The organism is Vibrio antiquarius (genome assembly GCF_000024825.1).
Lineage (GTDB): Bacteria > Pseudomonadota > Gammaproteobacteria > Enterobacterales > Vibrionaceae > Vibrio > Vibrio diabolicus.
In genome coordinates this window covers 2,766,568-2,997,253 of the sequence record NC_013456.1, presented here as the reverse complement: position 1 = coordinate 2,997,253, position 230,686 = coordinate 2,766,568, and the positions used below count along the sequence as shown (strand labels likewise).

Below are 230,686 nucleotides of genomic sequence, written 5' to 3'. Positions count from 1 at the left end.
ACCGACCATTGCTGTCAGTAAATGTTGATAAGTCTATTGATTTTCCTGAAGCGCTTAAACCAATACTAAGACTAACCTTTTGGTTATTAATTGGCTTCCCTTTTTTTGTTAGCACACCATTGATTTGTGGTGTGTATTGGTTAACTTTATCGCTATTCAATATACTCTCTCCAAAACTCATATTAATGCTCAAAAATATGATTGTAATAAATCCAACTAAGTAATTTCTCACATCGACTTTTTTCATTTTAAAAATCTATAAATGTATATGTATTGTGTATTTTTACAATATTTAATGTTAACTATGTGATTCGTACTGCATTGTCCTTGTAACTTGTGAATTTGAAAATTACATTTTTAGATTTATGTTTATCTACTTGACCGGTTTTTATTAGCATTAATAAAGTTTAAATCTGGAACACTCAGTCTGCGCTAATCTTAGGTAGTTATATTATATTGGATTTTTGAGGCTTTCATCAGGTAATGTGGGAGCAAAATAAACGAGAGCTATCGAATGGTAAAGAACTCTATAAATACTAGGTTTCAGACAATGAAATCGTATTGAAAATAGTTAATTAGTCGCTTGGTCAAGAGGTGTTTTTATTAATTTACATCGTAATGCTAGATTGACTTGATAATTTATGTTTCCGCCAATTGTGATAACCAAGAACAAAAGAAAAGGCTTATTAAGTATCTTTTGATGGTTAGTTATAAACCCAAATTGTTCAACTTTAACCCACCATAATTCTATAACTTAGATTTAGCACTCGTAGTTGTTGATACCCCAAAAACTTAGAACACTTTAAATCGAAGAGCATATAGTACACACTTTTTGTCCTTGAATGAGTTCTTCTGAACTTCCATGTGTTTTTGGTGGTGTATTTATGAGCGTATCGTCTGTTACTTAATACTCAACGAGTTTTTAAATCGGCGTACGTTCAGAGTTATGCTAGTGAAAAGTTATCAGGTAGCATGAGTGCGTGAGAAAAGAAGACAATGTGGATAGTGGGTTGTTGATACAAAAAAGGCCACCTGAAGGTGGCCTTTTCCAAACGTTTGGTGGGCTGGCGTAATTTGAATCTGCATCTTTAGTATATGATTTTTAATGGTATTGGTTGGTTTGATTTTTGTTGGTGTACCTTGTGGTGTACCCATTTCTTGACCATCCCCTAAAAATTGTTTCAATTTCCGTATATTTCCTCCTATTTACGTTAGTTCTACTTAGCATAAGACAATGTTGTATCATCCATCCCTTTATGTAGGGGCTATGCAAGGTCGAAACAAGCGTCAAATGAGCAAGTTATTAAATCTAAGAGAACTCTTCACACTAGAAGAGTCAGCAAAATTCGTAACAGATTTGCTAGGGGAGTCTGTTGTCTTGACGGATATATGTCAGTTAGCTCTAGATGGGCATTTAACTATATCGGTTCGATTGATAAACCAAGCTTATGCCCTCGCGGGGCGATGTACTCTTATGGGCAATGAGCGAAGTTCTGATATCTCATCTAAAACTGATACAAGTAAATGGATAGCTTTTGATGAGAAGGTTCAGGTCATTGGTGGTGTTTGGGATTTGCCCATGATAGGCATGGAGTCATCATCTGTTTTGAAGCAATTCCAAAACTCCTCAAGTCAACCTGCATTTGACGGAGGGGACACCAATGGGGTCTTTTTAGCTCAAGGTGATCAAGTATATAAGCTTCAAACAGTGTTAAAACCACTTCCCGGCGATAAGAAGAAACATTCTTTCTTAGCTATGATATTTCCGCCCTTGTGCTACGAAGGTATTACTCTCATGGATCTAATCTTTAGTAGAGATCATGAGATAAAAGAAATGATTTTTAAGGCTGAGAAAGCTGAGTCAGCGGCAGCACTGGAAAGGTTTAAAAGTCAGCCAAGTCTTGATTATGTTTTTGAGGATAGCCATGAGCTTGGTGAGTATGAGCATCAACTGGTTATCAAAAAAACTGAGCTTTTGAGGTTTGTTGAATCACAAAGTGAAGAGGGTTTAGGGAAACAAACAGAAGACAAGTCAAAGAAGCCTAAAGTGGAAAAAACACTTCACTCGAGAGAGCGTAATACATTGCTTGTTCTCATCGGGGCACTTTGTAAGCAGTTGAAAATTGATCCCGGAGCTCGAGGAGTTACTTCGTCTGTGAAACTTATGACAGAACAGATAGGTGCCCCTGTTTCTGATGACTCTATTCGTAACATATTGAACCAAGTAGATGAAGCGATAGAAAAAAGACAAAAATGACCTAATGAGCATACTCTAATTAGGAATTTTGTTTTCCGAATTCGGATTTACCAAGCTTCATTTCAATAACCTCTCGGCTGTCCTATGAACAACCAAGAGGTTTTTTTATGTCTCATAAAATCATTCGTTTACCTGAAGTTATCGATATGACAGGTCTATCTCGCAGTACTATCTATTTGCGCATGTCTCAGGGAAGTTTTCCGCTATCTATTTCACTAGGAGAACGTGCAGTTGGATGGCTAAAAGTCGATATTGAAAAATGGCTCGATGCTTGCGTTTCTGCATCTAAGGCGGTTGATAATGACTAAACGAAATTCACCTAATTGCATAAAAAGCAATCGCAACTATACCGTTATTGATATCAGTGAAACGTTAGGGGTTCACCCTAAAACAGTGCGTAATTGGATTCGTGTTGGTTTACCTGTAGTCGATAAAAAACGCCCACTATTAATAAATGGTGCCGATTTGAAGGTTCACTTTAAACAAAAGCGCAAAGCAATTATGTTCGACTGCGAAGAGCATGAGATGTGTTGTTTTCGATGTAAACAACCAATGAAACCAAGCATTGAGTCAGTGTTTTTCATTGCTAAACCCGCTGGAATGGCTCACATGACAGGCTTGTGTGAAGAGTGTGGATGTCGAATGAACAAGTATGTTTCGTGGCGAAAAGTGAATGATATTTGGCTCGAACTTGAGGGTAAATTACCGATAGCTGAAAAACACTTAATCCTAAGAGGACAAAACCTCTTAAATTGTCCTTTCAATGGAGTTTTTAGTGATGAAAAGTAATAGTACAAATAATGCACGAATTATCTATGAATTTACCAAGTATTTAAAGGAAGCTAAGCGCTTAGATGACTCAACTATTGATGGCGTTCTTAAGTCAGTTAATCGCTTTGAGGAATATACTGGTTATGTTGATTTTAAGAAGTTTAGGGCGAAGCACGCTATTGGGTTTAAGAAGCACCTTCTCAGCAAAAAGTCCATTTCTACAGGTGAGACATTAAGTAAAGCAACTGTGCTGACAGCAACTCGTCACTTGAAGTCGTTCTTCCAATATCTGGTTACGCAAAAAGGGTATAGATCAAAAATCAATTACAGTGATATTGAATATTTCAACTTATCGGAAAAAGATACGCGTATCGCTAACGCAAAGCGTAAGAGAAATGTGGCCACGATAGAACAGATCAAGCAAACCTTGGAGCTTATGCCTTGCTCGACGGTCATTGAAATGCGTGATAGAGCTTTAATGGCATTCGTTATCTTAACAGGAGCAAGGGACGGAGCGGTTGCTTCAGCAAAGATAAAACATATTGACCTTGTTGAACAAAGCTTTTATCAGGACGCAAGGGATGTGAATACAAAGTTCAGCAAAACATTCACAACATACTTTTTTCCTGTCGGCGAGCTGCCACTAAAGATTTTGAGTGAATGGATTGATTATTTGGTTCAGGAGCTAGGTTTCAAGCAAAACTCGCCGTTGTTTCCTAAAACTAAGTTGGCACATAACGCTAACCAGCAGTTTGAGGTTATTGGTTTACTTGAAGAGCATTGGAGCAACGCGAACCCAATCCGCAAATCTTTTGCACAAGCCTTTGAAGCTGCTGGGTTGCCTTACTTTAATCCTCACAGTTTCCGGAACACTTTGGTGCGATTGGGCGAGCGGCTTTGCCGAACACCTGAAGAGTTCAAGGCATGGAGCCAAAACTTAGGGCATGAAAGTGTGCTGACTAGTTTTTACGGCTATGGTGATGTGCCTGATTACAAGCAAGCAGAGTTATTGCGAAAGCTAGCTAAGCCAGCTGAAAACACTGCTCCAGATATGGAAGAGCAGTTCAAGCAATTTATGCAGTTTCAACAAATGATGGGAAACAAGTAATACCCATCAAATTGTTCTGACCAAGCTGGTATCAAAAAACATTCGTATGTTGATACCAGCTTTTATTTTACTTTTTGGGTATCATCAAACTAGGGTTATTGGTTTATGATGCCAAACATATGTGATACCCCAGTATTTGATACCAAAACTAAGAATGAGTAACCAATGCGCATATTTGCTTATTGTCGTGTTTCTACAACCGAACAATCTACAGAAAACCAAATCATTGCTATTCGCCAGAAAGGGTATGAGGTTTCAGATTCTCGCGCTGTTAGTGAAACTGTCTCTGGTTCAGTTGAAGCGATGAAGCGAGAGAAGTTTCAGCTCTTGATAAACCACCAGATGGAAAGCGGAGATATGCTGGTGGTTTTAAAGTTAGACCGTTTAGGGCGAGATAACATCGATGTTCAAAACACTATCAATCTTCTTACTGACAAAGGTATGAAAGTTGTCTGTTTAGATTTACCGGTAGCTGACCTATCAAGCGCTGAAGGAAAGCTGATGCTGCAAATGTTTTCGGCTTTTGCTGAGTTTGAAAGGAACCGTATTCGTGAGCGTACACGGGAGGGGTTGGAGAGAGCGAAGCTTCAAGGTAAAAAGTTAGGTCGACCTAGAGCTACAAGTACGACACTAGCTGTTCAAGCTAAGAAAACAGAGGGATTATCACAAGTTCAAGTAGCTGCGAGTTTGGGAGTAGGAATCGCTACTGTTAAAAGGCATTGGAACATTAATACCTGAACTTGAGTTTATTGTTTCCGCAGCACCTTCTTGAGCTACTAAAGGGGACTGCCAAAGTACTTTTTGAGCCTGTGTATGCGAGGGGTTTCATTTTGTTAATAACACCCGGTTCATTTTTAGGCCCTGTGATAAACTTAAGACATCCTTGTTAAATAGCAGCTATACCTGCCTAAGATATTTTTAAAACAAATGAATCAGACTGTCACCTACTGGTTTGAAAACCAGCAATATTCGCTAGACCTGCCGGGGCCCTCTCAGGAAATATTAAATGGTATAAGTTGGGGATGTTATACCAAACTTTTTACTCCCGCATTTTGGATATCGCAATTCCACATGGAAGCTCACTTTAATAAGGATGAAGTCCATCAACTTTGCCGTGGTGACCTGAAGGAAGAAATTGTTTTTTGTATGTTAGGTGGCTTTGGGGTAACAGCAGAGCTAGCAACAGCTGCTTTTGAACAGTGTAGGAACTCTAAACTAATTGAAAGATTAGAAACTGATCAGTTTGCATGGCAGGCTGTTTTAGAAACCCCTGTTTTTATCAATGAGAAACCCAAACGCTATCGCTACCCCAAGCAAAAAGCTATTTATCTATCTGAAGCTATGAAGTACCTCCGTAGCAGTGATGTTGCGCTTCTTGAAGGCAAGACTTTGAGAGATGAACTTCTTAACATAAAAGGTATTGGAGCTAAGACGGCGGGATGGATTGCGCGAAACTATTCTGATGCTGATGACGTAGCAATAATAGATATTCATATTTTAAGAGCGGGGGTTATTTGTGGGATTTTTGATAAATCCCACAAAGTAGAAAGAGACTATTTTGATATGGAAAAGCGTTTTTTGGATTTCTGTAACAGTACAGGAGTTAAGCCGTCTAGCTTTGATTGTTTCCTATGGGATCAAATGAGACTATTTGGAAAAACCGCTGTAGACTGTTACAAAGATACAATGGCCCAAGGACGTTAATTCACCTCTCAACTCCAAGCTCTAACATCACTTCTGAGTGTTTAATACATCCAGGGCATTGACCGCAGGCTAAATTACTTGTGTGGCAGGAATGTCCCCAAGATAACACCTCAAAGGGGACCTTTGATTTGTTAATCAGGTCAGCGGTAGTTAAAGATTTAGCAGGTGCGGAAACTGATATAGCACCTTCTTGATAGGAAACTAGCTTGTTTATGTAATCTAGAAACTTTTCGCTACCATCGAGGTGCCGTTGGTCCGTAACAACTGTTCCTATTAAAACATCTTTACACCCGTGCTTTATGGCAAACATTGATGCGATTGTAATTAACAGCTGGTTTCTATATGGCCAAAATTCAGCATTCTCAGAGTAAGCTCTGGAACCATCACCGTGCATTAGGCCCGACCCTAAAATAGATAAGTCCATATTTATTACAGCATGCTTTATTCCGAGTAATGAAGACACTTGACCTGCCGCCTTTATCTCTGCTTCGGCGGCTATCTGGCCATAGTTTATAGTCAGGCCATACTCAGGCATTTTCCATGCTGCCAATGCGATTGAATCAAGTCCACCTGATAACAGTAAAACGCTACTCAAGATGCTTTTCCATTACTTTCCAGCCTGCTTTGTATATACCCGCGGCAAAATCATCTGTGACATAGCAATGCGAGCCACTAATCATAGTTAGATTCCTAGGATCGACATGTTCAGCAATGACCACCACAGGTTTTTTTAAGGCTCTTGCATATCCGATTTCGAATACAGTGCCACAATCAAGTCCATCGAGTATTGCTAAAACAACTCCCGATTCCTCAAGGCCTTTCAGGTCAGCTTGGGCTACATCATACAGATCGCCTTCACCTACTTCATGAATAGGTGAAAAAACGGTAAAACCCATATCCTGAAGGGCATTTTTTGCCTCATCAATTCTCCATTGTTCAGCGGTATTAAAAAAAGGTCCCGCTAAATAGATCTGTGTTTTAGGAATTGGTTTGAAGGTTGAGTTTGGATGAGACTTTTGAGTGTTTATTGCTTCAAATTTTAGCTCCTCGTACCTTTGAGGAGCAATTCTGTCTAAACCTGTTTCGACGTACTCAGCTGTGACTCTAGATGCAATCCAGCCAGCTACGGACGGAGATGTTCCCTGTAATAACCACTCATAAGCAAAGGTACTGGTAAAGATATCGCCCGAGCCAATTTTGAAAACTCGATCAGTTGGAAAAGCTTGTACCCATTCACTTGCTTTACATGTCGCAACTAGGGCCCCTGAAGCACCGCACTTAACAATAACAACTACTACGTTAGGCTGATCTAACAGAAAGTGCGCTATATCTTCGGGATTACTCTTACCGGACAGTTTTTTTCCTTCGGAGTAAGAAAGTACAACTGCAAGTTCATTTGCTGTTGAGCCATTACTTGAGAAGTGAGTTGAATTTATACCATCTTGAGGATCATAAACGACTCTACTTGCATTCACTTTCGGTCGGCCTTCTAGCATCCCAAAAACTAAAGCGGACTCGGATTGAACTGTTTTCTCGTAACTGATGTGCTCATTAGGAATGTTAATGATATTTGGCACTGAAAGCGGGTGTCGATATCTAAATGAAATATCATCGATTTTGGGTTCAATAGATAAACCAAATTTCAAATGTTCAGCTAGATCTTTGAATTCATCTGCATAGTTGCTGCAAGCTGTATTTAGATCAACAGTGCAGTCTAAATTGCTCAATAATACAGCAGCCCTAACCCCGCTTCCTCGGAATAGTTGTCTGCGTGGGTAGCAACACTCTTCAAAGTATGCCCCTCCAACGATATTAATATGCTTAGTCATCGCACCTAACCGTCACGTTACAAGTACCACCATTGATGTAGGTTACTTCTGCAATGTAACTATATCCATTCTGTATACACGAAATGAGTCTTTGCAGCCTTGGGCCTGTGATTGAACCAATTGGACTGCCGTTGTGCATAACGGTAACAACTCTGTGCAAAAGCACCAAAGTTAATAGGTCACCTACATTTAGCTGAGATATCGTAGCTTGAGGTGAGTTTACGTTAGCCGCAAATTGTAGTCTTCGACACTCAGAGTTACTTCCTGAAGGAGAAAATCCTCCACCTGAACCACCCATATAAAATTTCCTATAAACAGTAAAATAAATATGATACCAGTTGAATTTAAGTTTGTTTGTTATTGGGCTCAAAAAACTATTCATTCTCTTCCCAAAACCAACAAGCTAAACCTAGCTGATAATCTTCCTTCGTTATGCTTTTTTTGCAGTTGCCTACATCTATGATTTGGATGGAAAAAATGAGAGCTATATTGGAATTTCGCTTAAGACTCTTGATGTTGAAGAAAAGTTTGTCTACATTCTCAGGTACTTTACGCGCTTGAAGCGTGACCTGCTTCATCTGGTGTATCACCGGAGCTTTAAATTGTGTTTTTTTATGAGCACGGTCACCACGAAAATCGGCAAGCCGATTTGTCGTGGCGTCCGTGCCCTTTAAGGTAAAGTTACAAAAAGCCCCATAATCAGGGGCTTTTTGTTTTTCAGGCGACCCATGTTTGTATGACTGAATTTGAAACCCATTTTGACAATTATTTAACGGCTTTGGATTATTCAAAGTTGCGGTTAATGAATGCACCAAATTTCTTGTTTTTATGTGGTGGCCAAACCGGTACCTATGAAACGGGTCAGGAAGGTGAATCTAAATACTTTTCAATGAGGGGAGCAATTCTAGATACAATTGTAACCAGTTACGCGTCTTTAAGTGACAAGGTTCAATATGCTGAAGAGTACCAAGACTGGTTAGAGCACGGACAAGTTAAAAATCTGATTGATTTTGAGCTTGCAATTGCCGATATGGCTGGTGCAATAGTGCTCGTATTGGAAGGCCCAGGCGCTTTTGCAGAATTAGGTAGCTTTAGTGTTTTGGAAACATTGTCTGAGAAGCTCATACTTGTAGTTAATACTAACATTGTAGAGGAAAAAACATTTATTAATTACGGCCCCATCAAGTACTTACAAGATAACAATAAAGTCGTATTAAAATACCAATGGGATGTTAGATATTATATCGGTGGTGTAAATCAAGATAAGGTTTCTTCAAAAGTCAATGCCAATAAAGAGACTACTTTGTCTGTATCTAATAGAATTACAAAGAAAATTCAGGAAGAAGTTGGTAAGTTATCCACGGGTAGTCCTAAATTGGATGTAAATAAAATTGGTCATGTTTGCTTCGTTGTTGGAGATTTGATATTTACTTTTGGTGCTCTTCGGATATCTGAAATAAATAATGCTCTAAAAAATCATTTTAAAATAAAAAGTAATTACTCGCTCGTTAGAACTTGTGTTTATATATTGGAAAGGTTTGGTTTTATAAAGAAAGTTGATAATGGAGATACTTATTATATCGCTACCAATGAGAATAAAGGATTTATAAAGCACTATTATGATTCTGAGTTGAAAGAGTTAATAGACAACAAAAATCGAATGAAATTTATGCAGGAATTGCTACTTGTTATGGCTGTTCATGATGAAGATCGATTAACTTCTATTACGGGAAATTGATGTGGAAAATCTATTGAAAGAAATATGCAGTAGCTCGGATTTAAGTATTCAAGATGTAATTAAAGGCTTAAGTACAGCTCCGTTAGCATATAAAGTCTATACAATTCCTAAAAGAACTAAGGGAGAGCGAGTTATTGCTCAACCAAGCCCTTTTGTTAAGGAAGTTCAAAGAACTCTCATTTCTGTTTTCCTGACAAAATATAAACCTTCAGAGGTCAGTACCGCTTATGTAGAAGGTAAATCTATAATAGATAATGCTGAAGCGCATAAAGATAATGACTGGATACTTAAATTAGATTTCAAAAACTTTTTCCCATCACTAAAGCCGAATGATCTGTTTACCTTTCTGGAGAGGGAAGGAGTAGTTATTGGAGAGTTTGATAAAAAAATACTTTCATCTTATTTATTTAGAAGAAACAATAGGAAGTTAGAACTTTCTATTGGAGCTCCATCATCACCATTAGTTTCTAACCTGATTATGAAGTCAATTGATAATAAAATAGAGGGTTACTGTAACGACAATAGTATTGTATATACTAGATACGCCGATGACCTGACTTTCTCAACTATGGACCTCGATAAAATAGACGCACTGAAACAATATATAGCAGCTGTTTTGTCTGAGACTAAAAGTCCTAAGTTATCAATTAATGATTCCAAAACAAAAGTTATTGGTAGGGGGCGCTCTAGACGTGTGACGGGGATTGTGCTTACTCATGAAAATAAACTTTCTGTTGGTAGATATTCTCGAAAAAAAATTAGAGCAATGGTACATCATTACTCTAATCGAACAATTAAAAAGTCTGATATTCCCTATTTGCATGGGGTAATTTCTCATATGAGAAGTGTAGAGCCTGACTACTATCAAAAGCTTGAAATTAAATATGGTTCTGATTTCTTCTCCAAATTAGCAATGGACTCATACAAAATATCCAAAGCTGTAAAGCTGAAAAAGTTAGTCAAGTAGTCATGTGATAAATGAAGCTTTCATTATTTCGTACATATATGTGCTAAGCGGATGCTTTAGTTACCACTCATAACTTTTAATTGCTTAGTTCCTGTAACCGAAAGGTTGCCTTTAGCGGCTTCTTCTATATTTCCACTCCACCAGCACATCATTGGACGTCGACGTTCTAGGTAGTCAGTTCGGTTGTAAGCACTACGTACTTGATTATCATCAACGTGAGCCAGAGCTGCTTCAATTAAATCCCTATCAAAGCCTTGCTCGTTCAGCGTAGTACTCGCCAGCGAGCGAAGACCATGGCTAACCAATCTGCCTGCAAATCCCATACGTTTAAGTGCCATATTGGCTGTTTGGCTATTACATGGTTTTTTAGGATCGCGGTCTGAAGGAAATATAAACTCTCGATGACCGCTAATTGGTTTGATTACTTCTAAAAGCTCAAGCATTTGCTCTGTTAATGGAATACGGTGTTCTCGGCGTTTCTTCATACGTTCTGCTGGAATAGTCCATATCTTTTCATCCCAGTTTATTTCATCCCAACGTGCACCAGATGCCTCGCTAGGTCGAGTCATGGTATGAAGTTGCCATTCAATTAAACAGCGTGTGGTGCGCTTGATGCTTGCGTTTGCAATTGCCCCCATTAGTTCAGGTAGTTCTGCTGGCTTTAGTGCTGCCATATTCTCTTTTTTGGGCTTCTTGAATGCTGCTCGGATACCAGTAAGGGGATTAGCAGGTACTAGGCCACAGTTAGTAGCAAAGTTCATGATCTCATTTAGGCGTTGAGATAAACGTTTAACAGTTTCTAGGCTTCCCTTAGCTTCGATAGGCTTGAGTAACTCGATAATTTGAGGGGCATTAATTGAGCTAATAGGAAGGTTAGATATTGAAGGAAGAATATGTAGTTCTAATGAGCGCCAAATATCAACAGCGTAATCAGGTGTAACCTCATCCTTTTTCAGTTCGAACCATTCTTTAGAAACATTGAGGAAAGTATGCTGGTGGATTGCGTTGTGCTCATCCTGCTTACGCTTCTTTTCATCCTGAGGGTCAATTCCTTGTGCAAGCAGTTCGCTGGCTTCAAGGGCTATTTTGCGAGCATTAGCTAATGATAGGTCAGGATATTTACCTAGACTGAGGTTTGCTCGTTTACGGTTCATTGGTCTGTAGTAGTTAAATATCCAATGTTTTGAGCTGTTAGGTTTGATGCGTAGACGAAGCCCGTCTCCATCAAAGAGGTTGTATTCTTTGTCGCTTGGTTTTGCTGATTTGATTTCTTTATCGGTAAGCCGTGTAGTTACTTTTGCCATGTTAGGTACACCAAATTAACGTAGTTTTGGCAGTGTACCTAAAGGTGTACCTATAAAGCAAAGATGTCACTGGAAGCTAATGAACGGTATAACACTATAAGTCATTGATTTCATTATACTGCAGATAAGAAAAAAGACGCCCTAGGACGTCTTTAAACTATGATTTGGTGGAGCTGGCGGGAGTTGAACCCGCGTCCGAAAACCGTTCATCATTGGTACTACATGCTTAGTCGATCTTTAATTTCGCCACCCACCTGCGAACCGACACGCTAATGAATGACTAGCCTGAATTAAAATTCGCCGTTCATCTCTCAGGCGGGAGAATCCGGGCTAGCGCGTTTGGGTTTGATCCCTCGTTATTCCCCGTCTTACGTGCGGAAGCTAGGGCGAGAGAGCTCTGAGCAGGTTATTAAGCTGCTAGTGCGTAGTTTTCGTCGTTTGCGACTATTTTTTTGCGGTTTGTTAACGAGGCCTACCGCACCTCGGCATGCACCTCAGACTTCTGAATTCCCGTCGAATCCTAAATCAGCCCCAGGTAATATTCGCATAGTAACAGAAAAGCATTGGCTGTCCAGTACTATGCGTTTAAGTGGTCAAGATTAACGCAGTGTACTCTTCATGACGCGTGCTTTCTCTCTTGCCCAGTCTTTTTCTTTTAAATCCGTACGTTTATCGTGCAGCTTTTTACCTTTTGCTACGCCAATTTTTAGTTTCACCCAAGAGCGAGACCAGTACAGAGAAAGGGCCGTTAATGTCATACCTTCACGGTTCACACGTCCGAATAGGTTGTCTAGTTCACGACGACTCATTAGTAGTTTACGCACACGTGTGGGGTTCGCCACAACGTGTGTCGATGCCTGATTTAAAGGAGTGATTGTCATGCCACTCACAAAGGCTTCACCGTCACGCATAAATACGTAACTTTCAGAAATATTGGCTTTACCTTGGCGAAGGGCTTTCACTTCCCAACCTTGGAGCTCCAAGCCAGCTTCGATTTCATCATCGATGAAATACTCGTGGCGAGCTTTTTTATTCAGCGCGATAGTATTGCTACCCGCTTTTTGTTTCGTTTTTTTCTTTGCCATAATAGCGACATTATACGGGTTGGATATCGGATAGGAAATCCTTTTATTTGCGCAATCGTGGAATAAAAGTAAAATTGGCAGGAGCTTTAAATCTGTACATGTATCGATAGGAGTATGTATGAAGCAAGTCAGCCGTTCTGCGCTTGTGTCTTTTAGCGCCGAACAGATGTTCAATCTGGTTAACGATGTTGCTAAATACCCTGAGTTTCTGCCTGGTTGCTCGGGCTCTAGAATCATTGAGTCTTCGGGTAATGGTATGGTGGCTTCTGTCGATGTGGCGAAGGCTGGTATCAGCAAAACGTTTACTACTTCAAATGAGTTGATCCCAGGCCAAGCAATTATGATGAACTTGGTGGATGGCCCGTTTAAGACGTTGCGTGGTGGTTGGATTTTTACCGCGCTAGATGAGCAAGCTTGCAAGGTTGAGCTAAAGCTTGAGTTTGAATTCTCAAGTAAAATGATTGAGATGGCCTTCGGTAAGGTTTTTAACGAGCTTACCAGTAACATGGTAAATGCATTCACTAAACGCGCAAAACAGGTCTACGAGTGCTATGAGTATTGAGTCAGATATGATTCACGTAGAGGTTGTCTATGCTCTTCCTCATGAACAGCGTGTATTTAATTTAGTGGTGAATAATCACGCAACGGTAGAAGAGATCATTCGACAATCTGGCGTGTTAGAGTTATACCCTGAAATTGATTTATCTAAGAATAAAGTGGGTGTGTTTAGTCGTAATGTGAAGTTAGATGCGACCGTTCGAGATCGAGATCGAATAGAGATATATCGTCCGTTACTAGCAGACCCGAAAGAGATTCGTCGTAAGCGGGCGGAGCAGGCTAAAGCCGAGGGGAATGCAGACCCAGTCACCGGTGGTAAGCCTAGCTCTGTACGTAAGAATAAGTAGACTTGATATCAGTCCCAATGGATGGCGTCATTGATTCAAAGTGTGATTGCGCGATATCTAGATAATAAAAAACCTCTCATGTGAGAGGTTTTTTTGCAAAAGTCGTTTACTGAATCTGCTCGTAAAATGCGTCACTTTTTGGGAAGTCACCACTGATATCTGCGAGTGTGCCTTGGTCGTTAAAGTTAACGATCAGGTCTTTTTGCACTGGATCACCGTGACCAGGAGTATGGTGATAAATGTAGTACCAAGTGTTTGGGTAGCCGTTTTCAATAAGCATTGGCGACCCTAGTACGAAGCGAACCTGTGCTTTAGTCATCCCAAACTTTAATTTATCTACCGCACTTTGTTCTACATAGTTGCCTTGGTTGATATCAATGCGATAAACCAGTTTTTCCAATACCGAACATCCTGTCAGCAATGTCATTGCTAATGGTACGGCAACTAACCACTTCTTTAATTGCATAATAATTTCTTAGTAACCTTTAAAATACTGCGCTGATAATAAACAAGCTCGACGCAGATGTAAAAAGCTATGCGTCGTATGATAGGAAATCTGACAACGAATTTTGAGTTGAGTTGCATTTATTGATTCTCTCACATGTATGTTTATGTCGATGAGCGATTTTCTATCCAGTTTAAGCGGTAACTAATGACAAATAGCCAAGTTATTGAGCTATGGGGTGGCACTGACCATTATTTCGAAAGGGAATCAGAACCCAAGCACTTTGATATGGGGGAGATAGAGTCACGGAGCAGTGTACGTGACTCTATCTTTGGAAGAGCATGGCTAAGCGGCGATGAGGAGCTCTTTGGCGTTTGCAAGGGTAGAATCTGTAATTTGGCTACCTCCAAGTAGGCGAGCTAATTCTGCCACACGTTGTTGTTCATCTAATGCGTGCATTTGTGTTTCGGTTTGGCCAGCTTTGGTTTGTTTAGCCACGAACATTTGTTGATGGCCACACCCCGCAACTTGAGGGAGGTGAGTGACACATAATACCTGAGTAGACTCGCCAAGCTTGCGTAGCATTTTGCCGACGACTGCTGCTGTTGGACCACTAATACCGACATCCACCTCATCGAAGATCAAGCTTGGTGTATCCACTTTCTGAGCGGTAATCACTTGGATAGCTAATGAGATGCGTGATAGCTCACCGCCTGACGCAACTTTTGCTATAGGTTGCAATGGCTGTCCTGGGTTGGTCGATACTAAGAAGCACACACTGTCCATGCCAAGTGGTGATGGGTGCGTGTTTTCATTGCTGACCTCGATATTGAATACCGCTTTTTCCATGCTCAATTCGTGCATGCTTTGCGTGATCAGCTTATTCAGCTCTTTAGCGTAACGGCTGCGTGATTTGTGTAGTTTTTCTGCTTGGTTTAGGAAGCTTTGGTACTTTTGTTCCACTTCTTGCGCGAGTTCCTCTAAACGTTCATCAGAGCAATCTAACGCTTCTACTTGGGCCAGAAGATCTTGGTGATGTTGGTATAGTTCTTCTGGCATCACGTGGTGTTTGCGAGCAACAGACATCACTTTAGAAAAACGTTCTTCTACATAAGCCATACGAGCAGGATCCACATCGATGCCATCTAGATAACTGCGTAATTCGTTCTTCGTTTCTTCCAGTTGAATCATCGCTTCTGACAACATGTTGGGTAGCTCAGATAGCTTTTCATCTAACTCAGCTAGTTGAATTAGGGAGTGATTGGCCGATTGCAAAATACCAAGCGCATTGACTTCTTCACCTTCGTAAATAAGTTCGATGGCTTGCTGACAGGTAGTGGCGAGTTCACCACTATTGGATAGTCGTTTGTGCTCTTGCTCGAGCTCTGCAAATTCTTCTTCACCTAGCGATAACTCATTTAGTTCTTTGATTTGGTATTCAAGCAACTGTTTTTGCGCCTGGTTTTGCTGGCTATTTTCTTTTAGTTGCTTGAGGTTATTGTCTGCCTGACGCCAATGTTGGTAAGCACTTCGTGTGCTTTTTAGTAGGTTTAGATGACCTGCATATTGGTCGAGCATAGCCATTTGGTGTTCGCTTTTCATCAATTGATGATGAGCGTGTTGCCCATGGATATTGATCAGCAGTTGCCCTAGAGATTTGAGTTGTGATAGTGGGACAGGACTGCCATTAATGAAGGCTCTTGAGCGACCTTCTTTTGTGATGATGCGACGCAAAATACATTCACTGCCATCAAGCAGATCGTTATCTTCTAGCCAACGCGTTGCATGTAGGTTGTTGTCCAGTAAAAAAGCGGCACTAACTTCGGTTTTTTCTTCACCTTGTCGAACCATGCCAGCTTCGGCTCGTCCGCCTAAGCAGAGCCCAAGTGCATCGATAGCAATGGATTTACCCGCGCCTGTTTCACCTGTGATGGTGGTCATGCCCTTAGACAGCTCGAGTTGTAAAGACTTAACAATCGCAAAATTATTAACACTTAGATGAGCCAGCATTTTTATTTACCTGTATAACTGAACAATACTGTATAAGAGAACAGTATATACTGTTTCTTTATACAGTAAAGACAGGTGAGAAAAAATTTCTGTGTGGGGTGCTTTTTTGTGATGAAGTGGGAAAAATGAGCCGAAGTGATTACAACGACTCATTAAAATTGAACAGGTTACGGACGAGTTGGGTTAATCGTGAGCGGCTCTAATGTGACTACTGCATTCACACTAGCGCCTGGATGATCCACGTATGATGTGTCTTGCATTAGTGTGTAGTATACGTCGACGAAGTCATCATCATTCGTTAGGACGCCGTCAGGGATCGTGTCGATGATCTTATTCGTGATTTGCGGAATAATCGCGTAAGCCTGAACTTCTGGATCTGGAATCGCTTTCAGCACTTCTCCAGCAACTTGAACAAGGAGTTTTGCCAACTGTTTATAGTCTGTACCATCATCTTGTTCCATGAGCACGATGTCTGCCGCGCCCCAACGGTAACGAGACCAGTGAATAATGATCTGATTCGGGTAGTAATCTTGGTTATCGTAGTCTAAGTATGGAAGCTCCACTAAATCGAGAGTAGGTTCATCACGACTTGGATTGACGCCCGTTACGATAGCGTAGATTTCTGCCTTGCCAGAGATCCAAGGTTCTTTGTCATCGGCTAGACGGATCTTTTTCAGCTGCGTTGTTTGAATTGGAGCCGCTTCGCCCACTGTACTACTTGACAATAGCGGTGCATTTTGGCGTTGTTCATCAGCAATATATGGTTGAACTAAAGCTGGCTGACCGAGTTTTTTCATCTCAGCTTGCATAGCTTGCAAGCCTGCTTTTAGCTCTGTAGAGCTGTTGTTATCAACAACGAGTACAGGTACATCTGGGAGTTGGTAAACATCGAGTTGATGGATGTTGCCATACACATCAAATGCTTCGATGTATTGCCAATTCTCATCATCACCACTTGGTTCAAATGCAAATAATGGCTCGACCTCGCCACTTTGCCATGCTGATATCATGCTCTCATTCGCTAAACGAACTTCCAGCAACTGATCTGAGTATTCAGAAATACCTTTCCAGCTACGAATTTGAGTGTCAGCTTGTACAAGCTGACGGCTAAACTCGGAGTTGGGGTTTTGTTGAACAAATGCTGATACAGAGACGCTAGTCTGTTGTGGAGTAATATCTCTTCTCAACATGGGTTCAATGGCAGCATAGTTCTCACTCAATTGTTGAGCGAGGGCACGCTTCGTCTTAGTGATATCTTCCGCTTTTGCGTTGGATACACTGTTGACTTGCGCTTCCTCTGATTGGCAGCCAATAAGTGCTAATGTACTGAGAACAGACAGAATGATGGTTTTCTTCATAATATGTCCTTTATTGATTTTATGAAATAGAGTTAATACTCTATTCATGGTGAGAATATCACCGGACATAGATCATTGAATTTGCTTTTCTATCTTTTGTGTAAACTTTGCCCACAGGATCAAAATTTATAAACTTCTCTTTAATGACAGCAAATATCGTGTCGCCTCACTACTTTGTGTCTATTTCTTGTCTAAGAAAGCCAAAAGCCAGTGGCAATTAAGCTACTGGCTTTTTTATTGAAGTCATTTCCCTGAGTAACAAGTGTTAGAACAATTTACTAGACCAACCAAGCTTGTTACGTAAAACGTGATAGTAGCTGTAGTCTTTGGGATGGATGAGTTTGAGCACATTTGGACTTTGATAGATGTGGATTTCGTCTCCTGGAGAAACAGGGAGAGACACTTGTCCATCACAGCTAACTTCTTGTGTTCCTCGGTTCTCTGGTGACACCACCAATTTAATTCGACGCTTTCCATCAACCACCAAAGGTCGACTCGACAAGGTATGAGGGAACATTGGCACGAGTGAAATGGCATTCAAGCTCGGCGAAAGAATTGGACCGCCGCCAGAAAGCGAATATGCAGTTGAGCCCGTTGGTGTGGAAACAATCAAACCATCGGCTCGTAAAGAGAAGGCGAAGCTTTCATCGATGTACACTTCAAATTCAATCATATGGGCAATTTGCCCTGGGTGAAGTACAGCTTCATTTAGCGCAGCGTTGTGGCTTTTAATTTGCCCGTGACGGTGTACTTCCGCTTCTAAGAGAAAGCGCTCTTCTTCAATATACTCACCGTCGAGTACCGCTTGCAGAGACGCTTGGAACTCGTCTGGGTTTAAGTCAGTTAAGAAGCCCAGGTTTCCACGGTTAACCCCTATGACTGGAACATCAAATCGGGATAAAATTCTTGCCGCGCCTAGCATGTTGCCATCCCCACCAACCACAATGGCTAGATCGGCATTTTTTCCTAGTTCAACTAAACTGGCAAATTGACTCTGCGGGATATCATCCAGTATTGCGGCAAGGCGATCGTCAATAAATACTTTATAGCCTTCAGAGGTCAGCCATTGGTACAACTCTTTATGAGTTTGAATTGCTTGTTGATCTCTTGGTTTTCCGATAATCGCGATCACGTTACATGGATTTTTCATAGCATTTCCGCATTAAAGAGGCTTGAATCAGGAATCTTCATCCCCATAATAATGGCAAGTCACCTAAATATGCGAATTTTTATGTGGTTAAAGCCCGCAAAAACGCGCATGGCTTTAAGGGCATTATGTTGAATTCTGGAGATATCATGAGCAACGAAGAAAACAAAGTTACAGAAGAAGAGCTTGATCAAATCATCGAAGAGGCTGAAAAAGTAGAAGCTGAAGCACAAGAAGTAGAAGCTGAGCTTGAAGAAATTGGTGATGAGACAGACGCTAAGATTGCTCAACTAGAAGCGGCACTATTGTCTAGCGAGGCAAAAGTAAAAGAGCAGCAAGATGCGGTGTTGCGTTCTAAAGCTGAAGTAGAAAACATGCGTCGTCGTACCGAGCAAGAAATCGATAAAGCACGTAAGTTTGCGTTGAACAAGTTTGCCGAAGAGTTGCTTCCTGTTATTGATAACCTAGAGCGTGCAATTCAAGCGGCAGATACAGAGAATGAAACGGTTAAGCCGTTCCTAGAAGGTGTTGAGTTAACACACAAAACGTTTGTCGACGTTGTGGCGAAATTTGGCTTGAAAGCAATCAACCCTGAAGGTGAAGCATTCAACCCAGAGTTCCATCAAGCGATGTCGATTCAGGAAAGCCCTGATCATGAATCAAACACAGTTATGTTTGTTATGCAAAAAGGTTACGAACTAAACGGCCGTGTGATTCGTCCGGCAATGGTAATGGTTGCTAAATAACCTTAACTGCCTGTTTTTAAATATAAAGCGCCCATCATTTTTTGATGGGCGCTTTTTTGTTTTAAACGTAAGTTGTTGTAATGAGCTTCATTGTATATCGATAAAATGGAAGTTTGATCCCCTTCATATTTTTTCTTATTGGTTAATTATTTTCCTATAGGAGATTTCTTCTCATCTCACTGCGTGTTTATTAACGAAGAGGGCTATAAGTATTTGTAATCATTCGTTGTGTGAATGTTTGTGCTGCATAGGAATGTAAATATAGTCATTTTTTCCACAACAAATCCGTTAACAACAATGTAAATTATCACTTTATTTTGTAACCTTTGTGTGTATGATTTGCGACTAATGCTTTAAAAGTAAGCATATATAACTACAAATATGTAAATAGCAAACACAACATATCGGAGATTTATAATGGATAAATCGCTTTCTAGTAAGATTTTTATAGGCTTGTTTGCCGGCCTTGTGCTGGGAACAGCAATTCAGTACTTATTTAGCGGTATTGCGATTTTTGATACATACCTACTTGGAGCAGCAGAAGGCGTTGGCGGCATGTTTGTCTCGCTGATCAAATTGCTTGTTGTTCCTTTAGTTTACGTTTCAATCGTATGCGGCATTGTTGACTTGAAAGACATCAGTGCATTTGGTCGTCTTGGTGGAAAAACTTTTACCCTCTACATTCTTAACACCATCATTGCGATTACGGCGGCTTTGACTGTTGGTTTGATTTTCCAGCCAGGAGCTGGTGCTAATCTGGCAGGAACGGTATCTGAGGCCGTACAGCTGACGACGACAGAAACGCCGGACATTTTCTCTCTAGTTGTTAACATTGTTCCTAGCAACCCAGTACAAGCGTTTGCTAATGGCGACATGCTGCAAATCATCTTCATGGCAATTCTGACAGGTCTTGCAATTCAAGCTTTGGATTCTCGTGGTGGTCCTGCCATCCGCACGTTCAAAATGGCAAATGAAATCATGATGAAACTGGTTGGGTTAGTGATGAGTCTTGCGCCATATGGTGTGTTCGCGCTAATGATTCAATTGGGTGCAACACTAAACGCCAATACATTGATGTCCGTGGCTGGTTATGTGGCCTTGGTGGTTGCGATGTTGGTGTTCTGGATCTTCTTCTTCTATCCAATGGCAGTAAGTCTTGCGACAGGGACCTCTCCAAAGACTTTCCTACGTGCAACTCGTGAGCAGATTCTGTTCTCTCTATCTACCGCGAGCTCAAACGCGACTATCCCGGTAACGATGCGTACACTGACAGAAAAGCTTCAGGTCTCTAAATCGGTTGCTGGCTTCGGTGTACCACTGGGCGCAACGATGAACATGTCTGGTGTGTCTATCTATATTGCTCTAGCAACGATGTTTGTTGCGAACGCTTTTGGCCAGCCAATTAACACCGCAGACATCTTCACGCTTGGTTTAACTATTCTTCTATTATCTATTGGTGCTGGTGGCGTTCCTGGAGGCGGCGTGGTAATGGTAGGCGTTTTGCTTCACCAACTAGGCTTACCACCTGAAGGCTTGGCAATTATTGCTGCGGTTGACCGTATTAATGACATGTTCTGTACGTCTTCAAACGTTGTGGGCGACACGGCGGTAAACACCATTGTTGCAAAAACAGAAGGTGAGATTGGTAAAGAAGAAGGCGTTGACGCTGAGCCTGCTCAAGCGAACGCATAATGTCTTGAATCATTTATTTTAACCCTAATATTGAAACGAGCTCTTATGAGCTCGTTTTTTTTGTTTAGGAAGAGTCGGGCATAAATACATTTACCTGAGAAATGGTGTTTTGTTGCGCTACAGCAGTGTGACGAGTTCCCAACTAATCAGAAAGAAACACATAAATTTCGAAAAAAGACGCTTTTTTTTAATTCTGCCCTTGAAAAGCATTTTGCCGCCCTTATCTATGTGGCATAGAGAAGCAAACATTGATTATTTTTGTTTGTGAGCAAGGGTTGAAACCCGATTCTCCTCCCCCCACATTGGGGTTATAACCAAACGAAAATAGAATTTATTCGGAGATAGCCAGATGGGTAAAATCATTGGTATTGACTTAGGTACTACTAACTCATGTGTTGCTGTATTAGACGGCGACAAACCACGTGTAATTGAAAACGCAGAGGGCGAACGTACTACTGCATCGGTTATTGCTTACACTGACGGTGAGACGCTAGTAGGTCAACCTGCGAAACGTCAAGCAGTAACTAACCCAGAAAACACGCTATTTGCAATTAAGCGTCTAATCGGTCGTCGTTTTGAAGACGAAGAAGTTCAGCGTGACATCCAAATCATGCCTTACAAAATTGTTAAGGCTGACAACGGTGACGCTTGGGTAGAAGCAAAAGGCCAAAAAATGGCGGCTCCTCAGGTTTCTGCTGAAGTTCTTAAGAAAATGAAGAAAACTGCTGAAGATTTCCTTGGTGAGGAAGTAACTGGCGCAGTTATCACTGTACCTGCTTACTTTAACGATGCTCAGCGTCAAGCTACAAAAGATGCTGGCCGTATCGCAGGTCTAGAAGTTAAACGTATCATCAACGAACCAACAGCAGCAGCGCTAGCTTACGGTCTTGATAAGAAAGGCGGCGATCGCACTATCGCGGTATACGACCTTGGTGGTGGTACATTCGATATCTCTATCATCGAAATCGATGAAGTTGAAGGCGAGAAAACATTCGAAGTTCTAGCGACTAACGGTGATACTCACCTTGGTGGTGAAGACTTTGATAACCGCCTAATCAACTACTTAGTAGACGAGTTTAAGAAAGAGCAAGGTATCGATCTTAAGAACGATCCACTAGCAATGCAGCGTGTTAAAGAAGCAGCAGAAAAAGCGAAAATCGAGCTTTCTTCTACTTCTCAAACTGACGTAAACCTACCTTACGTTACTGCAGATGCAACTGGTCCTAAGCACATGAACATTAAAGTGACTCGTGCAAAACTAGAATCTCTAGTTGAAGACCTAGTACAACGCTCTCTTGAGCCACTAAAAGTAGCTCTAGCTGACGCTGATCTATCAGTAAACGACATCACTGACGTAATCCTAGTTGGTGGTCAGACTCGTATGCCAATGGTTCAAGCGAAAGTTGCTGAGTTCTTTGGTAAAGAAGCGCGCCGTGACGTAAACCCTGACGAAGCAGTAGCAATGGGTGCTGCAGTTCAAGGTGGTGTACTTGCTGGTGACGTTAAAGACGTACTACTACTAGACGTAACTCCACTGTCTCTAGGTATCGAGACAATGGGTGGCGTGATGACTAAGTTAGTTGAGAAGAACACAACTATCCCAACTAAAGCGAACCAAGTTTTCTCTACAGCGGAAGACAACCAGAGCGCGGTTACTATCCACGTTCTACAAGGTGAGCGTAAGCAAGCGATGTACAACAAGTCTCTAGGTCAATTCAACCTAGAAGGCATCCAGCCTGCACCACGTGGTATGCCACAAATCGAGGTTACTTTTGACCTTGATGCGGACGGTATCCTACACGTGTCAGCGAAAGACAAGCAGACTGGTAAAGAGCAGAAGATCACTATCCAAGCTTCTGGCGGCCTGAGCGATGAAGACATCGAGAAAATGGTTCAAGAAGCAGAAGCTAACAAAGAAGCGGACAAAAAGTTCGAAGAGCTAGCGACTGCACGTAACCAAGCTGACCAAATGATTCACGGTACTCGTAAGCAAGTAGAAGAAGCTGGTGAAGCACTACCTGCAGAAGAGAAAGAGAAGATTGAAGCAGCAATTTCTGAGCTAGAAACAGCGCGCAAAGGCGAAGACAAAGAAGCTATCGATGCTAAAGTTCAAGCACTAATGACCGCTTCTCAAAAACTGATGGAAATCGCTCAACAACAAGCTCAAGCGCAGCAAGCACAAGGTGCTGACGCCGATGCACAGTCTAAAGAAGACGACGTTGTAGATGCTGAGTTCGAAGAAGTTAAAGACGACAAGAAATAATATTTCTTAACCAGATGGCTGCAAAGCCATCTGGGGTCGATAAGACTTCGTGTGCGGGCGTTTGGGGCAACTCTTACGCCCGTCTGTTTGTAAACGCTGTCTTTCTAGTTAAGTATGTTGCGGATAAGTACACTTACCTAGAACGATACAAACACCAAGCGGTGAATCGATGCCGTTTGTAGTAATTAACTGGTGACGAAGAACATGTCAAAACGTGATTTTTACGAAGTATTAGGCGTAAGCCGTGATGCCTCAGAGCGCGATATCAAAAAGGCGTACAAGCGTCTAGCGATGAAATTCCACCCAGACCGAAACCAGGGTGATGAGTCTGCGGCGGACAAGTTTAAAGAAGTAAAAGAAGCGTACGAAGTTCTGACCGACCCTCAAAAGAAAGCGGCGTACGACCAGTACGGTCATGCTGCTTTTGAACAAGGCGGCGGTGGTTTCGGTGGCGGCGGCTTTGGTGGCGGCGGTGCTGATTTCGGCGACATCTTTGGCGATGTATTCGGCGACATCTTTGGTGGTGGTCGTCGTGGCGGTGGCGGTCACCGTGCTCAACGTGGTGCGGACTTACGTTACAACATGGAACTGACGCTAGAAGAGGCGGTTCGTGGTGTAACGAAAGAGATCGAAGTACCAACACTAGTACACTGTGATACCTGTGATGGTAGTGGCGCGAAGAAAGGCTCATCTGCTGAAACATGTGGTACCTGTCATGGTCATGGTCAAGTACAGATGCGCCAAGGCTTCTTCGCAGTGCAACAAACCTGTCCAACCTGTCACGGTAAAGGCAAGATCATTAAAGACCCTTGTAATGAGTGTCATGGTCAAGGCCGTAAGCAGAAAACCAAAACACTTAACGTTAAGATCCCTGCAGGTGTTGATACTGGCGACCGTATTCGTCTATCTGGCGAAGGTGAAGCGGGAGAAATGGGAGCTCCAGCGGGTGACTTGTATGTACAAGTGCACGTGAAAGAGCACCATATCTTCGAACGTGATGGTAACAACCTATACTGTGAAGTGCCTGTAAGCTTTGCGATGGCGGCTCTAGGTGGTGAAGTAGAAGTACCAACTCTAGATGGTCGCGTAAGCCTAAAAGTGCCTTCAGAAACGCAAACAGGTCGTATGTTCCGCATGCGTGGTAAAGGTGTGAAAGGCGTCCGCGGTGGCGGTATCGGTGACTTGATTGTTAAGTTGGTTGTTGAAACACCAGTAAACCTAAGCTCACGCCAAAAAGAGCTGCTTAAAGAGTTTGAAGAGTCTTGTGGTGGTGAAGCGGCGACAAAGCACAAGCCTAAATCAGAAGGCTTTTTCAACGGTGTGAAAAAGTTCTTTGATGATTTAACCAGCTAGGACGTTAGTGAAAAGCACAAATACAAAGGCCTGCTAAAATGCAGGCCTTTTTGCATCTCGGTGTTCTTTTTAATTCCAGCAATTACTTGGTTCTTCGGCATTTGTTGACGTTAAAGTAATCGTTTTAGCGCCAGTCAAGCACTCGTCGTCGTCTTGTCCCAGAGCTGATTTTGCTGTTGCTGTAATGGTATAGGCCGTACTTGCAGAGCTCGCAATATTGAAAGAAAATCTATCTGTGTCTGAATCACATAGAGTGCATGTGCCTCCAGAGATAATATGACTCCAGTCGTACCCACCATCATAAGATGTCTCTAGCTCTAGCTGAATTCGACTAAGATCGCTCAAGGCAACTGTCCTATGAGACTTGATTACATGATTGGTGTAAGAAGGGTAGGCGACAGCCGCAATGATCCCGACAATCACTACGGCTATCAGTAATTCGATCAATGTCATCCCCCCCAATCTTTTTTTGTAGCTGTTACAGCGAGAAATTCGAATCATCACGAGTAGTTTCCTTTTCACTTTTCCGCCTATTTTTGGCAGGTGATAGCATCTGTGCAAGATGAATTACGGCCCTTTTGCCGTTTACATAGGAATTTGGGAAATGCCTCGCGGGTTTACGTTGTTGGAGCTTCTTATTACTGTTGCTGTCTTGTCAGTACTACTACTTTTTGTCGCCCCAAGTTTTTCAAAAGTTAGCCAACACATGAAAATAGTGAATTTAGCCAACGAATTACAGGGTTTTTTGATCCAAGCGAAATCGGAATCGGTGATGAGAAATCAAGATTTGTCGGTTCATATTCAAGGCTTGCCTTCATCCACCGGAAGCTGGAAGCTCACACTCTCGAGTGTATCGAATGTCACTGACATTACTTCAATGAATACTGTTGCTGAGCTGCAAGGTCATCTATATCGGGGTCTGGTGGTGTCGAGTAATATAACTAGCGTCAAGTTTGATCGTGTTATGGGGAATCCCAAAAATGCGGGAAGTATTCAGCTGAAGAAATCTCAAGCGGATACCAGTCCGATAAAAGTAACTGTTCATAACGGAGCAGGGCGAGTAAAAGTGTGCGCTATGAATGAGGCAAAATATGGCTTTGAACAGTGCTAAACAGCAGGGGAGTACACTTGTTGAGTTTATGATTGCTGCGTTGTTAGGAGTTGTCGCTTTGGGCATTGTTGGCGCAGTGTTTCTTTCTAACCAAAAAACAGCTGTGCAGCGAAGCAAGGAAATAATGCTACTTCAGCAGATGAGTAGTGTAATTCAACAAGTGAAAGAGGATATTCAGCGAGCTGGATTTAATGGTATTACGACAAAATCAATGATGCTTTCCGGTTCTCCTAGCGTTCTATATCAACAATCCGAAAAAATCGGTTATGTTTATCGAAATACAGCAAGCTCTGTGAGTAATACGATATATCGGTTAAAGGATAATATGTTGGAATATTGCCAGGATGATTCACCATCACCTTTAAGTGTCGTGTCTGCTGCTAGTGGATGTTTTGATCTTTTTGATCCAAAGCAAATTAAAGTAACTCAATTTGGTGTTAGTCGAACATTACTATCAGGTTCGTCAATAGATAGTGCGTTTATTTCTATTTCAATGGCCGCTGAATTAAAAAATGATCCGGCAATTTCTCACGCCATTTTATTACAAGTTCAGCAAAGGAATTGGCAATGATACGTAAGCATCAACAAGGAGTGGCCACGTTACTTATTACTTCCATACTGCTCTCTGTCGCTTTGGTTGTGACGTTAGGCTCATATAAGAATCTATTTTATCAAATTAAGCGTGCGCAGAATGAAGTTAGTTCTCGGCAACAGCACTGGGAAGCGGAAGGAGGGCTTGAGTGTCTATTTGCTTATGTCACAGATGATGTATCCATAGTAAACGAGCTCATCCCAATTAATCACAATAATTTAAATACCTTATGTAAGAGGGAATTAAACCTTAGCCAGCTGAACGTTACTGATATAGGGGCAGGAGTCTATCGTATTAATTCTATATCTCACAATGGTTGGGCCCAGCTCAATAAAACTTTCAGTACACTAAGTAATCGTGGAAAAGGAGCGATACAAACCACATCCAAGTTAACTACTTATGGTGATTTAAAGGTTCATCCAGATGCGAAAGGTGATCTTAATTCTGACAATTTGTATGAATGCATATCACTGACTTATCGGTATAGTTATACCATGGAAGGCGGAAGCACAGGATCAAAATATAACACTGCATCAATAAGAGCGAATAGCTTATATGATGGTTCTCCTGCTGGAGGGTGTACCGCTGCAACGACAACCAATGTTACAGTAAAAGCTGGGAATGCAATTACGAAAACTAATAAACCTGAAACTTCTGATCCGCAGCTAAAAGGCGATTTTGTTTATGACTCGGAAGTCGATCCATTCCAAACCTTTTTTGATTACAAAAAAACACCGGAAAATATTGATAAAGTCAAAGCTTCATTTCCGAAAGCTGGGAAAATCAATTTGTCAAATGCGACACAGTGTAAATCAGCTATCGAAAATGCTTTTAAGGAAGTAGATAAGGTTTGGATTACTGGTGACTGCGCCATTCACGGGAATTTAGCACTTCAAGGCAACCATGAGAAATATACGTTAGTTATTCAAGATGGTATTTTTATCAATACTGGTTCAACAACATTTCAGGGTTCGCTTTTTCATTTAGTCGATAAAACTAAACCACAGTTTGCTCCTGATGAGTTAAAAAGCTATTGGGAAAGTTTGTTCTCGAATGCTGATGGCTCACCGACTAATTTTACCATTGGTAAACAATATACTGATCTTACACAAACTGTTTATGTTGATGCAGGGGCATTTCACGCAACGGGTGGTTATGGTTTTGATACTGATGGGTTAAAAACCTCAATTGCGGGCTCAATGGAGTTACTATTTGATTCCAGCAAAAGACCTACAACAAGGAGAAATGATGTTCGTTGGCAAGAGGGAAGTTGGAATGCCAAGTAAACAACATGGTTTTAGTTTAATTGAAATAATGATTTCTTTTATTTTAATTGGTGTCGGTGCTCTTGGATTGGTTAAGTTGCAAGCTTACATTGAGCTGCGGGCAGATTACGCGATGCATAGCATTGAAGCGCTAAATCTTGCTGAGCAGAAATTAGAGTGGTTTCGTACGCGTGGGGCTCTTTCTGCAGTCCCCTCGATGCCCGCCGCTAATTTTGATACAAATATTGTCTCTGGGGAAGATACTACGCACCCCTTGTATACTTTATCTTGGTCTGTGCCAACGGCAACTCTGTCGGGCGCACTTAAAACGATACATATGGAAGCTCTATGGCAAGATCGCCACGGTAAAATACAATCGGTAGAGCTGAAAACCATGATCTCTAAACATAGCGAATTTGATTAAATAGTCTAGGTTCCTGTTTTACGCCGATTCAATCAAAACCGATTGGAGTTCTTTGGATAAGGTGTTCACTGTCCGCGTTGCCCTTTTTATATTGAAGAGAATTATTTCTTGCTTCTCATCACGTATAGTTTCTTTTCTTAAAACTATCTATTCATCGCTCTATGCAACCTCTGTTTTTGCCAGCTCGTTTACTAAATGTATATGTTGATTTTTCCATAATGTTTCAGGCTTGTATCTTTGGTTTTGTTTTTTTGCAAAATATGTCTCCAATTATGAAAAAAAATATAGAACCTTGTGCTTTCTCCATTAGTGTTTACTAGAATACTCGTTGGATAGTAGGCCGTTATAATTATTCAAATAGGCCTTGGCACCAACATCATTCACTATGGAGTTACCATGAGTAACCAAGCTGTAAATAAGGCACCATCATCGAAGCCGAGCGGGATGGAGCGCTTTTTAAACTTTATCGAGAGGACAGGTAACAAAATCCCTGATCCTGCGATTTTGTTCTTCTGGGCATTGATCATTACTTGGGCGGCGTCAGCACTTTTATCGAATGTATCATTCGATCTTCCAAACCCTCGAACGGGCGAAGCTCTTACCATCACTAATTTACTTACGGGCGAAGCGCTAGCAAGTTTCCTTGCTAACATGGTGACGACGTTTACTGGCTTTGCGCCACTGGGTATCGTACTTGTCGCAATGCTAGGTGTGGGTGTTGCAGATTCTTCGGGCTTTATTACGACAGGTCTTAAGAAGATGTTGAACTTCACGCCAGCTAAGCTTCTTACTCCAATGCTGATTTTGGTTGCTATTGTGTCGCATACTGCGGCAGATGCAGGCTATGTTCTGGTTATTCCTCTGGGCGGTATTATCTTCCATGCGGCAGGTCGTCACCCTCTAGCGGGTATTGCGGCAGCATTTGCAGGTGTATCTGGTGGCTTCTCTGCAAACTTTATCCCTTCTGGTATCGATCCACTACTTGCAGGCTTTACGCAAACCGCGGCGCAGGTTCTTGATCCTGAATACGTGGTTAACCCATTAGCGAACATCTTCTTTACTGGCCTATCTTCCATCATTATTGTAGCGATTGGTTGGTACGTGACAGAAAAAATCATTGAGCCTCGTTTGTCAAAAATGCCAATTGATGACGATGCGGAAACTGCGCCAAACCTAGGCTCATTTACTGAACTGGAATCAAAAGCATTTCGTTATGCTGGTTGGGCAATGATGGCGGGTATTGCCTTACTTGTTGCAGCATTAATTCCAGAAACATCAGCGCTACGCTCGCCTGAAGGTGAAATTACGGCCTTCTCAGCACCGATCATGAAGTCTATCGTGCCGTTGATCTTTATTCTGTTTATCATTCCTGGTTACGTTTACGGTAAAGTGTCTGGAACGTTCAAGACCAGCAACGACATTATCAAAGCGATGGCTGATACCATGTCGACCATGGGCGCATACATTGTTATGTCGTTCTTCTGTGCTCAGTTCTTATCTGCATTTGCTCAGTCAAACATCGGTACGATGCTAGCGTTGTATGGCGCAGAAGGCTTAAAAGCTATGAACCTACCAGGTGAAGTGACCATCATTGGTATGATCCTTCTAACCGCGTCTGTAAACCTACTTATTGGCTCGGCATCGGCAAAATGGGCTTTAATTGGTCCAATCTTAGTGCCAATGCTAATGGCGGTTGGTATCTCGCCTGAGCTGTCTCAAGCGGCTTACCGTGTGGGCGACTCTGTATCGAACATCATTTCGCCTCTAATGGTATTTTTCCCTCTTGTAGTGGTTTACTGTCAGCGTTATGTGAAGTCGGCTGGTATCGGTACGCTTGCGTCACTAATGATGCCATTCTCGATCGCAATGCTGATCGGTTGGTCTATCTTCCTAGTTGCTTATTGGATGGTAGGTATCCCGCTAGGCATTCAAGCTCCTTACACTTACACCATGTAAAAACGTGTAGGGTGTGAAAGCCGCTAATTGGCAGCCAAAAAGCGCAGGTCTTCGATCTGCGCTTTTTTGTTCTCGCAAAACGAACATCGATAGGTCTTGTAACTAGTTTTTTTGGAGTTGCAAACTTTGTCCCGTGATGTGTTGCTGTAGTGAAACCGAAGTTGGTGCTAAAATTCCTGACTTCAATCGTTTTTGTTTCTTTGGAGCCTCCTTTGTCTAACCATCCGTTTACCCCTCAAGATGAATTGTTTATGCGCAGAGCGATGGTGCTTGCTGAGCAAGCCGAAGCTGAAGGGGAAGTACCTGTCGGCGCAGTGCTTGTCAAAGATGGTGAAATTATCGCTGAGGGGTGGAATCGCTCTATTGGTACTAATGACGCTACCGCACATGCTGAGATTCAAACACTGCGTAAAGCAGGCCAAAAGATAGAAAATTACCGCCTTCTGGATACGACTTTGTATGTAACACTTGAGCCATGCCCAATGTGTGCGGGAGCCTTATTACATAGCCGCGTTAAGCGGGTCGTTTTTGGAGCGCCAGATTTAAAAGCGGGAGCAGCAGGAACAGTGCTTAATTTGTTTGAAAGCCAAGCTGCTTACCATTACGCCTTGGTTGAAAAGGGGCTACTAGAAGATGAGTGCCGCACTCAGCTACAAGCGTTTTTTAAGCGTCGCCGTAAGGAAATTAAAGCGAAGAAACAAGCACAAAAAGCATTAGAAAATGGAGAGAGTGGACAAAATTATGGAAATAGTGAGAGTTAGCAAACATCTACAACCGGGTAGATGTTTGCCTGAACGTACTAGTGATTGACTAAGTGTACAAAAACACGATTACGTGAACTTACTTTCTTTTTCATACATGTCAGTTTACGTTTACGTCGGATAGCAGCTACTGTGTTATTTAAACGCTTTGACTGCACTCTACGTCTTCTCATATTCAAAACCTCCTGCAGACAAGACTTATACCAGTAAAGCGCGGCTCATCGATGCTTGGCAATAGGCTCGATAATCGCACTAAACGCTGTATGGTTTAAACGTTCTTCATTTGACTTCTGCATTGCACAGAGCCAGCAAACAATTTCAATACGGTGCTTAATAATATGAGTGACGTTATTTCGGCAGAGCGTAGCCGATAGCGCCGCTTCATCAACTGAGCTAAACCATGTGGTTGCGAAGCAATCTGTTACAAAGCAATCAGTTTAACTAACGGTGAAAAAAGGCGACCAACCAAAGGAATGGTTGAGTGTGGTTGGTGTCACTCAGAGTCTTGGATTCTAGATAAGTTTTCGCTAGGACTCAACAAAAATGACGAGCTCATGAGCTCGTCATTTTCTAGTTTACAGCGGGTCTATTCTTCAAGGCTTTCTTGTTCGGTGTCTTCTTCAACCGTGACGTCAGAAGCGCCAGATATTTGCTCTACAACGGTCTCTACTGCTCCTGATATCAAAATGTCAGGGTTGAGCGGCGGGATAACTTGCAAGTCATCGCTATTCTCATCAATCGCTGGTCTTTGGCTGACATGACCAATGATGGATTGATAATAACGTCGAATATTTTCTACGTAATTACGCGCTTCATCACCTCTGGCGTACCCATAGCGAGTTTGACTGTAGTAACGCTTCTGACGCAGTAAAGGCAATCTGTCTTTTACATCTGCCCAAGCGTTTGGATCGCCACCTTGCGCTTTAGTAAGTCGCCGTGCGTCCATCATGTGGCCGTAGCCAATGTTGTATGAAGCCAGGGCAAACCATATTTTTTCATGCTCGTTGATGCTATCAGGCACGCGACCTACAATGCGACGTAAGTACTCGACACCACCACGAACAGATTGCTCAGGGTCTAAACGGTTTGTTACCCCGACGCTTTTCGCTGTTGGCAGAGTAAGCATCATCATCCCTCTAACACCTGTTGGCGATTTTGCCGCTGGCTTCCAGTGTGATTCTTGATACGCCAATGCTGCAATTAATCGCCAGTCGAACTCTTCGCTGTACTTTTGGAATAAAGGTGCCCACTTAGGCAATTTGTCATCCAGAGCTCGAATGAATGCGCGAGTATCAACGTAGTCAAATGCTTCAATATGACCAATGTACTTCTCTTCGAGAGTGGACAGTTCTCCTGATTGTTTAATGTTACCGAAAAACTCTATCAGCATCGCATACAAACTTTCGTCTTCAGAGCGTCGAGTAAACCACGATACTGGTTGATCTTCTGTAAGTTCAAACGCGAGCGCAAGATCGGGGTAAAGGCGCTGAGCTAGGGAAAGCTCCACAGAGTCAGTCACAGTAAAACGCAACTCACCAGTGGATACATATTTAAGTAAGTCTCTCGTGTCAGCATCGCCAACAATTTCAAACTGCAGCTCTGGGTATTGCTTCTTTAATGCGGTTAGGGTCGGAACATATTGCGATTGTTCGACGATCTTTAATGTTTGCGCGCCAGCATTTGTATCTTCGTCTGATTCGCTGTCTTTCGATGCTTGGTATTCAATCAGCTGTTCGATATCACGTGGTCGAAGTTGCCCCTTTTTATACACAACTTGTTGGCTTACATAATAATAAGCAGGGCCCGGTCTAAAGCGTTTTACCGCTTGTGACGTTTGATTTAAGCCCGTAGCGATGAGATCAATATCTCCTTTCTTAAGAGCAGGAAAAAGCTCGGCTTGGCGAAAGGCAGGTTTAATCTCGAGCTTGACGCCGAGCTGCTCCGCAAACTGACGCGCCAATTCGTAATCCAACCCAGCGGGACCATCGGGACCAATATAATAGGAAAGCTGATTGTTTAGCGTGCCAACACGAAGCACGCCACGTTCCTGAATTTTTTCGAATTCACTTTTGGGTTCCGACTCAATCTGGCAGGCAGAGAGTAGTAGCACAGAAACAAAAATTAGGGCGCTGCGCTTGAGTCGGTTGAGCTGGCTTATTTGCATTAATAGGTACATCTTAGGAAATTTCTATTTGCCTTTATATCAAAGCGAGCTCATGGGGCAAAGTGAATCACACACTTATAGCGTGACATTGTGTGTTTTATCGACATTTTAGTCGTAATTCAAATTTGACAAAAAAAATGACGCAAACGGTTGCTTTTGATGTTACATCACAAAAACAATTGCTATATAATGCGCTCGCAATGACGAGGTGGAATCGGCATAGGTTCGACAGGGCTTATTTTAAGTGTCTGAATTTATTCCAATATCACCTTAATCAATTGCATAAGAGACCTAAGCACATGAGAATTTTGCGTGGCTCCCCAGCTCTTTCTGAGTTTCGTGTTAATAAACTACTGGAACTTTGTCGTGAACAAGATCTGCCTGTAACTGGCATTTATGCCGAGTTTATGCACTTTGCCGATCTAAAGTCTGACCTTGATGACCAAGAGTTAGAAAAACTTGAAAAGTTACTAACTTACGGCCCAACCATCGAAGAGCATGAGCCAGAAGGTCTTCTACTTCTTGTTACGCCTCGTCCAGGCACTATCTCGCCTTGGTCTTCTAAATCTACCGATATCGCTGTTAACTGTGGCTTGGATAAAGTGAAACGTCTAGAGCGCGGTACGGCTTATTATGTCGAATCTTCAGTTGTTCTATCAGAAGCTCAAGTTGACGCTGTCAAAGCGTTAATTCATGACCGCATGATGGAAACGGTATTTACAGAATTTGAAGCTGCGTCAGCGCTGTTTACAGTCGCAGAGCCTAAGCCTGTGGCGCATGTTGATATCTTAGCGGGCGGTCGTCTTGCGCTTGAAGAAGCAAACGTTTCCCTTGGCTTGGCACTCGCAGAAGATGAAATTGATTACTTGGTAGAGAACTTTACTAAGCTTGGGCGTAACCCAAACGACATTGAATTGATGATGTTTGCTCAGGCGAACTCAGAGCACTGTCGCCACAAAATTTTTAACGCAGATTGGACTATCGACGGGGTAGATCAACCTAAGTCTTTGTTCAAAATGATCAAAAACACGTTCGAAACGACACCTGACTATGTGCTGTCTGCATACAAAGACAACGCGGCCGTTATGACGGGCTCTAAAGCGGGTCGTTTCTTCCCAGACCCTAAATCTCGTCAATACACTTACCACCATGAAGATGCGCACATCTTAATGAAGGTAGAGACGCACAACCACCCAACGGCAATCTCTCCATGGCCGGGCGCATCGACTGGTTCAGGCGGTGAGATCCGTGACGAAGGCGCGACGGGTATCGGTGGTAAGCCAAAAGCGGGTCTAGTTGGTTTTACAACCTCTAACTTACGTATTCCTGGTTTTGAACAGCCATGGGAAACCGACTTTGGCAAGCCAGGTCGTATTGTTAACGCGCTAGACATCATGCTTGAAGGTCCTCTAGGCGGCGCGGCATTCAACAATGAATTTGGTCGTCCAAATCTATTGGGTTACTTCCGTACTTACGAAGAAAAAGTGACCTCTCACGCGGGTGAAGAAATCCGTGGTTACCACAAACCAATCATGATTGCTGGTGGTATGGGTAACATTCGTGACAAACACGTGCAGAAGAAAGAAATTCCAGTGGGTGCGAGCTTAATCGTACTTGGTGGTCCGGCAATGAACATCGGTCTTGGTGGTGGCGCGGCGTCCTCAATGGCGTCTGGTCAGTCAGCAGAAGATCTGGACTTTGCTTCAGTACAGCGTGAAAACCCAGAGATGGAGCGTCGCTGTCAGGAAGTGATCGACCGTTGTTGGCAGCTAGGCGACGACAACCCAATCGCATTTATCCACGATGTGGGTGCGGGCGGTATCTCTAACGCATTGCCTGAACTTGTCGACGACGGTGAGCGTGGCGGTAAGTTCCAATTACGCGATGTACCAAACGATGAGCCGGGCATGAGTCCGCTAGAAATTTGGTGTAATGAATCACAGGAACGTTACGTTCTTGCGGTAGCGCCAGAAAACATGGAAGCATTCGATGCAATCTGTAAGCGTGAACGCGCACCATATGCAGTGGTGGGTGTGGCAACTGAAGAGCGTCATCTAACGCTAGAAGATTCTTACTTCGACAATACGCCAATCGATATGCCAATGGATATCCTGCTTGGTAAGCCACCGAAGATGCACCGCGACGCAACCACACTAAAAGTGGAAAGCCCTGCCATTGTTCGTGATGGTATTGAGCTTAATGAAGCGGTGGATCGCGTACTTCGTCTTCCTGCGGTTGCAGAAAAAACATTCCTAATTACTATCGGTGACCGAACAGTAACGGGTCTGGTTGCTCGTGATCAAATGGTTGGCCCTTGGCAGGTACCAGTAGCAAACTGTGCAGTAACAGCGGCAAGCTATGACACTTACCACGGCGAAGCAATGTCGATGGGTGAGCGCACGCCAGTGGCATTACTAGACTTTGGTGCATCGGCTCGCCTAGCCGTTGGTGAGTCACTAACGAACATTGCGGCAACAGACATCGGTGATATTAAACACATTAAACTGTCTGCGAACTGGATGTCGCCAGCGGGTCACCCAGGTGAAGATGCAGGTCTTTATGAAGCAGTCAAAGCGGTGGGTGAAGAGCTCTGTCCTGCATTAGGTTTGACGATCCCAGTTGGTAAAGACTCCATGTCGATGAAAACCAAGTGGGAGGAGAACGGCGAGAGTAAAGAAGTCACTTCTCCACTGTCGCTAGTTATCACGGCATTTGGTCGTGTGGAAGACGTACGTAAGACCGTGACTCCACAACTACGCACTGACAAAGGCGATACTTCTCTAGTTCTTGTTGACTTGGGTAACGGCAAAAACCGCTTAGGTGCGACAGCATTGGCACAAGTATACAAACAGCTTGGTGATAAACCTGCTGACGTAGATAACGCTGAGCAGCTAAAAGGCTTCTTTGATGCAATGCAAGCGTTAGTACGTGATGACAAGCTAGTGGCTTACCACGATAAAGGCGACGGCGGTCTGTTTGTTACACTGGCTGAGATGGCGTTCGCGGGTCATTGTGGCGTAAAAGCGAACATCGCTGAGCTGGGTGATGATGCGCTAGCCGTTCTATTTAACGAAGAGCTAGGTGCGGTTGTTCAAGTTAAGAATGATGATCTGGATTCAGTTCTATCTACTCTGGCGGCAAACGGTTTAGAGGCATGTTCACATGTGATTGGTTCTGTTGAAGCTTCAGACGACTTTATTATCACTTCTGGTGATGCAGTTGTGCTTGAACGTTCACGTACCGAACTACGCGTTATCTGGGCTGAAACAACGCATAAGATGCAAGGTCTACGTGATAACCCAGCGTGTGCTGACCAAGAGCACGAAGTTAAGAAAGACAACTCTGACCCGGGTCTAAACGTTAAGCTCAGCTTCGACGTAAATGAAGACGTTGCAGCACCGTACATTGCGAAAGGTGCTAAACCTAAGATGGCGATTCTACGTGAGCAGGGTGTTAACTCCCACGTTGAAATGGCAGCAGCGTTTGACCGCGCAGGCTTTGAAGCAACCGACATTCATATGAGCGATATCCTAACGGGTCAAGCGGTACTGGATGAATACCATGGCCTAGTAGCTTGTGGTGGCTTCTCTTATGGCGACGTACTAGGTGCGGGTGAGGGTTGGGCTAAGTCTATCCTGTTTAACGCACAAGCCCGTGAACAGTTCCAAGCCTTCTTCAACCGTAAAGAGACGTTCTCTTTAGGTGTATGTAACGGTTGTCAGATGCTTTCTAACCTGAAAGAACTTATCCCGGGTGCAGACTTGTGGCCACGTTTTGTTCGTAACGAATCTGAGCGTTTTGAAGCGCGCTTTAGCCTAGTTGAAGTTCAGAAATCTGATTCTGTATTCTTCGACGGAATGGCTGGTTCGCGCATGCCAATCGCGGTTTCCCACGGTGAAGGGCGTGTAGAAGTACGTGATGCAGAGCACCTAGCAGCGATTGAAGCATCAGGTACGGTTACGGTTCGTTACGTGGATAACCTCGGTAACCCAACACAACAATACCCGAACAACCCGAACGGTTCGCCAAACGCGATTACTGGCTTAACAACAGCAGATGGTCGCGTGACTATCATGATGCCTCACCCAGAGCGCGTATTCCGCACAGTTGCAAACTCTTGGGCTCCGGAAGGTTGGGGTGAAAATGGTGCTTGGATGCGTATGTTCCAAAATGCCCGTAAGAATATCGGTTAATTAACCAAAGGTTAATCTAGCTTAAGTAAAGCGTTGGTTGAGAGACCAGCGCTTTCTTTTTTCTTATCACTCTTTTTCTTCGCCGCTCTTTCTAGTGACTTGGCGAAACGTTGCTTTGTTCTGCCTCTTCTTTGTCATCTATTATCTAGCGTAAAAAACTTGCAGCGTTTAGATTACTTTTATGCTCTAATACCGCGCTTACCAAGGGATGGTGTTAAACAGCTCAGCTTAGATGGAGTTATCAAGTTGACCGAATCCCTGATTGATCCCTAAATCCCTTAGGAAATGAAAGAAATGTCTAAGAATCCAAAATTTGCTATCCGCGTCACTGAAAAACGTAACGGCTGGAGCGCAGAAATCACTCGCCAAGTGACATCTCGTAAGACTGTAGTATCAAAGCGTGAAACTGGCTTTGACAGCGAAGAGAAAGCACAAGCTTGGGCTGAACAAGAACTGGCTGGTTTTATCCAAAACCAAGTGGTTCGTAACGAGCGTAAAGCAGCGCAACGTCAAGAGCGTGAAGCAGAACAACTAGCGGCAAAAGTTCGTAAAGAAGAAGCCCGCAAAGCACGTGACGCTGAAGTAGACGCTGACGAAGAATAGATTCAAGTCGGTGAGATGGTGACGTCACCCATCAAACAAAAAGTGAAAATGCCCTGAGCTTTGTCTCAGGGCATTTTTTATTGTATCGACTTAAAAACAATCCGAGGATACTGACAGACTAAACGTACCGTCTTCAGGGGCTGCAAATTGTTTATTGCCAGGAAGAAGGTGAGGGTTATTAGCATAAGTGCGATGTGTTGACTTGCGCTTTGCCGAGTGCCTCTCTGGTAAATCAAAGTGTTGCAATCCGTCAGATAGATCGTTTGCTTCACCGTAGTCGAAATGTGTTGCGACGTCCTTGGGCTGCTTGGCGTAACGACAGTGATCCGGCTTGCCATCTTCGTGCCAAGCTAACGCGTTTGCTTTGGCGTCTAGATTCAGATTATTTGTTGTTGGTTGTGCGTAATGATCCTCAATAACTTGGTGCTGACTCTGCTCTTGTAAGTAGTCAGCAATGCTCTCGGAAGTTTGTGCCAGGCTTTGACTTGCTGGAACGAAGCAAGCAAGAAGAAACAGTGTTTTTAAGTTGTTCATAGTGTGTATGCAAGCAAAAAGAAATGATAGTACTGGTAAATAAAACGGTGTGCAATTATGTCCATTGGACACGATATAGCAGGGCAGTTAATGTCTGCCCTGCATCTTTTAGGTATGGTTAGTATTGATAAGTGAGGTGCAGTTTGACTTCGCGACCAGGCGAAGGCACGCCATTAGATAGGTATGCTTCGTAGTAACGATCGGTTAAGTTTTTCACAACCGCGCCAACGCTCAAGCCTTCGACTTGTTGTATTTCCCAAACCACGTAAGCGTTTTGTAGCGTGTATTGCTCACTTGGCGATTTCACTTTTAAATTGTTACCGCTTGCCTTGGTTTTGGTTTTGGTTTGCGCATCATACCAACGGACTTCCCAGCCCGTACGTAAACCAGGAATCCATTCGTAACCTAAACCCAGATTAATGTTTAATGGCGGTACATCAGGATGATCATCATCTGAACCTGTAGAGTCAGATAAACTGCCTTTGTTTTTGCCGCGAATGTAACTTGCTGAGAAATTACTGTAGAAATCTTCAATCCGGTATTGTGAAATTAGCTCAAAGCCGTAGTTTTTAAAGCCATCTAGGTTTGTATTCCAGCTTTGTAACTCAGTAGTATTTTTGTCGAGGTTTTCGCCCGTTCGTATATCAACTGTGTCGCTAACATCGTTATAGAACAAAGTTAACTCTGTTGCGAGGTTATCGCGAGAGTTCACCAGCCCTTCCGTTAAGTTGATAACGCTTGCTTGATAAGCATGGATACGAGACACGTCCAGATTCAAAGCAGTAGCCGTAGCGGTAGCTCGCGCATATTGCACTGAGTAGATGTTATCAACGGTTGGTGCTTTTAAAGCGTAGGCGTAGGAGGCGTTTAAACGCGTATTATTGCTCGCATCAAAGTCGATATCCAAACGTGGGCTAAAGCCTTTATGCGTCGTTTCACCGTAGTCATGTCCGGCAGCTGGATCATTATAATCCGGCGCAGTGTTCCCTTTTCCTTCACTCTTGATGTATTCGTAACGCAGAGAAGGTGTGATTGTTAGGCGGTCTGTTGCTTGATAGTGATCAGCAATGTAAGCGGCATAAATTGACTGAGTGCCAGATGGTTCGTAGTAAGGGGTATACCAACCGTAGTTTTTGGCTTCATTACTGTCGTATGATGCGTTGAATACTAATGAATCTCTATCTGTTTTTTGATATTGAAGCCCTGTGACTAGAGTGTGTTCTCCGAACTGCGCTTGGTTAAACACATCAGCATAGTCACGCTCGTAACTCAGCCAAGACTCGTGACCGTAACTGCCAACAGAAACGAACATTTTCTCGAATGCCACGTCAGGGCGAACCCAGTGACGATCGTTTTCAGAACGTGCCATTTTGATATTGAAATCAATATACGGGTTAGTCGGCATATAGTGGTAAGAGATGGTCGTGGTGTTATCCGTGTATTTATTATCGACGGTGTATGCGTATTTGGCTTTTTCTAATGATCCGTATTTCTTGATGTTGTACTCAGTAATGTTAGGCATTTTTCCGCGGCGGTTAGCCCAAGGTTTACGACCTTCATCTTTATAGCGAGTGTGGCTAATTTCAAACTCGTGATCGTTGTTTTCATAACCGACTTTTACGAGCATGTTTTCTTGCTCATAACCTGAGTAATCCAGCGTTTCACCACCACCGACTTTAATGTCATCAGAATCTTTTACAGAGCCATTCGCTAGAAAATAAAAACCAGCATCGTTTTTACCATAGAGTGTTAGCGTGTAGGCATTCTCATCGCCGTTGGTGTTATATGCACTTGAGATGCGAGCACCAAAGTTTCTGTTGCCGTACAGTAGGTCATCGACACTTTTGGTTTTAATACGAATTGAGCCACCAAACTTTCCGTTGAGTGCTCGATAGTCGTGCGCGCCCTTGATAATTTCTGCTTCACCAATCAAGAACGGATCAAAAAAGAAAGTTCCGTAGCGGTATTGTTGAAAGCCAATTGGAGCGCCATCGACAAATACGGCGATATCGCTTGGATCATCAAAACCACGAATATTAATACGTTCGCCGCCGGAACGGCCGCCGCCATCTAATGATGCGCCCGGAACGGCATCGATCATTGAGGCAAAATTGGAGTACTGTTGCTCTTCAATCTCTGACCAATTAATGGTGGTTTGCGCAGGCTCAGCAACGGTGATGGGTTTGGCATAACGCACACCGATGACTTCGAGCTCTTCATTTGGCGTTGTCTCGGCATATGAATAAAGAGGGAAGAGCAAAGTTAGTGAAATGAGATTTACTTTGAATGGATGACTTTTTAATCGTTTCATATTGATGATTTATAGTGTTTTTATGAAGCTCGGATTATAAGAACATTATTACGATTAATAAATGATAATGAGATTAATTATCAAATGTGTTTTTGCGATGGCTTGTAAAGTTTTTTATCCATTCGTGGAAACTACGATGAGTATCGTTAGCTTACAGAAAACAAAAAGCCCAGCATCATGGACGCTGAGCTCATTGGCTTTTAAACAAAATGGTGCGAGCACTGTTGCTCCTTTCGAGCTAATCAAGTGCGTACTTGGTAGGAATTACTGAGTTTCTAACGGGATCTGTCCGGTAGTCAGTGGCTCGACATCGAACTCGGTCAGTCCTTCAATGTAACTTTCAACGGCTTGTTCTACCGAATCATCACCTTGGTTGAAGTAAGCAAGGTGGAAGATCGCATCGCCTTCATTAACCAGTGGCAAAGTTTGTTGACCGATCACCAAGCCACGCTTTGGCGCTTTGAGCTCTACCTCATCATGTCCAAGAGGAGAGCTGATATAGGCGAGCGTTTCACCCTGTTCCACTTTGTCTCCCAGATTAACGACAGTACGCAAAATACCGTTACCTGACGCACGAACCCAGCTGGTGGACTTCGCTATGATAGGCTCTGGCAGCTTTTTCCTGCTCGCACGCAACATACCAATGGCTTGCATTACGCGCCGAACCCCGAGTACACCAGCGCTGATCGAAAGTGGATCAAAACGCAATGCTTCGCCAGCCTCGTAGGTTAGCACGGGGATATCACATTTTTCTGCTTCACTGCGTAAAGAGCCATCACGCAATGCTGAATCAACAATCACTGGCGTCGCAAACGCCTGAGCAATACGCAGAGTTTCTGGGTTGCTTAAGTTTGCGCGAATCTGTGGCAGGTTCGTGCGGTGAATGGCTCCGGTGTGCAGATCCAAGATGTAGTCACAACGCTTGGCAATGTTGTTAAAGAACCCGTGTGCCATTCGAGATGCAAGCGCGCCTTTTTCACTGCCAGGAAAGCAACGGTTGAGATCTCGTCGATCGGGCAAGTACCGTGATTTATGGATGAAGCCAAAAACGTTAACGATAGGTACTGCAATGACAGTGCCTTTCAGTTTTTGTGGATCCAGTTGGTTAATGATCTGACGAACGATTTCTACGCCATTAAGCTCATCACCATGGATAGCAGCATTGACCATTAACACAGGCCCTTCTTGTTTCCCATGGATGATTTCCACAGGAATAGATAAAGGCGAATGTGTGTATAGCTTCGCTGCTTCAAATTCGATCTCTAATCGTTGTCCTGGTTGTATTTGATGCCCTAAGAGCTCAAACACTTTGCTTTTTTTACTTCTGGCCATAAACCATCTCTGTCAAATGCGTTATCGGCAATGTAACAATTGCTGCAAAATCGCACTAATCATTCTCATTAAGGACACGACAAATTACTTTAATCGTCATGCGCGAAATCTCAGCATGTGTGAAGTTTTTGTTTTCAATATGATCTTTTCTATCAGTTTAATACATAACGAGAGGTACAGAAGGAAGAGCAATCATAGGCTTAAAAAATGTGACTGTATTAAAAATAATACTGATAATGAGGGACAAAAAAACGGACTTTTAACCCTACTTTTTATCCGATAATATCCGCGCCGAATTTGAGGTCTAACATTTCTAACTAGAGGTTTTGATGAAAAAGGCAATTGCTAAAATTGGTGCATTGACTGCTGTAGCAGTTTCACTTTCAGGTTGCGTTGGCAGTAATGCCGTGACAGGTTATGTCATGGGGTTTAACTTGAAAGCTGTAGATAACCGTTACGCTCGAGGTGGTCTAAACATGCTTTTAGCACCTGTTTATGGTGTCGCAATCGCGGCGGACTACATCGTGTTTAACTCTCTAGAGTTTTGGACGGGTAAGAACCCTTTAAATGGTAAGCCACATATCTTCGATACAAAGATGGATACTTACATCGATGTAAACCACCAGTTAGATAAATCGTTAACGACGGCGCCAATTGCACCGTTAGCGAATAACCGTGTTATTGAGCAGGGTCGAATGCAGCAAATCGATGAGAATACTGTTCAAATGGATATTACTTACAATAACGGCGAGAAGGCGATACTCATGGGTGTGCGCGATGGTGAGTTTGTCACTTACTACATTGATGGCGAAGTCGTTGCACAAACCTCAATGGATGAGCTAGCTGCTTATACGCAAAATCGCGTGTAATTTGGTCCAGCCAAACAAAAAAGGGTGCCGTAAAGCACCCTTTGTCGTTTTTCGTGGTTGAATTACGCTTTCTCTGGAATTGCCTCTAGAAGCGCTACCATTTGGTCCCAGTACAGCTGAACGGTATCAATCTTCACTTTCTCATCTGGTGAGTGAGGGAATTTAATTGTTGGACCGAAAGACACCATATCCATGTGTGGGTATGGTTCTTTAAACAGGCCACACTCAAGACCAGCATGGATGACCATGATGTTCGGTTTATGACCGTAAATGCCTTCATACATATCACGGAAAATTGCCATGATCTCGGAATCTGCATCTGGCTTCCAGCCAGGGTAAGCACCTGAGAATTGAATTTGTGCGCCTGCTAATTCAGCAATTGAACGTAGCATACTCTCAACTTGGCTGCGGCCAGAGTCAATCAAAGAGCGAATCAGACACAGAACTGTCACCTTGTTTTCTTCAGTAGTGATCACGCCAACGTTCAGTGACGTTTCGACCACACCTTCAATTTCGTCGCTCATGCGCATGACGCCATTTGGGCATGCGTTAAGTGCGGCAATGAAGCGTTGCTGATCGGCGATTGAAAATACTTGCGCGTCAGTAGCGAGAAATTCATTAAAGGTTACGATACCTGTTTCGATTTTACCCAGTTCAGTTTTAAGCAGCTCAGTGTAGTGGTTGAACAGCTCAGCAAGCTTGTCTTGGTTTTCGACAGGAAGCGCGACAGTAACAAACGCTTCGCGAGGGATTGCATTACGTAAGCTACCACCACGGAATTCGACTAAACGTAAATCAAGCTCTTGAGCATGACCGGCAAGGAAACGACCAAGTAATTTGTTGGCATTACCGCGACCTGTGTGAATGTCACAACCTGAGTGACCACCTTTTAGGCCTTTCAGCGTCAGTTGGCGCGTTACGAAACCTGCAGGTGTTGCTTCTCGAGAAATATCGAAAGTCATGGTGCCATCAACACCACCGGCGCAACCCATGTAGACTTCGCCTTCTTGTTCAGAGTCTGTGTTTAGAAGGATCTCACCTTCTAACCAACCAGCCTCAAGACCAAATGCGCCAGTCATGCCTGCTTCTTCATCAATCGTCAGCAGAACTTCGATAGGGCCGTGCTTAATGTCTTTAGATGCCAATACAGCAAGGCAAGAAGCCATACCAATCCCGTTATCTGCACCAAGCGTCGTGCCTTTCGCCGTTACCCATTCGCCATCGATGTAAGGTTGGATTGGATCTTTGGTGAAGTCGTGTTCGGTGTCTTCGTTTTTCTGCGGCACCATGTCGATGTGTGCTTGAAGTACAACAGCCTTCTTATTTTCCATTCCAGGTGTCGCGGGCTTTTTGATGAACACGTTACCGGTTGGATCACGGCGAACGTCAAAGCCTTGCTCTGTTGCCCAGTTGATAATGTACTGTGCTAATGCTTCTTCATGTTTAGATGGGTGAGGGATAGAACAAATCTTATCGAAAAACTGCCAAAGTGGAGCAGGTGATAAGGTACTGATCTCAGAATGGAACTCAGACACGGAGGACTCCTTTTGATGTGCTTTGCCAAATATATACCGTAAAAATATTGTCGAAATAGCATTAAATGCTAGACGATTTGGCCTTCAAATTGCCGTTTAGCATACCACCAGATAAGGAGTACGAGTAGTCGCGTGCACAAGGATTTCTCTCAGAACTGTCACAGTTTGTGAACACAATGACAGGCACTATGCGTTCTTTATCATACTTTCTGAAAGTGGCTTTATTTTTTAACTCATAAAACTGTAATTTAATTACAGTTAAACTTTGATGAAGATCAATTTATATATTTTTTGTGATTCCAGTCACTAAAATGCTTGTAATTAAATTTCTTGGTGGTATATTTGTAACCAGCTTCTGAGAGAAGAATGAAATGCTCAAAGGATGAGTCCGTTTTATCGCCTCCAAGGAACCGAGAAATCAACGAATGTTTAATTGATTTAAAAGGTGATAGTTATGAAAGGTTTACCAAGTACAATGTTCTGGAATAGCAAGTCTGTTTACACCGGCAACTTTGTATACCCAACAAGCTTTGGCTACTAAGTGAAGTCAACGCATGTGACTCGAACAGTTTGTTCACCCCTATAAATTGGAATTTTTTTTCAGTGATAGTGCTGACATGATTCGCCGCCACCCAAATTGGGTGGCGTTTTTTTATCTCCACTTTCTATTTCTGACACATTTTCTGCCATCAAGGCTAGATTCTATTCTCCGTTCTTTAGTTTTATCGACTTCCCCGTCAAATCCACCTAGATATGACGCTTAAAACGCCCAGTTTCTATCTGAAAGTTTAGTACATTGTTCAGTTTTCATTCTGTTGTTGGGTTCTGAACGATAATTGTTAATTGTTGTTTTATAAGAATATATTTACTGTTTTGCTTTTAAGAATTAGCGAATGGGTTTCATATCCAAAGAAAAAAATCGCATTAGAGTGAAGATTCTATCTAGAATTTGCTATTTGATAACTTTATAATTCACGCCAATCGATTACGCAACCGTTTACTTTTTACCTTTACAGGATTCGATCATGCTCGAGAGGCTTTTTAAGCTCAGTGACAATGGCACAAATGTGCGCACTGAGATCATTGCAGGTGTTACCACCTTCCTAACCATGGCTTACATTATTTTTGTAAACCCAGCGATCCTGTCGGATACCGGTATGGACCGTGGTGCCATTTTTGTTGCAACTTGTCTTGCGGCCGCTATCGGCTGTTTCATCATGGGATTTGTTGCCAACTACCCAATTGCACAAGCACCAGGAATGGGGCTGAACGCATTTTTCACTTACTCTGTTGTGTTGGGAATGGGCTATACGTGGCAAGTTGCGTTAGCGGCGGTGTTTGTTTCAGGCCTGCTGTTTATTCTTTTGAGTATATTTAAGATCCGTGAGTGGATTATTAACTCGATCCCGCATTCTCTTCGAACTGGTATTTCAGCCGGTATCGGTCTTTTCTTAGCATTTATCGCATTAAAAAATGCAGGCATCGTCGTTGATAACCCTGCGACATTAGTTTCTATGGGAGACATCACATCATTGCCATCTGTATTGGCTGCGATTGGTTTCTTCCTTACTATCGCGCTTGTTCACCGTGGTGTGAAAGGTGCGGTGATGATCGCCATTCTTGGTGTTACAGCGCTTGGCCTTCTATTTGGTGATGTGCAGTGGAGCGGCATTATGTCAACGCCACCAAGCATTGCACCAACTTTCATGCAACTGGATTTCTCTGGTTTGTTTGAAGTTGGCATGATTTCCGTTGTGTTTGCTTTCCTATTTGTCGATTTGTTTGATACCGCAGGTACGCTAGTTGGCGTTTCTCAAAAAGCAGGCCTCACGGATGAGAATGGCAACATCCCGCGTTTAAACAAAGCGTTACTTGCAGACTCAACGGCAACGTCAGTAGGTGCACTACTTGGTACCTCAAACACCACATCTTACATTGAGAGTGTTTCTGGTGTGGCGGCTGGTGGTCGTACTGGTCTAACAGCAGTGGTTGTTGGTGTACTCTTCCTACTTGCTCTATTGTTCTCACCACTAGCAGGAATGATCCCAGCTTACGCAACATCGGGTGCTCTGTTCTATGTCGCGATTTTGATGCTGTCTGGGCTGGTAAGCATTGATTGGCGTGACCTAACGGAAGCATCACCAGTTGTTGTGACTTGTTTGGTAATGCCATTAACGTTCTCGATTGCAGAGGGCATTACGTTAGGCTTTATCGCGTACTCGGCGATCAAATTATTCAGCGGCAAGGGCCGTGAAGTGTCGATGAGTGTGTGGGTGATGTCTGCCATCTTCATCGTCAAATACCTCGTCGGTTAATTTCTCGAGCAAAAAGCCAGTGTGGATTTATTCACGCTGGCTTTTTCTTTTTTCACGTTGTTCACTTAAGACGGTTTTTCTGCGGAATAGGCAGAGAATTTTGATATCACCGTTGGTATTAGCGGTGTGTTTCGGTAGAATAATCGTTTGCGCAGCTTGAAATCCTCATCTCCATACGTTTTGGAGAGGTCAGTGAGCATTCCGCTTTTGAGTGAGTTCGCTAGATTTTGAGGATGCATATTTTCAAATTATTAGGTTATTACAATGAGTAAAAAATTCATTATCACTTGGGATGCAATGCAGACTTACTGCCGTGAACTGGCTGAAAAACAAATGCCAGCTGAGCAATGGAAAGGGATTTGGGCGGTAAGCCGCGGTGGTTTGGTTCCTGGCGCTATCTTGGCTCGTGAACTGGGTATTCGTTACGTTGATACAATCTGTATTTCAAGCTACGACCATGATCATCAGCGCGATATGACGGTACTAAAAGCACCTGAAGGCGATGGTGAAGGTTACCTAATCGTTGAAGACCTAGTAGACAGTGGTGATACGGCGCGCAAACTACGTGAGATGTATCCAAAAGCGAAGATGATCGCTGTGTGTGCAAAACCTTCAGGCAAAGCGTTGCTAGATGATTATGTGGTAGATATCGCGCAAGACACTTGGATTGAACAACCTTGGGACATGTCAATCCAGTACGCTGAGCCTGTAAACCGCAAGCAAAAATAAACGCTATTAAAGAATATTGAGAAATGCCCCTGTATAGGGGCATTTTTTTTATTATCATAACAACTCATGCTAATAGCCTAAGGTTCTTCCTATGTCTGAAGACGTCAGTAAAAATCTTTCCGAAACTTTGTTCGTGAAACATAAGCAAGCAAAAGAAACCTCTGCGCTTACCCAGTACATGCCGACCAGTCAAAAAATACTTGATGAGCGAGAGGCGCAGGGTGATCGTGCTTGGTATCGTCATTTGCGCCGCTTGCAATGGGCTTGGCAAGGGTTGTCTCCGATAGAGATGGAAGGTGTGCTTTCTAAAATCGCTTCTTCTTCCCACTCTCGAACCAATGATGATTGGTTAGACACCGTAATGGGATACCACAACGGCAACTGGACATTTGAGTGGATTAAGCTCGGCATGGAGCATCAGAAGCGTTCAAATGAAATGCAAGGTGAGGAGGCAGCCGATGAACTCTTCACTGCTTCTTTGTGTTTTAGTATCGCAGGCTACCCACATCTGAAGAATGATAATTTGGCCTTGCAGGCTCAAGTGCTGGCAAACAAAGCGTATTCTGACGGCGCAGAGAAGACCAAGTACACCATCAAGCAAATTGAAGTGCCTTACCAAAATCGCAAAATCATCGCGAACCTTCATTTGCCAAGAACCGACAAACAACTGCCTGTGGTGATGGTGAGCGCTGGTCTCGATACGTTACAAACCGACATGTGGCGTTTGTTCCGCAATCATCTTGCACCACGAGATATTGCAATGTTGACGGTCGACATGCCTTCGGTGGGGCACAGTTCTCACTGGCCTTTGACTGAGAACTCAAGCTGTCTGCACCAAGCGGTACTAAATGAGCTGTATTCATTGCCTTGGGTGGATCATCACAAAGTGGGGTTAGTTGGATTTCGTTTTGGTGGTAATGCCATGATCCGACTCTCTTTTGTTGAGCAAGAGAAGATCAAAGCTTGTGTAGCCCTCGGCGCACCCGTACATGATATTTTTACTTCCCCTGAGAAGCTGCAAAAAATGCCGAAGATGTATCTGGATCTGTTGGCTTCTCGCTTAGGGAAAAGCGCGGTTGATATTAATAGCATGGCGGGCCAGATGATGGCCTGGTCATTGAAGGTTCAGGGCTTCTTGAGCAGTAGAAAAACTAAAGTACCTATTTTAGCTTTGAGCCTTGAAGGCGATCCGGTGTCTCCACACAGTGATAACCAACTCGTCGCGCTGTTTAGCCAGTATGGCAGAGCGAAAAAAATCAGTTCCAAAACGATTACAAAAGGATATGAGCAATCCCTCGATTTAGCCATAAAGTGGCTAGAAGATGAATTATTAGGGTGACAATTCTCCTAAATTAGTTAAAAGTGATATATCTGAGAAAAAAATAAGCTCATGATAATTAAAAATAATAATCATTCTTGGGTGTTTACTTTTAACTATGAAAACGGAGATTCATATGTCAGAGACGACTCAGGGCCCGACTCACTTTCGCTTGATGTCAAAGTTGAAGGCGATAGGGCCTTACCTGCGCGAACCACAATCGCAAGAAGGGCGCTATTATTTTGATTGTCTATCTGTTTGTGTAGACGACAAAAAATCGCCTGAGAAGCGTGAATTTTGGGGCTGGTGGATGGATTTAGAATCCATCGAAGGAGGCTTTACTGCCAAATATCATATCGGCAAGTACAACAAAGAAGGGCAATGGGTATCTGAAGCCCTGCCTAAAAAAGCGGTAGAGGAAGTGTATCTGACGCAGAGCACATTCCATCAAAAGCTGGTTGATACTTTAGAAGAACACTTCAAATTAGAAGTCGAATATCACACGGAGTCTTTCGATTTCGCTTAATTTGGTTGTTTTCATTTAATACCAAACAAAAAGGTGCGAAAACGCACCTTTTCTCTTGTTAATTCCCTCTTTGATTGTTAAAACATCCTCTCTTTATTTGTTTTTCACTTCAGAAGACATCATGACAACGAATCAACAAAATGCAGTTGTTTCACAACCACAAACTGTCGTTGTGAAACTGGGTACAAGTGTGCTGACAGGCGGCACTCTGGCACTCGACCGTGCTCACATGGTTGAGTTAGCGCGCCAGTGTGCTGAGCTTAAAAAACAAGGCCATTCAGTGGTAATGGTTTCGTCTGGTGCTATTGCAGCAGGTCGTGAGCACCTTGGTTACCCCGCATTGCCCAACGAGATGGCGAGTAAACAATTACTTGCGGCGGTGGGTCAAAGTCGCTTGATTCAAACATGGGAGTCTTTGTTTGGTATTTACGGCATTAAGATTGGTCAAATGCTACTAACTCGTGCTGATTTAGAAGATCGCGAGCGATTCTTAAACGCACGTGACACCATCAATGCGCTCGTTGCGAACGATATTATTCCTATCGTAAACGAAAATGATGCCGTTGCGACCAGCGAGATTAAAGTGGGCGATAACGACAACCTTTCCGCTTTGGTGGGCATTTTGTGTGGCGCAGATAAGCTCTTGCTTTTAACTGACCAAAAAGGTCTGTTTACTGCTGACCCTCGTAAAGACCCGAACGCAGAGCTGATCAAGGAAGTAAAAACCATCGACGATACGCTGCGTAAAATCGCAGGAGGAAGTGGTACAACGTTGGGTACAGGCGGTATGGCAACGAAGCTGCAAGCCGCAGACATCGCTCGCCGCGCTGGTATCGAGGTTATTATTGCTGCCGGTAGTGCACCGAATGTTATCTTTGACTCTTTGAGTGCAGAGCCACAAGGCACGCGCTTCCTACCTTGCGCTGAAGCTTTAGAAAACCGTAAACGCTGGATTCTGGCGGGACCTGCGGCATCGGGCGACATCATTATTGATGATGGTGCGGTAAATGCAGTGGTCGGTAAGGGCAGTAGCCTACTTGCTAAAGGGGTAATCAAAGTAAGTGGTGACTTTGCACGAGGCGAAGTGGCGCGTGTAACAAATTCTCACGGTAAGTTGGTGGCTCGTGGCATCAGCGCCTACTCAAGTGATGACCTAACTAAAATTACTGGTAAGCACAGTAAAGATATCATCTCTATTTTGGGGCATGATTATGGCTCTGAGGTGATTCATCGCGATGATTTGGTCGTCATTCAGGAATAGAATTAGAGGGAAGCAAAGTGGATTTAACGAATATGGGTAAAGCTGCTAAAGATGCAGCTTTCGAATTAGCGACAGCGTCAACTGCGCAAAAGAACCAAGCTTTAGCGATCATCGCTGATGAGCTAGAAGCAAACTCCGTGGCTATTTTGGCGGCAAACGCTAAAGACATCGAACTTGGCCGTGAAGCGGGTTTAACCGATGCACTGCTTGATCGCCTTTTGCTGAATGAAGAACGATTGACTGCAATTGCGAATGATGTTCGCAACGTCATTAGCTTGAACGATCCTGTGGGCAGCGAAATCGACAGTAAGGTACTGGAAAATGGGATGTCATTGTCTCGCCGCCGCGTACCACTGGGTGTTGTGGGCGTAATTTATGAAGCGCGTCCTAACGTAACTATTGATATTGCGGCGCTGTGCTTGAAAACCGGCAACGCAAGCATTTTGCGTGGCGGCAAAGAGACATTTTTCTCGAATATGGAATTAGTGAAGGTTATTCAGTCTGCGCTAGCAAAGGCGAACCTTCCTGCCGCTTCGGTTCAGTACATTGAAAAGCCAGATCGTGAGTTAGTCTCTCAACTGCTTAAATTGGACGATTACGTCGACATGATCATTCCACGCGGTGGTGCAGGCCTACACAAAATGTGTAAAGAAAACAGCACGATTCCGGTGATTATTGGTGGCTTTGGTATCAGCCATATCTTTGTCGACGAATCCGCTGATCTAGAGAAATCCCTGAATGTGGTTGAGAACTCTAAAGTTCAACGTCCATCTGCGTGTAACTCATTAGATACGCTGCTCGTGCATGAAAAAATTGCAGCGCAATTCCTACCAATGATCGTAGAGCGCATGAACGATAAAGTGACGTTCGTGACAGAGCCAAAAGCAAAAGAACTCATGGAGCAAGCGAAACAAGTTCGCGATGCTATTGAAGGTGACTTTGATACGGAATGGTTGAGCTACACTCTTGGTGTAAAAGTTGTGTCTGATGTGAAAGATGCCATTGATCATATGCGTGTCCATAACGCGAGCCACTCAGATGCGATCATGACCAATAGTTTGGAAAACTCAGAACTGTTCATCAATTCTGTCGGTTCGGCGGCGGTTTATGTGAATGCTTCAACGCGTTTTACAGACGGTGCGCAATTTGGCCTTGGCGCAGAAGTCGCAGTATCTACGCAAAAGCTACATGCACGCGGTCCGATGGGCTTAGAAGAGCTAACTAGCTACAAGTGGGTTGGTAAAGCGAACTACTTAGCACGCAGTTAACACATTCGACGAGATCTTGAGTGAAAAAGGGGCCTTTGGGCCCCTTTTTGTTTTGTCTAACATACCAATTCCGCTACACTACATGAGCTTTTATTTCGGTTTGAAAGCGTTATACCCAAATAGCTTTAATAGAGTCCGTATAACCATGAACGCGTGGTTATCCGTGATTGCTAATGAGGTTATTTTGGTATAGATATGGAGGTGATATGCATTGTCCTTTTTGTTCCGAGAACGATACCAAAGTTATTGATTCCCGCTTAGTGGCTGATGGCCATCAAGTTCGACGTCGCCGTCAGTGCTTGGCGTGTAGCGAGCGTTTTACTACGTTTGAAAGCGCAGAGTTAGTGATGCCTAAAGTGATCAAATCGAATGGCAACCGTGAACCATTTGATGAAGATAAAATGGTTGGCGGTATTCAGCGCGCATTAGAGAAACGTCCAGTGAGTGCCGATTCTATAGAGTTAGCGATCAGCATGATCAAATCACAACTGCGTGCGACGGGTGAACGAGAGGTTCCGAGTGAAATGATTGGTAATTTAGTCATGGACCAACTCAAAGAGCTCGACAAGGTCGCTTATATCCGTTTCGCCTCAGTTTACCGCAGCTTTGAAGACATTCGCGAGTTTGGCGAAGAGATTGCCCGCCTAGAAGACTGAGTAGCTCATGACTCAACACACTCCTGAAAGAGCGTTTTCTGATTTAGATTTCGCCATGATGTCACGAGCTATTAAGTTAGCGAGACGTGGCATTTATACCACCGCCCCAAATCCAAATGTGGGGTGCGTCATCGTTCGTGATGAAGAAATTGTTGGTGAGGGCTATCACCACCGCGCAGGTGAGCCGCATGCCGAAGTGCACGCGATGCGCATGGCGGGTGAAAAAGCAGTCGGTGCAACCGCTTATGTGACGCTCGAACCTTGCTCTCATTACGGCCGTACACCGCCATGTGCTGAAGGGCTAATCAAAGCCAAAGTGGCACGTGTGGTTTGCGCAATGGTAGACCCAAACCCTAAAGTTGCGGGGCGGGGCATCCAGATGTTGCGTGATGCCGGAATTGAAGTACAAATCGGCTTGTTAGAGCAAGATGCCCTTGCCCTTAACCCTGGTTTTATAAAGTACATGCGTACAGGCATGCCGTTTGTTCAATTAAAAATGGCAGCCAGTTTGGATGGGCAAAGCGCACTCAGCAATGGGCAGAGCCAATGGATCACCTCCCCAGTGGCCCGCCAAGATGTGCAGCGTTATCGAGCGATGAGTGGTGGTATTCTCTCTACCAGCAAAACGGTGATTGATGATAATGCGTCACTCAATGTGCGTTGGGATGACTTACCTACCAGTGTTCAAGCGCAGTATTTACGAGAAGAACTTCGTCAACCAGTACGTGTAATCTTAGACCGTCAGAACCATTTAACGGATGCGCTCAAGCTGTTCCACACCGATGGAGAGCGAGTTATTGTTAGCCCAGATGGAGACTGTATCCCTCTATTGGACAGCGCTGACCAAATTGACTTATCAACGACATTAAAACGTATCTCGGATGAGCACCACATCAATCACTTATGGGTTGAAGCTGGAGCTACGCTAGCGAGTGCGATGATAAAGGCTAACCTTGTAGATGAGCTCATTGTTTACCTTGCGCCAAAACTCATGGGCAGCGATGGTCGGGGGCTTATCGGTGCTTTAGGGTTAAGCGCTATGGCTGACGTCATAGATTTAAACATTACAGACGTTCGTATGGTTGGGGTAGACATTCGCATCACCGCCACCATAAAACGTAATGAACTTAGATAAGAAATAGTATGTTTACAGGAATAGTAGAAGCAGTTGGCAAGTTAGCTGCGATTACGCCGAAGGGCGAAGACATCACCGTCACGATTGAAACGGGTACGCTTGATATGTCAGACGTTAAGTTAGGCGATAGCATTGCGACCAATGGTGTTTGCTTAACGGTAGTTGACTTCGGAAGCCACTATTACAGTGCTGATCTGTCATTAGAAACCTTGAAGAAAACTGGGTTTGCCGAATACCAAGTGGGCGATAAGGTGAATCTAGAAAAAGCCATGTTACCAACAACGCGATTGGGTGGACATATCGTTTCTGGCCATGTCGATGGGGTTGGTGAAATTGTCGAACGCAATTTAGTTGGCCGTGCGATAGAGTTTTGGGTTGCAATGCCTGCGGAAATTAGCAAGTACGTCGCAGAGAAAGGCTCGATTACAGTTGATGGTATTAGCCTAACCGTCAACGACTTACGTAAAAATGCTTTTAAGCTGACGATCGTTCCTCATACGAGTGAAGAAACTACGATTGACCAGTTTCAAGTGGGGCGCAAAGTCAACTTAGAAGTTGATGTACTTGCGCGTTATATGGAGCGTTTACTGCAAGGACAGCAAGAAGATAAGGCCGAGTCTCGTATCACGATGGACTTTTTACAGCAAAACGGTTTTGCATAAGTCTTGGGAGTGGCTGCGTGAGGCATGCGATAAAGAGCAGACTCACAGAACACCGCGAGATTCATTGACTTGCTTGATGCAAAGCTCAAACTATTGACCTCACCAGCATTCACTGCAACGTGATTTTTCATTGCTGTCGCAATAACAAATTTAGAATAACGGGATAACAGACTATGCCAATCAGTACGCCACAAGAAATTATTGATGATATTCGCGCAGGCAAAATGGTCATCCTAATGGATGATGAAGACCGCGAGAATGAAGGTGACTTGATCATGGCTGCCGAGCATATTACGCCGGAAGCCATCAACTTTATGGCAACCTATGGCCGTGGCCTGATTTGTTTAACCATGACCAAAGATCGTTGCGAAAGCCTAGGTCTGCCACCAATGGTGCAAGACAATAATGCGCAATACACAACCAACTTTACTGTTTCGATTGAGGCAGCAGAAGGGGTAACGACGGGTATTTCAGCCGCGGATCGCGCACGTACGGTTCAAGCGGCAGTCGCGCCAAATGCCAAAGCTGCGGATTTGGTGCAGCCTGGTCACATCTTCCCTCTCGCAGCTCAAGACGGCGGTGTACTGACTCGCGCAGGTCACACTGAAGCTGGCTGTGATTTGGCTCGCCTTGCTGGTTTAGAGCCTGCATCGGTTATTGTTGAGATCTTAAATGACGATGGCACTATGGCTCGTCGCCCTGATCTAGAGATCTTCGCAGAGAAGCACGGTATTAAATTGGGCACTATTGCCGACCTAATTGAGTACCGCAATAACACTGAGACAACGATTGAACGTGTGGCAGAGTGCAAGTTACCGACAGAGTTTGGCGAGTTCACGTTAGTCACGTACAAGGACACCATTGATAACCAAGTGCATTACGCAATGTGCAAGGGCGATTTGAAAGAAAAAGCGCCATTGGTTCGCGTTCACCTCCAAGATGTCTTTACTGATTTATTACGTAGCGATCGCAACGCAGAGCGCAGTTGGACATTAGACAAGGCAATGAAACGCATTGGTGAAGAAGGTGGTGTGCTGGTTGTTCTTGGCCATGAAGAGTCGACCGATCTACTTATTCATCGTGTGAAGATGTTTGAAGCGCAAGACAAAGGTGAAGCACCAACGCTTGCTAAGAAACAGGGCACGTCTCGCCGTGTTGGTGTGGGCTCACAGATTCTTGCGGATCTCGGTGTACATGATATGCGCCTTCTGTCATCGACCAACAAAAAGTACCACGCATTAGGTGGTTTTGGTCTGAACGTGGTTGAGTACGTCTGCGAGTAACAACCGAACAATAAGTTCCTAGTCTTTTACGCACTCAACTCGTCAATGGCTAGGAACCGGTGATTTGCCTCCAATTTCCATTAGATATTGCTCACAAATTTGTGCTAGAATCCGGCGATTCTCACTTGATGAACATATTTCACTTATAAATAGAGTTAAAGGAAAGCTTATGAAAGTGATCGAGGGTGGCTTCCCAGCGCCAAATGCAAAAATTGCTATCGTTATTTCTCGTTTCAACAGTTTTATTAACGAAAGCCTACTTTCTGGTGCGATCGATACACTAAAGCGTCACGGACAAGTAAGCGAAGACAACATCACGGTTGTGCGTTGTCCAGGTGCCGTAGAACTACCTCTAGTAGCTCAGCGTGTTGCTAAAACTGGCAAATTCGACGCTATTGTTTCTCTAGGGTCTGTTATTCGCGGTGGAACGCCTCACTTTGACTATGTTTGTAGTGAAATGAACAAAGGTCTAGCACAAGTGTCTATGGAATTCAGCATTCCAGTAGCATTTGGTGTTTTGACTGTTGATACGATCGATCAAGCGATTGAACGCGCAGGAACCAAGGCTGGTAATAAAGGTGCAGAGGCTGCACTAAGCGCACTTGAAATGATTAATGTACTATCTGAAATTGATTCCTAATGGGGGCCAGTGTGAAACCAGCCGCACGTCGTAACGCACGTCAATTCGCTCTACAGGCGATCTACTCATGGCAAATTACTAAAGAGAATGTTGCCAAGATTGAAGAACAGTTTTTGTCTGGCGACAAATACGATGAAGAAGAACTTCATGCATCTGAGCCAGCGCTTGCTGCTCCAGAAACAGACGTAGCTTACTTCCGTGAACTACTAAGCGGTGTTGTACTTAGCCACGCTGAGCTAGATAGCAAAATTCGTCCATACATCTCTCGTCCTATGCAGGATTTAGATATGATGGAACTTGCTCTTCTTCGCCTTGCTATGTACGAGATGACTCGTCGCGAAGATGTTCCTTACAAAGTTGTTATCAATGAAGCGATTGAACTTGCAAAAGTCTTCGCAGCAGAAGATAGCCACAAGTTTGTGAACGGTGTACTTGATAAAGCAGCACCTCACATTCGTAAGAAATAGCGATTTCTTCAATGAAAAGGTCAGCACATGCTGACCTTTTTTGTATCAAAAGCTTTTACATCAAAAAGTAAGTGAATTATGTCTGGTGAATTTAATCTGATAGACAAATACTTCGTCGGGCGTCAGAACCAACGTAAAGATGTCCACCTAGCGGCTGGTGATGATTGCGCACTCGTCAAAGCGCCGGCTAATGTTCAGATTGCGATTAGCACGGATACATTGGTGGCTGGAACGCATTTCTTATCCGACGCAAATCCGGCGTGGGTGGCGCACAAAGCATTGGCTTCTAACATCAGTGATTTGGCTGCGATGGGCGCAACGCCTGCGTGGGTGAGCTTTGCATTAACGATGCCCGAGCCAGATGAAGAATGGCTTGCACCTTTCTGTGATGCATTTTTCGAACTGGCTGATTACTATGGTATTCAGTTAATTGGCGGTGACACCACAAAAGGCCCATTGTGTCTGACTCTGACGGTGCAAGGTTTTGTACCTGAAGACAAAGCGCTCACGCGATCCGGCGCAAAGCCTGGGGACTGGGTATACGTAACAGGAAACCTTGGCGATGCAAAAGCTGGCTTGGATGTTATTCTAGATGGCTCTCTACGTAGCAGAGCTGGCGCGGAAGTACTAGAGCGAGCTCATTACCTTAGTTCTCCGCGTGTGCTTGCTGGACAAGCTCTTGTTGGCTTAGCCTCGTCGGCGATAGATATTTCAGATGGTTTAATCTCTGATATTAAGCACATTTTACAGCGATCTCAGGTTGGGGTGAGTATTGATGTCTCTCAGCTACCGATCTCTTCAGAATTAGTCCAGTTTTTAGATGATAAGATCAGCGCGCAGCAGTATGCTTTAGCAAGTGGCGAAGAATACGAGTTGTGTTTTACCGTGCCGGAGCAAAATCGAGGCTCGTTACAAAGCGCTTTATCTCATACTGGCTGTAAGGTCACATGTATTGGTCAAATCCGACCAAATGGAACCTTCGAGCTGCATGATAACAATCAACCACTTGATTGGGACTTAAGTGGCTTCGACCACTTTAAATGATCTGAGCTAAGCTCTAGCCAAGAGCCTGTTACTATTGAGCCACTCACAGGCATGACGATTGAAACCAAACTAGCAGTATAGGTTTAAGGATATGACCAACCCTCTTTCTCTGATTTCATTAAAGAACCCGTGGCATCTATTGGCGACGGGTTTTGGCAGTGGATTATCCCCGTTTATTCCAGGAACAATAGGGACACTGGCGGCCGTGCCCTTCTTTTTGTTGTTGGCGCAATTGCCATTTACGGCGTATGTCATTGTTGTTCTGATTTCGTGTGTGATCGGCATTCAAATCTGCCAAGTGACGTCAGCAGACATGAAAGTACATGATCATGGTTCAATCGTATGGGATGAATTTGCGGGTTTTTGGATTACGATGAGCATCGTCCCAGCGTTAAATATTCCTCTCACTGAGTGGAAGTGGTTGCTCACTGGTTTCATCTTGTTCCGTTTTTTCGACATGGTAAAACCGTGGCCAATTGGGTGGCTAGATAAGCGAGTTCACGGTGGGCTGGGTATTATGGTTGATGATATCGTGGCGGGAATTATGGCTGGTGTTGCCCTGTTTCTAGTCGCAAAATACGCCGGCTGGATGAATTAAACGTTGGACATAAAAAAGGGATGCCATGAGCATCCCTTTTTAAATTCTATTTTGCTAAATAATCCAAGATGGATTTTTCAATCCCTTTTGCATCGAGACCAAGCTCTTCATGCAGTTCATCTTGTGTTCCTTGATGAATAAACTCATCGGGTAAGCCTATGTTTAAGACTGGCTTAATGATTTTATCTTTCATCATAAACTCAACGACACCTGCACCTGCACCACCTGCGATAACATTTTCTTCTAACGTCACGAGCACGTCATGATCTGCGGCTAATTGACGAATTAATGCTTCATCGAGCGGCTTCACAAAGCGCATATCAGCAACAGTGGCGTTAAGGTATTCTGCCGCTTCTAGCGCGTTACCCAAGAAAGTACCAAAGTTCAGAATAGCAACTTTTTCACCTTGGCGAACCATGCGTCCTTTACCGATTTCTAAAGCCGTAAACTCAGTTTCGATTTCTACGCCCATCCCGCTACCGCGAGGGTATCGAACCGCACTCGGGCCAGTATGTTTATGGCCAGTGTAAAGCATTTGTCGACATTCGTTTTCGTCACTTGGCGCCATGATCACCATGTTCGGAATACAGCGCATAAAGCTTAGATCGAATGCGCCTTGGTGAGTTTGGCCATCTGCACCAACGAGACCTGCACGGTCGATAGCGAACATTACTGGTAAATCCATGATCGCGATATCGTGGATCAGTTGGTCATAACCACGTTGCAAGAAAGTCGAATAGATAGCAACGATTGGATGATCGCCCGCAATTGCCATGCCTGTTGCAAGTGTCACAGCGTGTTGCTCAGCAATCGCCACGTCAAAGTATTGGTCTGGATATTCTTTTGAGAAACGTACCATACCAGAGCCTTCGCGCATTGCTGGCGTAATTGCCATTAGCTTAGGATCTTGGGCCGCCATGTCACATAAAAAGTCACCAAAGATCTTTGAGTAAGTTGGCTTACCGCCACTGCTTTTCGGTAGACAGTTATGCGTTGGATCGAATTTAGGAACACCATGGTAGCCGATAGGATCTTTCTCGGCAGGCTCATAACCTTTGCCTTTCTTGGTCATGATGTGTAGGAACTGAGGACCTTTGAGCTCACGCATGTTTTTTAGCGTTTTGACGAGTTCATTGACGTCGTGCCCATCAATCGGGCCAATGTAATTAAAGCCGAACTCTTCGAATAGAGTACCAGGCACTACCATGCCTTTGAGGTGCTCTTCTGTACGGCGAACCAACTCTTTAATAGGTGGAACACCAGACAGCACTTTCTTACCGCCTTCACGGATAGAAGTGTACAAGCTACCAGAAAGTACCTTCGCAAGGTGGTTATTCAGGGCGCCGACGTTTTCCGAAATCGACATTTCGTTGTCGTTCAAAATCACCAACATATCAGGATGAACGTCGCCAGCGTGGTTCATGGCTTCGAATGCCATGCCTGCTGTAATTGCGCCATCACCAATCACACTGACGATTTTACGACCTTTACCTTCTTTTTGTGCGCTGATGGCCATGCCAAGACCTGCACTAATCGATGTCGAAGAGTGGCCGACAGATAAGGTGTCATATTCACTTTCTTCACGCCAAGGGAAAGGGTGTAGACCATCCTTTTGGCGAATTGTTGGCATTTTATCGCGACGTCCGGTGAGGATTTTATGCGGGTAAGCCTGATGACCAACATCCCAGATCAATTTGTCGATAGGGGTGTTGTAAACATAATGCAGAGCGACAGTTAGCTCCACGGTGCCTAAGCCAGACGCTAAGTGTCCGCTAGATTGGCTCACTGAATTTAGCAGATACGTTCGCAGTTCATCACACAGATTTGGTAATGTTTCTTTCGGAAGGAGACGTAATTCTTCCGGTGTATTTGCTAACGCCAGTGTTGGGTACTTTGAAATATCAAGAGTCATATAAATGCGCGCTTATAGTGTTAATTTTTGCGCTCGATGACATATCGGGCGAACTCTTCGAGTAACTGAGTATTGTATGGGATAGCTTCCAATGCTTGAAGTGCTTCCTGTAACAGAGTGTGAGCTTTCTCTATGGCTCCCTCTAAACCCAGCAGGGAAGGATAAGTGCTCTTATTCAGACCTTGGTCGGAACCTTGAGGCTTACCCAGTGTTTCTGTGTCACTGATGATATCAAGAATATCGTCTTGAACCTGAAACGCCAAACCAATTGCTTTTGAGTAGCGCTCCAAGTGAGGTAGAACCTCGATACCTTTCTCACCAGCAGCTAATGCACCTAATTTTACCGCACAATCTATCAGAGCTCCGGTTTTTTTACGGTGTATCTCTTCCATTTCTTCAAGAGAAACTTGGCGATTTTCTGCGCCTAAATCTAAGGCTTGCCCAACACACATGCCGTTGGCGCCAGAAGAATGCGCCAACGCTTTGATCATGTTGATGCGTTGAGTCTCGGCTGCCGGGTTTAATTGACCATCGGCAATAATGGTGAAGGCGAGAGTTTGTAGTGCATCACCTGTCAGTATTGCGGTTGCTTCATCAAACTTAATGTGACAAGTTGGTTGACCTCGACGCAGTTCATCATCGTCCATGGCTGGCAGATCATCATGAATGAGTGAGTAGGCATGTATACATTCGATAGCAGCGGCAGGAGTGTCTAAGTCTTCAGGTTTACAGCCGAGCATTTGACCTGTGATGTAAACAAGAAAAGGGCGAACGCGTTTTCCACCTAGCAAAAGGCCGTATTTCATTGCTTGAATCAATGGCTGCTCTTGATATGGAAGCTGATCGAGCCACAAGTTCAATTGCTGATTGTTTCTTTGTTGAAAAGACGTCAATGTCTGTTGCATCACATTGCTCACTACTGATGGTTATTCTGAATCTGGTTTGAAGTCACTCAGTGGTGCTTCATCATCTTCGCTAAGAAGAATACTTACGCGCTGTTCGGCGTCGCTAAGTTTAGTTTGGCCGGCACGAGCTAAGGCAATGCCTCGTTCAAACTTACGTAGAGCATCATCTAGGGCAAGATCGCCATTTTCTAATTGATCAACCAAGCTATCAAGCTCTTCAATGGTTGCTTCGAAGGTCATGTTTTCTGGTTTCTTGACCGCCATCTTTTTTCTGCCTTAATCAAGCCTTGGAGAAGATGCACGAAAGTTACCTTAGCCTAGTAACTTGGTCAAATTTAACCTTATATAATTGTCACAAAATTAGCGTTAAACGAGCCTAAGCGCTGAAACCCCATATTTTGGTTAAGGTTGTTAAGTCTAATTTGTGATCCATTAGCTAAGATTTTTCTAAAAATTCTGCGCGAGTTGTCGATACAGGTAATAATCCGCCCAATGGCAGTATTTGAGTATAGCGTGAGGAGTGCTTTGTGGATTTAGCAACCCTATTAGGTTTGATTGGTGGTTTTGCATTCGTCATTATGGCGATGGTGCTTGGTGGCAGCATCGGCATGTTTGTCGATGTCACGTCGATCCTTATTGTCGTTGGTGGCTCAATATTTGTAGTACTGATGAAGTTCACAATGGGACAGTTCTTTGGTGCAACAAAGATCGCAGGCAAAGCCTTCATGTTTAAAGCGGATGAACCGGAAGACTTGATCGCAAAAATTGTGGAAATGGCCGATGCGGCACGTAAAGGTGGTTTTCTTGCTCTTGAAGAGATGGAAATTAATAACACTTTTATGCAAAAAGGCATTGATTTGCTTGTTGATGGCCATGATGCCGACGTGGTAAGAGCAGCCTTAAAAAAAGACATCGCGCTTACGGATGAACGACATACTCAAGGCACTGGCGTATTTCGCGCCTTTGGTGACGTTGCCCCTGCAATGGGGATGATTGGTACCTTGGTTGGCTTAGTCGCGATGCTTTCGAATATGGATGATCCAAAAGCGATTGGACCTGCAATGGCGGTTGCGCTCTTAACCACATTGTATGGCGCGATCCTGTCCAACATGGTGTTTTTCCCTATTGCGGATAAGCTTTCTCTGCGCCGTGATCAAGAAACGCTAAACCGCCGTTTGATCATGGATGGCGTATTAGCGATTCAAGATGGTCAAAACCCGCGAGTGATTGATAGCTACTTGAAGAACTACCTCAACGAAGGTAAACGTGCCCTTGAGATTGACGAGTAACTTGGAGAGTAGTGATGGATGATGAAGATAACAAATGCGATTGTCCGCCACCCGGTCTCCCGTTATGGATGGGGACATTCGCGGACTTAATGTCGCTACTGATGTGTTTCTTTGTTCTTCTGCTCTCGTTTTCTGAGATGGACGTGCTGAAGTTCAAACAGATTGCGGGCTCAATGAAATTTGCCTTCGGTGTACAAAATCAACTTGAAGTGAAAGACATTCCCAAAGGTACCAGCATCATTGCTCAAGAGTTTCGACCGGGCCGACCGGAACCAACGCCGATTGATGTCATCATGCAGCAAACCATGGACATCACTCAGCAGACGCTCGAGTTTCATGAAGGGGAGTCTGACCGTGCTGGTGGCACAAAGCGTGATGAAGGCAAGTTAACGGGGGGCCAATCGCCAGAAACGTCAACGCAAAACAATCAATCTGCAGAAGCGGACATGCAACAGCAGCAATCTGAAGAGATGTCGCAAGAGATGGAAACCTTGATGGAAAGCATCAAGAAAGCCTTAGAGCGAGAGATTGAACAAGGTGCCATTGAAGTTGAAAATCTTGGCCAACAGATTGTTATACGTATGCGTGAAAAAGGTGCATTCCCTGAAGGCTCGGCCTTCTTACAGCCTAAATTCCGTCCTTTAGTTCGACAAATTGCAGAGTTAGTAAAAGACGTGCCAGGCATTGTGCGAGTATCTGGTCACACGGACAACCGACCGTTAGACTCAGAGCTTTATCGTTCTAACTGGGATCTCTCCTCTCAGCGCGCCGTATCGGTTGCACAAGAGATGGAGAAGGTGAGAGGCTTCTCTCATCAACGTTTGAGAGTGCGAGGCATGGCAGATACTGAACCATTGTTGCCGAATGATTCTGATGAAAATCGCGCGCTTAACCGACGGGTTGAAATCAGCATCATGCAAGGCGAGCCACTATACAGTGAAGAAGTGCCTGTAATTCAATAACTAGACTTTAGTTTCAAGTCAGTAGAGAGATAAGAAAGCGAGCAGATTGCTCGCTTTTTTTGTTTTTCCAATCCGCTTGGGTGTATAATCTTGCGCCTTAAAAGTGAGCTCAGACTACTTTTTGTGACTGAAACGCGGTTTTACTGCGTATGAAGCATTGAAGTTGAGTGTCACTCTTTGTTGATTGCGAAACTAACCTGCGAATTAGACTATGAAATTTATTGTAAAGCCCCATCCAGAAATTTTTGTAAAAAGTGAATCTGTGCGTAAGCGCTTCACAAAGATTTTAGAGTGCAACATTCGTAACATCATTAAGAGCCGCACGGAATCTGTCGCGGTATTCAACCGTCGTGATCACATTGAAGTGACCTCTGAGAGTAACGAATTCCACGCTGAAGTTCTTGAGGTTTTGACTCATACACCAGGCATTCACCACGTACTGGAAGTGAAGCAGACCGAATTTAAAGACTTGCACGATATCTTCGAACAAGTACTGGAGCTAAATCGCTCTGCACTCGAAAATAAAACCTTTGTTGTACGTGCGAAGCGTCGCGGTAAGCACGACTTTACCTCTATCGAACTAGAGCGTTATGTCGGCGGTGGTTTAAACCAAGCGATTGAGAGCGCAAGAGTTAAGCTGCAAAACCCAGACGTGACGATCAAGGTGGAAGTCTCGAACGATAAGCTAAACCAAGTGCTGGCTCGTCATAAAGGTCTAGGCGGCTTCCCACTGGGCACGCAAGAAGACGTGCTGAGCTTGATCTCTGGTGGTTTTGACTCTGGTGTTTCTAGCTATCTACACATCAAACGTGGCTCAAAAGTACACTACTGTTTCTTTAACCTAGGTGGTCCAGCGCACGAAATCGGCGTTAAGCAGGTTTCTCACTACCTATGGAACAAATACGGCTCTTCAGCAAAAGTACGTTTCATCTCAGTTGATTTCGAACCTGTGGTTGCGGAAATCCTAGAGAAAGTCGATGACGGCCAAATGGGGGTTATCTTGAAGCGTATGTTCATGCGTGCAGCAGGCATGATCGCTCAGAAGATGAAGATCGAAGCATTGGTAACAGGCGAAGCGCTCGGTCAAGTATCGAGCCAAACGCTAACTAACCTCCGCCATATCGATAACGTAACGGACACGTTGATTCTGCGCCCACTTATCAACTGGGATAAAGAAGACATCATTAACCTAGCACGCGAAATCGGCACGGAAGACTTTGCGAAGACTATGCCAGAGTATTGTGGTGTTATTTCTAAGAAGCCGACAGTAAAAGCGATTAAAGCGAAGCTAGAAGCGGAAGAAGAGAAGTTTGACTTTAGCATTCTTGAGCAAGTAGTTCGTGATGCACGCATGATGGACATTCGTGATATCGCGAAAGAGTCTGAGCAAGCAGCACCAGAAGTCGAGCAGGTTGAAGCGGTAGAAGAGCACGCGGTTGTGCTAGATATTCGTAGTCCTGAAGAGGAAGACGATAACCCGCTCGAAATCGAAGGTGTGGATGTGAAACATATCCCATTCTACAAGTTGGCTACACAGTTTGGTGATTTAGACCAATCTAAGACATATCTATTGTACTGTGACCGTGGTGTGATGAGCCGTCTGCAAGCACTTTACTTGCAAGAGCAAGGCTTCAATAACGTAAAAGTTTACCGCCCATAGTTGACTGATAAAAAGAAGTTAAAAGGCGCAGATTGAGACATCAATTTGCGCCTTTTTTGTTTTTGATCGCGTTACAGCTAATCATTACTTAGCATAATATTGAGGCTTATCGCAAAGCCATACACTTTGTGTTGATATAACGATAATTAATCCGAAAGAAGAGTAATAAAGTGATGTTGCTGCCAGATATACGGATGAGATTTTCGATAGATAAAAAAACACCGCCTAATTTAGGCGGTGTAACAAATTTGACAGACAGGTCAAAAATAAATACAGGAAGTATATGTTTTGTCACAGGGAGTGTGGACAAAACATTATGGTAGAAATCTACCTAACTCGAAATACGAGTTTGCAAACACAACATCGCAACAACGAAGCCAATTGATTTCCAAAGAAATCAAGCCGTTCAGGCTCGTGTTGCGGGGTGAAATATAGAATTTATCTGGCTGTTCGACAACGGACATTTTATAATGTTTCAGATTAAAAAAACTAATCCTATTTGAGGTCCCATATGTCTCGCAGATTGCCTCCATTAAATTCGCTTCGAGTCTTCGAAGCGGCTGCTCGTCATCTCAGTTTTACGCGAGCGGCAGAAGAGTTGTTTGTTACTCAAGCCGCGGTCAGTCACCAGATTAAAGCACTCGAAGAGTTCTTATCGTTGAAGCTCTTTCGTCGCCGTAATCGTTCGCTATTGTTGACAGAAGAAGGACAAAGTTACTTTCTCGACATCAAAGATATTTTCACCTCGATTGCCGAGGCGACAGATAAGGTATTGGAACGTAGTGAAAAAGGGGCATTGACGATCAGTCTACCGCCGAGTTTTGCTATCCAATGGTTGGTGCCTCGTTTGGCCGATTTTAATGCTCAAGAGCCAGATATCGATGTACGTATTAAAGCTGTGGATATGGATGAAGGTTCACTGACTGATGATGTAGATGTGGCTATCTACTATGGTCGAGGGAATTGGCCGGGTTTGCGAGCGGATAAATTGTACCAAGAGTTTCTGATCCCACTTTGTTCACCTTCGTTACTTTTAGGCAACAAACCATTAGAATCTCTAAGTGACCTCAAATTACACACTTTGTTACATGATACTTCGCGTAAAGACTGGAAGCAGTTTGCGCGTCATTACAACATCGAAGGTATCAATGTAAACCACGGTCCTATCTTCAGCCACTCGACGATGGTGCTACAGGCTGCTGCGCATGGTCAGGGGGTCGCGCTTGGTAACAATGTACTCGCCAAGCCAGAAATGGAAGCTGGACGACTCATCGCGCCATTCGACGAGGTGTTGATCTCCAAGAATGCATTCTACGTGGTGTGTCATGAACAGCAGGCAGATATGGGCCGAATCGCAACGTTTAGAGACTGGATGTTAGCGACCGCGAGAAAAGAGCAAGAGGAAGTATTAGATGAGCCAATGGATAGTTGAGGGACCTGAGAGCGGTCCTCTATTTATCTTTGCCCATGGCGCTGGAGCGGGGATGGAACATGATTTCATGACCGCCGTTGCCAAAGGATTAGTTGAGCAAGGAATTCGCGTGGTGCGATTTAACTTCCCGTATATGATTAAGCGAGCGGAAGATGGGAAAAAGCGTCCACCAGATCGTGCGCCAAAGCTGCTTGAAGCCTATGAAGAAGTGATTGCTCACTTTACCTCTCAACCTATTGTCATTGGTGGTAAGTCAATGGGTGGTCGCATGTCGAGTTTACTGGCTGAAAATGAGCTGGTGGCGGGCATTGCCTGTTTAGGGTTTCCATTTCACCCACCGGGAAAACCAGAGAAATACAAAGGCGAGCACTTAGCAACTATTGAGAAACCTACGCTGATTCTGCAAGGGGAGCGAGACACCTTTGGTAAGCGTGAGGAGTTCGATGACTTTGTCCTTTCATCGCAAGTTAAGGTGAGTTTTTTACCCGATGGTGACCACAGCTTTAAACCGCGCAAGAGCTCAGGCCATACCGAGGCGGGTAACATCGATCTCGCGGTAGAGCAGTTAGTGGCGTTTATCAAAGAGGTGTACCGTGAAAAGTAAGTGGTTACTCTCATTTTCTGGTCTGTCTGGGCTGGTTTCTGTCGCTCTAGGTGCCTTTGCTGCACATGGGCTAAAAGCTCAGCTGGCTCCGTATTTACTTGGCGTATTTGAGACCGGAGTGTTGTACCAATTTATTCACACGTTGGCGATTGTGTTTTGTGCGGTTTTATTGCTATTGAATTTGGGACAAAAAGCACAAAAATATTTTTTCATTGCAGCGATTTGCTTTATCATCGGCATCTTTTGTTTTAGCGGCAGTCTTTACGCACTGGCGCTGACAGGCATTAAGTGGTTTGGGCCGATTACTCCAATGGGAGGATTGCTGTTCATGATTGGTTGGTGTCTATTCTTTTTTGCTGCGTTCAATATCAAAGAGGTCTCCAAGTGAAACAACTAATGCTCTATTGCCGTTCTGGCTTTGAGAAAGAGTGTGCTGGTGAAATTCAGGACAAAGCGACACAGTTGGAAGTGTATGGCTTCCCTCGTGTGAAGAGAAACTCAGGTTATGTTGTCTTCGAGTGTTACCAAGATGGAGATGCGGACAAACTTGCGAGAGGTTTGGACTTTAAGTCGTTAATCTTCGCTCGCCAAATGTTTGCGGTAGCGGCTGAGTTTCAATCGCTGCCAAGTGATGACCGCATTAGCCCAATTTTGAATGAGCTAGCAGACATTGAAGCGTTTCCTCGCTGTGGGGATTTGAGAATTGAAACTCCGGATACGAATGAAGCGAAAGAGCTACTGAAATTCTGCCGTAAATTTACTGTCCCAATGCGTCAAGCGTTGCGCGGTAAAGGTCTAATGTTGAACAAAGACAACGCGAAGAAGCCAGTATTGCACATTTGTTTTGTGGAGCCTGGCCATTGTTATGTCGGTTATTCTTACACTGACAATAACTCTCAGTTCTTCATGGGTATTCCTCGCCTTAAGTTCCCAGCAGACGCCCCAAGTCGTTCAACGCTTAAACTGGAAGAAGCATTTCACGTCTTTATTCCACGTGAAGAGTGGGATGAGCGTTTGGCTCCAGGAATGTGGGGGGTCGATTTAGGCGCATGCCCAGGCGGTTGGACGTACCAACTGGTGAAGCGCTCGATGTTCGTTCACTGTGTCGATAACGGCATGATGGCAGACAGCTTGATGGAAACCGGCCAGATCAAGCATCATATGGTGGATGGTTTTAAATTCGAACCAGACCGTAAGAACGTAACATGGATTGTTTGTGACATGGTAGAAAAGCCAGCTCGTGTTGCTCACCTTATGGGCCAGTGGCTGTTAAAAGGTTGGGCGAAAGAGGCAATCTTTAACCTTAAGCTGCCAATGAAAGGCCGCTATGACGAGGTGCTGCAAGACCTTGAAAACCTGAAGCAGTTCCTGATTGATAATAAGGTAAAGTTCAGACTACAAGCTAAGCATTTGTATCATGATCGTGAAGAAATCACGATTCATATCCAGTGTCTATCGAACATTTCGCCGTACTAATTCTATCTCCTAGTCATTTGGGGATAGTCCCGAGAATAGAAAAAAGCGCCTTCAAATGGCGCTTTTTTATTGTCTGAGAGCTTTATGGTTTGAAACCATCATCAGACACTATTCCGCTTTATTTGGTCCTGTAAAGCGAATGTCCTGTAAGTTAAAGCCGAGTTCAATGTCGCACTTTAAAGCCGCGACGCGTTTACATAAGCGTGCAGACTCAATGTGCTCGTCTAATTTTTTACGGTATTTCGGTGCGAGGTCTTCACTGGCGTAGGCTGCTTCAATATTCTCAAACTGAGTAAGAATCTCTTTCGCCGCTTTCGGTCCAATGCCCGGAACCCCTGGCACTTGGCTAGAGCTGATCCCCGTTAACCCCCAATAATCGGCCAGTTGGCTCGGTTTTACGCCGAACTCTTTTTCGATAAACGGTTCATCTAACCAACGATGTTGGAAGTAATCACGGATCTGTAGGGTAGGAGAAAGCAGCTGACAGTAGCCTTTATCCGTAGAAACGATGGTGACTTTTTCACCATGACTGGCCACTTTAGTCGCGAGAGTAGCAACCAAGTCGTCCGCTTCATCGCCTTCAGAAAGCAATGAATCAATACCTTGTTCCCACCATGCTTGCTGAATCGCATCTAGACCTTGCATCAGTGGTTCCGGCATTGGTTTTCGATTTTGCTTATAGTCTGGAAGAATCTCAGCTCGCCACCCTCTGTCTTGTTCATGGTGATCGAAAACCGCAATGATGTGTGTCGGGTTGGCTTCTGACAGAATGCGAGTGAGGGTTCTTTGTGTCGTGGTGATGGTTCTTGCTATGTCGGTTGGATCCGGTTGTGCAGAGTGCACTCGGCGGATCAGGTTTAGGGCATCAATAATAACAAGATGAATAGACATAATGACTTAGCAATAAAAAAGGGGCGTAATGCCCCTAGTGTAACGAATGCTGGCCTGACTATCGACCACCAATTTCTGGGTGAGCGATGCGATAACACGGTTCGTAGTCTGAACCGCTAGGTAATTTCATTCGGTGTTGTTCGACAAAGTCTTGTAGTAACTTATCGAGCTTTTTCATTAGCACAGGATCACCGTGAATGGTGAAAGGGCCTCGACGTTCGATTTCTCGAATTCCTTCGGCTTTCACGTTACCAGCCACGATACCGGAGAAGGCTTGACGCAGGTTGGCCGCTAAGACTTGAGGTTCTTGATCTAAGCTTAAATCCAATTGCTCCATCGACTCATGAGTTGGATCGAATGGTAACTGGAAGTTAGGCTCGATTTTTAATGACCAGTTAAAGCTATAAGCATCGCCTTTTTCTTTTCGGTGAAGGCGTACAGAGTCCATGGAGCGCTTCATGATACGTGCCACTTCTGCCGGATCGTCAATGACGATCTCGTAATGCTTTTGACCTTCTTCGCCAAGTGTATCGCGAACAAACTCGTCGATAGAGCGGAAGTACTCTTCACTCTCTTTTGGTCCTGTTAACACGATAGGCATTGGCTGATCGGCGTTGTCTGGGTGCATCATAATGCCAAGAATATACAGCAACTCTTCTGCAGTGCCCGGACCACCAGGGAAAATCACAATGCCATGCGCCATACGTACAAAGGCTTCCAAACGCTTTTCGATGTCTGGCATGATAACCAGCTCATTCACGATTGGGTTTGGTGGCTCGGCTGCAATAATCGAAGGCTCGGTTAAACCAAGATAACGTTGTTGAGTATAACGCTGCTTCGCATGTCCGATAGCGGCACCTTTCATTGGCCCTTCCATCGCACCAGGGCCACAACCCGTGCAGATATTAAGTTCACGCAAGCCAAGCTCGTTACCGACTTCACGTGTGTATTGATATTCCACGCCATTGATAGAGTGACCACCCCAACACACGACGAGGTTTGGCTCGATACCTGGTGTGAGTGCTCTGGCATTACGCAGAATACCGAACACGAGGTTAGTGATGTGAATTGGGTTCGTCAGGTTGAGTCGTTGTGCGTCTGCTAAATGCATATTGACATAAACAATATCGCGTAACACGGAGAACAGATGCTCTTGAATACCTTTAATTATCTCGCCATCGACAAAGGCGTGCTCAGGTGGGTTAGTCAGCTCAAGCTTAATACCACGCTCGCGGCGCACTACGTTGACATCAAACGACTGGTGTTTATCGAGCAGCTCTTTCGAGTTATCGGTATGACTGCCGGAGTTCAACACCGCTAACGTGCAGTTGCGGTACAGTTGATAAAGTTCACTCGAGGCCGTGTTTTTTAAGCGCTCTACTTCTAATTGAGATAGCAAGTCCATGCTACCAGCGGGGCTTATATGGGTAATCATAACGCCTCCTTGTGTTGCATTATTTTGAGGGAAAGTACCAACTCACCTTTTTGGGTTATACGTATGGTTTGATGAAAGGCAGTTGGCCGATTTGGTTTTATGGTTATTGACTCCCAAGCAACCTCAAGATGGTACATTCGCGTTCTGTAAATGCATCATCTTGAAGTGACTTGGGTTTTTACAGCTTAGCAGACTGAAAGGGAAGAAATGTGATAACTCGTTGAAAATGGGTGGTTATAAAGCGTAAATTGCGCCAATCCTGGTTTGTTTGTTCGATTTTTGTACGAAATCTAGCTCCAGTTAAGCTGATTTGTTCCACGTTTTTTAGCGTCCGCAAGCATCTTGCCGAGTCGATCGAGTACATACTCTGGCGTATCGGACTCTTTAAAAGATGTCGACACAGCCGCTAGGGTGATCATGATATTTTGCTCACGGAACTTAAATGGTAATTGGCTAATATCACGCTGGATATGTTTAATGAGATCCAGTGTGTATTCTTCAGATTGTTCTGGAACGAGTAAAATAAACTCTTCGCCACCAAAGCGAGCTACCGTCTCAGTTTCTGATACGCGTTTATTAATGGTGCGAGCGATGATCTTCAACGCTTTATCACCAGCCGTATAGCCATAGCTGTCATTCACCGCTTTGAAGTTATCAACGTCAAACAACACTACACGCAGATTCTGTTGAGAGCGAATCCAACGCCGATACTCTAGCTCTAGTCGATCATTAAATGCGGTGCGGTTATAGACTTTAGTCAGAGGGTCTAGCAACATGCGCTGAGCTTGGTCATCTAAGCGTCGACGATGATCTTGGGTGGTTTCAAACACGGCTTCGAGCTGGTTCTTACTGTAATTCAAACGCTCTTGCAGCGCTTGTTCTCGTTCTTCCGTCATTTTAAGTCGCTCTGTCAGCGACGCCATTTTCGCAAGTAACGGGGCGACTTCTTTTTTTACATCCGCTAGATCTTGAGCTTGGTCGAGCGATAGTTGACTCAATTCAACCAGACTGTTCATTTCTGTGTTGAGCTCTTGGCGGTGCTCAAAGTAGGTATGATGTTGGTCGACGTTCTGATGAACGGTTTTTAGGTTACTTGCGAGAGAAGTGTTCAGCTGATCAAGGAATTGGCTAGACGCTTCGCGCTCAAACTTGGTTGCTTCGACAACCAATTTCAGCGTTGAGAGCGTAAGCTCAATGAGAGATTCTGCACTCACGCCAAGAAGCAGCTTAGCCCGAATATCGAGCAATCGATCTCCCGTTTCTCCCTCAAAATCCAGCTCGGTGATGGTATGTTGTAGATCGCTGGCTAAGCACTCAAGTTGAGACTTATCAGGATTATTCTCAAACTCACTGAGATGCAAACGCGAGTTGGAAGTGATGATTTTCAGAGCGCGTTCGTAAATGCTCAGTAGCTTAGTGGCTTGATCGGCTTTATTGCTGGCATGAGCTTCTGAGAAACTCATTAAGTTCCGTAGTTCACGTTTTAACTGCGCAGGTAAACCTGTTACACGTTGGAGTGTTTCACCACTGTGTTTGATTTGTTCGTCTAGGTAGCCGTTCTGTTTGTCCATCGTCTTCGACTGCTGTTTGAGCATTCTTTCTAATACCGCTAAACGTGGGATAAGAGTACTGATATCTTTTTGATGTTGCAGCTCTTGTTGGATTTCAAACAGGTAATTGGATACCTGGGTATTCGAACCCTGGCAAGCTGAAGACAATGATGCCACAACGCGTTTAAGAACTTGTTGTTCACGTTTGAATTTGAGTGAAGTATCACGATGTGTCAGTCTGAGTTGGTCAAGTTGACAACTCAGCTGATGAAGCTGCGACTGAATATCGGATTCCAAGATTCCCATGAAGTGACTACGGTTAAGTCCATGTACTACTGACAATTATCCGATAATAACAAAAAACGTTATAGCGTCATTAGTTATTATGTCTAACAGGCGTTTAATTATCCATTTTTTAATATTTTCTTGATGTCGTCCTCATTCTTGTAGGACGAATGGATCTTAATCAGGCCTTGGCTAATGGCATGCTGACAGGCGGTTCTTATGTTACCCGTTGCAAAGCTCGCGGCGGGTGCGTTATCGATGGCTTTCAAGAAAACCCAGTGGCTTTGCTTATCCTTCAAGCTGACTTCTCGCGCAATGTGAGTCGCAAGCAGCAACAGATCGAGTAATTCCTCGTCGTTAATTGCAGTGTAGGCTCGTGGTAAGAACGGATAATCGCTGATACCCATGCGAATAATGCGGTTGACGTTGTGCTGCTGAGCGAACTCATCCACCCAAGTCTGGAATTTCTCGAACATGACTTCGGCAGAAGCATCACGGTCAGCGTTCGGCTCGATATAGAGTAGGTTTGCATCGGAGAAATGGTAAAGACGCGACGGTTTTTCTATTTTTTCCGCAAGGAAGTCACCAAATGCACGTTCTAGTTCTAGACCAGCCTTATAGCCGTTATGGACGTACATGCTTCGTAGGAATGGCAAGTCGATCATGACAAAGCGCAGGCGATCGTTAAGTGGCTCGTGGATCAATTCGCCCATTTGCCATTGCTCGAAAGTTTCGCTCGACTTTTTCAATGAGCGAGACAGCTTCACGTTCAGCATACGCAAGTTACGTAAACGGGAACGAGAGTGAGTGAAGAGATCATTACGCAGTTTTTCGATTTCACTTGCTTGGCGCTGCATGATCACGCCGCGGCGCATAATGAACAAAAACATCACCAACACAGTAATAAACAATGCGAATGAGATTTTCTGGAATTTGCGGTGTTCCCTTTCCACTTGCTCAAGGCGTTCCGATTGGCCGATATAGTGGATGGTTTGTTCAGCAAACTCTTTTTGTTGGCGGAATGCATCCTCACTGATTTGGTTGAGCTGTTTTTGCTCTAAACGCACAAGGTTGGTGTATTTCTTATAAGCCTGCAGAGAAAGTTGGTATTCGCCTGCCTGCTCGTAACCAAGCCCGAGTAAGCGGTAAGACTGCTGCTTAATGAAGTTGTTATTTTCAGGTGACTTTTCAGCAAGTGCTAACGCCAGCTTTGCATTGGTAATGACGTTTTTACTGTCGTTTTGATGATAAGCCAGGCCTGACTGAAGCAACGCTGCCTTTGCTTCAAGCTTAGGAATGTCAGTGTATTCTAAAAGCTCTTTAGAACGGTCTAGGTATTGTTCAGCTAGCGCGTAGTTGTAGAGTTGCAGATAGGTAGCCGCTAAGCTTAAGCGAATCTTAATGATCCGATTAATGTTCTTACTGGTGCTTTCATGGTCCAGCACGTTGAAGTAGTGCACTAAGGCAAGGTTAAACTTGCCTTGGTAAAAATAAATGTCACCCATTTGCTCAAGGACATCCGCTAGGATGGGAGAGCTAGGGTAGGAGTCATAGAAGTCTGCGGCTTGAGATAAGTATTCGATCGCTTTGTCGTAAACTCGACGCTCTTGGAAGAGTCTCGCCAACAGGCGATTAACTTTTGCTAACCTTGCGCCACTGTCACTCTCAATAGATTGCCAATAACCGTAAAGCAGTTCCGACAAAGCCAAATTGTATTTCTTGCTATTCAGATAAAACTCGCCGACGGCTGTGTAATAGTCGATCAAGGCTAAGTCAGATCGGCTGTCTTCAAGCATAGTTTTGGCTTGAGAATACAAACTTTCCGCTTTAATCAGATCGCCACTATGTGAAGCGAGGAGCGCTCTTTGCATCACTAATCGATAGCGAACGCTGTCGGTACGTTGCAATACCGCATCAGCTTCATCGAGTTGCTGCTCAATTTGGTTAAGCGTGTCTTCCGCTTTTGAGTAGTTTTTGTCGTACATCCAAATCATTTGGTTGCGCATCAGCTGGAGATCTAAATCCATGTACGGCAATTGATATTCTTGCGCTAAGCGCTCGGCTTTGTTTAGGTGTTCGATAGCTGAACGAACGTTACCCATGGCGTAGTCTGCCTGAGCGATAATCTTGTGTGCTTCGATGGTGCTGCTTGGTGTGCGAACGCTACGATCGGTCTCGTCACGAGACATCGCAGAAGGGCTGTCACTCTCTTTGCGTTCCGTTAGCTCACGTTGTGACAAGTAGTTGGTTGCCGCTTGTTTTGCTTGTGATGGCTCTATTTCCGCCAATTGTTGTGCTTCGTTGAGTAACGCGGACGATAAAATAGTCGCATGAAGCGGCTGTACAAACAGCAAGCAAAGAAAGCCAATCAACTTGAATAGACGCGAACTGTCCCAAAACATCCTTTCGTTCCCTCGAACTGTTTTTAGATATGGCGGATAACGGTAAAAGACCTCAACAAGCCCCTTAAATGCAGGTTGAAGCCATTTGATATAGTAACATGCTTGGAGAATAAAAACGTCCGGTAACCCTTTAGATTACCGAACTTATTTCTGTCACTAACGCGATTACTGACGAGCCATGCGGTGGTTGTGATCTGGCTTGTCTTGTTCCGTAGAGCGGTACGGGTTGATGTCCAAGCCACCACGGCGCGTGTAGCGGGCGAATACGGTCAGTTTGTTTGGTTGGCAGTATTTCATTAGATCCGTAAAAATACGCTCAACACATTGTTCGTGAAATTCGTTGTGCTCGCGGAAAGATACCAAGTAACGCAGCAGTTTCTCGCGATCTATTTTCGCACCTTGGTAGCGAATTTCTACACTGCCCCAGTCGGGTTGATTGGTGATCAAACAGTTTGACTTCAATAGGTGGCTATGTAGGATTTCTTCCACTTGCTCTTCACCTGCTGCGCCTTCAAGCAAATCGGCATCAAAATCGTAACTGGTGATGTCAATGTCTTGGTCATCAATGCATTCGCCTTCCATTGTCACAATAGGCTGATTGGTGTAGTGAGTAACCGGGTTCACCTCGACCAACACCTTTTCACCGGCACATTCAGATAGGTCTTGCGTTAAACGCTCTTCAACTTCTTCCCAGCTTGAAAAACGGGTTTGGTTGTAGCTGTTTAAGTACAGTTTGAAAGACTTCGACTCAATCAAGTTTGCACTGGTGGCTGGAATGTATACTTCGCCAACGGCCACTTGTGGTAAGCCTTTACTATTTAACCAAGATAGCTCGTACAGCGTCCAAATGTCGTGGCCCATAAAAGGAAGGCTGTCGCCTAACTGAAGGTCATCTCGGTTTAGGCTACGAGGAACTGGTTGCAGCAAGCTTGGGTCGTATTGGTTCGCATACTCGGTCTTTTTACCTAGTGTTAGGCCAGCAAGCTCTTTAGCGTCAGAATATTTGCTCATACTTTGTGGTCGTTTTCGATTAGAATGGCGAGAATTTTACTGAATCCGCTGGTCAATTGCCATCCGGCAAACACGGCTATCTGATAAATAAGGAATGAGGAGACCTTCATGACCCAAAACGTTACTCAGGCGCTACAAGAGTTCAGCCTGCGCTACCAACAAGCTTGGCAAGCTAAATATAATGAGTTGCCAAGCAGTGAAGAGCTTGCAGATCTTGTTTCTCCTTGTGTCGAAGAGAAGCGTGATGGAAAGGTGCTTTGGAAAGCGGTCGCACGTGATGAAATGGCCGATTTCGCCAATGTGGAAAATGCGATTGAGTTGTCACTGCAAGATGATGTTAAAGCCTTTTATGGTTCTCAATACTGCGCCGATATGGAGGCAACTTGGCAAGGTAATTCGTTGACGCTGCTGCAAGTGTGGAGCGATGATGATTTTGTGCGCCTACAAGAAAATATTCTTGGTCATTTGGTGACGCAGCGCCGCTTGAAACTTAAACCAACAGTATTTATCGCAGCGACAGATGAGGAAATGGATGTGATTTCTATTTGTAACCTCACTGGCAATGTGATTCTAGAGCGTTTGGGCACCTCTAAACGTGATGTATTGGCAGATTCATTGGTTGAGTTCTTGAATAAGTTAGAGGCTGCCGTCTAAGTATGTATGTTGTTGAGTTGCAGTTTGAGTGTTTTGATAACACCACCGTCAGCGCGGTAGACAAAGCCATTAATGGCTTGATGGATGCTCTGCGTTACAACGGCCAAGTATTAGGTCGTGAATTCCCGATAGTGATGGGAGAAGGTGAATTTTTCGTTCGTGTTGTTTGCCCAGAACAAGACAGCTTGCATCCACGTTATCACTCAGATTTCGTCAAAGTGTGTATGAACCGTTTGTCGGATGCGTCTTTGCTTGCTCCGAAAATGCGTATGCTGGGGCGTGATTTGAATTCAGAACAAGCAGCCGAAGAAGAGACACCTAGCTGGCAAGTGTTGTACACGACTTATGTTCATACGTGTTCGCCTTTGCGAAGTGGTGAAACCCTGTTGCCGATTCCTTTGTATCGCAATGAGCCGACGCTAAATGGTGACCATAAAGCCGTCATCAAATGGCAGACAGAATGGCAAGCGTGCGATGAAATCCAAATGGCGGGCGGGTGCCGTGCAGAGCATGCGGCGCTGCACGAGATTTGCGATGTGGACAGTGTGTTGTTCCGCCGCGGTTGGGATTTGCGAGGTCGTATCGAATACATCACCAAGGTTCCAACTTACTATTACCAGTATCGCGTGGGCGGTCAGTCGCTGGAGAGCGAGAAAGCGCGCAAGTGCCCCAAATGCGGTGGAGAGTGGCTACTCGATGAGCCATTACATGACATATTTTACTTTAAATGCGATGAGTGCCGAATCGTGTCGAACATCTCTTGGGACCACCTTAAGTAACTAATTGAGGTTACTTAAATGGTTAGATAGAGAAATAAAAAGGGCTGATGTTTTCACATCAGCCCTTTTTATGTTCAGACTATTATTTTCAGTACGGTTTAGAAAAGTGGGATTACCAACCTTTCACTACGCCGCCTTTGAACAGCTCTTTTGCCGCTTCGTAAACTTCTTCCGTTTGGTAAGCTTTTACGAAGTTTTGTACGTTTTGCGCATTAACATTTTCTTCGCGAGCAACAATTAGGTTTACGTATGGTGAGTCTTTATCTTCAACGAACACGCCGTCACGCTCTGGCGATAGGTCGATAGAGCTTGCGTAAGTGGTGTTGATGATAGATAGCGTTACGTCATCCAATGAACGTGGAAGTTGTGGCGCTTCTAACTCAATGATTTCGATATTTTTAGGGTTGCCTACGATGTCACGTACTGTAGCGAGTAGACCAACGCCATCACGTAGCGTAATCAAACCTTGTTGCTCAAGAAGCAGTAGTGAGCGACCTAGGTTCGTTGGATCGTTTGGAACTGCGATGCGTGCGCCATCTTGGATTTCATCGATTGACTTCACTTGCTTAGAGTAACCAGCAATAGGGTAAACGAATGAGTTACCCGCGATAGCCAGTTTGTAGCCGCGGTCTTTCACTTGTTGATCTAGGTATGGTTTATGTTGGAACGCATTCGCGTCTACTGAACCATCATCCAGAGCGGCATTTGGCGTTACGTAATCGGTAAATGTTACTAACTCAACGTCTAGGTTGTACTTTTCTTTTGCTACTTTAGCTGCCACTTCGGCAACTTGTGCTTCAGCACCAGCAATAACGCCAACTTTTACTTTATTTACGTCTACTTCTTTGTCGCCACAACCCGCTAGAACAAGAGCAGAAGCGGCTGTTGCTACAGTCAAAAGACCTTTAAGGCTAAATTTCATCTTTATCTCCTTATAATTTGTATTTTCAATGCTTATCTGTGGTCTACACGGCGCACCACTGCGTCACCGATAGACTGAATAATCTGTACTAGAACAATCAACATCACGACAGTCACGGCCATGATAGTTACATCGTAGCGGTGGAAACCGTAACGGATGGCTACGTCGCCGAGGCCGCCGCCGCCTACCGTTCCCGCCATGGCCGAGTAGCTAACGAGAGTGACTAAGGTGATCGTTACTGAGTTAACAATAGTCGGCATTGCTTCAGGTAGTAGAACTTTTGTGATGATCTGTGTTGGTGTCGCCCCCATTGATTGCGCCGCTTCCACCAAGCCTGTTGGTACCTCTAACAAAGCACCTTCAATAAGACGTGCAACAAACGGAATGGCACCAATAGTCAGTGGGACGATTGCTGCGGTTGTACCGATAAAGGTTCCAACTAGCATTTTTGTCACTGGAATAATCGCAACCATCAGGACGAGGAATGGCACAGAACGACCAATGTTAACGACAGCGCCTAAGCTGCTATTTAGTTTGGTGTTTTCAAGTAGGCCGCCTTTCTTAGTAATGTGGAGGATTACGCCTAATGGAATACCCACGGCAAAGCCGACTAATCCGGCAACCGCAACCATGTAAAGCGTTTCCCACGTTGCACCTAAAAGTAGTTTGCTGTTTAAACTCAGCCATTCAGAAATCGTATTAAAGGACATAACCAAGTACCTCTACTTTTACGTTGTGCTTACGCAGGTATTCCAGTGCTGCGTTGTCATCTTCTTCATTACCAAATAGCTCTGCGACCATCATGCCGAATTTCACGCCGCCAGCGTAATCGAGATCGGAGCTTAAAATACTCACATCAATATTGTATTTACGAGAGATTTGCGACATTAGCGGAGCATCGACGGTTGCGCCAGTAAACTCTAAACGAACTAATGGGTAGCTGCCTTCAACACGCTCTGTTTGCAGACGTGCTTGGTAATCTTCAGGAATGGATAGATCCAGCGTTGAGCGAATGAATTGGTGCGCCAGCTCCGTTTTAGGGTGCGCGAAAATATCGCCAACGGTGCCTTTCTCCACCAACTCACCACCACCGATGATCGCCACTTCGTGACAGATGCTTTTTACCACTTCCATTTCGTGGGTAATCAGTAGAATCGTGATGTTGAGTTTGCGGTTGATCTCTTTCAATAGCTCAAGGATGGATTGAGTCGTTGCAGGATCCAGTGCGCTAGTGGCTTCGTCACACAGTAGTACGCTTGGATCGGATGCCAATGCGCGAGCAATAGCCACACGTTGTTTTTGACCGCCACTTAGGTTGGACGGATAGCTTTCGTGTTTGTCGGCTAAGCCAACAAGTTTTAGTAACTCAGTGACTTTTGTTGTGATTTGCGATTTGTCTTTGCCTGCCAGTTCCAGTGGTAGCGCCACGTTATCAAACACAGTACGAGACGAAAGCAGATTAAAATGCTGGAAGATCATGCCGATGTTACGGCGCGTTTCGACCAACTGCTTTTTGCTGAGTTTTGTTAAATCAATGCCATCAACGATGATGGAGCCAGATGTTGGTGCTTCTAACATGTTTACGCAGCGGATCAGCGTACTTTTACCAGCACCAGATGAACCGATAACACCGAAGATGGTGCCCTTGGCGATGTGTAGGTTAATGTCTTTCAGGGCAAGGATTTCCTTACTGCCTTGGTAGAACACTTTATTGACGTTTTTTATTTCTATCATGTTTCAACCTGCCCAAAGATACGGGGAACTTCGCTGTCAAAAACGGCCTTTGACAGAACTTAATGTTGAGCTTTATCTCACTTCTCAGTTGATGCTATGGGTTAACCAGAATGAAGTCAATAGATATTTTTACGTCTAGACGTCTAAATGTATGGATGTTCTGTTTTGAAGAGAATGAGGAGTAAGTTACGAGGAGAAGATAAGTGGAGAACCCCCTCAGAATTACCGATTCTTGCCCAACAAATCAACTGTTTTGTCGAGGCCTAGAATGAATTAGATAGTGTTGAAGTTTATAAGGTATGTAATAATCTGATTAAACCGAGTTAATAGAGAAATATGTTTTGGCAAAACCTGCTGTTTTTATCGATCGTGATGGCGTGATAAACGTTGACCACGGCTACGTTCATGACGAACATGATTTTGAGTACATTGATGGTGTGTTTGAAGCGACGAAAGCGCTGAAAGATCAAGGTTACCTCTTAGTGCTAGTGACGAATCAATCGGGCATCGCACGTGGTAAATTCAGTGAAGACCGTTTCTTGTCTCTGACTCAATGGATGGACTGGAACTTTGTTGATCATGGTGTTGAGTTTGATGGTATCTACTACTGTCCACATCACCCTGAACATGGCATTGGGGATTACAAGCAGGATTGTGATTGCCGCAAGCCTAAGCCTGGTATGTTTATCTCTGCTCGCGACTTCTTGAAAATCGACATGGAAAAATCTGTGATGATTGGTGATAAAGCCGAAGACATGATGGCAGCAGAAGCCGCAGGCGTTGGCACCAAGATTTTGGTTCGCACAGGTAAGCCAATCACCGAGCAAGGTGAAGCATTGGCAACGGTTGTGCTTGATAGTGTTGCTGACGTGCCTGCATATCTAAAGAAATAATCTGCACAATTCGCATATTTAAGGGAAGCGTTTGCTTCCCTTTTCTCTTATTACTGTTAAAGTTCAGTCACCTAAGCATTCATCCACTCTAGTTTGATCACTTATGAGCAAAAAACTCACTATTCTTGATATCGCGAAATTGGCAGGCGTTGGCAAATCAACAGTAAGCCGTGTGCTTACCAACGATCCAAAAGTGAAACCTCAAACGCGAGAGAAAGTAGAGCAAATCATTCGTGAATCTGGTTATGTACCGTCCAAATCTGCGCAATCAATGCGTGGCGGTAGCCAAAAAGTCATTGGTGTTATCATCTCCCGTCTAGACTCACCATCCGAAAATCGTGCTGTTGGTACAATGCTCAATGCATTGTATTCCGCTGGTTATGATGCGGTGATCATGGAGAGTCAGTTTGACCGAGACAAAACCAATGAGCACTTGAGTGTGCTTAAGCGTCGCAATGTGGATGGCGTGATTGTATTTGGGTTTACTGGATGCGATGAGCAAGCCTTAGCCGAGTGGGGCAATCGCATTGTGGTGATTGCGATGGATACCGATAACGTCTCTTCCATCAATTATGATAACCAAGGCGTGATAGACATGGCTTTGTCTCACCTTGAGCAGCAATCTTTATCTCGCATTGCTTATATTGGTGTTGATCCCGAAGATAAAACCACAGGCTTGGCTCGTTTAAATGCTTACAAAGCTTGGTGTCAGCGCAAGCAACTTACGCCTTGCTTCCAAACCGGTAAGCTTAGCCATGAAAGTGCTTATCAGTTGGTGGACCACGTTCTGAAAGCAGACACGCAAGCTATTGTGTGTGCCAGCGATACCATTGCATTGGGCGTAATCAAGCGTCTTCAAGAGTTAGGTCGTGAAGACGTGGTCGTGACAGGCGTGGGTGGTAACGAGTTGCTTTCTTTCCTTTTCCCTAAAGTATTTAGTGTCGATCCTGGTTATACCCTTGCGGGTGAAAAGTCCGCTAAAATGCTGATTAATCAATTAAATGGCGATGAAGAAGTCGTTCACTTCACTCAACAACCTATTTGCCGCTAATCCACACTACAACGATTTGCTCTAAAATTATACTGTGATCATTCTCAATTAATGGGACTGTTCCCATTTTGTTTTTTGTCTTTGAGTGGCAATATTAAAATTAAGAAATGGGAATGTTCCCATTTATAAAAAAATAAAATGATGAATCGAATGTATCCAATACAGGGTGGACAAAGTTATGAGTAAGATTGCGCGTAAAGACGTGGAGCGTCTTATTGAGCTGGTCGGGGGGCCGGACAATATTGCCAGTGTAAGCCACTGTTTAACTCGCTTGCGTTTTGTTCTAAACGATACGGACAAAGCAGACACAAAACAGTTAGAAGCATTACCGATGGTGAAGGGCTGCTTTACCAACGCAGGTCAATTCCAAGTCGTCATCGGCACTGAAGTTGATGAGGTTTACAAAGTACTGATCGAGCTAAGCGGTAAAAGTGAAGCGAGCAAAGACGAATCCAAGAATGCTGCTCGTCAAAATATGAATATCGTTGAGCGTGGTATTTCCCACCTTGCAGAAATCTTTGTACCACTGTTGCCTGCGATCATTACTGGTGGTTTGATTCTTGGTTTCCGTAATGTGATTGGCGACATCAAAATGTTTGATGGTCAAACCCTAACGGAAATCAGTCAGTTTTGGGCGACTGTTCATTCATTCCTATGGTTAATTGGTGAAGCAATTTTCTTCTTCCTACCCGTTGGTGTGTGTTGGTCGACCGTGAAAAAGCTCGGTGGTACACCGATTCTGGGTATAACGCTTGGTGTGACATTGGTTTCGCCGCAGTTAATGAACGCCTACCTGATTGGTAAGCAAGTACCTGAAGTGTGGGACTTTGGGTTGTTTGCGATTGAGAAAGTCGGTTACCAAGCGCAGGTGATTCCCGCGATGTTAGCAGGTATCGCACTAGCGTTTATCGAAACACGCTTAAAACGCATCATTCCATCTTACCTTTACCTAGTAGTAGTACCGTTTGTTTCTATCATTGTGTCTGTGATTCTTGCGCACTCTATCATTGGCCCATTCGGTCGTATGTTGGGTGACGGCGTTGCTTTCGCAGCAAAAGCAGCTATGACGGGTGACTTCGCGATGATTGGCTCAACCATCTTCGGCTTCTTATACGCGCCACTTGTGATAACAGGTATCCACCACACAACCAACGCCGTTGACTTGCAGTTGATGCAAGAATTGGGTGGCACGCCGATTTGGCCTTTGATTGCACTATCGAACATTGCTCAAGCATCGGCAGTGGTTGGCATCATTATCATCAGTAAAAAGCAGGATGAGCGTGAAATCTCAGTGCCAGCAGCGATTTCTGCCTACCTTGGCGTAACAGAGCCGGCGATGTACGGCATCAACTTGAAATACAAGTTCCCAATGTTGAGTGCGATGATCGGTAGTGCATGTGCTGCTGCTATCTGTGGTAGTGCGGGCGTCATGGCGAACGGTATCGGTGTGGGCGGCTTGCCGGGCATCTTATCTATCCAGCCGCAGTTCTGGGGCATCTTTGCTCTGGCGATGTTGGTCGCGATGGTGGTACCCGCTGCATTAACGTTACTTCTTTATAAGCGTGCACAAGCGAAAGGTGAGCTTGAGGCGGCAAACGCGTAATTCAATTTGAGGCAGTGACTTGGCTGCCTCCCCCTATTTTTCTTTTCAAATTTTAAGTTTCCGATTACTGGTAAGTGAGTGTTAGAAATGGCTATGACCAAGCATGATGAGAGCTGGTGGAAAACCGCAACCATCTATCAAATTTACCCAAAAAGCTTTTGTGACAGCGGCAGTAAAGGCACGGGCGATATTAAAGGGATCATTTCTAAACTGGATTATCTAAAACATCTCGGTGTGGATGCGATTTGGCTGACGCCAGTGTATCAGTCTCCAATGGTTGATAACGGTTACGATATCTCCGATTACTACGCGATCAATCCAGAGTTCGGCACTATGGAAGATTTCGATACCCTGTTGGCAGAGGCTCATCAGCTGGGCATTCGAATCATCGTGGACATCGTGGTCAACCATACTTCGACAGAACACAAGTGGTTCCAATCGGCGTTAGGTGATAAAAACAGCCCTTACCGTGATTACTACATCTGGAAAGATCCGGTTGATGGCGCAGAGCCCAACAACTGGCAATCGAAATTTGGAGGCAATGCTTGGGAATTGGATGAAGCGACAGGGCAGTACTACTTGCACCTTTTTGCTAAAGAGCAGGCGGATTTGAACTGGGAAAACCCAGTGGTGCGCGAAGAAGTCAAAGAAGTCATCAGCTTCTGGGCAGACAAAGGCGTGGATGGTTTCCGTCTTGATGTCATCAACCTGATTTCTAAACAACAAGATTTCCCAAGCGATGATATTGGCGATGGCCGTCGTTTCTATACTGATGGTCCTCGCGTGCACGAATATCTGCAAGAAATCAGCGAAGCCGTGTTCCAAAAGTACGGCAGCGTCACGGTGGGGGAAATGTCTTCCACCACGCTAGAGCACTGCCAGCAATACTCTTCGCTAGCCGGCAAAGAGCTATCCATGGTGTTCAACTTCCACCACCTGAAAGTGGATTATCCGAATGGTGAAAAATGGACCAAAGCGCCGTTTGATTTCATTCAGTTAAAGCAGATCTTCAACCATTGGCAAACGGGCTTAAATGGCAAAGGGTGGGGGGCGCTGTTCTGGTGTAACCACGACCAACCTCGTGTGGTCAGCCGCTTAGGCGATGATAAACAATACCGCGTCGAATCAGCCAAAATGTTGGCGGCGTCTGTACACATGATGCAAGGCACACCTTATGTTTACCAAGGTGAAGAGATTGGTATGACCAACCCAGGTTACACTGAGATCAGCCAGTACCGCGACGTAGAAAGCACCAACATGTACGACATCATGGTCAACCGTGATGGCGTATCACACGAGGAGATGATGGCGATTTTGGCGCAGAAGTCGCGTGATAACTCACGTACGCCAATGCAATGGAACAGCCAAAAGCACGCTGGTTTTACCGAAGGCACACCGTGGCTTGAAGTGGCGCAGAACTACTCTGAAATCAACGCAGAAGCTGCGGTTGCTGATTTAAGCTCGGTGTTCTATTTCTACAAACGTTTGATTGAGCTACGTAAACAGGTTTCGGTGATCACTGATGGCTGTTATGAAGATTTATTGCCAGAGCATCAACGCATTTTTGCTTACGCTCGCCAGAACGACAAACAAACGCTGCTGTGTATCAATAACTACTACGCTGAAGAGGTGGAATGCGTTCTGCCAGAACGTTTTGATATGAGTAAAGCGAAAAACTTGCTATCTAACTATCAAAACTCAGCGAGTGCAGTCGCGTCTAACCATCAAGTATTACGACCTTACGAAACTCGTATTTTATTGATAGAAGAATAAACTCGGGTGTCACCCCCTAAGATTGATGTTCGAGATAAAGGCTTTGGTGTGCTCCCCAAAGCCTTTTTTATTGAGATGCGAGATACTTGTGGAGTACAGGCTTATTTTGCTTCAATTGCTGTTAGCAGCACTTTCTCTTCATTGATTTGTACTTGTTGTACTTTTAGCAGTTCGATTTGCTCAATCAGACCTAAGCTCGGGTTAAACCAACGTTCTGCCGAAGTGGCGAACTCCATTGAGTCCATACCATCGCAGTTTAGGTTGTAAGTATTCTCTTCCGTCAGGTACGCCGCTTCAATTTTCTTGCTTGAAATTGAGAACGTTTTACGTACGCCAGTCTCTCGGATTTGCTGCTGCCAAACCACTTGGCAAGATGCTGTCATTGGCAGGTTTTGCACCCACTCATGCTCTTCAAAACTGTCTAGTAGGTTGTGAACTGCGTAGCCTGTTAGAGTGGTTTGCAGAGATATGGTCTCTTCACCGATATCAATGTTCGGGCTTTTCTCTTTTACGTCGTCACCGTTGAGACGGAAAATAGGGCTGCTGTGCATCAGCATGGCAACAAACTGCTGGTTAATGGAATAAGCGTCGGTGACTTCATGAAGTGCGCCATCAGAGCCTGCAAAATAAAGCGTATTGCCCTCTTCATCGTCGTTGTACTGTTCGTCAGAATAGTAGAACTGTTTGGCGCCGTAGTTCACCAAGTCATTAACCAACTGGACCATTGCTTCGCTGTTTGGGATTTGTGCCAATGCTGCCAACAATTGCTCGTTATCCATCGCTTGGAAACTCAGTTTCATCTCGCCTTCAGGTTGGCCATCCAGGCTAAACGCGTAGTTTAGTTGTGTGCTTGGCGTGGGAGCGAAGATTGAGTTTTGAATCGCGATGTCGAAACTTTCTTGAGGCACTTTGTTTGGATTAGCACTGCCAGAAGATGAACCGCCGCCACAGCCGTAAAGAGCCAGAGTTGCTGCTGCGATAAGCGTCATTTTGTTTAGCATGGTTTACATTCCTGATTGATTAGGCCGTTTCATGTTGGGCCGTTGCTTGAATGCGAGCATGCTAAGTTTAGTGAGCTAAAAAGGGCAAAAAACAAAAGCTAATAGGGCTTAACGAAAGCTTAATTTTATATTTAGGTCTTTGTTTTATTTGGGCTTATTTCGTTAGCTACGTTGGTGCAATACTCGTTGATGAGCGCTTTCCATCGGCTGATAATTTCTTGATCGGTCAAACTGACATGCAACGTTTTCCATGGTTGAAGGCAAGTTTCTTTCGATTCAGATTGAGAAAGACGTTCAAACAATGTCTCGGAAGGTAAAACGCGCAGCAGTGCCACCAGTGATTCCATGTAGTTGAGACGGAACTGTTCGAGTTTGTTTTGTTTATAAGCGATGTGAGACACAAACGTATAAATCAGCGCGTTTTGAATACGTGAGTCGCCATCTGGAGTGGTCAGCAGAACTTTTGCTCGGTCTAGGTTACCTAGTTTGAAATGCAATACGCCCAACCAGAGGCTTAGCTCATCTGGCAAAACATCGAACGACGACTGCACTTGCGTCAAATACGCTTCCAGCTTTTGAGGTTCTTGCTCGTACAAAGCGAGATGCCTTGCGGTTGTGATCGCTGCAAACTCATCAGCTTGTTGGAGAGGTTGGTTAGAAAAGACATTCTCAAACAGCATTTTTTGGTGAACGTCTGACAGCTGCCATGTGCTTGCCGAAGGTGCAGGCAAGTTGAAGTATTGCGCGACATCTGAGTGAATTTGGAAGATATCCGATTGTAGGTCGGATAAGCGCAGTGTGTATTCGTTGCGAAACGCCAGTTTCCCTGTCGCAGGATAAATAAGGTTCATCTGAGCTTTCAAGGTGCCTTGCTCTGCGCCGTCTTTTAACTCTATGTTGAGTTCGTAATCACTGGTCTGCATGTTTCGCGCGCCAGGGAAATACGGCGTATGACCGATAGGATCAAGAAAGTAACTGGGAGCGTCTTGGTTGGCGATGTCGGTGTATGGATATTCGACCTGTTGTTGCAGCAAGATGGCTTTGACCAGTATGCGATATTTTCTTGCTTGGGAGCCAATCGCATCGACACGGTTGAGCAGCAACTCGACTTTGGGGATAAGTAACTGATGACGTGTTTGCTGCGTTGAAATCTCTTGGCGTTGCCATAACAAGCTTGCGAGCGTCACGCTACAAACCACAAGTACGGCACATAAGCTATAAGCCAAAATCAGCTTGATGTTCTTACGGTTCTCAACTTGAGCTGTAATAGCACGTCGATGGTTTTTCGCTGGTGGCACTAAACGGATATTCGCTGGGTTTAGAAAGTAACCTTTGCGAGGATAAGTGACCAAGAGCTTAGTCGCATCGTACTCGGGGAGATGCTGTTGTAGCAGCGCACGTAAGGTGCTAATGCGGTTAGTGAGTACATTCTTAGAGATGAATTTGCTCTGCCAAATGGTTTCGATAATGGTATCGGCAGAGAGCGGATGTCCCACGCTTGTTAGCAGCAGCTCTAATAACTCAATGGTACGAGGTTCGAGATCAATCGCGACAGTGTCTTGATGAAGAGTTTGTGTCTTCGGATTATAGACCAACTCGCCAATCGCAATACAACTGTGAGTTTGTTTGGCTTGTTGCAAAAAATCGCGCATACCGCACCGCGTTATTTGGAAATGGCGAAATATTATATAGCGATTGGAGCGCGAAATCTTATAAATTGCGCTCCAATTATCATCAAAAGTTTATGAACCGTAGGTCACGGAATAGCGATGAGGCTTGTGGTTCATCGCTAACACGACATTCAGTGCAAACGCGCCCAAAATCGAAAGACCAATTACTTCTGGAGTGACAAAGAAGAATGACGCAAACAGGATGCACGCATCGATTGCCATTTGGCTTTTGCCAACTGAAATGCCAAATTTGTCCTGAATAAATAAACACAGCACGTTAAAGCCACCTAAGCTGGAGCGATGTCGGAACAAGATCAGCATACCGAGTCCCATTAAAAGCCCACCTGCGACGGCACAATAAACTTCATTTACCGATTCGAGCGAGATTAGCAAATAAAGATGATCGGCAAAGATAGAAACCAAAGCGCCAGAAATGGCACTATTAATGGCGAAATGACGGCCGAAGCGTTTCCATGCTAGCAAGTAAAAGGGACTGTTTGCTAAAAAGTACAGCACACCAAACGTAAAAGGTGTAAATTGGCTAATAAGCAGAGCCAATCCTGTCGTCCCCCCTGTTAGGAGGTTTGCGGATTGGAGAAAGAAAACGCCTTGAGCTACCAAAAAGGTACCCGTGAGAATCGCTATCCAGTCTTCTTTTAATGAGTGTTTTTCCATCAATGTTGCAGTCATTAGTGATAAATAAGGCGTGCATAGTAGTAAAAAGATGATCTTTTCGGTAGCTAGAGGGTAAAATTTACGGTAAACCTATGTAATTGCTGTTTTACAGGGTGTAAAGCACAAAATTGACAGGCAATAGATCGTCGTTATGCAATTGCAATGCGGGCGTGATACAGATTGCTTGCCATCATGAAAAAACTGCATGAGAAAAATTGTAAATTTCTCTTTATGACCCAGATCAAATTATGTAGAATGCGCGCCATTAGGGTGACGAAAACGTTTGCGTAGGGTCATTCAACAGTTTTTTTGCAACTTTCAGTACTAATCTGAGTCAGGAGATACAGATGCTTAAGCGTGATATGAACATCGCAGATTACGATGCGGAACTGTTCGCAGCTATCCAGGAAGAAACTCTTCGCCAGGAAGAACACATTGAACTTATCGCTTCTGAAAACTACACAAGCCCACGTGTAATGGAAGCGCAAGGTTCTCAGCTAACGAACAAATACGCTGAAGGCTACCCAGGCAAGCGTTACTACGGCGGTTGTGAGTACGTAGATAAAGCGGAACAACTTGCTATCGACCGTGCATGCAAACTGTTCGGTTGTGAATACGCGAACGTACAGCCTCACTCAGGTTCTCAAGCAAACAGCGCAGTTTACATGGCGCTTCTTAACCCAGGCGATACAGTTCTAGGCATGAGCCTAGCGCACGGTGGTCACCTGACTCACGGTTCTCCAGTTAACTTCTCTGGTAAGCACTACAACGTTATCCCTTACGGTATCGATGAAGCGGGTCAAATTAACTACGACGAGATGGAACAGCTAGCGCTTGAGCACAAGCCTAAGATGATCATCGGTGGTTTCTCTGCTTACTCGCAAATCGTTGATTGGAAGCGCATGCGTGAAATCGCTGACAAAGTAGATGCTTACCTTTTCGTTGATATGGCGCACGTAGCGGGTCTTATCGCAGCAGGCGAATACCCAACACCTGTTCCACACGCTCACGTGGTAACAACAACGACGCACAAAACACTAGCAGGTCCTCGCGGTGGTCTTATCTTGTCAAATGCTGGCGAAGATATGTACAAGAAATTGAACTCAGCAGTGTTCCCTGGTGGTCAAGGTGGCCCTCTAATGCACGTTATCGCTGGTAAAGCAGTAGCGTTCAAAGAAGCGATGGAGCCAGAGTTCAAAGCTTACCAAGCTCGCGTAGTGAAAAACGCAAAAGCAATGGTTGGTCAATTCCAAGAGCGTGGCTACAAAATCGTATCTAACGGCACAGAAAACCATTTGTTCCTTGTGGATCTGATCGACAAAGACATCACTGGTAAAGACGCAGACGCGGCACTAGGTGCAGCAAACATCACAGTGAACAAAAACTCGGTACCAAATGACCCACGCAGCCCATTCGTAACGTCTGGTATCCGTGTAGGTACGCCAGCGATCACTCGCCGTGGCTTCACTGAAGAAGATGCAAAAGAGCTAGCAAACTGGATGTGTGACGTTCTAGATAACATCGGCAACGAAGAAGTTATCGAAGCGACTAAACAGAAAGTGCTCGAAATTTGTAAGCGTCTACCGGTTTACGCCTAACTGTTCTTCATAGAATGAGTCGATTTCGGTGTCGAACATACTCATTTGTTCGCGCAAACTCCGTGTGTTCTCCTAGAACTCGACTCGTCTATTTTGAACATTGATATACTAAAGGTCCTCAATTGAGGGCCTTTTTGTTTGTCTGGCGTTTGGAATGAGATATAGCGAAGAGTGTGTGATAAGGAGATGGCTACCAACACTTGTCCCTTTCAATATATCCAAACCGCGTCATTCCGACGAGCCTAGGCGAGATCAGGAATCTTGTTGAGGCACACTCTTTTACTCAGCGTTTCCCAAAAAATCATCAGTACGTTGGAAACTGATTCTCAATCACGCTCGTTCCTCGCTGTTCAGAATGACGGAGGTAGAATGGCTTTTTATCACCATTTGACTGATACAAAAAAGGTTGGCACTGAGCCAACCTTTTCTCTTCAAAATAAGCGAGTGCTTATTTAATCTCGATGCCTTGAGCCTGCATATCGGCATGGTAAGAAGAGCGAACAAATGGACCACACGCTGCGTGCGTGAAGCCAAGCTCTAGTGCAACTTCTTTTAGCTCGTCAAACTCTGATGGCGGAACGTAACGCTCTACTGGCAAGTGGTGACGGCTTGGCGCTAGGTACTGACCTAGAGTTAGCATCGTTACGCCGTGTGCGCGTAGATCTTTCAGTACTTCGATGATTTCTTCTTTGGTTTCACCAAGACCCATCATCAAACCAGATTTGGTCGGTACATCTGGATGCTGCTCTTTGAACTTCTTAAGAAGCTCAAGTGACCATTTGTAGTTCGCACCTGGGCGAGCTTTACGGTAAAGACGTGGTGCTGTTTCTAAGTTGTGGTTGAAGACATCTGGCGGATTGTCTTTCATTAGATCAAGCGCTACATCCATACGACCTCGGAAGTCAGGAACCAGAGTTTCAATCTTAATATGCGGGTTTAATGCACGGATCTCGCGGTTACAGTCGGCAAAGTGCTGTGCACCACCATCACGCAGATCGTCACGGTCAACAGAAGTGATTACTACGTATTTCAGCTTCATATCGGCGATGGTTTTCGCCAGTTTTTGAGGCTCTTCTGCTTCCGGTGGTAATGGGCGACCATGAGCAACGTCACAGAAAGGACAACGACGAGTACAAATAGCACCTAAGATCATGAAGGTAGCTGTACCGTGGTTAAAACATTCCGCTAGGTTAGGGCAAGATGCTTCTTCACATACGGAGTGAAGTTTATTCTTGCGCATCGCCGCCTTGATGTCTTGAATTCGTTGGCTGTCGGCTGGTAGCTTGATCTTCATCCAATCAGGCTTACGTAGCACTTCTTTCTGCTCTGTAGGCATGTTCTTTACGGGAATCAATGCCATTTTATCGGCGTCACGATATTTAACGCCTTTTTCCATCTGGATTGGTTTGCTCATGCTTTATTACCTTGAGAAGGTGCTTCTGTGCTGAATTCTACTTGCTCATAGTCGAGCAAAGTAACGAGTTCTTCTATTAATTGTTTTTCTACGGCTTCTACATTGTCTGGGCCGCCAAATTGGCTGACCTGAACCATTTCCATACCTTCATAACCACAAGGGTTAATACGCAGAAACGGTGTTAAATCCATATTTACGTTCAAGGCTAAGCCATGAAACGAGCATCCTTTACGAATGCGTAAACCGAGAGAGCATATTTTTTTACCGTCAACGTAAACGCCTGGTGCGTCAGGTCGCGCGGCCGAATCGATATTGTATGCTTTTAGCGTGTTGATCACGAGGTTCTCGATAGTGGTAACGAGATCTCGTACACCTAATTTTTTGCGGCGTAAGTTGATCAAGAAATAGGCGACCAACTGACCAGGGCCATGATACGTAACCTGGCCTCCGCGATCACTTTGTACAACAGGAATGTCACCAGTGTTAATAAGGTGCTCAGCTTTACCTGCCTGACCTTGCGTAAATACTGGGTTATGCTCTACCAGCCAGACTTCATCAGGGGTTTCTTCTGTGCGTTGGTCGGTGAACTCATGCATCGCCTTCCATACAGGCTCATAGTCTTGGCGGCCAAGTCGTTTTACAACAAGTTGGTGTTGCATGGGAATTCCTGTTGCTAATATATAAAGTTTTTGGATTATAAACCGGATAACCCTGATGCTCTACCGCTGAGTAACAGATTTTTAACTGAAAGCGATGTAAAGTTTTGTTATCTGGTTGATAAATAAAAAGAAAGCAGCCGAAGCTGCTTTCAAAAAAAATTTAATCTATCAAAAAATTATAGAACCATGCGCACGATGTCAATTTCACCTAACTCTTTGTATAGCGTCTCAACTTGCTCGATAGACGTTGCAGTGATGTTGATTGATACCGAGTGGTAGTTGCCCTTAGCACTTGGTTTAACGGTCGGGCTGTAGTCACCTGGAGCATGGCGCTGAATAACTTCAAGAACAAGCTCTGGAAGTTCAGGCTTTGCATGACCCATTACCTTGTAAGTAAATGAACAAGGGAACTCAAGCAGGTCTTTTAATTTTGCATCAGAGTTGATGGTTAGCATATCGATAACTCCAGTAGATATTCGTTGCGGTGCGAAATAGTACAGTCAAATTAGGGGGAACTCAAGACGAGGATCTCAAACTTAAAAAGCCGCCCTTTCAGGCGGCTTTGCGAATAAGTTTGCTACTCTAACGTCCTTCTTAGAAGAAGCTCTTGAATAACAATACGATGTAATCCCACATGCGGCTAAATAGACTACCTTGCTCTACGGTTTCTAGTGCCATTAGTGGGTATTCGGCAATATCTTCACCATCGATCTGATAGTATAGCTTACCAACTACATCACCTTTATTAATTGGGGCTTCTAGCTCTTTTTCAAGGACGAAGCTGGCTTTTAGGTTTTTCGCTTCACCACGTGGTAGTGTTACGTAAGTATCTTGGTCAAGGCCCAACGCTACAGTGTCTTTGTTACCCATCCACACTTTTTCTTCAACGAACGTTTCACCTGCTTTGTGCGGTGCTACTGTTTCGAAGAAACGGAAGCCGTAGCTTAGTAGCTTTTTGCTTTCTGACTTACGAGCATTGGCATCTTTCGTGCCCATAACGACCGCAACCAAACGCATTTGGCCTTCAGTTGCTGAACTTACTAGGCTGTAACCCGCATTGCTTGTGTGACCCGTTTTGATGCCGTCAACGTTCATGCTCTTATCCCAAAGTAGACCGTTACGGTTGTATTGGGTGATGCCGTTGTAAGTGAATTTCTTCTCTGAGTACACGCGGTACTCATTTGGTACGTCACGGATCAGGGCTTTACCTAGCAATGCCATGTCGTATGGTGTCGAGTACAGCTCGGCGTTATCTAGACCATGAACGTTGGCAAAGTGCGAGTTCGTCATACCTAGTGTGTTGGCCCAAGCGTTCATTAGGTCAACAAACGCATCTTCTGAGCCTGCAATGTGTTCAGCCATCGCTACACAGGCATCGTTACCAGACTGGACAATGATACCGCGGTTTAGGTCACGTACTTTTACAGTTGTGCCTACTTCAATGAACATTTTTGATGATTCAGGGAAGTTTTTCGCCCATGCATTTTTACTGATGGTGACATCGTCATCTTCTGAGATATTACCACGCGCTAGTTCTTGGCCGATTACGTAGCTGGTCATCATCTTAGTCAGACTAGCTGGAGACAATTTTGTGTTCATCTCTTTCTCTGCCAGTACCTTACCTGAATGGTAATCCATCAGTACGTAGCCCTTCGCCGCGATTTGAGGGGCATCTGGAACAACGATAGGTGATGCAAGAGCAGATTGAGCGAAAGTTGCAGAAAGGGCAACCGAAGAAACGAGAATAGATTTCACAAACTTATTTTTATTCATGGTAATTCAAATTTTTGGGTTAACTGCGGACATCTTATCAGAATCCCCAGCTATGTAAGAGGGGATCGAGGAGAAATTCATGACACTAGGTCATTTGGCAGTGTTGTGTTTTTTAATAAATGCAGACGAATAGCCGAGCAACTTTACTTTATCTAGAGTGGCTTGCGTCAGGGAATAGTCAGTAAATGGCCCTAACAACAAGCGATAAGACTCTTTCGCATTTTCTAGGAAAGTTTCTGTATCCAGTTTTTGACCAAGCTCTGTCCCTAAAGTTCGTGCGCGTTCTTCATTTTTTGATGATGCCACCTGAATAACGTACTTAGGGTGCGCTTCTAATGATTTTTTATCCGTGGGCTGATTGATACTGATTACTTCAATTTCCACGTTCGCTGTACCTGTTTTTATCACATCTAACTTATGTGCTGCGGCATAGCTTAAATCGATAATACGGCCATCGTGAAACGGACCTCGGTCATTAACTCGTACTACGGTAGTTTTGCCGTTGTCAGTGTTGGTGACTTTTACGTAACTTGGTAACGGTAGCGTTTTATGCGCAGCCGTCATTGAGTACATGTCATAGATTTCGCCATTAGAAGTCAAATGACCTTGGAACTTCTTCCCATACCAAGACGCTCGGCCTTTTTCCTTAAAGCCTTTGGCATCGCGAACTATCTTGTAGTCTTTTCCGCGCAAGTGGTAATCCTTGTTGCCACCTAAGCTGTAAGGTTCATATTTAGGGTGCGCATCCTCGATGTGTTCGACTGAAAGCGGTGTATCAGGTGCAACATCGGATTCGAGTTCGTAACGGCCGTCTTGCGTTTTTTGGCTGGTGGATGAACAGCCTGCCAAAATAAGAGCTGAGAAAACCAAGGAATATAAAGCGCGTTTTTGCATGTCTAGGTCGCCTTAGAGAATGCTTTTCGGTGCGTATGAATTGACATCAGAATACCAAAGCCAGCCATCAAGGTTACCATTGATGTGCCGCCATAACTAATGAGTGGCAACGGTACACCTACTACAGGTAGGATGCCACTTACCATGCCAATATTTACAAAAATATACACGAAGAAGCTGAGTACAATACTGCCTGCCATCATTCGTCCAAATGCGGTTTGCGCTTGGCTGGCGAGGTATAAACCTCGTCCAATAATAAATAGATAGATGGCTAAAAGGCAAAGGAAGCCAATCATACCCCATTCTTCAGCAATTACTGCAAAGATAAAGTCAGTGTGTCGTTCAGGAAGAAATTCCAGTTGTGACTGTGTTCCTTGCAACCAACCTTTGCCGGAAATACCACCGGAGCCAATCGCAATTTTACTCTGAATAATGTGGTAGCCCGCACCTAGCGGGTCAGACTCTGGATTAAACAGAGTACGAACTCGTACTTTTTGATACTCACGCATCAAGAAAAACCACAAAATCGGAATGAAACCACCCAGTGCAATCGCAGCACCAGCGATGATTTTCCAACTAATACCCGCGAGGAAGATAACAAAAATACCGGAAGCGGCGATTAGAATAGAGGTCCCTAAGTCAGGCTGTTTTGCAATGAGGATGGTTGGCAAGCAGACCATAATCAGTGCAACGATGAGTGTTTTTAGCGTTGGCGGAAGGGGCTGTCGACCAACATAGCGTGCCACCATTAATGGCACCGCGAGCTTCAATAACTCGGAAGGTTGAAAGCGCACAAAACCGAGGTTAAGCCAACGCTGTGCGCCTTTCGAGGCTTCACCGAAAAACAGCACGCCAAAGAGCAGTATGACGCCGCCGACGAACATCAAAGGTGCCAAGCTCTCGTAGGTTCGTGGAGAAAGCTGCGCAAGAACGATCATCACAACGAGTGAAAGCACCATCCGCATAGCTTGGCGATCCATCATCAGTAAACTTTGGCCACTAGCGCTGTACATGATCACTAGGCCAAACCCCATCAGCGCCAATATGCCAAGTAGGAGTGGTAAGTCGATATGGAAGCGTTCAAACAGGGCGCGATTTTTACCTGTAGAGGGATCCATCTTCATTACTGTTTTACCTCTTTCTTCGCATTGTTATCAGGCTCAATTTCTTCTGGGCCAAGTACGACTCGATCAAAGATCTTTCTCACTACTGGGGCTCCGTTGCTAGAACCACCGCCAGCGTTTTCTAGCACTACAGTGACGACCACTTTTGGATCGTCAAATGGTGCAAAGCCAGTAAATAACGCATGGTCACGTAAGTGTTCGGCGATCTCATCTGCGTTGTACTCTTCGTTTTCACCCAGACCGAAGACCTGTGCAGTACCTGATTTACCCGCTGTTTGATAACTCATTTTGTAGAATGAGCGTCGAGCTGTTCCGCGCGTGCCATGGTTTACACGACGCATACCTTCTTTCGCCATATCCCAGTACTTTTTCGGTACATTCTTGATTGGCGGGTAAGTCACGTATTCTGTTGTTTGTTGTTCTTCGAAGTCGTTGCCGTTCTCTATCGTCGCTTTGAGCAAGTGAGGTGCGATAACTTCTCCCTCATTTACTAATACGGAGGTCGCTTTGGCGATTTGCATTGGTGTTGCTGTCCAATAACCTTGGCCGATACCCACAGGGATCGTATCGCCTTTGTACCACGGGGTTTTATGGCGAGACATTTTCCAGTCACGAGTCGGCATATTCGCCTTACTTTCTTCGTAGATATCGATGCCAGTGTAATCACCAAAACCGAACATCATCATCCAATTTGAAATACGGTCAATGCCCATGTCATAAGCGATTTGATAGTAGAAGGTATCAACAGACTCTTCGATCGACTTAATGATATCGACGCGTCCGTGTCCCCAACGCAACCAGTCACGGAATGGGCGTGTGTTGGAATTTGGTATGCGCCAATAACCTGGATCATTTCGCGTAGTGTTCGGTGTGACGACACCTTCTTGTAGCGCGGCTACCGCCATAAATGGTTTGATGGTAGACGCGGGTGGATAAATGCCAAGTGTAGTACGGTTGACCAAAGGACGGTTTTTATCGTTCAAAAGGGCGCGGTAGTCTTTACCCGAGATTCCGTGCACGAACGAGTTAGGGTCGTAGCTAGGGCTTGAAACCATAGCCAGTACGCCGTTGTCTCTAGGATCGATCACTACAGCACTGCCTCGGCGGCCATCCAATAATTGGTGTACGTACAGCTGCAAGTTGATATCAAGGTTTAAAACGATGTCTTTTCCGGGTACAGGTGGAACGTACTTTAACGTACGAATTACTCGGCCGCGGCTGTTTACCTCGACTTCTTGATATCCGGCCGTACCGTGTAAGAGGTCTTCGTAGTATTTTTCGATACCCAGCTTACCAATGTCGCGAGTGGCTTGATAGTTTGCGTCTTTTTCTTCACGGATCAGGCGCTGCATGTCGCGATCATTGATTCGAGAAACGTAACCAATCACGTGGGTTAAGACTTCGCTGAAAGGGTAATAGCGCTTTAAGGTCGCACTTATTTCTACACCAGGAAAGCGGTACTGATTGACGGAGAATACCGCTACTTGTTTTTCGTTCAGTTGGGTAAGCAGTGGGACTGACTTAAATCGACGAGTCCGTTTACGCTCTTGGTGGAAACGTTCAATCTGATCTGGGGTAATTTCCAGAATGGTTTGTAGTTCTTGGATGGTTGCATCAATGTCTTTAATTTTTTCTGGAGTCAGTTCTAAGTTAAAGACGGGACGGTTCTCAGCCAGTAAAACACCATTTCGGTCATAAATCAGACCTCGGTTGGGCGCGATAGGAACCACTTTGATACGGTTATCGTTCGAGCGGGTTTGATAATCTTGAAACTGGTTCACCTGAATGTTGTACATATTGGCGACCAGAGCTCCCATCAAGAGAACAATGCCGATAAAAGCGACAATAGCGCGGCTGGCAAACAGACGCGCTTCGGCTTGATAATCTCGGATTTGACTGCGGCGCTTACGAATCATTAACGCTTGGCTCTAAAGTTAAACAACGATTATTCGCGGTGGTAAGGATGGTTCGCGGTGATGCTCCACGCTCGGTATAAGCTTTCTGCCATTACGATACGCACTAAAGGGTGGGGTAGCGTTAAGGCAGACAATGACCAGCTTTGGTCTGCTGCAGCTTTGCATGCAGGAGCGAGTCCTTCAGGACCGCCGATTAAGATTGATACATCACGGCCATCTAATTTCCAAGCTTCTAACTGCTCAGCGAGTTGAGGAGTGTCCCATTTTTTACCTGGGATATCTAACGTGACGATACGGTTGCCTTTTGGTACCGCAGCGAGCATCGCTTCCCCTTCTTTTTGCAGGATACGAGCGATATCGGCATTTTTTCCACGTTTGCCAGCAGAGATTTCAATCAACTCCAATGGCATATCATGTGGGAAACGGCGACGATATTCTTGAAAGCCTTCCTCAACCCATTTTGGCATTTTTGTGCCAACAGCAATTAGTTGAATTTTCAAAAGATTAACCCCAGAGTTTTTCTAGCTGGTAGAGTTCGCGGTGCTCTTCTTGCATCACGTGAAGCATGGCGTCGCCCATATCTAGGACTACCCATTCACCTTCGTTTTCACCTTCCATTCCTAGTGGCTCAAGACCGGCTTTTTTCACTTCTGTTGCAACGTGGTCAGCGATGGATGAAACGTGGCGTTTGGATGTGCCAGTACAGATGATCATGTAATCTGTAACGCTTGATTTATCTTCCACATTTAGGACGATAATGTCTTCCGCTTTCATGTCGTCGGCTTTATCAGCTAAAAAGTCTTTCAGTTCTTCGCGAAGCACTCGGTTTTCCTCGGTTTGTCTCTTATCTCTACAGTGTTTTACATTCTTGCTTGCAAAACAGGTCGCGCACTATATCACGCTTTGATTTTTAAATTGCCAGCTTAATATCAGGAGAGCAGGTTTCTAAGCTCAACTGATGAATAGTTGGCCATACAGACTCGTCATATTGAGTTTTGGCTTTTATCTCTGCTTGAGCCAACAAGGAGAGCAATGCACAAATACGACTCGCCGATAAGCGGGTCAGTGCTGCGTTATAGAGTGGACGCTTGTTTTGCCAAACTCGATATTTCTCAAATACCTGGTTCATTCCCATTTGAGTTAAGTCTTGATGCATATTTAAAAGTTGGCTCAACTCTTTTTGTACACTTCGAATCAAGATCACGGTCTCGACCCCTTCCGCCTCAAGTTGGCGAAGAATACGTTGTGCACGGTTTGCTTTACCTGCCAGTAAGGCGTCGATCCAGTTAAAGGTAGTGAAGTGGTTATGGCGACTTAGGGCTTCCTCTAAACGTATGATGGTCAGCTCACCATCCGGGTATAGTAGGGCCAATTTCTCTAAGCTTTGTGACAATGCAAATAGGTTACCTTCATGCCATTGAGCCAACATTTGCAGTGATTGTTGATCGGGTTTTAGGCCCAACGTGCGGCAACGTGCCTGAATGAACATAGGTAAGCGTTGTAGATCTGGCGACAAACAGCTTACCCAGTCGCCTTTTGAGCTTAATGCTTTGAACCATTTCGCATTTTCTTGGGCTTTGGTCAGTTTGCTACCAACAATGACGAGCATGATGTCATCATGCAGCATATCACACAGTGTTTGCAGCTCTTTGCTGACGGCGGTTGTCACGCCACTTTCTGGAATTTCAAGCTCGATCAATTGACGGTTTGAGAACAGGCTCATCGCTTGGAAGCAATCGTAAACTTGATTCCAGTCGATGCTTGCGTCTACCGCAAAACGGTGTTTTTCCTCAAAACCTTGTTGAAACGCTGCCTTTTGGATTGCTTGGCGGCTCTCTTGAATCAGTAACGGCTCATTACCAAAGATTAGGTAAACTTGTTTAACATGTTTAGTTAAATGATCCGTTAATTTATCGGCATAAATTCGCATAGTGATTAAGAGTTTGTGTTCGCTGGCTCAGAGATTTGTCCTGCTTCATATTCGGCACGAATACGGCCCAACTGGCGCATCATCTGTTTTGCAGCTTGCAAGCGCATCTCGTCTTCAATTACGTCACGTTCAACAGATTTTGCAAGTGCCGTCAACGGGTTGTCTAGGTAGTTGCGGTTTACTGTTGTCGTAAAGTTTTTAGAGCCATAGCCAGGAATCGTCACACGGTATTTTACTACGTATGTCAGCTCTTTTTCTGCTGCACGGCTATTTTGATACAGAGACAGTGTACGCTCATCGATAGTCGCTTCCGTCAAATGAAGGTTGGGTACAGTCGATGATGGTTGAACAAGTTCAACTTTGTTCAGTTCGAGTTGAGAGCGAACATAGCGAGTTAATTCACTGTATTCATCGTAGCTGGAGAAAGACATAGTGTGCAGCTCTTCCGGTACGGAATACTCGCCGCGAAGGTGAAAACCACAGGCAGAAAGAAGCCCCGCTAATACCAATACCACTGGTAGTTTAATCAAAGAGAAAAAGCGCATTGATTGTATTCATCCTAAATTGAAGGGGTTATTTACCTTAAACCACTCATGTGAATGGTTTGAGGTAAATAAACAGGGTAGCGAACTACCCTGTTTAATGACTCTTGGTTAACAAATAAGTTCGCTAAACAGAGACAAATTGCAAGCTGTGATTAGTTTGCAACGATGTTCAGCAGTTTACCTGGAACGTAAATGACTTTACGAATAGTCAGGCCATCAGTGAACTTAACCACGTTTTCGTCGTTTAGACCAAGCTGTTCGATATCGTCTTTAGAGATATCCGCTGGGACTGTTAGCTTCGCACGTAGCTTACCGTTAACTTGAACAACGATAGTTTTTTCGTCTTCAACTAGCGCTTTTTCGTCAAACGTCGGCCATGCCGCGTTATCAATGTCTGTTTCACCTAGTGCTGCCCATAGCTCGTATGAGATATGCGGAGTGATAGGGTAAAGCATGACAACAATAGCTTTCAGTGCTTCGTCAAGGATTGCACGATCTTGCGCTGATTCTTGAGGCGCTTTCGCTAGTTTGTTCATCAGCTCCATGATCGCTGCGATCGCGGTGTTGAATGTTTGACGACGAGCGATATCGTCCGTCACTTTCGCGATGGTTTTGTGAACGTCACGGCGAAGTGCTTTTTGATCACCAGAAAGCGCGGCTGTATCTACTGCTTCTGCTGCGCCTTTCGCTGTGTGCTCTTTCACTAGTTTCCAAACACGTTTTAGGAAGCGGTTCGCACCTTCTACGCCAGACTCTTGCCATTCAAGTGTCATGTCCGCTGGAGACGCGAACATCATGAATAGACGTACTGTGTCAGCGCCGTACTTATCTACCATTTCTTGAGGGTCGATACCGTTGTTCTTAGACTTAGACATCTTGATCATGCCTGAGTGGGTTACATCGCGACCTTCAGTGTCTTTAGCAGAAGTAATGCGGCCTTTACCATCACGTTCAACGGCTACGTCTGTTGGAGCTACCCACTCTTTACCACCTTTCTCGTTCTCGAAGTAGAACGCATCAGCCAGTACCATGCCTTGACACAGTAGTTGCTTGAACGGTTCGTCAGACGTTACGTAGCCCGCGTCACGTAGCAACTTGTGGAAGAAGCGTGAGTACAGTAGGTGCATACAAGCGTGCTCTATACCGCCGATGTACTGGTCTACTGGTAGCCAGTAGTTTGCTTTTTCTGGATCTAGGATGTCGTCTGCTTGCGGTGAACAGTAACGCGCGTAGTACCAAGAAGATTCCATGAACGTATCGAACGTATCTGTCTCACGTAGAGCAGGTTCGCCGTTGAATGTGGTCTTCGCCCATTCTTTATCTGCTTTGATTGGGCTGGTTACGCCGTCCATTACCACGTCTTCTGGAAGAATCACTGGTAGTTGGTCAGCAGGTACTGGGTGAACTTCACCGTCTTCAGTCGTTACCATTGGGATTGGTGCGCCCCAGTAACGTTGACGAGATACACCCCAGTCGCGTAGACGGAAGTTTACAGTCTTAGTGCCTTTGCCTTCTGCTTCTAGCTTCGCTGCAATCGCATCGAACGCTGCTTGGAATTCTAGGCCGTCGAATTCACCTGAATCGAACAGTACACCTTTCTCTGTGTATGCCGCTTCAGAGATGTCTAGCTCGCTGCCATCAGCAGGCTTGATAACTGGCACGATGTCTAGACCGTACTTCGTTGCGAACTCGTAGTCACGTTGGTCGTGTGCAGGTACTGCCATTACCGCGCCTGTACCGTAGTCCATCAGTACGAAGTTTGCTACGTAAACAGGAACTTCACGGCCGTTCAATGGATGAATAGCAGTAAGGCCAGTAGCCATACCTTTCTTCTCCATTGTCGCTAGCTCAGCTTCTGCAACCTTGTTGTTCTTACATTCGTCGATAAACGCTGCAAGCTCTGGGTTGTTCTCTGCAGCAAGAGCTGCAAGAGGGTGGCCGGCTGCGATGCCCACGTAGGTCACACCCATTAGCGTATCTGGACGTGTTGTGTAAACTTCTAGGTCTTGTTGACCCTTAACTTCAAACTTCAGCTCAACGCCTTCAGAGCGGCCAATCCAGTTGCGCTGCATGGTTTTCACCATTTCAGGCCAACCTTCAAGCTTGTCTAGGTCGTCTAGTAGCTCTTGAGCGTACTCAGTGATTTTGATGAACCATTGAGGGATTTCTTTTTGCTCTACAGGCGTATCACAACGCCAGCAGCAACCGTCTTCAACCTGCTCGTTTGCAAGAACAGTTTGGTCGTTAGGACACCAGTTAACAGAAGAAGTCTTTTTGTAAACTAAACCTTTCTCGTAAAGTTTAGTGAAGAACTCTTGCTCCCAGCGGTAGTACTCAGGCGTACAAGTTGCGAATTCACGGTTCCAATCGTAACCAAAGCCTAGAAGCTTAAGTTGGTTCTTCATGTATTCGATGTTTTCGTAAGTCCAAGGTGCTGGCGCAGTTTTGTTTTTTACTGCTGCGTTTTCTGCTGGTAGACCGAATGCGTCCCAACCGATTGGTTGCATCACGTTTTTGCCTTGTAGGCGTTGGAAACGAGATACTACATCACCGATAGTGTAGTTGCGCACGTGACCCATGTGCAGTCGACCACTTGGGTATGGGAACATGGATAGACAGTAGAATTTTTCTTTATTTGGGTCTTCACTTACAACAAAGGTTTTGTTGTCATCCCAGTGCTTTTGAACTTTTTGTTCAATATCTTGTGGGTTGTATTGTTCTTGCATCGATGGTATCCGTTATCTTGGAATTTGTGAGTTCGGTTAGAACAGACTTAAATAGATCGTCATAGAATACCTAAAGCTAGGGATCACAACAATAGCCAATCTGTACCCATGCGCCCTTAAGTGACGCAGGTAGGAGAAAGATGGAGGTCAGTTATGCCTAAACGTAAAACAGGTTATGAGGAAATGCTCGAGGATGTGATTGAAACCTTGAAGCACAGTCCGGAAGAAGTTAACAAAGCGATTGAGACGTCGGGCAAAGTGGTGGATGCTGCTAATGACTTGACCAAAGATGAATTAGCTTTAATCAAAGCATACCTTAAAGCAGACTTAAAAGAGTTTTCAGAGAGTTACGAGGATAGCAAAAGCGGCCCGTTTTACTTAACGATTGCGGACTCGATATGGCAAGGGTTGTTAGAGATTACAGACCGAACTAAAGTTGAGTGGGTTGAGTTGTTCGATGACTTAGAGCATCAAGGGCTATATGAAGCAGGAGAGGTGATAGGCTTAGGTACTTTGGTCTGTGATGAGTGTGGTCACAAGACAACGTATAACCACCCAACTGTAATCATTCCGTGTATTAAATGTGGTCACAAAGGCTTTACTCGCCAGTCATTAAAGCCATAAATGGCGCGTAACGACTGTATAATGCAATGAATAAAAAAGAGGCTTGGTCGCCTCTTTTTTGTCTTTTCTACTTTCAAGCTGTTATCAGCTCTGTTTTCTTCTTAAACCGAAAGCCAGCGCTAAACTTAACCCAACCCAAATATACAATGGCCAAGTACCAACGATTCGATATGGCGTTTGTCCATTGGTTGGGGTGAGCTCTGCGCGCAGTACTGCAGTTTCAAACTGCGGTACTTGCTCAACGATTTTACCCTTGTGATCGGTTACCGCTGTTAATCCGTTGTTAGTCGAGCGGATGAGCGGTTTACCTAATTCTAAGGCACGCATACGGGCGATCTCCATATGCTGAAGAGGGCCGATAGAGTGACCAAACCATGCGTCGTTCGATAGCGTTAGAATGAAGTCTGTTTCGTCAGTCACATTTTGACGCACTTGCTCATTAAAGATGATCTCATAGCAAAGCGCTGGTGCCATGTGCATGCCATTCGCAACGATGTTGGGCTGCACAAAAGCCCCACGGCTAAACGACGACATCGGTAAGTTAAAGAATGGCGCTAATGGGCGCAAAATATCTTCAAATGGTACAAACTCACCAAACGGTAATAGGTGATGCTTATGGTAGCGTTCGCTCAAGTCGAAACTGTAGTCACCGTATGGTGTGATGCCAAGGGACAGGATACTGTTGTAGAACTGTCGATCTTCAGCTTGGTTGACGACACCAGTGATGATTGCGCTGTTATTCATTTTTGCTGCACTGTCGATATTGCTCAAAAATGAAGGCACTTCAATTTCAAAAGCAGGAATTGCAGCTTCTGGCCAGACGATAATATCAGCGTCCCAGTTTTCACGAGTGAGATCGGCGTATTTCATGATGGTTGGCCAACGTTGGCTTGGCAGCCACTTAAGGTTTTGGTCAACGTTACCTTGAATCAGCGCGAGCTTAGTCGTGTCTTCTGGCCGAGGTGTTACCCAATCGTAGTTTCGAATCCCAAAGCCTGTGCTGAGTAATACCGCGGGAATAATCACCATCAGCCACTGTTTATGAACCCAAGCATAGGCTAATGCCCCCGCACTAATAAGGATAAACAGAGTGAGCAGTTCCACGCCACCGATAGGCGCAAAGCTTGCTAGTGGAGCATCAATCTGGCTGTAGCCTAGCCATAACCACGGGAAGCCGGTCATCACCCAACCACGCAACCAATCACTGATTAGCCATAAAGCGGGCGCAGCGAGAAGCGCTTTTGTGAGTGTGAATTGAGGAAATAGCTTGTTGTTAAGCCAAGCAAATAAGCCTGAATAAACAGCCAAGTAGGCGACAAGCAAGCCCATTAAAAATAAATTGGCAATCAGTGGCATGCCACCAAAGCCGGAGATACTGACGTACACCCAGCTAACGCCAGTTGCAAATTGACCCAACCCCCAAGCATAGCCAATCCACAGTGCACGTTTCGGAGTTTGGTTAGCAAGAAGAATCAGTAGAATAGCTGGGCTAAGAATGGCAACAGGCCACAACTGGTAAGGTGCAAAAGCGAGCGTAGTAGAGGCGCCAACAAAAGCGGCCACTAAGGGCCGCTTGAGGCGATGAAAGAGTTCATTCATCATTATAATTTTCTGAGATTCCCAATGGGTATCGCGTTACTCTTGAGTGGCTTCAACCAGGGTTTCTTCGTCTGGGATCGTCACTTGGAGTTGAATGACACGACGGTTATCGGCAGCGGTGACTTTGAAGTTGTAACCTTCAATTTCAACCAGTTCACCACGAGAAGGTAAGTGACCAAAGGCAGTCATGACCATGCCACCAACGGTATCTACTTCCTCATCGCTGAAGTTAGTTCCAAATGTCTCATTAAACTCTTCGATGGTTGTCAGCGCTCTGACAGCAAACGTATGCTTGCTAAGCTTACGAATGTCTGTCTCTTCGCTTTCATCGAATTCATCTTCGATATCCCCGACGATTTCTTCAAGGATATCTTCAATGGTCACAAGACCAGAAACACCACCGAATTCATCGACAACAATGGCCATATGATAACGTTCTTCACGGAACTCTTTCAGCAGTCGATCAACGCGTTTACTTTCCGGTACCACAACGGCTGGTCGAATAACTTCTTCGATATCAAATGGATTACTGCCTGAGCCTAAGTATTTAAGTAAGTCCTTCGCAAGAAGAATGCCTTCCACATGGTCTTTATCTTCGCTGATCACAGGGTAGCGAGAGTGTTGAGCATCGGTAATCAAGGCAACCAAGGTATCAAGGTCGTGAGTACGCTCAACCGTAACCATTTGCGAACGCGGGATCATAATGTCACGCACGCGCATTTCGGAGATTTCCATAACACCTTCAAGCATATCGCGGGTGTCATGGTCAATCAGGTCATTGACTTCAGAGTCACGGATAACATCCACAAGCTCTTGGCGATCTTTTGGTTCGCCCTGAAATAATTGACCTAGACGTTCAAAGAAGGACTTTCTACTCGGACCTTCTGCCTTTTCTTTCTTATCTTCGTTAGAAGAGGGAGAATTATCTTCGTTCATTGTTTCTCAATTAAGTAACGCTATCAGAAGTGTGATAGCACACATAGAGAGGCGAACACGAGAATCATTTTGGTGGTTCGCCTTTCCCTGCTGAATAGCCAATGGCTACTCTTTTTCAGCAATGTAAGGGTCTTCATAGCCCATACCTTGCATGATTTCGGTTTCGAGGGACTCCATCTCTTCGGCTTCGTCATCCTCAATATGATCATAACCTAGCAGATGCAAGCTGCCATGTACAACCATATGCGCCCAATGTGCTAACAGAGGCTTGTTCTGTTCAATTGCCTCTTTTTCAACGACTTGGCGGCAAATAATTAAGTCGCCAAGTAAATCTATTTCCATACCTGGAGGAGCTTCAAATGGAAAAGACAGCACATTAGTCGGTTTATCTTTACCACGATACTCATGGTTAAGCGTGTGACTTTCTTGTTCATCAACAATGCGAATGGTCACTTCGGCTTGTGGCTGGAAGAGAGGAATCGTCTTATCTAGCCACAATTGGAAATCTTGCTGCGAAGGCAGCCCTTCTTCATTTTCGACTGCCAGTTGCAGATCAAGTTCAATCGCCATGATTATTCCTTAGTGGAAGCAACTTGTGCATTCAGTTCAGCTTTTGCTGCTTCTAGTAACTTCGCATCGCGTTCTTCACGACGACGCTTCTCGAACTCTTTACGCTCTTTCTGGTCTTGTGCTTCCCACTTCTCATACGCGTTAACGATACGAGCAACCACTGGGTGACGTACAACGTCGTCTGCTAAGAAGAAGTTAAAGCTGATGTCGTCGACTTCGCTTAATACTTCAATAGCATGACGAAGACCTGATTTTGCACCACGAGGTAAGTCGATTTGCGTGACGTCACCAGTGATAACTGCGCGAGAGTTAAAACCAATACGCGTTAGGAACATCTTCATCTGCTCAACCGTGGTGTTCTGACTCTCATCAAGAATGATGAAAGCGTCGTTTAGAGTACGACCACGCATGTAAGCAAGAGGGGCTACCTCAATCACGTTACGTTCAATCAGCTTCTCTACGCGCTCAAAGCCCAACATTTCAAATAGGGCATCGTATAGCGGACGTAGGTATGGGTCGACTTTCTGGCTTAAGTCACCAGGTAGGAAGCCCAGTTTCTCACCGGCTTCAACCGCAGGGCGCGTCAATAGAATACGACGGATCTCTTGGCGCTCTAGTGCGTCAACTGCTGCTGCAACAGCAAGATAAGTTTTACCTGTACCAGCTGGGCCAATACCAAAAGAAATATCATGCGTGACCATATTAACCAAGTACTGAGCTTGGTTTGGCGTACGTGGTTTGATCACGCCTTTCTTGGTTTTGACGAAGACTTCTTTACCATGCTCGATATTAGACTCAGTATTCTGCTCAAGAACACCAGACTCTTTAATCGCTAAATGGATCTGTTCAGGCTCAATGTCTGGGATCTCACCTCGTACAGGTGCGGTATCAACATACAGAGTTTTCAGGATATCCAGCGCAGCTGATGCGGTATGAGGTTTACCGACAATTGTAAAATGGTCACTACGGTGGTTAATTTCAACGCCTAGACGACGTTCTAAATGCTTGATGTTGTCATCGAATGGACCGCACAGGCTAGCAAGTCGGCGGTTGTCGGAAGGTTCTAGGTTAATTTCTAGAGTTACGATTTTATTACTCAATGTTGCCTCTCATTTTTTGCCACTTAATGAGAGCCTGATAACGACCAGGCTCTCCATGGCTATTTATACGAGCTTATGGCGTAAAAGTAGCTACACCCAGCTCATCTTCGCGACGTGTTTTCGCCATCATCTGCGTTGGGGAAATCACACTACGAAGATCCATGTCTTTTTCAGTACGTACTAGCTCACCACGCAGTGAGTTCGCAAATACGTCTACGATCTTCACATCAACGAACTGACCAATTAGGTCTGCACTACCTTCAAAGTTTACTACACGGTTGTTTTCTGTACGAGCGCGCAGTTCCATTAGGTTTTTCTTCGAAGGACCTTCAACTAGAACACGTTGTTCTGTGCCAAGCATTAAGCGAGAGTAACGCATCGCTTGAGCATTGATAGTTTGCTGTAGTTCGTAAAGGCGCTCTTTCTTCACTTGTTCTGATACATCACAAGGGTAATCCGCTGCTGGCGTACCTGGACGTGGAGAGAAGATGAAGCTGAAGCTCATGTCAAAGTCTACATCTTTGATTAGCTTCATTGTGTCTTGGAAGTCTTTGTCTGTCTCACCAGGGAAACCAACAATAAAGTCTGAACTGATTTGAATATCAGGACGAGCTTTACGCAGTTTACGGATGATCGACTTGTACTCGATAGCGGTGTGAGGGCGTTTCATCATAGTTAGGATACGGTCACTACCACTTTGCACAGGTAAGTGCAGGAAGCTCACAAGCTCAGGCGTATCTTCGTAAACCGCGATGATGTCGTCAGTGAATTCTAGCGGGTGGCTCGTTGTGAAACGAATACGGTCGATACCATCGATAGACGCAACCAAACGAAGCAGTTCTGCAAATGAACAGATTTCACCGTCGTGTGTTGGACCGCGGTACGCGTTTACGTTTTGACCCAATAGGTTTACTTCACGTACGCCTTGTTCAGCAAGCTGTGCGATTTCGAACAGCACGTCATCCATTGGACGGCTTACTTCTTCACCACGAGTGTACGGTACGACACAGTAAGTACAGTACTTCGAGCAGCCTTCCATAATAGAAACGAATGCTGTCGCGCCTTCCGCACGAGGCTCTGGTAGGCGGTCGAACTTTTCGATCTCTGGGAACGAAATGTCCATAACTGGTGCGTCATCCGACTGAGATTGTTTGATCATCTCAGGTAGGCGGTGCAGAGTTTGTGGGCCAAAAATAACGTCGACGTATGGTGCACGTTCACGAATATGGTCACCTTCTTGCGTTGCTACACAACCACCTACACCGATAACTACGCCAGGTTTTTTATCTTTTAGTGTTTTCCAGCGGCCAAGCTGGTGGAAAACTTTCTCTTGCGCTTTTTCACGGATCGAACAGGTGTTAAGTAGAAGTACGTCTGCTTCCTCTGGCTCTTCCGTCAGCTCGTAGCCGTTTGCAGCATTAAGCAGGTCGGCCATTTTTGATGAATCGTATTCGTTCATCTGGCAGCCCCAGGTTTTAATTAGCAGTTTCTTACTCATCTCACTTTCGCTCGTTCAGTTGTACTTAAATTGGAGAGCTATTGCTCAAATTATAGCCGCCATCACGGCGGTAAGCGGCGTATTGTACTGCTTTAAAAAGCACCTGACTAGTGATCTGGCTAATTCTCTGCAAAGCCTGATGAAATCTAGTTTTTCGCCCTATGCAGAACAAGGTTTTTTGTTAAACAATTTTGTAAAAATAGCCATGGAAAGTACAATAAAAAACGCCAATTAATCAGCACGATGAAGAGTAAAAAATGAACAAGTATGACATCGCCGTGATCGGTGGCGGTATGGTTGGGGCAGCCGTCGCTGTTGGATTTGCCAAGCAGGGCAGAAGCGTTGTCTTGGTTGAAGGTGCAAAACCCAAAGCTTTTGATGCCGCTCAGGCGATGGATATTCGCGTATCTGCGATTTCGCACCAGTCGGTGGAGTTACTTGATTCACTCGGCGCATGGTCAGAAATTAAAAGTATGCGAGTTTGCCCTTATCGGCGTTTAGAAACTTGGGAGCACCCGGAGTGCCGTACTCGTTTTCACTCTGATGAACTGTCATTGGAGCAGCTTGGTTATATCGTTGAAAACCGCCTAATCCAATTAGGTCTTTGGCAAGTCTTCTCTCAGTATGACAATCTAACCGTGATGTGTCCCGAGCGATTAAAAGACATTGAGTTTGCAGATGTAAACCTTGTGACACTAGAAAGTGGGGCGCAGTTTGAAGCTAACTGGGTAATTGGTGCTGATGGTGCAAACTCTAAAGTTCGTCAATTGGCTGGAATTGGTGTGACTGCGTGGGATTACCGACAACACTGCATGTTGATTAACGTGAAAACAGAATTGCCACAGCAAGATATCACTTGGCAACAATTTACTCCTTCAGGCCCGCGTTCATTTTTACCTTTGTGCTCTTTGACTAATGAAGACGGTCAAGAAGTAGGCCAAGGTTCGTTGGTTTGGTATGACTCGCCAAAACGCATTAAACAACTGTGTGCGATGGGTAAACCTCAACTAAGGGAAGAAATCTTACGTCATTTCCCTGTTGAATTGGGCGATATTGAAGTTTTACAGTTTGGCTCATTCCCACTCACTCGTCGTCATGCGCAAAGCTACTCAAGCAAAAATTGCGTATTAGTAGGTGACTCTGCTCATACGATCAATCCGCTTGCAGGGCAAGGGGTAAACTTAGGATTCAAAGATGTAGACGTTCTCCTTTCGGTAACAGAACACCGAGAACAGCTAGAAGATGCCTTACTAGCGAAATACGAACGTGCACGTCGACCTGACAACTTACTCATGCAGACAGGCATGGACTTTTTCTATAAAGGTTTTAGCAACGATCTTGGGCCATTGAAGTTTGTACGTAATGCTGCATTGAAGTTTGCTGAAAACTCAGGGCCAATTAAGGCTCAAGTACTGAAATACGCGTTAGGTATGTAGTAAGCTACTCAAATCACAGATAGAAAAAAAGCGAGCCATGAGCTCGCTTTTTTAATTCGGCAAATCTAATGATTTCCCGAGTCCAGAACCAAAAAAAGAAAAAACCCAGCAAAGTAATGCTGGGTTTTCCGATAATGGTGCGGAAGGAGAGACTTGAACTCTCACACCTTGCGGCGCCAGAACCTAAATCTGGTGCGTCTACCAATTCCGCCACTTCCGCAACTTAATCTATAGATATCAAGATAATTGGTAAAATCTCAATATCGTTGTATATGGCAGGGCTACCTGGATTCGAACCAGGGAATGGCGGCATCAAAAGCCGCTGCCTTACCGCTTGGCGATAGCCCTACAGCGTAAATAGTCAAAGACTACTTAACCTCTCTTATCGAGAGAAAGAATGGTGCGGAAGGAGAGACTTGAACTCTCACACCTTACGGCGCCAGAACCTAAATCTGGTGCGTCTACCAATTCCGCCACTTCCGCGTATTCTGATAGTGTAGATTAATTTAAGATGGTGCGGAAGGAGAGACTTGAACTCTCACACCTTGCGGCGCCAGAACCTAAATCTGGTGCGTCTACCAATTCCGCCACTTCCGCATCTTAAATCTACGTGACTGATAGCTTATGCTAGCAATCCAATCAATGGTGGCTACGACGGGATTCGAACCTGTGACCCCATCATTATGAGTGATGTGCTCTAACCAGCTGAGCTACGTAGCCATTTTAAAACTTTGATCAAGAATGGTGCGGAAGGAGAGACTTGAACTCTCACACCTTGCGGCGCCAGAACCTAAATCTGGTGCGTCTACCAATTCCGCCACTTCCGCAACTTGATCTGTAGATATCAAGATAATTGGTAAATCTCAATATCGTTGTATGTGGCAGGGCTACCTGGATTCGAACCAGGGAATGGCGGCATCAAAAGCCGCTGCCTTACCGCTTGGCGATAGCCCTACATTGCTCTAATAAAAGAGGCTTTAATAATGGTGCGGAAGGAGAGACTTGAACTCTCACACCTTGCGGCGCCAGAACCTAAATCTGGTGCGTCTACCAATTCCGCCACTTCCGCAACTTATTCTGTAGTTATCAAGGTAATTGGTAAAAACCTAAATAACGTTGTTTATGGTGGCTACGACGGGATTCGAACCTGTGACCCCATCATTATGAGTGATGTGCTCTAACCAGCTGAGCTACGTAGCCATTTTAAACTTTTGATCAAGAATGGTGCGGAAGGAGAGACTTGAACTCTCACACCTTGCGGCGCCAGAACCTAAATCTGGTGCGTCTACCAATTCCGCCACTTCCGCAACTTGATCTGTAGATATCAAGATAATTGGTAAAATCTCAATATCATTGTATATGGCAGGGCTACCTGGATTCGAACCAGGGAATGGCGGCATCAAAAGCCGCTGCCTTACCGCTTGGCGATAGCCCTACATTGCTCTAATAAAAGAGACTTTAATAATGGTGCGGAAGGAGAGACTTGAACTCTCACACCTTGCGGCGCCAGAACCTAAATCTGGTGCGTCTACCAATTCCGCCACTTCCGCAACTTGATCTGTAGATATCAAGATAATTGGTAAAATCTCAATATCATTGTATATGGCAGGGCTACCTGGATTCGAACCAGGGAATGGCGGCATCAAAAGCCGCTGCCTTACCGCTTGGCGATAGCCCTACTTTGCTCTAATAAAAGAGACTTTAATAATGGTGCGGAAGGAGAGACTTGAACTCTCACACCTTGCGGCGCCAGAACCTAAATCTGGTGCGTCTACCAATTCCGCCACTTCCGCAACTTGATTTGTAGATATCAAGATAATTGGTAAAATCTCAATATCATTGTATATGGCAGGGCTACCTGGATTCGAACCAGGGAATGGCGGCATCAAAAGCCGCTGCCTTACCGCTTGGCGATAGCCCTACATTGCTCTAATAAAAGAGACTTCAATAATGGTGCGGAAGGAGAGACTTGAACTCTCACACCTTGCGGCGCCAGAACCTAAATCTGGTGCGTCTACCAATTCCGCCACTTCCGCAACTTATTCTGTAGTTATCAAGGTAATTGGTAAAAACCTAAATAACGTTGTTCATGGTGGCTACGACGGGATTCGAACCTGTGACCCCATCATTATGAGTGATGTGCTCTAACCAGCTGAGCTACGTAGCCATCTTTTGGAGCGAGACAATATAAACCTTCACGCTCTCAGTGACAACCCCTTTTATAAAGGAATATCACTTGAATAATGGCAGGTCTACCTGGATTCGAACCAGGGAATGGCGGCATCAAAAGCCGCTGCCTTACCGCTTGGCGATAGACCTGCAGGCAATAGTCACAATGACTATTTAAAATATGGTGCGGAAGGAGAGACTTGAACTCTCACACCTTGCGGCGCCAGAACCTAAATCTGGTGCGTCTACCAATTCCGCCACTTCCGCATCTATTCCTAATTGCTCTGACAAAAAGAACACTTAGGAATGGTGGCTACGACGGGATTCGAACCTGTGACCCCATCATTATGAGTGATGTGCTCTAACCAGCTGAGCTACGTAGCCAAAACCATATTTTTGCTCTCAACGCTTTGTTGCCTTGTCGTTGGGAACGGCGCGCATTATGCGAAGTTGAGTGAGATCCGTCAACAGTTTTTTTTAATAAATTTCGGAAAAAACCTCGTTCGCTTCCTTTTTAAACAAAGAGGCGTGTTTATGATCTAAAACTGGAAATAAATTAGCTTGCAGTTAGGTAATTTATTTTTGCTCATTTACTTAAGGTATTAAAAAAGCCAGCTTAGCAGCTGGCTTTTAGTGTAAATGAAGTGTTTAAAACTCATTCATTTAATTAAACATTGAAGCGGAAGTGTACAACATCACCATCTTTTACGATGTAGTCTTTACCTTCTAGACGCCATTTACCTGCGTCTTTTGCGCCATTTTCACCATTGAATTGGATGAAATCGTCGTAACCGACTACTTCTGCACGAATAAAGCCTTTCTCGAAGTCAGTGTGGATCTTACCTGCCGCCTGAGGCGCAGTTGCACCAACAGGGATTGTCCACGCACGTACTTCTTTAACACCTGCCGTGAAGTAGGTGTGTAGAGTTAGTAGCTCGTAACCAGAGCGAATTACACGGTTCAGTCCCGGTTCTTCGATCCCCATATCTGCTAGGAATTCTTCGCGATCTTCATCTTCTAGTTCAGATAGTTCAGATTCGATAGCTGCACATACAGGTACAACGACGTTGTTTTCTTTTTCTGCGAACTCGCGAACCGCATCTAGATATGGGTTATTTTCGAAACCATCTTCGTTTACGTTTGCAATGTACATAGTTGGCTTCAGTGTAAGGAAGTTTAGGTAGCCGATTGCTGCTAACTCTTCTTTAGATAGCTCAACTGTGCGTGCCATGCCGCCTTCAGTTAGTACTGGTAATAGTTTTTCTAGTACGGTTAGTTCAAATTTTGCGTCTTTATCGCCGCCTTTTGCCTTCTTCGCGTTACGTTGAATCGCTCGCTCACAAGAATCAAGGTCAGCCATTGCAAGTTCAAGGTTGATCACTTCGATGTCTTCGATAGGTGAAACTTTACCTGAAACATGAACAATGTTTTCGTTTTCAAAACAACGTACAACGTGGCCAATCGCGTCTGTTTCACGGATGTTAGCTAGGAATTTGTTACCTAAACCTTCACCACGTGATGCACCAGCAACAAGACCAGCGATGTCCACGAACTCCATCGTCGTTGGAAGAACTCTCTGTGGGTTAACGATCTTAGCTAGTGCGTCTAGACGTAGATCTGGCACAGGAACCACACCAGTGTTTGGTTCAATGGTACAGAACGGGAAGTTTGCTGCTTCGATACCCGCTTTAGTTAGTGCGTTGAACAGAGTTGATTTACCTACGTTAGGTAGACCAACGATGCCACATTTAAAACCCATGATAGTAACCTTATTCAGCTTTGAACGTGTGGAGGCGATTTTGTGCTTTAGATAGGCCATCCTTAATCAGGATATCTAGACAACGAACAGCCTCATCAGCTGCTGCATCTAAAAGCTCTTGCTCTTTAGCTGGCGCTTTACCTAATACAAAACCCGCCACTTTATCTTTGTGTCCCGGATGACCAATGCCAATGCGAAGACGATAAAAATCTTTGTTATTGCCCAGTTTGCTAATGGTGTCACGCAGACCGTTGTGTCCACCGTGACCCCCACCTTTTTTAAACTTAGCGACACCTGGCGGTAAGTCTAGCTCGTCATGAGCGACCATGATCTCTTCAGGTTTAATTTGATAAAATTTCGCAAGCGCTGCGATCGATTTACCTGATAGATTCATGAAGGTGGTTGGGATAAGCAAACGGAGATCCTGGCCATTGACCATAATGCGTCCTGTTAGACCAAAAAACTTTGGTTCGTTCTTCAGTGTAACGTTGTGAACGCGTGCTAATTCTTCTACAACCCAAGCGCCCGCATTGTGACGAGTTCTGGCGTATTCTGGTCCTGGATTAGCAAGACCAACAAGAAGTTTGATTTGTTGACTCAAGGTTAGGATCTCTCTGGAATCTCAAAAAGCGCAGTATGATAGCACAGAATTCTCGCAGTGGGCGACCAAGGGATTTTCTGGTTATCAGTACAAATAAAAAAACACCCCAAAGAGGGGTGCTTTTGAAATCAGTGTAACTGAAATGTTCGGATTAGTTGAACATTGCAGAGATTGACTCTTCGTTACTGATACGACGAATCGCTTCAGCTAGCATGCGAGATAGGCTTAGTGTTGTCACTTTGCCTGTTGCAGCCATCTCTTTAGATAGAGAGATAGAGTCAGTTACGATAACTTGGTCAAGAACTGAGTTCTTGATGTTGTCCGCAGCGTTGCCTGAGAATACAGCGTGAGTAGCGTAAGCGAATACACGCTTAGCACCGCGCTCTTTTAGTGCTTCAGCTGCTTTACATAGTGTGCCACCTGTGTCGATCATGTCATCAACGATCACACAGTCACGACCTTCAACATCACCGATTAGGTTCATTACTTCAGAAACGTTTGCACGTGGACGACGCTTATCTACGATTGCGATGTCGATGTCGCCTAGTGCTTTTGCTGTTGCGCGAGCACGAACAACGCCACCTAGGTCAGGAGATACCACAACAGGGTTATCTAGACCGCGAGCCTGCATATCTTCAAGTAGCACTGGCGTGCCGAAGATGTTGTCTACAGGTACATCGAAGAAGCCTTGAATTTGCTCTGCGTGTAGGTCGATAGTTAGAACGCGGTCAACACCAACGTTAGATAGGAAATCAGCAACAACTTTTGCAGTAATTGGCACACGCGCAGAACGTACACGACGGTCTTGGCGAGCGTAGCCGAAGTAAGGGATAACTGCAGTGATACGGCCTGCTGAAGCACGGCGCATTGCATCAATCATAACAACCAATTCCATTAGGTTGTCGTTAGTCGGTGCACAAGTGGATTGAATGATGAAAACATCGCTACCACGAACATTCTCATTGATTTGAACTGCAACTTCGCCATCAGAAAAGCGAGAAACAGATGCATCACCAAGAGAGATGTAAAGACGATCAGCAATACGTTGGGCTAGTTCAGGTGTTGCGTTACCAGCAAATAGCTTCATATCAGGCACGGTGGAAACCTCGGGTTTGCGTCCAGTTTAAATAGGTCGGTGTGAGGCTGATTGGTATTCAGCCAAAGTCTCTTTTAATGGCGAAATATTGCGCCCTTGAGCGACAAATGCCGAGACTTTATCAGAGAGTTGTGCAAGGATAGTTTCTGCTTCAGATTTGCTCGAAAATTCAGCAAAAACGCAAGATCCTGTCCCCGTCAATCTTGACGGCGCGTATTGTAGCAGCCAAGAAAGTTGCTTATCAACCTCTGGGTAGAGCATTCGTACAATTTTTTCGCAATCGTTTACGCTTGGCGTATTTAAAAGTGTTTCTAGATCTCGTTTTGGGGTGTTTCGCGTTAGATCTGGATGACAAAAAACGTCGACGGTTGCGATAGAAACATTCGGTCTGACGACTAAATACCACTTTTCTTCTGGATAAGCGGGGGAGAGTTTCTCGCCAACACCTTCAGCGAAAGCTGCAAATCCGCGCACAAATACGGGCACGTCTGCGCCCAACTTTAAACCAATTTCAGCCAGTTCATCGTCAGTTAGATTCAGTTGCCACAAGTAGTTCAGTGCCACTAGTGCTGTAGCTGCATTCGATGAGCCCCCACCAATGCCCCCACCCATAGGCAGCACTTTCTGTAGCTCAATATGCGCGCCAAAAGGGCAGTTTGAGTAAGCTTGAAGCGCGGTTGCTGCTTTCCATATTAGGTTGTCTTTTAGCGGAACGCCTTCGATTTCAGGGGAAATGGTGATCTCGCCAGACTCGTTGGCTTTTATGGTCAGTTCATCGCCGTGATCGACGAATTGGAATAAGGTTTGTAACTCGTGGTAGCCATTTTCTGTGCGACCGTTGATGTATAGAAAGAGATTCAATTTCGCTGGCGATGGCCAGCGGGTTGAAAGTTCGATCATTGGGTGATGTTCCATTTTGTGATCACTAGATTTATTTTGACGTCAGCAGTGGTGAGTTTCAGCTTATTTGGCAGTGGTAGAGACTGCTCATGCCATTGAACGTCGCCATACCGTTGATAAGCAATACGCCAATCATTTAAACCAATTTGTTTGTTTAACGCTTGCAGTGTATTGGTTGGGGACAATTGGAATTTGTCGGCATCGGTCGGTAGGCCTAATAGCCAGTCAGGCATGTGTTCAACGGGCATCATTAACCCCGTAAGACGGTAAATTAGCTGGTTTGCACTGCGAGAGGAAAGGACCTGGTCGTCGTAAGTTTCTACTGTGGCACCTTGTGGTGTGATGGTGAGCTTTAATGCCGTTTGACCAAGAATCGTTGTTAAACGTAGTTGACTGAGTGCTGAAGAATGTTTCCAGTAGAAATTTAAATTTTGTCTTTGGTCTGGGCCAATATAACCAAGTTTTCCTGTTGCTTGAAAATCTTGGATGGTCTCGAGTCGTTGCTCATGAGCTTGCCATTCAACGCTGGTAACACTTTCAGGAACGGAGGAACAACCAGCGAGCAGTAAGCTCGACAAGAAAAAAAGAATAAAGGAGCGTAACGTCATGTTTGATGGCTTATTAATCAGTTTCGTCGGGAATCGCTCACAACTATAGCATTGAAAAGTCGCAGTTAGGAAAACAAATCCGGCTTACCCTTTCAATAAATGCGTGCTTACAGTAAAATTCTGGACCTATTTTATAACCTATCCCAGAGATACCACGTTAGATGTCCTTGCTTGCTATTGGAATCAATCACAATACAGCGTCTGTCGACTTGCGAGAGAAGGTGGCGTTTGGTCCGGATAAACTCGGCCCTGCACTCGAGCAACTTAGAGAGCACGAAGCGGTTAACGGCAGTGTGATTGTTTCAACCTGTAACCGAACTGAGTTGTACTGCGATGTTAAGCAAGGAGCGCGAAATAAGTTAATCGATTGGCTTGCTCAGTTTCATCAAGTGAGCCGCGAAGATTTAATGCCGAGTTTGTATGTGCATGAAGAACAAGCTGCAATAAAGCATTTGATGCGCGTATCGTGCGGCCTTGACTCTCTGGTGTTGGGTGAGCCTCAAATTTTGGGGCAGGTAAAGCAAGCATTTTCTGACTCGCGAGATCATCAAGCCGTCGATGCTTCAATTGATAAACTGTTTCAAAAGACGTTCTCAGTCGCCAAGCGTGTGAGAACAGAAACAGATATCGGCGGTAATGCTGTGTCCGTGGCTTATGCCGCATGTACATTGGCAAAACATATTTTTGAGTCGTTATCTGATTCAACCGTGCTTTTGGTTGGTGCGGGAGAGACGATTGAACTGGTCGCAAAGCATTTAGCATCCAACGGCTGCACAAAAATGATTGTCGCGAACCGCACTAAAGAGCGTGCGCAAGGCTTAGCGGATCAATTTGGCGCAGAAGTGATCAGTTTGAACGAAATTCCTGAACATTTGGCGAAAGCGGATATCGTGATTAGCTCAACGGCGAGCCCATTGCCTATTATTGGCAAAGGTATGGTCGAAACGGCTCTGAAGCAGCGCCGACATCAACCTATCTTGTTAGTCGATATTGCGGTGCCGCGAGATGTAGAGTCGGAAGTCGGTGAACTGAACGACGCATATCTGTATTCTGTTGATGACTTGCAATCTATCATCGACAGCAACATTGAGCAGCGTAAAGTCGAAGCGATTCAAGCTGAAGCGATTGTTAGTGAAGAAAGCGCTGCGTTTATGACATGGTTGCGTTCACTGCAAGCCGTCGATAGTATTCGCGACTATCGCAAATCAGCCAACGAAATTCGTGAAGAGTTACTGAGCAAAAGTTTGCAATCTTTAGCGGCGGGCGCAGATCCGGAGAAAGTGCTGCGCGAGCTGAGTAATAAACTCACCAACAAACTGATTCACGCCCCAACTCGCGCACTGCAAAGTGCGGCAGAGCAAGGCGAACCAGCAAAATTAACGATTATCCGCCAGACACTCGGCTTGGATGATCTATAACTCACGCTTTTTATTAAGAAAACGACACTATGAAAGCCTCTATTCTGACTAAGCTAGAAACGCTAGTAGAACGTTACGAAGAAGTTCAACATCTTCTTGGTGATCCTGATGTTATTGGAGATCAGGACAAATTCCGTGCTCTATCAAGAGAGTACTCTCAGCTAGAAGAAGTAACCAAGTGCTTCCAAGCTTATCAACAAGCGCAAGAAGATCTTGTCGCCGCTGAAGAGATGGCAAACGAAGACGACGAAGAAATGCGTGAAATGGCGCAAGAAGAAATCAAAGAAGCGAAAGCGACTATTGAGCGTCTTACTGATGAGCTACAGATTCTTCTTCTGCCAAAAGATCCGAACGATGATCGTAACTGTTTCCTAGAAATTCGCGCAGGTGCGGGTGGCGACGAAGCGGGTATTTTCGCGGGTGACTTATTCCGTATGTACAGCAAGTACGCAGAAAAGCGTGGCTGGCGCATTGAGGTGATGTCTTCAAACGAAGCTGAACACGGTGGTTACAAAGAGATGATCGCAAAAGTGAGCGGCGACGGTGCGTACGGCGTACTGAAGTTTGAGTCTGGTGGTCACCGTGTGCAACGTGTTCCTGCAACTGAATCCCAAGGCCGTGTGCATACTTCTGCATGTACCGTAGCGGTGATGGCGGAAATCCCAGAGGCGGATCTGCCAGAAATCAAAGCAGCAGACCTGAAAATCGATACGTTCCGTGCATCAGGCGCGGGTGGTCAGCACGTTAACACCACGGATTCTGCAATCCGTATTACCCACTTACCAACGGGTACGGTAGTAGAGTGTCAGGACGAGCGTTCACAGCACAAGAACAAAGCGAAAGCGATGGCAGTTCTTGCTGCTCGTATCGTTCAAGCGGAAGAAGAACGTCGTGCCGCAGAAGTGTCTGATACACGTCGTAACCTTCTAGGTTCTGGTGACCGTAGTGACCGTATTCGTACATACAACTACCCACAAGGTCGTGTGTCTGATCACCGCATCAACCTGACTATCTACCGTTTGAACGAAGTGATGGAAGGTGACCTGCAGAGCTTGATTGATCCTGTGATTCAAGAGCACCAAGCAGACCAACTTGCGGCGCTCGCAGAGAACGGCTAATCGATGAGCCAAGTTCAATCAATTGAGCAAGCACTGAAAAGTGCGACGGTGAAACTGGCAGAAGGCGGCAAAGAGTCGCCTTCTCTCGATGCAGCTGTACTCCTCTGCCATGTCCTTGGCAAACCACGAACTTATCTACTGACCTGGCCAGAAAAAGCATTAGAAGCAGAGCAACAAGCGAAATTCAACGCTCTACTTGAACGACGTTTAGCTGGTGAACCCGTCGCTTATATTATTGGTGAGCGAGAGTTTTGGTCTCTACCGTTCAAAGTTTCTCCCTCTACCTTGATCCCAAGACCGGATACAGAACGTTTGGTCGAAGTTGCACTCGATAAGACCTATGAGCAAACAGGACCTATTTTAGATCTTGGAACGGGGACGGGGGCAATTGCTATCGCACTCGCATCTGAAATGCCAACACGTCAAGTGATGGGCGTAGATCTCAAGCAAGAAGCGAAAGCACTTGCAGAGTACAATGCTGAGCAGCTAAACATCAAAAATGTGACCTTTGCTCAAGGCAGTTGGTTTGAGCCTATTACAGAAGGTACGAAGTTTGCTTTAATTGTCTCCAATCCGCCGTATATTGATGAAAAAGATCCACATTTATCCCAAGGTGATGTGCGCTTTGAGCCAAAATCTGCATTAGTTGCTAAAGAGAATGGCTTAGCTGATATTCGTCATATCTCGGATCTTGCTCGTCAGTATCTTGAAGTAGGCGGTTGGCTGGCATTCGAACATGGTTATGATCAGGGTGATGCCGTACGTGAGATAATGCGTGGTTTTGGTTACCAACAAGTTGCCACGGAAAAAGATTACGGTGGTAACGATCGAGTAACGCTCGGTTGTTTTGCCTGTTAATCACGGAAGTCAGCAAACACTAACTAAAAAGAGAAGAAAAATGTACGTAGCTCTAAAACACATACACTTAGTGACGATTGCGCTCAGCGCGACACTATTATCGATCCGATTCGTGTTAATGATGATGAACTCACCGAAGCGAAATAATCGCTTTTTGAAAGTGTTTCCCCACATCGTTGATACTGCATTGCTAGTGTCAGGTATCGCGCTTATTTTCATTACTGGTTTCATCCCGTTTACTGATGCCGCACCGTGGTTAACAAACAAAATCACCTGCGTATTGGCGTACATTGCACTCGGTTTCTTCTCGTTGAAGCTTGCGAAAAACAACCTACTGAAGATATTTGGCTTTTTCGGCGCATTAGGTTGGTTGGTCATGGCTGCAAACATTGCTGTGTCTAAGAGCCCTACGTTATTTGGATAAGACGTCATGTTAGAGTTTTTTGACGAAGATTTTGACAATATACCGTTGGTGGAAGGTGCGCTTGAGCTAAACAAAGCGATTAACCCAGAAACCAAAGTACATTGGGCGAAACAAGAGTTAGAGCGTCTTTACAAAGATGCAGAAGCCACGCTTGTTCATGAAACCGATGAAGAGCAGCGATTTGATGCATTCCTACGACTGTTTTTCCATGAGTGGGGATTCAAAGGCGACGAGCAGGAATACTTTATTTCGGACAACAGCTTTATCGATAAAGTGTTGGAGCGCCGAAAAGGTATCCCGGTTAGTTTAGGTTCGATTTTATTATATCTAGGTAAAAAGCTGGGTTTCCCGTTGAAGGGAGTCACTTTCCCTACTCAGTTTCTGCTAAAAGTCGATTGGATGCATAAAAAGCCAGACTACATTAACCCATTTAATGGTGAGTATGTGGGGGAAAGAATTCTCCAAGCTTGGCTTATTGGGCAAGAAGGGCCGTTGGCTCAGTTAAAGCCAGAACACTTTGAAGAAGCTGACAATCCAACCATTATTGGTCGCTGGTTAGCGTTGATCAAAAGCGCGATGTTACGTGAAGAGCACTACACGCTGGCGTTGCGTTGTACGAACCTTGCGTTAACCTTTGTGCCAGATGACCCATACGAGATTCGTGACCGTGGTTTTATTTTCCAACAGCTAGAGTGCCCTCAAGTAGCGGTGTCAGATTTTCAGTACTTTATTGACCAATGCCCTGACGATCCGGCTTCTGAGCTACTAAAATCACAAGTTAATGTGATGAGTGAAACGCACGTCACACTTCACTAATTTTATCGATGTGCCGAACTGTGGCGTATCGTGGACAGAAAAAGAGAATCAAAATGGAACAGAAAATCGTTAATATCGGCGACATTCAGGTTGCTAACGACAAGCCATTCACCCTATTTGCAGGCATGAACGTTCTTGAGTCTCGTGATCTTGCGATGCAGATCTGTGAGCACTACGTAAAAGTAACGGAAAAACTTGGCATTCCTTACGTATTTAAGGCGTCGTTTGACAAAGCAAACCGCAGTTCTGTTCATTCATACCGTGGCCCAGGCCTTGAAGAAGGTATGAAAATCTTCCAAGAGCTAAAAGACACATTTGGTGTGAAGATCATCACTGACGTTCACACTGAAGCGCAAGCTCAACCTGTCGCTGACGTGGTAGACGTTATTCAGCTTCCTGCATTCCTAGCTCGTCAAACTGACCTTGTTGAAGCAATGGCCAAAACAGGTGCGGTTATCAACGTGAAGAAACCTCAATTTATGAGCCCAGGTCAAGTGGGTAACATCGTTGAGAAGTTCGCGGAATGCGGTAACGACAAGATCATCCTATGTGAGCGCGGCTCTTGCCACGGTTACGATAACCTAGTCGTAGACATGCTTGGCTTTGGTGTGATGAAAAATGCGTCGAAAGGCAGCCCAATCATCTTTGACGTGACGCACTCACTACAGATGCGTGACCCGTCAGGTGCGGCATCTGGCGGTCGTCGTGAGCAGACAGTTGAACTTGCGAAAGCGGGTCTAGCAACAGGCATCGCAGGTCTATTTATCGAGGCGCATCCAAACCCAGACCAAGCACGCTGTGATGGCCCATCTGCACTGCCGCTAGACAAGTTAGAACCGTTCCTAGCGCAAATGAAATCTCTTGATGATCTGATCAAGAGCTTTGCAGATATCGATATCAAGTAAACGCCAGATGACTGGTGATCAAATGCAATAGCCAACCTCGTGTTGGCTATTTTTTTATCAGATGGCGCATCATTCTCAGTTTCTTGCTGTAAAGGCTCTAGGCTGCTGGGAATGTGCATCAGTGACTCCCAATAAGAAAAAGGTAAATAAATGAAGCAGCGTCTGATTATTAAAACTGCGTTGAGTGCCGCTATTTTGGCCTCGTTAGCTGGGTGTGCTACGCAACCTGCACCAGAATGGAATGCCGATACAACCTATAAATTGACCGTGCTACACACTAACGATCATCACGGTCGTTTTTGGCAAAATCGATACGGCGAGTACGGTATGGCAGCACGTAAAACGTTAATAGATGATTTGCGTGAAGAAATACAAGCAGAGGGGGGCAGTGTGTTACTGCTTTCTGGTGGTGACATCAACACTGGAGTACCTGAGTCTGATTTACAAGATGCGGAGCCAGATTTTAAAGGCATGAGCAAAATTGGTTACGATGCGATGGCGCTAGGTAATCATGAGTTTGATAATCCATTGGATGTGCTTTTCAAGCAGCAAGAGTGGGCAAGTTTTCCGATGTTGTCTGCCAATATTTACGATAAAAATACTGGCAAGCGCCTATTCCAACCGTACGCGATGTTTAAAAAACAGGGTATTAAGATTGCAGTAATTGGTCTTACAACCGAAGATACAGCGAAACTTGGCAACCCTGAATTCATTGAACAAATTGACTTCCGTGACCCAAAAGAAGAAGCCAAGAACCTAATTGCTGAGCTGAAAGAAACGGAGTACCCAGACCTTATTTTTGCTGTCACACATATGGGACACTATGAGAATGGCAATAGAGGCATCAATGCACCTGGTGATGTAGCGTTAGCTCGTTATTTGAATGAAGGTGATCTGGATATGATTGTTGGTGGTCACTCACAAGAGCCGGTTTGTATGGAAGGTCCAAATGTCATCAAAAAGAGCTTTAAACCGGGTGATGAATGTCAGCCTGATCAACAAAATGGTGCTTATATTGTTCAGGCACATGAGTGGGGGAAATATGTGGGACGCGCCGATTACGAGTTTCGTAATGGTGAACTCTCGATGGTGAGCTACGATCTGATCCCAGTAAACTTGAAAAAGAAAATTAAAGTTGATGGTCAGTCGCAACGAGTTTTGATCCAAGAAGAGATTGAACAAGACGAAACGATGCTTGAGTTTCTTCGTCCTTATCAAGAAAAAGGTCAGGGCAAGCTAAACGTGAAGATTGCAGAATCTAACGGTAAGCTTGAGGGTGACCGCAGTGTGGTTCGTTACCAGCAAACAAACTTAGGTCGATTAATTGCAACGGCTCATATGGAACGGGCAAAAGCAGATTTTGCCGTAATGAATTCTGGCGGCGTTCGCGATTCGATTGCAGCAGGTGACATTACCTACAAAGATGTGCTGACTGTTCAGCCATTTGGCAATATGGTCTCTTACGTTGATATGACGGGCAAAGAAGTATTGGATTACCTAAATGTCGTTGCAACTAAGCCTGTCGACTCTGGAGCTTATGCGCAGTTTGCGGGTATTGCGATGAGTATCAATAATGGTGAGGTAACCAATGTATTCATTGGGAATAAGCAACTTCGCTTAGATGGTAATTACCGCTTTACCGTACCAAGCTATAATGCTGCTGGTGGTGATGGTTACCCTAAAATCGACGATCATCCAGGGTATGTAAATACAGGTTTTACCGATGCTGAGGTTTTGAAGGATTATTTAGAAACACACAGCCCTATTGATGTTAATGAGTATGCCCCTTCAGGTGAAATCACGTATTTAGTTGATACGGCGATTGAACAGTAACCCAACAGAGAAAAAGCGATTGACTCAAACTCGCTGATATCATTAACTAAAAGCGCAGATCCAATTCAATCTGCGCTTTTTGTTTTTATGAGGAGAATCTTGATGACTCCGGCCATTAATCTTGCGAAAAAGAAAAAAATTCCACACACGATTCATCTGTATGAGCACGACCCTAGAGCCGATAGTTATGGCTTGGAGGCTGCTGAAGTACTGGGGCAGGATCCGAAAACAGTATTTAAAACCTTGCTGTTCTGCTTGAACGGCGAGCCAAAGAACCTTGCGGTTGCGATTATCCCTGTTGATCAAAAGCTGAACCTAAAACTGGCAGCGAAAGCAGCGAAGGGCAAAAAGGCCGATATGGCTGATCCGGAAATCGCGCAAAAGACCACAGGTTATGTTGTTGGTGGGATTAGCCCACTGGGGCAGAAGAAAGCCTTACCTACTTTTTTGCACGAAAGCGCAGCAGAGCAAGACACAATCTGTGTAAGCGCAGGGAAGAGAGGCTTAGAGATTGAACTCGCCCCGAAAGATTTGCTTGGATTAACTCGTGGTCAGTTTGCACCCCTTTGTTTGTAAACTCATGACAAATAAAAAGGACGCTCATGAGCGTCCTTTTTTGATCTTGCCTGTCAGAGAAGCGTTACTTACTTCTTCAGACTCAATGTACCACCGGTGCGTTTAGCTGGTTTGCTTGGCTTCGCGGCATTTGGGTTCATGTAATGCTGCTTAGGCTTACTCGGTGATTGAGGCTTGTTTGCTGAGTGCGTATTGCTCGATGCATCTGGTTTACGGTGTGATTTTCCATGCTCGCCTTGCGGTCTGCTACGTTCACCTTGTGGTTTCGCTTTGTAATGTTCTTTAGCTGGACGTCCGCCTTCATCGTCACGCTGACGACGCTTTTGTTGACCTTTTTTCGAGTTTGGAGCATGACGAAAATCGTCTGCGTTATTTCCGCGGTAGGTACGTGGCTTTTGATTTCGTCGAGATACCGAGTCTTGGTTTTCTTCACGGCTGTCATATAACTTCGCGTCGGTCGCTTTACGAATATTGCGGCCTTTTGAGTCAACACGAGATGCCTCTTCTGTACCCACCGAACCATCGCACATAGCAAGAATCTCAGCGACTTCATCGTCAGTTAAGTAACGCCATTTTCCGTTCGGAATACCGTCAAGAGAGATATTCATGATTCGAACACGACGAAGCTTAAAGACTTCGTAACCTAGTGCTTCACACATACGACGGATTTGGCGGTTAAGTCCTTGAGTGAGCACAATACGGAAAGAGAACTTAGTCTCTTTCGTTACCTTACAAGGTAGAGTGACGGTATCGAGAATCTTAACGCCGCTCGACATCTGTTTAAGAAACTCACCTGTAATCGGTTTGTCCACGCGCACAACGTACTCTTTTTCGTGGCTGTTGCCAGCACGGAGGATTTTGTTGACGATATCGCCATCGTTGGTCAAAAAAATCAGACCATCAGAGGGTTTATCCAAGCGGCCGATCGGAAAGATACGTTTTTTGTGACCGATAAAATCAACGATGTTTCCAGGTACATCTCGTTCTGTTGTACAGGTGATGCCTGTTGGTTTATTGAGAGCGATATAAATCGGCTTCTCTTTTGCTGCAACTGGCTTACCATCCACACAAACATCATCACCAGGTAGCACTTTTGTTCCCATTTCAGGCTTGTTTCCATTAATGGTGACACGACCTTGTTCAATTAGTCTGTCTGCCTCACGGCGTGAACAAAAGCCAGTTTCACTGATGAATTTATTTAATCGTTTAGCGTTGTCTTGTGACATTTTTGTCTCCTAACGTTTCACAACGGCGAATGAAGTTTCCTTCCCGTGAAAGGGAAGGAAGAATAAGGGCGGGCATTCTAGCATTAGGGTGAAATTTAGCCCAACCGTTTTTGGTGACGTTCGCGAGTTTCTAATTTCTTTTCCGCACTTTTTCTAAGTAGAACGTAAACGGCTCCGGTTCCACCGTGAAAGCGTTGCGCACTATGCACGCACTGAACTTCCCTGATTTGTTGTAGCCAGCTGCTAACAAAGCTTTTCATTAGTGCTGGTGGATTTGAGCGTTCTCCTCGGCCGTGGACAATAACGACCGTTCGTATGTCCATTGATAGGCACTGTTTTAAAAACTTTACGACTTCATCACGAGCTTCTTTCAATGTTTTACGATGCAGATCTAGGCGTGCTTGGATTGGATATTTGCCAAGACGAAGCTTGCGGTAAACCCCGTCTTGTACGCCATCACGTTTAAACTCAACAAAGTCCTCTGGTTTTAGCATCTCTGCGTGATCAAGTGACAGGTATTCTGGGTCATCTTCTGTTAGCCAGATTGCCGCTTCTCTCTTGGCGAGCTGTGCTTCGGTTACTTGGTGTACTTTTTTGTGTTCGGCGGTGTCTTGAGTGATCGGCTTTACATCGCCCATCATCTGTTGGAACAGATCAAAATCGTCATCGTGAGACATAGTAGTAATCTCATTAAGAACAGGGAGGAATAATAGGATTATATCAATGAGTGGTGCATTGAGATCAAATAAAAAACCGGAGTAGGCAAGTAACCGACTCCGGTGCAAAGCGTTTCTAGAGCTAAGCGAGATCTAGTGAGGAGATTTGTCGTTCATGATCTTGTATATGAAGAAACCGCCGTAAAATAACATCAGACCAATTGCCCCAAAGATTACTATCATTGACGATAGACCCACTGCATTACCAAATAGGAGATCAAGCCAAAAGTCCATACGTTTCCTCCAAGATGTTCCCGACAGGCATAAAACTAAATGGCAGTGCCTTGTTGCACACTGATCTGGATCAATTATGTTGCTAAGGTTAATAAACTGTATTTTGTTGTGAGTTATCAGTCACATTTTACGTGCTAGTGTTCAGTTATTCATCAAACGAATTAAGACCTAAGGTTTTTTTGTAAAAAGCACTTGCGTCATAGTTCAGAATCCGTAATATACGCATTCGTTGACGGGGACAAGTCCTCAGTTAAACATCTCGGTGAATAGCGCAGTTTGGTAGCGCATCTGGTTTGGGACCAGAGGGTCGGGGGTTCGAATCCCTCTTCACCGACCATATTGAGAAAAAGGCTCTACAGAAATGTAGAGCCTTTTTCGTATTTGGTGATATTTATTTGGAGCCAGAGGGTCGGGGTCTGGAATGCCAGTCCAATCGAATCCCTACTTCACCGACCACTTTTAGAAAGCCTGCTCAATGAGCAGGCTTTCGTCGTTTTTAGCGCTAGTAATTTTAGACTTCAATAGTATTGAACCAAATAGGGTTCGCTTGAAGTTGGAATATGGCGCTTCATCGGCATCTTTAAGAAAAGGCTCTACAGCAAATGTAGAGCCTTTTTCGTTTTTTAGAGCGAGTAAATATATTACTTGATGTCACAGGAGATAGTGCTGATAGGAGTTTCAGACGTTGTGAAGCAAACATAAGCGGTCTTTGGATGGTTTGGACCAATCTTGACGTAACCTGCTTTTAGTTCGTCTTCATCAAACGTGACGGAGTGAGATTTGCTCGAGCTTCCATCAAAGTAAACAGCTTCAAAGCCTTGATTCATCATATGTGCGACGCGATTTCGGGTATGGTTAGTGGAAAAAGTGATGTTCGCACAACGCATCATTGGTTTTTCGGTAATAAGAAACTGGCCACTCTCTTTATCTAATAGCCCGCCTTTTGCTTCCGGGGTTATATCAATAGCTTGAAAATTTTCTACGTTACATGACGGTTTAGCATAAGCAAGAGATGAAGTGAGCATCATACTGCTCACGCATAGGAATAAAGCTTTAAATTTCATATGAGTTATTATGTATCCACATAGGTTAAAGTCGTTTTAGCAGAGAGAGTAAACCATTGTCAGTGATCGTGTTAGCGTGATGCCTGGCTATTCATCATTGATGAGGCCGGCTGTCTTCAGATAAGTTTCTAAATATGGCACCTAGCTTGGCGGGTTTTACCGAGTGGTTTTATGTCAAATCCCCTTTTTTTAAGCAGCTCAATCAGATTATCTTTACCAACTAAATGCAAACTGCCGACAACAACGGTATAGCGACCCGAACGTTGAGGTAGGACACTGCCAGTATCAAGTTTTTTTGCCCAATCTCGATTGCGCTCATATAAGAAAGCCTGATTAAAATCTTCTGTTGCTTGATCGGTTAATGATGCCTCGACCAACATACTACCATCACCGCTCTTCCAGCTTTCTATCAAACACTGAACCAATTCTTCCCCACCGTCATATTCTTCAATTGACGAGAGGAGCATCTCTTTACCGCCTTCTGATTGACCTGCTATTAAATCAATTTGGAATTGCACGGACTCCAGTGGAATGACCGGGATTTGTTTTTTATCAGCGAGTCCTATTAAGTGCATGTCGACCCCTTTATCAGAGACATACCCCAGTTTGTTGACTAAAGCGAGTTGGATGGTTAATGCAGCCGTCCATGGTGGAGAATTTAAAAGTTGAGTTTCTGGCAACCCTAAATCTTGTGCTATCTCGACTAAGTGGCGACGTTGAGCCTTGTCTAAAACATCTTTAGAAAGAATGGTTGTTTGTGGGTAAACCAAGCCTTCAGAGTTTCTGACATCTGCTTCGATAATCAACCCAGCGCTTTGGCTTAAGTGCTGAGTAATAGTTTTAGGGAGTGGGTACATCGTTTTATCGCCCACATGGACAGAGCCAATGATCATCAGCTCGGTTTCCCCTTTTTTTGCTAACCAATGTTGCGGCTCTGCATAAGAAGAAAAGGGAGCAAAGGCAACAAGTAGGGATGATATGAGTGTCAAGAGACGAAACATAGAATGGTCCTCAGGTAAGATACCTTTAAACTTTATACGCAAAAATGCTTGAGGTTAAGTGCAATTTCTCTAGTGGGGATATTCGACAAAATCGTCATTTCTAAAAATATTGACGAGTTTTGACGACGAATAAATGAGAGTCACTTCACGAAAGATAAATAGGTCATTCGCTTACTAATGGTTCACAAAATAATTAGGCGTGATCCAAATCTTACAAAATCAGTCGTAACTCATGAATATGAGTGACCTAGATCGCAGCAAACTCGTCAAAACAAGTTGTTCGATTTTGACGTAGCTTGTAACTTCATGAAAGTTAAGTTTTTATGGTTTTTGCTGAGTATCATTTTTTGAACTAGATCACTTCCTATTTCTATTTATTTTACGCTTAGAAATAACTGGTTGTATGTTGAATGCAACTGTTAGGCCCCTCGCATTTGAGGAGCCGCGATTTTTATCATTGTCGTTTTGAACCACTGACTTTTTTGGGGAAGTAAGATGTTTAAACCTAGTCTGATTGCTGTTTCTGTTATCACCACATTAGCAGGTTGCTCTGCTCTGCAAAGCTCTGAGCAACAAGCTGTAAATTCACTGGCTAATAACCTTGATATTCAATACCAAGTGTTGACTAACCACGGTGCAAACGAAGGTCTTGCTTGTCAGGATTTAGGGGCTGAGTGGGCTTCTTGTAACAAGGTGAACATGACGCTAGTTAACCAAGGTGAAGCGGTTAACTCTAAAGATTGGGCTATCTACTTCCACAGCATTCGTCTGATTTTGGATGTAGATAATGATCAGTTCAAAATTTCTCGTGTAACGGGTGACCTACACAAACTGGAACCAACAGATAAGTTTGATGGCTTTGCGGCGGGCGAAGAAGTGGTACTTCCACTAATTGGCGAATATTGGCAGTTATTTGAAACCGACTTTATGCCGGGCGCTTTCGTGGCTGCACCAAACGCAGAACCTAAGATGATCGCTTCTCTTAACACAGAAGACGTTGCGTCTTTCGTGACTGGCCTTGAGGGTAACAACCTAAAACGTACGCCAGATGACAACAACGTATTTGCAAACGCTGTGTCTCGCTTCGAGAAGAACGAAGACCTAGCAAAACAAGATGTATCAACCACGTTACTACCAACGCCAATGTCTGTTGAAGCAGGCAAAGGTACAGTAGATATCGCTGCGGGTATTGCGCTGCCTAAAGACGCATTCGATGCGACTCAATTCGCAGCAATTCAAGATCGTGCAGAAGTGGTAGGTGTGGACGTTCGTGGTGATCTTCCTGTAAGCATCACTGTTGTTCCTGCAGACTTCACTGGTGAATTAGCAAAATCTGGTGCTTACGAGATGAGCATCAAAGGCGATGGTATTGTGATTAAAGCGTTTGACCAAGCAGGTGCTTTCTACGCAGTACAATCTATCTTTGGCCTGGTAGATAGCCAAAATGCTGATTCTCTACCACAGCTGTCTATTCAAGATGCACCTCGCTTTGATTATCGTGGTGTGATGGTGGATGTAGCTCGTAACTTCCACTCTAAAGACGCAATTCTTGCAACGCTAGACCAAATGGCAGCGTACAAGATGAACAAACTTCACCTTCACCTAACCGATGATGAAGGCTGGCGTTTGGAAATCCCAGGCCTACCTGAGTTGACAGAGGTTGGCGCTAATCGTTGTTTCGATAAACAAGAGAAAAGCTGCGTACTGCCTCAGCTTGGTTCCGGTCCAACGACAGACAACTTTGGCTCTGGCTACTTCAGTAAAACAGACTACGTGGAAATCTTGAAATACGCGAAAGCGCGTAACATTGAAGTCATTCCCGAAATCGATATGCCAGCGCACGCTCGTGCCGCAGTAGTATCCATGGAAGCTCGTTACGACCGTCTAATGGAAGAAGGTAAGGAAGCTGAAGCGAACGAATACCGCCTGATGGATCCTCAAGATACTTCTAATGTCACTACGGTTCAATTCTACGATAAGCAAAGCTTTATCAACCCGTGTATGGAATCTTCCACTCGCTTCGTAGATAAAGTGATTTCAGAAGTGGCAGCAATGCACGCTGAAGCTGGGGCACCGCTAACGACATGGCACTTTGGTGGTGACGAAGCGAAGAACATCAAGCTAGGCGCAGGCTTCCAAGATGTTAACGCAGAAGACAAAGTAAGCTGGAAGGGCACGATTGATCTGTCGAAACAAGACAAGCCATTCGCGCAATCTCCACAATGTCAGGCGTTAATCGCAGACGGCACAGTGAGCGATTTTGCTCACCTACCGAGTCATTTTGCACAAGAAGTATCAAAATTAGTTGCTGAGAAAGGCATTCCAAACTTCCAAGCATGGCAAGATGGTTTGAAATACAGCGAAGGTGAGAAAGCATTCGCAACAGAAAATACGCGTGTTAACTTCTGGGACGTTCTTTACTGGGGTGGTACATCATCAGTGTACGAGTGGTCTGAGAAAGGTTACGACGTGATCGTTTCTAACCCTGACTATGTGTACATGGACATGCCATACGAAGTTGACCCGAAAGAGCGTGGTTACTACTGGGCAACACGTGCAACCGATACGCGTAAGATGTTTGGCTTTGCACCAGAGAACATGCCTCAGAACGCAGAAACCTCTGTAGACCGCGATGGCAACGGCTTTGCTGGTAAAGGTGAAATCGAAGCGAAACCTTTCTACGGTCTATCAGCACAGCTTTGGTCTGAGACAGTACGTAACGACGAGCAATACGAGTACATGGTATTTCCTCGCGTACTCGCAGCCGCAGAGCGTGCATGGCACCGTGCAGATTGGGAGAATGACTACAAAGTCGGTGTTGAGTACTCGCAAAACTCTAACCTAGTTGATAAAGCATCGCTAAACCAAGACTACAACCGCTTTGCGAACGTACTTGGCCAACGTGAACTGGCTAAGCTAGAAAAATCTGGTATCGACTACCGCCTTCCAATTCCTGGTGCGAAAGTAGAAAACGGCAAGCTAGCTATGAACGTTCAGTTCCCTGGCGTTGAACTGCAATACTCGTTAGACGGTCAAAACTGGCTGACTTACGCAGACAATGCTCGTCCAAGTGTGAAAGGAGAAGTGTTTATCCGCTCTGTATCAGCGACAGGGGAAAGAGCAAGCCGCGTAACTAGCGTGAAATAACCTTAATCTTCTCAGCTAAATTTAAGCAAACCCTCAATGTCATGTTGAGGGTTTCTTTATTTTTATGGGAAATTAAGTGTGACCAATGTCTGATTATTTTTCATTGATAAATAAGTTTTAGCTTGTAATGGTCAGGGTTATTGTGAACTGGATCGACTTAATTTGCTAAATGTCAATAAATTACCTGTTTATGATCACACTTCTATTTTTTGAATCATTATAGAAAAATACGGTAAGTGCCTGTATTTACCATACTTTTATCAGGGTTGTTGAGCGTCGGTTTGAACAAGATCACTTTTTAAAATGTTTTATTTTCCATCGCGAATTAATTGGAACAATATTGCGATCGCCAAAGAGGCACATTCCAAAGTTTGCGATAAAAGGGAAGAGAAGCCCTTTAAAACCGTCGCATAACGTGAATAAATAAAGGCAGTAATTATGAAAAACATTTTTGCACTGAGTGCTCTTTCTCTCGCTTTCGCTTCTAGCGCTTTTGCTGGTTCTTCTTACGTAACAGGTAACGTTCAATTCCACGATGATGGTCGAATCCATGGTTCGGACGTTACGTCTACACTGGAAGCTGGTCATACTTTTGATAACCAATTCGGCGGCTTTACGGTTTACACCGAATTTGATGGTATTCAGTTGGGTAAACTGGAAACAGAAAACGGTGGCGCGGGTAACACAACACCAGCAATCACTGTGGGTGGTGAGCAGTCATTTAACATTACCGATCATTTATGGGTTGCAGCGGGTTACCAACACTTGTTCTCTGCTGGCGAGAACGTACAGTACCGTCCATTGGTTAAGATCGGTTACAACTTCGATAACGGTATCTCGCTAAGTAACCGTACTCGTGCGCATATTGATGCGACAGACGCAGATGCGGATACAGATTACCGTATGGATAACCGTATTGGTTACGTGATGAATGAAGATGTGACGCTAAGCTACAACAACGTCTACATGATTGAAGCGGAAACGATGGACCACGAGCTTCGCGCAACGTGGACACGTAAAGGTGTTCAGCCTTACTTTGAGTTCCGTAGCCAAGCACACGGTGCAGAAAACGCAAGTGGTGATAGCCTAGTTAACAATGCGTTTGTATTTGGTGCCTCTTACGGCTTCTAATCTTATATTTGTCTATTAAGAAAAAGCCCAGCAATTGATTTGCTGGGCTTTCTTGTTATTTGTCGTTGCCTTCGTGGTGGCTATATTCGAACACTTGGCCTTTTTCGTTAAACGCGTAAACAGTGTAGCTGTCTTTTTTATCGCCATACTCCATACCAGGGGAACCCATTGGCATGCCCGGTACCGAGAGCCCTTTTGCGTTACGTGGTGGATTTTCTAAGAATGCTTTAATGTCTTCGGCTGGAATGTGACCTTCGAACACATAACCGTTGATTTCTGCTGTGTGGCAAGAGTAAAGCTGTTCGTTCTTGATGCCTAGATCGCGTTTTATGGCGTTCATGTCATCGTGCAATTTCTCTTCGACCGTAAATCCGTTCTCTTCCATGTGTTTTGTCCATTCACCACAGCAGCCGCAGTATGGCGATTTGTGGTTAATGACATCAGCTGCCAATACGTTGGCGGATGCGGTCGCAAGCATTGCAAAGGTCAATAATTTCAACTTCATAATAGCCTCAAATATAAGTGGTTATTTTACTGAAAAAAGTCGTAGTCGATTTGCATTACTAACGACAGTAATAGATGACAGCGCCATTGCCGCACCTGCGACAACTGGGCTGAGCAAAAATCCAAATGCAGGATAAAGTACGCCTGCGGCAACAGGGATCCCCAGTGAGTTATAAACGAAGGCACCAAATAGGTTTTGCTTCATGTTTTTAAGTGTAGCGCGCGACAGTTCAATCGCATGTACCACCGCCATTGGTGACGTGTTCAGGATGGTCATTTGCGAACTTTCAATGGCGACATCACTGCCGCTACCCATTGCAATACCAAGGTTGGCTAACGCGAGAGCAGGGGCGTCGTTAATGCCATCCCCAACCATTGCCACAACATGGCCTTGGGATTGAAGTTGCTCAATGTGCTGAGCTTTCTCATCTGGCATTACTTGAGCGATTACTTCATCAATACCAAGTTCTTGACCGATAGCGTTGGCTACGTGTTGGTTGTCACCCGTCAGCATTACCGTTTTGATGCCTTGCGATTTTAATGCAGAGAGCGCTTGTTTTGCATCCGATTTGATTGGGTCAGCAATGGAGATCAGGCCGACTAACTCACCATCGAGCGCAACGGCAACCGGAGTCCATGCGTTCTGAGCGCATTCGTCAATTGCATCCTGAAGAGCCTCTGTTGCAACGTTTTCCGCTTGCATAAATTGAAGCGAGCCAATAAGCAGCGGTTTACCTTGATACGTTGCCAAAATGCCGCGTCCGCGAACGTTTTCAAATTTATCGAGAGTCACTTCTTGTGTGTCGTGCTGATTAGCAAAGTCGCATACCGCTTTTGCTAGTGGGTGCTCTGACTGACGCTCGGCGGCGTACGCTAACCCCAACAGCTCTTCTTGGCTGGTGGTGTGAGTAAACACTTGCTGCACACTTGGTTTACCTTGGGTAAGCGTGCCTGTTTTATCGAACACAACCGTATCTATTTTACTCGCTAGCTGCAGGGCATCAGCATCTTTGATCAAAATGCCGAGTTCTGCGGCTTTACCCACTCCCACCGTAACAGAAAGTGGGGTTGCTAAGCCTAGAGCACAAGGGCAGGCGATGATAAGTACGGTTGTGGTGACCACCAGCATATAGCTCGCTTTTGGCTCTGGGCCAACGGCAAACCAAACAAGCGCGGCCAGTATTGCTATGCCTACAACGACAGGGACAAACACCGATGAAATCTGGTCTGCTAATTTCGCGATGGCAGGCTTACTGCTCTGAGCGCTGCGCACCATACGAATAATACGTGCGAGCATCGTATTTGCGCCGATTCCGGTGGCTTCTATAGTAAGAGATCCGTCGGTATTCAATGTCCCTGCGGATACATGTGCCTCTTGTGCTTTTAATACAGGAACGGGTTCACCAGTTAGCATGGACTCATCGATATACGATTCACCATTGATTACCGTACCGTCGACGGGCACTTTCTCTCCCGGCTTGATACGTAACTTCATTCCTAGAGTGATTTCTTCTACCGCGATTTGTTTATCACCTTTCTCAGTGATGACGGTCGCTTGTTGAGGCTGTAAGTTCACCAAAGCCTGAAGCGAGCGAGTTGTATTTGCTTTCGCTTTGGCTTCTATATAGTGGCCAAGTGAAATCAAACCAATGATCATCGCGCTGGCTTCGAAGTAAACATGACGAGATGCCATTGGGAACCAATCTGGGAAAATCACCACAAGCATAGAATAGAACCACGCTGCGCCAGTACCGAGCGCAACTAAGGTATCCATCGTGGCGCGCTTGTGAGTGGCCGCTAACCAAGCGTTACTAAAGAACTGCTTTCCGGCAGTGGCAAGCAGCAGCAAACACACAATACCGATCGCGCCCCAAACCAATTGGTCATTGGTGTTGCGAATCATCATGTTGCCACCAGCAACACCCCAAATCATCAAAGGGGCACCCACAACAAGGCCAGCAATTGCATCCAACTTAAAATGTTTTTGCTGTTGACGTTGTTGCTGCGCTTGCTTTTCTTGCTGTGTCGCGGCGTCTTGTAAAACCTCGCCTTGGTAACCCGCTTGTTTGACAGATTGCAAAATAGATTGATGTAACGAATCTGAGTCTTCAGTCACAAACACCAGTGCGCTTTGTTCTGCGAGGTTTACCTGAGCTTTTTCAACCCCTTGTACATTAGTAAGGGCTTTTTCTACTGATGCGACACAGCTTGCACAGGTCATACCTTGAATCAACATCTGTAGTTGAGCCGTGCCTGCTGGTTGCTCGTCAGGCGCTGCTTGGTCGCCTTTTTCGCTTTGATGTGTCTGGCTTTGGCGTTGATCGGGAGTGATTGCCTTGTGCTCTTCAGCAACTGAGTTATCAGTAACAGCGCTATTGTTGGCCGTATAGCCCAAGCTGGCAACTAGCTCAATGACTTGTTGCTCGGAGAGTAGGGTACGAATCTCTAAGTGCGTTGTTGAAGCCTCGAAAGAAATAACGTCTTGATGAGAGTCTAATAAAGACGAGAGTTTTTTCACACAGCCGCCACAGCTTAAGCCTGAAAGGTTTAACTCGTACTGATTTCCTGCTTGGTAACCAAGAGATTCAATTGATGAAACAAGCTCTTTAAGCGAGGACTCGGTTTTGACCTCTACTTGCGTTGGGGACAAAGTGAGGATCTCTACATCGTGATTCGCATGTAAAGCACTCTCAACTTTTCTCGCACAGCCCATGCAGTTGAGCCCTGATAAAGGTATAACAAACTGATACATAATCTGCACCTCAATAATAGTGATACATTGAGCTTAAACCTTCCTGCAAGGGTAAGGTCAATACCCATTTTGGGCTCACAACAATTTCGTCAAAATCGCTTGAATCACACAAGTTCACCGCCATTTTACTTGCGAGTGATCTCAAGGTTTTTTCTCTCTGAATATAAAGTTCCGTTAAAACACCTAAAAGATGAATGAAGTCGCTCACGCTTTTGAGATGCTCTCAATGTCAGTTCAGTGTCAAAAAGTGCTTTTAACGTTTTTGATTTTTTATATTTAAATTTAAGTTTTTGATTTTTAATTGATTATATTATTTTTGATCTTCTCATTTTGAAGTCGCTCAGATTGCTGTAGGGAAAGTTTTTTAGTGCGAAAAAAGTTTGTCATATTTGCCCCGTCCAAACATTGTTTCAAGTTCCTGCCATGTCCTAGTTAGCGAATTTGAAAATGGAAAAAACTAAAAAATATAGGGGTTAAAAATGTCTTACCTAAAGAAAAGCCTACTTGCTACGGCAATCACAGGCATGATGTTCAGTGGTGCTGCATTTGCTGATGGTGCAAACAGTGACGCAGCAAAAGAGTTCCTAACCAAAGATTCATTCTCTTATGAAGTTTACGGGATCATCGCGATGCAGGCCGCGTACCGCGATTACGATTCTGGCAACAAAGCAACGGACGATGATCTAGGTGGCATGCAGCTAAACAACGAATCTCGCATCGGTTTCCGCGGTAAAAAACAATTTGCTAACTTCGGTCCTACTTTTATTTGGCAAATCGAAGGTGGTTACGTTGACCCTAGCTTTGGCGGCGAGGGTGCAGGTCTTGGTGAACGTGACACATTCGTCGGTTTTGAAAGTGCATCTTGGGGCCAAGTTCGTTTAGGTCGAGTATTAACACCGATGTACGAATTGGTTGACTGGCCTGCATCTAACCCAGGTCTCGGTGATGTTTACGACTGGGGTGGTGCAATCGGTGGTGCTAAGTATCAAGACCGTCAATCAAACACCATTCGTTGGGACTCGCCAATGTATGCGGACAAATTCTCTCTAGATATCGCGGCAGGTGCAGGTGACAAAGCGGGTCTGGGTGAAGGTGATGACTACTGGGGTGGTATCGCAGCGCACTACAAAATTGGTCCAATTCAGTTAGATGCCGCATACGAGGGTAACCGTAACATTAAGATGGAAGGCCAAACGTGGGAAAACAACACATACTTGGTGGGTGCTCAAGGCTGGTTTGATAACGGTATTTCTTTCTTCGCGCAATACAAATACATGGAAGCTGACGCAAGCAACGGCGTGAGTGAGAAGCAAGACGCAATGTCTGCCGCTATCATGTACACCACTGGTGATTGGCAATACAAACTGGCTTACGCAGCGAACTTTGATCTAGAGCGTGATGGTAAGACCATTAACGATACAGCAGACGATGTACTATCTGCACAAGTTATGTACTTCGTAGACCCATCGGCAGTGCTTTACGTACGTGCTCGTACTCTAGACTTTGGCGACGGTGCATATCAACTGGATAAACCAACAGAAGCGCGTTGGAAATCTGCGGACTACGATGAGTTCTCTGTGGGTGTTGAATACTACTTCTAATAAAGAAGCAGCTAAAAGGGCGGAAACGCCCTTTTTGTCTTGATACTGATTCAAATAAGCCTTTGGAATGACTGGCCTGTAAGTTTTAGAGGCTTATCTAAATTGGTATAAAGTGAGAAACCACGATGAAAAAAACAACGACACTTCTCGGACTTTGCGCAATGCTTTCTGCGCCTGCTTTTGCTGCTCAACTGACTCTGCAAGCTGAACTGGTTCCTCGCGTTCTCAACGGTGAGTTCGTGTACCCTGAGTGGATTTCCAAAAATAACAGCATCGAGCTGAAGGACGGGGAAAATCAGTTGGCGGTGACGGTTGGACAAATTGTCTTTGAAGATGGCAAGCGCCGTAAGTTCGATTCGCAGCCACTGGTATTAGAGTTTGAAGCAGAAAAAGACGCCGAACTATCGCTGACTTACAAAGCGTTCCGTACCATCGAAGAAGCGAAAGCTTTTGAACTCGATCCAAAAGTGGTATTGAAAGACAAACACGGAAAAGAAGTGGCATTCTCTATGGTTCAACTTCGTAAAGGTGGCTTGCAAGGTTTTCGTGATTACGAGCGAGAAGTGGCTGACTATAACAATGCAATGAACAAAGAATCGACCAAGGCAAGCATTGCGTCTTCTCCGGCGGAAACCAAAACAATCAAAGCATCGTTTAATGAGTTAAGCCGTGAGGAGCAGCAAGAATTTATGCAATGGGCGATGCGTAACCTGAAGTAATTTCGTTCTGCACTTTAACAGTAAATAGGAGGGCAGTACCTTTATTGGTGCTGCCCTGTTTGTATTTCTGGTGTCAAACCGATTGTAGAATTGACTTACGGTGGTAAAATGTCGCCACTTTTATCCTTGACATTACAACGAGAGATCTCTCGTTGCTCATTACCCCTAAGGAACTCAAATGACGGTTAAAACTCGTTTTGCTCCTAGCCCAACTGGCTATCTACACGTTGGTGGTGCGCGTACTGCACTTTACTCTTGGCTATACGCTAAAAACCAAGGTGGTGAATTCGTTCTACGTATCGAAGATACAGACCTTGAGCGTAACTCTCAGGAAGCGGTTGATGCAATTCTTGAAGGCATGGAATGGCTAGGCTTGGAGTGGGATGAAGGTCCTTACTACCAAACTCAACGTTTTGACCGTTACAACGAAATGGTTGATAAGCTGTTGGCAGAAGGCAAAGCTTACAAATGTTACGCGTCTAAAGAGCTGCTAGATGAAATCCGTGCAGAGCAAGAAGCAAACAAAGAAATGCCTCGTTACGATGCGAACCATCCAAAAATCAAAGCGGCAAACGAAGCGGCAAAAGACGGCGACCCATGTGTTATCCGTTTCCGTAACCCAAAAGAGGGCAGCGTAGTATTTGATGACCAAATTCGTGGCCGTATCGAAATCCGCAACGATCAAATGGATGACCTAATCATTCGTCGTACTGACGGTTCACCTACTTACAACTTCTGTGTAGTAGTGGATGACTGGGACATGGGTATCACTCACGTTGTTCGTGGTGAAGACCACATCAACAATACGCCTCGTCAAATCAACATCTACGAAGCACTAGGTGCGCCAGTACCAACGTTTGCGCACTGTGCAATGATCTTAGGTGATGACGGTGCGAAACTGTCTAAGCGTCATGGTGCAGTATCAGTCATGCAATACCGCGATATGGGTTACTTGCCTGCAGCACTAAACAACTACCTAGTGCGCCTAGGTTGGTCTCATGGCGACCAAGAAATCTTCTCTCAAGAAGAGATGATCAACCTATTCAGCCTAAACGCAGTATCTAAGTCAGCGTCTGCCTTCAATACGGACAAACTGCAATGGTTGAACAACCATTACATCAAAAATTCAGATCCTGCGTACGTTGCAGAGCACCTACAATGGCACCTAGATCAACAAAAACTAGACGTAACGAATGGTCCTGCTATCACTGACGTGATCAAGCTAGTGGGTGAGCGTTGCAACACGCTGGTTGAGCTAGCTGAGCAAATCCGTTACTTCTACGAAGATTTCTCTGAGTTTGAAGCGGGCGCAGCGAAGAAACACTTACGCGGTGTGGCTAAAGAGCCTCTAGAGCTTGCTCTAGCGAAAGCTGAAGCACTGACCGAGTGGACAACAGCAAACATCAAAGATGGCGTTATCGCAGCAGTCTGTGAAGAGCTAGAAATTGGCATGGGCAAAATCGGTATGCCATTACGTGTTGCTGTAACAGGCGGCGGTCAGTCTCCTTCTGTAGATGCAGTAATGGAACTGGTTGGCAAAGAGCGTTGTGTTGCTCGTATTAAGATGGCGCTTGAGTTCATTGCTGAGCGTGAAGCAAACGCATAATTGCTTTGAACTAAACGTTCTTTTGAATAAATAGTCACAAAGCCGCGGTAAACACCCGCGGCTTTTTTGTATCTGAATCCTAGATAATGAGAAACCTTCTCATATGTCGGTGAAGGATGTGGTATTTAGGACCGTAATTCACCTAGGTATAGATAAGATTTTTTAATCCAAATATCTTTGTCATGAATAAAAAGTGAACGGTTATATATCAAATATATGTCTTATTTTTATCCATGATCCTTAAAGTTCCCTTTTTGTTGTCTCATTTTTAAGAAAAAACTTTGCTTAAGTTGTAGTGTTCCAGAAAATAAAGCAAACGTTTGCGGCGTGATTGTGTGGGGATTTTTTTGCTTAAGATCACATGTTGTTGAGATTTTTGATGACAATAAATTGACAGAATTGGGATTTTTCTCGCGATTTCTTAGCGTTATAGTTCACCCCGTCAGTGATACCGAGATGGCGATATGTATCACTGAACAGGAAATGTACGTAAGTAGCTTCCATAAAAAAAATGCATGTGCATAAAAAGAAGCTGACTAAGTATCTCACTCAAGGAATGAATAAAAAGAATTGAAATACAACGTCAGTCAGACGGCGCATTTCGGCATCTAACAAAAGAACTTCTTTAGAGGAATCAATAATGAAAAAATTAGCAGCGGTAATTTCAGCGTCTCTACTTATGGCTTCAGCAGCACAAGCAGAAGTATACGTTGGTGGTAAGATGGGTAAGTCATGGATGGAAGACGCGTGTGTAGCGGGCCAGGCTTGTGACAAAGACGACTCTACTCTTGGCGCTTTTGTTGGTTACGAAATGAATAAATACTTCGCAGTAGAAGCAGGTTTCGACAACATCGGTGATTTTAACCAAACTTCTTTCGGTGGCCATGTAGAAGCAATCACTCTTGCACCTAAATTCAGCCTACCAATCACTGAAGACATCGCACTTTACGGTAAAGTGGGTGGCGCTTACGTAATGTTTGATGGCAAAGATGATTACTCTTACCTAGGCGCAGCTGGCCTTGAGTTCAACCTAAGCCAAAACGTAACTGCTCGTGCGGAATACCAAACTCTGACTGATATCAGCAACGATGTAACTCGTGCGACAGGTAACACAGCAACACTGGGTGTTTCTTTCAAATTCGGCGGCAACGATGAGCCAGTAATCGTAGAAGAGCCAGTTGTTGTTGAAGAAGTGGTTGTAGAAGAAGTGGTAGAAGAGCCAGTAGTTGTAACGAAAACATTCGAAACTCAAACAATCGGCACTGGTAGCTTCGATCTAAACAGCACAACTCTAAAACCAGAGAGCGCTGCAAAACTTGATAACCTAGTTGCTTTCCTAAACGAGCACCCACAAGCGAACGTTGAAGTTGTAGGTTACACAGATACTTCTGGCCCAGCAGCTTACAACCTAAAAGTTTCTGAGAAACGCGCTGAGTCTGTAGCTAACGCACTCGTTGAAAAAGGCATTGATTCATCACGTATTCAAGCGCGTGGCGAAGGTGAAAACAACCCAATCGCTTCAAACGACACTCGTGAAGGTCGTCAGCAAAACCGTCGCGTAGAAATCGTTGTTCCAGAATTTGAATACCAAGTTCAGCAATAAGCTTCTATCCGACCGTAGTATAGAAGACTAAAGCTGAAAGCCCCAAAGAGTTCGCTCTTTGGGGCTTTTTCATTTCTATTTGAAACGGACTGAAAAGTTAAAAACGGTAAACATCACTTGAGGTCAATGCTGTTTAAGCGCCCCATGAATGTTAGGATTTCCAAGTTGTCTTTATGTGCTTCTAACAACGCTTTTTTGGTTTGCATGTAGGCGGCAAGCTTGCCGTATTTACTAATAGAGCGAACCACCGTTTTGTATTTGTAGTCACCGTCATCATTGAACTCTCGCCACTTAGCGATGTAACACGTATCTCGGTTATCTGGGTTTTCAAGAGTGGGGTTAGGCTTGTGAACAATTTTTGGCTCAACGCTGTGTGGGAGTCTGGTCATGAGGTAAGGATCCTTCAAAAGACGTCGCCAAAATTTGCCCCACATTTGCCGGCCTAATTCGTTTCTCAGCTTAATGGCTTTTTGTAAGCCTTTCTTTTCTCCAATACGAACAAACCCAACCGAGCGGTGCAATACCGTGTCCTCGGGGGTATGGATATGAATCTTAAAGGCAGTCTTGCCTTTAGAAATAAAGCGGTGTCCAGTGTTAGTTATTAAATTGCTCTTAGACATAGTGCTAACTAATAATTTTATTAATAGCTAAAAGGGTAAGCAAAACTCATAGATAATTAAAGTAATAAAATACAAAACTGTAAATAGGGCTTGTTGAAATGATTTCAAGGGGAAGAGATCGGATCAGTAAAAGGTTTTATCTCGTCGAGTAAAGGAGCGAGGCGATCATATTGATTACTGAGGAAATTGTTTCACACGTTACTTGGAAACGCTCTGTGAAGCTCGAAATAGTGGATACAAAAAAGCCTTAGCTCAAGTGGGAGCTAAGGCTATGATATGGCGCCCCCAGTAGGATTCGAACCTACGACCTGTCCCTTAGGAGGGGACTGCGCTATCCAGCTGTGCCATGGGGGCGTAATACCAATAGTTGCAGTTCATTGAACCGTTTTACTGAATGCAAACCTAGCAACTTTGTTTAGGTCTTTATCAGTATCACTTTGAACGACTCACTACGGTCATTGGTATAATCAAATAAGATGCGCTGCCTATGATATTCAAAAGTGAGCATATCTCAAGACTTAATGTTTGCTTTTATAGGATCTTGTTCATTACGTCGCCAATTTGAACACTAGACGCTAAATTTGGCTGATCAATCGTCAGCTCGGCTTCGTGTTCGTATATACGTGATACCGTCAATGTAATTTCACTTTGCGATACTTTATTTCTTGGTAATCCGTTTTGGTCGATAAATGATGCGGTGTGCCAAAGTTGCAATTTGTCTCCCTCTTTTACGCCATGCATACGGCCGAGATCCATCGTTACCGTATTGCCGAAGACTGCGATGACCTCTGGCAGCGTAATTTTGCAAGACAGCTCTGACTCTAGATCCAGCATTATATTGCGACTAACGCGTAGCATCATCTCGCCATAGGTCGACGCCCAAAAGCGCGCACTGCGAGTATCCACTTGGCTCGTTTTGGCAAATGGCCAACGCGCCACTTCACGGTAGGCTTTGTTGAAGACTTCATGGCCAGTTTTACCATCAAATACTTTCATCTCTAACGCAAACTGACGATTGATGATGTCATCTTGCAGTAGTTGAGATTCGACCGTCGCAGTGAGATCGGTAATGACTCCCCCAATGATGTATTGTGCGCCGTTGTCTTGCGCGATCATTTGAGTACGAGCGGGATAGTTACTGCTAATTGAATAGTCCGTTGTACCCACAGACACAAAGCTGCGAGAGGTTTGATCCAGCTGGCGATTCACCACGCGGCTAAAATCGTCACCCACTTGGTAAATCTGTCCCATCACCGCTTGTTGTGGTGAGGCAACCTCAATATTGCCGACAAGGATCGTCTTTTTGTATTGATCGGTGTGGCAACCCGTTGCCGATGGATAAATATCGACGCGAATTTTTACCTCGACTTTACCTCGACGTTTACGCTCAGACTCGACCAAAATGTAACGGACTTCATGGTTGGTAAACTGGTACTCGTTACGGCTTTCCTCTAACAGCGGCATCAAATTGCTAATACTGCCAATATCTGCGCCCGAAAAATTGACGGCTTTGAACAGCGCGTCTTCCAACGCATGGAGCCTTGCCGTCTCTTCTGAAGAAACGATAGTGGCAACGCCTGTTACTTCATACCAAGATGCCATTACTTTAAAAGGCACAAGCATCACTAAAGTGATTAAAAACAGACTGTTTAATATTTTTTTCATTGATTACAACCGTTCGGGTATAAATATTGCTTTAACAATTTCAGTGAAGTTTGGTGGATTTTTCTTCGTTAGGCAAACAAAGAAAAGCAAAGACTGTTCCAATATTCACTTTCTTAGAAAGGAATTAATCAAGAACGGTATCACCTAAGATTATCTGGAGAATCAAACCATGAAAAAGTGGCTTGTCGCCGCATCGATGATGACGCTTCTGACATCGTGCGCGTACTCACCGATTTACAATGGTAAAGAACCGTACTCGGGAAGCCAGTTCATGCTTATGGATAGTCCACGTCATACGATGGACTTTTTCATTGAAAGCATGACCGAAGACCTGATGGTTTCTAATGTGGCGGTATCTGCGCGGACACCGATTGCGATTACCTCGTTTGTTGATCTACAAAATATGGATGCAACAAACTGGTTAGGTAACTCGGTCTCGGAAGGTTTTATCCATCAGTTCCAGCGCCGAGGGTTTAAAGTGGTTGATTTCAAAACTACGGGCTCTATCCAAGTGACGCAGCAGGGCGATTTTGCTTTAAGCCGTGATTGGCAAGATCTGGCGCAAGAGCAACAAATTCAGTATGTACTGACTGGCACGATGCTGCGCCAAGAGGGCGGGGTGCTGGTCAATGCACGTGTGGTCGGTATGCAGAGCCGTGTGGTTGTAGCAACGGCGCAGGGTTTCCTTCCGGCTGACCGTATTGGTCGTGACTTAGATACGTTAAACAGTATCCGTACGCAAGATGGCGTGTTGATTCGCTCAGACCCAACCATTCGTCAGCCGTACACTGTGATTCTGCGTCCATAGGATAGAAGCATGAAGAAGTTATTATTTATTGTTGCCACACTGATATTGGTGGGGTGTCAGCCATTACAACAGATGCGTCAAGATGAAATCTTAGTGGCAGTGGGTTACGCCAGTGTCAGTGAGCAAACAGGCCGCACAGTAGAAGAGAAGCGTGTACGAGCGATGCGTGCATCAAAAATTGATGCGTACCGTGAACTGGCAGAACAAGTGTATGGTATGCGTGTTAGTGGACGTGCAGAACTGCAAGACCAGCGTTTAGGTATTGAGAGCACTACAGGCGCGGTTGATGGTGTGATTCGCGGTGCAGAAGTTGTGCGTAGTTATCTTGTTGAAGACAGTTACGTGACAGAGCTGCGTCTGGATATTCGTAAAATGGATAAGCTACGTGATTACGGAGAAGTTCAACAGGTGCCTGAGAAGCGTCAACAAACCTTGTTCTAATGCACTAAGCGCATTACTTCAGAAGACCAGATAATCTTTCCCGCGGCTGATTGGCAACAATGAGTCGCTTTTTTATATCTACATTCTAGAGATGGTGGGGCAGGAGTGACGTTTAGGCTTTTATATTGGTGCCAAGTGTCGAAATAGTATGGGTTTTGCCACCGGCATTGTAGGTCATGCCCACTTTGCCATGAGTTCGCTGAAGCATGTTATTGAGTTTATTGAAACTCAGCTGTGCGCGACTAAGCGATTCACCATTTACTTTGTTGACTTGTTGACAGTCGAGGACGATCGATTGGATTTGAGCAACAACCTGACTTAGGTGCTCATCTTCAGTAAGTTGATTGACGTGCGGGTGAGAGGCGATTCGCTGATCAGTCGTTCTAAGCTGATCAATGAGTGTCATCTTCTGTTTGGCAATATTCTCAATCTCGGTAGAGACACGCGCAGTTATCGCTTGTGTTTCTTGACGCAAAACAGCAGAAAGTGCCTTAGCATTTTCTAGTTGGAAATTGACGAGATCGACTAATGCTGCCATAAAATACTTACCTTCGGCCTAAGTCAGTTAGCTTTTGCCTTGCAATTCGTTTTCAAACTTAATCATGTTGTCGGCCAATTTTTCAGGATCGACTTTGTATGAACCGTTTGTGATTGCTTCTTTGATTGCCGCCACTTTGGCGCTGTCATAGGCCGGAGAAGCTGCCATATCTTTTTGGAGTTTGCTAACGGCTTTGCTTTGCTGGCTGAGTGATACAGCGTCTTGTTGTGCGGGTGCTTTTTTCGATTCAGTCGTGCTGGTAGCATTGGAATCGTTACGCGCAGGTGCACGACTTGTCGTCGTCATCATTTGCCCTGAACGTATATTATCTATACCTGCCATGTTTAACCTTTGCCTTGTATCGTAATACTGGTATCCAGACTATCGACCAGTGCAAAAATAACTTTAGTCATTTTTTGCATTTTTATTGATCAGTTTAAACACGCTACCAGTGGGTATTAAAAATTAACAGTGATTTCCGCAATGCCAGTCACTATGCCTTCTATTATACGCTGTGACTTATCATTTTTCACTCTTACTTGATCGCCAGCCGCACCATCTTGCAATGCTGTGCCTTGAGTGGTGATTGTCATGCCAGAATTCACCGCTTTAATTGTGACCTTTTCATTCCGGCAAACGACACAGACATCATTACGCTCAACAACATCACCTAAGCGAACGTTGCGTTTTAGCTTTGCGCCAACCACTTGATCGTAGTTAGAAAAGCCATCTTTGCGAAAGCGCTGCAGCTCGATCATGGAAGTGGTGACATCCGACGCGCTGACGATTTCTCCTCTCCCTAGCGTTCGTGTTGCGACGATCATTGGCACCGATACAGAGATCCGTACAGGCACATAGACTTTCCAGTCATCCGGTGGGCATTCCACTAGAACATTGATGTTGCTTCGAGTACTGCTGGTGGAAGAAGCTGACGTATCTAGGGGCACTGGGCAATCCGTCGCTTTTATTCTCGAGTCGATATCTGCCGCATTAACAGATAGCTCGCCACCATCAGGCTGATCAACTGTAGCAAGAATATGTTGTTCTGCTGCCGTTTTTATTTGCTCGATCTGATTATCTGAAGCTGAATGAACAAAAAAGCTAAACATACTGAGCAAAATGCCGATAGACTTAGCGTACTTTGTAATTAGCGCTCTACATATTGTCATAGTCAATGGTGTCGAAGTGAAAGTGAAATACGCCATACTGTCTCCCTGGTATCGTGCTTGCCAGTGGTAGAGTATCATTTAAAAACAAAAAGTTTGAGATGGAGATGAGCATATGACGGGGATTCTTGACTCGGTGAATCAGCGTACGCAACTCGTCGGTCAGAACCGATTGGAATTATTGACCTTTCGACTGATGGGCCGACAGCGCTACGGCATTAACGTATTCAAAGTGAAAGAAGTACTGCAGTGCCCTAAGCTGACTTCAATGCCAAATCTACACCCGCTGGTAAAAGGTATCGCTCATATCCGCGGCCATACCGTGTCCGTTATTGATTTGAGCCTGGCAATTGGTGGCCGCCCAACCACTGATCTGGATAAATGTTTTGTTGTTATCGCAGAATTTAACCGTACGATCCAAGCATTTTTGGTATCATCGGTTGAGCGTATTATCAATATGCATTGGGAAGCGATTTTGCCACCGCCAGACGGTGCGGGTAAAGCGCACTACTTGACCGCAGTGACAAACATCGACAACGAGCTGGTTGAAATCCTTGACGTTGAAAAAATCCTGGCGGAGATTGCGCCGGTTGATGAAACGATGGATTCCGCTATCGGTGAAGAAATCGCGCAAGCAGAACAAGAAAAGCCTATTGTACGCCGTATATTGATTGCTGATGACTCGACTGTCGCGCGTAAACAGGTAGAGCGTGCGATTACATCAATCGGTTTCGAGGTCGTATCTGTCAAAGATGGCAAAGAAGCGTACAATAAGTTGATTGAAATGGCTCAAGAAGGCAATATCTACGATCAAATTTCGTTGGTTATTTCCGATATTGAAATGCCAGAAATGGACGGCTATACCTTAACGGCTGAAATTCGCAGACATGCCGATTTGAAAGACCTTTATGTTATCCTCCATTCTTCATTAAGTGGTGTATTCAACCAGGCTATGGTTGAGCGTGTAGGTGCCAATACCTTCATTGCGAAATTTAACCCAGATGAATTGGGTAACGCGGTTAAATCTGCATTAACACAATAAAAGAGACATTAATGACTGCTATTACAATCAGTGATCAAGAGTATCGTGACTTTAGCCGTTTTCTAGAATCGCAATGTGGCATCGTGTTAGGTGATAGCAAGCAATACCTTGTGCGTAGCCGACTGAGTCCTTTAGTGACGAAGTTTAAGCTCGCATCGTTATCAGATTTGCTACGTGATGTTGTTACAGGGCGCAATCGTGAATTACGAGTGGCCGCTGTGGACGCGATGACGACTAACGAAACCTTGTGGTTTCGAGATACTTATCCGTTCACAGTTTTAGCTGACAAATTATTGCCAGAAGTAGCGGCAAGCAAGCGCCCAATCAAGATCTGGTCTGCAGCCAGTTCATCGGGCCAAGAGCCGTATTCTATTGCAATGACGATTCTGGAAACGCAACAGCGCAAGCCGGGTTTGTTACCAAACGTGTCTATTACAGCAACAGACATTTCAGCAAGTATGCTCGAGATGTGTCGTGCAGGTGTGTATGACAATTTGGCTCTAGGGCGCGGACTTTCACCAGAACGTCGCCGCACCTTCTTTGAGAATGCGGACGGTGGCCGTATGAAAGTCAAAGACAACGTCAAACGTTTGGTGAACTTTCGTCCACAAAACTTGATGGACAGTTATGCACTGATGGGTAAGTTCGACATTATTTTTTGTCGCAACGTGCTGATTTACTTCTCACCGGAAATGAAATCAAAAGTGCTTAACCAAATGGCGAGCAGCTTAAACCCAGGTGGTTATCTGCTGTTAGGGGCATCAGAGTCGCTAACTGGTCTGACTGATAAATTTGAAATGGTGCGCTGTAACCCGGGTATCATTTACAAGCTTAAATAGCGGTATCTCTTCATTGATAAAAAGCCTGACCTAGTGTCAGGCTTTTTTTGTTTGCTGGTTTCCTGCCTTCGAGTGTTTCCACGTTTTCACTTGCTAAATTGAAGCGCGATTTTGCTTTGTTCCCTCATCACGGTGTATCTTTAATTAAGTGAACAAAGTGAAACGACATGACATTCCAGTCACTTTGGCTCACTTATTGCTATTCCAATGGGTGATAGCTATTAAGTAGATAGAGCGCTTTATGTTTTTGGCATGCTAATTGCTTTTTGGTTATCAATCACGGTCAGTTCTTAATTGTAGAGGCAAACATGGCTATATCTTTTGACAATGCACTAGGCATCCACCAGCACACGGTGGGCGTACGTGAGCGCAATGCTGAGGTGATTTCCACCAACATTGCACAAGCCAACACGCCTGGTTACAAAGCAAGAGGTTTAGACTTTGCGAAGGAATTGCAAGCGGCAACATCTGGGGCAAGCATTGGTCTTAGTCGTACGGATGGTCGGCATATTCCTGCCACTACAACGTTGGTCGGGGACAAGCTATATCGTCTTCCTACGCAACCTGATACGGGTGATGGCAACACGGTAGACTTGGATTTAGAGCGTAACTTGTTTATGCAAAACCAAATCAGACACCAAGCATCACTCGACTTTCTAGGCAGCAAATTCAAGAACTTAACCAAAGCAATCAAAGGGGAATAATTTAGATGAGCTTATTTAACGTTTTCAATGTGACAGGTTCCGCAATGAGCGCTGAATCCGTTCGTCTGAACACTACCTCAAGCAACTTGGCGAACGCCGACAGTGTCAGCAGCTCTGCGAAAGACACTTATAAAGCGCGCCATGCTGTGTTTGGTGCTGAGTTAAGTAACGCCATGCGTGGCGGTGATACGGTGCCAGTGAAAGTGATGGGTATTGTAGAAAGCGATAAACCGCTGAGTGCGGAGTACAACCCAGACCATCCCCTTGCAAACGAAGAAGGCTACATCTACAAGCCGAACGTGAATGTAATGGAAGAAATGGCGAACATGATTTCAGCTTCTCGCGCATACCAAACTAATGTGCAAGTAGCTGATTCTAGTAAACAAATGCTGCTGCGTACGCTGCAGATGGGTCAATAAGGATAAGGAGGTAGCGTATGGCCGGAATTAACAACGTTGGTCAAAGCGGCTTGTCCTATATCGACCAGCTTAAAAGTCTACAAGAGAGCAACAAGAAGACGGAAGAGAGCACGGGTAAGCAAGACCTAAAACAGGAAGACTTCTTATCATTGCTCACGAAGCAATTGTCTCAACAGGACCCTTTTAAGCCGGTAAGTAATGACCAGATGATTGCGCAAATGGCTTCATTTGCGACCGTTGATGGCATTGGCAAGATGAACACTCAGTTTGAGAGTTTGAACTCGTCAATGACATCAAACCAAGCGTTACAAGCTTCCTCTTTGGTAGGGCGTGACGTATTGGTCCCAGGAGCGGCAGGTGTGAAGCAGGACGACGCGCCAATGGCGGCAATGGTTAAGCTTTCACAATCTATCGATAATCTGTTTGTTCGTGTAGAGGATGAAGCTGGCCAACTGGTTCGTACTTTTGAGGTAGGGGCGAAACCAGCCGGCGACACGCGTGTGCTTTGGGACGGTAAAGATGAAAGCGGAAATCCACTGCCTGCTGGCAAATACAAAGTGAAAGCGTCTGGCTTAGTTGAGGGGGAGTCGCAAGAGTTCCCAGTATCGACATACGCCAACGTAAACAGCGTATTGCTCGGCAAAGGTGACGGAAACGTATTACTCAATCTGGCTGGTTTTGAATCGCCAGTTCGACTTGCAGAAGTTTTGGAAGTCGGCAAAGCGTAGTCATAGCTCGCTAGATTAGGAGATTTTGGAATGTCATATGTATCTTTAAGCGGTTTGTCCGCCGCCCAACTGGATTTGAACACCACCAGTAACAACATTGCGAACGCCAACACGTACGGCTTTAAAGAGTCCCGTGCTGAGTTTGCTGATGTTTACTCTAACTCTTTATTTACTAACGCAAAAACCACACCGGGTGGTGGTGCGCAAGCAAGCCAAGTGGCGCAGCAGTTCCATGAAGGCTCAAGCATTTACACCAACAACCCAATGGATTTGCGTGTTTCGGGTACAGGTTTCTTCGCCGTGGCGAAGGAGCGTCTGACTCCACAACAGAATGAACTGACACGTAATGGTGCATTCCATTTAAATAAAGAAAACTACATGGTGACCGCGAACGATGAGTTCTTATTAGGTTACCAAGTGGATCCAAGCTCTGGTGAGGTTTCTTCATACGAGCCACAACCTATCAATATTCCTGCTGAATTTGGTAAGCCAAAGCAAACAGCAAACATTGAAGTGGGCGTGAACTTGCCAGCAAACGGCGATTTGAAAGATCCAACTCAGTTTGATTTTTCAGACCCAGATACATACAACCGTTCAACCTCTTCGACTATTTATGACTCGATGGGTCAGTCTTACAAGCTAACGACGTACTACTTGAAAGATCAGACTCAGCCAAACACGTGGAACACTTACTACACAGTGACAGATAAAGAAGGTGAAAAGCCTTTAAATGTTGCGGCAGGTGATGCACAAACGCCAACAGGCCATGTGGGTCATACCATGAAGTTCAACAACGATGGGACGTTGGCGAGCTTGAACAATGGTCAGCCAATTACGTCTGTGGCACTGGGCGATCCGGCGACGAACACGACACCAGTCGATATGAATGGTGCCGATCCTGCGCAGACGCTTAACTTCGGTTTAGGCTCGGCAACACAGTTTGCTGCTCCGTTCGAACTGACCAAGTTCGATGAAGACGGTGCAACAACGGGCTTCCTAACCAAGGTTGACTTCGATGAAAACGGCAGCGTAATGGGGACTTACTCAAACGGTGAAAACGTCACATTGGGTCGTGTCGCGCTAGTACGTGTTCCAAACGAGCAAGGTCTGGATAAGAAGGGCGGTACGCAATGGGATTCAACTCAGTTCTCTGGTGACAAGATTTGGGGTGAATCTAACAAAGGCTCTTTCGGCACCATCAACAACGGTATGCTGGAACAGTCAAACATTGATATGACGCAGGAGCTGGTGGACCTGATTTCTGCTCAGCGTAACTTCCAAGCAAACTCACGTTCGCTAGAAGTGCACAACCAGCTACAACAAAATATCCTGCAGATCCGATAATCTGCATCATCAAGTTAGGCGAGCTTTCGCCGCTTGGCTTGATAACATCATGACATTCATCTGATGCTTAGCCTGAAAATACCTCAGTTCAGGTTAAGCATGCTTTGATCTCTGATTTGCCGCCGTTGCCGCCATGTGGATCAAAACCTTGCCCCTTGTTGCAGTTTTCTGCCACTGAAACCCCTCTTAATCTTTTCTTTCTTATTTAAATGTTTGATAAATAAGCTCATTTTATGTTGGCATAACTATTGCTTTTACTCCGTGTACAGAGAAGTTTTTGGAGTAATTTATGGATCGCGCACTGTTTCTCGCAATGAGTGGGGCCAAGCAAAATATGCAGGCACTACAATTGCGTGCTAATAACTTGGCTAACGTAAGCACGACAGGGTTTCGTGCGGATTTAGCACAGGCTCGCTCAATGCAGGCTTATGGTGAAGGCCATCCTTCACGTGTGTTCAGCATGACAGAGCGTCCAGGGCATAACTTTGCTCAAGGTAGCGTGATTACAACAGGGCGTGATCTGGATGTGACGATTGAAGGCAGCGGCTGGATATCAGTACTCGATCACACGGGTAAAGAAGGGTTGACCCGTAACGGTAACCTAAAAGTTGATCAAAATGGCATGCTTACTAACGCAAGTGGCCATTTGGTGCTAGGTGAAAATGATGCGCCGATTACTTTGCCTATTCCTCTCTCCAAAATTGAAATCGGTCGAGATGGCACCATCTCTGTGCTTCCTCAGGGTGCCCCGGCGGAAGAATTCCAAGCGGTTGATCGCATCAAGCTTGTTAAGCCTAATGATCAAAGCTTATTTAAAGACACCAATGGCTTATTTCGCCATAAAACTCCAAACCAACCTTACGAAGCAGACGCGACTGTTAGCCTCCAGACAGGAGCGATTGAAGGCAGTAACGTGAATGCCGTAGGTGAAATGACCGCATTGATTGACTTACAGCGTCAGTTTGAAATGCAAGTCAAGATGATGAGCACTGCTGAAGAGATGGATAAATCTTCAGATTCACTGCTTCGTATGAGTTAACAGAGTTAGAGGTTCACTATGCATCCAGCACTATGGGTAAGTAAAACAGGTCTAGACGCCCAACAAACCAACATTGCCACGATTTCGAACAACTTGGCGAACGCCTCTACTGTGGGCTACAAAAAGAGCCGTGCGGTATTCGAAGATTTGTTCTATCAGAACATCAACCAGCCTGGCGGCCAATCATCTCAGAACACTGAGCTTCCGAGTGGCTTGATGCTAGGTGCGGGTTCTAAAGTGGTTGCGACGCAAAAAGTGCACACGCATGGTAATGCGCAGACAACGACCAACGCACTGGACATGATGGTTGAAGGCGACGGCTTCTTCCAAGTGACGTTGCCGGATGGCAACATCGGTTACACCCGTAACGGTCAGTTCACGTTAAATGGTGAAGGCACGTTAGTCACGTCGGGTTCTGGCTACCCTGTAGAACCTGAAATTGTGATTCCAGAAGATGCGATTTCTATCACTGTCGGTACGGATGGTGAAGTATCGGTTCGCGTCCGTGGTCAGCAAGACAACCAAGTCGTTGGTCAGCTAACCATTACAGACTTTGTTAACCCAGGTGGCCTAGAGCCAATTGGCCAGAACCTTTACTTACCAACGGGTGCTAGTGGCGATCCACAAGAAGGTGTTCCTGGTTTGGACGGTTTGGGTGAAATCCGTCAATCCATGTTGGAAGCGTCTAACGTGAATGTAACGGAAGAGTTGGTCAACATGATCGAAGCCCAGCGCGTTTACGAAATGAACTCAAAAGTGATCTCGTCAGTCGATAAGATGATGAGCTTCGTTAACCAGCAGTTATAACGGTTAAGAGCAAGAATTGAGGAGCTCACGATGAAACGTATTTGTCTACTTGCTTTGATTGCCACGATGTCGGGTTGTGCCATGTTAGAGCCGATTGAAACGGATGAAGTGACACAAGCAACGACGGTGGTTGACGCGGTAGAAGGCGATAAATCGAAAGAAGAGAGCAGCGGTATCGTGGATACACTGCGTGGCAGAAGCGATCCGGTTGCGGGTGATCCTGCATGGGCTCCTATTCATCCGAAAAAGAAACCTGAGCATTATGCTGCTGCAACAGGTTCACTGTTTAGCGCCGAGCACATTACCGATCTTTACGACGATTCCAAGCCACGTGGTATTGGCGACATTATTACCGTGACACTGGATGAGACTACCAGCGCCACGAAAAGCGCCAATGCCGATTTATCGAAAACCAATGAAGCGCAAATGGACCCGCTTCAAGTGGGTGGCGAAGAGCTGCAAATTGGTGGCAAATACAATTTCTCTTATGACTTAAATAACTCAAACTCATTTGCGGGTGACTCTTCTGCTAAGCAGAGTAACAGCATCAGTGGTTACATTACTGTTGAGGTGATTGAAGTTTTGGCAAATGGCAACCTCGTTATCCGTGGAGAAAAATGGATGACGCTTAATACGGGTGATGAGTACATACGTTTAAGCGGCACTATTCGTCCTGATGACATTAGTTTCGACAATACTATTGCATCAAACCGCGTTTCTAACGCAAGAATTCAGTATTCTGGCACCGGTGTACAACAAGATATGCAAGAGCCGGGCTTCTTGGCACGATTCTTTAATGTAGCGCTATAACACGCCGTGCTGACGGCAATTTGACTGCAAGAGATAAGTAAGCATGAAAAAACTCCTTTTAATACTGATGAGCGTTGCTCTGTTTTCTACCGCTGCCCAAGCTGCACGTATCAAAGACGTCGCGCAAGTGGCAGGTGTACGAAGCAACCAACTCGTGGGTTATGGTTTGGTTTCAGGCTTACCTGGCACAGGCGAAGCGAACCCGTTTACGGAGCAAAGTTTCGCCGCCATGCTGCAAAACTTCGGCATTCAGATGCCGCCGGGCACAAAGCCGAAAATAAAAAACGTTGCCGCAGTCATGGTAACGGCAGAGTTGCCGCCATTCTCTAAACCAGGTCAGCAAGTAGACGTGACAGTCTCTTCTATCGGTAGTGCCAAAAGTTTGCGTGGTGGTACGCTACTGCAAACGTTCCTCAAAGGTCTCGACGGTCAAGTTTACGCGGTTGCTCAAGGTAATTTAGTGGTGAGCGGCTTCAGTGCTGAAGGTGCTGACGGTTCAAAAATCGTAGGTAACAATCCAACCGTTGGTCTTATCTCTAGTGGTGCGACAGTAGAGCGCGAAATTCCAAACCCATTTGGTCGTGGCGATTACATCACGTTCAACTTGCTTGAGTCAGATTTCACAACGGCTCAACGTATGGCGGATGCGGTAAACAACTTCCTTGGCCCACAAATGGCGAGTGCAGTAGACGCGACGTCGGTACGTGTACGTGCCCCTCGTGATGTCAGCCAGCGTGTGGCGTTCTTATCGGCAATTGAAAACCTAGAGTTCGACCCAGCAGATGGCGCAGCCAAAATCATCGTTAACTCTCGCACGGGTACCATCGTAGTTGGTAAACATGTTCGCCTTAAACCTGCTGCGGTAACGCATGGCGGCATGACGGTTGCGATCAAAGAAAACCTGAATGTTAGCCAACCGAACGGCTTTTCTGGCGGGCAAACCGTTGTCGTGCCAGACTCGGATATCGAAGTCAGCGAAGAGCAGGGCAAGATGTTTAAGTTTGAGCCAGGCTTAACGTTGGATGATTTGGTCCGTGCAGTGAATCAAGTCGGCGCAGCGCCGTCGGATTTGATGGCTATCTTGCAAGCATTGAAACAAGCTGGTGCCATTGAAGGCCAGTTGATCATCATTTAATGGTTAGGAGGTAGGTATAATGAACAATCCTAACGACATTGGTTTTATTCATGACATCAGTTCGCTGGATACCTTGCGTCAAAAAGCAGTGAAGGAAGGTAAAGATGGCGAGCAAGAAGCACTGCGTGCAGCGGCTCGTCAGTTCGAATCTATTTTCACCTCCATGATGTTGAAATCCATGCGAGAAGCCAATGAGGGCTTTGAGTCCAACATGATGAACAGCCAGAACGAGAAGTTCTACCGACAAATGCTGGATGAGCAGATGGCGAGTGAGCTCAGTTCGTCTGGTTCAATGGGCTTGGCCGATATGATTGTTAAGCAATTAACGGCTGGGCAAGGTAACGACAAGAGTGAAACGGCAATGCGTGATGCGGCAAATAATGCCGTGGAATATCGTCGTGTTGACCCGAAAAAAGCGCGTGAGATTGAACAGCGCTTGATTGAATCTGGTCAGCTATCTCGACCAAGCAATGAACCAACTCGATTCGATTCGCCAGAATCTTTTGTTAACTCGATGAAGCCATACGCGGAGAAAGCCGCGAAAGCTCTAGGTGTCGAGCCATCTCTGCTACTTGCGCAAGCGGCTTTGGAAACCGGGTGGGGACAAAAGGTAGTGAAGAACGCGCGTGGCAGCAGCAACAACTTATTTAACATCAAAGCAGATCGAAGCTGGCGGGGGGACAAAGTGACGACTCAAACTCTAGAGTTCCACGATAACACGCCAGTGAAAGAGACGGCAGCGTTTCGCTCCTACTCAAATTACGAAGACAGCTTTAATGACTTTGTGCGCTTTTTAAATGACAACCCACGTTACGAGACGGCATTGCAACAGCGAGGGAATTCAGATTCGTTTATTCGCGGCATCCACAGCGCGGGTTACGCGACCGATCCGAATTACGCAGACAAAGTCCTGCAGGTGAAGCAGAAAATCGAAAGTATGTAATTTACTCTTCGCCAGTTCATGTTGTTTTCGAAGGCTTGCCACAGTGCAAGCCTTTACTTTTTCTGAATATTCACACCTCTATTTTATTTGGCACACCTTTTGCTTTGATGTGTCTAGGTGATCGGTTTTGCCGATTTTATTTCGTTTTTGGGGGCATGTATGGCGTCAGATCTTCTGAATGTAGGTACTCAAAGTGTGCTTACTGCTCAGAGACAATTAAACACCACTGGTCATAACATTTCTAATGTTAATACAGAGGGTTATAGCCGTCAGTCTGTTATCCAAGGTACGAATGATCCGCGCATGTTTGGAGGCTCTACCTACGGCATGGGTGTGCATGTGGAAAATGTTCGCCGCTCGTGGGATCAGTTTGCCGTGAATGAACTGAACTTGTCGTCAACCAACAATGCCAACAAAACGGATACCCAAGACAATCTTGATATGCTCTCTAGCATGTTGAGCTCAGTTGCATCGAAGAAAATCCCAGAGAACTTGAACGAGTGGTTCGATGCGGTCAAAACCATGGCAGATACCCCGAACGATTTGGGGGCACGGAAAGTGGTATTGGAAAAGGCGAAAATCTTCTCTGATACATTAAATGACTTCCATGAAACCGTACGATTGCAATCTGATGTGACCAATAAAAAATTGGATATGGGCATTGAACGCGTGAACCAACTTGCCTTGGAAATCCGCGATGTGCATCGATTAATGATGCGCACACCCGGTCCACATAATGATTTGATGGACCAGCATGAAAAGCTGGTTACTGAGCTATCTGAGTACACCAAAGTAACCGTCACCCCACGCAAAAATGCGGAAGGGTTTAATGTTCACATCGGCAATGGACACACGCTAGTTTCTGGCACGGAAGCAAGCCAGCTCAAAATGATTGACGGCTATCCTGATGTTCACCAAAGACGATTAGCAATGGTGGAAGGAGATGGCATTAAAGCGATCAAGTCTGACGACATGGATGGCAAAATCGGTGCCTTGCTTGAAATGCGCGACAAACACATTCCACAACTTCAGGATGAAATGGGCCGTTTAGCGACGGGATTTTCCTACAAAATTAATCAGCTGCAATCTCAAGGTCTGGATCTTAACGGTAAGATAGGTAAAGACGTATTTACCGACGTGAACTCTGAGCTGGTGGCAAAATCTCGAGTTTTTGCTGCGCCTGACTCTCAGGCTGATGTTGCGGTTTACATTGATGATATCTCAGCGATCAAAGGTGGTGAATATTCGCTACGTTATGATGGCGACCAGTATAGCGTGACAACACCGAAAGGTGAGCAAATGTCGTTGAACATTGATCAATCGGATTCTTCGTTTGTTCTGGATGGTATGAAAGTGCAAATTGGTGAAGGTCTTGCCGCTGGTGAGCGCGTATTGTTGCGCCCAACACGAAGTGGCGCAGCCATCATTAAGATGGAAACTAATGATGCAAAAGCCATTGCCGCGCAAAGTTATGAAGCTTCAACCACTTTTGCTCAAGGTAACGCCAAGTTCAAAATTCGTGAGGCGGGGGATGTCAAAGAATTTGAGGTCACCGTACAACCAGCCGACGAGAAACATGATAAGCCATGGTTAAAGATCACGGACAACAAAGGCAATTTGCTATCGGACAAATACTCATACCCGCTAGACAAAGATAACCCGATGATTGAAATCTCAGTGCCGAAAAGTCATCCGCTGTATAAAAATGGCGATGCGACTGTATTTGAGCTGAGCGAAGGCGCGCTGATGAATGACAAGTTCACCGCGAACTTGGTGCCTTCGGAAGGTGGTAATGGCAACTTGAGAAAAATGCAGAAGATCCAAACAGATAAGATGATGGACGGAAAATCCAGTACTTTGATTGATGTTTATCACAACCTCAATACCGAAGTCGGATTGAAATCTTCTACAGCAAACCGATTAGCCTCTGTCGCTCGCTTAGAGCATGAGGCGGCACAAGAGCGCGTTGCTTCTATCTCTGGCGTTAACCTCGATGAAGAAGCGGCCAACATGATGAAGTTTCAACAAGCGTACATGGCTTCATCACGTGTGATGCAAGCGGCGAATGATACCTTCAATACCATTTTACAACTGAGGTAAGGAGAAGAGATAAGTGCTAACCCGAATTTCTAGTTTCCATAACTATCAGTCCGTACAAAATGATTTGCGTCGTCAAGAGAATAAGGTTCACCATAACCAAGAGCAACTTGCTTCAGGGAAAAAGTTACTGAAACCTAGCGACGATCCCCTTGCGTCGCATTACATTCAAAATATTAGTCAGCAACAAGAACAGCTACAACAATATCTTAGCTCGATAGTGTTGGTGCGTAATCGTCTAGAAAACCACGAAGTTAATATCGCCAATGCAGAGAATTTTGCCGACGAGTCGAAGCGCTTAACGATGGAGATGATTAACGGTGCGTTTTCTGCGGAAGACCGACAAGCAAAGAAGCGTGAGCTAGAAGAGATTGCGAACAACTTCCTTAACTTAGTGAATTCGCAAGATGAATCTGGTAACTACGTGTTTGCTGGCACTAAGCCAAAAAGCCAACCATTCTATCGCGATAAAGACGGTAGTGTTCAGTACGCTGGAGACGATTACCAGCGTAAAATGAAAGTCTCCAGCATGCTTGAGATGCCAATGAACGATCCTGGCAGCAAGCTGTTTATGGAGATACCAAACCCATTTGGCGATTATCAGCCGAATTACGATCTACAAAACGGTTCTGAGTTGCTATTAAACAGAGCCACTAACGTTGATACGAAGGATGATGCGGCGTATCGCGTGACATTTGTCGATATGAACAACGGCAAATTTGGTTACCAACTAGAGCGTAACGGTAAAGTCGTGGATGCCGATGAGTTTTCTCCAGAAAAAGGCATTGAGTACAAAGGCCTGAAAGTGCACGTAAAAGGTCAAATTACGCCTGGCGATAGCATCGAGATCGAAAAGCGGGCAGAGTTCAGCATTTTCGATACCTTCAAGGATGCAATGGCGTGGTCAGATAAATCGGTGTCGGATACGTCGGCGACCGCCAAATTGCACCAAATGACAGAAGAATTTCACGCTGCTTTTATCCATTTGAATAAAGCGCGTACTGATGCTGGCGCTCGATTGAGCACGCTCGATATCCAAGAGCAAAACCACGAAGACTTTAATTTGTCTCTGGCGAAAGCGAAGAGCAACTTTGAGGATTTGGATTACTCTAAAGCCGTTATCGAGTTCAGTGAAAACTCGCGAGCGTTACAGGCATCGCAACAAGCATTCGGTAAGACCAAAGATCTAACTCTGTTTAACTATATTTAGTCTGACTTAAGACACACTGTCTGATTTTTGATGCCTTATGTGCAAAGCCTTAAGTGCGATAAATCGACGTAAATTAAGAGTCATGCTATGCGGCACGATTTTACCCAAAGCGGCAATGACGCGAGAGGCAAGTCGGGCGGCAACAAAGTAGCGGTCAATATCTATGAAGCAAGGTGAGCCTCATTATCCGGAAATGGTTTAGTGATAACGCTAACTTATTGTTTATGTGCTTCTTTTAAAAGCGGTGAAATAAATTTTATAAGTTGGCACACAAATTGTATTGAAAATATCAGAACAGATTTAGAGATTCTAAACCCTGCGTTTAAGGCAGATTTAGCAAGTAATTTTTACGGTCAGTGCTTATCCAAATGAGAGTAAAGCTGGCCGCTTCGCAAAAGCTTGCGAACTCAAAAGGAGAGCAAAATGGCTGTAACAGTTAGTACTAACGTCTCCGCGATGACCGCGCAGCGTTACCTAAACAAAGCGACTGACGAATTAAATACGTCGATGGAGCGCTTATCTTCAGGACATAAGATTAACAGTGCAAAAGATGATGCGGCAGGTCTACAGATCTCTAATCGCTTAACTGCACAGTCTCGTGGTCTAGATGTCGCAATGCGTAACGCGAACGATGGTATCTCGATTGCACAAACCGCTGAAGGTGCGATGAATGAGGCAACATCTGTCATGCAACGTATGCGTGACCTTGCTATTCAATCATCGAACGGTACTAACTCTCCGGCTGAGCGTCAGGCGATCAACGAAGAGTCAATGGCATTGATTGACGAGCTAAACCGTATCGCAGAAACCACGTCATTCGGTGGCCGTCGTCTATTGAACGGCTCATTCGGTGAAGCGGCATTCCAGATTGGTGCGAGCTCAGGTGAAGCAATGATTATGGGGCTAACCAGCATTCGTGCGGACGATACTCGCATGGGCGGTGTGACCTTCTTATCGGAAAACGGTAAAGATAAAGATTGGGGCGTTGACCCAGCTAAATCGGATCTAAAAATCACTTTGCCAGGTATGGGTGAAGACGAAGACGGCAATGTCGATGATCTAGAAATCAACATTAATGCAAAAGCAGGTGACGACATCGAAGAGCTAGCAACGTACATCAATGGTCAATCAGACATGATCAACGCGTCTGTAAGCGAAGATGGCAAGTTACAAGTTTTTGTTGCACATCCAAACGTTCAGGGTGAAATTTCAATTTCGGGTGGATTGGCGTCTGAGCTTGGTTTGAGCGATGAACCTCTTAGAACATCAGTACAAGATATTGATATGACAACCGTACAAGGTTCTCAAAACGCTATCTCTGTGCTGGATTCGGCACTGAAATACGTGGATTCACAACGTGCGGATCTGGGTGCGAAGCAAAACCGTCTGAGCCACAGCATCAACAACTTGGCAAACATCCAAGAAAACGTTGACGCGTCGAACAGCCGAATTAAAGACACGGACTTTGCGAAAGAAACCACGCAAATGACCAAAGCACAAATTTTGCAACAAGCAGGTACATCGATTCTTGCTCAAGCGAAACAGTTGCCAAACTCTGCAATGTCACTATTGCAGTAGTTTACTTAGCCTGTACTCAATACATTCAGACGTGGATGGGAATGCAGGCTTTTGGCAAGCAACTTTATAATAGAATGAGCGGCTCTCTCATCTCTCACCTGCCAATCATTTTCAATGTAGAGTTGCACCCGGTATGCCGGAAATGTGTTCATTTCTCTTGATCTCCACATAGGCTCTGGCGACCAACCTAGCCCCAGTTCTCTCAAAGGAAAAGGGGCTTTTTCTTTTCTGCATTTTCCTTCTTTTATTTTCTCTATTCATTTCCTTATCTCTTGTTTTTGATGTTTTTCTGTACAATTTAGCCCTCTCGGCTCAATTTGTAGAAACTTGAGCACTTTTTCTTACTTTTCTTCAATTTTATTAGCTAAATCTCGCAATGTTATTTTTTTAAATTTTTTTCTAAAGCTTCTGAATTTGGTGTCGTTAATAGGGGTAACTTTGAGAGAACTACTTGGTTTTCCGAGACGTCGGAAACCGCTATACCGGAAAATCAATTGGAGAAATCACCATGGCAGTGAATGTAAACACTAACGTATCAGCGATGACCGCTCAGCGTTACCTAAACAACGCAAACTCAGCTCAACAAACTTCTATGGAGCGTTTGTCTTCGGGGTTCAAAATCAACAGCGCAAAAGATGACGCTGCGGGTCTTCAAATTTCGAACCGTTTGAACGTACAAAGCCGTGGTTTGGATGTGGCGGTTCGCAACGCGAACGACGGTATCTCAATTGCACAAACCGCTGAAGGTGCAATGAACGAGACCACTAACATTCTTCAACGTATGCGTGACTTGTCTCTACAATCAGCAAACGGCTCAAACTCGAAATCAGAGCGTGTGGCGATTCAAGAAGAAGTGACCGCGCTAAATGACGAACTAAACCGTATCGCAGAAACCACGTCTTTCGGTGGTAACAAGCTACTAAACGGCACACACGGTGCGAAATCGTTCCAAATCGGTGCGGATAACGGTGAAGCAGTGATGCTTGAGCTAAAAGACATGCGTTCAGACAACAAAATGATGGGCGGTGTGAGCTACCAAGCTGAAAGTGGTAAAGGTAAAGACTGGAACGTTGCTGAAGGTAAGAACGACCTAAAAATCAACCTAACGGACAGCTACGGTCAAGAGCAAGAAATCAACATCAGCGCAAAAGCGGGTGACGATATCGAAGAGCTTGCGACTTACATTAACGGTCAAACTGACCTAGTGAAAGCATCAGTAGACCAAGATGGTAAACTGCAAATCTTTGCTGGCAACAACAAAGTCGAAGGCGAAGTCGAGTTTTCAGGCGGCCTATCTGGCGAGCTAGGTTTGGGCGAAGGTAAAAAAGTGACGGTAGATACTATTGACGTAACCTCAGTTGGTGGCGCACAAGAATCTGTGGCTATCATCGATGCGGCACTGAAATACGTAGACAGCCACCGCGCAGAGCTGGGTGCATTCCAGAACCGTTTCAACCATGCAATCAGCAACTTGGACAACATTAACGAGAACGTGAACGCGTCGAAGAGCCGTATCAAAGATACTGACTTCGCGAAAGAAACGACTCAAATGACCAAGTCACAAATTCTATCGCAAGCGTCAAGCTCAATCCTTGCGCAAGCGAAACAAGCGCCAAACTCAGCGCTAAGTCTGCTAGGTTAATCACCTTAATAAGACAAGATACAAAAGCCAGGCTCATCCCTGGCTTTTTTGCTTATCGGCTATAACGATTTAGATGCGTCCCAACAGGATGTTCGACAAGGCACTCATATCGATTAGATGGTCTCTTTAAATACCAATGTTGCCGCGATGGTGGCGCAGAGACACCTGAGTCAAGCGGCAGCGCAAAACGTCGAGTCACAACGGAACCTCACTTCTGGTTTTCGAATTAACTCGGCGAGTGATGATGCGGCAGGTTTACAGATATCCAATACTCTCCATGTACAAACGAGAGGGCTTGATGTCGCCTTAAGAAATGCGCACGATGCTTATTCGGTCGCGCAAACCGCGGAAGGCGCGTTACATGAGAGCAGTGATATTTTGCAACGGTTACGCTCTCTAGGGCTTCAAGCGGCAAATGGTAGTAACGATACCAGTGACCGACAAAGCATCCAATACGAGGTCGTAGCGCTGCAGGATGAGCTTGATCGTGTCGCGATCACAACGACATTTGCGGATAAAAATTTATTTGATGGTTCTTATGGCTCGCAAAGCTTTCATATTGGCGCGAACGCTAACTCAATCTCTTTGACGTTACGTAATATGCGTAGCCATATCCCAGAGATGGGAGGGCTGCATTATGTTGGTGATGCGGTCGATAAAGATTGGCGAGTCACTAAAGATAACCAAACTCTAAAAGTCGAATACCAAGACAGTAAAGGGCAAACCCAAACGGAATCCATTGGGCTCAAATTGGGTGATCGCGTAGAACAGGTCGCCACTTACATCAATGCTCAACAATCGGTAGTGAGTGCCTCAGTAACGGAAAACAATGAACTGCAATTCTTTGCCTCTACGATCAAGGCGCCAGAGGGCGTGGTTCTCGATGGGAGTTTAGCGGATGAGCTTGATATAAGCACTGGTCAATTAGTCACAATGGATGACATCGATATGTCGACGGCTGGTAAGGCGCAGCTTTCAATAGGGGTGATTGATGCAGCGATCAAGTACGTTGATTCGCACCGAAGTGAAATTGGCAGCTTTCAGAATCGTGTAAATGGTTCGGTGGATAACTTAAATACCGTGAATCGGAGTGTTACGGAATCCAAGAGTCGAATAAGAGACACGGATTTTGCAAGAGAGTCTACGGAAATGGTGCGTTCTCAAGTGCTCCAAGATGCGACAACTGCGTTATTGGCTCAGGCAAAACAAAGGCCGAGTTCGGCACTTGGTCTACTCAGTTGAATCTGGTAAGAAAGCATAAACTTCAGGTAATAAAAAACGCTGCCAATGGCAGCGTTTTTTCGTGTTCGGCTAAGTAAAAATTACTTAGTTACACGTAGAACTGGAGTTTCACCAACAGTCACAGAACCAGAAAGCTTGTTCAGCTCTTTGATTTCGTCCATGTTAGAGATAACAACTGGAGTTAGCGTTGACTTCGCTTTCTCTTCTAGAAGAGCTAGATCGAATTCAATTACAGTGTCGCCAGCTTTAACAGTTTGACCTTCTTCAGCGATACGCGTGAAGCCTTCGCCTTTTAGTTCAACTGTGTCGATACCGAAGTGAACGAAAAGCTCAACACCGTCGTCAGACTCGATAGAGAATGCGTGGTTAGTTTCGAAGATCTTACCGATAGTACCGTTTACAGGAGCTACCATTTTGTTGCCTGCTGGCTTGATAGCAATACCGTCACCAACGATTTTCTCAGCGAAAACAACATCTGGCACGTCTTCGATGTTTACAATCTCACCAGAAAGTGGCGCGATGATTTCGATAGCACCAGCGTCAGCGCTGTCATCAGATACAAGCTTCTTAAGTTTGTCAAACAGACCCATTGTGTCATGCTCCTAAGGTTTGGTTTTATTCTGTCGAATTATAGTATACCAATATAGCGCATTAGACGACTTTTTTCGCCGTCTAATGGCCATTAAGTATTGAATTACTTGGTACTACCGATTACTGAGCTTTCTCAGCAATAAACTTTTCTACCACTGCTTCGATTTCTGCAGCTGTTGGTAAAGAAAGGGCTTCTTCAGCCATTGCTTTCACTTCTGCGAAGTTAGAGTTACGAACTACTTTCTTCACTTTAGGGATTGAAATGCCGCTCATTGAGAACTCGTCCAGACCCATACCTAGAAGTAGAAGCGTTGCACGCTCGTCACCTGCAAGTTCACCACACATACCAGTCCATTTACCTTCTGCGTGAGAAGCGTCAATAACTTGCTTGATCACGGTTAGTACTGCTGGTGATAGTGGGTTGTAAAGATGAGAGATCATCTCGTTACCACGGTCTACCGCTAGCGTGTACTGAGTTAGGTCGTTTGTACCGATAGAGAAGAAAGACACTTCCTTCGCTAAGTGGTGTGCGATCGCAGCAGCAGCAGGAGTTTCAACCATAACACCGATTTCGATGTTTTCGTCAAACGCGTGGCCTTCAGCACGTAGCTCTTCTTTGTACTCTTCGATCGCTTTCTTAAGCTCACGGATTTCTTCGACAGAGATGATCATTGGGAACATAATACGCAGTTTGCCGTGTGCAGAAGCACGTAGGATGCCACGTAGCTGATCACGAAGGATTTCACGACGATCCAGACTGATACGTACAGCGCGCCAGCCTAGGAATGGGTTCATCTCTTTTGGAAGATCCATGTATGGGAGATCTTTATCGCCGCCGATATCCATAGTACGGATGATCACAGCTTGACCGTTCATTGCTTCCGCAACTTCTTTGTACGCTTGGTACTGTTCTTCTTCAGTTGGAAGTGCAGTACGGTCCATAAATAGGAATTCAGTACGGTACAGACCAACACCTTCACCGCCGTTACGGAGGATACCGTCACAGTCTTTCACTGTACCGATGTTACCGCAAACTTCTACACGGTGACCGTCAGTCGTTTCTGCGTGTAGGTCTTTCAGTTTCGCTAGCTCTTCTTTTTCAGCTAGGAATGCCGCTTTAACCGCTTTCGCTTCTTCTAGTTCAGCTTCTGATGGGTTAACAACAATCTTGTTGTTCATCGCGTCAAGAATCAGCATATCGCCATTCTTAACTTTTTTCGTGATGTCGTTAGTACCAACGATAGCAGGAAGCTCAAGAGAGCGAGCCATGATTGAAGTGTGAGATGTACGACCGCCGATATCACAAGCAAAACCAAGTACGTAGTCTAGGTTAATCTGTGCCGTTTCAGATGGCGTTAGGTCGTAAGCAACTAGGATAACTTCTTCATTGATGTCGCTAAGCGAAACAATGTTGATACCCAGTGCGTTTTTCACAAAACGAGAACCGATATCGCGGATGTCAGTTGCACGTTCTTTTAGGTATTCGTCATCTAGTGACTCAAGAGCACATGCTTGCTCTTCGATAACTGAGTGGATAGCGTGATCCGCAGTCATCTTGTCGTTTTTGATAAGTGCTAGGATCTCTTCTTCTAGCTCTTCGTCTTCAAGAAGCATGATGTGACCTTCAAAGATCGCTTCTTTTTCTTCACCAAACGTTTCAAGCGCTTTTTGCTTGATAGTTTCTAGCTGAGCTGCAGATTTGTTACGAGCGTCGAAGAAACGCTGAACTTCAGCTTCTACTTGATCGTCAGAAATAGTGTTTGTGTTTAGGACAATTTCATCTTCTTGAAGTAGTAGTGCTTTACCGATTGCAATACCAGGAGATGCTAGGATGCCTGAAATCATAGCCTTACCTTAAGTTTGGTCAACTTTATAAAACGGGAGAATAATGGGTGCGCTAACGAATAGTTTTAGCTTAGTTTTGAGCCTATTTCCAACGAAGCCATTTTGCTTTCACAAAATGGCTTCTGGAGTAGGAGACCGGATTAGTGTAGTTGGTCCATTAGAGCAACTAGGTGGTCAACTGCTTGCTGAGCTTGTGGGCCTTCAGCAGAAATAGTTACTTGAGTACCTTTTACTAGGCCTAGTGTTTGTAGTTTGAATAGGCTCTTAGCGCTAGCGCTTTTACCGTTAGAAGTCACAGTGATGTCTGCGTCGAATGCTTTTGCTTCTTTAACAAACTGTGCAGCTGGACGAGTGTGAAGGCCGTTTTCTGCTGTGATTTCTACTTGCTTCTCGTACATGTGATATACCCCAATAAATGTATTTTTTTGTTAGTTTGTGACTAGATTTTAGCTTAACTGCTTTACATCTTGTGCGCTAGCACGGGAAGAGTTCAAAGCGCGTCAGTTCTGATACTAGTCAAAAGTTTGGTAACTACGCAACTGTTTGCGTGCGTAATCACTTTGAAACCTTTTTGTGTTCTGCTTCTTTATTTTGAAGCTAGAAATAAAACACCCTGATATTACCAAAGGTAGGGCAGGGATCAACAAAAAAGCCCCTAAACGGGGCTTTTTTAAACTAAAAATTGATTTGAACACATATTATTGTTGGTTCTCTTTTTCGGTAAAGATACCTGCAAAGAGTGCTGTGCTTAGGTAACGCTCACCTGAACTTGGTAGAACGGTTACAATTGTTTTTCCTTCAAATTCAGGGAGTTCTGCAAGTCGGTTGGCTGCAACAACAGCCGCACCAGATGAGATACCAGCTAGGATACCTTCCTCTTCCATTAGGCGACGAGCCATCTCAATCGCTTCTTCTGAGGTGACTTGCTCAACGCGGTCAATAATGTCTAAATCGAGGTTACCTGGGATGAAACCAGCACCGATACCTTGGATTTTGTGCGGAGCAGGTTGAATTTCTTCGCCAGCAAGTGCTTGTGCAATAACTGGAGACTCTGCTGGCTCAACTGCGACAGAAGTGATGGCTTTGCCTTTTTCACCTTTGATGTAACGGCTTGTACCTGTGATAGTACCGCCCGTACCGACACCAGCAACGAATACGTCGATTTCACCGTCTGTCGCTTCCCAAATCTCAGGGCCCGTAGTCTTTTCGTGGATCTCTGGGTTCGCAGGGTTGTCAAATTGTTGAAGAAGTAGGTACTTCTCAGGGTTGCTTGCTACGATTTCTTCTGCTTTAGCAATCGCCCCTTTCATGCCTTTCGCCGCTTCAGTCAGCTCAAGGTTAGCGCCCAGTGCTTTAAGTAGCTTACGGCGTTCTAGGCTCATTGATTCAGGCATGGTCAATGTTAGCTTGTAACCGCGAGCGGCCGCTACGAATGCTAGAGCAACACCTGTGTTACCACTGGTAGGCTCTACAAGCTCTACACCTGGCTTAAGAAGCCCCGCTTTCTCTGCTTCCCAAATCATGTTTGCACCGATACGGCACTTAACACTGAAGCTAGGGTTACGCGCTTCAATTTTCGCGAGAACTTTGCCTTTGCTTACTTTGTTTAGACGAACGAGAGGTGTATTACCGATAGTAAGAGAGTTATCTTCGTAGATTTTGCTCATAGTGATGTTCCTTCATTACACGTTGTGTGAATATGGATAGAAGAATATGCGGTATGAAAAAAAGGGAAAAGGATTAAAAAGTTATATCTTATTAGGTTGGCCCAGAACTCGATAAAAGAAAAGGGAAAAGCTGGCGCAGATCCCTTTCCTTAATCTCTAATCGACTATCGTTGGTGCTTAAACTCCGCCACCCACATAGCGGTTGCGCCACATATTGCTACAGGCATGACAATGAGGTTCAAAATTGGGATCGTCGTAAACACAGACACCAATACCCCAAAGCCATAGGCCTTACCTTGCTTTTGTTTCAATTTGTAACGCATGTCGTTAAATGGGATTTTATGGTTATCAAACGGGTAGTCACAATATTGAATCGCGAGCATCCAAGCGGTAAAAATAAACCATAAAAATGGGCCTACTGTTTGCCCAAGGGCAGGGATGAGCAATAACAGGAATAGGCCTATTGCTTTAGGTAAGATGTAAAGCAGCTTTCTCCATTCACGAGCTAAAACGCGAGGAACATCTTTCAGAACGGCAGTGAATCCATCATCATTTACTTTTTGTCCCGTTAAGTACTCTTCCACTTTTTCAGCTAAGAGGCCATTGAATGGCGCGGCGATAAAGTTCGCGAGCGTGCTGAAAAAATAGGAGAAGGTAGCGAGTATCGTCAGAGCGAGTAAAGGCCAAAGAATGTAAGTTAACCAGGATAAAAACTCAGGCAGCTGCCCAATCCAGCCTTCTATCCATATATTAAGGTTTGAAAATAGATAGAAGATGGCACCACCTACAAGCAAGATATTTGCAAGTAGAGGTAAGATGACAAAGCGCCTGATTTTAGGGGCAAGTGCCAATTGTATCCCGTATAGAAAATAACCGAACCCGGTTCTCTGCTGATTGTTTTGCTTCATGTCTATTTTGGCTTCGTGTAAATGAAAACTCATTGTACCTGTGAGGACTTTTCTTTCAATGCCCTGACAAATGACGTCTTGTTAAGTGGAATCGTGGCAAGAATCACAACAAAAAACGGAACTTCTTGCATTAAGTTGTTCTAAATCTACATATAGTTTTGGTAAAGTAAACGTATCATTCAGATTTATTGCACTTGGGTTGCTGCTCAAGGAACTGCGAGTAGTAAAAACAAGTATATTGAGAGTAAATAATGCAGGAATTGCGATTCGTACTCATTGTTGTTGGCGCATTAGCCATCGCGGCATTGCTGTTTCATGGTTTGTGGAGCAGTAAAAAAGAAGGCAAAGCAAAGTTTGGTAACAAGCCGCTTGGTAAGCTGGATGTTGACCAAGGGGACAAAAATGATCTTGTCGAGAAAGAACGAGATTTCGCTCCCGCTCCTGAAGATGACTTTGAGATCATTCGTAAAGATCGCAAAGAACCAGATTTTGGAATGGCGAGTTCTTTCGACAACAAATTTGAATCTGACCCGCTATTCGGTGGCCCATCTGAAGTAACACAGACACAGCAGGAGCCAGATGACATCCCTTCATTTGTTGCAGAAAAAGATAAAGAAGAGGACGTTGAGCCTGTTGTACAAGCACCAGTAGCTGAAGATCCATTCCAGCCTGCTGTGGAAGAAGAAGCTATTCCCGCCGCGTTTGATATTACTGAGAAAGAACAGCAAGTCGAAACGGTTAGCGATTCTGTCGTTGCAGAGCCTAAGGAAGAGCCAAAGCCAGAACCTGAAATGCAAGTGATTGTATTGAATGTGCACTGCGCGGGTGAAGAGCCATTTGTTGGTACTGCTTTATTTGAGAGTATGCAACAAAACGGCTTAATTTATGGCGAGATGGATATTTTCCACCGTCATGTCGACTTGTCCGGTAACGGCAAAGTGTTGTTTAGCGTCGCTAATATGATGCACCCTGGTACGTTTGAGCATGCTGATCCTGCTGAGTTTACAACGAAGGGTATTTCATTCTTCATGACATTGCCTTGTTATGGCGAGGCTGAACAGAACTTCAACTTAATGCTCCGAACTGCGCAGCAAATTGCTGATGATTTAGGTGGCAACGTTCTTGATGACCAGCGTAACTTAATGACGCCAGACCGTTTAGCGTCTTATCGACGTCAAATAGTTGAGTTTAATGCCGCTAACGCATAATCTTAACAGCAAATAATAATAGGGCTCCGGATGGAGCCCTTTTTCTTGGATTTCCCAACCTCACCGATTGAAAATACACGGGGCTTTACTATGTCTGAATCAGTACTTCAGCGATTAGAAGAACTAAAAGAGTCGTTGCATTACCACGCTGTGCGTTACTACGTGGAAGATAACCCAGAGATCCCTGATGCCGAGTACGACCGTTTAATGCGAGAGCTCCTGGATATTGAAGCTGAGAACCCTGATTTAATTACCGTAGATTCACCAAGTCAACGTGTCGGTGGACAACCTCTCTCTGCGTTTAGCCAAGTGACACATGAAGTACCGATGCTTTCGCTTGATAATGCGTTTGATGACAGCGAACTTGATAGTTTCCATAAGCGAGCACAAGAGCGGGTGGGCAGTCAGAGTGTAAAAGAATACTGTTGTGAGCCGAAATTGGATGGACTCGCAGTTAGTTTACTGTATGAGAACGGAGTGTTAGTGCAGGCGGCAACACGAGGTGATGGCACTACCGGCGAGAACATCACAGAGAATGTTCGCACGATTAAAGCCATTCCTTTAAAACTCAGAGGTAATGACTGGCCAAATCGTCTTGAAGTTCGTGGTGAAGTCTTTATGCCGAAAGCTGGGTTTGAAAAGCTCAATGAATTAGCAAGGAAGAAAGGCGAAAAAATCTTTGTCAACCCACGTAACGCTGCGGCTGGTAGCTTACGACAATTGGATTCACGCATTACGGCTTCTCGTCCGCTTAGCTTTTATGCATACAGTGTGGGCGTGGTGCAAGGCGCTGAATTGGCGGCAAGTCACTACGAACGCTTCTTGCAAATTAAATCTTGGGGATTACCAATGTGCCCGGAGACCAAGCGAGTTGAAAGCTTGGCAGATGTAAAAGCTTACTACCAAGATATCTTGCAGCGTCGTGATGCCCTTCCTTATGAGATCGATGGTGTCGTCATTAAAATTGACGATATTGCCGTGCAAGAGCGTCTTGGATTTGTTGCTCGCGCTCCACGTTGGGCGATTGCCTACAAATTCCCGGCTCAGGAAGAAATGACGACGTTGAATGAGGTGGAATTCCAAGTCGGTCGTACTGGTGCGATTACACCTGTTGCTAAACTAGAGCCTGTATTTGTTGGCGGGGTAACGGTAAGTAATGCGACGCTTCATAACGCAGATGAGATAGAACGTCTGCAAGTTAAGATCGGTGATCACGTTGTGATTCGTCGAGCGGGTGATGTTATTCCTCAAGTCGTTTCTGTCATCAAAGAGCGTCGACCAGAAACAGCGCGAGATATTATTTTTCCAACTCAGTGTCCTGTTTGTGGTTCGCATGTTGAACGAATCGAAGGAGAGGCGGTAACACGTTGTACGGGTGGCTTAGTTTGCCAAGCCCAACGTAAACAAGCGCTAAAACACTTTGTGTCTCGTAAAGCGTTAGACGTTGACGGTCTAGGCGATAAAGTGATCGAGCAACTTGTTGACCGTGAGATGGTGAAAACTCCTGCTGACTTATTTAAGTTATCTGCGGGGATTTTAACGGTATTAGATCGCATGGGGCCAAAGTCTGCGCAGAACATTGTGAATGCGTTAGAAAAATCAAAAGAGACAACGTTACCTCGCTTTTTGTATTCGCTTGGGATTCGTGAAGTTGGCGAGGCAACCGCCGCAAACCTAGCAATGCACTTTAAAACGTTGGAAGCCATCCAAAATGCTAACGAAGAGCAGTTAATTGAAGTGCAAGACATCGGTGCTGTGGTTGCTCAACATATTACGACTTTCTTCAGTGAAGAGCAGAACCAAGCAGTGGTTAAAGATTTGCTTGAACAAGGGATCCACTGGCCAGAGATTAATACGACTGAGCAGGTAGGAGAGCTACCGTTAGAAGGTAAGACAGTTGTATTGACAGGAACACTTTCTCAATTAGGTCGCACAGAGGCTAAAGAAGCCCTCCAATCCCTAGGTGCAAAAGTGACAGGTAGTGTTTCTAAGAAAACGGATATTTTGTTTGCTGGTGAAAATGCAGGTTCGAAGTTGGCAAAGGCACAAGAACTGGGTATCGAGATCAAAACAGAACAAGACTTACTCGAGTTGATGAATTAAGTATTATCAAAAAAGCTAAAAAACAACTAAAAGCCCCACATGGTAAGCATGTGGGGCTTTTTCTTGCCCATAATTAAGTGCTTTTTTATTGAGTTTTTTATGCTTTTTATCTTTTCAGTGATCAAGATCTCCCATTGAATTATTAAGGTTTTTTACTTCTTTAGTCTGCGAGTGACTTCAAGCTGGAATTCTAGGTTGCTATTTAAGTTGTTGATATTTAATGTTTAACTGTCTTTTTGTGTTGGTGTTGTTAAAAGTAAGATCTGGATCAATAACTTATATGGAACTTTGGACTGGCTCATATTTTTTTAGAAAAAAAATAAGTTCCGTTTGGATGTTTTTAGCTGCGAAGTTAGTCTTAATCACGTGGATACACGGTGTGTATGCAGGAACTAAAAAAAGCCAAATTAGAAATAATGAGGTTTGATCAGGAATTTACTTCTCTCCTTCGGCGGCCAACTAAAGGTGAGATAGAAAAATACAGCTATATCCATTTTTAGGAGTTTTTCCATGGACAAATTTTTTAAGGTTTCAGCGTTAACCGCAGCAATGTTTGGTGTTGTTGCTGTTGCTCCAGCTACAGCGTCTACTGAAAGTGCAGCAGGTGGCGAGTACGTAGAGAAAGTGAACGAATTTATGCAAGACTCTAGTCTTAATGCATTATTTCTAGTTGATACTCGTTCTCGTACTCGTACAACAGGTAAGCCAGGCGGTGAAAACGGTGACCGTTGGAGTCGTCTAAACTACTCTTCTTACAACGCAATTTTAGACTTTACTTCTGGCTACCACGATGGTTGGGTTGGTGCAGATGTTGCGGCTTACTATTCTGGCGACCTTTACAACGATAGCCTTTACAATTCAAACGAAGGCTACCTATGTAACGAAATTTCAACTTGTAACAACCTAGACTGGGGTGCAGGTGATGGTCAACAGCTTAAAGTTTACAAAGCAGCACTGAAGTTCAAAGCAAACGAAAGCTTCAACGCGCGCTTTGGTATGCTACAAGCGGGTGGTAACGGTACTATTGGTAACGTTTGGAGTTTCGTACCTGGTACTTACCGTGGTTTCGAATTGAACGCTAAATTAGGTGATTTCAACCTAAGCTACTTTGGTGCAGACCAATTTACAGCACCTTGGCTACTTCACGAAGATGACTACGCGCCAGCGCTTTGGTCTGATACTTCATGGAGCTACCTACACTCTCTAGGCCTAAACGGTAACCTAACTGACAGCTTGTTTATGCAACTTGGTTTGGGTCAAGCTACTGGCGTTCAATATGCAAATGGTATCGACTGGGGTGCAGGTCAAGTAACTAGCTACCACAACGAAACGGACAACACTTCTTACAAGGCTTACTTGAAGTACACTGTGAGTGACCGTACAACTCTAGCATTTGATTTCTACGGTGTTGACGATGATGTGAAATACGATGGTCTAGGTTTCCACACTGGTCTATCTTTGAATCAATCTTTCGGCAAGCTAGCTTGGATGTCTGAGCTACGCTACACAGACACAGACAACCGTGCTGACTTCGTTCCACGTACAATTCATACTTACGGTATGAACAACGGTACTTGGTCTCAGTGGTGGGATGCACTGTCTGACTGGAACAAAGCGGGTGAGCTAGCGTGGTACAACCGTCTATCTTACAACCAAGGTAACGGCTGGAACTACTACCTAGGCTTTGGTTACGGTACTGGAGCTGATTCTGCAGCAAGCGGTGCATCAGGTGACTGGGATTACGAAAGTGAATACGCAGTTAACGCGACAGTATCTTACTCTCTACAGAGTGGCGCACTGAAAGGTTCTACGATCCGTCTACACGGTACAATCCTAGAGCGCGATGAGTACGCTGGTGCTGGTGATGCGGATGAAACGGACCTACGTCTACAAGTTCTTATCCCTTACAGCTTCCACTAATACTTAGTGAGATGATAAAAAGGAGCCGCTAGGCTCCTTTTTTATTTTACTTCTCGACCATCATATATTTTGCAATATAACGGCGGTAACATATGCACGTTACCGTTTGGTAACTCACACTTTATCTCTGGGGCTAGCGTACGTCCACCTGAAGCACCATTGGCATGAGTAGTTAATGGAGCTAGGGCAAAACATGCTAACAATAGACCAGCTAAAAATCTCATAATCATCACCTTAATGTAGACATTGAATATCTACTTGCTTGGGTAAATAATGACTTTACTGAAAAGTAAGGTATCAATAGTTTACTTATATCGAACTAACTACTGACTTCTATATTAGTTCCATTCTCCGCCTCTAAATCGACACATTTCACTTGGAATATTAGTGACATCACCACTTGGCAATTTACATTCGACTATCGGTCCTAAATTAGTTGTACCACCATTTCCGTTGGTGTAGGCAAAGGAAGAAAAAGAAAAGATACCGCATAACATTAAAAAGAGAAGTTTCTTCATAGTACATCCTCTTACTTACCAAATAAAAAGCATTCAACTTAAATGCTTATGCGTTAAGTATGTATGGGGGGGCAAAAAGATCAAAAAATAATTCAATAAAGTTTTATTTTTTAAAATAAATTTAGAAAGATAATTTATATCGATATATTTCTATCTTATTGATTAACGTATGATGAAGAATTAAATAATTGGAAGAAGATGGTAGGATATTAATAATATTTCTGCTACTTATTTTTTGTTCGATTCTAATTAAATCAATGAAATTAAAGCGGTTGTTTAGATTAAAGTAATGGAGCATAGTTTGCCCCATTACTTTGGCATAAATTACTTAGAATCAGGCTCAATGATTAAAATAATACCATCGATATCTTTTATTTTAACGCGCGTTCCTGCTGGAAGTGCTTGATCCGACTGTGCCGACCATGTGGTATCGGCAACCTTGATACGATTGAGCCCAACAGAAAAGTCCTCTTCAATGGTAAGTGTGCGTCCGATTAACTGCTTATACTTTTGGTTCAGATCTCTTTCTTGGTCTTCTTTCTTGTCTTTAGACCATTGTCGTCGCCACCATAACCAAGTGGTGATTAAGCTGAAACTTGCAAAGCAAAGCCATTGTAATTGCCAGCTCATTGGCAAAACGGTCATTAGTGCCCCAACGATAAGTGCAGAAACTCCGAGCCAGAGAAAATATCCCGCAGTCCCAAGTAGCTCTACCGCTAGAAGTGCAAAACCGAAGGCTAGCCAATGCCAGAAAGAGACGCCTTCCAGCAAACTGAAAAAGTCCATAAGTTATTCTTTATCTTGTTGTTTAAACATCTCTGCTATCCCTGCAACCGAGCCCATTAGTCCGGTCGCTTCTAATGGAAGCATAATGATTTTGCCGTTTTCGGCTTGACCAATGCTTTTGATCGCTTCGGTATAGCCCTGAGCAATGAAGTAATTGACGGCTTGCATATCGCCTTTGGCAATCGCTTCAGAAACCATATAAGTCGCTTTTGCTTCTGCCTGCGCGGCGCGTTCTCGAGCTTCAGCATGGAGAATAGCAGACTGCTTTTCGCCCTCAGCTTTTAATATCTCCGATTGCTTATGACCTTCAGCCTTTAAAATTTCAGCTTGGCGTACCCCTTCTGCTTCGAGAATCTCCGCTCGTTTATTTCGCTCGGCTTTCATTTGAGCATTCATCGCCGCCGTTAGATCGGATGGTGGCTGGACATCTTTTATTTCAATTCGCGTGACTTTTACACCCCACGGGTTGGTGGCTTGGTCAACAATTGCCAGCAGCTTGGAGTTGATCATGTCACGCTGACTCAGCATTTCGTCCAACTCCATTGAGCCTAAAACGGTACGGATATTGGTGAGAGTTAAATTTCTAATGGCATGTTCCAAATCGTTGACTTCATAAGCCGCTTTGGCAGCATCGATGACTTGAACAAATCCGACCGCATCAATAACCACGTTAGCGTTGTCTTTTGAAATAACTTCTTGCGCTGGAATATCAAGAACGCGCTCCATCATGTTGACTTTTTGCCCTATCTTATCAACAAATGGAATGATCAAGTTTAAGCCGGGTTTTAGCGTATGGGTGTAGCGTCCGAAGCGTTCGACTGTCCAGTTATTTCCTTGTGGCACCGTCTTAATGGCTGAAGATAAGATAACTACAGCAAGAACGACGAAAATACCGATGGTAATCAGTGAATCAATTGGCATGAGTTATTCCCTTAAGTGCATATTGTCCGATTCATTTTTACCTATTTATAGACAATAGACAATTGAAGTTCTGAGAACCTTAAGAGGTTATTGGTTTTTTATATAACAAAGGCCGGAATATCCGGCCTTTAGTTGAAGTTTCGCTTTCAGCTAGTTAGTACAGAATCGAATACAGCTGACGGCGATATTTGCTTGCTAATGCGTTGCCTTGACCTAGCGCGCTGAGAATATCCATAAAAGTCTTCTTCACTTCACCGTCTTGGGCGCCCAAGTCTTTTTTAAGAATATTCCACAGCAGTTCCAGCGCTTCTTCATCACGACCCACTTGGTTGTACTGTACCGCCAATTCACAAGCAAGTTCGAAGTTTGCCATGTCTGCTGCGTATGCTTGTTCTAGTCGTTGTAACTCAGGGCTATCTGCAGCCTGCAAATGCAGCTCGAGCTTGGCTATTAGACTCTTGTAGTAGTTATCTTGATACTCAAGAGGGATAGCGTTCAGTAGCTCTTGGGCGACATCAAATTGTTTGGTTTCTAATAAACAATCAGCCATCGCGAGTTTCACATCACCACGCTCTTGCAGTTCTGGCGGCAAAGTGTGGATGATGCTCAAAGCCTGAGCATGCTCACCTTGGTGAAGAAGTTCACTGACTTGTTTTAATAGTTGTTCATCTGGGCTTGGCAAATGCTTTTGTAGCATGGTAGCAATGGCATCAATTGGCTGAGGGCCTCCCAGACCATCGACGGCTTGACCATTTATAAACAGCGCGATAGTTGGCAATACTTGCACGCCAAATTGAGACGCTAAAGCGGGCTGATCTTCACAATTTAATAAAGCAAGCGTAAATGCACCGTTGTACTGTTGAGCAAGAGATTGCAACTCAGGGAGTATCTGTGCGCTTTCTGGTTGAGCATTGGCCCAAAAGTGGATCAGAACGGGCGTGTTCATTGATCCTTCAAGAGTTTCGCGAAAGTTCTGTTCTGTTATCTCAACGATAAATGGGGATTGCATCAGAGTATCCTTGCTTTGTGTCTTGTCGTTGATAATAGATATGGAGTTGATTTAAGGGAAATTCAAGCGATGGTTGCTAATCATCATCAATAATGAATCATTCTATTTTGTCAAAGGATGCGGTAAGAGAGTGGTGTTACTGCTGAATAGGTGTAAGGCAAAAAGAAAACGCTGCCGAAGCAGCGCAGTTCTAATGCTATTTGTTAGTGCGGTATCAAAATAGGATGAACATGGTCAACACTACACCCACACTAAGCCAGTTAAGCTGATTTAATGTCATTGTTGCCTCGCAGTAGTAAAAACATTGCTACAAAACGTAATGGGTGGCGATACCAAATCTAAGCAACTCATTCACTTTAGGTTGAATAGTGCTCACTGAATTGCGTAGAAATTGATTCGTTTGCTTGAGGTTTTTTTAACCTACATGCTCATAATGACATCACATTGTTACGATGAAATTACATTGTGACAAAACTTTTTTATGCAGCTTGTCGCAAAATTTTATCAAGCACACGGGTTGGTAATAACCTTTTCAAGACTGCGAATAATTTAGTCGGCGTAGTAATTCGATAGCGAATTTTAGGTGAAGCGCTAGTTAATGCATGAAGAACAGGTGCGACGCAGGACTCTGCAGGTAAAACAAATCGATTATTAGATTTGTCTTTGTTGAGTCGCTCTCTTTGTCCTTCATAGGCGAGGCGGTGAGGGCTGGATTCAATATCAATCCACTTCTCGAAGGCTTTTAATGCATTGTTTCTAAATTGAGTTTCGATAGGCCCAGGTTCTATCAATGCCACTTTGATATTCGTATCCGCAAGCTCTAGCCGTAGTGTGTCAGTCCAGCCTTCTAGGGCAAACTTTGACGCATTGTAGGCGCCGCGGTATTTCATTGCAGCAAAGCCAAGAACAGAACTGTTTTGTATTATGCGTCCTTCGCCTTGTATGTGCATGTGAGGAAGCACTTCTCTGACTAACTGGTGCCAACCAAAAAAGTTGGTCTGAAATTGAGCTTGAAGAGCCTCGGTGGGCAAGTCTTCCAATGCACCGGGCTGGCCATAGGCACCATTATTGAACACGGCATAAAGCTTACCCTCTGCTAGCTCTAATGCTTGCTTCACGCCCGAAGAAATACTTTCAGGGCTGTTTAGGTCTAGCTTGATGCAGGTTAGCCCTTCATTAATTAGACGTTGGACATCTTGCTCTTTCCTACAAGATGCAATGACATGAAATCCCTCGTTTTGCAGGGCGTGAGCGCACACGTAACCGATACCGGTTGAGCAACCCGTAATAAGAATCGACTTTTTCATAAATTAAGCCTCAAGCAACATTGAATGAGGTGATCATTCATCAGCTCCGGTCATGAAGCAAGTGCTTGAGTGCTGGCTCTATTCTGGAGTAGCTAAATTTGAAGCCAAGTTCGGTGAGCTTTTTGGGTTTGGCTCTCATGCTATCGAACAATAAACAGGAAGATTCACCCATTAGGAGCTCCATTGCCCATTTAGGCGTGAACAAGATATGTGGTCGTTTGAGCGTTTTTGCCAACGTGCCGCTAAAGATACGGTTAGTCACAGGGTGAGGTGCGCACATATTGAACGCACCGTGGGCATGTGGTGTTTCAAGCAAGTACATGATGGCGCGGACCATATCCAGAATGTGAATCCAAGGCATGTACTGGTTACCGTTCCCGAGCGGGCCGCCTACACCAAGTTTGTAAGGTAAGAGCATTTTTGCCAACGCACCGCCATTAAGCCCGAGTACTACGCCAGTTCGCAATAGACAAACACGTGTTTGTTCAGACTCTGCGCGTTTGGCTATTTGTTCCCATTTTGCACAAACCTCGTGAGGAAAGTCTTCACTGTTAACATGCAGGCACTCATCAAACGGGTGGTCTTGTTGATCGCCATAGTAACCAACGGCCGAGCCACTAATAAAAACTGCGGGAGGCTCTGTGCTGGCGTGGATCAGTTCAACGATTTGTTCGGTAATTTTCCAGCGACTTTTGCAGATTTTTTCTTTCTGCTCGCTGGTCCATCTTTTATCTGCGATAGGCTCACCCGCAAGATTAATTATGGCATCAATGTGATTGAGATCGGCGAATGACTCAAGCGAGTCAAGGTATTCGATATTACCCAAATCAGCGTGTTGGAGGCGTTGTTTTGCTTGCTCAGGAGAGCGTGTAAGTAGCATAACTTGGTGAGTGGATAGCAGCTTGAGCAACTCCGAACCAATAAACCCAGTGCCACCTGTGAGTAATATCTTCATGTTATCTCTTTGAATGTACACGTATTAGAACATTATAGTCGTTTTGTGCTGAGCTTGATCATCTCAACACTATTATTTCTAGGATAGTGGCAAGCCTGTAGCGAGGCTACTGACTTCACATATTGAAAAAATGTAACTAAATGTTATGTATGGCGCTAATTCGTTCACGGTAGGAGAACTAAATCTATGCCAGACTAAAAACATCGCTACCGGAACAAGCGTAATCAGTTTGCACCATCAAGGAGGATAGGTATGGAAGCATTTGTTGCTCTTTTTCGAGCTCTCCTTAATAGTGCTCGCGATCTGCTACCCATCGTTGTTGTTATCACTTTTTTTCAATTAGTTGTTTTGCAAGAGCCACTTCCTAATCTCATCTCCATTCTTTTTGGCTTATTGCTTGTGGTTTTAGGGTTAACGTTTTTTATTTTTGGTCTAGAGCTTGGTCTTTTTCCTATCGGAGAGAGTATGGCTCAAGCCTTTGCAAAAAAAGGCAGCGTATTCTGGTTGTTAGTTTTTGCGTTTTGTCTAGGCTTTGGCACCACGATCGCCGAGCCTGCATTAACGGCCGTAGCAGAAGAAGCATCAGAAGTTGCGGCAGAAGGCGGGATGATCCCAAACTCAGAGCAATCGATGCAGGATTATGGACAAGGGCTACGAGTAACGGTAGCGCTTTCTGTGGGAATCGCCATCGTTATTGGCGTTCTGCGCATCTTAAAAGGGTGGCCAATTCATTACATGATCATCGGCGGCTACGTCGGCGTTGTAGTCCTGACGTGGTTTGCACCGGAAGCCATTATTGGCGTTGCTTATGATTCTGGAGGTGTGACGACGTCGACTATCACCGTGCCTTTGGTCACTGCACTAGGGGTTGGTTTAGCATCGGCGATTAAAGGGCGAAACCCCATGGTGGATGGTTTTGGTTTGATCGCTTTTGCCTCGCTGCTACCGATGATGTTTGTGATGGTTTACGGAATGGTCGTAACATGATTTCAATTGAACATTTCCTAGACACTTTATTATCGACCGTTCGAGATGTCATTCCCATCGCCAGCATTATTTTTGGTTTTCAGTTAGCGGTGTTAAGGCGTCCAGTTAACAACCTTAAGAGGGTTTTGCTTGGGTTTGTTTATGTGATTCTTGGGCTCGCTCTTTTTTTGCTCGGATTAGAAATGGCTCTGTTTCCGCTCGGAGAGACCATGGCCGTGCAACTGACGGCGCCGGAATTTTTACAAGAGTTTAAAGTCTCTGTGGGAAAAGCCTTAGTGTGGGTCGACTACTATTGGGTGTATACCTTCGCCTTTTTTATCGGTTTTAGTACCACGATTGCTGAGCCTTCTCTAATCGCTGTAGCGATAAAAGCAAACCAAGTTTCTGGTGGCAGTATCAGTATTAACGGCTTACGCGTGGCTGTTGCATTTGGGGTGGCCATTGGCATCGCGCTAGGGAGCTATCGGATTGTTGTCGGTGACCCTATCCACTATTACATCATTGCGGGTTATATCGTGGTTGTGATTCAAACGTTTTATGCGCCAAAGCTTATTGTTCCGCTCGCCTACGATTCTGGAGGCGTCACGACTTCTACTGTCACTGTTCCGCTTGTAACCGCACTAGGGCTGGGGCTTGCTTCTACCGTCCCAGGAAGAAACCCAATGATTGATGGCTTTGGCTTGATCGCTTTTGCCAGTCTGTTTCCTATGATCTCTGTGATGGGCTATGCGCAAATAACCCAATGGCTGAATAAAGATGTCTCGGAGGACGAAGAAAATGCGCTTTAAATTGATACTTGCGTTTGTTGAAGACAGCAAAACAGACAAGGTACTGGACGCTGCTCGCGAAGCTGGCGCGACTGGTGCGACGGTGATTAATAACGCTCGTGGACAAGGTTTAAATCAAAAGCGAACGTTTTTTGGCTTAACGCTGGAAGTACAAAAAGATGTGCTGCTGTTTGTCGTTGAGGAGCACCTTTCTCGACACATATTAGAAACCATCAATGAAGTTGGTGAGTTCGACCGAGAGTCGGGGCAGGGCATTGCTATTCAGATCGATATTGAGGATGCAGTCGGTGTCGCGCATCAAGTAGAGACGTTGACCAAAGTGGTCGAGGATGAGTTATGAGCAGTCAAACGATAATTAGAGTTCGAGATGTAATGGCGGCTACTTATGTCATGGTTGATGGGCTAATGACAGTTTATGAAGGCATAACGTTGGCTAAAAAATACCAAGTCAAAGCGCTGGTGGTGAAAAAGCGAGATGACAACGATGAATATGGCATCGTCTTGATGAATGATATCGCCAAAAAGGTACTGGCGAATAATCGCTCTCCACAGCGCACGAATATTTATGAGATCATGACCAAGCCCGCTTTGTGTGTCGACCCTGATATGAATGTGAAATATTGTGCACGCCTATTTGAACGATTTGGCATTAGCCGAGCTCCGGTCATTGAAGATGGGGAGGTCATTGGCATGGTGAGTTATAACAATATTGTCATCAATGGCATGGTGCGAGAAGAAGTGTAATAGGTTGATATAAATGAAAAATCAACGCATTTTTTCTCAAGTCAGCGACTGTTACAAAGAACTAAAATATTTAATATATGTTAGGTTGCATATGTGTTAATTCGCCATTATTCTTTGCGCCCTAAGTCCATTGTCGAGGAATTTGTATCATGCCTTTAGTCTCTTGCCCTGTGTGTGAGAAACAAATCTCAAAGCGCGCTCACGCATGTCCAGGATGCGGAGAGCCAGACCCGCTGCACCACCTAGCTAAGTCAAAATTTATGTCGATGGTGTTTTGGATACTGGTGTTGGTTGGAACTGCGTATGCCGCATGGTTCTATATTTTGCCTATGGTCATTGAATCATTGCGCTATCAGTAGTCGTTGGTTGAGCTGTCATAAAAATGCCGTAGAATGACCTCGTACTTTGTGAGGAGACGATGTCGTGAAACTATTTTTTGCCTCAGATCTGCATGGCTCTTTGCCAGCAACTAAAGAAACTATTGAGCTATTTTTAGCCTCTGGTGCGGAGCACCTGATTTTGTTGGGGGATACGCTAAACCACGGGCCAAGAAACCCGATTCCAGAAGGTTACAACCCACCTCAGGTGGCGGAACTATTGAACCAATACAGTGATCAAATTATTTCTGTGCGTGGTAACTGCGATAGTGAAGTGGACCAAATGCTATTGAAGTTTCCAATGATGATGGATTACTCGTGGGTGCTACTTGAATCTGGTAAGAGAATCTTTTTGACTCATGGTCACTTGTACAACTCTGAAAAACGGCCGCCACTGCGTGAAGGTGATATCATCGCCCACGGTCATACGCATGTTCCTGTCGCAGAGATGCAAGATGGGGCCATTATTTTTAACCCAGGCTCGATGACATTTCCACGTAATGGTTTACCAAGAAGCTTTGGTACTTTAGAAGACAATACGCTAACGGTAAAAACGCCAGAAGGCGAAGTATTAGCACAAACCATGATTTAACGGTTTTACTAAGTAAAAATATAGGGAGCGAATTGCTCCCTATTTTGTGTCTGAATGTCCTAAATCGCGTTCTGGGTCGATAATGTCTCTTACGCGCTGTTTTAGCACCTTTGCTTCAGGAAAGCCGCTGTCTTTTTTCCGTTCCCAAATTTGCTGGCCATTGCAGAAAATTTCGAAGCGACCACCCGTATCTGGGTGTAAGCTGATCGTTTCTATTTCTTCGCTAAAAGTATGCAGTAGTTCTTGCGATAGCCAAGTTGAACGCAACATCCAGTTGCATTGGCGGCAGTAATAAATATCAATGATTGCTTTATCCATGAAACTTTCCTTTTAATCGGTTTAAACTAGCAACTTGATACCCACGGAAAACGTGAGAATTTCGAATGCAATTTTAATCACTCGGTTGCTGTATCGAGTCGCGGCCCATGCGCCTAAACTGCCGCCTAGAAATGAGCTTAACAATAAAACAGGCAACCAAGCCCAATGTATCGGAGCGCCAGCTTGGACGACGGCAATGCCTCCAATGCCATTCCAAAACAACCCGACACAAATCATGGTGTAAGCAACGGCTTGTTTATAGTTATACCCAAACCAGCGAACTAAAAATAATGTCACGAGCAGACCAGAACCTGCGGTCAGCGACCCGTTGATGATACCGATGAGCATTAGTCCGACACCGCCGATGACCCAACCGATTGGGTGACGGTTACGTATTATTTCTGATTGGCCTAACGATTTCTTAAATCGTGAATAGATGCCGAGCGCGAGAATCATGCTCCCTAGCATTTTTTCCGCCATACCATCAGGTATTTGGACAATTAAGTTCGCCCCTAAGACTACGCCAATGCTGCCAGAGACTATAAGGTAGAGCGCGACCTTCCATTTAATTGTGCCTGCTTTTAAGTGTGTGCTTGCTGCCCCTAAGCCTAAAGCGACGGAAGCCACTTTATGTGTCCCCAGCGCAACCGAGAATGGCAAGCCGAGAAAGATGAGCAAAGGGAATTGAAGTAAGCCTGCACCGCCGCCAGAAAGCGAAGCCAGAGTATTGGCGATAAGTGAGCCGAAAAAGAGGGTGAGGGTATCTAGCCAATCCATAAGCAAAATAAAGGGGGCGTCTTGCCCCCTTATCATCAAATCAAAGTTAGTTTTTAAACAGCACCGAAGAACCGTGGTTCAAGCTAGTGAGCAATAGCGTTTTTTCGTTCACGACATCAATACGGCGACTTTGCTCGGCATCAAGCTTAAAGATTTGAGTGATCAAACGTAGCTGTGCTTCGGAGAAGTCTTTTGATTGAGAAGATGAAATATCTTTAAACTCAGAAGGCGAAACCAACAAATAGTTGTCACTGACTTCCCAGCGCCCTTTTTCCGAGATATTAATCGTGGATTCTGCCGTTGAACCTTGAGCGAATAGTTTGATATTTGCTACGCGAATATAGTCACCATTAGGGAGATATTTCACATTTGATTCAACATTAACACGACGCAGTGGGCCGACAGGATCGTCAGGCAAGCTGTCTGTAATGACCGTCACCATGGTTGACTGCCACTCATTGGCAGTGAGGACCTGTTCCACTTTTAGGTCGCTACCCCAATATAACCAACCACTGAAAAGAACGGATACGGCCAAAACCGCAGATGCTAATTTTATCTTCATTCTGGCCTCCTTATTTACAGATATCGGTTGGGTCATTTTGACCAGCGAAAATACGCAATGTCACGTTCTCATATGAATGTTGACTGTCATGAATGTAGTTCAGAATCAGCTGATTGTTCTGGCCACCTGTAGCAATCACTTCTACCGGCATTGAATCTTCTGCATGGTATTTTACGTAGCGTTCAATGCACTGCTCAATGGACGGCAACCAACTATTGATTTGCGGGTGGTTCACTGGCGTCATCACAGGTACATTTTGATACTCACCAATCTGACGGAATTGGGATTCTGCGGGATTGGTGAATAGCAATACACAAATAGGAAGCAGCAGAGACAAAAGAACGATCATACGCGGTAGCCAGTTATTTGTGTTAGCTGCTGGTTTTGGCTGTGCCTTAGGTGGTTCTACTTGAGGCTCTACTTCAGTCGTGGTGTCTGTCGCCGCTTCTGCTGACGGCGCGTCACTTGTTTCTATTTCCGCTGCGTGCACTTCATTTTCAGAAGTGGCTTCTTCAACGTCAGTATTAGAGTCAGCAGATAATGGGCTTAAGCGTTCCACTGAACAAATGAGTTGATAACCGCGTTTAGGAACCGTTTTAACAAACTCTGGAGATTTTGTTGAGTCCTTCAACATCTTACGCAGAGTAGAGATCGCTTGAGTCAGGCTTGAGTCATCCACCTCAAAACCTTGCTCACGCCAAACAAACTCGTGAAGCTCGTTACGGGTTAAAACTTCGTTTGGTCTCTCTGCCAACATCAGAAGTATACGGCTTTCGTTGCTTCCTAATCGTACAACGTCGTTGCCGTTTTGTTGGTCAGCGAGCGAATTACTATTTGGATCAAAGGTGAACCTTTGAGCAAGTAGAAATTTGGTGCCGATGTTAGTCATTTAGTTCTTCTTAGATGGATGATGTTGTAATTATAGTGATTTATGTCACAAAATTACCGAAGCGCATGGAGTGCGCACGACATTTTAGATGCTTTTAGGCTGGTAGGATAATTAAATTTTTCTAAAAAAACACCGTTTTTAGCAATATTGACCTTGAATTTACATTTGTCAGCCACATGTTAAATGACATCTCAGTAAGGTAATTTCAAGGGGAAAGTCACAAACTTATCTCCATGAAAAAACCAATTAGTTTAGATGTTATGGAGCACACATGAGCGAAACCGTATCTCAAAACAAAGAAACTCGTGGTTTTCAATCAGAAGTAAAACAACTACTGCATTTAATGATCCATTCTCTTTATTCAAATAAAGAGATCTTTTTGCGCGAGCTGATTTCTAACGCATCAGATGCATCGGACAAGCTGCGCTTCCAAGCGCTATCTAACCCAGACTTATATGAAGGTAATGCAGATCTTTGCGTGAAACTGTCGTTTGATGAAAGCGCAAATACCTTAACCATTTCTGATAACGGTATCGGTATGAGCCGCGATGATGTGATCGAGCACTTAGGTACGATTGCAAAATCCGGGACCGCGGAGTTTTTCTCAAAGCTGTCTGAAGAGCAGAGCAAAGACTCTCAGCTTATTGGTCAGTTTGGTGTTGGCTTCTACTCTGCGTTTATCGTTGCTGATGCCGTCACCGTACGCACTCGTGCTGCGGGCCTAGCCGCTGATGAAGCAGTACAATGGCACTCAGCCGGTGAAGGTGAGTACACCATCGAAAACATCACTAAAGAATCGCGTGGTACTGATATCATTCTTCATATGCGTGAAGAAGGTAAAGAGTTCCTAAATGAATGGCGTCTACGTGATGTGATCAGTAAGTACTCGGATCACATTGGCATCCCAGTTTCAATCCAAACTGCTGTTCGCGATGACGAAGGCAAAGAAACGGATGAGAAGAAGTGGGAGCAAATCAACAAAGCTCAAGCACTGTGGACGCGTAATAAATCGGATATCTCAGATGAAGAGTATCAAGAGTTCTACAAGCACGTATCACATGACTTTGCTGATCCATTGGTTTGGAGCCATAACCGTGTAGAAGGTAAAAACGATTACACGAGCTTGCTTTACATCCCATCTAAAGCGCCATGGGATATGATGAACCGCGACCACAAATCAGGCTTGAAACTGTACGTACAACGCGTGTTCATTATGGACGATGCAGAGCAGTTCATGCCGTCTTACCTACGTTTTGTACGAGGTTTAATAGACTCCAATGATCTGCCACTCAACGTATCGCGTGAGATCTTACAAGATAACAAAGTGACTCAGTCTCTACGTAATGCTTGTACTAAGCGTGTGCTAACGATGTTAGAGCGCATGGCTAAGAATGATGAAGAGAAATACCAATCATTCTGGAAAGAGTTTGGTCTTGTGATGAAAGAGGGTCCGGCAGAAGACTTCGCAAACAAAGAGAAAGTTGCAGGCCTATTGCGCTTTGCTTCAACTGAAGTGGATTCTGCGGAGCAAACCGTGGGTCTAGCTGCTTACGTTGAGCGCATGAAAGAAGGTCAAGATAAGATCTACTACTTGACGGCAGACAGCTATGCAGCTGCGAAAAACAGCCCTCACTTAGAGCAGTTCAAAGCGAAAGGCATTGAAGTTATCTTGATGTACGACCGCATTGATGAGTGGCTGATGAACTACTTAACTGAGTTTGACGGCAAGCAGTTCCAGTCAATCACAAAAGCTGGGCTCGATCTAAGTCAGTTTGAAGATGAAGCAGAAAAAGAGAAGCAGAAAGAAACTGAAGAAGAGTTTAAGTCGGTTGTAGAACGCACGAAGTCTTACCTAGGTGATCGTGTGAAAGAAGTTCGTACGACCTTTAAACTCGCGTCTACACCTGCTGTTGTGGTAACGGACGATTACGAAATGGGCACTCAAATGGCGAAGCTTCTTGCAGCGGCGGGTCAGGCAGTGCCAGAAGTGAAGTACATCTTTGAGCTAAACCCTGAGCACGAGCTGGTTAAGCGCATGGCTGACGAAGCGGATGAAGAGGCATTTGGTCGTTGGGTAGAAGTCCTGTTTGGTCAAGCAATGCTTGCAGAGCGAGGCTCAATTGAGGACCCAACGGAGTTCTTAGGAGCTGTTAATAAACTTTTGACTAAGGTGTAATAACCTCAGTACATCAAAAAGCTCGCATTTCGCGAGCTTTTTGTTTGTTGTCGCAAAATTTTGCATCTCAGGTGTTGAGTTAATAATCAATAGGGCGTGAAAGAGGGTATCGTTAACATTCTTTAGTCTTAATACACTCTTTGCGCGGCGAACCTGTGATAGAATCTGCGACTTGAATGTGAGTAATAAGGCGTGTATTTTTGCTCGCCTATATACGTTATACCGAAACTTATCGTTGCGAGTGCTTCTCGGGTTTGATGTCTAAGAAGCCCAGCTATTGTGAGCTTCGGTATAAATCTTAAATATTAAAGAGGATAAATCATGCGCATCATTCTTCTAGGTGCTCCAGGTGCAGGTAAAGGCACACAAGCAAACTTCATCATGGAAAAATACGGTATTCCACAAATCTCTACTGGTGATATGCTTCGTGCTGCTATCAAAGCAGGTACAGAGCTTGGTAAACAAGCTAAAGCTGTTATCGACGCTGGTCAGCTAGTTTCTGATGAAATCATCCTTGGCCTTATCAAAGAGCGTATCGCTCAAGAAGACTGTGCGAACGGTTTCCTACTGGATGGTTTCCCACGTACTATTCCTCAAGCTGACGGCCTAAAAGAAATGGGCGTTGATGTAGACTACGTTATCGAATTTGACGTTGCAGATGATGTGATTGTTGAGCGTATGGCAGGTCGTCGTGCTCACCTTCCTTCTGGTCGTACTTACCACGTTGTTTACAACCCACCTAAAGTGGAAGGTAAAGATGACGTAACTGGTGAAGATCTTGTTGTTCGTGATGACGACAAAGAAGAAACAGTACGTGCACGTCTAGGTGTTTACCACGAGCAAACTGCACCACTAATCAACTACTACGGTAAAGAAGCTGAAGCAGGCAACACTAAGTACCTTAAGTTTGATGGTACTAAGCAAGTAGCTGAAGTTAGTGCAGATATCGAGAAAGCACTCTCTTAATTTGCTGAAGTCAAAAATTTAATATTTTGATATATTGAAAGCGACCCAAGTGGTCGCTTTTTTTAGTTTACTCGTAAACATATATCTAAATGACTTCAAGTGGCAGCGATGCAGCGCTGTGAGGCTATTTAAGTATATGAACTAAGCCGTTTACCATGAATAGGATGTTATGAAAGAGAATAATAAACAGGGTGTACTCCTCGTGAACCTGGGTACTCCTGACGCACCAACCGCTCCTGCCGTAAAGCGCTTTTTAAGTCAGTTTCTTCATGATCACCGAGTGGTAGACATGACTCGATGGCTTTGGTGTCCGCTATTGCACGGCGTTATCCTTCCAATCCGAGCTCCCAAGGTTGCTAAACTCTACCAATCAGTTTGGATGGAAGAGGGCTCGCCACTGATGGTGTACTCTAAGCGTCAAACAGAAAAGCTGGCTCAAAAGCTTGATATGCCAGTCGAACTTGGCATGACTTATGGAAATCCAAGTTTGCAATCAGGTTTTGAAGCGCTATTGGCCCAAGGGGTAGAGGAAGTCATCGTTTTACCTTTGTATCCGCAATACTCGGGCACAACAACGGCAGCGGTTTCTGACGGAATCACTAAAGCGTTTAAAAACCTGCCCGTGATGCCGGGCTTTAGCTTTATTCGGGATTACTACAATCACCCGAAATACATCGAAGCGTTAGCGCATTCAGTTCGTGAACATTGGCAAGAGTATGGTAAGGGAGACTACTTGCTATGTTCTTATCACGGTATTCCAAAACGTTACGCTGATAATGGGGATGTTTACCCTCAGCACTGTGAAGAGACGACTCGCTTACTCGCTGAAGCGTTAGGGTTAAACGAGCAACAGATAGGTATGACGTATCAGTCTCGATTTGGCCGAGAAGAGTGGTTACAGCCCTATACCGATAAAACCCTAGAGGCACTTCCTGCAAAAGGGGTAAAAAATATCAATGTAGTGACACCAGCATTCTCTTCGGATTGTTTAGAAACGTTGGAAGAGATCTCGGAAGAGTGTAAAGAGATTTTCCTTGAAGCAGGTGGTGAAAGCTTTACTTACATTCCTTGTTTGAACGATAGTGAGCTTCATATAGAAATGATGGCTGAGTTAGTTCACTCTAAGCTTTAGGTACAAAAAGGGTCGCAAAAGCGACCCTTTCATTTTTTGTAGAACGATCAAGCGACTTGTACTTGCTGCTCTTCTACTTGTTCTGCTGTGCTGTGAGTATTCTCTGCACCATGCATCCAGCGAACGAGCGTATTCGAGAACAGAAGTAGGATGACGCCACTCACGGTAGCGCTGACTGCAATGCCACTAAAGATAGCCATTGCGCCCAATTCTCCTACGTGAGATCCCACATAGCCCGCAACGTAGTTTGCAATCGCATTACAGCCAAACCATGCACCCATCATGAGTGAAGCTAAGCGAAGCGGTGCTAACTTGGTCACTAGTGAAAGACCAATTGGAGATAAGCACAGTTCGCCCAAGGTGTGGAAGAAGAAAGCACCCACCAGCCACAACATTGATGTTTTTACCGTTGTGTCTCCACCTTGTTCTAGCACAGCGCCAACCATACATAGGAAGCCAATTGCCAAGAAAAATAGTGCCATCGCAAATTTCACTGGCGACGTAGGTTCGCGTTTCCCCAGTTTTACCCAAAGGACCGCCAGAACTGGTGCTAGGGTAATAATGAAAAATGGGTTTAGCGATTGGAACCACGCAGCAGGTACTTCAAAACCACCAATCATACGATCAGTATATTGTTGAGTGTAGATGTTCATTAGGCCACCGGCCTGCTCAAAGCCAGCCCAGAAGACGATAGTGAATAAGCTCATGACCAAAATTACTTTTAGTCGGTTTACTTCTTCTTTCGTTAGGGGTTGCTTCGTGGTGGAGTTTTTGTTGCTTAGATCTCGTTTTGCTGCGGGCTCGCGACCGATGTCACCAAGCCAAGACTGAGCTAGCACCATTTGCATCACTAAGCTAATAATCATACCTACACCTGCGGCCACAAAACCGGCTTTCCAACCGTAAGAGGTTGTCACAGAGCCAGAAACGACGCCGGCAAGTAACGCACCTAAGTTGATACCCATATAAAAGATAGTGAATGCGCCGTCACGACGGTTGTCACCTTCTTTATATAAATCGCCAACCATGGTTGAGATATTCGGCTTAAAGAGGCCGTTACCAGTGATAAGCAGACCAAGACCTAAATAGAAACTGTGTAGCGAACCAATACCCAGAGCGTCAGCAGGAAGTGCGAGTGTAAACTGGCCGATAGCCATTAACGCGCCACCAAGCAAAATTGAACGGCGTTGACCTAGATAGTTATCCGCTAAGTAACCTCCGATGAGAGGTGTGATATACACAAGACCAGTATAAATACCGTATAGGTCTAGTGCGTCTTTGGTTGACCAGCCAAGGCCGCCATTCATCGTTGTATCTGTAAGGTAAAGTACTAGAATGGCGCGCATTGCGTAGTAAGAAAAGCGTTCCCACAGTTCAGTACCGAACAATAAGAACAAGCCACGAGGGTGGCCGAAATATTGATGTTGGTTTGACATAAGCTCTTCTAATAATAGTTATTACATTTTTTAACGACTTCTACGTATACATTGCAATTTAATGAGTGACAAACAATAAAATTTTGCATTACGACTAAAGTTGTTTGTTAAGTGACTGTTTTTGGGTGAATTTGCAGATGATATGATGGTGTGTTGGCTGTGTTACAAACTTAATTTCCATTTTTGTCTATGGACTTCTTCTCGTAAGTTCTTGAAAAGATACCGTTAATGCGAGCGATGTATAATCATACTTTTATAGATAAACTGAATGTCAATGACTCAACTTTGGCTTAATGCTAGGATAAAAACAAAATAGAATTGGCTAGTAAAAAAGATGAAACGTTGGTATCTACTTTATTGTAAACGTGGGGAGCAGGTTAGGGCGAAACAGCACCTTGAAAACCAAGGTGTAGAGTGCTTTTATCCAACTGTAGAAGTTGAGAAGATTTTGCGCGGGAAAAGACAAAAAGTCGAAGAGCCGCTGTTTCCTTGTTATGTGTTTGCGTACTTTGATTATGAACAGGGACCTAACTTCACCTCAGTCCGCTCCACTCGAGGGGTTGTTGATTTTGTGCGTTTTGGTGCTCAACCGAAAGAAGTCCAAGGTGACTTAGTCTTTGAATTGATGCAGCTAGAAAAATGCTGTAATGAAAATACCGCTTCTGAGTGTATGCCAAAACCAGGTGATCAAATCCGAGTTAAGAGCGGTCAGTTTGCAGGTATAGATGCTATCTTCCAAGAGCAAGATGGTGAGAAACGCTCAATCATGTTAGTGCAGATGATCACTAAACGAGTGCCTGTCAGTATTGATAACAGCGATTTAGACTTGAAATAGCTAATGTGTACAAACAAAAAAAGAGGTGCTTTGGCACCTCTTTTTTAATCTTGCTGGTAATCACCAGCAGTGGGACGCTGTTTAGCGAGCTTAGCAAAACAACGATGGTTACCGATTAGGTAGGGCATGACACCCTACTTAGTCGCTTAGTAAGCGTCGTTATGGACGGTTTGCACCGCACGACCTGACGGGTCTACACAGTTTTGGAATGACTCATCCCATTCAATCGCTTTCGCTGATGAACAAGCTACTGAAGGACCACCTGGCACACACTCAGCCGCTGAAGGTAGTGGGAACAGCTCTTCAAAGATTTCTCGGTACACGTAACCTTCTTTTGTGGTTGGCGTGTTGTATGGGAAGCGGTATTGAGCCGTTTCCATCTGCTGATCCGTCACTTTTTGCTCTGCGACTTCTTTCAACGTATCAATCCAGCTGTAACCTACGCCATCAGAGAACTGTTCTTTTTGACGCCATGCGATCGACTCTGGCAAGTAATGCTCAAAACACTCGCGTAGAATGTGTTTTTCCATTTTGCCGTTGCCACACATCTTATCTGCTGGGTTTAGGCGCATTGCAACGTCGATAAACTCTTTATCAAGGAACGGTACTCGGCCTTCAACCCCCCATGCCGCTAGCGATTTGTTTGCGCGAGCGCAGTCAAACATGTTCAGAGCAAGCAGCTTACGTACCGTTTCTTCGTGGAACTCTTTCGCGTTTGGTGCTTTGTGGAAATATAGGTAACCACCAAAGATCTCATCTGCACCTTCACCAGAAAGTACCATCTTAATGCCCATCGCTTTGATCTTACGACCCATTAAGAACATAGGTGTGGATGCGCGGATGGTGGTCACATCGTACGTTTCGATGTGGTAAATCACGTCGCGAATCGCGTCGAGACCTTCTTGAATTGTATAAGTCATTTCATGGTGAACGGTACCGATTTGGTCGGCAACTTCGCGAGCGGCTTTCAGGTCAGGCGCGCCTTCTAGGCCCACAGCAAAAGAGTGCAGTTGTGGCCACCAAGCTTCAGACTTTTCATCGTCTTCAATTCGCATTGCAGCAAAACGTTTAGCCACAGCAGAGGTGATGGATGAATCTAAACCACCTGATAGTAAAACACCATATGGAACATCCGTCATTAGTTGGCGTTTAACCGCTGCTTCTAGTGCTTCAGTCAGTTCTTCTTTGCTGGTGGTGTTACCTTGAACGGCAGCGTATTCGTTCCAGTCACGAACATAGTAACGCGTTGGCTCGGCATCTTTTGAACTGTAGTAGCTACCAGGAGGGAACTCGCTCACTGTTTTACATACTGGAACAAGTGCCTTCATCTCTGATGCAACATAGTAGTTGCCATGCTCATCATGACCTTGATAAAGAGGGATAATGCCAATGTGATCGCGACCGACTAAGTATTCGTCTTTTTCTTCATCGTACAGAACAAAAGCGAAAATACCGTTTAGTTCTTCAAGGAGATCTGCACCCATATCTTGGTACAGTGCAAGAATGACTTCACAGTCTGAATCGGTTTGAAACTCGTATTTTCCTTCGTAACGAGCACGAATTTCTTTATGGTTGTAGATTTCACCATTGACTGCAAGGATGAGCTTTTTATCAGGGCTGTATAGCGGTTGTGCACCACTATTTAGGCCAACAATCGCCAAGCGCTCATGCGCTAAAATAGCGCGCTCTGAAGAGTAAATCCCAGACCAGTCAGGGCCACGATGACGAAGTTTTTTCGACATTTCTAATGCGATAGGGCGCAATGCGGCTGCATCGCTTTTAATGTCTAAAATGCCAAATACTGAACACATACTACATCCTTACTAAACTAAATAATTTCTAATCGGTATGGCTTCAATTTGCCATTACTAGTAAAAAAAGCAACGTTTTGTGATTATAAAAATGATAAAAAGCCTTGTTGTGTAAATATTATTTAATTTAATGGCTAGTTTGGTGAATGGAATCAAGGTTTGGTATAAAAACCATACAAAAAAGCCTTTCTATTGATAGAAAGGCTTTTAAAAAATATTAGTATGGTTGCTTATTTTATTGGTGTGAACTGAGGTTCAAGTTGTTTACACACATGTCGAGCAAAACCGCTACCTGCTTCACTGTATATATTGAATGCGGCGTCAACTCCGCTTTCCAGCAAACCTTCCAACTGATCTGGGTACTCGGCGATAGCAGCTATTTGCCCTTTATATTTTCTGCGTTTAAGCTGCTCAAGTGCGGTTTGGTTACCTTGATGATGAGGCATGGCAAGCAGCACCAGTTTGACATGACCTGTATCTAAAATTCGTTCCCAAAAATCTGGGTCTGTGGCATCGCCAGCGATCACGTTTCTTCCCTCTGAACGGTGCTGATGTGCTGCATCTTCACGAATTTCTATGCCTAGTGAAATTTTGCCATAGCGCGCACGTAATTCATCATAGGCCCCTGTCCCGATGCGGCCCATGCCTAAGATCAATACCTGGGCATGCCCAGGGTTAATGAGTTGGTCACGCTGGTTAAGCTTTTCTGCGGCTGTCTCTTGCAGCCACTTGCCGGAGTGTTGATAAATTTTGTGGCTAAGGCGGTTAAGTGGCGCAGAAATAATAAAGGACACAGACACCGCAACCGCAATCGCAGCGAGCATATCGCTTGGCATCCAGCCCATTTTGTAAGCCAACCCTGCGACTATAAGGCCAAACTCACTGTAGTTGAACAGCGATAAAGAGGCGAGCAAAGAGGTACGTACTCGAAACTTAAAGTGATTAATCGTGACGAAGTACAAGAGCCCTTTTATTGGCAGCAGTAAGATAAATAGTAGGGCGAGTACGACGCCATTGACGCTCAATGAAGCGGACAAGCCAATGTTTAAAAAGAAGCAGACTAAGAACAGCTCCTTCATATTGAATAGCGATTTGGATAGCTCTGAAGCTTTAGGGTGGCCAGCGAGTAGCATGCCTAAAATCAGCGCGCCCAAGTCTGGTTTCATTCCGACCAGTTCGAATAGCCCTGCCCCAACAACAAGCGCGAAGAAAATACCGAACAGCACCAGCATTTCGCCGTGGCCAACTTTATCTAACAGTTTATAGAATAGTGGACGAAGGAAAGGCAATGCGAACAAACCAATGGCATACCATTCTGGGACTTTGCCGGTTGAAGCAGTCAGGAATACCACGGCAAAAATATCTTGCATAACCAAGATACCGATCGCGAGTGTGCCGTAGGTCGCGTTCATTTCCCCTTTTTCTTGCAATGCTTTTACGGCAAAAACGGTACTGGAGAACGATAGTGCAAAAGCTAAAAGTAGGATTTGACCGCTATCCATACTGGCGAGCGAAGTTAAGCCCAGTAGTTTTAAACCTGATAGCGCTAGTGCAAAAAAAGCGGTAGACAGTATGTTGTGGGCGGTCGCTCCTCCCCATATTTCTTTGGACAGTAGCGTTTTGACATCAAGCTTGAGTCCGATCGTGAATAGAAGAAGAGTGACACCAAGATCTGCAAGAGTGACGATAACGTCATTGCTTTGATAGCCAAATGCATGCAAACCAAATCCTGCCAGTAGAAAACCAACGAGGGGAGGGAGGCTACATTTAAGCGCAATAAAGCCAGCTAAAAAAGCTGTTGTAATTAGAATAATTTCCATACTGTTGAGCTGTATTCCTGATATACAAAAACGGGCTGTGAAAACACAGCCCGAGATTGTAACTCAATTAGTTGTATAAACTTAGTCTTCAAGTAACTTTTGTAACAAAACTCCGTTTAGCATTGCGCGTTTAATCATCGCAAATGCGCCCATCGTTGGCTGCTTATCAATGTGTGAAGCCACGATAGGAAGGTCGTTATGGAAAGTTTTGAGAGATTGATTTTCGACATTACGTTGAATTGCAGGGAAGACTATGTCTTGTGCAGCAGTAATGTCGCCCGCAATGACAATTTTCTGAGGGTTAAACAAGTTAACGGTAATTGCAATCGCTTTACCTAACTGGTTACCCACTCGCACTAAACTCTGCTTTGCAAGTTCGTCACCATCCATTGCATGCTGACACACTGCTTCAATCGTGATGTTTTCAAGGTCAGTCAAGCTTGACTCATAGCCTTGAGCAATCAGTTGTTTTACTCGTTGGATAATGGCTGGGTTTGCTGCTACGGTTTCTAAGCAACCAAAGTTCCCACATTGGCACTGTTCACCAAGCGGATCGATTTGAATATGACCAATTTCACCGACGTTGCGGTTAAAGCCAAGAAAAACCTGGCCGTTAACGATAATACCTGCGCCAGTACCGCGGTGAACGCTAACTAAAATGGAGTCCTGACAGTCTTGGCTTGCCCCAAAGTAGTGCTCCGCTAACGCCATGCCACGTACGTCATTCCCAACAAAGCATGCGGTATTAAACTTCTCTCCAACAATTTCACCCAGCGCCAGATTATCGATATCGGTATTCGGCATGTACTCAACTACGCCTGTTGTTGGGTTTACAAGGCCCGGTAGCGTAATACCAATTGCGATGAGCTGATCAATTTTGTCTTCGCAACGGTTTACGAAGTCTTTAAGTAAATCGATAAGCCCAGCGATCAAGTCAGCTTGGTTGGTGTAATGCAGTTCGTGTTGATCTTCCGCAAGTGCAGTGCCACCTAAATCGTACAAACAAAATTGTACGTAATCTCGACCTAAACGAACCGCAATAGAGTGGAAGGGTTTGACTTCGGTGGTCAGAGAGATTGCACGACGACCACCAGTTGAAGCTTGCTGGGCGACCTCTTTAATAAGGCCGCGCTCTAAAAGTTGGCGGGTTATTTTGGTAACACTAGCAGGTGCGAGCTGGCTCACATCTGCGACTTGAATACGGGAGATAGGACCTTGCTGATCAATCAGCCTATATACCGCAGCGCTGTTAAGCTGTTTTACTAAATCTACATTACCAATCTGTCCGCCATTCATGCTTAATTTTGCTCGTATTGTCCGTTAACAACCGTCGCTTTTACTTTGAAGTCACGATCGAAAATGGTTAGGTTTGCAACCATCCCTTTTCGAACTCGGCCAAGGCGATCCTCAACACCAATTGCAGTTGCTGGGTATAACGTGGCCATTCGTAGAGCTTCGTCTAAAGCGATCCCCGCGTGCTCAACTGAATTCTGAACTGCTTCTATCATTGTCAAAGCTGAGCCGCCTAGTGTGCCGTTTTCATCAACACACTTACCATCTCGGTAATATACTTTCTTACCGACAAAAATAAAGTGATCAATGTTAGCACCTGCTGGAGCTGTGGCATCCGTCACCAAAACAAGCTTGTCACCTTTGATTTTATGAGCAATTCGGATGTTTGCGTAGTCTACGTGGAAACCATCAGCAATAATGCCAGCATAAACGTCAGGCGTATCGTAAATTGCACCAACAACTCCAGGTTCACGACCAACCATTGGTGTCATCGCGTTAAATAGGTGTGTGGCAAAAGTAATACCTGCTTCAAAGCCTTTACGCGCTTCGGCGTAGGTCGCATTTGTATGACCAATAGAAACTACGATGCCGGCTGTTTTTAATCGTGCAATATGTTCTGGATCGTTTTGCTCTGGTGCAAGCGTTACTTTAGCTATGATATCGGCGTTTGCGCAGATAAGATCAATCATGCTTTCATCTGACGGGCGAATAAAATCGACGTTGTGGATACCTTTTTTCGCGACGTTAAGATAAGGACCTTCTAGGTGTAGACCAAGTGATTGGTTTTGATATTGGTTGTGGTATTCACGAGCGGCAGAAATTGCAGTTTGCATATCTTCGTCTGATGAAGTAATGAGCGTTGGTAAGAAGCTAGTACAGCCGGACTTGAGGTTTGCTTCGTGCATGATTTGCATGGTTTCCGGTGTGATTGCATCGTTTAGCATTACACCGCCACAGCCATTCAGTTGCAGGTCGATAAAGCCCGGACTTAGGTTTGCGCCTGCGAGGTCTTTCACTTCGATGCCCTGAGGTAGCTCTGCAGCCGGTACAATAGATTGAATAAGGTCGTTTTCGATGATGACCGCATGATCGGTAAGAACATCACTACCGGTATAAATTTTACAGTTACTTAGCGCGTACATAGTCAGCTAGTCCTTATAGATGAGAATTCAATTTCTATATCGTTACCTAAGTGGAGACTGCTTTAGTCATATGGGTACTTAGTTTGTATCACTGAATTAGATAACGAGTCACATACAGCAAGTCGCGTTTTATCGATGTTATTGTCATAGTAACTAACTGAAAAGTAATAATTGTATGGTTTTTTATGATTCTTTTTCAGAGCAAAGTTACAGTGATTTACCCGCCTAGATACCAAAATAACACTGATTCTGCCTTGCATAAAGTGCGAGAATATTATCTTTAAAACGCCATTTTTTCGTATAATAAAATAAGTTTTATGATCTCGCTAGCAAAAACCTTCCGAAAGGGCAAATTGTGGTGATTATGATCACAAACGGTGAGCTTTTAATTTGCGGAGCAAAATTAATGTCATAAACTGAGGATGACTAAATTGGACGACTGAAATAAGTCATTCAACATAACATCTAATCCTATAGGGGGAACTTAAGGTGAATATTCTCGGATACGCGCAGAAGTTAGGTAAAGCTCTTATGCTTCCTATTGCGACTTTGCCAATCGCAGGCTTGTTACTGCGCTTGGGCCAGCCGGATGTTTTTGACATCGCATTTATGGCACAAGCAGGTAACTCAATCTTTTCTAACCTTCCATTGTTATTTGGCCTTGGTATTGCGATCGGTCTATCTAAAGATGGTCAAGGTGCAGCTGGCCTTGCTGGTGCAGTTGCGTACTTTGTACTGACAGCGACAGCGTCAACAATTGATGCATCAGTAAACATGTCGTTCTTTGGTGGTATCATCGCAGGTATTATTGCTGGCCACTCTTACAACGCTTTCCATGCTACACGTCTTCCTGAGTGGCTTGCTTTCTTCTCTGGTAAACGTTTAGTGCCGATTATGGCAGGTCTATTCGCTTTAGTTGCTGGTGCAGTTGGTGGCATTGTATGGCCAACAATTCAAGGTGGTCTAGATGCGCTTGCTCATGGCATCTCAACTTCTGGCGCTATTGGTCAGTTTATCTACGGTACACTGAACCGAGCCCTTATTCCTGTAGGTCTACACCACGTACTTAACTCATTCTTCTGGTTTGGTATGGGGTCTTGTCAAGAAGTGCTAGTAACTGGTGCAAATGCTGCGGGTCAAGCGCTTCCTGCTCTACAACAACTGTGTGTTGATCCTGCGCTAGCGAAAACGCTTGTGGCTGGTCAAACTCATACATTTGAATTCGCTAACTCTGTCACTCCTGAAATCACTGCAACAGTGAAGGAAGTAACTGAAACAGTTAAATCTGGTGACCTACACCGTTTCTTCGGCGGCGATAAGAGCGCTGGTGTGTTTATGAACGGTTTCTTCCCAGTAATGATGTTCGGTCTACCTGGTGCGGCGCTTGCTATGTACCTAGCGGCTCCTGCTGAGAAACGCAGCCAAGTTGGTGGTGCATTGTTCTCTGTTGCATTCTGTTCATTCCTAACTGGTATCACAGAGCCTCTAGAGTTCATGTTCGTATTCCTAGCGCCTGCACTATACGCGATTCACGCAGTGTTCACTGGTCTGTCGCTTGTTGTTGCGAACATGCTTGGTACGCTACACGGCTTCACATTCTCAGCTGGTCTAATTGACTACTTGTTGAACTACGGTCTAGCAACTAAACCGCTACTACTTGGTGCAGTTGGTCTTGGCTTTGGTGCTCTATACTTCTTCACATTCAGCTTCGCAATCCGCGCATTCAACTTGAAATCGCCTGGTCGTGAAGATGACGACAGCGAAGCAGCAGCGCCTGCTGGTGAGAAGAAAAGTGGTGACCTAGCTCGCCAATACTTAAAAGCACTTGGCGGTCATGACAACCTAACTTCAATCGACGCATGTATCACTCGACTACGCTTGACGCTAAAAGATCGTTCAGTCGCTGATGAGGAAGTACTGAAGAAATTGGGTGCGAAAGGTGTGGTTAAACTTGGTGAAAACAACCTTCAAGTTATCCTTGGCCCTCTAGCTGAAATCGTTGCTGGCGAAATGAAAGCAATCGGTGCTAATGAAGACCTATCGAATGTAAAATTGCCTTAATTACATCGAACTGATATCTGACTAAAGACCTCCCTCGGGAGGTCTTTTTTTGTTTTGGCACTTTGAATCTGCTGTGCTTTCGCACTAACTCGATAAATATTGTCGTTTTAGCGCGAGTTCTTGTTGTCTAATTGCTTAGAATTGTGGATCATTAGAAACAATGTACTCTGCAAAACCATACTTGGATGCAGAGTTCCGTTTTCTCTGACAATACTAATATTTTTGAGGTGCTATAGATGAGTGAAGCTGATGCTCGTCCATCAAACTTTATTCGCCAGATCATTGATAAAGATCTAGCGGATGGTAAACACACTAGCGTGCATACTCGATTCCCGCCGGAGCCAAATGGCTACCTGCATATCGGTCATGCTAAGTCTATCTGTTTGAACTTCGGTATTGCTCAGGACTACCAGGGTCAATGTAATCTACGTTTCGACGATACGAACCCTGAAAAAGAAGACATCGAATACGTTGAGTCTATCAAGAAAGATGTAAACTGGTTGGGCTTTGAGTGGAGTGGTGAAGTATGTTACTCATCAAACTACTTCGATAAGCTTTACGAATATGCAATTGAATTGATTAACAAAGGCTTAGCGTACGTAGATGAGCTAAGTCCTGAGCAGATTCGTGAATACCGTGGCACGCTAAAGGCGCCAGGTAAACCAAGCCCATACCGTGACCGTTCTGTTGAAGAGAACTTAGCGTTATTTGAAAAAATGCGCGCTGGTGAATTTGAAGAAGGTAAAGCGTGTCTTCGTGCCAAGATTGACATGGGTTCTTCATTCATGGTTATGCGCGATCCAGTTTTATATCGTGTGCGTTTTGCTACGCACCACCAAACTGGTGATAAGTGGTGCATTTACCCAATGTACGACTTCACGCACTGTATCTCTGATGCATTAGAAGGCATTACACACTCTATCTGTACGCTTGAGTTTATGGATAACCGTCGTCTGTACGACTGGGTTCTGGACAACATCACGATCGAAAGCCGTCCGCATCAATACGAGTTCAGTCGCTTAAACCTTGAGTACACAGTGATGTCTAAGCGTAAGCTTAATCAACTCGTCACTGAAAAACTGGTTAACGGTTGGGATGACCCACGTATGCCAACAGTCTCAGGTCTGCGTCGTCGAGGCTTCACGCCAGCATCTATCCGTGAGTTCTGTAAGCGTATTGGTGTAACGAAGCAAGAAAATATGATCGAGTTTAGCTCACTAGAATCTTGTATTCGTGATGACCTAAACGAGAACGCTCCGCGTGCAATGGCTGTGTTGGATCCTGTTAAAGTTGTTATCGAAAACTTTGAAGAAGGTGCAGTAGAAAACTTGACGGTCGCTAATCACCCAAATAAACCAGAGATGGGTGTGCGTGAAGTACCATTCACTCGTGAGTTGTGGATTGAGCGTGAAGACTTCCGTGAAGAGGCGAACAAAAAGTACAAGCGTTTAGTGCTAGGTAAAGAAGTTCGCTTACGTGGTGCTTACGTGATCAAAGCAGAGCGCGTTGAAAAAGATGCCGAAGGCAACATCACGACTATCTTCTGTTCTTACGATGCAGACACACTAGGTAAGAACCCGGCTGATGGCCGTAAAGTAAAAGGTGTGATTCATTGGGTATCAGCTGATAAAGCATTACCAGCGGAAATCCGTCTGTACGATCGTCTATTTACGGTTCCAAACCCGGGTGCAGCAGAAGACTTTGCTTCTACAATCAACCCTGAATCATTAGTTGTGATCAATGGTTTTGTAGAGCCTAGCTTAGCGTCAGCAGAAGCAGAAAAAGGCTACCAGTTTGAGCGTATGGGTTACTTTTGCGCAGACTCGAAAGATTCTTCAGCAGATAAACTAGTATTCAACCGCACGGTTGGCCTACGTGATACTTGGGCAAAAATTGAGAACCAATAATCTCGATTAATGCAAAAATCGATAAAAATGCCAGCAAATGCTGGCATTTTTTTATTCTCATTATCGTAATGCGGCGGTTATAGGTAGTGTAGGGAGTTGCTTAAGAACGAGGGACGTTTGATAAATGTTCGGTTTGAAAAAAAACAATGATGTTTATTAAGGTTTGAATTGGTAAGTCTAATCGACGCTTTACAAAAGTTGGTACGGCAATTCAGCTATTGAAAGATATCGCCCTCAGAAACAAAAAACGCCAGCATGAGCTGACGTTTATTTTAAATCAACAAACCGTTATTTTTTTGGTTTGTGTGCATCTGGATTGTCTTTACAACCACCATCACTGCACTTGCCGTACAAGTATAAGCTGTGGTTTGTTAGCGTGACATTGTACTTAGCTGCAATCTCTTTTTGACGTTCTTCAATAAGATCGTCAGAAAATTCAATTACCTCACCACAGTCTAGGCACACTAGATGGTCGTGGTGATGTTGAGTCGATAATTCGAAGACTGACTTACCACCTTCAAAGTGGTGACGAGTTACAATACCAGCATCATCGAATTGGTTTAGAACTCGGTAAACAGTTGCTAGGCCAATCTCTTCACCTAGATCAATCAACTTTTTGTACAAATCTTCAGCACTGATGTGCTGGCAGTCTGGCTGCTGAAGTACTTCTAGAATTTTTAGCCTTGGAAGGGTTACTTTTAAACCCGCATCCTTCAGCGCCTGATTATTATCTGACATATACTTTCCCGTTGGATCATCTGCAGCGATTTAACAGAATTCAATCTTCCTACCATTATAGGATAAGCGCTCAGAACATTAAACCACGAACTTCAAAGGGTTAATAGAATCTTTTTGTAAATTAGAAACAGGTCGATTATATTACAGATCTGACCAGTTACAATTATGTAACATTGAGCTTGGAGAGGGCACGGACTGCGATGAATAAGCGACTTGCGAAGATATACAAACCAGGAATTGTAAAATTCGCACTCAATATTTGGCCACCTTTTTGGGGCGCTGGTATTAAAATCTTACATATTTCTGAAGACTTTCGTACCGTGAAGGTGCGTTTGAAGCTTCGCTGGTGGAATAAAAACGCCAATCGTACTCAGTATGGTGGCAGTATTTTCTCTTTAACTGATCCCATTTACTCGTTGATGCTGATGGGGATTCTACGCGAGGAGTATTACGTGTGGGATAAAGAGGCGAGTATTAACTTTATTAAGCCAGGGCAAAGTGATTTATATGCAGAATTCGAAGTTACTGAAGGGATGCTAGAAAACATTTATCAAATGACACGGAATGGAGAAAAGTGTTTTCCTGAATTTATTACCCATGTAAAAGATAAGCAGGGGAATGTGGTTTCAGAGGTTCAACGCAAGCTTTATGTAAGAAAGAAACCTCAGTATCGCGAAGAGGAAGTGCTCACCGATACTTTGTGAAAATATACAAAAAGACCTCCAATCGGAGGTCTTTGTATAATTCGATTTATTTAGCCTTCAAGCTCAGCTAAACACATTTCTTCGTAAATCTGTTTAACCCAGTTCTCAACACGTTCGTCAGTCAGTTCCGGTTGACGGTCTTCATCGATACATAGACCTACGAATTGGCTGTCGTCGCCTTCAACAAGTGCTTTAGACGCTTCAAATTCGTAGCCTTCTGTTGAAGTATGGCCAAGAATTGTGCCACCTTTAGACTCAACGATATCACGTACTGTGCCCATCGCGTCACAGAAGTACTCTGCGTAGTCCTCTTGGTCGCCACAGCCAAAGATAGCCACTAGCTTAGTAGAGAAGTCGATTTGCTCAAGTTCAGGGAAGAAATCATCCCAATCACATTGTGCTTCGCCGTAGTACCAAGTTGGGATACCTAGAAGAAGAAGATCGAAGTTATCAATGTCTTCTTTGCTGCTTTTCGCGATGTCTTGAACGTGAACTAGATGCTTACCTAGTTGCTTTTGAATCATCTTTGCAACGGCTTCAGTATTACCTGTGTCGCTACCGAAGAAGATACCTACACTTGCCATAGAGTCTATACCTTTACATTGTTTGTTATTGGCGATGGTACTAAGGGTTTAACCTAACCCAGAGCCTTCCCAAGTTAGCTGAATTACACCTTTTGCAATAAAGCCAGCACAGCCTAGGAAAAGGACTAACCACACAATACGACGACCAAAAACAGGTACATTGCCTTGCTTTAGCACATCTTTTATCGCCATCCCGATGAAAAAGAAGATAGCAGCAAAAAGAAGATCGAGCCCAATAGACTCGAGCATATCCATATAGTCGTAAAGCATTTTAGCCCTTCATGCCGAAAAATCTTGGGCGCACTATACCACTGTTAAACGGTAAAGTTAATGCACTACAAGAAGGGTTATTTCAATAATCTATTGTTGCTTTTCGAATTTGTTAACTCGAAATGTATTTCCGAATGACTCTCATTACTTCAGCCGGTTTTTCGGCGTGAAGCCAGTGGCCAGTATTAGCGATAATATGTGCTTTTGCTTGTTTGAACTGTTTTTGCACCGCAGGTTGGTGCTCTGGCATTAAGTAATCGGAATCACCACCTTTAACAAACAGAGTGGGTATGTCTGTTGGGGCAATTTCCTGCCAGCCGATAATTTGTGCGTAATTCTCAAAAAGGCTCGGTACGTTAAACCGCCAGTCCATTTTATCGCCATTTTTGTATAGTGACTTAGAGAGAAATTGTCTTACACCGTCGATCTCAACATGTTGAGCTAGGATATCCATCGCTTGTTGACGGCTTGCTGGCTTTTCGTTAATTACGGCGTGTAAACCATTAAACACATTGTCGTGACGGTTTGCTGTGTAGGCGACAGGTGCCATGTCGAGCACAACCAACTGTTTGACGAGCTCTGGAGCAATGTCCACCAGTGTCATCGCGACCTTTCCACCCATTGAATGCCCAATAATAATAGATGGATCAACATTTAAGTGTTGTAGGAGTTGTGCCACATCTTTTGCCATGTCGGCGTAATTATGAATGTTTGAGTGAAAAGAGAGGCCGTGATTTCTCAGATCAATACTGATCACCGTGTGATCTTTAATAAGATCGCGGGCTAGTAGACCCAGATTACTTAAACTACCAAACAATCCGTGAATCAAAACAACTGTTTGGCCTTGGCCTTCCTGCTTATAGTTGAGTAATGCTGACATTTTATCTTATTCGTGATGGGTTTAACGTGGAGTATCCGAGAGGATCTCGTTATAATCCCCCAGAGTTTAAACATTGAGAATGTGAAAAGCGAATGAAAACAATTGAGGTTGATGAGGATCTATACCGTTACATTGCTAGCCAAACTAAGCATATCGGTGAAAGCGCCTCGGATATTTTGCGACGCCTTTTAAACCTTGATGGTCAGTTGCAGGAAGCTGAAGCCGCGCCTGTAGTAGAGAAGCCACAAGGGATTGTAGTAAGTAAAGATGCGGGTAAAACGGAATCTGTTGATGTAGTGAAAGAAATGCGTTCGCTGCTTATTTCTGATGAGTTTGCCGGTCTAAAAAAAGCGATTGATCGCTTTATGTTAGTACTATCGACCTTACATAAATTAAATCCAGAAGGTTTCGCGCAGGCTACGAATGTAAAGGGACGCAAACGCGTGTACTTTGCAGATAATGAAGAAACCTTGTTGGCAAATGGCAACACGACCAAGCCAAAAGCCATTCCTGGCACACCGTTTTGGGTTATCACGAACAACAATACCAGTCGTAAAAGACAGATGGTTGAACAAGTGATGACACACATGGGGTACCAACCTGACTTAATAGAAAAAGTAACAGGTTCAATCTAAGAAACCTGATAGAAGCCTCATAATGTGTCGCAGTTAGCGGATATTATGAGGCTTTTTTAATTTTATTTGTATTTAAAGAAAGGATGTCAAACATGGCTATGCACCCTCGTGCTGGGCAAAAAGCGCAGCAGGAAGATCTTCACAATATTCCGGCACTTGTTGCCAATTACTTCTTGCTTCAACCTGATGCTAAGAACCCCGATCACAAGGTTCAATTCGGCACATCAGGTCACCGTGGTACCGCTGATAAGCATACATTTAACGAAAACCACATTTTGGCTATTGCTCAAGCGGTTGCAGAAGTTCGTGCCCAGCAAGGGACCACAGGTCCTTTGTTTGTCGGTAAAGACACGCATGCTTTGTCTGAACCTGCATTTTCTAGCGTGATTGAAGTTTTGATTGCGAATGGCGTAAAAGTCATCGTACAGCAGGATAACGGCTACACGCCAACACCAGGTATCTCGCACGCAATTCTGACTTACAACATCAAGCACGATGAAAAAGCAGACGGTATTGTGATTACACCATCTCATAACCCACCACAAGACGGCGGTATCAAATACAATCCGACTCACGGTGGTCCAGCAGAAGCTGAGTTGACTCAAGCTATCGAAGATCGTGCGAACGCACTGATTGCCGAAGGTTTACAAGGTGTTAAACGCTTACCACTAGCAGAAGCAAAAGCATCGGATCTGTTTGTGGAGATGGACTTGGTTAAACCCTATATCGATGATCTGGTGAACGTTATCGATATGGAAGCAATCCAAAAAGCAAATCTGAAGATTGGTGTAGATCCATTGGGTGGCAGCGGCATCGATTACTGGCGTCAAATTGGTCAGGCATACAACCTAGACCTAACGCTAGTAAGTGAAGCGATTGATCCTTCTTTCCAATTCATGTCTCTCGATAAAGACGGCGTTGTACGTATGGACTGTTCTTCTCCATACGCAATGGCGGGTCTATTGGCACTGAAAGACGAATACGATTTAGCATTTGGTAACGATCCTGACTACGACCGTCACGGTATCGTTACGCCAAAAGGTTTGATGAACCCGAACCACTTCTTAGCCGTTTGTATCGACTACCTATACCGCCATCGTGACGCATGGGGTAAAGATGTAGCTGTTGGTAAAACACTAGTATCAAGTGCACTGATTGACCGTGTTGTTGCGGATCTAGGTCGTGAGCTATGTGAAGTACCAGTAGGCTTTAAATGGTTTGTTGATGGTCTGTACACTGGTAAATTCGGCTTCGGTGGCGAAGAAAGTGCCGGGGCATCTTTTCTTCGTAAAGATGGTACGCCTTGGTCAACAGACAAAGACGGCATCTTGTTATGTCTTCTAGCGGCAGAGATCACTGCGGTAACGGGTAAGAACCCACAAGACTACTATGAAGAGCTAGCGGCGAAACACGGTGAGTCGAAATACAACCGTATTCAAGCTGTAGCGAATGGCCCTCAAAAAGACGTACTGAAGAAGTTGTCACCAGAAATGGTCGCGGCTGAAACACTAGCGGGTGATCCAATTACGGCTCGTCTCACGCATGCGCCTGGTAATGGTGCTGCAATCGGTGGTCTAAAAGTAACGACTGCCAACGGCTGGTTTGCTGCTCGTCCATCAGGCACAGAAGACATCTACAAGATTTACTGTGAAAGCTTCAAAGGTGAAGAGCACCTAAAACAAATCGAAGCAGAAGCACAAGAGATCGTTAATCAAGTGTTTGCAGCTGCCGGCCTGTAAACCATTCAATAGTCGATTTAGAAAACAAAGGGTTGATGTGCAAGCATCAACCCTTTTGCGTTTTAAGATTCCTGAACTGAGTTGTTTCCGGGCCAGGAATCCGGTACCACAAACCAGAATTGACCGTCCTCCGTTTGTGCATGTACAAATCGGTCTGAAGGCTTTTCAATGGGTTGAGATAAATCGTCCGTACCAATCGCCCAGCATGGTTTGTGTAAATGATAAAGTGGCTTACCGATTAACTCCCATTGGCTCTGGTAGCACCAGTAACCACTAATCTGACTTGGATTTAGTTCATAACCCAAGCACTCGCTAGGAGTTGGCTCTGGAGTAAACGGATTAATATAGAGTCGTCCTTGCATCAATAGATGCTCTTGTGGGGCGTCGTTTAACGGAATTATTTTTTGAAATTCCGGGCGATCGCTCATTTTCAACTGATGAGTAAGCATTCTATTCAGTTTTGTATGCAGCTGGTCGTGAGCATTCGGACCATACCAAACGCCGTTATAAAGAAGATAAAACTTAATCGCCACTTCCCAGTGTTCTATTTGATTTGATTCTGTATTCCGCAACACCAAATCTATAGCACCAATGGTCTTACCTTCGATGTCGTTTAACTGAACCTCTTCCGCGATAACCTGATATCGTTCTGAACTAGAGAGAACTGCAGTGCATAAGTGCTGATATAAAAAGCCCAATCTTGGATTACCATTGTATTGCTCAGCGTTATTTAAAGGCGTTACCGAAAGATCCTCTAAGGTTGTAAACGGAGGGCGTAACTTGAAAAGAGGAGATGAAGTGGCGATCCATTGGTAAAAGCGTTGCAGTTGGTTCATCCGTATCCCTATATGTATGGTGAGGCGACAAGCTTTGTTATTGTAACTAAATTTGCTTTTGAGGGTAGGGTGGCTAGCATCGATATTAAGGTTCGAGATACACTTTAAGTACCTAAATGATATCAAGGTGCCAGATGTCAAAACGTTGTTGTATCAACTAGGTTGCACACTCTCGGTCTGATTTCATCGAGAGGTTATTTAGGCTTACATGCGCTAGAAATTGGAAGTAATAATGAATAACTTAAAGCTAGAACAGATTCTTAATGACAAACTGTCACCGCAGTTAATTAAAGATTACGCACCAAACGGGTTACAGGTAGAGGGGACGCCAGCCGTAAAGCGTATTATCACTGGCGTAACTGCCTCCCAAGCCTTAATCGATAAAGCGATTGAGCTTAATGCAGACGCATTACTCGTTCATCACGGTTATTTTTGGAAAGGTGAACCTGAGCCAATTCGTGGTATGAAAGGTAAACGAATTCGTAGTCTGATCAAAAACGATATCAACTTATATGGTTATCACCTTCCTCTGGATATTCACCCAGAGCTAGGCAACAACGCCGAATTAGCTCGCTTACTTGAAATCGAAGTAGAAGGTGGACTTGAAGGACATCCTCAATCAGTAGCCATGTTTGGACGCTTGAAAAAACCGATGTCTGGTGCTGAGTTTGCGAGCAAGATCAATCAAGTTCTTGATAGACAACCACTGCATATTGCTCCAGAGAATACCGATAAGATGATTGAGACGGTCGGTTGGTGCACTGGTGGAGGGCAGGATTTTATTGAACTTGCTGTACAACACGGGCTGGATGCATTTATCTCTGGAGAAATTTCAGAGCGTACCACTTATACCGCTCGTGAAATGGACATTCATTACTTTGCTGCAGGTCATCATGCTACTGAGCGTTATGGTGTTCAGGCTTTAGGCAAATGGCTAGCGGATGAGTATGGCCTACATGTGGAGTTTATCGATATTGATAATCCGGTTTAGTGTTCGCTATTCATAACGTGAAACGCTGAAAAGAAAAAAGGGTTGAGACAAAATCTCAACCCTTTTGTTTGTTTATCTTCTAACTAAAAAGATCATTCACGTTCGTGAAGTGGAGAAAACTCACGCTGTGTCTCACCAGTGTATAGCTGACGAGGACGACCGATGCGGTTCAGTGGATCGCTGTGCATTTCGTTCCAGTGAGCAATCCAGCCGATGGTACGAGAAATCGCGAAGATAACCGTAAACATAGAAACTGGAATACCAATCGCTTTAAGAATGATACCTGAGTAGAAGTCTACGTTCGGGTACAGCTTCTTAGAAACGAAGTACTCATCAGAAAGCGCAATGCGCTCAAGTTCCATTGCTACATCTAGTAGAGGGTCTTGAATGTTTAGCTCTTTGAGAACTTCATGACACGTTTCGCGCATTACTGTCGCACGTGGATCGTAGTTTTTATAAACGCGGTGACCAAAGCCCATTAAGCGGAATGGGTCATCTTTGTCTTTCGCGCGGTCTACATACTCAGGGATGTTATCGACGCTGCCAATCTCTTCTAACATTCTCAAGCACGCTTCGTTTGCACCACCGTGAGCAGGTCCCCAAAGTGATGCAATACCAGCGGCAATACATGCAAATGGGTTAGCACCAGAAGAGCCAGCTAGACGTACAGTTGACGTCGACGCATTCTGTTCATGATCCGCGTGTAGCGTGAAGATTTTATCCATTGCACGAGCAACGACAGGGTTTACTTCATACTCTTCGCAAGGGTTTGCGAACATCATGTGTAGGAAGTTTTCTGCGTAGCTCAAATCGTTGCGTGGGTAGATAAATGGCTGACCGATAGAGTATTTGTAACACATTGCAGCCAGTGTCGGCATCTTCGATAGCAGACGGTACGCCGCGATCTCGCGGTGCTCGTCGTTGTTGATGTCAAGAGAGTCGTGGTAGAAGGCTGCAAGTGCACCGACTACACCACACATTACTGCCATTGGGTGAGCATCACGTCGGAAGCCATGGAAAAAGCTTGCGATTTGTTCGTGGACCATAGTATGACGCGTTACGGTCGTCTTGAATTGCTCGTATTGTTCTCGGGTAGGGGCTTCACCATAAAGAAGGATGTAACATACTTCTAAGTAATCTGCGTTATTGGCTAATTGATCAATCGGGAAACCGCGGTGCAAAAGAATACCTTTGCCGCCATCGATGTACGTGATTGATGATTCACAAGATGCAGTGGCAAGAAAACCTGGGTCAAAAGTAAAGTAACCATTGGCTCCCAGCTTACGAACGTCAATTACAGGTGTACCTAGCGTACCGTCCATAATTGGCAGTTCGATTGGCGCTTGACCTTCAACATGAAGGGTCGCTTTCTTATCCGCCATAACAATCTCCTTTGTTTATTATTTAATCCGTCCAGGATGTTTATGTGCCATTTTTGTACTGTTGTTAAAGCTTAAAGTCAATTTTTCTCCATCTTTGTGTGCACTTGTTATGATTTTTCTCATGAAAATCGTTAAAAATCTGTTCTATGTAGCATAATTTGTTACACCAATTGTATTAGAATGTTGCTCGCCGTATATTGGCTAAGAAAATTTTAGTTAAATCCTTATAAATTCGGGGCTAGAAACAAAGAGTGAGGTTTGTTGCTGGACTCCGGTTGTTAACAAGTTGTTTACAATTATCTGGGTGGTTACTCGCGATATTTGTTAAATAGATGTTAACTTTTGTACGTTTGGAAGCTGAAATTGGTTATAACAATAAATGCTCAATGGAGCTGAGTGAGCAAGCCCGTGAAAGAAAGAAAGTCAAGACCTGTTAATTTAGATTTACAGACCATCCACTTTCCTATCACAGCAATCGCATCCATCCTACACCGTGTGTCTGGGGTAATTACGTTTGTTGCGGTGGGTATACTACTGTGGTTACTATCCATTTCTCTGTCATCCCCAATGGGTTTTATGGAAGCCGCTGACATCGTCGATAGCTTCTTCGTAAAATTCATCCTGTGGGGAATTCTTACTGCACTTGCCTACCACATTGCAGGTGGTATCCGTCACTTGTTGATGGATCTAGGTCACTTTGAAGAGCTAGATTCTGGCACGATGAGCGCTAAAGTCGCGTTTGGTGCAACAGCAGTATTATCATTATTGGCGGGGATCTTGGTATGGTAAAACACGTATCTTCATTTGGTCGTAATGGTGTACACGATTTCCTACTGATTCGTGCAACTGCAATCATTATGACGCTATACACGATTTATCTGATTAGCTTCTGTGCATTTTCAGATATCTCTTACGCATCTTGGACCCAATTCTTTGGTGGTACCTTCACTAAAGTATTCACCATGTTGGCACTTGTCTCGATCCTGATCCACGCATGGGTCGGTTTATGGCAGGTATTAACGGATTACATTAAGTGCGCGAAACTTCGTGGCGCACTGCAACTTGGTGTTATTGCCGTGCTATTCGGCTATGTCTTCTCTGGTCTATTTATTCTGTGGGGTGCGTAAGTGTCTATTCCAGTTCGTGAGTTTGACGCCGTAGTAATCGGCGCTGGTGGTGCAGGTATGCGCGCTGCACTACAAATTTCAGAACAAGGCCTATCATGTGCTTTGTTGTCAAAAGTATTTCCAACACGTTCTCATACTGTGTCTGCACAGGGCGGTATTACCGTTGCTCTGGGTAACTCGCACAAAGACGATTGGCAATGGCACATGTATGATACCGTTAAAGGTTCCGATTACATCGGTGACCAGAACGCGATTGAATACATGTGTAAAAATGGCCCTGAGTCCGTTATCGAACTAGAAAAAATGGGTCTTCCATTCTCTCGTTTTGATAACGGTACTATCTACCAACGTCCATTCGGTGGTCAGTCAAAAGAATTTGGTGGTGAGCAAGCTGCACGTACAGCAGCAGCTGCGGACCGTACAGGTCACGCGCTTCTGCATACGCTTTACCAACAAAATGTGAAACACAAAACCACCATTTTCTCGGAATGGTATGCACTAGACTTGGTGAAAAACCAAGACGGCGCCGTAATGGGCTGTACTGCGATTTGTATGGAAACAGGCGAGATTTGTTACTTCAAATCGAAAGCAACGATTCTAGCAACAGGTGGTGCAGGTCGTATTTACGCGTCGACCACTAACGCACACATCAACACTGGTGACGGTGTAGGTATGGCATTGCGTGCGGGTGTACCTATGCAAGACATGGAAATGTGGCAGTTCCACCCAACGGGTATCGCTGGTGCAGGTGTTCTTGTAACAGAAGGTTGTCGTGGTGAAGGTGGTTACCTTCTAAATAAAGATGGCGAACGCTTCATGGAGCGCTATGCTCCTAACGCGAAAGACCTTGCAGGTCGTGACGTAGTTGCACGTTCAATGATGATCGAAATTCGTGAAGGCCGTGGTTGTGATGGTCCTTGGGGTCCACACATTAAGCTGAAGTTGGATCACCTTGGTAAAGAAGTGCTTGAGTCACGTCTGCCTGGTATCTGTGAGCTGTCTCGTACTTTCGCGCACGTTGATCCAGTGAAAGAGCCAATTCCAGTAATTCCAACCTGTCACTACATGATGGGTGGTGTACCGACTCAAGTGTCTGGCCAAGCAATCAAGCAAAAGGCTGACGGCAGCGAGATGGAAGTACAAGGTCTATATGCATGTGGTGAGATTGCTTCTGTATCAGTACACGGAGCAAACCGTCTAGGCGGCAACTCATTACTAGACTTGGTCGTGTTTGGTCGCGCGACTGGCTTGCACCTTGGCGAAACGCTCGCAGCGCAAGCTGAGGCACGCCCTGCAACTGAATCTGATATTGAAGCATCTCTAGCGCGTACCATGCGTTGGGAAAATAGTACTGGCGGTGAAGATCCAGTTCAAATCCGTAAAGACCTACAAGCTTGCATGCAAAACAGCTTCTCGGTATTCCGTGAAGGCGATGCAATGGCAACGGGTCTAGAAGAGTTGAAAGTGATTCGCGAACGTCTGAAAGATGCACATCTAGCGGACAAGTCTTCTGAATTCAACACGCAACGTATTGAGTGTCTAGAGCTAGACAACTTGATGGAAACAGCATTCTCTACAGCCGTAGCGGCTAACTACCGTACTGAAAGCCGTGGCGCACATGCTCGTTTCGATTTCCCTGAGCGTGATGATGAGAACTGGCTATGCCACTCTATCTACAACCCGGAAACAGAAGCGATGACTAAGCGTGATGTGAACATGACGCCAACGCATCGTGAAGCTTTCCCGCCGAAAGTACGTACATACTAAAGGGAGGATACGACTATGAAATTGAACTTCTCTTTATACCGTTACAATCCGGATGTGGATACCAAGCCTTACATGAAAGAGTATACCCTTGAGGTAGACGAAGGCTCAGACATGATGGTGCTTGATGCATTGATTCTGCTAAAAGAGCAAGATCCAAGCATCGCGTTCCGTCGCTCATGCCGTGAAGGGGTATGTGGTTCTGATGGTTTGAACATGAATGGTAAAAATGGTCTAGCGTGTATCACACCGTTATCTGCTCTACAAGGCGATAAGATAGTTATTCGTCCACTGCCAGGGTTACCTGTCGTGCGCGATCTTATCGTTGACATGACACAATTCTATGATAACTATGCGAAAGTTAAACCATTCTTGATTGATGATGGTGCATTACCACCATCACGCGAGAACCTACAATCACCTGATGATCGTGCTCATTTAGATGGATTGTACGAATGTATCATGTGTGCATGTTGTACAACGTCTTGCCCATCATTCTGGTGGAACCCTGACAAATTCATCGGTCCAGCTGGTCTTCTTGCGGCGTACCGTTGGCTAATTGATAGTCGCGATACGGCAACAGATGAACGTTTGTCTGATCTTGATGATGCATTTAGCGTTTTTCGTTGCCATGGCATCATGAATTGTGTAAGTGTTTGTCCTAAGGGATTAAATCCGACGAAAGCCATCGGCCATATTAAGTCGATGCTGGTTAATCGCTCGGTTTAATTTACTCGCTCTTAGGAATGTCGCAGTGTTGCGGATCACCCGATATGACCGCTTCACTGCTTCAAGAATATTTCGAGTAAAGAATACAAAAATTGCCGACTAGTTCTGGTCGGCTCTTATAGCTCGGCAAAGACCGAAGCAAACGTGAAAACTACTGGTTAAGGGAAAATATGCACAACGGCGTGATGAAGGCATGGCTCGAGTCTTCACACTTGGCTGGCGCCAATGCAACGTATGTAGAGGACCTCTACGAACTGTATCTAAGTGATCCCGATCTGGTAAGTGAGGAGTGGAAACGTGTTTTTGAAGGCTTACCTAAGCCGTCAGAAGAAGTGGCAGAACAACCACATTCACGTGTCCGTGACTACTTCCGTCGACTCGCTAGAGAAACAAAGCATTACAATGTCCAAGTTAGTGACCCAGATGTCGATGCAAAACAAGTAAAAGTTCTACAGCTAATCAACGCATACCGTTTCCGCGGACATGAAGCTGCAGAATTAGACCCACTAGGTCTATGGCAACGCCCAACCGTGGCGGAGTTAGACCCTGCTTTTCATAATCTTACCGAAGATGACTTCGAAGAAACTTTCAACGTAGGTTCTTTTGCTGTTGGGCAAGAAACCATGAAGTTGAAAGACATCTATGAAGCCCTCAACAAAACTTACTGCGGTTCCATCGGTGCTGAATACATGCACATGACTGACACAGAGCAAAAACGTTGGATCCAACAACGTCTTGAGTCTGTCGTAGGCCAGCCATCATTCAACAAAGATGAGAAGCGCACATTCCTAGAAGAGCTAACAGCCGCTGAAGGTTTGGAGCGTTACCTCGGAGCGAAATTCCCAGGTGCAAAACGTTTCTCTCTAGAAGGTGGTGACGCACTGATTCCGATGACGAAAGAGTTGATCCGTCACGCGGGAACAAGTGGGATGCGTGAAGTGGTTATCGGTATGGCTCACCGTGGTCGTTTGAACATGCTGGTGAACGTGCTTGGTAAGAAGCCTCAAGATCTATTCGATGAGTTTGCCGGTAAACACGACGAAACTTGGGGCACCGGTGATGTGAAATATCACCAAGGTTTCTCTGCCGACTTTGCCACCCCAGGTGGTGATGTTCACTTAGCTCTTGCATTTAACCCATCGCATCTAGAAATCGTCAACCCAGTAGTCATGGGGTCGGTGCGAGCACGTCAAGATCGCTTGGGTGATAATCAAGGTAGCAAAGTGCTTCCTATCACTATCCACGGTGACTCTGCAATCGCTGGTCAGGGTGTGGTTGCCGAAACGTTCAACATGTCACTGGCTCGTGGTTTCCAAGTCGGTGGTACGGTGCGTATCGTTATTAACAACCAAGTTGGTTTTACGACGTCTAACCCTCGTGACACGCGTTCAACGATGTACTGTACAGATATCGCGAAGATGGTTCAGGCGCCAATCTTCCATGTGAATGCCGATGACCCAGAAGCGGTTGCTTTTGTTACTCGTATTGCTTTGGATTACCGCAACGAGTTCAAGCGCGATGTCGTGATTGATTTGGTGTGTTACCGTCGCCATGGTCACAACGAGGCCGATGAGCCAAACGCGACTCAGCCTTTGATGTACCAAAAAATCAAAAAACACCCTACACCACGCAAATTGTATGCGGATATTCTGATCGATAAAAACGAATCAGATATCGAGACAGCGACTCAGTTAGTCAATGAGTATCGCGATGCATTAGATCGCGGTGAAGTGGTGGTTAAAGAATGGCGTCCAATGGCGTTGCACTCTGTAGACTGGTCCCCTTACTTAGGGCACGAATGGGATATGGAGTGGGATTCAAAATACGACAAGACACGCCTTATTGAGCTAGGTAATCGTCTGTGTCAGTACCCAGAAAGCCATAAACTGCAAAGCCGTGTTAATAAGCTTTATAACGATCGCCTAGCAATGATGACCGGTGAAAAAGCAATCGACTGGGGTATGGCAGAAACTCTCGCGTATGCAACATTAGTTGATGATGGTAAGCGTATTCGCCTTTCTGGTCAGGATTCGGGTCGTGGTACTTTCTTCCACCGTCACTCGGTTCTTCATAACCAAACAGATGCAAGTACGTACATTCCATTAGCGAATATTCATGACAATCAGGGTCCATTCCAAGTGTTTGACTCAGTACTGTCAGAAGAAGCGGTACTGGCATTTGAATACGGTTACGCAACAGCAGAGCCAGGTGGTTTGACTATTTGGGAAGCGCAGTTTGGTGACTTTGCCAACGGCGCGCAGGTTGTGATTGACCAATTCATCTCGTCAGGTGAGCAGAAATGGGCACGCTTGTGTGGTCTCACAATGCTTCTACCTCACGGTTACGAAGGTCAAGGCCCAGAGCACTCCTCTGCACGTCTAGAGCGTTACCTTCAGTTGTGTGCTGAGCAAAATATGCAGGTTGTAGTTCCTTCAACACCGGCTCAGGTATACCACATGATTCGTCGTCAAGTTGTACGCCCAATGCGTCGACCTCTGATTGTGATGTCGCCAAAATCTTTGCTGCGCCATCCTCTATGTACTTCGACAATTGAAGACTTAGCGGACGGTACATTCCAATCTGCAATTCCAGAAGTAGATGATTTAGACCCAAGCAAAGTAAAACGCGTCGTGTTCTGTTCAGGTAAGGTTTATTTTGACCTACTGGAGCAGCGCCGTAACAACGAGCAAGACGATGTTGCTATCGTGCGTATCGAGCAGCTTTATCCATTCCCGATGGAAGAAGTACAAACAGCGATTGCTCAATACACTAACGTTGAAGACTTCGTGTGGTGTCAGGAAGAGCCTCAGAACCAAGGTGCTTGGTACTGTAGCCAACACAACTTCCGTGCCGCTATTCCTGCAGGTGCAGATCTTAAATACGCAGGTCGCCCAGCTTCTGCTTCGCCAGCAGTTGGCTACATGTCGGTGCACTTGAAACAACAAAAAGCGTTGGTTGAAGACGCTCTGAACGTGAACTCAAAAACTTCGAATTAAGAACTAGAAGTTAAAGGAAGAAACAGATATGACAATTGAAATTCTGGTTCCAGATTTACCTGAATCAGTTGCTGATGCAACCGTAGCGACATGGCACAAACAACCAGGCGACGCAGTAGAGCGTGACGAGGTTTTGGTTGACATCGAGACAGACAAAGTCGTGCTAGAAGTGCCAGCTCCGGAAGCAGGCGTTTTGGAAGCTATCGTTGAAGAAGAAGGTGCGACAGTACTTTCTAAACAAATCATTGCTAAATTGAAGCCAGGTGCAGTTGCAGGTGAGCCTACTGCAGACAAAACAGAAGGTACGGAAGCATCTCCTGATAAACGTCATAAAGCTGCGCTTAGCGAAGAAAGCAATGATGCACTAAGCCCAGCAGTACGTCGTTTATTGGCTGAGCATAGCTTAGAAGCAAGCCAAGTGAAAGGCACTGGCGTTGGTGGTCGTATTACGCGCGAAGATATTGAAGCGCATCTTGCGAACGCTAAAGCTGCGACAAAAGAAGAAGCACCAGCAGTGGTTGACGTGCCGGCAGCGGCTCGTAGCCAAAAACGTGTTCCAATGACTCGCCTGCGTAAGACAGTCGCTAACCGTCTACTAGAGGCGAAGAACAATACGGCAATGCTAACGACGTTTAACGAAGTGAACATGAAGCCAATCATGGACCTTCGTAAGCAGTACAAAGATCAGTTCGAAGAGCGTCACGGTATTCGTTTGGGCTTCATGTCTTTCTACGTAAAAGCAGTAACAGAAGCGCTTAAGCGTTACCCAGAAGTAAATGCTTCGATTGATGGCGATGATATTGTTTACCACAACTACTTTGACATTAGCATGGCGGTATCAACGCCACGTGGTCTAGTTACACCTGTCCTAAAAGACTGTGACAAGCTTGGTTTCGCTGATGTTGAAAAAGGCATCAAAGAACTGGCTATCAAAGGTCGTGATGGCAAGCTAACGGTAGACGAGCTAATGGGCGGTAACTTCACTATCACAAACGGTGGTGTGTTCGGTTCACTAATGTCTACACCAATCATCAACCCACCTCAATCAGCGATTCTTGGTATGCATAAGATCCAAGAGCGTCCGATGGCAGTGGATGGCAAAGTTGAAATCTTGCCGATGATGTACCTAGCGCTGTCTTACGATCACCGCCTAATTGATGGTCGCGAGTCTGTTGGCTTCCTAGTGACGATTAAAGAGTTGCTAGAAGATCCAGCACGTCTCCTATTAGACGTTTAATATCGCTAAAACGTCTAGTTATCGTAGGTAGCTAGACGTTAAAAATTTCAATGGCTAGACTAGCTCAACGTCTGGCCTTCATTTGAATCCCACACCATGGGTACTCGTGATGAGGGATTGATTTGAGAAGACCCTACAGACGTACAAGCAGCCAAGACTGCAGCGTTATGGAAATAATAAATCCCCTAAGGGAAAAACAAACGGAATATCGAAATGAATTTGCATGAATACCAAGCCAAACAGCTGTTTGCAGAATTCGGTTTGCCTGTGCCAGAAGGCTACGCGTGTGATACACCACAAGAAGCTTTTGAAGCTGCAGGCCGTATCAGTACAGAAAAGAAAGTAGTTAAATGTCAGGTTCACGCTGGTGGCCGTGGTAAAGCGGGCGGTGTAGAGCTGCACGATACAAAAGAAGGCGTTAAAGAGTTTGCACAAAAGTGGTTAGGTAAAAACCTAGTGACTTACCAAACTGACGCTAACGGTCAGCCAGTTACAAAAATCCTTGTTGAAGAAGCTTCAAACATTGCAAACGAATTATACCTAGGTGCGGTTGTTGACCGTGCAAGCCGTAAGATCGTTTTCATGGCTTCAACAGAAGGTGGTGTGGAAATCGAAAAAGTTGCGGAAGAAACGCCGGAGCTTATCCACAAAGCAGCAATCGATCCACTAGTAGGCCCACAAGCTTACCAAGGTCGCGAGCTTGCGTTCAAACTTGGTCTTGAAGGCGACCAAATCAAACAATTCGTTAAGATCTTCATGGGTCTTGGCACGATGTTCGCCCAGTACGATCTTGCTCTACTTGAGATCAACCCGCTTGTGGTTACTGGTGAAGGCAACCTGCTATGTCTTGATGGTAAGATCAACATCGATTCAAACGCTCTTTACCGTCAGCCTAAGCTTCGTGAAATGCACGATCCATCACAAGAAGATGAGCGTGAAGCACACGCAGCTCAGTGGGAACTGAACTACGTAGCACTAGACGGTAACGTTGGCTGTATGGTTAACGGTGCTGGCCTAGCAATGGGTACGATGGATATCGTAAACCTACACGGCGGCAAACCAGCTAACTTCCTAGACGTAGGTGGCGGCGCGACGAAAGAGCGTGTTGCTGAAGCATTCAAGATCATCCTATCAGATGACAACGTGAAAGCGGTACTTGTTAACATCTTCGGTGGTATCGTACGTTGTGACATGATCGCAGAAGGTATTATCGGTGCGGTTAAAGAAGTAGGTGTAAGCGTACCTGTTGTTGTTCGTCTAGAAGGTACTAACGCTGACCTAGGTCGCGAAGTTCTTGCTAATTCTGATGTTGATATCATTGCTGCTGAGTCGCTAACGGATGCTGCTCAGAAAGTTGTTGCTGCTGCGGAGGCTAAATAATGTCTGTATTAATTAACAAAGACACTAAAGTAATCTGTCAGGGTTTCACTGGTGGTCAAGGTACTTTCCACTCAGAGCAAGCTATCGCATACGGCACTCAGATGGTTGGTGGTGTGTCTCCAGGTAAAGGTGGCCAAACTCACCTAGGTCTACCTGTATTCAACACAGTTCGCGAAGCAGTAGAAGCAACTGGCGCAACAGCGACAGTAATCTACGTTCCAGCACCTTTCTGTAAAGATGCAATTCTAGAAGCGATTGATGCGGGCATCGAGCTAATCGTAACAATCACGGAAGGCATCCCTACAACAGATATGATCGACGTGAAAGTGAAGCTAGAAGAAACTGGCGTTCGTATGATCGGTCCTAACTGTCCGGGTGTTATCACTCCTGATGAGTGTAAGATCGGTATCATGCCTGGTCATATCCACAAGAAAGGTAAAGTAGGTATCGTATCTCGCAGCGGTACTCTAACTTACGAAGCAGTTAAGCAAACAACTGACGAAGGTTTCGGCCAGTCTACTTGTGTTGGTATTGGTGGTGACCCAATCCCAGGTTCAAACTTCATTGATATTCTAAAACTGTTCCAAGAAGACCCTGAAACTGAAGCGATTGTTATGATCGGTGAAATCGGTGGTACAGCAGAAGAAGAAGCAGCAGCATACATTAAAGAAAACGTAACGAAGCCAGTGGTTTCCTACATTGCTGGTGTAACTGCTCCTCCTGGTAAACGTATGGGCCACGCTGGTGCGATTATCTCTGGCGGTAAAGGTACTGCTGAAGACAAATTTGCAGCACTAGAAGCGGCGGGCGTTAAGACTGTGAAATCTCTAGCAGAGATCGGCCAAGGTCTACGTGAAGTAACGGGCTGGTAATTTCCAACTCGAAGCTTAAAGCTAAAAAAGCCTAGCAATTATTGCTAGGCTTTTTTGTATCAAGGTACTTTTTACGATTTTTGGCGAATAAATTGGCTAAGCATAAACAGAGATGTTGCGCTGATTACTACTGATGGGCCAGCCGGCGTATCGAAGTGCCATGATAGGCTAAGCCCCATCAGTACTGCCACAGAGCCAATAATAGATGCGAACAGTGCCATTTGCTCTGGTGATGAAGAGATCTTACGTGCTGTTGCTGCTGGGATGATCAGCAAAGAAGTCATGATAAGTGCCCCAACAAACTTCATTCCTACGGCAATCACAACACCTACCATAAGCATTAACACCAATCTAACCAAGTCTGTATTGACGCCCTCGACGGCAGCAAGCTCTTCACTAACTGTGCTCGACAATAAAGGTCGCCAAAAAACGTAAAGACACACACTAACAGCAGCGGCACCTGCGTAAATGAACATCAGATCTTGCGGAGATACTGCGAGTAAGTCACCGAACAAGTAACTCATCAGATCTACACGGACATTATCCAAGAAACTAACAGAAACTAGACCAACAGATAATGCGCTATGGGCGAGTATACCCAGAAGCGTATCGGTTGCGACCAGTTGTTGTTTCTGCAATGTCACGAGCAATACGGCGAGTGCTAAACAGCAAACGAGTAGTGCAAGATAAAGGTTCACGTTGAGCAGAAAGCCTAATGCCAAACCCATCAATGAAGCATGTGCCAGGGTATCACCGAAGTAAGCCATTTTGCGCCAAACGACGAATGACCCAAGAGGACCTGCAATGATCGCGATGCCAATACCAGCAAGAATAGAAGGTAGAAGAAACTCAATCATGGTGATGATGTCCGTGTTTATGGTTGGAGCATGATGTCGCATCGCCAGTTACTGGCGTTCCGGATAAATCGTGATGATGATGCTCGTGGTCGTGATGATAAAACGCGAGCGATTCTCTCGCTGCATTGCCAAATAGCGCGATGTAAGAAGGGTGCTGAGTAATCGTGGCAGGTGAACCAGAGCAGCAAACATGGTGATGCAGGCAAATGACATCATCTGTTTTGGCCATTACTAAATGTAAGTCGTGTGACACCATAAATACACCGCAATCGAATCGGTGACGAATGCTTTCAATTAGATCGTAGAGATCGATTTGACCTTGAATATCCACACCCTGCGCAGGTTCATCTAGCACTAACAGCTCTGGGCGTTGAAGCAAAGCACGCGCAAGTAATACGCGTTGGTTTTCACCACCTGACAAGCGATGCATGTTACTACTAATTAAATGCTCAGCGCCAACAAGCCTTAATGCATCAATACATTCTTGTTTACTGTATTTTCCTGCTAAATTTAGAAAACGGGTGACATTCAATGGAAGAGAGTCATTGAGCTTCAATTTTTGAGGAACATAACCAATTTTTAGTTTTCTTTGTCGGTTTAATTTGCCGCTAGTCGGTTTTTGAAGGCCTAAAATGACTTTGACTAACGTTGATTTTCCCGCTCCATTGGGACCAATTAGGGTTGTTATTTTGCCCTTTTGTAATTCCATACTAATGTTATCGAGAACTCTGCGGCCATCGAACTCGACGCATAAGTGCTCAAGATGGACTAAGGAAGACATGAATGAAACTCATTTGCAAATCAATAATGTTATAATGTAACATTATCACACTTTCTACACCATATCCCAAGTAAAACTATGAAAAGAGCATTAATTCTTGCTGCGTCAGCGATGCTAACGTTGCCAGCACACGCAGTAACGGTACTAACGAGTATCAAACCTATTCAGTTATTAGTGACAGAACTTACTCAAGGTGTGACTTCGCCAGATGTATTACTGCAGTCCAACACTTCACCCCATGATTACGCTTTACGCCCATCGGATGTTAAGAAAATCGCTTCTGCTGATTTAGTTATTTGGTACGGACATGATCTCGAACCGTTTCTGGAAAAAGTCGTGTCAGACAGATCGAATACTCTGACTATTAGTCAAATTCCAGATCTAGATTTGCGTGAGTTTGATAGTGAGCACAATCATGACCATGATGGCCACGATCATGGTTCACATGATCCGCACTTTTGGTTAGGTGTAAGTCAAGCACAACAAGTTGCCAAGGCTGTCGTGAATCAACTGGGATCACTTGATCCGGAAAATGCAGCACAGTACCAAGAAAACCTTAAAAAATTTGAAACTGAGCTCAGCCAGACGGACCTAGAGATCAAGAAGAAATTATCGCCAGTGAAAGACAAAGGTTACTTTGTGTTTCACGATGCTTATGGTTATTTCGAAGAGCGTTATGAGTTGAATCAAATGGGGCACTTCACCGTGAGCCCGGATCGTAAGCCGGGCGCAAAAACCTTAATCCAAATTCGTCAAAAGTTAAGTTCAGGAGATGTAGCCTGCGTGTTTTCTGAACCTCAGTTTACTCCAGCTGTCGTTCAGAGCGTGATGCGAGGTAGCAAAGTTGCCAAAGGTGAACTTGACCCATTAGGGAGCACAATTGAAGCAAAACCGGGCAGTTACTTTACTTTTCTCAACAATATGGCGAATAATTTTGAGCAGTGCTTGAGCCAAAAGACGGATTAAGTAGTGTTGTTGTGTAGGAATAGTCCTTTTAACGTGATCCAGTAGTAAGAATTACAACCTTTGGCAAGGCGAGCCTTTTCTCAAACAGTAATTGAGATATCATTATCAATAATTAGCAGCTCAAAATAACCGTATAAGTCCATGCTGTAGAAGATATGGACGGTGAGCGCCGAGCACAAATTGATATAAAAGGTTTTCGTCTTGCTACGCCAATTAGCCCTTGTCTTGTTGGGCTTTTTCCTATCTTTCCAAGCATTTGCTCTTCATAATGCGAATGCCATCTTTTACCCTTTGCCGACTCAGGTTAAGGGTACTTTTATTGCAGCTAAAAAATTGTTCTTGGGTGAGCAAGGGGGCTTGTGGATTCACGACGTGCATGGGCGGGTGTTGTTTTATGATGGCCAAAATATCCTACCTAAATCAGGCAGTTTTTTACAAACGTCTGCCAAGCAACTGGCTTATCATGAAGGCTCGTTCTGGACCTTTGTTGAGAATGAGGTGTATCAAACTTATCCAAATCAAGAAAGACGTTTAGTCTTTAGCTTAAACCCCGGGTCGCAAATAAGAAAAATCGGTTCTTCTGAAGATTATATTTGGGTTAGTGATGGCGCACATTTCTATACTTACAACATCGATACTAGCGAGTTAAAGTCCTTTTCTTTGTTGCAGCTCTATCAACATAGTAACAATAGCTATGTTTATATTAACGATGCAGTTCTGCTCGAAGAGAAGTGGGCACTTGCTACAACTTCTGGCTTTTATCTTTCAGAAGGAGATAAGTTTGACCATGTAGTCGCTTCAGGTCAGAACTACATTGAAAAGATCTACTACTCACACACGCGCAGAGAAATTCTGGTAGGAACGTTGCGTGGGGCATTAATTTTCAATATTTATCAACCTGATAAAGAGGTGATTAAGATTGGCGGCTCTCATGTGTTGACTTTCGCTGAGACAAATCAAGAGTACTGGGTGGGGACTGAGCATGGTCTGTATTTATACTCATTCTTGTCAGGCGAAGTGACAGAAGTCGAGCCTGCAAGCTTTCTTGAACTGGAGCTGGATAATACAAAGATCTATTCGCTACTGAGTGACAACATGGGAGGGATGTGGATCGCGACTAACCAAGGCATTCGCTATTACTCCTTGTTTAGTAAAAAGTTTGAACGAGTAACCTTCAGTAGTTACGACTCGCAAACCTTATCAGGGCGAATTCGACAAACCTCCACAGGACCTGATGATGCGCTTTGGTTCGCGGATGACCGAAAGCTTTATCGGACAGGTGAGAGTGGCAACATCAAAGTCTTGGAGCTTGATTCGCAGATCAATGAATTTGCATTTCAAGGTGGGATGCTTTGGCTTGCGACCTCTAAAGGGCTCGAAATATTCGAGCTGAATGGTCTTAACAAAGTGACATTTCCTTATTTACAGGTTATGGCTGGACACGCAGTGGAGCACGTGACTGTAGATGGTAATGAGCGTCTCTGGGTATCAAGTGGATACCATCTTTACAATGTTGATATAACCAAGCAAAGCGTAAGAAACTTTGGAAGTGAGTGGCTAGTAAGTCAGTACTTACCAGCTAAGGTTACGCGTTTATACGACACTGAAGACTCTCTATTGATAGGGACCGATCATGGGGTTTATCAATACAGCAATGAAAACATCCAGTTCATCCGCTATTCCGAAAAATTTGGTGAATCATTAGACATGGTCACGGCGGTTGATGGCAGTCAGTGGTTTGCGTCATCTTACGGCGTTTTTAAAACGATTAAAGGACGTGACGAGAAACGTGTTGTTGAAATGAGTGTGCCCAACGCGCGACCTGCTTGCTTGATCAGAGACAGGCAAGGTGTGTGGTTAGCCTCTTCTGTCGGGTTAAGCTATTACCACCTTTCGGGTGAATTAGTGAAACATTATTCATCGGCGTCTGGCTTAATGAACAACGAGTTTCTACCAGGAATTTGCAGTGTTATACAGCAAAAAGAAGGTGGTGAGCGAGAGCTCGTCCTAGGGTCGAAATACGGGTTGGTAAAAGCTGAAGCATCCAAGCTGCTTGTGTCAAACCCTCCAGAGTCGAAGTTTATCGTGAGCCAAGTTGTGCTTGAAAACGAGGTTCTACAAGTTGGTAGCGCCGATTTGAATGGAATAAAATTACCGTATGGCTCTTCTCTAAGTTTCTTATTTGGCGTGATGCCAAAACCAGACAGCCAAAATTTGTATTATCGATTGAATAGCGATGATCCTTGGCAAGCGCTAGAGGGAGGCCAACTGACTCTAGAGCACCTCAATTCCGGTGAATACCATCTACAGGTAAGTAATGAGTCTCAAGTCGCTGCTGGATTGGTTGGGCTCGAGTCGTATTTTATTGTGCTTAATCCTTGGTATTTATCGCAACTCGCAATTTTAGGTTTTGTGGTCGCGAGTATTGCCATGGTTGCACTACTTATGTACTGGCGTTCTCGCTATGTTGTACAGGCTAACCGTGATTTAGCTGCGCAAGTGACACTCAAAACTAACCAGTTGAGGCATCAAAGCCGAGTGTTGTTGACGAGTAACCAACAGCTACGTAAACAGATTCAAGTCAGAAACCTGTTGGTTGATCACGTGGCGCAATCTATTAAGTCCAGTGTGGATTTTATAGCGGCAAAATTACCCATACCTTTGGATGCAGCTACGGAAGATCATCTGGCGAAAACGACATGGCAATTAAATGAGTTAAAAAGTGTTCCTGGCGAAGCTAGCGGCGGTAGTCACAATTACAATTTGAGTCAGATAACTCAATCGGTGGTTGATGTATGGCAAGATGATTTTGCGAAGGCTGGGATTATGGTGGAGCTTGAAGATGAGAGAAAAACAAGTCGAATTGCTCTGGAAAGCTTTAACCTTGATGTTATCTTCAACAGCATTTTTGCCAATATCATCAAGCGTTCTTTCCGAGGCCAAACGGTGAGAATCATGCTAGAAGAGGACAATGATATTGTTTCATTGAGTTTTCTTGATTATGGGACGCAACTGCCTAATAAAGTCACGACCGGGCGTCCATCTAATATGAACCACTCTGAATTGAGTATTGATCATCTTGCCCAGTTAGTGACCACGAGTGGAGGATACTTGGCGGTGTTTACTTCCGACGCTCAAAATAAAATCGAAATTACATGGCCAACTGCGAAAGAGATGAGTTATGTGGATGAATCTTTGCAAGAATTTGAGTCTGAACCTATCGTCGAAGATAAAGTGACCCCAGAGAAAGAATGGTTGCAAAAAGTCTATCAGCTGGTGGCTGAGCATTACCATGACCCTGAGTTTGGTACTGCTTTAGCGGCTAAAATGCTGTTCATGTCAGAACGCTCTTTACAGAGGCGCTTTAAATCAGCCTCGTCAAGAACGTTAAAAGACTATGTCACAGAGGTTCGTTTAGAAACGGCGTGTGAGCAGTTATTAGCGGGCGAGAAAATCAGCGAAGTAGCGTTTAACTGCGGCTTTAATGATCCTTCTTACTTTAGCCAAAAGTTTAAATTGCATTTTGGTTTGCCTCCTTCCAAGTTTGCTTTGACTCAAGAAAGCCAAGAAACCAACTAAAAAAACTCATTACACACTCCCTAGTGAATATTCAAAAGACTGGGGAGCTGCTTATAGTGCTCTACTATTGCTAGAGCTACCAATGCAGTGATTCTCATTGCTTCTTCATAACATCTAGCCTACAAATCCATTCTCAATACGTAAGCACGGTCACGCTCTATCTGTTAGTAGCGCTGTTCTTAGCTATAACCATACATGGCTTAAGAGGACGGATTTACCTACGGCGACAAATAGATGAATGGTTGTATTTTTGTATCTAGAGTGCGTTGGTTCATTTGAGTAGTGGGGGAATGCGAAATTCGTGAAAACAGAACTGTGCTGAAAAGGTGGATAAGCTAAAGAGTTTAGAGAGATGAAAAAAAATATCGTGGTATAGCCGGGGGGACTATACCACGGGTGTCAATGACACCTTCGCTTGCTGCCGGAGTGACATGTTGCCATGCCACCTCTGGAATTCATTTGAGAGGTTGCCCTCTCGATGGAGTAACTATACGAGAGGTTACTTATTTTTCTTATAAAAATAACGCCATGTTGATATGAGAAAAACGACAAAGTTTTAAATGTCATCTAACCTGTTGTTTTATGTGGAAATTTTTATCTTTACCATTTATTTGTGACATTTTTATTTCATTGATCGTGATTTTTAATTGTTAATTTTGACGTAAATAACGAGAGGAAATTTACGGAGTTGACGTTTGAAAGCATGAAAACATTTATGAAATCTTTGATTTCACACAAGGATTGAAGGGTTATAGAAGAGTAATATTGGCAGCCTAAACTTATTAAATAATAATATTTCTCATTAGCAATACTCTTAAGGGCCACTATGAAGTTATCAGAGATTAATCCTGGCGATACGGTGAAGATTCGGTTGTTAGATGGTCTTTCATCAGATATCAGAAAGAAACTCATGGTAATGGGGCTGCTTCCCAATACAGAAG

The 230,686-nt window shown here is 44.7% G+C and carries 209 protein-coding genes, 22 tRNA genes and 1 other RNA gene (2 of these 232 running past the window's edge); 117 read left to right on the top strand and 115 right to left on the bottom strand.

What is annotated here, in order from left to right; all coding sequences use genetic code 11:
- Together VEA_RS13915 and VEA_RS24305 are read right to left on the bottom strand one after the other, a co-directional pair.
- Positions 1 to 247 carry the 5' end (the start) of an Ig-like domain-containing protein gene (locus tag VEA_RS13915; RefSeq protein ID WP_230198191.1) on the bottom strand. The gene continues 305 nt to the left of window position 1, outside the view, so 247 of the gene's 552 nt are visible here — the first part of the coding sequence; its start codon is at positions 245 to 247; its stop codon lies beyond the left edge, outside the window.
- Between the two features lie 716 nt (positions 248 to 963).
- Positions 964 to 1,185, bottom strand: coding sequence for a hypothetical protein (locus tag VEA_RS24305; RefSeq protein WP_157722394.1), 222 nt, complete (start codon positions 1,183 to 1,185; stop codon positions 964 to 966).
- A 106-nt stretch (positions 1,186 to 1,291) separates the two neighbouring features.
- Between VEA_RS24305 and VEA_RS13910 the strand changes: the two genes are divergently transcribed.
- The 6 genes from VEA_RS13910 to VEA_RS13885 all read left to right on the top strand — a co-directional run bounded on the left by VEA_RS13910 (position 1,292) and on the right by VEA_RS13885 (position 5,840).
- Positions 1,292 to 2,257 (top strand): hypothetical protein, encoded by a 966-nt coding sequence (locus VEA_RS13910; protein ID WP_230198190.1) that lies wholly within the window; start codon positions 1,292 to 1,294, stop codon positions 2,255 to 2,257.
- Positions 2,258 to 2,364: 107 nt separating this feature from the next.
- Positions 2,365 to 2,565, top strand: a complete 201-nt coding sequence (locus VEA_RS13905) for a helix-turn-helix transcriptional regulator (RefSeq protein ID WP_012842097.1) — start codon at positions 2,365 to 2,367, stop codon at positions 2,563 to 2,565.
- Positions 2,558 to 3,046, top strand: a complete 489-nt coding sequence (locus VEA_RS13900; RefSeq protein WP_012842096.1) for a helix-turn-helix domain-containing protein — start codon at positions 2,558 to 2,560, stop codon at positions 3,044 to 3,046. The genes VEA_RS13905 and VEA_RS13900 overlap by 8 nt, the downstream gene beginning before the upstream one ends.
- Positions 3,036 to 4,136, top strand: a complete 1,101-nt coding sequence (locus VEA_RS13895; protein WP_012842095.1) for a tyrosine-type recombinase/integrase — start codon at positions 3,036 to 3,038, stop codon at positions 4,134 to 4,136. The genes VEA_RS13900 and VEA_RS13895 overlap by 11 nt, the downstream gene beginning before the upstream one ends.
- A 165-nt stretch (positions 4,137 to 4,301) precedes the next feature.
- Entirely contained in the window at positions 4,302 to 4,874 is a 573-nt protein-coding gene (locus VEA_RS13890) for a recombinase family protein (RefSeq protein ID WP_012842094.1), read from the top strand.
- A 189-nt stretch (positions 4,875 to 5,063) separates the two neighbouring features.
- Positions 5,064 to 5,840, top strand: coding sequence for an 8-oxoguanine DNA glycosylase (locus tag VEA_RS13885; protein ID WP_006741856.1), 777 nt, complete (start codon positions 5,064 to 5,066; stop codon positions 5,838 to 5,840).
- Between the two features lies 1 nt (position 5,841).
- Here VEA_RS13885 and VEA_RS13880 read toward each other — a convergent pair whose 3' ends face one another.
- From VEA_RS13880 to VEA_RS24465, 3 genes are all read right to left on the bottom strand, one after another.
- The gene (locus VEA_RS13880) at positions 5,842 to 6,435 is read right to left on the bottom strand and encodes a 7-cyano-7-deazaguanine synthase (RefSeq protein ID WP_041852987.1); all 594 of its coding nucleotides are present in this window, start codon (positions 6,433 to 6,435) and stop codon (positions 5,842 to 5,844) included.
- Complete coding sequence (locus VEA_RS13875) at positions 6,428 to 7,669, bottom strand: nucleoside 2-deoxyribosyltransferase (RefSeq protein ID WP_006741855.1); 1,242 nt, start codon at positions 7,667 to 7,669, stop codon at positions 6,428 to 6,430. Before VEA_RS13875 ends, VEA_RS13880 begins: the two co-directional genes overlap by 8 nt.
- Positions 7,670 to 8,043: 374 nt before the next feature.
- Positions 8,044 to 8,481 (bottom strand): hypothetical protein, encoded by a 438-nt coding sequence (locus tag VEA_RS24465; RefSeq protein ID WP_167310320.1) that lies wholly within the window; start codon positions 8,479 to 8,481, stop codon positions 8,044 to 8,046.
- Here VEA_RS24465 and VEA_RS13860 point away from each other — a divergent pair.
- Positions 8,472 to 9,407, top strand: a complete 936-nt coding sequence (locus VEA_RS13860; protein WP_230198189.1) for a retron St85 family effector protein — start codon at positions 8,472 to 8,474, stop codon at positions 9,405 to 9,407. The two genes, VEA_RS24465 and VEA_RS13860, sit on opposite strands and share 10 nt — an antisense overlap.
- A 1-nt stretch (position 9,408) precedes the next feature.
- Positions 9,409 to 10,374 (top strand): retron St85 family RNA-directed DNA polymerase, encoded by a 966-nt coding sequence (locus VEA_RS13855; RefSeq protein ID WP_006741853.1) that lies wholly within the window; start codon positions 9,409 to 9,411, stop codon positions 10,372 to 10,374.
- Positions 10,375 to 10,430: 56 nt separating this feature from the next.
- On the opposite strand, the gene VEA_RS13850 is transcribed toward VEA_RS13855, so the two are convergent.
- The 3 genes from VEA_RS13850 to smpB all read right to left on the bottom strand — a co-directional run bounded on the left by VEA_RS13850 (position 10,431) and on the right by smpB (position 12,763).
- The gene (locus VEA_RS13850; protein WP_006741852.1) at positions 10,431 to 11,678 is read right to left on the bottom strand and encodes an integrase domain-containing protein; all 1,248 of its coding nucleotides are present in this window, start codon (positions 11,676 to 11,678) and stop codon (positions 10,431 to 10,433) included.
- 165 nt (positions 11,679 to 11,843) lie between these two features.
- Positions 11,844 to 12,211, bottom strand: a transfer-messenger RNA (tmRNA) gene (gene ssrA, locus VEA_RS23485).
- Positions 12,212 to 12,277: 66 nt separating this feature from the next.
- Positions 12,278 to 12,763 (bottom strand): SsrA-binding protein SmpB, encoded by a 486-nt coding sequence (smpB, locus tag VEA_RS13845; protein WP_005391476.1) that lies wholly within the window; start codon positions 12,761 to 12,763, stop codon positions 12,278 to 12,280.
- A gap of 118 nt (positions 12,764 to 12,881) precedes the next feature.
- On the opposite strand from smpB, the gene VEA_RS13840 reads away from it, so the two are divergent.
- The gene (locus VEA_RS13840; protein WP_005391473.1) at positions 12,882 to 13,325 is read left to right on the top strand and encodes an SRPBCC family protein; all 444 of its coding nucleotides are present in this window, start codon (positions 12,882 to 12,884) and stop codon (positions 13,323 to 13,325) included.
- On the top strand, positions 13,315 to 13,668 hold the full coding sequence (locus tag VEA_RS13835; RefSeq protein WP_005391471.1) for an RnfH family protein: 354 nt from the start codon (positions 13,315 to 13,317) through the stop codon (positions 13,666 to 13,668). The genes VEA_RS13840 and VEA_RS13835 overlap by 11 nt, the downstream gene beginning before the upstream one ends.
- Positions 13,669 to 13,774: 106 nt before the next feature.
- Here VEA_RS13835 and bamE read toward each other — a convergent pair whose 3' ends face one another.
- From bamE to nadK, 4 genes are all read right to left on the bottom strand, one after another.
- Positions 13,775 to 14,134 (bottom strand): outer membrane protein assembly factor BamE, encoded by a 360-nt coding sequence (gene bamE, locus VEA_RS13830; protein WP_005391468.1) that lies wholly within the window; start codon positions 14,132 to 14,134, stop codon positions 13,775 to 13,777.
- A 324-nt stretch (positions 14,135 to 14,458) separates the two neighbouring features.
- Positions 14,459 to 16,123 carry a DNA repair protein RecN gene (gene recN, locus VEA_RS13825; RefSeq protein WP_006741850.1) on the bottom strand — a complete coding sequence of 555 codons (1,665 nt, stop codon included), beginning with the start codon at positions 16,121 to 16,123 and terminating at the stop codon, positions 14,459 to 14,461.
- A gap of 167 nt (positions 16,124 to 16,290) precedes the next feature.
- Positions 16,291 to 17,481, bottom strand: coding sequence for a DUF3103 domain-containing protein (locus VEA_RS13820; RefSeq protein WP_012842092.1), 1,191 nt, complete (start codon positions 17,479 to 17,481; stop codon positions 16,291 to 16,293).
- A 265-nt stretch (positions 17,482 to 17,746) separates the two neighbouring features.
- Complete coding sequence (gene nadK / locus VEA_RS13815; protein WP_005391462.1) at positions 17,747 to 18,631, bottom strand: NAD(+) kinase; 885 nt, start codon at positions 18,629 to 18,631, stop codon at positions 17,747 to 17,749.
- Between the two features lie 146 nt (positions 18,632 to 18,777).
- On the opposite strand from nadK, the gene grpE reads away from it, so the two are divergent.
- The 4 genes from grpE (at position 18,778) to dnaJ (ending at position 24,682) form a co-directional block, all read left to right on the top strand.
- Positions 18,778 to 19,374, top strand: coding sequence for a nucleotide exchange factor GrpE (gene grpE / locus VEA_RS13810; protein ID WP_012842091.1), 597 nt, complete (start codon positions 18,778 to 18,780; stop codon positions 19,372 to 19,374).
- Positions 19,375 to 19,791: 417 nt separating this feature from the next.
- Positions 19,792 to 21,066 carry a dicarboxylate/amino acid:cation symporter gene (locus tag VEA_RS13805; protein WP_012842090.1) on the top strand — a complete coding sequence of 425 codons (1,275 nt, stop codon included), beginning with the start codon at positions 19,792 to 19,794 and terminating at the stop codon, positions 21,064 to 21,066.
- Between the two features lie 349 nt (positions 21,067 to 21,415).
- A complete protein-coding gene (gene dnaK / locus VEA_RS13800) occupies positions 21,416 to 23,329 on the top strand; it encodes a molecular chaperone DnaK (RefSeq protein ID WP_005391455.1) in 1,914 nt (637 codons plus the stop codon).
- Positions 23,330 to 23,533: 204 nt separating this feature from the next.
- Complete coding sequence (dnaJ, locus tag VEA_RS13795; RefSeq protein WP_005391453.1) at positions 23,534 to 24,682, top strand: molecular chaperone DnaJ; 1,149 nt, start codon at positions 23,534 to 23,536, stop codon at positions 24,680 to 24,682.
- Between the two features lie 69 nt (positions 24,683 to 24,751).
- Here the strand turns inward: dnaJ and VEA_RS13790 are convergent, their stop codons facing one another.
- Entirely contained in the window at positions 24,752 to 25,183 is a 432-nt protein-coding gene (locus VEA_RS13790; protein WP_041852984.1) for a type IV pilin protein, read from the bottom strand.
- Positions 25,184 to 25,286: 103 nt separating this feature from the next.
- Between VEA_RS13790 and VEA_RS13785 the strand changes: the two genes are divergently transcribed.
- The 6 genes from VEA_RS13785 (at position 25,287) to tadA (ending at position 30,791) form a co-directional block, all read left to right on the top strand.
- Positions 25,287 to 25,793: a GspH/FimT family pseudopilin gene (locus VEA_RS13785; RefSeq protein ID WP_012842087.1), complete on the top strand. Its 507-nt coding sequence runs from the start codon at positions 25,287 to 25,289 to the stop codon at positions 25,791 to 25,793.
- Positions 25,774 to 26,364: a pilus assembly protein PilW gene (locus tag VEA_RS13780; protein WP_012842086.1), complete on the top strand. Its 591-nt coding sequence runs from the start codon at positions 25,774 to 25,776 to the stop codon at positions 26,362 to 26,364. The genes VEA_RS13785 and VEA_RS13780 overlap by 20 nt, the downstream gene beginning before the upstream one ends.
- Positions 26,361 to 27,671: a hypothetical protein gene (locus VEA_RS13775; RefSeq protein ID WP_006741845.1), complete on the top strand. Its 1,311-nt coding sequence runs from the start codon at positions 26,361 to 26,363 to the stop codon at positions 27,669 to 27,671. The genes VEA_RS13780 and VEA_RS13775 overlap by 4 nt, the downstream gene beginning before the upstream one ends.
- Positions 27,661 to 28,074 (top strand): type IV pilus modification PilV family protein, encoded by a 414-nt coding sequence (locus VEA_RS13770; RefSeq protein ID WP_012842085.1) that lies wholly within the window; start codon positions 27,661 to 27,663, stop codon positions 28,072 to 28,074. The genes VEA_RS13775 and VEA_RS13770 overlap by 11 nt, the downstream gene beginning before the upstream one ends.
- Positions 28,075 to 28,470: 396 nt before the next feature.
- Entirely contained in the window at positions 28,471 to 30,030 is a 1,560-nt protein-coding gene (locus VEA_RS13765) for an AbgT family transporter (protein WP_005383758.1), read from the top strand.
- 251 nt (positions 30,031 to 30,281) lie between these two features.
- On the top strand, positions 30,282 to 30,791 hold the full coding sequence (gene tadA / locus VEA_RS13760) for a tRNA adenosine(34) deaminase TadA (protein ID WP_373925456.1): 510 nt from the start codon (positions 30,282 to 30,284) through the stop codon (positions 30,789 to 30,791).
- A gap of 586 nt (positions 30,792 to 31,377) precedes the next feature.
- On the opposite strand, the gene mltF is transcribed toward tadA, so the two are convergent.
- Complete coding sequence (gene mltF / locus VEA_RS13755) at positions 31,378 to 32,955, bottom strand: membrane-bound lytic murein transglycosylase MltF (RefSeq protein WP_012842083.1); 1,578 nt, start codon at positions 32,953 to 32,955, stop codon at positions 31,378 to 31,380.
- Positions 32,956 to 33,254: 299 nt separating this feature from the next.
- Here mltF and purL point away from each other — a divergent pair, with 299 nt between their 5' ends.
- Together purL and VEA_RS13745 are read left to right on the top strand one after the other, a co-directional pair.
- The gene (gene purL / locus VEA_RS13750) at positions 33,255 to 37,148 is read left to right on the top strand and encodes a phosphoribosylformylglycinamidine synthase (protein WP_012842082.1); all 3,894 of its coding nucleotides are present in this window, start codon (positions 33,255 to 33,257) and stop codon (positions 37,146 to 37,148) included.
- Between the two features lie 294 nt (positions 37,149 to 37,442).
- Entirely contained in the window at positions 37,443 to 37,751 is a 309-nt protein-coding gene (locus tag VEA_RS13745; RefSeq protein WP_005391432.1) for a DUF3622 domain-containing protein, read from the top strand.
- 90 nt (positions 37,752 to 37,841) lie between these two features.
- On the opposite strand, the gene VEA_RS13740 is transcribed toward VEA_RS13745, so the two are convergent.
- The 3 genes from VEA_RS13740 to VEA_RS13730 all read right to left on the bottom strand — a co-directional run bounded on the left by VEA_RS13740 (position 37,842) and on the right by VEA_RS13730 (position 41,928).
- Positions 37,842 to 38,285, bottom strand: a complete 444-nt coding sequence (locus tag VEA_RS13740) for a hypothetical protein (protein WP_012842081.1) — start codon at positions 38,283 to 38,285, stop codon at positions 37,842 to 37,844.
- 118 nt (positions 38,286 to 38,403) lie between these two features.
- Positions 38,404 to 40,596 (bottom strand): TonB-dependent receptor domain-containing protein, encoded by a 2,193-nt coding sequence (locus VEA_RS13735; RefSeq protein ID WP_006741840.1) that lies wholly within the window; start codon positions 40,594 to 40,596, stop codon positions 38,404 to 38,406.
- Positions 40,597 to 40,860: 264 nt separating this feature from the next.
- Positions 40,861 to 41,928, bottom strand: a complete 1,068-nt coding sequence (locus VEA_RS13730; RefSeq protein ID WP_005391426.1) for a succinylglutamate desuccinylase/aspartoacylase family protein — start codon at positions 41,926 to 41,928, stop codon at positions 40,861 to 40,863.
- 329 nt (positions 41,929 to 42,257) lie between these two features.
- Between VEA_RS13730 and VEA_RS13725 the strand changes: the two genes are divergently transcribed.
- Entirely contained in the window at positions 42,258 to 42,797 is a 540-nt protein-coding gene (locus VEA_RS13725) for a DUF3332 domain-containing protein (RefSeq protein ID WP_012842079.1), read from the top strand.
- A 62-nt stretch (positions 42,798 to 42,859) separates the two neighbouring features.
- On the opposite strand, the gene VEA_RS13720 is transcribed toward VEA_RS13725, so the two are convergent.
- Positions 42,860 to 44,332, bottom strand: a complete 1,473-nt coding sequence (locus VEA_RS13720; protein ID WP_006741839.1) for an aminoacyl-histidine dipeptidase — start codon at positions 44,330 to 44,332, stop codon at positions 42,860 to 42,862.
- A gap of 454 nt (positions 44,333 to 44,786) precedes the next feature.
- Between VEA_RS13720 and vcdP the strand changes: the two genes are divergently transcribed.
- The 15 genes from vcdP to pgpA all read left to right on the top strand — a co-directional run bounded on the left by vcdP (position 44,787) and on the right by pgpA (position 58,234).
- On the top strand, positions 44,787 to 44,873 hold the full coding sequence (vcdP, locus tag VEA_RS24695) for a small protein VcdP (protein ID WP_017635687.1): 87 nt from the start codon (positions 44,787 to 44,789) through the stop codon (positions 44,871 to 44,873).
- A 484-nt stretch (positions 44,874 to 45,357) separates the two neighbouring features.
- A complete protein-coding gene (locus VEA_RS13715; RefSeq protein WP_006741838.1) occupies positions 45,358 to 46,647 on the top strand; it encodes an NCS2 family permease in 1,290 nt (429 codons plus the stop codon).
- A gap of 264 nt (positions 46,648 to 46,911) precedes the next feature.
- Positions 46,912 to 47,376, top strand: a complete 465-nt coding sequence (gene gpt, locus VEA_RS13710; protein WP_005391418.1) for a xanthine phosphoribosyltransferase — start codon at positions 46,912 to 46,914, stop codon at positions 47,374 to 47,376.
- 91 nt (positions 47,377 to 47,467) lie between these two features.
- A complete protein-coding gene (gene frsA, locus VEA_RS13705) occupies positions 47,468 to 48,715 on the top strand; it encodes an esterase FrsA (protein ID WP_005391416.1) in 1,248 nt (415 codons plus the stop codon).
- Between the two features lie 115 nt (positions 48,716 to 48,830).
- Entirely contained in the window at positions 48,831 to 49,220 is a 390-nt protein-coding gene (gene crl / locus VEA_RS13700) for a sigma factor-binding protein Crl (protein WP_005391414.1), read from the top strand.
- A 121-nt stretch (positions 49,221 to 49,341) separates the two neighbouring features.
- Positions 49,342 to 50,481 carry a glutamate 5-kinase gene (proB, locus tag VEA_RS13695; protein ID WP_005391413.1) on the top strand — a complete coding sequence of 380 codons (1,140 nt, stop codon included), beginning with the start codon at positions 49,342 to 49,344 and terminating at the stop codon, positions 50,479 to 50,481.
- Between the two features lie 17 nt (positions 50,482 to 50,498).
- Positions 50,499 to 51,749: a glutamate-5-semialdehyde dehydrogenase gene (locus VEA_RS13690; protein WP_041852983.1), complete on the top strand. Its 1,251-nt coding sequence runs from the start codon at positions 50,499 to 50,501 to the stop codon at positions 51,747 to 51,749.
- Positions 51,750 to 51,955: 206 nt separating this feature from the next.
- Positions 51,956 to 52,405 (top strand): transcriptional regulator NrdR, encoded by a 450-nt coding sequence (nrdR, locus tag VEA_RS13685; protein ID WP_005381578.1) that lies wholly within the window; start codon positions 51,956 to 51,958, stop codon positions 52,403 to 52,405.
- Between the two features lie 7 nt (positions 52,406 to 52,412).
- Entirely contained in the window at positions 52,413 to 53,540 is a 1,128-nt protein-coding gene (gene ribD / locus VEA_RS13680) for a bifunctional diaminohydroxyphosphoribosylaminopyrimidine deaminase/5-amino-6-(5-phosphoribosylamino)uracil reductase RibD (RefSeq protein ID WP_012842078.1), read from the top strand.
- Between the two features lie 8 nt (positions 53,541 to 53,548).
- Complete coding sequence (locus VEA_RS13675; protein WP_012842077.1) at positions 53,549 to 54,202, top strand: riboflavin synthase; 654 nt, start codon at positions 53,549 to 53,551, stop codon at positions 54,200 to 54,202.
- A 173-nt stretch (positions 54,203 to 54,375) separates the two neighbouring features.
- Positions 54,376 to 55,485: a bifunctional 3,4-dihydroxy-2-butanone-4-phosphate synthase/GTP cyclohydrolase II gene (ribBA, locus tag VEA_RS13670; RefSeq protein ID WP_005381573.1), complete on the top strand. Its 1,110-nt coding sequence runs from the start codon at positions 54,376 to 54,378 to the stop codon at positions 55,483 to 55,485.
- A 169-nt stretch (positions 55,486 to 55,654) separates the two neighbouring features.
- Positions 55,655 to 56,125, top strand: coding sequence for a 6,7-dimethyl-8-ribityllumazine synthase (gene ribH / locus VEA_RS13665; RefSeq protein WP_005381572.1), 471 nt, complete (start codon positions 55,655 to 55,657; stop codon positions 56,123 to 56,125).
- On the top strand, positions 56,125 to 56,592 hold the full coding sequence (gene nusB, locus VEA_RS13660; protein ID WP_005381571.1) for a transcription antitermination factor NusB: 468 nt from the start codon (positions 56,125 to 56,127) through the stop codon (positions 56,590 to 56,592). Before ribH ends, nusB begins: the two co-directional genes overlap by 1 nt.
- 78 nt (positions 56,593 to 56,670) lie before the next feature.
- The gene (gene thiL, locus VEA_RS13655; RefSeq protein WP_006741835.1) at positions 56,671 to 57,636 is read left to right on the top strand and encodes a thiamine-phosphate kinase; all 966 of its coding nucleotides are present in this window, start codon (positions 56,671 to 56,673) and stop codon (positions 57,634 to 57,636) included.
- A 91-nt stretch (positions 57,637 to 57,727) separates the two neighbouring features.
- The gene (gene pgpA, locus VEA_RS13650) at positions 57,728 to 58,234 is read left to right on the top strand and encodes a phosphatidylglycerophosphatase A (protein WP_012842076.1); all 507 of its coding nucleotides are present in this window, start codon (positions 57,728 to 57,730) and stop codon (positions 58,232 to 58,234) included.
- Between the two features lie 46 nt (positions 58,235 to 58,280).
- On the opposite strand, the gene dxs is transcribed toward pgpA, so the two are convergent.
- From dxs to xseB, 3 genes are read right to left on the bottom strand one after another with little or no spacing between them, the layout of a single operon-like run.
- A complete protein-coding gene (gene dxs, locus VEA_RS13645; RefSeq protein ID WP_006741834.1) occupies positions 58,281 to 60,146 on the bottom strand; it encodes a 1-deoxy-D-xylulose-5-phosphate synthase in 1,866 nt (621 codons plus the stop codon).
- A gap of 20 nt (positions 60,147 to 60,166) precedes the next feature.
- Complete coding sequence (gene ispA, locus VEA_RS13640; RefSeq protein WP_005391389.1) at positions 60,167 to 61,051, bottom strand: (2E,6E)-farnesyl diphosphate synthase; 885 nt, start codon at positions 61,049 to 61,051, stop codon at positions 60,167 to 60,169.
- 21 nt (positions 61,052 to 61,072) lie between these two features.
- Entirely contained in the window at positions 61,073 to 61,315 is a 243-nt protein-coding gene (gene xseB / locus VEA_RS13635) for an exodeoxyribonuclease VII small subunit (protein WP_005381566.1), read from the bottom strand.
- 263 nt (positions 61,316 to 61,578) lie between these two features.
- Here xseB and pomA point away from each other — a divergent pair, with 263 nt between their 5' ends.
- The 7 genes from pomA (at position 61,579) to rlmM (ending at position 68,474) form a co-directional block, all read left to right on the top strand.
- Positions 61,579 to 62,340 (top strand): flagellar motor protein PomA, encoded by a 762-nt coding sequence (pomA, locus tag VEA_RS13630; protein ID WP_005381564.1) that lies wholly within the window; start codon positions 61,579 to 61,581, stop codon positions 62,338 to 62,340.
- A gap of 14 nt (positions 62,341 to 62,354) precedes the next feature.
- A complete protein-coding gene (locus VEA_RS13625; protein ID WP_006741833.1) occupies positions 62,355 to 63,302 on the top strand; it encodes a flagellar motor protein MotB in 948 nt (315 codons plus the stop codon).
- Between the two features lie 211 nt (positions 63,303 to 63,513).
- Positions 63,514 to 64,962 (top strand): tRNA uracil 4-sulfurtransferase ThiI, encoded by a 1,449-nt coding sequence (thiI, locus tag VEA_RS13620; RefSeq protein ID WP_041852982.1) that lies wholly within the window; start codon positions 63,514 to 63,516, stop codon positions 64,960 to 64,962.
- A 511-nt stretch (positions 64,963 to 65,473) separates the two neighbouring features.
- Positions 65,474 to 66,394: a transcriptional regulator GcvA gene (locus VEA_RS13615; RefSeq protein WP_005391378.1), complete on the top strand. Its 921-nt coding sequence runs from the start codon at positions 65,474 to 65,476 to the stop codon at positions 66,392 to 66,394.
- The gene (locus tag VEA_RS13610; protein WP_012842074.1) at positions 66,375 to 66,998 is read left to right on the top strand and encodes an alpha/beta fold hydrolase; all 624 of its coding nucleotides are present in this window, start codon (positions 66,375 to 66,377) and stop codon (positions 66,996 to 66,998) included. Before VEA_RS13615 ends, VEA_RS13610 begins: the two co-directional genes overlap by 20 nt.
- Entirely contained in the window at positions 66,988 to 67,386 is a 399-nt protein-coding gene (locus VEA_RS13605; protein ID WP_005391376.1) for a DUF423 domain-containing protein, read from the top strand. Before VEA_RS13610 ends, VEA_RS13605 begins: the two co-directional genes overlap by 11 nt.
- Positions 67,383 to 68,474, top strand: coding sequence for a 23S rRNA (cytidine(2498)-2'-O)-methyltransferase RlmM (gene rlmM, locus VEA_RS13600; protein WP_005391375.1), 1,092 nt, complete (start codon positions 67,383 to 67,385; stop codon positions 68,472 to 68,474). Before VEA_RS13605 ends, rlmM begins: the two co-directional genes overlap by 4 nt.
- A gap of 108 nt (positions 68,475 to 68,582) precedes the next feature.
- Here the strand turns inward: rlmM and xni are convergent, their stop codons facing one another.
- From xni to queF, 5 genes are all read right to left on the bottom strand, one after another.
- The gene (gene xni, locus VEA_RS13595; protein ID WP_005391374.1) at positions 68,583 to 69,365 is read right to left on the bottom strand and encodes a flap endonuclease Xni; all 783 of its coding nucleotides are present in this window, start codon (positions 69,363 to 69,365) and stop codon (positions 68,583 to 68,585) included.
- A 58-nt stretch (positions 69,366 to 69,423) separates the two neighbouring features.
- Entirely contained in the window at positions 69,424 to 70,800 is a 1,377-nt protein-coding gene (gene ppnN / locus VEA_RS13590; RefSeq protein WP_006743206.1) for a nucleotide 5'-monophosphate nucleosidase PpnN, read from the bottom strand.
- Between the two features lie 290 nt (positions 70,801 to 71,090).
- Positions 71,091 to 72,656 carry a GGDEF domain-containing protein gene (locus tag VEA_RS13585; protein WP_006743207.1) on the bottom strand — a complete coding sequence of 522 codons (1,566 nt, stop codon included), beginning with the start codon at positions 72,654 to 72,656 and terminating at the stop codon, positions 71,091 to 71,093.
- Between the two features lie 98 nt (positions 72,657 to 72,754).
- The gene (locus VEA_RS13580; RefSeq protein ID WP_005391368.1) at positions 72,755 to 75,037 is read right to left on the bottom strand and encodes a tetratricopeptide repeat protein; all 2,283 of its coding nucleotides are present in this window, start codon (positions 75,035 to 75,037) and stop codon (positions 72,755 to 72,757) included.
- A 165-nt stretch (positions 75,038 to 75,202) separates the two neighbouring features.
- On the bottom strand, positions 75,203 to 76,048 hold the full coding sequence (gene queF, locus VEA_RS13575; RefSeq protein ID WP_006743208.1) for an NADPH-dependent 7-cyano-7-deazaguanine reductase QueF: 846 nt from the start codon (positions 76,046 to 76,048) through the stop codon (positions 75,203 to 75,205).
- 108 nt (positions 76,049 to 76,156) lie between these two features.
- On the opposite strand from queF, the gene syd reads away from it, so the two are divergent.
- Both syd and VEA_RS13565 read left to right on the top strand, forming a co-directional pair.
- Positions 76,157 to 76,702, top strand: coding sequence for a SecY-interacting protein (gene syd / locus VEA_RS13570; RefSeq protein WP_012842071.1), 546 nt, complete (start codon positions 76,157 to 76,159; stop codon positions 76,700 to 76,702).
- A 2-nt stretch (positions 76,703 to 76,704) separates the two neighbouring features.
- Positions 76,705 to 77,481, top strand: coding sequence for a Zn-ribbon-containing protein (locus VEA_RS13565; protein WP_006743209.1), 777 nt, complete (start codon positions 76,705 to 76,707; stop codon positions 77,479 to 77,481).
- Between the two features lie 112 nt (positions 77,482 to 77,593).
- Here the strand turns inward: VEA_RS13565 and VEA_RS13560 are convergent, their stop codons facing one another.
- From VEA_RS13560 to metN, 3 genes are read right to left on the bottom strand one after another with little or no spacing between them, the layout of a single operon-like run.
- Entirely contained in the window at positions 77,594 to 78,403 is an 810-nt protein-coding gene (locus VEA_RS13560; protein WP_005391357.1) for a MetQ/NlpA family lipoprotein, read from the bottom strand.
- A gap of 32 nt (positions 78,404 to 78,435) precedes the next feature.
- Complete coding sequence (locus VEA_RS13555) at positions 78,436 to 79,113, bottom strand: methionine ABC transporter permease (RefSeq protein WP_005391355.1); 678 nt, start codon at positions 79,111 to 79,113, stop codon at positions 78,436 to 78,438.
- Positions 79,103 to 80,137: a methionine ABC transporter ATP-binding protein MetN gene (gene metN, locus VEA_RS13550; RefSeq protein WP_006743210.1), complete on the bottom strand. Its 1,035-nt coding sequence runs from the start codon at positions 80,135 to 80,137 to the stop codon at positions 79,103 to 79,105. The genes VEA_RS13555 and metN overlap by 11 nt, the downstream gene beginning before the upstream one ends.
- Positions 80,138 to 80,478: 341 nt before the next feature.
- Here metN and gmhB point away from each other — a divergent pair, with 341 nt between their 5' ends.
- The 4 genes from gmhB (at position 80,479) to treC (ending at position 85,457) form a co-directional block, all read left to right on the top strand.
- A complete protein-coding gene (gmhB, locus tag VEA_RS13545) occupies positions 80,479 to 81,030 on the top strand; it encodes a D-glycero-beta-D-manno-heptose 1,7-bisphosphate 7-phosphatase (protein WP_005391350.1) in 552 nt (183 codons plus the stop codon).
- Positions 81,031 to 81,133: 103 nt separating this feature from the next.
- A complete protein-coding gene (gene treR / locus VEA_RS13540) occupies positions 81,134 to 82,081 on the top strand; it encodes a trehalose operon repressor TreR (protein WP_006743211.1) in 948 nt (315 codons plus the stop codon).
- Between the two features lie 178 nt (positions 82,082 to 82,259).
- Positions 82,260 to 83,684: a PTS trehalose transporter subunit IIBC gene (treB, locus tag VEA_RS13535; protein ID WP_005391342.1), complete on the top strand. Its 1,425-nt coding sequence runs from the start codon at positions 82,260 to 82,262 to the stop codon at positions 83,682 to 83,684.
- 87 nt (positions 83,685 to 83,771) lie between these two features.
- Positions 83,772 to 85,457 carry an alpha,alpha-phosphotrehalase gene (gene treC / locus VEA_RS13530; RefSeq protein ID WP_006743212.1) on the top strand — a complete coding sequence of 562 codons (1,686 nt, stop codon included), beginning with the start codon at positions 83,772 to 83,774 and terminating at the stop codon, positions 85,455 to 85,457.
- Between the two features lie 101 nt (positions 85,458 to 85,558).
- Here the strand turns inward: treC and VEA_RS13525 are convergent, their stop codons facing one another.
- From VEA_RS13525 to VEA_RS13515, 3 genes are all read right to left on the bottom strand, one after another.
- Positions 85,559 to 86,458, bottom strand: a complete 900-nt coding sequence (locus tag VEA_RS13525; RefSeq protein ID WP_006743213.1) for a hypothetical protein — start codon at positions 86,456 to 86,458, stop codon at positions 85,559 to 85,561.
- A 131-nt stretch (positions 86,459 to 86,589) separates the two neighbouring features.
- Positions 86,590 to 88,110, bottom strand: coding sequence for a winged helix-turn-helix domain-containing protein (locus VEA_RS13520; RefSeq protein ID WP_006743214.1), 1,521 nt, complete (start codon positions 88,108 to 88,110; stop codon positions 86,590 to 86,592).
- 90 nt (positions 88,111 to 88,200) lie between these two features.
- The gene (locus VEA_RS13515; protein ID WP_031780204.1) at positions 88,201 to 88,803 is read right to left on the bottom strand and encodes a YitT family protein; all 603 of its coding nucleotides are present in this window, start codon (positions 88,801 to 88,803) and stop codon (positions 88,201 to 88,203) included.
- A 347-nt stretch (positions 88,804 to 89,150) separates the two neighbouring features.
- Between VEA_RS13515 and glyA the strand changes: the two genes are divergently transcribed.
- Complete coding sequence (gene glyA, locus VEA_RS13510; RefSeq protein ID WP_005391333.1) at positions 89,151 to 90,401, top strand: serine hydroxymethyltransferase; 1,251 nt, start codon at positions 89,151 to 89,153, stop codon at positions 90,399 to 90,401.
- 448 nt (positions 90,402 to 90,849) lie between these two features.
- Here glyA and lipA read toward each other — a convergent pair whose 3' ends face one another.
- The 12 genes from lipA to leuS form a co-directional block, all read right to left on the bottom strand.
- Positions 90,850 to 91,815 carry a lipoyl synthase gene (gene lipA / locus VEA_RS13505; protein ID WP_005391329.1) on the bottom strand — a complete coding sequence of 322 codons (966 nt, stop codon included), beginning with the start codon at positions 91,813 to 91,815 and terminating at the stop codon, positions 90,850 to 90,852.
- Complete coding sequence (lipB, locus tag VEA_RS13500; RefSeq protein ID WP_005391320.1) at positions 91,812 to 92,474, bottom strand: lipoyl(octanoyl) transferase LipB; 663 nt, start codon at positions 92,472 to 92,474, stop codon at positions 91,812 to 91,814. Before lipB ends, lipA begins: the two co-directional genes overlap by 4 nt.
- Positions 92,475 to 92,650: 176 nt before the next feature.
- Positions 92,651 to 92,929, bottom strand: a complete 279-nt coding sequence (ybeD, locus tag VEA_RS13495; RefSeq protein ID WP_005384135.1) for a DUF493 family protein YbeD — start codon at positions 92,927 to 92,929, stop codon at positions 92,651 to 92,653.
- Between the two features lie 139 nt (positions 92,930 to 93,068).
- A complete protein-coding gene (locus VEA_RS13490) occupies positions 93,069 to 94,247 on the bottom strand; it encodes a serine hydrolase (RefSeq protein WP_012842069.1) in 1,179 nt (392 codons plus the stop codon).
- A 90-nt stretch (positions 94,248 to 94,337) separates the two neighbouring features.
- A complete protein-coding gene (locus VEA_RS13485) occupies positions 94,338 to 95,141 on the bottom strand; it encodes a septal ring lytic transglycosylase RlpA family protein (protein WP_012842068.1) in 804 nt (267 codons plus the stop codon).
- Positions 95,142 to 95,143: 2 nt separating this feature from the next.
- A complete protein-coding gene (rodA, locus tag VEA_RS13480; RefSeq protein WP_005391317.1) occupies positions 95,144 to 96,265 on the bottom strand; it encodes a rod shape-determining protein RodA in 1,122 nt (373 codons plus the stop codon).
- A complete protein-coding gene (gene mrdA, locus VEA_RS13475; RefSeq protein ID WP_012842067.1) occupies positions 96,265 to 98,181 on the bottom strand; it encodes a penicillin-binding protein 2 in 1,917 nt (638 codons plus the stop codon). The genes rodA and mrdA overlap by 1 nt, the downstream gene beginning before the upstream one ends.
- A gap of 29 nt (positions 98,182 to 98,210) precedes the next feature.
- On the bottom strand, positions 98,211 to 98,681 hold the full coding sequence (gene rlmH, locus VEA_RS13470) for a 23S rRNA (pseudouridine(1915)-N(3))-methyltransferase RlmH (protein WP_017821762.1): 471 nt from the start codon (positions 98,679 to 98,681) through the stop codon (positions 98,211 to 98,213).
- A 4-nt stretch (positions 98,682 to 98,685) separates the two neighbouring features.
- The gene (gene rsfS / locus VEA_RS13465; RefSeq protein ID WP_005373015.1) at positions 98,686 to 99,003 is read right to left on the bottom strand and encodes a ribosome silencing factor; all 318 of its coding nucleotides are present in this window, start codon (positions 99,001 to 99,003) and stop codon (positions 98,686 to 98,688) included.
- Positions 99,004 to 99,091: 88 nt separating this feature from the next.
- Positions 99,092 to 100,111, bottom strand: a complete 1,020-nt coding sequence (gene holA, locus VEA_RS13460; protein ID WP_012842066.1) for a DNA polymerase III subunit delta — start codon at positions 100,109 to 100,111, stop codon at positions 99,092 to 99,094.
- Between the two features lie 5 nt (positions 100,112 to 100,116).
- Complete coding sequence (locus VEA_RS13455; protein WP_005373019.1) at positions 100,117 to 100,656, bottom strand: LPS-assembly lipoprotein LptE; 540 nt, start codon at positions 100,654 to 100,656, stop codon at positions 100,117 to 100,119.
- Between the two features lie 152 nt (positions 100,657 to 100,808).
- The gene (gene leuS, locus VEA_RS13450) at positions 100,809 to 103,382 is read right to left on the bottom strand and encodes a leucine--tRNA ligase (RefSeq protein ID WP_005391313.1); all 2,574 of its coding nucleotides are present in this window, start codon (positions 103,380 to 103,382) and stop codon (positions 100,809 to 100,811) included.
- A gap of 153 nt (positions 103,383 to 103,535) precedes the next feature.
- On the opposite strand from leuS, the gene VEA_RS13445 reads away from it, so the two are divergent.
- Positions 103,536 to 104,006, top strand: a complete 471-nt coding sequence (locus VEA_RS13445; RefSeq protein WP_005373024.1) for a zinc ribbon-containing protein — start codon at positions 103,536 to 103,538, stop codon at positions 104,004 to 104,006.
- Positions 104,007 to 104,090: 84 nt separating this feature from the next.
- On the opposite strand, the gene lnt is transcribed toward VEA_RS13445, so the two are convergent.
- The 5 genes from lnt to miaB all read right to left on the bottom strand — a co-directional run bounded on the left by lnt (position 104,091) and on the right by miaB (position 109,709).
- Positions 104,091 to 105,608: an apolipoprotein N-acyltransferase gene (gene lnt, locus VEA_RS13440; RefSeq protein ID WP_041852981.1), complete on the bottom strand. Its 1,518-nt coding sequence runs from the start codon at positions 105,606 to 105,608 to the stop codon at positions 104,091 to 104,093.
- A gap of 33 nt (positions 105,609 to 105,641) precedes the next feature.
- Positions 105,642 to 106,541, bottom strand: coding sequence for a CNNM family magnesium/cobalt transport protein CorC (gene corC / locus VEA_RS13435; protein ID WP_005384118.1), 900 nt, complete (start codon positions 106,539 to 106,541; stop codon positions 105,642 to 105,644).
- 105 nt (positions 106,542 to 106,646) lie between these two features.
- On the bottom strand, positions 106,647 to 107,111 hold the full coding sequence (gene ybeY / locus VEA_RS13430; protein WP_005391311.1) for an rRNA maturation RNase YbeY: 465 nt from the start codon (positions 107,109 to 107,111) through the stop codon (positions 106,647 to 106,649).
- A 2-nt stretch (positions 107,112 to 107,113) separates the two neighbouring features.
- On the bottom strand, positions 107,114 to 108,211 hold the full coding sequence (locus tag VEA_RS13425; protein WP_005373033.1) for a PhoH family protein: 1,098 nt from the start codon (positions 108,209 to 108,211) through the stop codon (positions 107,114 to 107,116).
- A gap of 73 nt (positions 108,212 to 108,284) precedes the next feature.
- On the bottom strand, positions 108,285 to 109,709 hold the full coding sequence (miaB, locus tag VEA_RS13420; RefSeq protein ID WP_005391310.1) for a tRNA (N6-isopentenyl adenosine(37)-C2)-methylthiotransferase MiaB: 1,425 nt from the start codon (positions 109,707 to 109,709) through the stop codon (positions 108,285 to 108,287).
- A gap of 257 nt (positions 109,710 to 109,966) precedes the next feature.
- On the opposite strand from miaB, the gene VEA_RS13415 reads away from it, so the two are divergent.
- A complete protein-coding gene (locus VEA_RS13415; RefSeq protein WP_012842064.1) occupies positions 109,967 to 111,145 on the top strand; it encodes a 2-octaprenyl-3-methyl-6-methoxy-1,4-benzoquinol hydroxylase in 1,179 nt (392 codons plus the stop codon).
- 135 nt (positions 111,146 to 111,280) lie between these two features.
- Here the strand turns inward: VEA_RS13415 and VEA_RS13410 are convergent.
- The 25 genes from VEA_RS13410 to lolB all read right to left on the bottom strand — a co-directional run bounded on the left by VEA_RS13410 (position 111,281) and on the right by lolB (position 118,278).
- Positions 111,281 to 111,365: transfer RNA gene (locus tag VEA_RS13410), tRNA-Leu, on the bottom strand.
- Positions 111,366 to 111,418: 53 nt separating this feature from the next.
- A tRNA-Gln gene (locus VEA_RS13405) sits at positions 111,419 to 111,493 on the bottom strand.
- Between the two features lie 50 nt (positions 111,494 to 111,543).
- Positions 111,544 to 111,628: transfer RNA gene (locus VEA_RS13400), tRNA-Leu, on the bottom strand.
- 29 nt (positions 111,629 to 111,657) lie between these two features.
- Positions 111,658 to 111,742 (bottom strand) — tRNA-Leu (locus tag VEA_RS13395).
- Between the two features lie 46 nt (positions 111,743 to 111,788).
- Positions 111,789 to 111,865 (bottom strand) — tRNA-Met (locus VEA_RS13390).
- 22 nt (positions 111,866 to 111,887) lie between these two features.
- Positions 111,888 to 111,972 (bottom strand) — tRNA-Leu (locus VEA_RS13385).
- Between the two features lie 52 nt (positions 111,973 to 112,024).
- Positions 112,025 to 112,099 (bottom strand) — tRNA-Gln (locus VEA_RS13380).
- Positions 112,100 to 112,129: 30 nt separating this feature from the next.
- Positions 112,130 to 112,214: transfer RNA gene (locus tag VEA_RS13375), tRNA-Leu, on the bottom strand.
- A 54-nt stretch (positions 112,215 to 112,268) separates the two neighbouring features.
- Positions 112,269 to 112,345, bottom strand: a tRNA-Met gene (locus VEA_RS13370).
- A gap of 22 nt (positions 112,346 to 112,367) precedes the next feature.
- Positions 112,368 to 112,452: transfer RNA gene (locus VEA_RS13365), tRNA-Leu, on the bottom strand.
- 53 nt (positions 112,453 to 112,505) lie between these two features.
- Positions 112,506 to 112,580, bottom strand: a tRNA-Gln gene (locus VEA_RS13360).
- Positions 112,581 to 112,610: 30 nt separating this feature from the next.
- Positions 112,611 to 112,695: transfer RNA gene (locus VEA_RS13355), tRNA-Leu, on the bottom strand.
- Positions 112,696 to 112,748: 53 nt separating this feature from the next.
- A tRNA-Gln gene (locus VEA_RS13350) sits at positions 112,749 to 112,823 on the bottom strand.
- 30 nt (positions 112,824 to 112,853) lie between these two features.
- Positions 112,854 to 112,938, bottom strand: a tRNA-Leu gene (locus VEA_RS13345).
- Between the two features lie 53 nt (positions 112,939 to 112,991).
- Positions 112,992 to 113,066, bottom strand: a tRNA-Gln gene (locus VEA_RS13340).
- 30 nt (positions 113,067 to 113,096) lie between these two features.
- A tRNA-Leu gene (locus VEA_RS13335) sits at positions 113,097 to 113,181 on the bottom strand.
- Positions 113,182 to 113,235: 54 nt separating this feature from the next.
- Positions 113,236 to 113,312, bottom strand: a tRNA-Met gene (locus VEA_RS13330).
- Between the two features lie 77 nt (positions 113,313 to 113,389).
- A tRNA-Gln gene (locus tag VEA_RS13325) sits at positions 113,390 to 113,464 on the bottom strand.
- Between the two features lie 32 nt (positions 113,465 to 113,496).
- Positions 113,497 to 113,581, bottom strand: a tRNA-Leu gene (locus VEA_RS13320).
- A 40-nt stretch (positions 113,582 to 113,621) separates the two neighbouring features.
- Positions 113,622 to 113,698: transfer RNA gene (locus VEA_RS13315), tRNA-Met, on the bottom strand.
- A gap of 283 nt (positions 113,699 to 113,981) precedes the next feature.
- Positions 113,982 to 115,073: a redox-regulated ATPase YchF gene (ychF, locus tag VEA_RS13310; RefSeq protein ID WP_005393178.1), complete on the bottom strand. Its 1,092-nt coding sequence runs from the start codon at positions 115,071 to 115,073 to the stop codon at positions 113,982 to 113,984.
- 10 nt (positions 115,074 to 115,083) lie between these two features.
- Positions 115,084 to 115,674, bottom strand: a complete 591-nt coding sequence (gene pth / locus VEA_RS13305; RefSeq protein WP_005384112.1) for an aminoacyl-tRNA hydrolase — start codon at positions 115,672 to 115,674, stop codon at positions 115,084 to 115,086.
- A 151-nt stretch (positions 115,675 to 115,825) separates the two neighbouring features.
- A complete protein-coding gene (locus tag VEA_RS13300; RefSeq protein ID WP_005393176.1) occupies positions 115,826 to 116,770 on the bottom strand; it encodes a ribose-phosphate pyrophosphokinase in 945 nt (314 codons plus the stop codon).
- Between the two features lie 27 nt (positions 116,771 to 116,797).
- Positions 116,798 to 117,670, bottom strand: a complete 873-nt coding sequence (gene ispE, locus VEA_RS13295) for a 4-(cytidine 5'-diphospho)-2-C-methyl-D-erythritol kinase (RefSeq protein WP_005393173.1) — start codon at positions 117,668 to 117,670, stop codon at positions 116,798 to 116,800.
- On the bottom strand, positions 117,667 to 118,278 hold the full coding sequence (lolB, locus tag VEA_RS13290) for a lipoprotein insertase outer membrane protein LolB (protein ID WP_005393172.1): 612 nt from the start codon (positions 118,276 to 118,278) through the stop codon (positions 117,667 to 117,669). The genes ispE and lolB overlap by 4 nt, the downstream gene beginning before the upstream one ends.
- 161 nt (positions 118,279 to 118,439) lie before the next feature.
- On the opposite strand from lolB, the gene hemA reads away from it, so the two are divergent.
- From hemA to ybaK, 8 genes are all read left to right on the top strand, one after another.
- Entirely contained in the window at positions 118,440 to 119,696 is a 1,257-nt protein-coding gene (gene hemA, locus VEA_RS13285) for a glutamyl-tRNA reductase (RefSeq protein WP_005384104.1), read from the top strand.
- A gap of 29 nt (positions 119,697 to 119,725) precedes the next feature.
- Positions 119,726 to 120,814 (top strand): peptide chain release factor 1, encoded by a 1,089-nt coding sequence (gene prfA, locus VEA_RS13280; protein ID WP_006743330.1) that lies wholly within the window; start codon positions 119,726 to 119,728, stop codon positions 120,812 to 120,814.
- 3 nt (positions 120,815 to 120,817) lie between these two features.
- Complete coding sequence (prmC, locus tag VEA_RS13275) at positions 120,818 to 121,672, top strand: peptide chain release factor N(5)-glutamine methyltransferase (protein WP_006743331.1); 855 nt, start codon at positions 120,818 to 120,820, stop codon at positions 121,670 to 121,672.
- Positions 121,673 to 121,712: 40 nt separating this feature from the next.
- Positions 121,713 to 122,096 (top strand): SirB2 family protein, encoded by a 384-nt coding sequence (locus VEA_RS13270; RefSeq protein WP_005382225.1) that lies wholly within the window; start codon positions 121,713 to 121,715, stop codon positions 122,094 to 122,096.
- A 6-nt stretch (positions 122,097 to 122,102) separates the two neighbouring features.
- Positions 122,103 to 122,912: a SirB1 family protein gene (locus tag VEA_RS13265; RefSeq protein ID WP_005384098.1), complete on the top strand. Its 810-nt coding sequence runs from the start codon at positions 122,103 to 122,105 to the stop codon at positions 122,910 to 122,912.
- A gap of 53 nt (positions 122,913 to 122,965) precedes the next feature.
- Complete coding sequence (kdsA, locus tag VEA_RS13260) at positions 122,966 to 123,817, top strand: 3-deoxy-8-phosphooctulonate synthase (RefSeq protein WP_005384095.1); 852 nt, start codon at positions 122,966 to 122,968, stop codon at positions 123,815 to 123,817.
- 150 nt (positions 123,818 to 123,967) lie between these two features.
- Positions 123,968 to 125,650: a bifunctional UDP-sugar hydrolase/5'-nucleotidase UshA gene (gene ushA, locus VEA_RS13255; protein ID WP_006743333.1), complete on the top strand. Its 1,683-nt coding sequence runs from the start codon at positions 123,968 to 123,970 to the stop codon at positions 125,648 to 125,650.
- A 102-nt stretch (positions 125,651 to 125,752) separates the two neighbouring features.
- Positions 125,753 to 126,226: a Cys-tRNA(Pro) deacylase gene (ybaK, locus tag VEA_RS13250; protein ID WP_012842062.1), complete on the top strand. Its 474-nt coding sequence runs from the start codon at positions 125,753 to 125,755 to the stop codon at positions 126,224 to 126,226.
- A gap of 68 nt (positions 126,227 to 126,294) precedes the next feature.
- Here the strand turns inward: ybaK and rluF are convergent, their stop codons facing one another.
- The 3 genes from rluF to VEA_RS23470 all read right to left on the bottom strand — a co-directional run bounded on the left by rluF (position 126,295) and on the right by VEA_RS23470 (position 128,402).
- Positions 126,295 to 127,452, bottom strand: a complete 1,158-nt coding sequence (gene rluF, locus VEA_RS13245; RefSeq protein ID WP_006743334.1) for a 23S rRNA pseudouridine(2604) synthase RluF — start codon at positions 127,450 to 127,452, stop codon at positions 126,295 to 126,297.
- A 95-nt stretch (positions 127,453 to 127,547) separates the two neighbouring features.
- On the bottom strand, positions 127,548 to 128,129 hold the full coding sequence (smrA, locus tag VEA_RS13240; RefSeq protein WP_005393162.1) for a DNA endonuclease SmrA: 582 nt from the start codon (positions 128,127 to 128,129) through the stop codon (positions 127,548 to 127,550).
- Positions 128,130 to 128,261: 132 nt separating this feature from the next.
- Positions 128,262 to 128,402: a DUF3149 domain-containing protein gene (locus tag VEA_RS23470; RefSeq protein ID WP_005382236.1), complete on the bottom strand. Its 141-nt coding sequence runs from the start codon at positions 128,400 to 128,402 to the stop codon at positions 128,262 to 128,264.
- 260 nt (positions 128,403 to 128,662) lie between these two features.
- Between VEA_RS23470 and VEA_RS13230 the strand changes: the two genes are divergently transcribed.
- Positions 128,663 to 128,739: transfer RNA gene (locus tag VEA_RS13230), tRNA-Pro, on the top strand.
- 304 nt (positions 128,740 to 129,043) lie between these two features.
- Here the strand turns inward: VEA_RS13230 and VEA_RS13225 are convergent.
- Positions 129,044 to 129,466 carry a hypothetical protein gene (locus VEA_RS13225; protein ID WP_041852980.1) on the bottom strand — a complete coding sequence of 141 codons (423 nt, stop codon included), beginning with the start codon at positions 129,464 to 129,466 and terminating at the stop codon, positions 129,044 to 129,046.
- A 128-nt stretch (positions 129,467 to 129,594) separates the two neighbouring features.
- Positions 129,595 to 130,467 (bottom strand): TraB/GumN family protein, encoded by an 873-nt coding sequence (locus VEA_RS13220; protein ID WP_006743037.1) that lies wholly within the window; start codon positions 130,465 to 130,467, stop codon positions 129,595 to 129,597.
- A gap of 495 nt (positions 130,468 to 130,962) precedes the next feature.
- Between VEA_RS13220 and VEA_RS13215 the strand changes: the two genes are divergently transcribed.
- Positions 130,963 to 133,614 carry a beta-N-acetylhexosaminidase gene (locus VEA_RS13215; protein WP_006743036.1) on the top strand — a complete coding sequence of 884 codons (2,652 nt, stop codon included), beginning with the start codon at positions 130,963 to 130,965 and terminating at the stop codon, positions 133,612 to 133,614.
- Positions 133,615 to 134,052: 438 nt separating this feature from the next.
- Positions 134,053 to 134,745, top strand: a complete 693-nt coding sequence (locus VEA_RS13210) for an oligogalacturonate-specific porin KdgM family protein (RefSeq protein WP_005382004.1) — start codon at positions 134,053 to 134,055, stop codon at positions 134,743 to 134,745.
- Positions 134,746 to 134,800: 55 nt separating this feature from the next.
- On the opposite strand, the gene VEA_RS13205 is transcribed toward VEA_RS13210, so the two are convergent.
- Positions 134,801 to 135,250: a DUF411 domain-containing protein gene (locus VEA_RS13205; RefSeq protein WP_012842060.1), complete on the bottom strand. Its 450-nt coding sequence runs from the start codon at positions 135,248 to 135,250 to the stop codon at positions 134,801 to 134,803.
- Positions 135,251 to 135,271: 21 nt separating this feature from the next.
- The gene (locus tag VEA_RS13200; protein WP_006743035.1) at positions 135,272 to 138,001 is read right to left on the bottom strand and encodes a heavy metal translocating P-type ATPase; all 2,730 of its coding nucleotides are present in this window, start codon (positions 137,999 to 138,001) and stop codon (positions 135,272 to 135,274) included.
- A gap of 479 nt (positions 138,002 to 138,480) precedes the next feature.
- Here VEA_RS13200 and chiP point away from each other — a divergent pair, with 479 nt between their 5' ends.
- The 4 genes from chiP (at position 138,481) to VEA_RS13180 (ending at position 143,530) form a co-directional block, all read left to right on the top strand.
- Positions 138,481 to 139,602 (top strand): chitoporin, encoded by a 1,122-nt coding sequence (chiP, locus tag VEA_RS13195; RefSeq protein ID WP_006743034.1) that lies wholly within the window; start codon positions 138,481 to 138,483, stop codon positions 139,600 to 139,602.
- Positions 139,603 to 139,727: 125 nt separating this feature from the next.
- Positions 139,728 to 140,321 (top strand): YccT family protein, encoded by a 594-nt coding sequence (locus VEA_RS13190; protein ID WP_012842058.1) that lies wholly within the window; start codon positions 139,728 to 139,730, stop codon positions 140,319 to 140,321.
- A 178-nt stretch (positions 140,322 to 140,499) separates the two neighbouring features.
- The gene (gene gltX, locus VEA_RS13185; RefSeq protein WP_005393148.1) at positions 140,500 to 141,927 is read left to right on the top strand and encodes a glutamate--tRNA ligase; all 1,428 of its coding nucleotides are present in this window, start codon (positions 140,500 to 140,502) and stop codon (positions 141,925 to 141,927) included.
- Positions 141,928 to 142,567: 640 nt separating this feature from the next.
- A complete protein-coding gene (locus VEA_RS13180) occupies positions 142,568 to 143,530 on the top strand; it encodes an OmpA family protein (RefSeq protein WP_006743033.1) in 963 nt (320 codons plus the stop codon).
- Between the two features lie 113 nt (positions 143,531 to 143,643).
- On the opposite strand, the gene VEA_RS13175 is transcribed toward VEA_RS13180, so the two are convergent.
- The 3 genes from VEA_RS13175 to VEA_RS13165 form a co-directional block, all read right to left on the bottom strand.
- Positions 143,644 to 144,150 (bottom strand): hypothetical protein, encoded by a 507-nt coding sequence (locus VEA_RS13175; RefSeq protein WP_031780328.1) that lies wholly within the window; start codon positions 144,148 to 144,150, stop codon positions 143,644 to 143,646.
- A 277-nt stretch (positions 144,151 to 144,427) separates the two neighbouring features.
- Positions 144,428 to 144,504, bottom strand: a tRNA-Arg gene (locus tag VEA_RS13170).
- Between the two features lie 177 nt (positions 144,505 to 144,681).
- Complete coding sequence (locus VEA_RS13165; RefSeq protein ID WP_006743032.1) at positions 144,682 to 145,815, bottom strand: flagellar assembly protein FlgT; 1,134 nt, start codon at positions 145,813 to 145,815, stop codon at positions 144,682 to 144,684.
- 169 nt (positions 145,816 to 145,984) lie between these two features.
- Between VEA_RS13165 and VEA_RS13160 the strand changes: the two genes are divergently transcribed.
- Both VEA_RS13160 and flgP read left to right on the top strand, forming a co-directional pair.
- Positions 145,985 to 146,623: a FlgO family outer membrane protein gene (locus VEA_RS13160; RefSeq protein ID WP_005382013.1), complete on the top strand. Its 639-nt coding sequence runs from the start codon at positions 145,985 to 145,987 to the stop codon at positions 146,621 to 146,623.
- Positions 146,624 to 146,632: 9 nt separating this feature from the next.
- Complete coding sequence (gene flgP / locus VEA_RS13155) at positions 146,633 to 147,064, top strand: flagellar assembly lipoprotein FlgP (protein ID WP_005382014.1); 432 nt, start codon at positions 146,633 to 146,635, stop codon at positions 147,062 to 147,064.
- Between the two features lie 112 nt (positions 147,065 to 147,176).
- On the opposite strand, the gene VEA_RS13150 is transcribed toward flgP, so the two are convergent.
- The 3 genes from VEA_RS13150 to flgA all read right to left on the bottom strand — a co-directional run bounded on the left by VEA_RS13150 (position 147,177) and on the right by flgA (position 148,807).
- Complete coding sequence (locus VEA_RS13150; RefSeq protein ID WP_012842057.1) at positions 147,177 to 147,602, bottom strand: flagella synthesis protein FlgN; 426 nt, start codon at positions 147,600 to 147,602, stop codon at positions 147,177 to 147,179.
- A gap of 27 nt (positions 147,603 to 147,629) precedes the next feature.
- Positions 147,630 to 147,944 (bottom strand): flagellar biosynthesis anti-sigma factor FlgM, encoded by a 315-nt coding sequence (flgM, locus tag VEA_RS13145; protein WP_005382018.1) that lies wholly within the window; start codon positions 147,942 to 147,944, stop codon positions 147,630 to 147,632.
- A 116-nt stretch (positions 147,945 to 148,060) separates the two neighbouring features.
- A complete protein-coding gene (gene flgA, locus VEA_RS13140) occupies positions 148,061 to 148,807 on the bottom strand; it encodes a flagellar basal body P-ring formation chaperone FlgA (protein ID WP_005393139.1) in 747 nt (248 codons plus the stop codon).
- 76 nt (positions 148,808 to 148,883) lie between these two features.
- Between flgA and VEA_RS13135 the strand changes: the two genes are divergently transcribed.
- The 16 genes from VEA_RS13135 (at position 148,884) to VEA_RS13060 (ending at position 166,347) form a co-directional block, all read left to right on the top strand.
- Positions 148,884 to 149,810 (top strand): chemotaxis protein CheV, encoded by a 927-nt coding sequence (locus tag VEA_RS13135; RefSeq protein ID WP_005382022.1) that lies wholly within the window; start codon positions 148,884 to 148,886, stop codon positions 149,808 to 149,810.
- An 11-nt stretch (positions 149,811 to 149,821) separates the two neighbouring features.
- The gene (locus VEA_RS13130; protein WP_005382024.1) at positions 149,822 to 150,649 is read left to right on the top strand and encodes a CheR family methyltransferase; all 828 of its coding nucleotides are present in this window, start codon (positions 149,822 to 149,824) and stop codon (positions 150,647 to 150,649) included.
- 308 nt (positions 150,650 to 150,957) lie between these two features.
- Positions 150,958 to 151,353 carry a flagellar basal body rod protein FlgB gene (flgB, locus tag VEA_RS13125; protein WP_005382026.1) on the top strand — a complete coding sequence of 132 codons (396 nt, stop codon included), beginning with the start codon at positions 150,958 to 150,960 and terminating at the stop codon, positions 151,351 to 151,353.
- Between the two features lie 5 nt (positions 151,354 to 151,358).
- Complete coding sequence (gene flgC, locus VEA_RS13120; protein WP_005393132.1) at positions 151,359 to 151,772, top strand: flagellar basal body rod protein FlgC; 414 nt, start codon at positions 151,359 to 151,361, stop codon at positions 151,770 to 151,772.
- Positions 151,773 to 151,789: 17 nt separating this feature from the next.
- Positions 151,790 to 152,500 (top strand): flagellar hook assembly protein FlgD, encoded by a 711-nt coding sequence (flgD, locus tag VEA_RS13115; protein WP_005393125.1) that lies wholly within the window; start codon positions 151,790 to 151,792, stop codon positions 152,498 to 152,500.
- A 30-nt stretch (positions 152,501 to 152,530) separates the two neighbouring features.
- Positions 152,531 to 153,844, top strand: coding sequence for a flagellar hook protein FlgE (gene flgE / locus VEA_RS13110; protein WP_005393123.1), 1,314 nt, complete (start codon positions 152,531 to 152,533; stop codon positions 153,842 to 153,844).
- Between the two features lie 289 nt (positions 153,845 to 154,133).
- On the top strand, positions 154,134 to 154,883 hold the full coding sequence (flgF, locus tag VEA_RS13105) for a flagellar basal-body rod protein FlgF (protein ID WP_005382031.1): 750 nt from the start codon (positions 154,134 to 154,136) through the stop codon (positions 154,881 to 154,883).
- An 18-nt stretch (positions 154,884 to 154,901) separates the two neighbouring features.
- Positions 154,902 to 155,690, top strand: coding sequence for a flagellar basal-body rod protein FlgG (flgG, locus tag VEA_RS13100; protein WP_005382032.1), 789 nt, complete (start codon positions 154,902 to 154,904; stop codon positions 155,688 to 155,690).
- A 30-nt stretch (positions 155,691 to 155,720) separates the two neighbouring features.
- Positions 155,721 to 156,500, top strand: a complete 780-nt coding sequence (gene flgH / locus VEA_RS13095) for a flagellar basal body L-ring protein FlgH (RefSeq protein ID WP_006743029.1) — start codon at positions 155,721 to 155,723, stop codon at positions 156,498 to 156,500.
- A gap of 43 nt (positions 156,501 to 156,543) precedes the next feature.
- Positions 156,544 to 157,635, top strand: a complete 1,092-nt coding sequence (locus VEA_RS13090) for a flagellar basal body P-ring protein FlgI (protein ID WP_006743028.1) — start codon at positions 156,544 to 156,546, stop codon at positions 157,633 to 157,635.
- A 16-nt stretch (positions 157,636 to 157,651) separates the two neighbouring features.
- A complete protein-coding gene (flgJ, locus tag VEA_RS13085; protein WP_041852979.1) occupies positions 157,652 to 158,578 on the top strand; it encodes a flagellar assembly peptidoglycan hydrolase FlgJ in 927 nt (308 codons plus the stop codon).
- A 159-nt stretch (positions 158,579 to 158,737) separates the two neighbouring features.
- The gene (flgK, locus tag VEA_RS13080) at positions 158,738 to 160,678 is read left to right on the top strand and encodes a flagellar hook-associated protein FlgK (RefSeq protein WP_012842055.1); all 1,941 of its coding nucleotides are present in this window, start codon (positions 158,738 to 158,740) and stop codon (positions 160,676 to 160,678) included.
- Positions 160,679 to 160,691: 13 nt separating this feature from the next.
- Positions 160,692 to 161,885 carry a flagellar hook-associated protein FlgL gene (gene flgL, locus VEA_RS13075; RefSeq protein WP_005393113.1) on the top strand — a complete coding sequence of 398 codons (1,194 nt, stop codon included), beginning with the start codon at positions 160,692 to 160,694 and terminating at the stop codon, positions 161,883 to 161,885.
- A 423-nt stretch (positions 161,886 to 162,308) separates the two neighbouring features.
- Positions 162,309 to 163,463 (top strand): flagellin, encoded by a 1,155-nt coding sequence (locus VEA_RS13070; protein WP_006743025.1) that lies wholly within the window; start codon positions 162,309 to 162,311, stop codon positions 163,461 to 163,463.
- 508 nt (positions 163,464 to 163,971) lie between these two features.
- The gene (locus VEA_RS13065) at positions 163,972 to 165,105 is read left to right on the top strand and encodes a flagellin (RefSeq protein ID WP_005393103.1); all 1,134 of its coding nucleotides are present in this window, start codon (positions 163,972 to 163,974) and stop codon (positions 165,103 to 165,105) included.
- Between the two features lie 117 nt (positions 165,106 to 165,222).
- Positions 165,223 to 166,347, top strand: a complete 1,125-nt coding sequence (locus VEA_RS13060; protein WP_006743023.1) for a flagellin — start codon at positions 165,223 to 165,225, stop codon at positions 166,345 to 166,347.
- 80 nt (positions 166,348 to 166,427) lie between these two features.
- Here VEA_RS13060 and crr read toward each other — a convergent pair whose 3' ends face one another.
- The 5 genes from crr to cysZ all read right to left on the bottom strand — a co-directional run bounded on the left by crr (position 166,428) and on the right by cysZ (position 171,358).
- Entirely contained in the window at positions 166,428 to 166,937 is a 510-nt protein-coding gene (crr, locus tag VEA_RS13055; protein ID WP_005382041.1) for a PTS glucose transporter subunit IIA, read from the bottom strand.
- 121 nt (positions 166,938 to 167,058) lie between these two features.
- Positions 167,059 to 168,783 (bottom strand): phosphoenolpyruvate-protein phosphotransferase PtsI, encoded by a 1,725-nt coding sequence (gene ptsI, locus VEA_RS13050; protein ID WP_005393100.1) that lies wholly within the window; start codon positions 168,781 to 168,783, stop codon positions 167,059 to 167,061.
- Positions 168,784 to 168,923: 140 nt separating this feature from the next.
- Positions 168,924 to 169,181 (bottom strand): HPr family phosphocarrier protein, encoded by a 258-nt coding sequence (locus VEA_RS13045; protein WP_005382043.1) that lies wholly within the window; start codon positions 169,179 to 169,181, stop codon positions 168,924 to 168,926.
- A 300-nt stretch (positions 169,182 to 169,481) separates the two neighbouring features.
- Positions 169,482 to 170,450 carry a cysteine synthase A gene (cysK, locus tag VEA_RS13040; protein WP_005382045.1) on the bottom strand — a complete coding sequence of 323 codons (969 nt, stop codon included), beginning with the start codon at positions 170,448 to 170,450 and terminating at the stop codon, positions 169,482 to 169,484.
- A 164-nt stretch (positions 170,451 to 170,614) separates the two neighbouring features.
- A complete protein-coding gene (gene cysZ / locus VEA_RS13035; protein WP_025998633.1) occupies positions 170,615 to 171,358 on the bottom strand; it encodes a sulfate transporter CysZ in 744 nt (247 codons plus the stop codon).
- Between the two features lie 251 nt (positions 171,359 to 171,609).
- Between cysZ and zipA the strand changes: the two genes are divergently transcribed.
- From zipA to VEA_RS13020, 3 genes are all read left to right on the top strand, one after another.
- Complete coding sequence (gene zipA, locus VEA_RS13030; protein WP_006742724.1) at positions 171,610 to 172,566, top strand: cell division protein ZipA; 957 nt, start codon at positions 171,610 to 171,612, stop codon at positions 172,564 to 172,566.
- 90 nt (positions 172,567 to 172,656) lie between these two features.
- The gene (gene ligA, locus VEA_RS13025; RefSeq protein ID WP_041852978.1) at positions 172,657 to 174,669 is read left to right on the top strand and encodes an NAD-dependent DNA ligase LigA; all 2,013 of its coding nucleotides are present in this window, start codon (positions 172,657 to 172,659) and stop codon (positions 174,667 to 174,669) included.
- Positions 174,670 to 175,179: 510 nt separating this feature from the next.
- Positions 175,180 to 176,589: an OprD family porin gene (locus VEA_RS13020; RefSeq protein WP_006742721.1), complete on the top strand. Its 1,410-nt coding sequence runs from the start codon at positions 175,180 to 175,182 to the stop codon at positions 176,587 to 176,589.
- A 338-nt stretch (positions 176,590 to 176,927) separates the two neighbouring features.
- On the opposite strand, the gene VEA_RS24295 is transcribed toward VEA_RS13020, so the two are convergent.
- The 6 genes from VEA_RS24295 to VEA_RS12995 all read right to left on the bottom strand — a co-directional run bounded on the left by VEA_RS24295 (position 176,928) and on the right by VEA_RS12995 (position 182,085).
- A complete protein-coding gene (locus VEA_RS24295) occupies positions 176,928 to 177,107 on the bottom strand; it encodes a hypothetical protein (RefSeq protein WP_074191004.1) in 180 nt (59 codons plus the stop codon).
- Between the two features lie 324 nt (positions 177,108 to 177,431).
- Positions 177,432 to 177,893: an NfeD family protein gene (locus VEA_RS13015; RefSeq protein ID WP_012842052.1), complete on the bottom strand. Its 462-nt coding sequence runs from the start codon at positions 177,891 to 177,893 to the stop codon at positions 177,432 to 177,434.
- 3 nt (positions 177,894 to 177,896) lie between these two features.
- Positions 177,897 to 178,814, bottom strand: a complete 918-nt coding sequence (locus tag VEA_RS13010; protein ID WP_005393087.1) for an SPFH domain-containing protein — start codon at positions 178,812 to 178,814, stop codon at positions 177,897 to 177,899.
- A 154-nt stretch (positions 178,815 to 178,968) separates the two neighbouring features.
- A complete protein-coding gene (locus tag VEA_RS13005) occupies positions 178,969 to 179,823 on the bottom strand; it encodes a co-chaperone YbbN (RefSeq protein WP_006742720.1) in 855 nt (284 codons plus the stop codon).
- Positions 179,824 to 180,302: 479 nt separating this feature from the next.
- Positions 180,303 to 181,130 carry an SDR family oxidoreductase gene (locus tag VEA_RS13000; protein WP_006742719.1) on the bottom strand — a complete coding sequence of 276 codons (828 nt, stop codon included), beginning with the start codon at positions 181,128 to 181,130 and terminating at the stop codon, positions 180,303 to 180,305.
- Between the two features lie 40 nt (positions 181,131 to 181,170).
- A complete protein-coding gene (locus VEA_RS12995; protein ID WP_005393083.1) occupies positions 181,171 to 182,085 on the bottom strand; it encodes a TIGR01777 family oxidoreductase in 915 nt (304 codons plus the stop codon).
- 252 nt (positions 182,086 to 182,337) lie between these two features.
- Between VEA_RS12995 and VEA_RS12990 the strand changes: the two genes are divergently transcribed.
- The 6 genes from VEA_RS12990 (at position 182,338) to yfcE (ending at position 185,573) form a co-directional block, all read left to right on the top strand.
- Positions 182,338 to 183,072: a DUF1538 domain-containing protein gene (locus VEA_RS12990; protein WP_005393081.1), complete on the top strand. Its 735-nt coding sequence runs from the start codon at positions 182,338 to 182,340 to the stop codon at positions 183,070 to 183,072.
- Positions 183,069 to 183,860 (top strand): DUF1538 domain-containing protein, encoded by a 792-nt coding sequence (locus tag VEA_RS12985; protein WP_005393079.1) that lies wholly within the window; start codon positions 183,069 to 183,071, stop codon positions 183,858 to 183,860. Before VEA_RS12990 ends, VEA_RS12985 begins: the two co-directional genes overlap by 4 nt.
- On the top strand, positions 183,850 to 184,200 hold the full coding sequence (locus VEA_RS12980; protein ID WP_005393077.1) for a P-II family nitrogen regulator: 351 nt from the start codon (positions 183,850 to 183,852) through the stop codon (positions 184,198 to 184,200). Before VEA_RS12985 ends, VEA_RS12980 begins: the two co-directional genes overlap by 11 nt.
- Positions 184,197 to 184,604: a CBS domain-containing protein gene (locus VEA_RS12975; protein ID WP_005393075.1), complete on the top strand. Its 408-nt coding sequence runs from the start codon at positions 184,197 to 184,199 to the stop codon at positions 184,602 to 184,604. The genes VEA_RS12980 and VEA_RS12975 overlap by 4 nt, the downstream gene beginning before the upstream one ends.
- Positions 184,605 to 184,753: 149 nt before the next feature.
- Positions 184,754 to 184,963, top strand: a complete 210-nt coding sequence (locus VEA_RS23450; protein WP_005393073.1) for a hypothetical protein — start codon at positions 184,754 to 184,756, stop codon at positions 184,961 to 184,963.
- Between the two features lie 64 nt (positions 184,964 to 185,027).
- Positions 185,028 to 185,573 carry a phosphodiesterase gene (yfcE, locus tag VEA_RS12970; RefSeq protein WP_005393071.1) on the top strand — a complete coding sequence of 182 codons (546 nt, stop codon included), beginning with the start codon at positions 185,028 to 185,030 and terminating at the stop codon, positions 185,571 to 185,573.
- 39 nt (positions 185,574 to 185,612) lie between these two features.
- Here the strand turns inward: yfcE and VEA_RS12965 are convergent, their stop codons facing one another.
- From VEA_RS12965 to VEA_RS12950, 4 genes are read right to left on the bottom strand one after another with little or no spacing between them, the layout of a single operon-like run.
- Positions 185,613 to 185,891: an Rdx family protein gene (locus VEA_RS12965; RefSeq protein ID WP_005382088.1), complete on the bottom strand. Its 279-nt coding sequence runs from the start codon at positions 185,889 to 185,891 to the stop codon at positions 185,613 to 185,615.
- 21 nt (positions 185,892 to 185,912) lie between these two features.
- Positions 185,913 to 186,668 carry a sulfite exporter TauE/SafE family protein gene (locus tag VEA_RS12960; RefSeq protein WP_012842051.1) on the bottom strand — a complete coding sequence of 252 codons (756 nt, stop codon included), beginning with the start codon at positions 186,666 to 186,668 and terminating at the stop codon, positions 185,913 to 185,915.
- Positions 186,669 to 186,714: 46 nt separating this feature from the next.
- Positions 186,715 to 187,230 carry a transmembrane regulator ToxS gene (gene toxS / locus VEA_RS12955; RefSeq protein WP_005393067.1) on the bottom strand — a complete coding sequence of 172 codons (516 nt, stop codon included), beginning with the start codon at positions 187,228 to 187,230 and terminating at the stop codon, positions 186,715 to 186,717.
- Positions 187,231 to 187,240: 10 nt separating this feature from the next.
- A complete protein-coding gene (locus tag VEA_RS12950) occupies positions 187,241 to 188,119 on the bottom strand; it encodes a transcriptional regulator (RefSeq protein WP_006742717.1) in 879 nt (292 codons plus the stop codon).
- Between the two features lie 271 nt (positions 188,120 to 188,390).
- Here VEA_RS12950 and htpG point away from each other — a divergent pair, with 271 nt between their 5' ends.
- From htpG to hemH, 3 genes are all read left to right on the top strand, one after another.
- A complete protein-coding gene (gene htpG / locus VEA_RS12945) occupies positions 188,391 to 190,295 on the top strand; it encodes a molecular chaperone HtpG (protein ID WP_006742716.1) in 1,905 nt (634 codons plus the stop codon).
- A 321-nt stretch (positions 190,296 to 190,616) separates the two neighbouring features.
- The gene (adk, locus tag VEA_RS12940) at positions 190,617 to 191,261 is read left to right on the top strand and encodes an adenylate kinase (RefSeq protein WP_005393061.1); all 645 of its coding nucleotides are present in this window, start codon (positions 190,617 to 190,619) and stop codon (positions 191,259 to 191,261) included.
- Between the two features lie 169 nt (positions 191,262 to 191,430).
- Complete coding sequence (gene hemH / locus VEA_RS12935) at positions 191,431 to 192,393, top strand: ferrochelatase (RefSeq protein WP_006742715.1); 963 nt, start codon at positions 191,431 to 191,433, stop codon at positions 192,391 to 192,393.
- 47 nt (positions 192,394 to 192,440) lie between these two features.
- On the opposite strand, the gene VEA_RS12930 is transcribed toward hemH, so the two are convergent.
- A complete protein-coding gene (locus tag VEA_RS12930) occupies positions 192,441 to 193,829 on the bottom strand; it encodes a peptide MFS transporter (RefSeq protein WP_005393058.1) in 1,389 nt (462 codons plus the stop codon).
- A gap of 334 nt (positions 193,830 to 194,163) precedes the next feature.
- On the opposite strand from VEA_RS12930, the gene rfaH reads away from it, so the two are divergent.
- Positions 194,164 to 194,664, top strand: a complete 501-nt coding sequence (gene rfaH, locus VEA_RS12925) for a transcription/translation regulatory transformer protein RfaH (protein ID WP_005393056.1) — start codon at positions 194,164 to 194,166, stop codon at positions 194,662 to 194,664.
- A 146-nt stretch (positions 194,665 to 194,810) separates the two neighbouring features.
- On the opposite strand, the gene asnB is transcribed toward rfaH, so the two are convergent.
- From asnB to nagA, 4 genes are all read right to left on the bottom strand, one after another.
- On the bottom strand, positions 194,811 to 196,475 hold the full coding sequence (gene asnB, locus VEA_RS12920; protein ID WP_005393054.1) for an asparagine synthase B: 1,665 nt from the start codon (positions 196,473 to 196,475) through the stop codon (positions 194,811 to 194,813).
- 230 nt (positions 196,476 to 196,705) lie between these two features.
- On the bottom strand, positions 196,706 to 198,295 hold the full coding sequence (locus VEA_RS12915; protein WP_006742714.1) for a cation:proton antiporter family protein: 1,590 nt from the start codon (positions 198,293 to 198,295) through the stop codon (positions 196,706 to 196,708).
- Positions 198,296 to 198,376: 81 nt separating this feature from the next.
- Positions 198,377 to 199,591, bottom strand: a complete 1,215-nt coding sequence (nagC, locus tag VEA_RS12910) for a DNA-binding transcriptional regulator NagC (protein ID WP_006742713.1) — start codon at positions 199,589 to 199,591, stop codon at positions 198,377 to 198,379.
- 2 nt (positions 199,592 to 199,593) lie between these two features.
- Complete coding sequence (gene nagA / locus VEA_RS12905) at positions 199,594 to 200,730, bottom strand: N-acetylglucosamine-6-phosphate deacetylase (protein ID WP_006742712.1); 1,137 nt, start codon at positions 200,728 to 200,730, stop codon at positions 199,594 to 199,596.
- A gap of 489 nt (positions 200,731 to 201,219) precedes the next feature.
- Between nagA and nagE the strand changes: the two genes are divergently transcribed.
- Positions 201,220 to 202,791: an N-acetylglucosamine-specific PTS transporter subunit IIBC gene (gene nagE / locus VEA_RS12900; RefSeq protein WP_006742711.1), complete on the top strand. Its 1,572-nt coding sequence runs from the start codon at positions 201,220 to 201,222 to the stop codon at positions 202,789 to 202,791.
- A gap of 236 nt (positions 202,792 to 203,027) precedes the next feature.
- Entirely contained in the window at positions 203,028 to 204,698 is a 1,671-nt protein-coding gene (gene glnS / locus VEA_RS12895; protein ID WP_005393044.1) for a glutamine--tRNA ligase, read from the top strand.
- A 288-nt stretch (positions 204,699 to 204,986) separates the two neighbouring features.
- Here glnS and fcrX read toward each other — a convergent pair whose 3' ends face one another.
- Positions 204,987 to 205,436, bottom strand: coding sequence for a ferric iron uptake transcriptional regulator FcrX (gene fcrX, locus VEA_RS12890; RefSeq protein ID WP_005382141.1), 450 nt, complete (start codon positions 205,434 to 205,436; stop codon positions 204,987 to 204,989).
- A gap of 200 nt (positions 205,437 to 205,636) precedes the next feature.
- On the opposite strand from fcrX, the gene VEA_RS12885 reads away from it, so the two are divergent.
- Entirely contained in the window at positions 205,637 to 206,140 is a 504-nt protein-coding gene (locus VEA_RS12885) for a DUF4442 domain-containing protein (protein WP_012842049.1), read from the top strand.
- A gap of 50 nt (positions 206,141 to 206,190) precedes the next feature.
- On the opposite strand, the gene fldA is transcribed toward VEA_RS12885, so the two are convergent.
- The 3 genes from fldA to VEA_RS12870 all read right to left on the bottom strand — a co-directional run bounded on the left by fldA (position 206,191) and on the right by VEA_RS12870 (position 207,874).
- Positions 206,191 to 206,724: a flavodoxin FldA gene (fldA, locus tag VEA_RS12880; RefSeq protein WP_005393040.1), complete on the bottom strand. Its 534-nt coding sequence runs from the start codon at positions 206,722 to 206,724 to the stop codon at positions 206,191 to 206,193.
- A 48-nt stretch (positions 206,725 to 206,772) separates the two neighbouring features.
- Complete coding sequence (locus VEA_RS12875; protein WP_005393038.1) at positions 206,773 to 206,994, bottom strand: DUF2788 domain-containing protein; 222 nt, start codon at positions 206,992 to 206,994, stop codon at positions 206,773 to 206,775.
- 112 nt (positions 206,995 to 207,106) lie between these two features.
- Positions 207,107 to 207,874: an alpha/beta fold hydrolase gene (locus VEA_RS12870; protein WP_012842048.1), complete on the bottom strand. Its 768-nt coding sequence runs from the start codon at positions 207,872 to 207,874 to the stop codon at positions 207,107 to 207,109.
- Positions 207,875 to 207,966: 92 nt separating this feature from the next.
- Between VEA_RS12870 and seqA the strand changes: the two genes are divergently transcribed.
- Complete coding sequence (seqA, locus tag VEA_RS12865) at positions 207,967 to 208,509, top strand: replication initiation negative regulator SeqA (protein ID WP_005393026.1); 543 nt, start codon at positions 207,967 to 207,969, stop codon at positions 208,507 to 208,509.
- Positions 208,510 to 208,601: 92 nt separating this feature from the next.
- Positions 208,602 to 210,248, top strand: coding sequence for a phosphoglucomutase (alpha-D-glucose-1,6-bisphosphate-dependent) (pgm, locus tag VEA_RS12860; RefSeq protein ID WP_012842047.1), 1,647 nt, complete (start codon positions 208,602 to 208,604; stop codon positions 210,246 to 210,248).
- Between the two features lie 62 nt (positions 210,249 to 210,310).
- Here pgm and VEA_RS12855 read toward each other — a convergent pair whose 3' ends face one another.
- Positions 210,311 to 211,084, bottom strand: a complete 774-nt coding sequence (locus tag VEA_RS12855) for a DUF1853 family protein (RefSeq protein ID WP_012842046.1) — start codon at positions 211,082 to 211,084, stop codon at positions 210,311 to 210,313.
- Positions 211,085 to 211,316: 232 nt separating this feature from the next.
- On the opposite strand from VEA_RS12855, the gene VEA_RS12850 reads away from it, so the two are divergent.
- Positions 211,317 to 212,075 (top strand): Nif3-like dinuclear metal center hexameric protein, encoded by a 759-nt coding sequence (locus VEA_RS12850; protein WP_006742708.1) that lies wholly within the window; start codon positions 211,317 to 211,319, stop codon positions 212,073 to 212,075.
- Positions 212,076 to 212,167: 92 nt separating this feature from the next.
- Here the strand turns inward: VEA_RS12850 and VEA_RS12845 are convergent, their stop codons facing one another.
- Positions 212,168 to 213,457 (bottom strand): citrate synthase, encoded by a 1,290-nt coding sequence (locus VEA_RS12845; RefSeq protein WP_005382163.1) that lies wholly within the window; start codon positions 213,455 to 213,457, stop codon positions 212,168 to 212,170.
- 396 nt (positions 213,458 to 213,853) lie between these two features.
- On the opposite strand from VEA_RS12845, the gene sdhC reads away from it, so the two are divergent.
- The 8 genes from sdhC to sucD all read left to right on the top strand — a co-directional run bounded on the left by sdhC (position 213,854) and on the right by sucD (position 223,562).
- Complete coding sequence (gene sdhC / locus VEA_RS12840; RefSeq protein ID WP_017634811.1) at positions 213,854 to 214,246, top strand: succinate dehydrogenase cytochrome b556 subunit; 393 nt, start codon at positions 213,854 to 213,856, stop codon at positions 214,244 to 214,246.
- Positions 214,240 to 214,584, top strand: coding sequence for a succinate dehydrogenase, hydrophobic membrane anchor protein (sdhD, locus tag VEA_RS12835; protein WP_005382169.1), 345 nt, complete (start codon positions 214,240 to 214,242; stop codon positions 214,582 to 214,584). The genes sdhC and sdhD overlap by 7 nt, the downstream gene beginning before the upstream one ends.
- A complete protein-coding gene (sdhA, locus tag VEA_RS12830; RefSeq protein WP_005393016.1) occupies positions 214,585 to 216,351 on the top strand; it encodes a succinate dehydrogenase flavoprotein subunit in 1,767 nt (588 codons plus the stop codon). It abuts the gene before it with no gap.
- Between the two features lie 15 nt (positions 216,352 to 216,366).
- A complete protein-coding gene (locus VEA_RS12825; RefSeq protein ID WP_005382174.1) occupies positions 216,367 to 217,077 on the top strand; it encodes a succinate dehydrogenase iron-sulfur subunit in 711 nt (236 codons plus the stop codon).
- Between the two features lie 170 nt (positions 217,078 to 217,247).
- Entirely contained in the window at positions 217,248 to 220,073 is a 2,826-nt protein-coding gene (gene sucA / locus VEA_RS12820; protein ID WP_006742707.1) for a 2-oxoglutarate dehydrogenase E1 component, read from the top strand.
- Positions 220,074 to 220,101: 28 nt separating this feature from the next.
- Positions 220,102 to 221,310, top strand: a complete 1,209-nt coding sequence (gene odhB, locus VEA_RS12815) for a 2-oxoglutarate dehydrogenase complex dihydrolipoyllysine-residue succinyltransferase (protein WP_006742706.1) — start codon at positions 220,102 to 220,104, stop codon at positions 221,308 to 221,310.
- Between the two features lie 213 nt (positions 221,311 to 221,523).
- Complete coding sequence (gene sucC, locus VEA_RS12810; RefSeq protein ID WP_005393009.1) at positions 221,524 to 222,690, top strand: ADP-forming succinate--CoA ligase subunit beta; 1,167 nt, start codon at positions 221,524 to 221,526, stop codon at positions 222,688 to 222,690.
- Positions 222,690 to 223,562, top strand: coding sequence for a succinate--CoA ligase subunit alpha (gene sucD, locus VEA_RS12805; RefSeq protein WP_005382181.1), 873 nt, complete (start codon positions 222,690 to 222,692; stop codon positions 223,560 to 223,562). The genes sucC and sucD overlap by 1 nt, the downstream gene beginning before the upstream one ends.
- A 71-nt stretch (positions 223,563 to 223,633) precedes the next feature.
- On the opposite strand, the gene znuB is transcribed toward sucD, so the two are convergent.
- The gene (gene znuB, locus VEA_RS12800; protein WP_006742705.1) at positions 223,634 to 224,419 is read right to left on the bottom strand and encodes a zinc ABC transporter permease subunit ZnuB; all 786 of its coding nucleotides are present in this window, start codon (positions 224,417 to 224,419) and stop codon (positions 223,634 to 223,636) included.
- Positions 224,412 to 225,200, bottom strand: a complete 789-nt coding sequence (znuC, locus tag VEA_RS12795; RefSeq protein WP_006742704.1) for a zinc ABC transporter ATP-binding protein ZnuC — start codon at positions 225,198 to 225,200, stop codon at positions 224,412 to 224,414. Before znuC ends, znuB begins: the two co-directional genes overlap by 8 nt.
- 78 nt (positions 225,201 to 225,278) lie before the next feature.
- On the opposite strand from znuC, the gene znuA reads away from it, so the two are divergent.
- From znuA to VEA_RS12780, 3 genes are all read left to right on the top strand, one after another.
- Positions 225,279 to 226,166 carry a zinc ABC transporter substrate-binding protein ZnuA gene (gene znuA / locus VEA_RS12790; protein ID WP_006742703.1) on the top strand — a complete coding sequence of 296 codons (888 nt, stop codon included), beginning with the start codon at positions 225,279 to 225,281 and terminating at the stop codon, positions 226,164 to 226,166.
- 201 nt (positions 226,167 to 226,367) lie between these two features.
- On the top strand, positions 226,368 to 229,745 hold the full coding sequence (locus tag VEA_RS12785; RefSeq protein WP_006742702.1) for an AraC family transcriptional regulator: 3,378 nt from the start codon (positions 226,368 to 226,370) through the stop codon (positions 229,743 to 229,745).
- A gap of 826 nt (positions 229,746 to 230,571) precedes the next feature.
- On the top strand, positions 230,572 to 230,686 hold the 5' portion of the coding sequence (locus VEA_RS12780) for a FeoA family protein (RefSeq protein ID WP_041852977.1). Its footprint extends 113 nt past the window's final position; 115 of the gene's 228 nt are visible here — the first part of the coding sequence; the start codon lies at positions 230,572 to 230,574; the stop codon falls past the right edge of the window.

What these genes read in the sequence shown, in the direction of transcription:
- VEA_RS13910 (WP_230198190.1), top strand. Translation starts at nt 1,292, where the DNA reads ATGAGCAAGTTATTAAATCTAAGAGAACTCTTCACACTAGAAGAGTCA.
- VEA_RS13905 (WP_012842097.1), top strand. Translation starts at nt 2,365, where the DNA reads ATGTCTCATAAAATCATTCGTTTACCTGAAGTTATCGATATGACAGGT.
- VEA_RS13900 (WP_012842096.1), top strand. Translation starts at nt 2,558, where the DNA reads ATGACTAAACGAAATTCACCTAATTGCATAAAAAGCAATCGCAACTAT.
- VEA_RS13895 (WP_012842095.1), top strand. Translation starts at nt 3,036, where the DNA reads ATGAAAAGTAATAGTACAAATAATGCACGAATTATCTATGAATTTACC.
- VEA_RS13890 (WP_012842094.1), top strand. Translation starts at nt 4,302, where the DNA reads ATGCGCATATTTGCTTATTGTCGTGTTTCTACAACCGAACAATCTACA.
- VEA_RS13885 (WP_006741856.1), top strand. Translation starts at nt 5,064, where the DNA reads ATGAATCAGACTGTCACCTACTGGTTTGAAAACCAGCAATATTCGCTA.
- VEA_RS13875 (WP_006741855.1), bottom strand. Translation starts at nt 7,669, where the DNA reads ATGACTAAGCATATTAATATCGTTGGAGGGGCATACTTTGAAGAGTGT.
- VEA_RS13860 (WP_230198189.1), top strand. Translation starts at nt 8,472, where the DNA reads ATGAATGCACCAAATTTCTTGTTTTTATGTGGTGGCCAAACCGGTACC.
- VEA_RS13850 (WP_006741852.1), bottom strand. Translation starts at nt 11,678, where the DNA reads ATGGCAAAAGTAACTACACGGCTTACCGATAAAGAAATCAAATCAGCA.
- smpB (WP_005391476.1), bottom strand. Translation starts at nt 12,763, where the DNA reads ATGGCAAAGAAAAAAACGAAACAAAAAGCGGGTAGCAATACTATCGCG.
- VEA_RS13840 (WP_005391473.1), top strand. Translation starts at nt 12,882, where the DNA reads ATGAAGCAAGTCAGCCGTTCTGCGCTTGTGTCTTTTAGCGCCGAACAG.
- VEA_RS13835 (WP_005391471.1), top strand. Translation starts at nt 13,315, where the DNA reads ATGAGTATTGAGTCAGATATGATTCACGTAGAGGTTGTCTATGCTCTT.
- bamE (WP_005391468.1), bottom strand. Translation starts at nt 14,134, where the DNA reads ATGCAATTAAAGAAGTGGTTAGTTGCCGTACCATTAGCAATGACATTG.
- recN (WP_006741850.1), bottom strand. Translation starts at nt 16,123, where the DNA reads ATGCTGGCTCATCTAAGTGTTAATAATTTTGCGATTGTTAAGTCTTTA.
- VEA_RS13820 (WP_012842092.1), bottom strand. Translation starts at nt 17,481, where the DNA reads ATGAAGAAAACCATCATTCTGTCTGTTCTCAGTACATTAGCACTTATT.
- nadK (WP_005391462.1), bottom strand. Translation starts at nt 18,631, where the DNA reads ATGAAAAATCCATGTAACGTGATCGCGATTATCGGAAAACCAAGAGAT.
- grpE (WP_012842091.1), top strand. Translation starts at nt 18,778, where the DNA reads ATGAGCAACGAAGAAAACAAAGTTACAGAAGAAGAGCTTGATCAAATC.
- VEA_RS13805 (WP_012842090.1), top strand. Translation starts at nt 19,792, where the DNA reads ATGGATAAATCGCTTTCTAGTAAGATTTTTATAGGCTTGTTTGCCGGC.
- dnaK (WP_005391455.1), top strand. Translation starts at nt 21,416, where the DNA reads ATGGGTAAAATCATTGGTATTGACTTAGGTACTACTAACTCATGTGTT.
- dnaJ (WP_005391453.1), top strand. Translation starts at nt 23,534, where the DNA reads ATGTCAAAACGTGATTTTTACGAAGTATTAGGCGTAAGCCGTGATGCC.
- VEA_RS13790 (WP_041852984.1), bottom strand. Translation starts at nt 25,183, where the DNA reads ATGATTCGAATTTCTCGCTGTAACAGCTACAAAAAAAGATTGGGGGGG.
- VEA_RS13785 (WP_012842087.1), top strand. Translation starts at nt 25,287, where the DNA reads ATGCCTCGCGGGTTTACGTTGTTGGAGCTTCTTATTACTGTTGCTGTC.
- VEA_RS13780 (WP_012842086.1), top strand. Translation starts at nt 25,774, where the DNA reads ATGGCTTTGAACAGTGCTAAACAGCAGGGGAGTACACTTGTTGAGTTT.
- VEA_RS13775 (WP_006741845.1), top strand. Translation starts at nt 26,361, where the DNA reads ATGATACGTAAGCATCAACAAGGAGTGGCCACGTTACTTATTACTTCC.
- VEA_RS13770 (WP_012842085.1), top strand. Translation starts at nt 27,661, where the DNA reads ATGCCAAGTAAACAACATGGTTTTAGTTTAATTGAAATAATGATTTCT.
- VEA_RS13765 (WP_005383758.1), top strand. Translation starts at nt 28,471, where the DNA reads ATGAGTAACCAAGCTGTAAATAAGGCACCATCATCGAAGCCGAGCGGG.
- tadA (WP_373925456.1), top strand. Translation starts at nt 30,282, where the DNA reads ATGCGCAGAGCGATGGTGCTTGCTGAGCAAGCCGAAGCTGAAGGGGAA.
- mltF (WP_012842083.1), bottom strand. Translation starts at nt 32,955, where the DNA reads ATGCAAATAAGCCAGCTCAACCGACTCAAGCGCAGCGCCCTAATTTTT.
- purL (WP_012842082.1), top strand. Translation starts at nt 33,255, where the DNA reads ATGAGAATTTTGCGTGGCTCCCCAGCTCTTTCTGAGTTTCGTGTTAAT.
- VEA_RS13745 (WP_005391432.1), top strand. Translation starts at nt 37,443, where the DNA reads ATGTCTAAGAATCCAAAATTTGCTATCCGCGTCACTGAAAAACGTAAC.
- VEA_RS13740 (WP_012842081.1), bottom strand. Translation starts at nt 38,285, where the DNA reads ATGAACAACTTAAAAACACTGTTTCTTCTTGCTTGCTTCGTTCCAGCA.
- VEA_RS13735 (WP_006741840.1), bottom strand. Translation starts at nt 40,596, where the DNA reads ATGAAACGATTAAAAAGTCATCCATTCAAAGTAAATCTCATTTCACTA.
- VEA_RS13730 (WP_005391426.1), bottom strand. Translation starts at nt 41,928, where the DNA reads ATGGCCAGAAGTAAAAAAAGCAAAGTGTTTGAGCTCTTAGGGCATCAA.
- VEA_RS13725 (WP_012842079.1), top strand. Translation starts at nt 42,258, where the DNA reads ATGAAAAAGGCAATTGCTAAAATTGGTGCATTGACTGCTGTAGCAGTT.
- vcdP (WP_017635687.1), top strand. Translation starts at nt 44,787, where the DNA reads ATGAAAGGTTTACCAAGTACAATGTTCTGGAATAGCAAGTCTGTTTAC.
- VEA_RS13715 (WP_006741838.1), top strand. Translation starts at nt 45,358, where the DNA reads ATGCTCGAGAGGCTTTTTAAGCTCAGTGACAATGGCACAAATGTGCGC.
- gpt (WP_005391418.1), top strand. Translation starts at nt 46,912, where the DNA reads ATGAGTAAAAAATTCATTATCACTTGGGATGCAATGCAGACTTACTGC.
- frsA (WP_005391416.1), top strand. Translation starts at nt 47,468, where the DNA reads ATGTCTGAAGACGTCAGTAAAAATCTTTCCGAAACTTTGTTCGTGAAA.
- crl (WP_005391414.1), top strand. Translation starts at nt 48,831, where the DNA reads ATGTCAGAGACGACTCAGGGCCCGACTCACTTTCGCTTGATGTCAAAG.
- proB (WP_005391413.1), top strand. Translation starts at nt 49,342, where the DNA reads ATGACAACGAATCAACAAAATGCAGTTGTTTCACAACCACAAACTGTC.
- nrdR (WP_005381578.1), top strand. Translation starts at nt 51,956, where the DNA reads ATGCATTGTCCTTTTTGTTCCGAGAACGATACCAAAGTTATTGATTCC.
- ribD (WP_012842078.1), top strand. Translation starts at nt 52,413, where the DNA reads ATGACTCAACACACTCCTGAAAGAGCGTTTTCTGATTTAGATTTCGCC.
- VEA_RS13675 (WP_012842077.1), top strand. Translation starts at nt 53,549, where the DNA reads ATGTTTACAGGAATAGTAGAAGCAGTTGGCAAGTTAGCTGCGATTACG.
- ribBA (WP_005381573.1), top strand. Translation starts at nt 54,376, where the DNA reads ATGCCAATCAGTACGCCACAAGAAATTATTGATGATATTCGCGCAGGC.
- ribH (WP_005381572.1), top strand. Translation starts at nt 55,655, where the DNA reads ATGAAAGTGATCGAGGGTGGCTTCCCAGCGCCAAATGCAAAAATTGCT.
- nusB (WP_005381571.1), top strand. Translation starts at nt 56,125, where the DNA reads ATGGGGGCCAGTGTGAAACCAGCCGCACGTCGTAACGCACGTCAATTC.
- thiL (WP_006741835.1), top strand. Translation starts at nt 56,671, where the DNA reads ATGTCTGGTGAATTTAATCTGATAGACAAATACTTCGTCGGGCGTCAG.
- pgpA (WP_012842076.1), top strand. Translation starts at nt 57,728, where the DNA reads ATGACCAACCCTCTTTCTCTGATTTCATTAAAGAACCCGTGGCATCTA.
- dxs (WP_006741834.1), bottom strand. Translation starts at nt 60,146, where the DNA reads ATGACTCTTGATATTTCAAAGTACCCAACACTGGCGTTAGCAAATACA.
- ispA (WP_005391389.1), bottom strand. Translation starts at nt 61,051, where the DNA reads ATGCAACAGACATTGACGTCTTTTCAACAAAGAAACAATCAGCAATTG.
- xseB (WP_005381566.1), bottom strand. Translation starts at nt 61,315, where the DNA reads ATGGCGGTCAAGAAACCAGAAAACATGACCTTCGAAGCAACCATTGAA.
- VEA_RS13625 (WP_006741833.1), top strand. Translation starts at nt 62,355, where the DNA reads ATGGATGATGAAGATAACAAATGCGATTGTCCGCCACCCGGTCTCCCG.
- thiI (WP_041852982.1), top strand. Translation starts at nt 63,514, where the DNA reads ATGAAATTTATTGTAAAGCCCCATCCAGAAATTTTTGTAAAAAGTGAA.
- VEA_RS13615 (WP_005391378.1), top strand. Translation starts at nt 65,474, where the DNA reads ATGTCTCGCAGATTGCCTCCATTAAATTCGCTTCGAGTCTTCGAAGCG.
- VEA_RS13610 (WP_012842074.1), top strand. Translation starts at nt 66,375, where the DNA reads ATGAGCCAATGGATAGTTGAGGGACCTGAGAGCGGTCCTCTATTTATC.
- xni (WP_005391374.1), bottom strand. Translation starts at nt 69,365, where the DNA reads ATGTCTATTCATCTTGTTATTATTGATGCCCTAAACCTGATCCGCCGA.
- ppnN (WP_006743206.1), bottom strand. Translation starts at nt 70,800, where the DNA reads ATGATTACCCATATAAGCCCCGCTGGTAGCATGGACTTGCTATCTCAA.
- VEA_RS13585 (WP_006743207.1), bottom strand. Translation starts at nt 72,656, where the DNA reads ATGGGAATCTTGGAATCCGATATTCAGTCGCAGCTTCATCAGCTGAGT.
- VEA_RS13580 (WP_005391368.1), bottom strand. Translation starts at nt 75,037, where the DNA reads ATGTTTTGGGACAGTTCGCGTCTATTCAAGTTGATTGGCTTTCTTTGC.
- queF (WP_006743208.1), bottom strand. Translation starts at nt 76,048, where the DNA reads ATGAGCAAATATTCTGACGCTAAAGAGCTTGCTGGCCTAACACTAGGT.
- syd (WP_012842071.1), top strand. Translation starts at nt 76,157, where the DNA reads ATGACCCAAAACGTTACTCAGGCGCTACAAGAGTTCAGCCTGCGCTAC.
- VEA_RS13565 (WP_006743209.1), top strand. Translation starts at nt 76,705, where the DNA reads ATGTATGTTGTTGAGTTGCAGTTTGAGTGTTTTGATAACACCACCGTC.
- VEA_RS13560 (WP_005391357.1), bottom strand. Translation starts at nt 78,403, where the DNA reads ATGAAATTTAGCCTTAAAGGTCTTTTGACTGTAGCAACAGCCGCTTCT.
- VEA_RS13555 (WP_005391355.1), bottom strand. Translation starts at nt 79,113, where the DNA reads ATGTCCTTTAATACGATTTCTGAATGGCTGAGTTTAAACAGCAAACTA.
- metN (WP_006743210.1), bottom strand. Translation starts at nt 80,137, where the DNA reads ATGATAGAAATAAAAAACGTCAATAAAGTGTTCTACCAAGGCAGTAAG.
- treR (WP_006743211.1), top strand. Translation starts at nt 81,134, where the DNA reads ATGAGCAAAAAACTCACTATTCTTGATATCGCGAAATTGGCAGGCGTT.
- treB (WP_005391342.1), top strand. Translation starts at nt 82,260, where the DNA reads ATGAGTAAGATTGCGCGTAAAGACGTGGAGCGTCTTATTGAGCTGGTC.
- treC (WP_006743212.1), top strand. Translation starts at nt 83,772, where the DNA reads ATGGCTATGACCAAGCATGATGAGAGCTGGTGGAAAACCGCAACCATC.
- VEA_RS13525 (WP_006743213.1), bottom strand. Translation starts at nt 86,458, where the DNA reads ATGCTAAACAAAATGACGCTTATCGCAGCAGCAACTCTGGCTCTTTAC.
- VEA_RS13520 (WP_006743214.1), bottom strand. Translation starts at nt 88,110, where the DNA reads ATGCGCGATTTTTTGCAACAAGCCAAACAAACTCACAGTTGTATTGCG.
- VEA_RS13515 (WP_031780204.1), bottom strand. Translation starts at nt 88,803, where the DNA reads ATGGAAAAACACTCATTAAAAGAAGACTGGATAGCGATTCTCACGGGT.
- glyA (WP_005391333.1), top strand. Translation starts at nt 89,151, where the DNA reads ATGCTTAAGCGTGATATGAACATCGCAGATTACGATGCGGAACTGTTC.
- lipA (WP_005391329.1), bottom strand. Translation starts at nt 91,815, where the DNA reads ATGAGCAAACCAATCCAGATGGAAAAAGGCGTTAAATATCGTGACGCC.
- lipB (WP_005391320.1), bottom strand. Translation starts at nt 92,474, where the DNA reads ATGCAACACCAACTTGTTGTAAAACGACTTGGCCGCCAAGACTATGAG.
- ybeD (WP_005384135.1), bottom strand. Translation starts at nt 92,929, where the DNA reads ATGCTAACCATCAACTCTGATGCAAAATTAAAAGACCTGCTTGAGTTC.
- VEA_RS13490 (WP_012842069.1), bottom strand. Translation starts at nt 94,247, where the DNA reads ATGAATAAAAATAAGTTTGTGAAATCTATTCTCGTTTCTTCGGTTGCC.
- VEA_RS13485 (WP_012842068.1), bottom strand. Translation starts at nt 95,141, where the DNA reads ATGCAAAAACGCGCTTTATATTCCTTGGTTTTCTCAGCTCTTATTTTG.
- rodA (WP_005391317.1), bottom strand. Translation starts at nt 96,265, where the DNA reads ATGAAGATGGATCCCTCTACAGGTAAAAATCGCGCCCTGTTTGAACGC.
- mrdA (WP_012842067.1), bottom strand. Translation starts at nt 98,181, where the DNA reads ATGATTCGTAAGCGCCGCAGTCAAATCCGAGATTATCAAGCCGAAGCG.
- holA (WP_012842066.1), bottom strand. Translation starts at nt 100,111, where the DNA reads ATGCGAATTTATGCCGATAAATTAACGGATCATTTAACTAAACATGTT.
- VEA_RS13455 (WP_005373019.1), bottom strand. Translation starts at nt 100,656, where the DNA reads ATGCGCTTTTTCTCTTTGATTAAACTACCAGTGGTATTGGTATTAGCG.
- leuS (WP_005391313.1), bottom strand. Translation starts at nt 103,382, where the DNA reads ATGCAAGAACAATACAACCCACAAGATATTGAACAAAAAGTTCAAAAG.
- VEA_RS13445 (WP_005373024.1), top strand. Translation starts at nt 103,536, where the DNA reads ATGCCTAAACGTAAAACAGGTTATGAGGAAATGCTCGAGGATGTGATT.
- lnt (WP_041852981.1), bottom strand. Translation starts at nt 105,608, where the DNA reads ATGATGAATGAACTCTTTCATCGCCTCAAGCGGCCCTTAGTGGCCGCT.
- corC (WP_005384118.1), bottom strand. Translation starts at nt 106,541, where the DNA reads ATGAACGAAGATAATTCTCCCTCTTCTAACGAAGATAAGAAAGAAAAG.
- ybeY (WP_005391311.1), bottom strand. Translation starts at nt 107,111, where the DNA reads ATGGCGATTGAACTTGATCTGCAACTGGCAGTCGAAAATGAAGAAGGG.
- miaB (WP_005391310.1), bottom strand. Translation starts at nt 109,709, where the DNA reads ATGAGTAAGAAACTGCTAATTAAAACCTGGGGCTGCCAGATGAACGAA.
- VEA_RS13415 (WP_012842064.1), top strand. Translation starts at nt 109,967, where the DNA reads ATGAACAAGTATGACATCGCCGTGATCGGTGGCGGTATGGTTGGGGCA.
- ychF (WP_005393178.1), bottom strand. Translation starts at nt 115,073, where the DNA reads ATGGGTTTTAAATGTGGCATCGTTGGTCTACCTAACGTAGGTAAATCA.
- ispE (WP_005393173.1), bottom strand. Translation starts at nt 117,670, where the DNA reads ATGATCGAACTTTCAACCCGCTGGCCATCGCCAGCGAAATTGAATCTC.
- lolB (WP_005393172.1), bottom strand. Translation starts at nt 118,278, where the DNA reads ATGACGTTACGCTCCTTTATTCTTTTTTTCTTGTCGAGCTTACTGCTC.
- hemA (WP_005384104.1), top strand. Translation starts at nt 118,440, where the DNA reads ATGTCCTTGCTTGCTATTGGAATCAATCACAATACAGCGTCTGTCGAC.
- prfA (WP_006743330.1), top strand. Translation starts at nt 119,726, where the DNA reads ATGAAAGCCTCTATTCTGACTAAGCTAGAAACGCTAGTAGAACGTTAC.
- prmC (WP_006743331.1), top strand. Translation starts at nt 120,818, where the DNA reads ATGAGCCAAGTTCAATCAATTGAGCAAGCACTGAAAAGTGCGACGGTG.
- VEA_RS13270 (WP_005382225.1), top strand. Translation starts at nt 121,713, where the DNA reads ATGTACGTAGCTCTAAAACACATACACTTAGTGACGATTGCGCTCAGC.
- VEA_RS13265 (WP_005384098.1), top strand. Translation starts at nt 122,103, where the DNA reads ATGTTAGAGTTTTTTGACGAAGATTTTGACAATATACCGTTGGTGGAA.
- kdsA (WP_005384095.1), top strand. Translation starts at nt 122,966, where the DNA reads ATGGAACAGAAAATCGTTAATATCGGCGACATTCAGGTTGCTAACGAC.
- ushA (WP_006743333.1), top strand. Translation starts at nt 123,968, where the DNA reads ATGAAGCAGCGTCTGATTATTAAAACTGCGTTGAGTGCCGCTATTTTG.
- ybaK (WP_012842062.1), top strand. Translation starts at nt 125,753, where the DNA reads ATGACTCCGGCCATTAATCTTGCGAAAAAGAAAAAAATTCCACACACG.
- rluF (WP_006743334.1), bottom strand. Translation starts at nt 127,452, where the DNA reads ATGTCACAAGACAACGCTAAACGATTAAATAAATTCATCAGTGAAACT.
- smrA (WP_005393162.1), bottom strand. Translation starts at nt 128,129, where the DNA reads ATGTCTCACGATGACGATTTTGATCTGTTCCAACAGATGATGGGCGAT.
- VEA_RS23470 (WP_005382236.1), bottom strand. Translation starts at nt 128,402, where the DNA reads ATGGACTTTTGGCTTGATCTCCTATTTGGTAATGCAGTGGGTCTATCG.
- VEA_RS13225 (WP_041852980.1), bottom strand. Translation starts at nt 129,466, where the DNA reads ATGAAATTTAAAGCTTTATTCCTATGCGTGAGCAGTATGATGCTCACT.
- VEA_RS13220 (WP_006743037.1), bottom strand. Translation starts at nt 130,467, where the DNA reads ATGTTTCGTCTCTTGACACTCATATCATCCCTACTTGTTGCCTTTGCT.
- VEA_RS13215 (WP_006743036.1), top strand. Translation starts at nt 130,963, where the DNA reads ATGTTTAAACCTAGTCTGATTGCTGTTTCTGTTATCACCACATTAGCA.
- VEA_RS13210 (WP_005382004.1), top strand. Translation starts at nt 134,053, where the DNA reads ATGAAAAACATTTTTGCACTGAGTGCTCTTTCTCTCGCTTTCGCTTCT.
- VEA_RS13205 (WP_012842060.1), bottom strand. Translation starts at nt 135,250, where the DNA reads ATGAAGTTGAAATTATTGACCTTTGCAATGCTTGCGACCGCATCCGCC.
- VEA_RS13200 (WP_006743035.1), bottom strand. Translation starts at nt 138,001, where the DNA reads ATGTATCAGTTTGTTATACCTTTATCAGGGCTCAACTGCATGGGCTGT.
- chiP (WP_006743034.1), top strand. Translation starts at nt 138,481, where the DNA reads ATGTCTTACCTAAAGAAAAGCCTACTTGCTACGGCAATCACAGGCATG.
- VEA_RS13190 (WP_012842058.1), top strand. Translation starts at nt 139,728, where the DNA reads ATGAAAAAAACAACGACACTTCTCGGACTTTGCGCAATGCTTTCTGCG.
- gltX (WP_005393148.1), top strand. Translation starts at nt 140,500, where the DNA reads ATGACGGTTAAAACTCGTTTTGCTCCTAGCCCAACTGGCTATCTACAC.
- VEA_RS13180 (WP_006743033.1), top strand. Translation starts at nt 142,568, where the DNA reads ATGAAAAAATTAGCAGCGGTAATTTCAGCGTCTCTACTTATGGCTTCA.
- VEA_RS13175 (WP_031780328.1), bottom strand. Translation starts at nt 144,150, where the DNA reads ATGTCTAAGAGCAATTTAATAACTAACACTGGACACCGCTTTATTTCT.
- VEA_RS13165 (WP_006743032.1), bottom strand. Translation starts at nt 145,815, where the DNA reads ATGAAAAAAATATTAAACAGTCTGTTTTTAATCACTTTAGTGATGCTT.
- VEA_RS13160 (WP_005382013.1), top strand. Translation starts at nt 145,985, where the DNA reads ATGAAAAAGTGGCTTGTCGCCGCATCGATGATGACGCTTCTGACATCG.
- flgP (WP_005382014.1), top strand. Translation starts at nt 146,633, where the DNA reads ATGAAGAAGTTATTATTTATTGTTGCCACACTGATATTGGTGGGGTGT.
- VEA_RS13150 (WP_012842057.1), bottom strand. Translation starts at nt 147,602, where the DNA reads ATGGCAGCATTAGTCGATCTCGTCAATTTCCAACTAGAAAATGCTAAG.
- flgM (WP_005382018.1), bottom strand. Translation starts at nt 147,944, where the DNA reads ATGGCAGGTATAGATAATATACGTTCAGGGCAAATGATGACGACGACA.
- flgA (WP_005393139.1), bottom strand. Translation starts at nt 148,807, where the DNA reads ATGGCGTATTTCACTTTCACTTCGACACCATTGACTATGACAATATGT.
- VEA_RS13135 (WP_005382022.1), top strand. Translation starts at nt 148,884, where the DNA reads ATGACGGGGATTCTTGACTCGGTGAATCAGCGTACGCAACTCGTCGGT.
- VEA_RS13130 (WP_005382024.1), top strand. Translation starts at nt 149,822, where the DNA reads ATGACTGCTATTACAATCAGTGATCAAGAGTATCGTGACTTTAGCCGT.
- flgB (WP_005382026.1), top strand. Translation starts at nt 150,958, where the DNA reads ATGGCTATATCTTTTGACAATGCACTAGGCATCCACCAGCACACGGTG.
- flgC (WP_005393132.1), top strand. Translation starts at nt 151,359, where the DNA reads ATGAGCTTATTTAACGTTTTCAATGTGACAGGTTCCGCAATGAGCGCT.
- flgD (WP_005393125.1), top strand. Translation starts at nt 151,790, where the DNA reads ATGGCCGGAATTAACAACGTTGGTCAAAGCGGCTTGTCCTATATCGAC.
- flgE (WP_005393123.1), top strand. Translation starts at nt 152,531, where the DNA reads ATGTCATATGTATCTTTAAGCGGTTTGTCCGCCGCCCAACTGGATTTG.
- flgF (WP_005382031.1), top strand. Translation starts at nt 154,134, where the DNA reads ATGGATCGCGCACTGTTTCTCGCAATGAGTGGGGCCAAGCAAAATATG.
- flgG (WP_005382032.1), top strand. Translation starts at nt 154,902, where the DNA reads ATGCATCCAGCACTATGGGTAAGTAAAACAGGTCTAGACGCCCAACAA.
- flgH (WP_006743029.1), top strand. Translation starts at nt 155,721, where the DNA reads ATGAAACGTATTTGTCTACTTGCTTTGATTGCCACGATGTCGGGTTGT.
- VEA_RS13090 (WP_006743028.1), top strand. Translation starts at nt 156,544, where the DNA reads ATGAAAAAACTCCTTTTAATACTGATGAGCGTTGCTCTGTTTTCTACC.
- flgK (WP_012842055.1), top strand. Translation starts at nt 158,738, where the DNA reads ATGGCGTCAGATCTTCTGAATGTAGGTACTCAAAGTGTGCTTACTGCT.
- VEA_RS13070 (WP_006743025.1), top strand. Translation starts at nt 162,309, where the DNA reads ATGGCTGTAACAGTTAGTACTAACGTCTCCGCGATGACCGCGCAGCGT.
- VEA_RS13065 (WP_005393103.1), top strand. Translation starts at nt 163,972, where the DNA reads ATGGCAGTGAATGTAAACACTAACGTATCAGCGATGACCGCTCAGCGT.
- VEA_RS13060 (WP_006743023.1), top strand. Translation starts at nt 165,223, where the DNA reads ATGGTCTCTTTAAATACCAATGTTGCCGCGATGGTGGCGCAGAGACAC.
- crr (WP_005382041.1), bottom strand. Translation starts at nt 166,937, where the DNA reads ATGGGTCTGTTTGACAAACTTAAGAAGCTTGTATCTGATGACAGCGCT.
- ptsI (WP_005393100.1), bottom strand. Translation starts at nt 168,783, where the DNA reads ATGATTTCAGGCATCCTAGCATCTCCTGGTATTGCAATCGGTAAAGCA.
- VEA_RS13045 (WP_005382043.1), bottom strand. Translation starts at nt 169,181, where the DNA reads ATGTACGAGAAGCAAGTAGAAATCACAGCAGAAAACGGCCTTCACACT.
- cysK (WP_005382045.1), bottom strand. Translation starts at nt 170,450, where the DNA reads ATGAGCAAAATCTACGAAGATAACTCTCTTACTATCGGTAATACACCT.
- cysZ (WP_025998633.1), bottom strand. Translation starts at nt 171,358, where the DNA reads ATGAAGCAAAACAATCAGCAGAGAACCGGGTTCGGTTATTTTCTATAC.
- zipA (WP_006742724.1), top strand. Translation starts at nt 171,610, where the DNA reads ATGCAGGAATTGCGATTCGTACTCATTGTTGTTGGCGCATTAGCCATC.
- ligA (WP_041852978.1), top strand. Translation starts at nt 172,657, where the DNA reads ATGTCTGAATCAGTACTTCAGCGATTAGAAGAACTAAAAGAGTCGTTG.
- VEA_RS13020 (WP_006742721.1), top strand. Translation starts at nt 175,180, where the DNA reads ATGGACAAATTTTTTAAGGTTTCAGCGTTAACCGCAGCAATGTTTGGT.
- VEA_RS24295 (WP_074191004.1), bottom strand. Translation starts at nt 177,107, where the DNA reads ATGAAGAAACTTCTCTTTTTAATGTTATGCGGTATCTTTTCTTTTTCT.
- VEA_RS13015 (WP_012842052.1), bottom strand. Translation starts at nt 177,893, where the DNA reads ATGGACTTTTTCAGTTTGCTGGAAGGCGTCTCTTTCTGGCATTGGCTA.
- VEA_RS13010 (WP_005393087.1), bottom strand. Translation starts at nt 178,814, where the DNA reads ATGCCAATTGATTCACTGATTACCATCGGTATTTTCGTCGTTCTTGCT.
- VEA_RS13005 (WP_006742720.1), bottom strand. Translation starts at nt 179,823, where the DNA reads ATGCAATCCCCATTTATCGTTGAGATAACAGAACAGAACTTTCGCGAA.
- VEA_RS13000 (WP_006742719.1), bottom strand. Translation starts at nt 181,130, where the DNA reads ATGAAAAAGTCGATTCTTATTACGGGTTGCTCAACCGGTATCGGTTAC.
- VEA_RS12995 (WP_005393083.1), bottom strand. Translation starts at nt 182,085, where the DNA reads ATGAAGATATTACTCACAGGTGGCACTGGGTTTATTGGTTCGGAGTTG.
- VEA_RS12990 (WP_005393081.1), top strand. Translation starts at nt 182,338, where the DNA reads ATGGAAGCATTTGTTGCTCTTTTTCGAGCTCTCCTTAATAGTGCTCGC.
- VEA_RS12985 (WP_005393079.1), top strand. Translation starts at nt 183,069, where the DNA reads ATGATTTCAATTGAACATTTCCTAGACACTTTATTATCGACCGTTCGA.
- VEA_RS12980 (WP_005393077.1), top strand. Translation starts at nt 183,850, where the DNA reads ATGCGCTTTAAATTGATACTTGCGTTTGTTGAAGACAGCAAAACAGAC.
- VEA_RS12975 (WP_005393075.1), top strand. Translation starts at nt 184,197, where the DNA reads ATGAGCAGTCAAACGATAATTAGAGTTCGAGATGTAATGGCGGCTACT.
- VEA_RS23450 (WP_005393073.1), top strand. Translation starts at nt 184,754, where the DNA reads ATGCCTTTAGTCTCTTGCCCTGTGTGTGAGAAACAAATCTCAAAGCGC.
- VEA_RS12965 (WP_005382088.1), bottom strand. Translation starts at nt 185,891, where the DNA reads ATGGATAAAGCAATCATTGATATTTATTACTGCCGCCAATGCAACTGG.
- VEA_RS12960 (WP_012842051.1), bottom strand. Translation starts at nt 186,668, where the DNA reads ATGGATTGGCTAGATACCCTCACCCTCTTTTTCGGCTCACTTATCGCC.
- toxS (WP_005393067.1), bottom strand. Translation starts at nt 187,230, where the DNA reads ATGAAGATAAAATTAGCATCTGCGGTTTTGGCCGTATCCGTTCTTTTC.
- VEA_RS12950 (WP_006742717.1), bottom strand. Translation starts at nt 188,119, where the DNA reads ATGACTAACATCGGCACCAAATTTCTACTTGCTCAAAGGTTCACCTTT.
- htpG (WP_006742716.1), top strand. Translation starts at nt 188,391, where the DNA reads ATGAGCGAAACCGTATCTCAAAACAAAGAAACTCGTGGTTTTCAATCA.
- adk (WP_005393061.1), top strand. Translation starts at nt 190,617, where the DNA reads ATGCGCATCATTCTTCTAGGTGCTCCAGGTGCAGGTAAAGGCACACAA.
- hemH (WP_006742715.1), top strand. Translation starts at nt 191,431, where the DNA reads ATGAAAGAGAATAATAAACAGGGTGTACTCCTCGTGAACCTGGGTACT.
- VEA_RS12930 (WP_005393058.1), bottom strand. Translation starts at nt 193,829, where the DNA reads ATGTCAAACCAACATCAATATTTCGGCCACCCTCGTGGCTTGTTCTTA.
- rfaH (WP_005393056.1), top strand. Translation starts at nt 194,164, where the DNA reads ATGAAACGTTGGTATCTACTTTATTGTAAACGTGGGGAGCAGGTTAGG.
- asnB (WP_005393054.1), bottom strand. Translation starts at nt 196,475, where the DNA reads ATGTGTTCAGTATTTGGCATTTTAGACATTAAAAGCGATGCAGCCGCA.
- VEA_RS12915 (WP_006742714.1), bottom strand. Translation starts at nt 198,295, where the DNA reads ATGGAAATTATTCTAATTACAACAGCTTTTTTAGCTGGCTTTATTGCG.
- nagC (WP_006742713.1), bottom strand. Translation starts at nt 199,591, where the DNA reads ATGAATGGCGGACAGATTGGTAATGTAGATTTAGTAAAACAGCTTAAC.
- nagA (WP_006742712.1), bottom strand. Translation starts at nt 200,730, where the DNA reads ATGTACGCGCTAAGTAACTGTAAAATTTATACCGGTAGTGATGTTCTT.
- glnS (WP_005393044.1), top strand. Translation starts at nt 203,028, where the DNA reads ATGAGTGAAGCTGATGCTCGTCCATCAAACTTTATTCGCCAGATCATT.
- fcrX (WP_005382141.1), bottom strand. Translation starts at nt 205,436, where the DNA reads ATGTCAGATAATAATCAGGCGCTGAAGGATGCGGGTTTAAAAGTAACC.
- VEA_RS12885 (WP_012842049.1), top strand. Translation starts at nt 205,637, where the DNA reads ATGAATAAGCGACTTGCGAAGATATACAAACCAGGAATTGTAAAATTC.
- fldA (WP_005393040.1), bottom strand. Translation starts at nt 206,724, where the DNA reads ATGGCAAGTGTAGGTATCTTCTTCGGTAGCGACACAGGTAATACTGAA.
- VEA_RS12875 (WP_005393038.1), bottom strand. Translation starts at nt 206,994, where the DNA reads ATGCTTTACGACTATATGGATATGCTCGAGTCTATTGGGCTCGATCTT.
- VEA_RS12870 (WP_012842048.1), bottom strand. Translation starts at nt 207,874, where the DNA reads ATGTCAGCATTACTCAACTATAAGCAGGAAGGCCAAGGCCAAACAGTT.
- seqA (WP_005393026.1), top strand. Translation starts at nt 207,967, where the DNA reads ATGAAAACAATTGAGGTTGATGAGGATCTATACCGTTACATTGCTAGC.
- pgm (WP_012842047.1), top strand. Translation starts at nt 208,602, where the DNA reads ATGGCTATGCACCCTCGTGCTGGGCAAAAAGCGCAGCAGGAAGATCTT.
- VEA_RS12855 (WP_012842046.1), bottom strand. Translation starts at nt 211,084, where the DNA reads ATGAACCAACTGCAACGCTTTTACCAATGGATCGCCACTTCATCTCCT.
- VEA_RS12850 (WP_006742708.1), top strand. Translation starts at nt 211,317, where the DNA reads ATGAATAACTTAAAGCTAGAACAGATTCTTAATGACAAACTGTCACCG.
- VEA_RS12845 (WP_005382163.1), bottom strand. Translation starts at nt 213,457, where the DNA reads ATGGCGGATAAGAAAGCGACCCTTCATGTTGAAGGTCAAGCGCCAATC.
- sdhD (WP_005382169.1), top strand. Translation starts at nt 214,240, where the DNA reads ATGGTAAAACACGTATCTTCATTTGGTCGTAATGGTGTACACGATTTC.
- VEA_RS12825 (WP_005382174.1), top strand. Translation starts at nt 216,367, where the DNA reads ATGAAATTGAACTTCTCTTTATACCGTTACAATCCGGATGTGGATACC.
- sucA (WP_006742707.1), top strand. Translation starts at nt 217,248, where the DNA reads ATGCACAACGGCGTGATGAAGGCATGGCTCGAGTCTTCACACTTGGCT.
- odhB (WP_006742706.1), top strand. Translation starts at nt 220,102, where the DNA reads ATGACAATTGAAATTCTGGTTCCAGATTTACCTGAATCAGTTGCTGAT.
- sucC (WP_005393009.1), top strand. Translation starts at nt 221,524, where the DNA reads ATGAATTTGCATGAATACCAAGCCAAACAGCTGTTTGCAGAATTCGGT.
- sucD (WP_005382181.1), top strand. Translation starts at nt 222,690, where the DNA reads ATGTCTGTATTAATTAACAAAGACACTAAAGTAATCTGTCAGGGTTTC.
- znuB (WP_006742705.1), bottom strand. Translation starts at nt 224,419, where the DNA reads ATGATTGAGTTTCTTCTACCTTCTATTCTTGCTGGTATTGGCATCGCG.
- znuC (WP_006742704.1), bottom strand. Translation starts at nt 225,200, where the DNA reads ATGTCTTCCTTAGTCCATCTTGAGCACTTATGCGTCGAGTTCGATGGC.
- znuA (WP_006742703.1), top strand. Translation starts at nt 225,279, where the DNA reads ATGAAAAGAGCATTAATTCTTGCTGCGTCAGCGATGCTAACGTTGCCA.